This window comes from Paenarthrobacter sp. NPDC090522 (assembly GCF_044769225.1).
GTDB lineage: Bacteria > Actinomycetota > Actinomycetes > Actinomycetales > Micrococcaceae > Arthrobacter.
Genome location: NZ_JBIVXL010000009.1, coordinates 1 through 227087, shown reverse-complemented (window position 1 = coordinate 227087; position 227087 = coordinate 1). Strand labels below are relative to the sequence as shown.

At 62.9% G+C, this 227087-nt stretch carries 222 protein-coding genes, 1 tRNA gene and 3 pseudogenes (1 of these 226 running past the window's edge); 119 read left to right on the top strand and 107 right to left on the bottom strand.

Annotated features, from left to right (window positions below; translation table 11 throughout):
• The 3 genes from ACIQT2_RS14075 to ACIQT2_RS14065 all read left to right on the top strand — a co-directional run.
• Positions 1-920, top strand: partial view of an adenosine deaminase gene (locus ACIQT2_RS14075; RefSeq protein WP_402947402.1) — the 3' portion only. 112 nt of this gene lie to the left of the window's left edge; the window shows 920 of its 1032 coding nt (coding positions 113-1032); its start codon lies off the left edge, out of view; the stop codon is at positions 918-920.
• A 148-nt stretch (positions 921-1068) separates the two neighbouring features.
• On the top strand, positions 1069-1884 hold the full coding sequence (locus tag ACIQT2_RS14070) for a glycosidase (protein ID WP_402947400.1): 816 nt from the start codon (positions 1069-1071) through the stop codon (positions 1882-1884).
• Between the two features lie 94 nt (positions 1885-1978).
• Positions 1979-2263, top strand: a complete 285-nt coding sequence (locus ACIQT2_RS14065; protein WP_402947398.1) for an acylphosphatase — start codon at positions 1979-1981, stop codon at positions 2261-2263.
• On the opposite strand, the gene ACIQT2_RS14060 is transcribed toward ACIQT2_RS14065, so the two are convergent.
• Positions 2260-2652: a type II toxin-antitoxin system VapC family toxin gene (locus ACIQT2_RS14060; protein ID WP_400336604.1), complete on the bottom strand. Its 393-nt coding sequence runs from the start codon at positions 2650-2652 to the stop codon at positions 2260-2262. The genes ACIQT2_RS14065 and ACIQT2_RS14060 overlap by 4 nt on opposite strands.
• Complete coding sequence (locus ACIQT2_RS14055) at positions 2649-2915, bottom strand: type II toxin-antitoxin system Phd/YefM family antitoxin (protein WP_400336605.1); 267 nt, start codon at positions 2913-2915, stop codon at positions 2649-2651. The genes ACIQT2_RS14060 and ACIQT2_RS14055 overlap by 4 nt, the downstream gene beginning before the upstream one ends.
• Positions 2916-2987: 72 nt before the next feature.
• On the opposite strand from ACIQT2_RS14055, the gene ACIQT2_RS14050 reads away from it, so the two are divergent.
• Positions 2988-3590, top strand: coding sequence for a TetR/AcrR family transcriptional regulator (locus tag ACIQT2_RS14050; protein ID WP_402947393.1), 603 nt, complete (start codon positions 2988-2990; stop codon positions 3588-3590).
• Positions 3587-4642: an SDR family oxidoreductase gene (locus ACIQT2_RS14045; RefSeq protein ID WP_402947390.1), complete on the top strand. Its 1056-nt coding sequence runs from the start codon at positions 3587-3589 to the stop codon at positions 4640-4642. Before ACIQT2_RS14050 ends, ACIQT2_RS14045 begins: the two co-directional genes overlap by 4 nt.
• On the opposite strand, the gene ACIQT2_RS14040 is transcribed toward ACIQT2_RS14045, so the two are convergent.
• The gene (locus ACIQT2_RS14040) at positions 4597-5466 is read right to left on the bottom strand and encodes a PfkB family carbohydrate kinase (protein WP_402947387.1); all 870 of its coding nucleotides are present in this window, start codon (positions 5464-5466) and stop codon (positions 4597-4599) included. The genes ACIQT2_RS14045 and ACIQT2_RS14040 overlap by 46 nt on opposite strands.
• Positions 5467-5492: 26 nt before the next feature.
• Positions 5493-6266: a GntR family transcriptional regulator gene (locus ACIQT2_RS14035; protein ID WP_400336609.1), complete on the bottom strand. Its 774-nt coding sequence runs from the start codon at positions 6264-6266 to the stop codon at positions 5493-5495.
• 136 nt (positions 6267-6402) lie between these two features.
• Here ACIQT2_RS14035 and ACIQT2_RS14030 point away from each other — a divergent pair, with 136 nt between their 5' ends.
• A complete protein-coding gene (locus ACIQT2_RS14030) occupies positions 6403-7833 on the top strand; it encodes an MFS transporter (protein WP_402947384.1) in 1431 nt (476 codons plus the stop codon).
• A 70-nt stretch (positions 7834-7903) separates the two neighbouring features.
• Positions 7904-8896, top strand: coding sequence for a nucleoside hydrolase (locus tag ACIQT2_RS14025; protein WP_402947382.1), 993 nt, complete (start codon positions 7904-7906; stop codon positions 8894-8896).
• A gap of 108 nt (positions 8897-9004) precedes the next feature.
• On the opposite strand, the gene ACIQT2_RS14020 is transcribed toward ACIQT2_RS14025, so the two are convergent.
• Complete coding sequence (locus tag ACIQT2_RS14020) at positions 9005-9757, bottom strand: ArsR/SmtB family transcription factor (protein ID WP_400336612.1); 753 nt, start codon at positions 9755-9757, stop codon at positions 9005-9007.
• 419 nt (positions 9758-10176) lie between these two features.
• Here ACIQT2_RS14020 and ACIQT2_RS14015 point away from each other — a divergent pair, with 419 nt between their 5' ends.
• Genes ACIQT2_RS14015 through ACIQT2_RS13995 form a run of 5 tightly spaced genes read left to right on the top strand, consistent with a single transcriptional unit; the run spans position 10177 to position 16437 of the window.
• Complete coding sequence (locus ACIQT2_RS14015; RefSeq protein ID WP_402947379.1) at positions 10177-12249, top strand: beta-galactosidase; 2073 nt, start codon at positions 10177-10179, stop codon at positions 12247-12249.
• Positions 12240-13214 (top strand): ABC transporter permease, encoded by a 975-nt coding sequence (locus ACIQT2_RS14010; protein WP_402947377.1) that lies wholly within the window; start codon positions 12240-12242, stop codon positions 13212-13214. The genes ACIQT2_RS14015 and ACIQT2_RS14010 overlap by 10 nt, the downstream gene beginning before the upstream one ends.
• Positions 13215-13255: 41 nt before the next feature.
• Positions 13256-14125 (top strand): carbohydrate ABC transporter permease, encoded by an 870-nt coding sequence (locus tag ACIQT2_RS14005; RefSeq protein ID WP_402947482.1) that lies wholly within the window; start codon positions 13256-13258, stop codon positions 14123-14125.
• Positions 14126-14130: 5 nt separating this feature from the next.
• Positions 14131-15765 carry an extracellular solute-binding protein gene (locus ACIQT2_RS14000; RefSeq protein ID WP_402947374.1) on the top strand — a complete coding sequence of 545 codons (1635 nt, stop codon included), beginning with the start codon at positions 14131-14133 and terminating at the stop codon, positions 15763-15765.
• A 6-nt stretch (positions 15766-15771) separates the two neighbouring features.
• A complete protein-coding gene (locus ACIQT2_RS13995; protein WP_402947371.1) occupies positions 15772-16437 on the top strand; it encodes a DUF624 domain-containing protein in 666 nt (221 codons plus the stop codon).
• 69 nt (positions 16438-16506) lie between these two features.
• On the opposite strand, the gene ACIQT2_RS13990 is transcribed toward ACIQT2_RS13995, so the two are convergent.
• The 4 genes from ACIQT2_RS13990 to ACIQT2_RS13975 form a co-directional block, all read right to left on the bottom strand.
• Positions 16507-17844 (bottom strand): amidohydrolase family protein, encoded by a 1338-nt coding sequence (locus tag ACIQT2_RS13990; protein WP_402947369.1) that lies wholly within the window; start codon positions 17842-17844, stop codon positions 16507-16509.
• Positions 17845-17997: 153 nt separating this feature from the next.
• Positions 17998-18507, bottom strand: coding sequence for a DinB family protein (locus ACIQT2_RS13985; protein WP_402947367.1), 510 nt, complete (start codon positions 18505-18507; stop codon positions 17998-18000).
• The gene (locus ACIQT2_RS13980) at positions 18504-18935 is read right to left on the bottom strand and encodes a VOC family protein (RefSeq protein ID WP_402947364.1); all 432 of its coding nucleotides are present in this window, start codon (positions 18933-18935) and stop codon (positions 18504-18506) included. The genes ACIQT2_RS13985 and ACIQT2_RS13980 overlap by 4 nt, the downstream gene beginning before the upstream one ends.
• A gap of 33 nt (positions 18936-18968) precedes the next feature.
• Positions 18969-19724, bottom strand: coding sequence for an SDR family oxidoreductase (locus ACIQT2_RS13975; RefSeq protein WP_402947362.1), 756 nt, complete (start codon positions 19722-19724; stop codon positions 18969-18971).
• 224 nt (positions 19725-19948) lie between these two features.
• Between ACIQT2_RS13975 and ACIQT2_RS13970 the strand changes: the two genes are divergently transcribed.
• Together ACIQT2_RS13970 and ACIQT2_RS13965 are read left to right on the top strand one after the other, a co-directional pair.
• A complete protein-coding gene (locus tag ACIQT2_RS13970; protein ID WP_402947359.1) occupies positions 19949-20431 on the top strand; it encodes a hypothetical protein in 483 nt (160 codons plus the stop codon).
• 51 nt (positions 20432-20482) lie between these two features.
• Positions 20483-21172, top strand: a complete 690-nt coding sequence (locus ACIQT2_RS13965) for a hypothetical protein (protein ID WP_402947357.1) — start codon at positions 20483-20485, stop codon at positions 21170-21172.
• 282 nt (positions 21173-21454) lie between these two features.
• Here ACIQT2_RS13965 and ACIQT2_RS13960 read toward each other — a convergent pair whose 3' ends face one another.
• Entirely contained in the window at positions 21455-23797 is a 2343-nt protein-coding gene (locus tag ACIQT2_RS13960) for a glycoside hydrolase family 3 N-terminal domain-containing protein (RefSeq protein WP_402947354.1), read from the bottom strand.
• Positions 23798-24009: 212 nt separating this feature from the next.
• On the opposite strand from ACIQT2_RS13960, the gene ACIQT2_RS13955 reads away from it, so the two are divergent.
• The 5 genes from ACIQT2_RS13955 (at position 24010) to ACIQT2_RS13935 (ending at position 28231) form a co-directional block, all read left to right on the top strand.
• The gene (locus tag ACIQT2_RS13955; RefSeq protein WP_402947351.1) at positions 24010-25119 is read left to right on the top strand and encodes a Gfo/Idh/MocA family protein; all 1110 of its coding nucleotides are present in this window, start codon (positions 24010-24012) and stop codon (positions 25117-25119) included.
• 13 nt (positions 25120-25132) lie between these two features.
• Positions 25133-26092, top strand: coding sequence for a PmoA family protein (locus ACIQT2_RS13950; RefSeq protein WP_402947349.1), 960 nt, complete (start codon positions 25133-25135; stop codon positions 26090-26092).
• A 29-nt stretch (positions 26093-26121) separates the two neighbouring features.
• On the top strand, positions 26122-26850 hold the full coding sequence (locus tag ACIQT2_RS13945; protein ID WP_402947346.1) for a cupin domain-containing protein: 729 nt from the start codon (positions 26122-26124) through the stop codon (positions 26848-26850).
• A 13-nt stretch (positions 26851-26863) separates the two neighbouring features.
• Complete coding sequence (locus ACIQT2_RS13940) at positions 26864-27889, top strand: LacI family DNA-binding transcriptional regulator (RefSeq protein WP_402947344.1); 1026 nt, start codon at positions 26864-26866, stop codon at positions 27887-27889.
• Positions 27890-27973: 84 nt separating this feature from the next.
• Entirely contained in the window at positions 27974-28231 is a 258-nt protein-coding gene (locus tag ACIQT2_RS13935; RefSeq protein WP_402947341.1) for a helix-turn-helix transcriptional regulator, read from the top strand.
• Between the two features lie 157 nt (positions 28232-28388).
• Here ACIQT2_RS13935 and ACIQT2_RS13930 read toward each other — a convergent pair whose 3' ends face one another.
• Together ACIQT2_RS13930 and ACIQT2_RS13925 are read right to left on the bottom strand one after the other, a co-directional pair.
• The gene (locus ACIQT2_RS13930) at positions 28389-28811 is read right to left on the bottom strand and encodes a hypothetical protein (RefSeq protein WP_402947339.1); all 423 of its coding nucleotides are present in this window, start codon (positions 28809-28811) and stop codon (positions 28389-28391) included.
• Between the two features lie 253 nt (positions 28812-29064).
• Positions 29065-29322, bottom strand: a complete 258-nt coding sequence (locus tag ACIQT2_RS13925) for a hypothetical protein (protein ID WP_402947491.1) — start codon at positions 29320-29322, stop codon at positions 29065-29067.
• On the opposite strand from ACIQT2_RS13925, the gene ACIQT2_RS13920 reads away from it, so the two are divergent.
• Both ACIQT2_RS13920 and ACIQT2_RS13915 read left to right on the top strand, forming a co-directional pair.
• Positions 29245-29820, top strand: a complete 576-nt coding sequence (locus ACIQT2_RS13920; RefSeq protein ID WP_402947480.1) for an ANTAR domain-containing protein — start codon at positions 29245-29247, stop codon at positions 29818-29820. The genes ACIQT2_RS13925 and ACIQT2_RS13920 overlap by 78 nt on opposite strands.
• 161 nt (positions 29821-29981) lie before the next feature.
• Positions 29982-31346 carry an MFS transporter gene (locus ACIQT2_RS13915; RefSeq protein WP_402947336.1) on the top strand — a complete coding sequence of 455 codons (1365 nt, stop codon included), beginning with the start codon at positions 29982-29984 and terminating at the stop codon, positions 31344-31346.
• On the opposite strand, the gene ACIQT2_RS13910 is transcribed toward ACIQT2_RS13915, so the two are convergent.
• A complete protein-coding gene (locus ACIQT2_RS13910; protein WP_400336632.1) occupies positions 31343-31588 on the bottom strand; it encodes a hypothetical protein in 246 nt (81 codons plus the stop codon). The two genes, ACIQT2_RS13915 and ACIQT2_RS13910, sit on opposite strands and share 4 nt — an antisense overlap.
• Positions 31589-31718: 130 nt before the next feature.
• Between ACIQT2_RS13910 and ACIQT2_RS13905 the strand changes: the two genes are divergently transcribed.
• Positions 31719-32171 carry an SRPBCC family protein gene (locus tag ACIQT2_RS13905; protein ID WP_402947333.1) on the top strand — a complete coding sequence of 151 codons (453 nt, stop codon included), beginning with the start codon at positions 31719-31721 and terminating at the stop codon, positions 32169-32171.
• Positions 32172-32207: 36 nt separating this feature from the next.
• Here the strand turns inward: ACIQT2_RS13905 and helR are convergent, their stop codons facing one another.
• Both helR and ACIQT2_RS13895 read right to left on the bottom strand, forming a co-directional pair.
• Positions 32208-34355, bottom strand: a complete 2148-nt coding sequence (helR, locus tag ACIQT2_RS13900; protein ID WP_402947331.1) for an RNA polymerase recycling motor ATPase HelR — start codon at positions 34353-34355, stop codon at positions 32208-32210.
• Positions 34356-34698: 343 nt separating this feature from the next.
• Positions 34699-35448: a DUF1648 domain-containing protein gene (locus ACIQT2_RS13895; RefSeq protein ID WP_402947329.1), complete on the bottom strand. Its 750-nt coding sequence runs from the start codon at positions 35446-35448 to the stop codon at positions 34699-34701.
• 164 nt (positions 35449-35612) lie between these two features.
• Between ACIQT2_RS13895 and ACIQT2_RS13890 the strand changes: the two genes are divergently transcribed.
• From ACIQT2_RS13890 to ACIQT2_RS13880, 3 genes are all read left to right on the top strand, one after another.
• The gene (locus ACIQT2_RS13890) at positions 35613-35861 is read left to right on the top strand and encodes a hypothetical protein (protein ID WP_402947326.1); all 249 of its coding nucleotides are present in this window, start codon (positions 35613-35615) and stop codon (positions 35859-35861) included.
• Positions 35812-36357 carry a GrpB family protein gene (locus ACIQT2_RS13885; protein ID WP_402947324.1) on the top strand — a complete coding sequence of 182 codons (546 nt, stop codon included), beginning with the start codon at positions 35812-35814 and terminating at the stop codon, positions 36355-36357. The genes ACIQT2_RS13890 and ACIQT2_RS13885 overlap by 50 nt, the downstream gene beginning before the upstream one ends.
• An 83-nt stretch (positions 36358-36440) precedes the next feature.
• Positions 36441-37133 (top strand): hypothetical protein, encoded by a 693-nt coding sequence (locus ACIQT2_RS13880; protein WP_402947321.1) that lies wholly within the window; start codon positions 36441-36443, stop codon positions 37131-37133.
• A 55-nt stretch (positions 37134-37188) separates the two neighbouring features.
• Here ACIQT2_RS13880 and ACIQT2_RS13875 read toward each other — a convergent pair whose 3' ends face one another.
• Complete coding sequence (locus ACIQT2_RS13875) at positions 37189-38376, bottom strand: TerC family protein (RefSeq protein WP_400336639.1); 1188 nt, start codon at positions 38374-38376, stop codon at positions 37189-37191.
• A 335-nt stretch (positions 38377-38711) separates the two neighbouring features.
• Here ACIQT2_RS13875 and pnuC point away from each other — a divergent pair, with 335 nt between their 5' ends.
• Genes pnuC through ACIQT2_RS13860 form a run of 3 tightly spaced genes read left to right on the top strand, consistent with a single transcriptional unit; the run spans position 38712 to position 41223 of the window.
• Positions 38712-39377, top strand: coding sequence for a nicotinamide riboside transporter PnuC (pnuC, locus tag ACIQT2_RS13870; RefSeq protein ID WP_402947318.1), 666 nt, complete (start codon positions 38712-38714; stop codon positions 39375-39377).
• Entirely contained in the window at positions 39374-40489 is a 1116-nt protein-coding gene (locus tag ACIQT2_RS13865) for an AAA family ATPase (protein WP_402947316.1), read from the top strand. The genes pnuC and ACIQT2_RS13865 overlap by 4 nt, the downstream gene beginning before the upstream one ends.
• On the top strand, positions 40486-41223 hold the full coding sequence (locus ACIQT2_RS13860) for an NUDIX hydrolase (RefSeq protein WP_402947314.1): 738 nt from the start codon (positions 40486-40488) through the stop codon (positions 41221-41223). Before ACIQT2_RS13865 ends, ACIQT2_RS13860 begins: the two co-directional genes overlap by 4 nt.
• Here ACIQT2_RS13860 and ACIQT2_RS13855 read toward each other — a convergent pair.
• From ACIQT2_RS13855 to ACIQT2_RS13795, 13 genes are all read right to left on the bottom strand, one after another.
• Positions 41220-42299, bottom strand: coding sequence for a hypothetical protein (locus ACIQT2_RS13855; protein ID WP_402947312.1), 1080 nt, complete (start codon positions 42297-42299; stop codon positions 41220-41222). The two genes, ACIQT2_RS13860 and ACIQT2_RS13855, sit on opposite strands and share 4 nt — an antisense overlap.
• Positions 42300-42322: 23 nt before the next feature.
• A complete protein-coding gene (locus ACIQT2_RS13850) occupies positions 42323-42868 on the bottom strand; it encodes a hypothetical protein (protein WP_402947310.1) in 546 nt (181 codons plus the stop codon).
• A gap of 38 nt (positions 42869-42906) precedes the next feature.
• Positions 42907-43314, bottom strand: a complete 408-nt coding sequence (locus tag ACIQT2_RS13845) for an SRPBCC domain-containing protein (RefSeq protein ID WP_402947307.1) — start codon at positions 43312-43314, stop codon at positions 42907-42909.
• Positions 43311-43709, bottom strand: coding sequence for an ArsR/SmtB family transcription factor (locus tag ACIQT2_RS13840; RefSeq protein WP_402947305.1), 399 nt, complete (start codon positions 43707-43709; stop codon positions 43311-43313). Before ACIQT2_RS13840 ends, ACIQT2_RS13845 begins: the two co-directional genes overlap by 4 nt.
• A complete protein-coding gene (locus ACIQT2_RS13835) occupies positions 43619-43930 on the bottom strand; it encodes a hypothetical protein (protein ID WP_402947488.1) in 312 nt (103 codons plus the stop codon). Before ACIQT2_RS13835 ends, ACIQT2_RS13840 begins: the two co-directional genes overlap by 91 nt.
• A gap of 424 nt (positions 43931-44354) precedes the next feature.
• A complete protein-coding gene (locus ACIQT2_RS13830; RefSeq protein ID WP_402947302.1) occupies positions 44355-44870 on the bottom strand; it encodes an Imm61 family immunity protein in 516 nt (171 codons plus the stop codon).
• Positions 44860-45273 (bottom strand): TNT domain-containing protein, encoded by a 414-nt coding sequence (locus ACIQT2_RS13825; RefSeq protein ID WP_402947299.1) that lies wholly within the window; start codon positions 45271-45273, stop codon positions 44860-44862. Before ACIQT2_RS13825 ends, ACIQT2_RS13830 begins: the two co-directional genes overlap by 11 nt.
• A gap of 10 nt (positions 45274-45283) precedes the next feature.
• Entirely contained in the window at positions 45284-46018 is a 735-nt protein-coding gene (locus ACIQT2_RS13820; protein WP_402947296.1) for a hypothetical protein, read from the bottom strand.
• Positions 46019-46024: 6 nt separating this feature from the next.
• Complete coding sequence (locus ACIQT2_RS13815; RefSeq protein WP_402947293.1) at positions 46025-46513, bottom strand: hypothetical protein; 489 nt, start codon at positions 46511-46513, stop codon at positions 46025-46027.
• Between the two features lie 279 nt (positions 46514-46792).
• A complete protein-coding gene (locus ACIQT2_RS13810; protein WP_402947291.1) occupies positions 46793-49084 on the bottom strand; it encodes a hypothetical protein in 2292 nt (763 codons plus the stop codon).
• Positions 49085-49645: a DUF6507 family protein gene (locus ACIQT2_RS13805; protein ID WP_402947288.1), complete on the bottom strand. Its 561-nt coding sequence runs from the start codon at positions 49643-49645 to the stop codon at positions 49085-49087.
• 26 nt (positions 49646-49671) lie between these two features.
• Complete coding sequence (locus tag ACIQT2_RS13800; RefSeq protein WP_402947286.1) at positions 49672-49971, bottom strand: pore-forming ESAT-6 family protein; 300 nt, start codon at positions 49969-49971, stop codon at positions 49672-49674.
• Between the two features lie 6 nt (positions 49972-49977).
• Positions 49978-50316, bottom strand: a complete 339-nt coding sequence (locus tag ACIQT2_RS13795) for a hypothetical protein (RefSeq protein WP_402947283.1) — start codon at positions 50314-50316, stop codon at positions 49978-49980.
• A gap of 310 nt (positions 50317-50626) precedes the next feature.
• On the opposite strand from ACIQT2_RS13795, the gene ACIQT2_RS13790 reads away from it, so the two are divergent.
• Positions 50627-51514: an alpha/beta hydrolase gene (locus ACIQT2_RS13790; protein ID WP_402947280.1), complete on the top strand. Its 888-nt coding sequence runs from the start codon at positions 50627-50629 to the stop codon at positions 51512-51514.
• A 724-nt stretch (positions 51515-52238) separates the two neighbouring features.
• On the opposite strand, the gene ACIQT2_RS13785 is transcribed toward ACIQT2_RS13790, so the two are convergent.
• The 4 genes from ACIQT2_RS13785 to ACIQT2_RS13770 form a co-directional block, all read right to left on the bottom strand.
• Positions 52239-52652, bottom strand: coding sequence for a hypothetical protein (locus ACIQT2_RS13785; RefSeq protein WP_402947278.1), 414 nt, complete (start codon positions 52650-52652; stop codon positions 52239-52241).
• A 69-nt stretch (positions 52653-52721) separates the two neighbouring features.
• A complete protein-coding gene (locus ACIQT2_RS13780) occupies positions 52722-53630 on the bottom strand; it encodes a hypothetical protein (protein WP_402947275.1) in 909 nt (302 codons plus the stop codon).
• 106 nt (positions 53631-53736) lie between these two features.
• Positions 53737-54789, bottom strand: a complete 1053-nt coding sequence (locus tag ACIQT2_RS13775; RefSeq protein WP_402947273.1) for a CU044_5270 family protein — start codon at positions 54787-54789, stop codon at positions 53737-53739.
• A complete protein-coding gene (locus ACIQT2_RS13770; protein WP_402947271.1) occupies positions 54786-55313 on the bottom strand; it encodes an RNA polymerase sigma factor in 528 nt (175 codons plus the stop codon). Before ACIQT2_RS13770 ends, ACIQT2_RS13775 begins: the two co-directional genes overlap by 4 nt.
• Before the next feature lie 148 nt (positions 55314-55461).
• Between ACIQT2_RS13770 and ACIQT2_RS13765 the strand changes: the two genes are divergently transcribed.
• The 6 genes from ACIQT2_RS13765 (at position 55462) to ACIQT2_RS13740 (ending at position 63183) form a co-directional block, all read left to right on the top strand.
• Complete coding sequence (locus tag ACIQT2_RS13765; protein WP_402947269.1) at positions 55462-56034, top strand: hypothetical protein; 573 nt, start codon at positions 55462-55464, stop codon at positions 56032-56034.
• A 551-nt stretch (positions 56035-56585) separates the two neighbouring features.
• Positions 56586-57539 carry a DNA cytosine methyltransferase gene (locus ACIQT2_RS13760; RefSeq protein WP_402947266.1) on the top strand — a complete coding sequence of 318 codons (954 nt, stop codon included), beginning with the start codon at positions 56586-56588 and terminating at the stop codon, positions 57537-57539.
• Positions 57540-57646: 107 nt separating this feature from the next.
• Positions 57647-60163 carry an ATP-binding protein gene (locus ACIQT2_RS13755; protein ID WP_402947264.1) on the top strand — a complete coding sequence of 839 codons (2517 nt, stop codon included), beginning with the start codon at positions 57647-57649 and terminating at the stop codon, positions 60161-60163.
• Complete coding sequence (locus ACIQT2_RS13750) at positions 60160-61929, top strand: DEAD/DEAH box helicase family protein (protein ID WP_402947261.1); 1770 nt, start codon at positions 60160-60162, stop codon at positions 61927-61929. The genes ACIQT2_RS13755 and ACIQT2_RS13750 overlap by 4 nt, the downstream gene beginning before the upstream one ends.
• 2 nt (positions 61930-61931) lie before the next feature.
• On the top strand, positions 61932-62507 hold the full coding sequence (locus tag ACIQT2_RS13745; RefSeq protein WP_402947258.1) for a hypothetical protein: 576 nt from the start codon (positions 61932-61934) through the stop codon (positions 62505-62507).
• A 370-nt stretch (positions 62508-62877) separates the two neighbouring features.
• Positions 62878-63183, top strand: a complete 306-nt coding sequence (locus ACIQT2_RS13740) for a hypothetical protein (RefSeq protein ID WP_402947255.1) — start codon at positions 62878-62880, stop codon at positions 63181-63183.
• 16 nt (positions 63184-63199) lie between these two features.
• Here the strand turns inward: ACIQT2_RS13740 and ACIQT2_RS13735 are convergent, their stop codons facing one another.
• The 6 genes from ACIQT2_RS13735 to ACIQT2_RS13710 all read right to left on the bottom strand — a co-directional run bounded on the left by ACIQT2_RS13735 (position 63200) and on the right by ACIQT2_RS13710 (position 68405).
• Positions 63200-64444: a flavin-containing monooxygenase gene (locus ACIQT2_RS13735; protein WP_402947253.1), complete on the bottom strand. Its 1245-nt coding sequence runs from the start codon at positions 64442-64444 to the stop codon at positions 63200-63202.
• Between the two features lie 55 nt (positions 64445-64499).
• Positions 64500-64655 (bottom strand): hypothetical protein, encoded by a 156-nt coding sequence (locus ACIQT2_RS13730; protein ID WP_402947250.1) that lies wholly within the window; start codon positions 64653-64655, stop codon positions 64500-64502.
• Positions 64656-64782: 127 nt separating this feature from the next.
• Complete coding sequence (locus ACIQT2_RS13725) at positions 64783-65487, bottom strand: YoaK family protein (RefSeq protein ID WP_402947248.1); 705 nt, start codon at positions 65485-65487, stop codon at positions 64783-64785.
• Between the two features lie 4 nt (positions 65488-65491).
• A complete protein-coding gene (locus tag ACIQT2_RS13720; protein ID WP_402947245.1) occupies positions 65492-67099 on the bottom strand; it encodes a gamma-glutamyltransferase family protein in 1608 nt (535 codons plus the stop codon).
• A gap of 3 nt (positions 67100-67102) precedes the next feature.
• Positions 67103-67840, bottom strand: a complete 738-nt coding sequence (locus ACIQT2_RS13715; protein ID WP_402947243.1) for a FadR/GntR family transcriptional regulator — start codon at positions 67838-67840, stop codon at positions 67103-67105.
• Positions 67841-67910: 70 nt separating this feature from the next.
• Positions 67911-68405, bottom strand: a complete 495-nt coding sequence (locus ACIQT2_RS13710; RefSeq protein ID WP_402947240.1) for a RidA family protein — start codon at positions 68403-68405, stop codon at positions 67911-67913.
• Between the two features lie 262 nt (positions 68406-68667).
• On the opposite strand from ACIQT2_RS13710, the gene ACIQT2_RS13705 reads away from it, so the two are divergent.
• Positions 68668-70293: a purine-cytosine permease family protein gene (locus ACIQT2_RS13705; protein ID WP_402947237.1), complete on the top strand. Its 1626-nt coding sequence runs from the start codon at positions 68668-68670 to the stop codon at positions 70291-70293.
• A gap of 109 nt (positions 70294-70402) precedes the next feature.
• Here ACIQT2_RS13705 and ACIQT2_RS13700 read toward each other — a convergent pair whose 3' ends face one another.
• Complete coding sequence (locus ACIQT2_RS13700; RefSeq protein ID WP_402947235.1) at positions 70403-70768, bottom strand: hypothetical protein; 366 nt, start codon at positions 70766-70768, stop codon at positions 70403-70405.
• A 218-nt stretch (positions 70769-70986) separates the two neighbouring features.
• Here ACIQT2_RS13700 and ACIQT2_RS13695 point away from each other — a divergent pair, with 218 nt between their 5' ends.
• On the top strand, positions 70987-71187 hold the full coding sequence (locus tag ACIQT2_RS13695) for a hypothetical protein (protein ID WP_402947232.1): 201 nt from the start codon (positions 70987-70989) through the stop codon (positions 71185-71187).
• Positions 71188-71537: 350 nt separating this feature from the next.
• On the opposite strand, the gene ACIQT2_RS13690 is transcribed toward ACIQT2_RS13695, so the two are convergent.
• Positions 71538-71957 carry a hypothetical protein gene (locus ACIQT2_RS13690; RefSeq protein ID WP_402947229.1) on the bottom strand — a complete coding sequence of 140 codons (420 nt, stop codon included), beginning with the start codon at positions 71955-71957 and terminating at the stop codon, positions 71538-71540.
• Between the two features lie 143 nt (positions 71958-72100).
• Positions 72101-72445, bottom strand: coding sequence for a hypothetical protein (locus ACIQT2_RS13685; RefSeq protein ID WP_402947226.1), 345 nt, complete (start codon positions 72443-72445; stop codon positions 72101-72103).
• 1070 nt (positions 72446-73515) lie between these two features.
• On the opposite strand from ACIQT2_RS13685, the gene ACIQT2_RS13680 reads away from it, so the two are divergent.
• From ACIQT2_RS13680 to ACIQT2_RS13665, 4 genes are all read left to right on the top strand, one after another.
• Complete coding sequence (locus ACIQT2_RS13680; protein ID WP_402947223.1) at positions 73516-74061, top strand: hypothetical protein; 546 nt, start codon at positions 73516-73518, stop codon at positions 74059-74061.
• Between the two features lie 218 nt (positions 74062-74279).
• Entirely contained in the window at positions 74280-74483 is a 204-nt protein-coding gene (locus tag ACIQT2_RS13675) for a cold-shock protein (protein ID WP_021472668.1), read from the top strand.
• Positions 74484-74846: 363 nt separating this feature from the next.
• The gene (locus tag ACIQT2_RS13670; RefSeq protein WP_402947220.1) at positions 74847-77429 is read left to right on the top strand and encodes a LuxR C-terminal-related transcriptional regulator; all 2583 of its coding nucleotides are present in this window, start codon (positions 74847-74849) and stop codon (positions 77427-77429) included.
• 19 nt (positions 77430-77448) lie between these two features.
• The gene (locus tag ACIQT2_RS13665) at positions 77449-78711 is read left to right on the top strand and encodes an APC family permease (RefSeq protein WP_402947218.1); all 1263 of its coding nucleotides are present in this window, start codon (positions 77449-77451) and stop codon (positions 78709-78711) included.
• Between the two features lie 219 nt (positions 78712-78930).
• On the opposite strand, the gene ACIQT2_RS13660 is transcribed toward ACIQT2_RS13665, so the two are convergent.
• A complete protein-coding gene (locus ACIQT2_RS13660) occupies positions 78931-79344 on the bottom strand; it encodes a hypothetical protein (protein ID WP_402947215.1) in 414 nt (137 codons plus the stop codon).
• 159 nt (positions 79345-79503) lie between these two features.
• Here ACIQT2_RS13660 and ACIQT2_RS13655 point away from each other — a divergent pair, with 159 nt between their 5' ends.
• Both ACIQT2_RS13655 and ACIQT2_RS13650 read left to right on the top strand, forming a co-directional pair.
• Entirely contained in the window at positions 79504-80199 is a 696-nt protein-coding gene (locus tag ACIQT2_RS13655) for a plasmid pRiA4b ORF-3 family protein (protein WP_402947212.1), read from the top strand.
• 38 nt (positions 80200-80237) lie between these two features.
• Entirely contained in the window at positions 80238-80756 is a 519-nt protein-coding gene (locus ACIQT2_RS13650; RefSeq protein WP_402947210.1) for a hypothetical protein, read from the top strand.
• Here the strand turns inward: ACIQT2_RS13650 and ACIQT2_RS13645 are convergent.
• The 4 genes from ACIQT2_RS13645 to ACIQT2_RS13630 all read right to left on the bottom strand — a co-directional run bounded on the left by ACIQT2_RS13645 (position 80753) and on the right by ACIQT2_RS13630 (position 84307).
• A complete protein-coding gene (locus ACIQT2_RS13645; protein WP_402947207.1) occupies positions 80753-81178 on the bottom strand; it encodes a MarR family winged helix-turn-helix transcriptional regulator in 426 nt (141 codons plus the stop codon). The genes ACIQT2_RS13650 and ACIQT2_RS13645 overlap by 4 nt on opposite strands.
• Positions 81178-81594, bottom strand: coding sequence for a polyketide cyclase (locus ACIQT2_RS13640; RefSeq protein ID WP_402947205.1), 417 nt, complete (start codon positions 81592-81594; stop codon positions 81178-81180). Before ACIQT2_RS13640 ends, ACIQT2_RS13645 begins: the two co-directional genes overlap by 1 nt.
• A gap of 155 nt (positions 81595-81749) precedes the next feature.
• Positions 81750-83147: a UDP-glucose dehydrogenase family protein gene (locus ACIQT2_RS13635; protein WP_402947202.1), complete on the bottom strand. Its 1398-nt coding sequence runs from the start codon at positions 83145-83147 to the stop codon at positions 81750-81752.
• Positions 83144-84307, bottom strand: coding sequence for a glycosyltransferase family 4 protein (locus ACIQT2_RS13630; protein WP_402947199.1), 1164 nt, complete (start codon positions 84305-84307; stop codon positions 83144-83146). The genes ACIQT2_RS13635 and ACIQT2_RS13630 overlap by 4 nt, the downstream gene beginning before the upstream one ends.
• A 266-nt stretch (positions 84308-84573) precedes the next feature.
• Between ACIQT2_RS13630 and ACIQT2_RS13625 the strand changes: the two genes are divergently transcribed.
• Together ACIQT2_RS13625 and ACIQT2_RS13620 are read left to right on the top strand one after the other, a co-directional pair.
• Positions 84574-86355 carry an FG-GAP-like repeat-containing protein gene (locus tag ACIQT2_RS13625; RefSeq protein WP_402947196.1) on the top strand — a complete coding sequence of 594 codons (1782 nt, stop codon included), beginning with the start codon at positions 84574-84576 and terminating at the stop codon, positions 86353-86355.
• A 153-nt stretch (positions 86356-86508) separates the two neighbouring features.
• Positions 86509-88149, top strand: coding sequence for a recombinase family protein (locus ACIQT2_RS13620; RefSeq protein ID WP_402947194.1), 1641 nt, complete (start codon positions 86509-86511; stop codon positions 88147-88149).
• A 372-nt stretch (positions 88150-88521) separates the two neighbouring features.
• Here the strand turns inward: ACIQT2_RS13620 and ACIQT2_RS13615 are convergent.
• Positions 88522-89203 (bottom strand): annotated as a pseudogene (locus tag ACIQT2_RS13615) (recombinase family protein).
• Between the two features lie 156 nt (positions 89204-89359).
• Here ACIQT2_RS13615 and ACIQT2_RS13610 point away from each other — a divergent pair.
• Entirely contained in the window at positions 89360-89833 is a 474-nt protein-coding gene (locus ACIQT2_RS13610) for a hypothetical protein (protein WP_402947192.1), read from the top strand.
• 8 nt (positions 89834-89841) lie between these two features.
• Positions 89842-90108 (top strand): hypothetical protein, encoded by a 267-nt coding sequence (locus tag ACIQT2_RS13605; protein WP_402947190.1) that lies wholly within the window; start codon positions 89842-89844, stop codon positions 90106-90108.
• A gap of 1132 nt (positions 90109-91240) precedes the next feature.
• On the opposite strand, the gene ACIQT2_RS13600 is transcribed toward ACIQT2_RS13605, so the two are convergent.
• From ACIQT2_RS13600 to ACIQT2_RS13585, 4 genes are all read right to left on the bottom strand, one after another.
• Positions 91241-92536 (bottom strand): hypothetical protein, encoded by a 1296-nt coding sequence (locus ACIQT2_RS13600; protein WP_402947188.1) that lies wholly within the window; start codon positions 92534-92536, stop codon positions 91241-91243.
• A gap of 48 nt (positions 92537-92584) precedes the next feature.
• Complete coding sequence (locus tag ACIQT2_RS13595) at positions 92585-93007, bottom strand: hypothetical protein (protein WP_402947175.1); 423 nt, start codon at positions 93005-93007, stop codon at positions 92585-92587.
• A gap of 346 nt (positions 93008-93353) precedes the next feature.
• Complete coding sequence (locus ACIQT2_RS13590; RefSeq protein WP_402947477.1) at positions 93354-94301, bottom strand: toll/interleukin-1 receptor domain-containing protein; 948 nt, start codon at positions 94299-94301, stop codon at positions 93354-93356.
• A 100-nt stretch (positions 94302-94401) separates the two neighbouring features.
• Positions 94402-94833, bottom strand: a complete 432-nt coding sequence (locus ACIQT2_RS13585; RefSeq protein ID WP_402947173.1) for a MerR family transcriptional regulator — start codon at positions 94831-94833, stop codon at positions 94402-94404.
• Between the two features lie 143 nt (positions 94834-94976).
• On the opposite strand from ACIQT2_RS13585, the gene ACIQT2_RS13580 reads away from it, so the two are divergent.
• The 3 genes from ACIQT2_RS13580 to ACIQT2_RS13570 all read left to right on the top strand — a co-directional run bounded on the left by ACIQT2_RS13580 (position 94977) and on the right by ACIQT2_RS13570 (position 96381).
• Positions 94977-95399, top strand: coding sequence for an Hsp20/alpha crystallin family protein (locus ACIQT2_RS13580; RefSeq protein WP_402947171.1), 423 nt, complete (start codon positions 94977-94979; stop codon positions 95397-95399).
• Positions 95400-95629: 230 nt separating this feature from the next.
• Positions 95630-96007, top strand: a complete 378-nt coding sequence (locus ACIQT2_RS13575; protein WP_402947169.1) for a J domain-containing protein — start codon at positions 95630-95632, stop codon at positions 96005-96007.
• Entirely contained in the window at positions 96004-96381 is a 378-nt protein-coding gene (locus ACIQT2_RS13570; protein WP_397325342.1) for a hypothetical protein, read from the top strand. Before ACIQT2_RS13575 ends, ACIQT2_RS13570 begins: the two co-directional genes overlap by 4 nt.
• A gap of 82 nt (positions 96382-96463) precedes the next feature.
• Here ACIQT2_RS13570 and aqpZ read toward each other — a convergent pair whose 3' ends face one another.
• The 3 genes from aqpZ to ACIQT2_RS13555 all read right to left on the bottom strand — a co-directional run bounded on the left by aqpZ (position 96464) and on the right by ACIQT2_RS13555 (position 98335).
• Positions 96464-97234 carry an aquaporin Z gene (gene aqpZ, locus ACIQT2_RS13565; protein ID WP_402947167.1) on the bottom strand — a complete coding sequence of 257 codons (771 nt, stop codon included), beginning with the start codon at positions 97232-97234 and terminating at the stop codon, positions 96464-96466.
• Between the two features lie 86 nt (positions 97235-97320).
• A complete protein-coding gene (locus ACIQT2_RS13560; protein ID WP_400336692.1) occupies positions 97321-97548 on the bottom strand; it encodes an antitoxin in 228 nt (75 codons plus the stop codon).
• Positions 97535-98335 (bottom strand): RNA polymerase sigma factor, encoded by an 801-nt coding sequence (locus tag ACIQT2_RS13555; protein ID WP_402947475.1) that lies wholly within the window; start codon positions 98333-98335, stop codon positions 97535-97537. The genes ACIQT2_RS13560 and ACIQT2_RS13555 overlap by 14 nt, the downstream gene beginning before the upstream one ends.
• Before the next feature lie 159 nt (positions 98336-98494).
• On the opposite strand from ACIQT2_RS13555, the gene ACIQT2_RS13550 reads away from it, so the two are divergent.
• Complete coding sequence (locus tag ACIQT2_RS13550; RefSeq protein WP_402947165.1) at positions 98495-99478, top strand: Lrp/AsnC family transcriptional regulator; 984 nt, start codon at positions 98495-98497, stop codon at positions 99476-99478.
• Between the two features lie 656 nt (positions 99479-100134).
• On the opposite strand, the gene ACIQT2_RS13545 is transcribed toward ACIQT2_RS13550, so the two are convergent.
• On the bottom strand, positions 100135-100389 hold the full coding sequence (locus ACIQT2_RS13545) for a hypothetical protein (RefSeq protein WP_402947162.1): 255 nt from the start codon (positions 100387-100389) through the stop codon (positions 100135-100137).
• Complete coding sequence (locus tag ACIQT2_RS13540) at positions 100382-101866, bottom strand: flotillin family protein (RefSeq protein ID WP_402947160.1); 1485 nt, start codon at positions 101864-101866, stop codon at positions 100382-100384. The genes ACIQT2_RS13545 and ACIQT2_RS13540 overlap by 8 nt, the downstream gene beginning before the upstream one ends.
• Before the next feature lie 388 nt (positions 101867-102254).
• Between ACIQT2_RS13540 and ACIQT2_RS13535 the strand changes: the two genes are divergently transcribed.
• On the top strand, positions 102255-103586 hold the full coding sequence (locus ACIQT2_RS13535) for a DUF6350 family protein (protein WP_402947157.1): 1332 nt from the start codon (positions 102255-102257) through the stop codon (positions 103584-103586).
• A 30-nt stretch (positions 103587-103616) separates the two neighbouring features.
• Here the strand turns inward: ACIQT2_RS13535 and ACIQT2_RS13530 are convergent, their stop codons facing one another.
• Entirely contained in the window at positions 103617-104066 is a 450-nt protein-coding gene (locus tag ACIQT2_RS13530; RefSeq protein WP_402947155.1) for a hypothetical protein, read from the bottom strand.
• Positions 104067-104077: 11 nt separating this feature from the next.
• Here ACIQT2_RS13530 and purN point away from each other — a divergent pair, with 11 nt between their 5' ends.
• Together purN and ACIQT2_RS13520 are read left to right on the top strand one after the other, a co-directional pair.
• The gene (purN, locus tag ACIQT2_RS13525) at positions 104078-104647 is read left to right on the top strand and encodes a phosphoribosylglycinamide formyltransferase (RefSeq protein ID WP_402947153.1); all 570 of its coding nucleotides are present in this window, start codon (positions 104078-104080) and stop codon (positions 104645-104647) included.
• A 120-nt stretch (positions 104648-104767) separates the two neighbouring features.
• Complete coding sequence (locus tag ACIQT2_RS13520) at positions 104768-105703, top strand: hypothetical protein (RefSeq protein ID WP_402947150.1); 936 nt, start codon at positions 104768-104770, stop codon at positions 105701-105703.
• Between the two features lie 72 nt (positions 105704-105775).
• Here ACIQT2_RS13520 and ACIQT2_RS13515 read toward each other — a convergent pair whose 3' ends face one another.
• From ACIQT2_RS13515 to ACIQT2_RS13505, 3 genes are read right to left on the bottom strand one after another with little or no spacing between them, the layout of a single operon-like run.
• Positions 105776-107128, bottom strand: coding sequence for an MFS transporter (locus tag ACIQT2_RS13515; protein ID WP_400337497.1), 1353 nt, complete (start codon positions 107126-107128; stop codon positions 105776-105778).
• A gap of 43 nt (positions 107129-107171) precedes the next feature.
• Positions 107172-108122: an N-acetylmuramic acid 6-phosphate etherase gene (gene murQ, locus ACIQT2_RS13510; RefSeq protein WP_402947146.1), complete on the bottom strand. Its 951-nt coding sequence runs from the start codon at positions 108120-108122 to the stop codon at positions 107172-107174.
• Positions 108097-109044, bottom strand: coding sequence for an N-acetylglucosamine kinase (locus tag ACIQT2_RS13505; RefSeq protein WP_402947143.1), 948 nt, complete (start codon positions 109042-109044; stop codon positions 108097-108099). The genes murQ and ACIQT2_RS13505 overlap by 26 nt, the downstream gene beginning before the upstream one ends.
• A gap of 110 nt (positions 109045-109154) precedes the next feature.
• Here ACIQT2_RS13505 and purH point away from each other — a divergent pair, with 110 nt between their 5' ends.
• On the top strand, positions 109155-110825 hold the full coding sequence (gene purH / locus ACIQT2_RS13500; protein WP_402947140.1) for a bifunctional phosphoribosylaminoimidazolecarboxamide formyltransferase/IMP cyclohydrolase: 1671 nt from the start codon (positions 109155-109157) through the stop codon (positions 110823-110825).
• Between the two features lie 89 nt (positions 110826-110914).
• On the opposite strand, the gene ACIQT2_RS13495 is transcribed toward purH, so the two are convergent.
• Positions 110915-111916 carry a trypsin-like serine peptidase gene (locus tag ACIQT2_RS13495; protein WP_402947137.1) on the bottom strand — a complete coding sequence of 334 codons (1002 nt, stop codon included), beginning with the start codon at positions 111914-111916 and terminating at the stop codon, positions 110915-110917.
• A 345-nt stretch (positions 111917-112261) separates the two neighbouring features.
• On the opposite strand from ACIQT2_RS13495, the gene ACIQT2_RS13490 reads away from it, so the two are divergent.
• Positions 112262-114481 carry an NADP-dependent isocitrate dehydrogenase gene (locus ACIQT2_RS13490; protein WP_402947135.1) on the top strand — a complete coding sequence of 740 codons (2220 nt, stop codon included), beginning with the start codon at positions 112262-112264 and terminating at the stop codon, positions 114479-114481.
• Positions 114482-114549: 68 nt separating this feature from the next.
• Here ACIQT2_RS13490 and ACIQT2_RS13485 read toward each other — a convergent pair whose 3' ends face one another.
• From ACIQT2_RS13485 to ACIQT2_RS13465, 5 genes are all read right to left on the bottom strand, one after another.
• Positions 114550-115659 carry an FAD-dependent oxidoreductase gene (locus ACIQT2_RS13485; protein ID WP_402947133.1) on the bottom strand — a complete coding sequence of 370 codons (1110 nt, stop codon included), beginning with the start codon at positions 115657-115659 and terminating at the stop codon, positions 114550-114552.
• A gap of 152 nt (positions 115660-115811) precedes the next feature.
• Positions 115812-116666, bottom strand: coding sequence for a phosphonate ABC transporter, permease protein PhnE (gene phnE / locus ACIQT2_RS13480; protein ID WP_402947131.1), 855 nt, complete (start codon positions 116664-116666; stop codon positions 115812-115814).
• On the bottom strand, positions 116663-117439 hold the full coding sequence (locus tag ACIQT2_RS13475; protein ID WP_402947128.1) for a phosphonate ABC transporter ATP-binding protein: 777 nt from the start codon (positions 117437-117439) through the stop codon (positions 116663-116665). Before ACIQT2_RS13475 ends, phnE begins: the two co-directional genes overlap by 4 nt.
• Positions 117439-118356 carry a phosphate/phosphite/phosphonate ABC transporter substrate-binding protein gene (locus tag ACIQT2_RS13470; protein ID WP_402947126.1) on the bottom strand — a complete coding sequence of 306 codons (918 nt, stop codon included), beginning with the start codon at positions 118354-118356 and terminating at the stop codon, positions 117439-117441. Before ACIQT2_RS13470 ends, ACIQT2_RS13475 begins: the two co-directional genes overlap by 1 nt.
• A gap of 29 nt (positions 118357-118385) precedes the next feature.
• Complete coding sequence (locus ACIQT2_RS13465) at positions 118386-119624, bottom strand: TIGR03364 family FAD-dependent oxidoreductase (protein ID WP_402947124.1); 1239 nt, start codon at positions 119622-119624, stop codon at positions 118386-118388.
• Between the two features lie 164 nt (positions 119625-119788).
• Here ACIQT2_RS13465 and ACIQT2_RS13460 point away from each other — a divergent pair, with 164 nt between their 5' ends.
• The 3 genes from ACIQT2_RS13460 to ACIQT2_RS13450 all read left to right on the top strand — a co-directional run bounded on the left by ACIQT2_RS13460 (position 119789) and on the right by ACIQT2_RS13450 (position 121811).
• Complete coding sequence (locus ACIQT2_RS13460; RefSeq protein ID WP_402947121.1) at positions 119789-120556, top strand: GntR family transcriptional regulator; 768 nt, start codon at positions 119789-119791, stop codon at positions 120554-120556.
• Between the two features lie 11 nt (positions 120557-120567).
• Entirely contained in the window at positions 120568-121272 is a 705-nt protein-coding gene (locus ACIQT2_RS13455) for a phosphonatase-like hydrolase (RefSeq protein ID WP_402947119.1), read from the top strand.
• 104 nt (positions 121273-121376) lie between these two features.
• Entirely contained in the window at positions 121377-121811 is a 435-nt protein-coding gene (locus ACIQT2_RS13450; protein WP_400337472.1) for a DoxX family protein, read from the top strand.
• Positions 121812-121864: 53 nt separating this feature from the next.
• Here ACIQT2_RS13450 and ACIQT2_RS13445 read toward each other — a convergent pair whose 3' ends face one another.
• Both ACIQT2_RS13445 and ACIQT2_RS13440 read right to left on the bottom strand, forming a co-directional pair.
• Complete coding sequence (locus tag ACIQT2_RS13445) at positions 121865-122935, bottom strand: Gfo/Idh/MocA family protein (protein ID WP_402947115.1); 1071 nt, start codon at positions 122933-122935, stop codon at positions 121865-121867.
• A gap of 13 nt (positions 122936-122948) precedes the next feature.
• Complete coding sequence (locus ACIQT2_RS13440; RefSeq protein WP_402947112.1) at positions 122949-123635, bottom strand: hypothetical protein; 687 nt, start codon at positions 123633-123635, stop codon at positions 122949-122951.
• A gap of 235 nt (positions 123636-123870) precedes the next feature.
• Between ACIQT2_RS13440 and ACIQT2_RS13435 the strand changes: the two genes are divergently transcribed.
• Genes ACIQT2_RS13435 through ACIQT2_RS13425 form a run of 3 tightly spaced genes read left to right on the top strand, consistent with a single transcriptional unit; the run spans position 123871 to position 126862 of the window.
• Complete coding sequence (locus ACIQT2_RS13435; protein WP_402947109.1) at positions 123871-124953, top strand: biotin/lipoyl-binding protein; 1083 nt, start codon at positions 123871-123873, stop codon at positions 124951-124953.
• 2 nt (positions 124954-124955) lie between these two features.
• The gene (locus tag ACIQT2_RS13430) at positions 124956-125684 is read left to right on the top strand and encodes an ABC transporter ATP-binding protein (protein ID WP_402947107.1); all 729 of its coding nucleotides are present in this window, start codon (positions 124956-124958) and stop codon (positions 125682-125684) included.
• Positions 125681-126862, top strand: coding sequence for an ABC transporter permease (locus tag ACIQT2_RS13425; protein WP_402947104.1), 1182 nt, complete (start codon positions 125681-125683; stop codon positions 126860-126862). Before ACIQT2_RS13430 ends, ACIQT2_RS13425 begins: the two co-directional genes overlap by 4 nt.
• Here the strand turns inward: ACIQT2_RS13425 and ACIQT2_RS13420 are convergent.
• From ACIQT2_RS13420 to ACIQT2_RS13395, 6 genes are all read right to left on the bottom strand, one after another.
• Complete coding sequence (locus tag ACIQT2_RS13420) at positions 126840-127532, bottom strand: ABC transporter ATP-binding protein (protein ID WP_402947101.1); 693 nt, start codon at positions 127530-127532, stop codon at positions 126840-126842. The genes ACIQT2_RS13425 and ACIQT2_RS13420 overlap by 23 nt on opposite strands.
• 2 nt (positions 127533-127534) lie before the next feature.
• Positions 127535-128971, bottom strand: coding sequence for an ABC transporter permease (locus ACIQT2_RS13415; RefSeq protein WP_402947099.1), 1437 nt, complete (start codon positions 128969-128971; stop codon positions 127535-127537).
• A 191-nt stretch (positions 128972-129162) separates the two neighbouring features.
• On the bottom strand, positions 129163-130260 hold the full coding sequence (locus ACIQT2_RS13410) for a substrate-binding domain-containing protein (protein ID WP_397325373.1): 1098 nt from the start codon (positions 130258-130260) through the stop codon (positions 129163-129165).
• A gap of 64 nt (positions 130261-130324) precedes the next feature.
• Positions 130325-131593, bottom strand: coding sequence for a multiple monosaccharide ABC transporter permease (mmsB, locus tag ACIQT2_RS13405; RefSeq protein ID WP_397325374.1), 1269 nt, complete (start codon positions 131591-131593; stop codon positions 130325-130327).
• A 45-nt stretch (positions 131594-131638) separates the two neighbouring features.
• Entirely contained in the window at positions 131639-133195 is a 1557-nt protein-coding gene (gene mmsA / locus ACIQT2_RS13400) for a multiple monosaccharide ABC transporter ATP-binding protein (RefSeq protein ID WP_400337457.1), read from the bottom strand.
• A 129-nt stretch (positions 133196-133324) separates the two neighbouring features.
• Positions 133325-134515 (bottom strand): ROK family transcriptional regulator, encoded by a 1191-nt coding sequence (locus ACIQT2_RS13395; RefSeq protein WP_400337456.1) that lies wholly within the window; start codon positions 134513-134515, stop codon positions 133325-133327.
• Positions 134516-134821: 306 nt separating this feature from the next.
• Between ACIQT2_RS13395 and ACIQT2_RS13390 the strand changes: the two genes are divergently transcribed.
• Positions 134822-135661, top strand: a complete 840-nt coding sequence (locus tag ACIQT2_RS13390) for a carbon-nitrogen hydrolase family protein (protein ID WP_402947094.1) — start codon at positions 134822-134824, stop codon at positions 135659-135661.
• A gap of 3 nt (positions 135662-135664) precedes the next feature.
• Here the strand turns inward: ACIQT2_RS13390 and ACIQT2_RS13385 are convergent, their stop codons facing one another.
• Both ACIQT2_RS13385 and ACIQT2_RS13380 read right to left on the bottom strand, forming a co-directional pair.
• Positions 135665-136528: an alpha/beta fold hydrolase gene (locus tag ACIQT2_RS13385; protein ID WP_402947091.1), complete on the bottom strand. Its 864-nt coding sequence runs from the start codon at positions 136526-136528 to the stop codon at positions 135665-135667.
• On the bottom strand, positions 136525-137994 hold the full coding sequence (locus ACIQT2_RS13380) for a purine-cytosine permease family protein (RefSeq protein WP_402947089.1): 1470 nt from the start codon (positions 137992-137994) through the stop codon (positions 136525-136527). Before ACIQT2_RS13380 ends, ACIQT2_RS13385 begins: the two co-directional genes overlap by 4 nt.
• A 206-nt stretch (positions 137995-138200) precedes the next feature.
• Between ACIQT2_RS13380 and ACIQT2_RS13375 the strand changes: the two genes are divergently transcribed.
• Positions 138201-139055 (top strand): TetR/AcrR family transcriptional regulator, encoded by an 855-nt coding sequence (locus ACIQT2_RS13375; protein WP_402947086.1) that lies wholly within the window; start codon positions 138201-138203, stop codon positions 139053-139055.
• A gap of 23 nt (positions 139056-139078) precedes the next feature.
• On the opposite strand, the gene ACIQT2_RS13370 is transcribed toward ACIQT2_RS13375, so the two are convergent.
• The 3 genes from ACIQT2_RS13370 to alr all read right to left on the bottom strand — a co-directional run bounded on the left by ACIQT2_RS13370 (position 139079) and on the right by alr (position 142324).
• Positions 139079-139345, bottom strand: coding sequence for a hypothetical protein (locus ACIQT2_RS13370; RefSeq protein ID WP_402947083.1), 267 nt, complete (start codon positions 139343-139345; stop codon positions 139079-139081).
• A gap of 170 nt (positions 139346-139515) precedes the next feature.
• Positions 139516-141102 carry a PucR family transcriptional regulator gene (locus tag ACIQT2_RS13365; RefSeq protein WP_402947081.1) on the bottom strand — a complete coding sequence of 529 codons (1587 nt, stop codon included), beginning with the start codon at positions 141100-141102 and terminating at the stop codon, positions 139516-139518.
• Entirely contained in the window at positions 141092-142324 is a 1233-nt protein-coding gene (gene alr / locus ACIQT2_RS13360; protein ID WP_400337451.1) for an alanine racemase, read from the bottom strand. The genes ACIQT2_RS13365 and alr overlap by 11 nt, the downstream gene beginning before the upstream one ends.
• Before the next feature lie 196 nt (positions 142325-142520).
• On the opposite strand from alr, the gene ACIQT2_RS13355 reads away from it, so the two are divergent.
• Together ACIQT2_RS13355 and ACIQT2_RS13350 are read left to right on the top strand one after the other, a co-directional pair.
• The gene (locus tag ACIQT2_RS13355) at positions 142521-143951 is read left to right on the top strand and encodes an amino acid permease (protein WP_400337499.1); all 1431 of its coding nucleotides are present in this window, start codon (positions 142521-142523) and stop codon (positions 143949-143951) included.
• Positions 143948-145645, top strand: a complete 1698-nt coding sequence (locus ACIQT2_RS13350; RefSeq protein ID WP_402947078.1) for a flavin monoamine oxidase family protein — start codon at positions 143948-143950, stop codon at positions 145643-145645. The genes ACIQT2_RS13355 and ACIQT2_RS13350 overlap by 4 nt, the downstream gene beginning before the upstream one ends.
• A gap of 71 nt (positions 145646-145716) precedes the next feature.
• Here the strand turns inward: ACIQT2_RS13350 and ACIQT2_RS13345 are convergent, their stop codons facing one another.
• Both ACIQT2_RS13345 and purU read right to left on the bottom strand, forming a co-directional pair.
• A complete protein-coding gene (locus ACIQT2_RS13345) occupies positions 145717-146238 on the bottom strand; it encodes a gamma carbonic anhydrase family protein (protein ID WP_402947076.1) in 522 nt (173 codons plus the stop codon).
• 88 nt (positions 146239-146326) lie between these two features.
• Entirely contained in the window at positions 146327-147175 is an 849-nt protein-coding gene (purU, locus tag ACIQT2_RS13340) for a formyltetrahydrofolate deformylase (protein ID WP_402947073.1), read from the bottom strand.
• Between the two features lie 236 nt (positions 147176-147411).
• On the opposite strand from purU, the gene glyA reads away from it, so the two are divergent.
• The 14 genes from glyA to ACIQT2_RS13270 all read left to right on the top strand — a co-directional run bounded on the left by glyA (position 147412) and on the right by ACIQT2_RS13270 (position 159398).
• Positions 147412-148704 carry a serine hydroxymethyltransferase gene (gene glyA / locus ACIQT2_RS13335; protein ID WP_402947071.1) on the top strand — a complete coding sequence of 431 codons (1293 nt, stop codon included), beginning with the start codon at positions 147412-147414 and terminating at the stop codon, positions 148702-148704.
• Positions 148705-148851: 147 nt separating this feature from the next.
• Positions 148852-149745: a bifunctional methylenetetrahydrofolate dehydrogenase/methenyltetrahydrofolate cyclohydrolase gene (locus tag ACIQT2_RS13330; protein WP_400337442.1), complete on the top strand. Its 894-nt coding sequence runs from the start codon at positions 148852-148854 to the stop codon at positions 149743-149745.
• A gap of 93 nt (positions 149746-149838) precedes the next feature.
• Positions 149839-151011, top strand: a complete 1173-nt coding sequence (locus ACIQT2_RS13325; RefSeq protein ID WP_402947068.1) for a sensor histidine kinase — start codon at positions 149839-149841, stop codon at positions 151009-151011.
• Complete coding sequence (locus ACIQT2_RS13320) at positions 151008-151673, top strand: response regulator (protein WP_402947065.1); 666 nt, start codon at positions 151008-151010, stop codon at positions 151671-151673. The genes ACIQT2_RS13325 and ACIQT2_RS13320 overlap by 4 nt, the downstream gene beginning before the upstream one ends.
• A 141-nt stretch (positions 151674-151814) precedes the next feature.
• Positions 151815-152132 carry an SHOCT domain-containing protein gene (locus tag ACIQT2_RS13315; RefSeq protein WP_402947063.1) on the top strand — a complete coding sequence of 106 codons (318 nt, stop codon included), beginning with the start codon at positions 151815-151817 and terminating at the stop codon, positions 152130-152132.
• A gap of 202 nt (positions 152133-152334) precedes the next feature.
• Entirely contained in the window at positions 152335-153264 is a 930-nt protein-coding gene (locus tag ACIQT2_RS13310) for an ABC transporter ATP-binding protein (protein WP_402947472.1), read from the top strand.
• Entirely contained in the window at positions 153257-154111 is an 855-nt protein-coding gene (locus ACIQT2_RS13305) for an ABC transporter permease (protein WP_402947060.1), read from the top strand. Before ACIQT2_RS13310 ends, ACIQT2_RS13305 begins: the two co-directional genes overlap by 8 nt.
• Positions 154108-154941 carry an ABC transporter permease gene (locus tag ACIQT2_RS13300; protein ID WP_400330670.1) on the top strand — a complete coding sequence of 278 codons (834 nt, stop codon included), beginning with the start codon at positions 154108-154110 and terminating at the stop codon, positions 154939-154941. Before ACIQT2_RS13305 ends, ACIQT2_RS13300 begins: the two co-directional genes overlap by 4 nt.
• 59 nt (positions 154942-155000) lie before the next feature.
• Positions 155001-155567 carry a hypothetical protein gene (locus ACIQT2_RS13295; RefSeq protein ID WP_402947057.1) on the top strand — a complete coding sequence of 189 codons (567 nt, stop codon included), beginning with the start codon at positions 155001-155003 and terminating at the stop codon, positions 155565-155567.
• Positions 155568-155577: 10 nt separating this feature from the next.
• On the top strand, positions 155578-156411 hold the full coding sequence (locus ACIQT2_RS13290; protein ID WP_402947054.1) for an exodeoxyribonuclease III: 834 nt from the start codon (positions 155578-155580) through the stop codon (positions 156409-156411).
• 23 nt (positions 156412-156434) lie between these two features.
• Positions 156435-157532 carry a tryptophan--tRNA ligase gene (gene trpS / locus ACIQT2_RS13285; RefSeq protein WP_402947052.1) on the top strand — a complete coding sequence of 366 codons (1098 nt, stop codon included), beginning with the start codon at positions 156435-156437 and terminating at the stop codon, positions 157530-157532.
• Between the two features lie 4 nt (positions 157533-157536).
• Positions 157537-158214 (top strand): 2'-5' RNA ligase family protein, encoded by a 678-nt coding sequence (locus tag ACIQT2_RS13280; protein WP_402947049.1) that lies wholly within the window; start codon positions 157537-157539, stop codon positions 158212-158214.
• Positions 158141-159226 (top strand): YihY/virulence factor BrkB family protein, encoded by a 1086-nt coding sequence (locus tag ACIQT2_RS13275; protein WP_402947046.1) that lies wholly within the window; start codon positions 158141-158143, stop codon positions 159224-159226. The genes ACIQT2_RS13280 and ACIQT2_RS13275 overlap by 74 nt, the downstream gene beginning before the upstream one ends.
• Before the next feature lie 19 nt (positions 159227-159245).
• Positions 159246-159398, top strand: coding sequence for a hypothetical protein (locus ACIQT2_RS13270; RefSeq protein WP_402947044.1), 153 nt, complete (start codon positions 159246-159248; stop codon positions 159396-159398).
• Positions 159399-159418: 20 nt separating this feature from the next.
• On the opposite strand, the gene ACIQT2_RS13265 is transcribed toward ACIQT2_RS13270, so the two are convergent.
• Both ACIQT2_RS13265 and ACIQT2_RS13260 read right to left on the bottom strand, forming a co-directional pair.
• A complete protein-coding gene (locus ACIQT2_RS13265; protein WP_402947469.1) occupies positions 159419-161686 on the bottom strand; it encodes a hypothetical protein in 2268 nt (755 codons plus the stop codon).
• Positions 161687-161755: 69 nt separating this feature from the next.
• Positions 161756-162565 (bottom strand): annotated as a pseudogene (locus tag ACIQT2_RS13260) (glycoside hydrolase family 43 protein); the annotation flags it as partial.
• A 113-nt stretch (positions 162566-162678) separates the two neighbouring features.
• Here ACIQT2_RS13260 and ACIQT2_RS13255 point away from each other — a divergent pair.
• Positions 162679-163980 carry an ABC transporter substrate-binding protein gene (locus tag ACIQT2_RS13255; protein ID WP_402947041.1) on the top strand — a complete coding sequence of 434 codons (1302 nt, stop codon included), beginning with the start codon at positions 162679-162681 and terminating at the stop codon, positions 163978-163980.
• A 71-nt stretch (positions 163981-164051) separates the two neighbouring features.
• Here the strand turns inward: ACIQT2_RS13255 and ACIQT2_RS13250 are convergent, their stop codons facing one another.
• From ACIQT2_RS13250 to sdhC, 5 genes are all read right to left on the bottom strand, one after another.
• Positions 164052-164828 carry an alpha/beta hydrolase family protein gene (locus tag ACIQT2_RS13250; protein WP_402947038.1) on the bottom strand — a complete coding sequence of 259 codons (777 nt, stop codon included), beginning with the start codon at positions 164826-164828 and terminating at the stop codon, positions 164052-164054.
• A gap of 125 nt (positions 164829-164953) precedes the next feature.
• Entirely contained in the window at positions 164954-165736 is a 783-nt protein-coding gene (locus tag ACIQT2_RS13245) for a succinate dehydrogenase iron-sulfur subunit (RefSeq protein WP_402947035.1), read from the bottom strand.
• The gene (gene sdhA, locus ACIQT2_RS13240; RefSeq protein WP_400330700.1) at positions 165736-167535 is read right to left on the bottom strand and encodes a succinate dehydrogenase flavoprotein subunit; all 1800 of its coding nucleotides are present in this window, start codon (positions 167533-167535) and stop codon (positions 165736-165738) included. The genes ACIQT2_RS13245 and sdhA overlap by 1 nt, the downstream gene beginning before the upstream one ends.
• A 94-nt stretch (positions 167536-167629) precedes the next feature.
• On the bottom strand, positions 167630-168091 hold the full coding sequence (locus ACIQT2_RS13235) for a succinate dehydrogenase hydrophobic membrane anchor subunit (protein WP_387433251.1): 462 nt from the start codon (positions 168089-168091) through the stop codon (positions 167630-167632).
• A 3-nt stretch (positions 168092-168094) separates the two neighbouring features.
• The gene (gene sdhC / locus ACIQT2_RS13230) at positions 168095-168475 is read right to left on the bottom strand and encodes a succinate dehydrogenase, cytochrome b556 subunit (protein ID WP_011773978.1); all 381 of its coding nucleotides are present in this window, start codon (positions 168473-168475) and stop codon (positions 168095-168097) included.
• Positions 168476-168728: 253 nt separating this feature from the next.
• Between sdhC and ACIQT2_RS13225 the strand changes: the two genes are divergently transcribed.
• The 25 genes from ACIQT2_RS13225 (at position 168729) to ACIQT2_RS13105 (ending at position 194758) form a co-directional block, all read left to right on the top strand.
• Positions 168729-169862, top strand: coding sequence for a mannose-1-phosphate guanylyltransferase (locus ACIQT2_RS13225; RefSeq protein ID WP_402947033.1), 1134 nt, complete (start codon positions 168729-168731; stop codon positions 169860-169862).
• Positions 169863-169971: 109 nt separating this feature from the next.
• Positions 169972-171177 carry an amidohydrolase gene (locus tag ACIQT2_RS13220; protein WP_402947030.1) on the top strand — a complete coding sequence of 402 codons (1206 nt, stop codon included), beginning with the start codon at positions 169972-169974 and terminating at the stop codon, positions 171175-171177.
• 123 nt (positions 171178-171300) lie between these two features.
• Positions 171301-171735: a MarR family winged helix-turn-helix transcriptional regulator gene (locus ACIQT2_RS13215; protein WP_400330710.1), complete on the top strand. Its 435-nt coding sequence runs from the start codon at positions 171301-171303 to the stop codon at positions 171733-171735.
• A 47-nt stretch (positions 171736-171782) separates the two neighbouring features.
• Positions 171783-172214: an organic hydroperoxide resistance protein gene (locus ACIQT2_RS13210; RefSeq protein WP_400330713.1), complete on the top strand. Its 432-nt coding sequence runs from the start codon at positions 171783-171785 to the stop codon at positions 172212-172214.
• Positions 172211-173236, top strand: a complete 1026-nt coding sequence (locus ACIQT2_RS13205) for an NADP-dependent oxidoreductase (protein WP_402947027.1) — start codon at positions 172211-172213, stop codon at positions 173234-173236. Before ACIQT2_RS13210 ends, ACIQT2_RS13205 begins: the two co-directional genes overlap by 4 nt.
• A gap of 266 nt (positions 173237-173502) precedes the next feature.
• Positions 173503-174570 carry a BMP family protein gene (locus ACIQT2_RS13200; RefSeq protein WP_400331623.1) on the top strand — a complete coding sequence of 356 codons (1068 nt, stop codon included), beginning with the start codon at positions 173503-173505 and terminating at the stop codon, positions 174568-174570.
• 126 nt (positions 174571-174696) lie between these two features.
• Positions 174697-176220, top strand: a complete 1524-nt coding sequence (locus ACIQT2_RS13195; RefSeq protein WP_402947024.1) for an ABC transporter ATP-binding protein — start codon at positions 174697-174699, stop codon at positions 176218-176220.
• Entirely contained in the window at positions 176207-177553 is a 1347-nt protein-coding gene (locus ACIQT2_RS13190) for an ABC transporter permease (RefSeq protein WP_402947021.1), read from the top strand. Before ACIQT2_RS13195 ends, ACIQT2_RS13190 begins: the two co-directional genes overlap by 14 nt.
• A complete protein-coding gene (locus ACIQT2_RS13185) occupies positions 177550-178839 on the top strand; it encodes an ABC transporter permease (RefSeq protein WP_402947019.1) in 1290 nt (429 codons plus the stop codon). Before ACIQT2_RS13190 ends, ACIQT2_RS13185 begins: the two co-directional genes overlap by 4 nt.
• 3 nt (positions 178840-178842) lie before the next feature.
• Entirely contained in the window at positions 178843-179241 is a 399-nt protein-coding gene (locus ACIQT2_RS13180; RefSeq protein ID WP_402947016.1) for a cytidine deaminase, read from the top strand.
• Positions 179238-180548, top strand: coding sequence for a thymidine phosphorylase (locus ACIQT2_RS13175; protein WP_402947013.1), 1311 nt, complete (start codon positions 179238-179240; stop codon positions 180546-180548). Before ACIQT2_RS13180 ends, ACIQT2_RS13175 begins: the two co-directional genes overlap by 4 nt.
• Positions 180549-180559: 11 nt before the next feature.
• Positions 180560-181228 (top strand): DedA family protein, encoded by a 669-nt coding sequence (locus ACIQT2_RS13170; RefSeq protein WP_400330734.1) that lies wholly within the window; start codon positions 180560-180562, stop codon positions 181226-181228.
• A 193-nt stretch (positions 181229-181421) separates the two neighbouring features.
• Positions 181422-182105 carry a DedA family protein gene (locus ACIQT2_RS13165; protein WP_402947467.1) on the top strand — a complete coding sequence of 228 codons (684 nt, stop codon included), beginning with the start codon at positions 181422-181424 and terminating at the stop codon, positions 182103-182105.
• Between the two features lie 29 nt (positions 182106-182134).
• Positions 182135-183277, top strand: coding sequence for an adenosine deaminase (locus tag ACIQT2_RS13160; RefSeq protein ID WP_402947010.1), 1143 nt, complete (start codon positions 182135-182137; stop codon positions 183275-183277).
• Positions 183261-183938, top strand: a complete 678-nt coding sequence (locus ACIQT2_RS13155; RefSeq protein ID WP_402947007.1) for a MazG nucleotide pyrophosphohydrolase domain-containing protein — start codon at positions 183261-183263, stop codon at positions 183936-183938. The genes ACIQT2_RS13160 and ACIQT2_RS13155 overlap by 17 nt, the downstream gene beginning before the upstream one ends.
• A 120-nt stretch (positions 183939-184058) precedes the next feature.
• Entirely contained in the window at positions 184059-185339 is a 1281-nt protein-coding gene (gene eno, locus ACIQT2_RS13150; protein ID WP_387433287.1) for a phosphopyruvate hydratase, read from the top strand.
• Positions 185340-185508: 169 nt separating this feature from the next.
• Complete coding sequence (locus ACIQT2_RS13145; protein WP_402947004.1) at positions 185509-186360, top strand: septum formation initiator family protein; 852 nt, start codon at positions 185509-185511, stop codon at positions 186358-186360.
• A gap of 68 nt (positions 186361-186428) precedes the next feature.
• The gene (locus tag ACIQT2_RS13140) at positions 186429-187118 is read left to right on the top strand and encodes a DUF501 domain-containing protein (RefSeq protein ID WP_402947001.1); all 690 of its coding nucleotides are present in this window, start codon (positions 186429-186431) and stop codon (positions 187116-187118) included.
• Positions 187115-188071 (top strand): exopolyphosphatase, encoded by a 957-nt coding sequence (locus tag ACIQT2_RS13135; protein WP_402946998.1) that lies wholly within the window; start codon positions 187115-187117, stop codon positions 188069-188071. The genes ACIQT2_RS13140 and ACIQT2_RS13135 overlap by 4 nt, the downstream gene beginning before the upstream one ends.
• Positions 188068-189447 (top strand): S8 family serine peptidase, encoded by a 1380-nt coding sequence (locus ACIQT2_RS13130; protein WP_402946995.1) that lies wholly within the window; start codon positions 188068-188070, stop codon positions 189445-189447. The genes ACIQT2_RS13135 and ACIQT2_RS13130 overlap by 4 nt, the downstream gene beginning before the upstream one ends.
• Positions 189448-189485: 38 nt before the next feature.
• Positions 189486-190940: an NAD(P)/FAD-dependent oxidoreductase gene (locus tag ACIQT2_RS13125; RefSeq protein ID WP_402946994.1), complete on the top strand. Its 1455-nt coding sequence runs from the start codon at positions 189486-189488 to the stop codon at positions 190938-190940.
• Between the two features lie 82 nt (positions 190941-191022).
• Positions 191023-191943: an N-acetyltransferase gene (locus ACIQT2_RS13120; protein ID WP_402946992.1), complete on the top strand. Its 921-nt coding sequence runs from the start codon at positions 191023-191025 to the stop codon at positions 191941-191943.
• A 21-nt stretch (positions 191944-191964) separates the two neighbouring features.
• Positions 191965-192038: transfer RNA gene (locus tag ACIQT2_RS13115), tRNA-Leu, on the top strand.
• A gap of 224 nt (positions 192039-192262) precedes the next feature.
• The gene (locus tag ACIQT2_RS13110; RefSeq protein WP_400330759.1) at positions 192263-193624 is read left to right on the top strand and encodes an ABC transporter substrate-binding protein; all 1362 of its coding nucleotides are present in this window, start codon (positions 192263-192265) and stop codon (positions 193622-193624) included.
• A 279-nt stretch (positions 193625-193903) separates the two neighbouring features.
• Entirely contained in the window at positions 193904-194758 is an 855-nt protein-coding gene (locus ACIQT2_RS13105) for a phosphotransferase (RefSeq protein ID WP_402946989.1), read from the top strand.
• 554 nt (positions 194759-195312) lie between these two features.
• On the opposite strand, the gene ACIQT2_RS13100 is transcribed toward ACIQT2_RS13105, so the two are convergent.
• From ACIQT2_RS13100 to ACIQT2_RS13085, 4 genes are read right to left on the bottom strand one after another with little or no spacing between them, the layout of a single operon-like run.
• Positions 195313-196083, bottom strand: a complete 771-nt coding sequence (locus ACIQT2_RS13100) for an ABC transporter ATP-binding protein (protein ID WP_402946986.1) — start codon at positions 196081-196083, stop codon at positions 195313-195315.
• On the bottom strand, positions 196080-197087 hold the full coding sequence (locus ACIQT2_RS13095) for an ABC transporter ATP-binding protein (RefSeq protein WP_402946983.1): 1008 nt from the start codon (positions 197085-197087) through the stop codon (positions 196080-196082). The genes ACIQT2_RS13100 and ACIQT2_RS13095 overlap by 4 nt, the downstream gene beginning before the upstream one ends.
• A complete protein-coding gene (locus ACIQT2_RS13090) occupies positions 197084-198052 on the bottom strand; it encodes a branched-chain amino acid ABC transporter permease (protein WP_400330768.1) in 969 nt (322 codons plus the stop codon). The genes ACIQT2_RS13095 and ACIQT2_RS13090 overlap by 4 nt, the downstream gene beginning before the upstream one ends.
• Before the next feature lie 9 nt (positions 198053-198061).
• Positions 198062-199339, bottom strand: a complete 1278-nt coding sequence (locus ACIQT2_RS13085) for a branched-chain amino acid ABC transporter permease (protein ID WP_400270488.1) — start codon at positions 199337-199339, stop codon at positions 198062-198064.
• 401 nt (positions 199340-199740) lie between these two features.
• Here ACIQT2_RS13085 and ACIQT2_RS13080 point away from each other — a divergent pair, with 401 nt between their 5' ends.
• Positions 199741-200664, top strand: coding sequence for a Bax inhibitor-1/YccA family protein (locus ACIQT2_RS13080; RefSeq protein WP_397324718.1), 924 nt, complete (start codon positions 199741-199743; stop codon positions 200662-200664).
• Positions 200665-200732: 68 nt separating this feature from the next.
• On the opposite strand, the pseudogene ACIQT2_RS13075 reads toward ACIQT2_RS13080, so the two are convergent.
• The 3 genes and pseudogenes from ACIQT2_RS13075 to galT all read right to left on the bottom strand — a co-directional run bounded on the left by ACIQT2_RS13075 (position 200733) and on the right by galT (position 204325).
• Positions 200733-201972 (bottom strand): annotated as a pseudogene (locus tag ACIQT2_RS13075) (acetyl-CoA C-acetyltransferase).
• A 53-nt stretch (positions 201973-202025) separates the two neighbouring features.
• On the bottom strand, positions 202026-203186 hold the full coding sequence (gene galK / locus ACIQT2_RS13070; RefSeq protein WP_402946979.1) for a galactokinase: 1161 nt from the start codon (positions 203184-203186) through the stop codon (positions 202026-202028).
• Positions 203183-204325 (bottom strand): galactose-1-phosphate uridylyltransferase, encoded by a 1143-nt coding sequence (gene galT / locus ACIQT2_RS13065; RefSeq protein ID WP_402946976.1) that lies wholly within the window; start codon positions 204323-204325, stop codon positions 203183-203185. Before galT ends, galK begins: the two co-directional genes overlap by 4 nt.
• 99 nt (positions 204326-204424) lie before the next feature.
• On the opposite strand from galT, the gene ACIQT2_RS13060 reads away from it, so the two are divergent.
• From ACIQT2_RS13060 to ACIQT2_RS13045, 4 genes are read left to right on the top strand one after another with little or no spacing between them, the layout of a single operon-like run.
• A complete protein-coding gene (locus tag ACIQT2_RS13060) occupies positions 204425-205375 on the top strand; it encodes an aldose 1-epimerase family protein (protein WP_402946973.1) in 951 nt (316 codons plus the stop codon).
• Positions 205376-205432: 57 nt separating this feature from the next.
• The gene (locus ACIQT2_RS13055; RefSeq protein WP_402946971.1) at positions 205433-206713 is read left to right on the top strand and encodes an AI-2E family transporter; all 1281 of its coding nucleotides are present in this window, start codon (positions 205433-205435) and stop codon (positions 206711-206713) included.
• 3 nt (positions 206714-206716) lie between these two features.
• Positions 206717-207955 (top strand): threonine ammonia-lyase, encoded by a 1239-nt coding sequence (ilvA, locus tag ACIQT2_RS13050; RefSeq protein ID WP_400270495.1) that lies wholly within the window; start codon positions 206717-206719, stop codon positions 207953-207955.
• Positions 207956-207967: 12 nt separating this feature from the next.
• Positions 207968-208585, top strand: coding sequence for a rhomboid family intramembrane serine protease (locus ACIQT2_RS13045; RefSeq protein WP_402946968.1), 618 nt, complete (start codon positions 207968-207970; stop codon positions 208583-208585).
• A gap of 137 nt (positions 208586-208722) precedes the next feature.
• Here the strand turns inward: ACIQT2_RS13045 and greA are convergent, their stop codons facing one another.
• Positions 208723-209217 (bottom strand): transcription elongation factor GreA, encoded by a 495-nt coding sequence (gene greA / locus ACIQT2_RS13040; protein WP_400330791.1) that lies wholly within the window; start codon positions 209215-209217, stop codon positions 208723-208725.
• 153 nt (positions 209218-209370) lie between these two features.
• Positions 209371-209829: a DUF4307 domain-containing protein gene (locus ACIQT2_RS13035; protein ID WP_400330794.1), complete on the bottom strand. Its 459-nt coding sequence runs from the start codon at positions 209827-209829 to the stop codon at positions 209371-209373.
• 66 nt (positions 209830-209895) lie between these two features.
• Between ACIQT2_RS13035 and mca the strand changes: the two genes are divergently transcribed.
• The 3 genes from mca (at position 209896) to ACIQT2_RS13020 (ending at position 213316) form a co-directional block, all read left to right on the top strand.
• Entirely contained in the window at positions 209896-210798 is a 903-nt protein-coding gene (gene mca, locus ACIQT2_RS13030) for a mycothiol conjugate amidase Mca (RefSeq protein WP_402946965.1), read from the top strand.
• A 99-nt stretch (positions 210799-210897) separates the two neighbouring features.
• Positions 210898-211179 (top strand): hypothetical protein, encoded by a 282-nt coding sequence (locus ACIQT2_RS13025; RefSeq protein ID WP_397324735.1) that lies wholly within the window; start codon positions 210898-210900, stop codon positions 211177-211179.
• The gene (locus ACIQT2_RS13020; protein ID WP_402946961.1) at positions 211157-213316 is read left to right on the top strand and encodes a thioredoxin domain-containing protein; all 2160 of its coding nucleotides are present in this window, start codon (positions 211157-211159) and stop codon (positions 213314-213316) included. Before ACIQT2_RS13025 ends, ACIQT2_RS13020 begins: the two co-directional genes overlap by 23 nt.
• A gap of 11 nt (positions 213317-213327) precedes the next feature.
• On the opposite strand, the gene ACIQT2_RS13015 is transcribed toward ACIQT2_RS13020, so the two are convergent.
• On the bottom strand, positions 213328-213969 hold the full coding sequence (locus ACIQT2_RS13015) for a hemolysin III family protein (RefSeq protein WP_400330802.1): 642 nt from the start codon (positions 213967-213969) through the stop codon (positions 213328-213330).
• 158 nt (positions 213970-214127) lie between these two features.
• Here ACIQT2_RS13015 and ACIQT2_RS13010 point away from each other — a divergent pair, with 158 nt between their 5' ends.
• Together ACIQT2_RS13010 and ACIQT2_RS13005 are read left to right on the top strand one after the other, a co-directional pair.
• Positions 214128-214889, top strand: coding sequence for an isoprenyl transferase (locus ACIQT2_RS13010; RefSeq protein ID WP_402946958.1), 762 nt, complete (start codon positions 214128-214130; stop codon positions 214887-214889).
• 274 nt (positions 214890-215163) lie between these two features.
• A complete protein-coding gene (locus ACIQT2_RS13005; protein WP_402946955.1) occupies positions 215164-216558 on the top strand; it encodes a PhoH family protein in 1395 nt (464 codons plus the stop codon).
• A 240-nt stretch (positions 216559-216798) separates the two neighbouring features.
• Here ACIQT2_RS13005 and ACIQT2_RS13000 read toward each other — a convergent pair whose 3' ends face one another.
• A complete protein-coding gene (locus ACIQT2_RS13000; protein WP_402946952.1) occupies positions 216799-217443 on the bottom strand; it encodes a GNAT family N-acetyltransferase in 645 nt (214 codons plus the stop codon).
• 66 nt (positions 217444-217509) lie between these two features.
• A complete protein-coding gene (locus tag ACIQT2_RS12995) occupies positions 217510-218316 on the bottom strand; it encodes a hypothetical protein (protein WP_402946950.1) in 807 nt (268 codons plus the stop codon).
• Positions 218317-218377: 61 nt separating this feature from the next.
• Between ACIQT2_RS12995 and ACIQT2_RS12990 the strand changes: the two genes are divergently transcribed.
• Together ACIQT2_RS12990 and ACIQT2_RS12985 are read left to right on the top strand one after the other, a co-directional pair.
• Entirely contained in the window at positions 218378-218908 is a 531-nt protein-coding gene (locus tag ACIQT2_RS12990; protein ID WP_400330813.1) for a prepilin peptidase, read from the top strand.
• A 17-nt stretch (positions 218909-218925) separates the two neighbouring features.
• On the top strand, positions 218926-219399 hold the full coding sequence (locus tag ACIQT2_RS12985) for an NUDIX hydrolase (protein ID WP_400330816.1): 474 nt from the start codon (positions 218926-218928) through the stop codon (positions 219397-219399).
• A gap of 4 nt (positions 219400-219403) precedes the next feature.
• Here ACIQT2_RS12985 and ACIQT2_RS12980 read toward each other — a convergent pair whose 3' ends face one another.
• The 5 genes from ACIQT2_RS12980 to ACIQT2_RS12960 all read right to left on the bottom strand — a co-directional run bounded on the left by ACIQT2_RS12980 (position 219404) and on the right by ACIQT2_RS12960 (position 224665).
• The gene (locus tag ACIQT2_RS12980; protein ID WP_402946945.1) at positions 219404-220999 is read right to left on the bottom strand and encodes an MDR family MFS transporter; all 1596 of its coding nucleotides are present in this window, start codon (positions 220997-220999) and stop codon (positions 219404-219406) included.
• The gene (locus ACIQT2_RS12975; RefSeq protein WP_402946942.1) at positions 220996-221664 is read right to left on the bottom strand and encodes a TetR/AcrR family transcriptional regulator; all 669 of its coding nucleotides are present in this window, start codon (positions 221662-221664) and stop codon (positions 220996-220998) included. Before ACIQT2_RS12975 ends, ACIQT2_RS12980 begins: the two co-directional genes overlap by 4 nt.
• A gap of 154 nt (positions 221665-221818) precedes the next feature.
• Complete coding sequence (locus tag ACIQT2_RS12970; protein WP_400330822.1) at positions 221819-223246, bottom strand: class II fumarate hydratase; 1428 nt, start codon at positions 223244-223246, stop codon at positions 221819-221821.
• An 87-nt stretch (positions 223247-223333) separates the two neighbouring features.
• A complete protein-coding gene (locus ACIQT2_RS12965) occupies positions 223334-223948 on the bottom strand; it encodes a carbonic anhydrase (protein WP_400270509.1) in 615 nt (204 codons plus the stop codon).
• 9 nt (positions 223949-223957) lie between these two features.
• Positions 223958-224665, bottom strand: a complete 708-nt coding sequence (locus ACIQT2_RS12960) for a DUF4245 domain-containing protein (RefSeq protein WP_402946939.1) — start codon at positions 224663-224665, stop codon at positions 223958-223960.
• A gap of 199 nt (positions 224666-224864) precedes the next feature.
• Here ACIQT2_RS12960 and glpX point away from each other — a divergent pair, with 199 nt between their 5' ends.
• A complete protein-coding gene (glpX, locus tag ACIQT2_RS12955; RefSeq protein WP_387433369.1) occupies positions 224865-225887 on the top strand; it encodes a class II fructose-bisphosphatase in 1023 nt (340 codons plus the stop codon).
• 160 nt (positions 225888-226047) lie between these two features.
• On the opposite strand, the gene ACIQT2_RS12950 is transcribed toward glpX, so the two are convergent.
• Positions 226048-226983, bottom strand: coding sequence for a lipid II:glycine glycyltransferase FemX (locus ACIQT2_RS12950; protein WP_402946936.1), 936 nt, complete (start codon positions 226981-226983; stop codon positions 226048-226050).
• Between the last annotated feature and the right edge of the window lie 104 nt (positions 226984-227087).

Below are 227087 nucleotides of genomic sequence, written 5' to 3'. Positions count from 1 at the left end.
ACGGCATCGAGTTGCCCTATGAGGACATCGAAGAACTGCGCGAGAAGTACGAGTTCTCAGACCTCCAGTCCTTCCTGGACCTTTACTACGCCAACATGGCCGTGCTGCAGACCGAGCAGGACTTCACGGACATGACCCGCGACTACCTGAAGCGTTCCGCCGCCGGGGGAGTCCGCCACGCCGAGATCATGATGGACCCGCAAGCACACGTTTCGCGCGGGGTTTCCTTGGAAACGTGCGTGAACGGAGTGGCCAACGCACTGGCAACGTCGGAGGAGGACTTCGGCGTTTCAACCCTCCTGATCGCAGCATTCCTCAGGGACATGTCCGAGGACTCTGCCCTGGATGTCTTGAACCAACTCCTGGACATGCACGCACCGATTGTTGGCATCGGCCTGGACTCCGCAGAGGTGGGCAATCCGCCGTCGAAGTTTGAGCGCCTGTACCAGCGCGCGCTGGACGCGGGGCTGCGCCGGATCGCGCACGCGGGCGAGGAAGGCCCCGCGGAGTACATCACCGAGGCACTGGATGTGTTGCACGCTGAGCGCATTGATCACGGCATCCGCTGCATGGAGGACACCAACGTGGTCCAGCGTCTGGTTGCCGAGCAGGTGCCGTTGACGGTGTGCCCGCTTTCCAACGTCCGGCTCCGCGCTGTAGACAAGCTCGAGGACCACCCGCTCCCGGAGATGCTGGCCATCGGACTCAACGTGTGCGTGAACTCCGACGATCCCGCGTACTTCGGCGGATACGTGGATGACAACTACCAGCAACTGGTGAAAGTCCACGGCTTCTCTGTGCCTGAGCAGGCCACTCTTGCCGCGAACTCCATCCGGTCTTCCTTCGCCAGCGAGGAGCGGAAAAAGGTGTTGCTGGACGAAGTGACGGAGTGGGTCAAGGAGTCCGTTCCGCAGCAGTAGCAGGGCCTGAGCCGAGATCCCTCGCTCACTTGCGGCGTCACGAATGTCACACTCGGTCACGACACACGGTGTTTACCTTTTGCAGTCGCCGGAATTAACAAATCATTGGCAAACTGCTGGGTGAGTATCCACCCGTTGAAGGAGAAGCATGGGCGCGAGCACCGCCGAGAACACCAACCTTCGTCTGAAGGCCGTACTGGACATCCTCGCCGAAAGCGTATGGTCCGGATATACGCTCAACGCCGGTGAAGTGTTGGCCGAAGCAACTGTCCGCGTTCCCTTCGACGCCCACGAGGCAGAGCTGTTGAGCGGTGGCATTCCGCGCGGCCACAAGAACCTGACCTCGGCCTCAGCCAAGCTGGTCAAGGCCGGTTGGCTGGTCAAGGGCCGCTCGGGCTGGACCATTCCGGATGACGGCTTGCGTGCAACGGTCGCGTTCCCGGATGTTTCGGCTTTCGCCGAAGCGCTCGACGCCGGCACTCCCATTCCGGACGACGTCGCCGTGCCGACGGCCCCGCCGGCCAAGCCCAAGGCCAAGAAGGCTGCCGCGCCCAAGAAGGCGGCTGCTCCCAAGAAAGCCGCTGCTCCGAAGGCCGAGGCCGCCAAGAAGACCACGCGCAAGGCGCCGGCCAAAGCAGCCGTAGCCCCCGCCGTCGAGACTCTGCCGCAGCCTGAGGCCGTTGCCATTGCGGGCGACTTCAACAAGCTCCTGGGTGCGGCCGAGGATTGGGCTCCGCAGTATGACGAGGCACAGATGGAGTTCAACCCGCTGGTCCAGCTGTGGTCCCTGACCGCTGAGCTGCCTGCCGGTTTCTACACCTACAAGATCGCGCTGAACCGCTCGTGGGAGGAGAACTATGGCGCGTTCGGCGCCCGCGATGGTGCCAACCACGAGTTGAACCACGACGGCGGCCCGGTCACCATCACGTACAACCACGCCACCCGGGACATCGTGGTCAGCTAGCCACTTCCAACACAGAATCCCGCCCTTGTTCGCTGAACCCAACCTTTGAAGGTCGGGAGCAGCGAACAGGGGCGGGATTCGTTAAGGTGGGTCCATGGCGACAGACGTGGTGAGACTCACTGCCCGGATTTCCGGCGTGGTTCAGGGCGTTGGTTTCCGCTACTGGACGGCCCGAAAAGCCGACGAACTCATGCTGAAAGGCACAGTCCGGAACCGCTCAGACGGCTCAGTGGAGATTGTGGCCGAGGGGCCGGCCGCCGATGTTGACCGAATGCTGGCCTGGTTAAATTCATCCGATGCCCCGGGCCGTGTGGAGAGCGTCGAATCCGACGTTTCAAAGGCGACGGGTGACTTCAAGGACTTTCGGATCGACGGCTAAGCGCCGGGGGAAGTCGTATCAAGGCCGGACTCTTTGGCGGCCAGCAGGAGCTCTAAATCGTAGGCCACCACGTTGTCCACCTGGAGTCGGATAGCTGTTGCCAAGTGGATTGCGTCTGCGCTCCGGAGTTGTCTGGGCAACGCTGACGCGAACATCAAATCGGATCGGGTTACGTCTACCAGGTTGATCGCCGAAAGAACGTCGTTGACGACATCGAAGGGCAGGTTCCGCCGGCGGGCCGCGCAATGGAGTTCCGTGTAAAGGAGCATCGAAGCGACCAGATGTCCTCCGGAGGCACGAATGTCGGCCAGGTGCCCGGCGAGGAACTGCGACTCACTTTCGTCCGCCACCAACTTCAACACCGCTGAAGTATCCGTATAAACAATCACCGATCACCGCGCAGGTCTGCGAGTATCTCTGCCGTGCCAAGCTCGACCTTTACGCGCGGTATGAGACGGAAATCCACCGGCGAGCTTATGGCCGGCCGAACGCCACCCGCTCGCAGGAGCTTTTCGAAGGGCGAAGAGGACGGTGGAATGAGTGTTGCTGCGACCTCACCGTTGTTGGTGACATCAATGACTTCGCCATTCTTTACACGCTCAAGGATCTTGCTGCTCTGATTGCGTAGTTCGCGGTGTGGGATTGTTGTCATTTTCTACCTCCGTAGTAATCGTAGCAAATACCCAAGGCTAAATAATAGACTGGATGGTCTATTATTTGAACTATGGCAACTTCGCATCCCAAAGGGCTCGCAACGCGACATCGGTTGGCCGAGTCCATGCTTTCCCTGATCCAACGCCAGGGTTACCACGGCACTGGTCTCAACAGCGTCCTCGAAGAATCGGAGGTACCCAAGGGGTCTTTGTACTTTCATTTCCCGGAGGGCAAGGCGGAACTCGGTGTGGCGGCGGTCCAGCTGGCCGCAGGTCAATTCAACGACCTCCTCTCGCAGGCAGTGGCAACAGGGAAAGCGGAAGCTGCGGTGGACGGGCTTGTCTCGGCGTTGCAGGACATCCTTGTCTCCAGTGACTACCAGGCCGGGTGCCCCGTTTCGGTGGTAGCCCTGGACGCTGGTGCTGAGAACCTCGAACTCAGGGACGCTTGCCGGGAGGCCTACAAAGGCTGGGTGACGGGCGTCGCCGCGGTCCTCGAAAACCTCGACGTCGAGGAAAGCCAAGCCGGAGCACTGGCGACGTCAGTCGTTTCCATGATCGAGGGAGCCCTCATTCTCTGCCGCACCTATCAGTCCATCCAGCCCTTGGATGCGGCCGCGGCCACCATCAACCTGTTGTTGAGCGCGTCGCAGGGCGCCAAGGAGAACCGATGACAATCCAACGCCACGCCCTGGTCTTCGGAGGAACTGGCCACATTGGAAGGTGGCTTGTCCTTGAACTGCTGGACCAGGGCGTTCGTGTCCAGGTGGCCGTGCGTAGCCTGTCCTCGTTCGACAGCCTCTTGGTTTGGTTGCAGGAGCATGGGGCTGGCCACCATCCAAGCTGCGTGGTCGCAGACTTCAGCGCCGAGAGCCTGGGCCGTGATCCGGCGTCGAGCGCTTTTCGCGGCGTGACTGAAGTCCACAACGTCGCCGGCGCCTATGCGTTCGGGATGACTCCCGACGACGCCTACCAAGCGAACGTGGTGAGCGCCAGGAAGGTCACTGCGTTTGCCGGGATGCTTCCCTCCTTGGAGCGCTTGGTCCATTTGTCGGGATACCGGGTCGGCGGCCAGGACCCGGTGAATGTTCCTTGGAGTGCAGAGCGCCGTGCAGCTGAGTACAGGCGCCTCGGAGCTTACGAAGGCTCCAAAGTGGAATCCGACGCCGTGGTCCAGGCCGCCGCGATCGCCGCCGGAGTTCCATTGACTATGGTCAATCCGGCATCGGTCATCGGCGACTCGCGTACTGGCGAATGCGGGCAAGTCCTCGGGCTGGGAACTCCCATGCTCGATCTCTACCGCGGTCGGCTGCCTGCGCTTCCCGGGGGCAAGCGCACCTTCGTTCCGGTGGTTACCGCGGACTACCTGGCCTCCTTCATGGCCCTTCTACCCACAGTCCCGGCCGCGGAAGGCAAGTCATACTGGGTCCTCGACGACGCCACGCCGTCTCTGCCCGAGCTGCTCACCATGCTGGGCGAGCACTTCGGCGTCAGGGTTCCGCGGTTAAGGGTCCCTGTTGCGCTGCTGAAGAAGCTCCCCGCGAAGATCACCCGGGCCGATCCCGAGACGTTGTCTTTCCTGTCAGAAGAGCGGTATCCGACGGCGGAAGCGACCGCCTTGGCAGAGGCGCACGGCTTGCATCACCCGCCCGTGGACGTTGCCTTGAAGCGCTGGGCAGATTACCTGGTGGGACGGACAGCCACTGCCCGGGTTGCTTCGATGTAGTGCTCCAGCCGCTGCAAGGCCGGCTGTGAGGAGGGATCCCGAACGGCGTCGGCACCCACAGCGTTGGCCGCAGCAAGGGCATGCCGGTAGTCCAGCCCGGACTGCAGCGACAACACCAGGGCGGCGCAGAACGCATCGCCGGCACCGATGGTGTTGGCAATATCTGTCACCGAAACGGCCGGGGCCTCCGCCACTTTCTCGCCGTGCACCAGGATCGCCGAGCCTTCGCCGCCGTAGGTCACGGCCACGAGGGGAGCGGAACACAGCTCAGGGATCAGCTCGTACTCGGTTTCGTTCACGATCACCAGGTCGCAGCGTTCCAGGAGCTCCGGCAGCAAGGGCGCGGCAGGCGCGGCGTTCAAGGCAAAGAAGCCCTTGGCTTGGCGGGCTGCTGCCAGGACCACGTCCTGGTCAACCTCGAGTTGGCACAGCACGGGACCATCACCAAACGTGACGCCCTCCACGGACACGCGCCCGTTGGCGCCCGGGCATACGACGATCTGGTTCTCGCCGTCGCTGTCCACCAGGACAAGTGCGGTGCCTGTGGGTTCATCCACGTGCGCAATATCGCCGACGTCGACGCCGGCGTCAGCCATCGCGTTCAGAAGCGTGCGTCCGGCTTCGTCCCGGCCCACGGCCCCGACCATGCGGGAGGTTCCCGTGAGCCGGGCTGCGGCGACGGCCTGGTTGGCGCCCTTGCCGCCGGGTTGCTGGCGGAGAACGCCGTCGCCCACCGTTTCACCGGGGGAGGGGAGCCGGTGCGTGGTGGCGGTGATGTCGAGGTTGATGCTGCCCACAACAGTGAGTGCAGGGGAAGTGCTCATGGAGGGCCCTATCTTGGAACGGAACGTCAGGAGGATTGGATGACTGAGAGGTGGCCGGCCCTGGCTGCGACAAGGCATTTGGCCAAGTAGACCGGGGCGCCGTTGCGGCGGACGTACTGGGTCAGCACGAGCACCGGATCGGACGGACGGAGGTTCAGGAGCTTGGCGCGGCTGGGGCCCGCGGTGCTCAGGCTGATCTGGCATTCGCCGGGTCCCAGGGTGCTGCCGGAGAGGCTGGCGAGGATTTCCAGCAGTGTCTGCGCCGGCAGCCCGGGAGCTTCCGCGGCATCCAGCAACGCCGCCGCTTCGGGGAGGTCTTGCGCCACGTTTTCCTGCAGGTGGGCCACAGGTTCACCATCGCGGATGAGGACACTTTCCCAGAACCAGACGTCTTCCTCGGGCTGGACGCCCAGGCCCGGGGCCACGAATTCGGAGGCCGGCTGCTTGATCGCAGCCACGCGTTTGACCTGAATGTCGGAGTCCGGCCCGCCGAGCAGTTGGTCGAAGGGGCGAATGTGTTCGATCCCGATCCGGGGCAAGGTGTCTGCCACGAACCGGCCCACACCGCGTCGTGAACGTGTCAGGCCGTCTTCTTCCAGGAGCATGAGGGCCTCCCGGATCACGGTGCGGCTCACGTCCATCATGGTGCCGAGTTCTGTTTCCGTGGGCAGGAGTGAGCCCGGCGGCAGGAGCTTGGTCCTGATGGCTTCTGCGATGCGGGAGTAGGCCGCCACACGCAGGGGCTGCCCCTGTTGGGCAGCGATGGGCCGGGACAGGAACTGGACAGCGTTGTCGGTCAAGGGAAACCTCGCTTGGAATCGGTTAGGGACACTGTACCGGAGAAATGTGAGAGGTTGCACAAGCGAGTAATACATGCTTGTATAACAACTCACATCTCGCGGCGCTCGCCGGCGCCCTCGGACAAAGGAGTTTGATGTGAACATCCCCAACACCGCGGTGGAACCGCAGGAAACGGCACCCGCCGCCGTCGAAGAGGAAACCCGCTTCCAAGGCCGTGCCGCCGCCTTCCTGATCACCACGCTTGTCCTGGCCGTCCTCGCGTTCCAGCTCAACGCCAGCATGATCACCCCTGCGTTGCCCCACATCGGCTCGTTCTTTGGTGACTCTCCTGAAGCCGTTGCCCAGGTTCAGTCCATGTTCTTCCTGGCCGGCGCCATCTCAGGTCCCGTGATCGGACGCTGGAGCGACTTCATCGGCCGACGCACCGCGCTCCTGTTGGTCCTCGCCATCATGGGCGTGGGAACGGTGCTGTGCATCTTTGCTCCGAACCTTCCGTTGCTGGTGGCAGGCCGGTTCATGCAGGGCACCTCAAGTGCGATCTTCGCCTTGTCCTACATCGTCCTGAACGAATACCTGCCCGCACGGCTCTTCGGCACCTCCATCGGCATCATTGCCGCCATCAACGGCGGCGTGGGTGGCGTAGACGGCTACTTCGGCGGCCTGATGGCTGAGACCATGGGATTCCAGTCGATCTTCGTCGCCGTGCTGGTACTGGCCGCCATCGCCGTCGTGTGCGTCATCAAAGTGGTCCCCAAGGGGCGTTCAGCCGCCGCAAGCGGCCGCATGGACTGGTGGGGTGCGGGCTCGCTCTCGGTGTTCCTGGTGTTCATCACCTACTTCGTTTCCACCGGTTCCTCGGCCGGATGGACTTCGCCGGCAGCCCTGGGTCTCCTTGCCGGCAGCATCGCGTCCTTCACCGCGTTCTGGCTCATCGAGAAGAAGCGCGAAACCCCCTTGGTGGCCGTCCACCACCTGCGCTCCCGCCAGGTGTGGCCCGTTATCGCCACCACGGTCCTGACGCTCGCCGGGATTTTCGCCATCATCAACTTCACCGTGGTGCTCCTGAGCCAGGACAAGACCAACGGCTTCGGGCTGTCAGCATCCGTCGCGGCCCTGCTCTTCCTGACTCCCGCGGCGTTGATCGGGGTCTTCGCAGCTCCGCTCGCCGGTTGGATCGCCGACCGCCGCGGCTGGATCAAGACCGTCCGCGTCGGCTCCGCAGCCAGCCTTGCCTGCGCGATCGTTGCGGCGTTGTTCTCCAACAACCAGATCGCGGTCCTGGTTGCCATCGCAGCACTCGGCATTTTCTACAACGGCTTCTTCCTCACAGCCATCAACGGACTTTCAGTCCTCCTCTCGCCCAAGGAAGCGCCGGCCGCCCTGCCGGGCATCAACGGAGCGAGCTTCGGCATCGGGGCGAGTCTCGGCGTCGTGGTTGTTGCCCCGTTCGCGGGCCTGGGCACCGCCGCCGGGTACTCCACCGCGCTCTGGATTTCCGTGGGAATCACGGTCCTGGCGTTTGTGGTGAGCCTGTTCATCGCCGCCCCCAAGGGCGAAAAGATCTAAAGCACGACGGCGGCCCCCACCACTCGGGGGCACGGCCCACTTTCATCAAGCCAATCCGAAATGAGAAACCATGAACCAGCCCGCACCCTTCTTCCTTGACTGCGATACCGGCATCGACGACGCCTTGGCCCTCGCCTACCTCTTGGCGACTCCGCGGGCGGAGCTTGTGGGCATCGGCACCGTGAGCGGCAACATCAGTGCGGCCGGCGGCGCCCGGAACACACTGGACCTGCTGAAGCTCGCCGGGCATCCGGACATTCCCGTCGCTGTGGGCGCCCACGATCCGCAGGTGGGCACCTTCCACGGTGGCGCTCCGCACGTGCATGGCGACAACGGGATCGGGGGAGTGGACCTCTCGCCGTCCGACCGGTCACCCGTTCAGTCGACTGCCGCCGAGCTCCTGGTGGAGCTGGCGCGCCAATACGCGGGTGAGCTGCGAGTCGTGGCGATCGGGCCGCTGACCAACATCGCCGAGGCCCTCCGACTGGAACCGAAGCTGCCGGAGTTGGTTGCAGAAATCACCATCATGGGTGGCGCCGCGCTGGCCCCTGGGAATATCACGCCCGTTGCCGAAGCGAACATCGCCAACGATCCCGAGGCCGCGGCCGAAGTCCTTGCCGCCGATTGGGACGTGACCTTGGTGCCACTGGATGTCACCATGACCAACGTGCTGGAGGAGTCCCACCGGCAGGAACTCCTGGCCTCGGACCACCCCGTCTCGCAGGCCCTCGGCGAGATGCTGGGCTACTACTTTGGCTTCTACGTGGACATCTTCGGCCGGGCCTGCTCTGCCATGCACGATCCCCTCGCGGCGGCCATTGCCGTCAGGGGAGTGGAGCTTGCAACCGCACCCAAGGTCCGCGTGCAGGTGGACACCACCAGCGGGCCGAGCCGCGGCCAAACTGTCTGTGACCTTCGCGGACAGTACGTCGGCTTCCCCGACCAGCGTGGAGCACGGTGCCGCGTGGTCCTGTCCATCGGCGAGGAATTCGCGCCGCACCTGCTGGGCACCATGCAAGCGGCATGGCTGTCCGAGCGCGAGCCCGTAACACCCGTCGCCTAACGCCCCCGCTAACCCAACTGAGTCGCAGTAGTGCGCGTTATGAGCCGTCATAACGCGCACTACTGCGACTTACTTGGGTGCGACTTACTTGGGTGCGACTTACTTGGGTTAGGCGTACATGAGGGAGCCAGGCGTGGTCAGCGTTTCGCCCGTTTCGAGCCAGGTCTTCAGGCCCGAGAGGATCATGGGCCAGCCGCCGTACAGCTGATCGTTGGCGCCTTCGCGGAGCTGGTCGTGGGTCACGGTGAGGTGGCAGGAGTCGCCCACCGGTTCGATCTCCCACGTGATCCGGGACGTGCCCTCGGCTTTGACGTCCTCGCCCCACAACGCGGTCATGGTCTGGACCAGCCGGCGCGGTGGGTCAACCTCAATGTTCTCGCCCTCGCCCAGCGGAGCATCTGCCTTGACGTTCCGCATCTCGAAGCGGCCACCCGGTGTCCAGTCCGACGTGAACGTGTTTCCGAACTGGTACTTGCTCCGGATCTCGCTGTTGGTGATGGCTTCCCACAGCCGTTCGGGCGTGGTCTTGATGTAAATCTCGAAGATCTTTTCCATGGGACTTTCCAATCTGGATTTGAGGTCGCTGAGGGCAGCGGCCCATGGTTCTGCGTATTTGCTCACCCAGCGGTCATGGATGAGCCTGATGGGGACCGGGTTCAGGAAGTGCAGCTTTTCACGCCCCCGACGGCGGGTGACCACCAGTCCTGCATCCTCCAACAGCTTGAGGTGCTTGGCGATGCCGAAACGTGTCATCTCGAACCGGGCTCCGAGGGCTGACAGGGTTTGCCCGTCCTCGCGGAACAACTCGTCGAGCAATTCCCGGCGGGTTGGGTCTGCAAGTGCCTTGAACACGGGGTCCATGGGAAAAGAATAGGTGACCATTTGGTCACGTGTCAACGGTTTCTGTGGCGCTGCCCGGCCCTGCCGCTGCCCGCACGCGAGTTCGCCGGAAAGCGGCGGAACCCCCCGATCACGAACAGCGAAAGCGACGTCTTCCCGCGTTCCCGGCGAGACCTACCCCGCCTTGGTCTTTCCGATAGTTTCTGGATTCCAGCAGAAACTGGATTGTCCTTATGTGGGCCTCACGGCCAGCTCCAGATCTGCTTATCTGCCCCAGTGCACGAGACCAGCACCCGATACTGGCCTCCATTGCAGCTTATAAGTTACCCGCGAGTTCGGAAACTCATCTGTTGTTATTGCGTAAACTTTACGATAGTTTCTCTTTGTGATGCGCGTCGCACTGAAGCTTCGGGGCGACGAAGGCCGAGTGAAGGACGAAGATGACCATCCACCCTGAGGACTTACTGAGCGCTGAAGAGCGTTTGAAACGCCTGCATGAACGCCTGGGCGGCATTGCTTACGGCGGCGATTACAACCCTGAACAATGGCCCCGCGAGGTGTGGCTCGAAGATGCCAGGCTCATGCAGCAAGCAGGCGTGAACCTGGTGACGCTGGCAGTGTTTTCGTGGAGCCGGTTGGAGATCACGGATGGTGTCTTCGACTTCGGGTGGCTGGATGACGTCATGGATCTCATGCATGCCCACGGGATCGGCGTGGATCTTGCTACCCCGGACGCCGTACCGCCGGCGTGGCTCGTGGAGCAGCATCCGGACATCATGCCTGAGCGCGCGGATGGCAGCATTTTCGGTTTTGGCTCCCGCCAGCATTTTGATGTTTCCCATCCCGTCTACAGGGCAAAGTCCCTGGCCCTCGCGGAGAAGATGGGGGAGCGGTACGCCCAGCACCCGGCGCTGCGGATGTGGCATGTGGGCAACGAATACGGATCCACGTCCTACGGCCCCTGGGCAGAGAAGGCGTTCCGGACATGGCTGCAACGGAAGTACGCCTCCCTGGACGAACTCAACCAGGCCTGGAGCACCACGGTGTGGGGACAGCACTACACCGACTGGAACCAGGTCCGTGTACCGGCGCAGCCACGCACGTGGTCCAACCCCTCCCGGCGCCTGGACTTCCACCGGTTCACCTCGGACAGCATGCTGGAACACTTCGAGGCGGAGCGGGACATCCTCCGGCGGCACACCCCGGACCTGCCGATCGTCACCAACTTCATGCGCTTCTACAAGACCAACGACTACTGGGCCTGGGCGGCGGAAGCGGACGCTGCGGCGCTGGATATCTACCCGGATCCACGGGAAGAGGACGCGCACGTTTCGGCAGCGCTGAACTTCGACCTGATGCGCTCGCTCCGCCACGGCCAACCATGGATGGTGATGGAGCAGGCCACCGGTGCGGTCAGCCAGTGGTCCGTCAACGTGTCCAAGCTGCCGGGGAAGATGCGCCTCGGTTCCTACCAGGCCATTGCCCAGGGTGCGGATTCCATCCTGTTCTTCCAATGGCGCCAGGCCAAGGGCGGAACCGAACGCTACCACTCGGCCATGGTCAACCACGCCGGTCCGAACACACGGATCTTCCGGGAAGTATGCGAGCTTGGTCAAGAGTTGAAGTCCCTCGGTGGACTCACCGGCACGCGGTCCACAGCCAAGGTGGCCATCGTGTTCGACTGGGATTGCTGGTGGGCACTTGAGCTGGGCAACTCACCGCGTTCTGACCTCAACTATGCGCAGGAAGTTCTGCGTTTCTATCGGCCGCTTTTCGAGGCCAACGTGACCGTGGACTTCGTCAACGCCAACAGCGACCTTTCCCCATACAGCCTGGTGATCATGCCGGCGTCGTACCTCCTCACCGACGAGTCCGCGGCGAGGTTCGGGAAGTACGTGTCTGACGGCGGCCGCCTGGTGGTGTCCTACCTCTCGGGGGTCGTGGATGAGGACAACACCATCCGCCTGGGCGGCTACCCGGGTGCGCTACGGAACGTCCTGGGAGCGTGGAGTGAGGAGATGCACCCGCTCGCGGGTGAGGACGAACAGGTCAAGCTTTCAACGCCCGACGGCGGTACGTCGGCGGCGAGCTACTGGACCGAACATCTCCATGCCGGGACGGCAGAGGTCCTGGCCAGCTATGCGTCAGGCCGCCTCGCCGGCGTACCGGCAGTGACGCGGAACGCCTTTGGCCAAGGCACTGCTCTCTACCTCTCCGCGCGCCTCGATGACGACCTGCACCGGCTATTGCTCAGCGAAGAACTCCATGCTGCGGGGGTCGTCCCCGAACTGGACGCGCCCGCAGGAGTCCAGGTCCGCCGTCGTGCCGGCACCAAGGCTGACAGCACTGCCCGCAGCTTCCTGCTGGTGCTCAACCACAACGACGCTCCCGTCCAGGTAGACGTCCACGACGGCGGCACGGACCTTCTCAGCGACCGCCCGGTTCAGGGCACGGTTGAGGTAGAGGCAAATGGCGTTCTGATCCTGGAGGAAAAGGTGGCGTCGTGGCACTGAGACTGGACACCCCTCCGGCGGCTGTCGTCGAGGAGAAGCCGCACAAGAAGCGCCGCCACAAGCCCGGAAGCTGGAAACTGGCGCTCAAACGCGATTGGCGTCTGTACACACTGTTAGCGCTACCACTGGCCTACTTCCTGGTATTCCGCTACTTGCCCATGGCCGGCAACGTGATTGCTTTCCGCCAGTTCCAACCCGGCGGCAACATTTTCGGCGAGAAATGGGTGGGCTTCAAATACATCACCCTTTTCATCAACGATCCCAGTTTCTGGCAGGCCTTCCAGAACACGATTGTCCTGGGTGTCCTGACACTGGTGTTCTGCTTCCCGATGCCCATCATCTTCGCGCTGATGCTGAACGAACTGCGATCGCAGAAGTTCAAGAAGTTCGTCCAGACCGTTGCCTACCTGCCGCATTTCATGTCCGTGGTGATCATCGCCGGCATGATCCTGCAGAACTTTTCCATGACCGGAACGGTGAACCAGATCTCCGAGGCGCTGTTCGGCAATACCGTGAACTTCACGCAGGATCCCAGCTGGTTCCGGCCCATGTACATCAGCTCGGAAGTGTGGCAGACCATGGGGTGGGGCGCCATTCTCTACCTGGCCGCGCTGACGCGGGTGGACGAATCGCTCTATGAGGCGGCCAGGATAGATGGCGCCAATCGCTGGCAACAGACGTGGCACGTGACGCTTCCCGCCATCCGGCCAACCGTCATCACGTTGCTGATCCTGAACATCGGCACCTTCATGGCGGTCGGGTTCGAGAAGATCCTGCTGATCTACAACCCCCTCAACTACGCAGCTTCGGACGTCATCTCCACCTACCTGTACCGGGTGGGCCTGGAATCCAGCAACTTCAGCTATGCGGCCGCAATCGGAATGTTCGAATCCGTCATCGGCCTCACGTTGATCCTCTCAGCGAACGCCATTTCCAAGCGCGTCGCAGGAACGAGCCTGTGGTGAACAAGACTTCCATTGCCGAGCGTGGCGTCCTGGTGCGGAACATGAAGGTGTCCAAGGGGATGCGCGTGTTCCAGGCCTGCAACCTCGTGTTCCTGCTGTTGGTGGTGTTCCTGACGGCCTACCCGTTCCTGAACATCATTGCGCAGTCGTTTTCCAGCGAAGGTTTCATCAACTCCGGGCAGGTCAACCTGTTCCCGATGGGCTTCAACACCGAGACCTACAAACTGATCCTGGCCGACTCGTCGTTCTGGACCAACTATGGAAACACGGTGCTGTACACCGTGGTGGCCACGGCCATTTCCATGGTGCTCACCACGTCCTTTGCCTACGCGATTGCCAAGAAGGACCTGAAGGGCCGCAGCGTCTTCATCGGGCTGGCCGTTTTCACCATGTTCTTCAACGGCGGGCTCATTCCCAACTACGTGCTGATCAGTTCCCTGGGCATGCGGGACACCATTTGGGCGGTGGTGCTGCCGAATGCCATCAGCGTCTTCAACCTGCTCATCATGAAGTCCTTCTTCGAGAACATGCCCCGGGAGTTGGAAGAAGCGGCGTCCATTGACGGGCTGACCCAGTACGGGATCCTGTTCCGCGTGGTGCTGCCGTTGAGCAAGGCGATCGTCGCCACCATGGTGCTGTTCTACGCCGTGGCCAACTGGAACTCCTGGTTCCAGGCCTTCCTCTATCTGGACAACCCGGACCTGTTTCCGGTCACCATCTACCTTCGGAACATGATCGCCGGCGTCACCACCGCCGGATCGGCAGGCGGAACGGCAGAGAACGTCGGCCAGATCGCCGCCAACATTCAGTCGGTGACCATCGTCCTTACCGTCATCCCCATCCTTTGTGTCTATCCCTTCGTCCAGAAGTACTTCTTCTCGGGCGTGATGCTCGGTTCCGTCAAGGAATAAACCTCATGAAAGGAAACCCAATGATCCGCAGACGAGACTTCCTGGGGCTCGCGTCCGTTGTCACCATCGGTTTGGTCATGACAGCGTGCGACGCCGATACCAAAGAGAAGGTTGACACCTCCAAGAACCGCACGGGTGCCATGGACAGCTTCAAGGTGGGAGACACGTTCAAGGCGACGGCGCCCCTGACGTTCTCCTTTCTCTTCTCAGACCAGCCCACCTACCCCTACAAGAAGGACTGGCTGCTCTTTACCAAGATGGCCAGCGACAACAACATCACGCTGGAACCCACCATCGTTCCCAACAGTGACTACGAGCAAAAACGCAGTCTCCTCATCAGCTCAGGGAATGCCCCGGAAATCATTGCCAAAACGTATCCCGGACAGGAATCGGCCTTCGTATCGGCCGGAGCCGTCTTGCCTGTCAGTGACTACGTGGATCTGATGCCGCACTACCAGGACAAGATCAAGAAGTGGAAGCTGGAGCCCGAGATCGAGGCGCTCACGCAGGAAGACGGCAAGTACTACGTCCTTCCTGGCCTCCATGAAGAACTGTGGCCGGACTACTCGCTGTGCTTCCGGAAGGACGTGCTGAAAAAGGAAGGGCTGTCCGAACCCAAGACCTGGGACGAGTTGCGTGAAGTGCTCCGCGCACTCAAGAAGGCCTATCCCGACGTCGTTCCTTTCTCCGACCGCTTCAAGGGCGACAGTGTCCTGAACATCGCAGCTCCGGCGTTCGGCACCGTGGCTGGCTGGGGCCTGGTGGACGGTTTGCTGTTCGACCAGGACAAGAAGGAGTTTGCCTTCGCCTCGGGTTCGGACAAGTTCAAGGACCTGGCCACGTACTTCAACTCGCTGGTTTCCGAGGGACTGATGGATCTGGAGAGCTTCACGCAGACGGACGACGCCGCCATCCAGAAGTTCGTTTCCGGCAAGTCGTTCGTGATCAGTGCCAACTCGCAGAACGTCATCACGTACCGCACCTCCATGGAACAGTCGCTCGGCAAGGGCGCCTTCGAGATCGGCAAGATCACTGTTCCGGGCGGTCCGGCCGGTGACATCATCGGCGGTACCCGCCTGGAAAACGGCATCATGCTGAACTCGTCCGTGAAGGAGAAGGACAGCTTCGTGGCACTCATCCAATACATCGATTGGCTGTTCTACAGCGACGCCGGCCAGGAGTTCAGCAAGTGGGGCGTCGAAGGGACCACCTATACCAAGCAGGGCGGCAAGCGGAAGCTCGCAGCTGATATCAACTATCAGGGACTCAACACCGCCGGGACCAAGGACCTTCGGGTGGACTACGGATTCTCCGGCGGCAACTTCGCCTACGGCGGTACCACGGACCTGCTGCAGTCCACGTTCAACGAGGAAGAACTGGCGTTCCAGGAGGCCATGAAGTCCAAGAAGCCCCGTCCTGTCTCGCCGCCTGTCCCCTTCAGCGACGTGGATCGTGAACAAGCCACCCTGGCGCTCACGCCGCTGAAGGACCACGTCAAGCAGAACACCCTGAAGTTCATCACCGGACAGAGGGCACTCGGCGAGTTCGATGCCTATGTGAAGGAACTCGACAGCAAAGGCATGGGCAAATACGTGGACCTCGCCAACAAGGCATACAAGGCCTACGCGGACAAGAAGTAGGTTCTGGTGGCAGCCACGAAAGCGGAATTCGGCTCAGGAAAGCTCTTCAAGGCGGCCGGCACTGTCTACGGCGTGATGGTGGGGAGCGGTTTGCTCGTGCTGACCAACGTCCTTGTGCTGGCTATGCCGCTGCTGGGGCCGCTGGCCCCGATTCCGCTGGTCCTGGTCGGTCCGGCAGTGGTGGCTGCGTGCTACGCCTTCAATCGGCTCATGGCTGGGGAGGACACGGGCGTGTCCCGTGACTTCAGGACGTCGTACCGTCTCAACTTTTGGCAGGCGTTGGCCGTATGGCTGCCGTACCTCGCTCTGCTTGCCGTCATCGCCGCCAACCTGATGAGCCTGCCGGGCAGCAACCCTGAAACGGTTGCTGCCCGGGTGGGGCTGCTGGGCCTGGCTGTCCTTGTGAGCACCGCAGCCGTTCATGCTCTGTTGCTGCTGTCCCGGTTCGCTTTCAGGACCGTGGACATCTACAGGCTTTCGCTCTACACGCTGGGATCCTGGAAGCGCGTGTCCTTGGGCAACGCAGGGATCGTGTTCATCGCCGGATTCCTGCTGACTACCACGTCGGTCTGGCTGGTGCCGTTCATTTCCGGCGCGGTGGTGTACCTCATCTGCTTGAACTCCCGGCCGCTGCTCAAACGCGTGGAGGAAAAGTTCACGCTGCCCGCCTAGAAGCAACCCGGGGTCACTTGCGGCCCATCCTGGCGGGATTTATGGGCCCTAAGTGACCCCGCGTTGCTCTTAGAGGTTCGTGCGGACCACGGCACCTTGGGCGATGACGGTGTTCACCTTTTCGAGGGCAGAACCGTCCGCCAGGGGGTCGGCATCAACAATAACGACGTCGGCCATCGAGCCGCGTACCAGGCGACCCGCGGCGTCGCCACGGCCGAGCAAACGTGCCGCGTTGGTCGTGGCAGCCTGCAGCGCCTCGAGGGGAGTGAGGCCGGCTTCGGAGAGCAGGCGAACCTCGGTCCCGATCGGCGTCACGTCCGTGCCGAAGGAGTCCGTACCGGCGATGATCGTCACTCCGGCTTCCTTTGCTGCCCGCACGGCTGCCTGCAGGATCGGGGTGTACTCCTTGCCGCGGGCAGCCAGAATCGGGTTGCTCGACCTGGCCATGCTGGTGATTGCATCCATGGTGGGCGTGAAATAGGTTCCTCGACGCGCCATCTCGTGGATGGTCGCCTCTGACATGAACACGCCATGCTCAATGCTGCGGACACCGGCCCGGACCGCGCCGTCGATGCCTTCTGCGCTGTACGCATGGCACAGCACACCGGCACCCTTTGCGGCTTTCACGATCGCACCGATTTGATCCACGTTGTAGACCAATTCGCGGGGATCCTGCTCGGGGATGCCTGCCCGCGGGTTGGCCCGGGTCTTGATGACCTCGGCACCACGCTTGAGGTTGATGCGGGTGAGGTAGGCCAAATCCTGGGCCTCCGTGACGCCGCCCTTGAGGGTGGCCAGCGGTGCCAGGTCCGGATCGGCCAGGAGGGAGTCTCCTTGGTCCGGGGAGATGAACAGTCCGGCCGGGGTCATGCGAGGAGTGACGCCCGGCGCCCAGGAAGGTACCGCGGCCATGGCGATGTCCTGGTAAAAGGTACTCGACCCGCTGCGGACACTCGTAGCTCCACCCTGGAGAAGCAGGCGGGCATCGGCCAGGGCGTTAGCGTGCACGTGGGCATCGACGAGGCCCGGGAGGACCCAGCGGCCGGACGCGTTCAGCACACGCGCACGGTTTGCGACGGCGGCAACCGCCTTGCGCGTCTGGTCCCGGGTTCCGACGGCGGTCACCTTGCCGCCGTCGAGGACGACCACGCCATCCGCTACAGCGTCGCCGGTCTTGGGATCCACCACGGTGCCGCCCTCGATGACCACTGCTTGGGTAGTGAGAGGCTGGCCGGGATAGTTCGGCCCGGACTTCGGGTTGTCTGCCAAGGCCGGGGGAGCGGAGACCATTTGAGCGGCGATGCCTGCGACGGAAATTCCGGCAAGGGCTGCGGCGCCGGCGAGGATGCCACGACGCGGCAATTCACCGGTGGGCTTGGGCGCTGAAGTGTGGTCGTGAAGGCACATCGTTGTACTCCTGGGTGGAACTACCGGGGCCGCTACGATCTAGCGATCCACTTTTGGTATTCCAGAATGCAGGATATGGGCGGATGAGCGCAAGCTTCTATGCCAGATTATGTGCGTGAGATTTCGTTCTGGTATGCCAAATAGCGGGCGGTGTTAGTTGGGATCAGCTTGTCCATCCAGAATCTGTTCCCGCAGGATGTCGGCATGCCCGCAATGCTGTGCCAACTCCCGGAGCATGTGGAGATACACCCAGCGCAATGGCAGCGGGCCGCGGCGGTTCCCCAGAAGCAGGTCATCAAGTCCGAGGTCAGCGGCCGCGCGGCGAGATGCTTCGCACGCCTGGCGGTGGGCCTGCTGGATACCAGCGATCGTGTCCGTCTCCTCGAGGATGAACGACTCGTCCGGTGTCGACGGAATGCCGATCTCAGCACGGGAGCGGCAGGTGATCGCTTCGTCGAACCAGACCTTCTCCACGAACGTCACGTGCTTGACGAGGCCCAGAAGTGTCGTCCGCGAGGGGACCAGCCGGCGTCGTGCTTGTTCTTCGGTGAGTCCGTCCAGGCTGGCGTTCAGTGCGCGGCGGTGTTCGTCGATGAAGGTCTCGAATTGCACGTGGGCGTCCGCGGTGATGACGCCATCAGCCGAGCGTAGTGGGGCGCTCATCCGAAAACCACCGTGCCGTCGTCGTCCACCCTCCAGCCGGGGTTGTAGGCAATTTCCCACACAATACCGTTGGGGTCCTTGACATGGCCGTGATAGATGCCGCCGAACGCGCCTGCCTGGGCCGGCTTGATGACACTGGCGCCCGCTGAGACCAGTTGCTCAATGGTGCGGGTCACTTCCGCCTCGCTGCCAACGTTATGGGACAAAGTGACGCCACTGACGCCCGCGGTTTTGGTGCCGCTGGCCAAGTCCTGGTCGAACTTGTCAGCGTCGAAGAGACCGAGAACCTGTCCGGGGGCAACCTGGAAAAAGATGATTTCGCCGGGAACGTCCATGAGGGGATCCCAACCGAGCCCGTCCTTGTAGAAGGCGCGGGCCCGGTCCAGATCAAGCGTGGCAAACGTGATGAAATGCAGTCGCTGTTCCATACGGCCATGCTAGCGAGGAGGAGCGACGATAACTCAGGCCAGGTGCTGGCGCGTGCCGTTCAGTTCGGAGGCCGGCGCGTCGAACAAGGCGGCCACGTGCTCGCCGAGTTCGTTGACGTGGGTGTAGCCCGGGAATTTGCGGTGGGGTGCGGCCTCCTTCATGGCGTCGTCAAGGAGTGCCTTCACCACGAAAACCACGGCGGCCGAGGTCTGCTCCTTCGGCTCGGTCTTGTGGCCTGACTGGGCCGCGTTGAAGCCGTCCGCCACGCCCAGGACCCAGGCTTCCGATGCAGCCTTGATGGCGGAGTAGCTGGCACCGCCCGCGGTTGGCTTGGCGGCCGCTACAGCCGAAACGATGGCCAGGCGGCCGCGCGGCGAGGCCTCGAGGTCGGCGTAGAAGGCGCGCGAGGTGTTCCGGAGCGTGGTCATGATGCTGGTGTGGAGGATGTCCCAGTCCTCGTCGCGCTGGCCGACAATTCCTTCGCCGCCGCGCCAACCGCCCACCAAATGGATGAGCCCGTCCACGCTGCCGAGGTCGTTGCGGACGTCAGCGGCGAGTTTTTCCACGGCTTCCGGGTTGGAAAGGTTGCATACATAGGTCTTGGTGCCTGGGTACGTTTCGGCCAAGGCCTCCAGCCGGGTGGCGTCGAGGTCGACGGCGGCCACCCGCGCGCCCTTCGCGAGGAGTGCGGCGATGACAGCCTGCCCTGCGGCGCTGGTGGATCCTGCGACCACCACGTTGAGGGGTTGGGCGGCTTCCACGTCATTGTGGTTATTCGTGAGGGGCACGGCGAGTCCTTCCAAAACTGTGTTTGCGTTCTTAAGGAGCGTAACGAGGCTCGGCACGGGCTAACGGATATTCCGGCTGAGCATAAGAGATTCTCATGCTTGGATCGGATTGTGCCGAGGTGAGCGGTATTGAAGTGCCGGCGCGAAGTTCCAGTCGAGGCAACGATCCGGGCACGGATTCAACGGGTGGGGCGCGTCCGCGCTCGGGCGGGCGACAATGAAGCGTGGCATCCACTTATGGCATCAGGACTCGTCGACCTGCCGCCGCCATGGCCGTGGGGTTCGTCGCCGCCATGTCCTTGAGCGGCTGCATCTCTTACTGGGGAGGCGCTCCGCCGTGCATGCCTCCTGATTACACGGTCAGTCCGACAGCCGCCAGGCCTGGTGACTCCGTGACAATTACCGCGGCGGATGCCACGTGCGATCCGCGCTACGGCCACGACGCACGGGTGCTGATCGTCGTTAAGGATTCCACCGGCGTCGAAGTTCTCACCATCACAGCTCCCATGGCCGACGCAGGCGGCTTCTCCTACACGTTCCAAGTGCCCACAACCATGAAATCGGGTATAGCCAGCGTCGGCGCGTCCCCGGACGGTGTCGACTGGTGCGACGACACCGGCAGGAACAACCGGGTAGGCCGCGGGGAACCTGAACTTCAACGAGCGTCCTGCGCTGAACGGGTCAAACCGCTGAACATCAGCCGTTGAGGTGGCGCGGCCGTTGTTGAGGCAGGTCCACGGCGGTGGGAGGATGAGTCTGTGCAACCCTTCTTCGACTTCCTCGGACACTACTGGTGGCTCATCTTCCCGATCGGCGGCATGGCCGGCGGGTGGATCCGGCAATGGTCCCGTGCCAGCGAACGGCGCCACCGGCGCAAGGTTGAGTTGTACAAGCTGAAGAACCAACAGGCCGTGACCGAACAAGCCAGCCAAGCCGAAGTTGCCGCTTTGATGGCGGCCCACGATGCCGTGAACCACAAGTGGCTCGACTACGAGTTGGACGTGGGAAAGCTTATTGATTACCCGTTGATGAGCGACGTCCGCGAGCCGCTCACGGTGGCCTTCCTTCGTGCCAAGAAGGAGGCCGACGGCATGCGGCCCGCTTCGCCTGCGGAAATTACGACGGCGGCCCGCCTCGCCGAATACCGGGCGACGGTGCACAGCTATGAGATTGCCTTCGAGATTGCAGAACGCGAATCAAAGCGGATCAAGGACGGCAACTTCACCGGTCCCGAACGGGAACGCCTGGCCACAGCGCGCAAACTCCTGCGCATTGCGGAGGACGTCGCGGCCACTCCGGCCGAGCGCCAGACGGCCTACAAGCGCGCCCGGAAGGAACTGGACGGCCTGATCGTCTTGCCCGAAACCACGGTTGCCGCTCTGGAAAAGAAGGTCGCCGGGATGCTGGATACCCGCAAAGACCCCGACACAGACGCCCGGATCGCGTGAGCTGAGCCCTTGCCTGGGCGGCACTGTACCTCCACGACCCACTTCGAATCCCGCCAAGCCGAAAGGCAACCGGAAGGGGGTTCCTTCGGATCTGCGGAAGCTCAAAGTAGGTCGGGAGGGTACGTCTTTCCCCTTCCGGTCGATGCGCCCCACCTTGGTGAAAGAGGGTCCGGGGGATGGGGGTGTTTGGTGAGAGAGGGTCCGGGGGATGGGGGTGTTTGGTGAGAGAGGGTCCGGGGGAAAGGGGTGTTTGGTGAGAGAGCGTCCGGGGGTAGGGGAGGCTCAGGCCGGGCGGACCTCAGCTGGCGTCAGCATCTCCCGATCAAAGCCCACTACGCGGCGCTCACCGTGCAGGATCACCTCGTGGGTCGCAGCGTCTGAAGTGCTCGAGGTCGAGACGTGGAGCTTCACCAACCCCGGGGCCACAACACGGGCCAGGTCCAGGCCTGTGAAGGACGTGCGATCGGCATGGACCGTGAACTCCACTTCGGCCGAGGACCCGGCGGCCAGTTCTACCCGGGCATAACCGATGAGTTCGCGGACAGGCCGGACCACTTCGCCCACGGGGTCTTCCAAGTAGAGCTGCACGATCTCAGCCCCGGCACGCGAACCCGTGTTGGTCACCGTGCAGGAGATGGTGACCGAGTCCGACGTCGATACGGTTGGCGCACTGCACTGGTGGTCCGCGAGGGAAAAGTCCGTATAGGACAAGCCGTGCCCGAAGCCAAACAGCGGTGACGGATCCAGCGCGCTCACCTGCGTAGCTCCGGCGAGACGCGAGTGGAGGTACGTGCCGGGCTGGCCGCCGGGGGATCGGGGCACTGAGACGGGCAGCTTTCCGGACGGATTGACGACGCCGGTGAGCACGTCCCAGAGGGCGGCGGCACCTTCTTCGCCCGGGAAGAAACCCTGGACGATCGCGTCGGCGCGGTCCACGAAGTCGCCCAGCGCGTAGGGCCTGCCGCTGAGGACCACTACCACGGCACGTGTTCCGGAATCAGCACACGCCGTCAAAACGCGGTCCAACATCCAGTGCTGATCGCCGGGAAGGCGGAGGTCGGCGGCGTCGTTCCCTTCGCCGGAGGTACCCCGCCCAAACAGTCCGGCGTTGTCCCCAACCACCACCACGCAGGTGTCCACGGACGCCGCAACTGCGCATGCTTCGGCGATCTGGTGTTCGGAAGAGGCCTCGCAGTTGCCGGTCACGGACACCGCCACGGACGGGAACCGCTCCAAGGCCACTGCGGCGACGGAAGGCACGGAGATACCCATCGGAACCTCGGGATGGGACGCGCCCACGTGGGCGTCGAAGGAGTAGCAGCCCAACATGGCGAAGGCATCATCGGCCAGTGGACCAACAACCGCCAGGGAACCACGCTGGGGGAGGGGCAGCGCGGGTCCATCAGCGCGAGCCTGATTGCTCAGCAACACCAAGGACTGTGTTGCCACTTCGCGGGCCAACTCGCGGTCCTCAGCAGGATCAAGCTCAAATGGACCAGACAGCCAAGCCGGAACGGCGGAGAAGTCGGGGGACAGCAGACCCAGCTCCTGTTTCTGCCTCAAGACGCGCCGCAGCGCCGTGTCCACCACCTTTTCGTCCACCTTGCCGGCACGCACCAGAGACAACAGCGGCTCACCAAAGCAGTTCACGGTGGGGAGCTCCACGTCGACGCCGGCCGTCAACGCCAGTGCCGCGGCGTCGCCGGAGTCGGCGGCTACTCCATGGGTTACGTTGAGGAAAGCAACCCCGAAGTAGTCAGCCACCACCGTCCCACCGAAGCCCCATTCCTCACGAAGCAGCCCGGTCAAAAGGGCGCGGTTCCCGGCGGCCGGTACGCCGTCGACGTCGGTATAGGCGTGCATTACGGAACGGGCGCCGGCGTGGCGGATCGCCATTTCAAACGGCGGCAGCATGACATCGGCGAGTTCGCGCGGACCCATGGAGACCGGCGCGTGGTTGCGGCCGGCCCGGGAGGCGGAGTAGCCCACGAAGTGCTTCAGCGTGGCGACGATACCGGTGGATTCCAGGCCTTGGACGTAGGCCGTGGCGAGGGTGCCCACCAGGTAGGGGTCCTCTCCGATGGTCTCTTCCACGCGGCCCCAGCGGAGGTCACGGACTACATCGAGCACGGGTGCCAGGCCCTGGTGGATCCCGAGGCCACGCATGGAGGTGCCGATCCTCTGTGCCATCTGACGCACCAGGCCCGGGTTGAACGTTGCGCCCCAAGCGAGGGGGACCGGGAAGGCTGTGGCCTTCCAAGCGGCCAGTCCAGCCAGGCACTCCTCGTGGACCTGCGCGGGGATCCCGAACCGGGAGGCGGCCATGATTTGTTCCTGGGCAGCGGCGAGCCGACGGGCTCCTTCGGTGGGGTCCACGGGAACGGTGCCGTACATCCGGGTGATCTGGCCAAGTCCATGGGAGATGACATCGTCCCAGGAGCGTGCGTCGCCGGCCATCTGGCTTTGCAGGGGAGCGACAGAGTCGCCATCCGTGGAAGCGTTCACCCACACGCCCACCAGCTGAGCGAGTTTCTCTTCGAGGGTCATTTCACGGATGAGGTGTTCCACGACGTCCTCGGCGGGGACGCGGGCAAGTGATTGCTGTTCGGCGGCGCCGCTGGTCACTGGGTTCTCCTAGGGTTGGGATGGCGATTTTTAGAAACTATCAGAAATTTCTGTTTACTTTCTAGATTCGAAAGTGTTGACTGTTTGCTGGGCAGCTACTTCAGAATCCGCTGTTTCTGCGCATAAGCGCGAACATATATGTGCGCCTGGGTGTGTGAAGCACCGCCTCTGTCAGTCCGAAACTTTCCGAATCAACCCGTAGGAAGAACTCCATGAACACGTACAGAGTGGCCATCGTTGGAACCGGCGGGATCGCCGCAGTTCACGCCGCCAACCTGGCCCGTACCGATAACCGCGCCCAACTGGTTGCGGCCTGCGACGTCGACGAGGCCCGGTTGCGTGTCTTCTGCGACGAGCACGGAATCTCCGGGCGATACGGCACCCTTACGGAACTGCTGGCCGAAGCGAAGCCGGACATCGTGCACCTCTGCACGCCGCCCATGATGCACATCGACCAAGCCATCGAGTGCCTGGAATCCGGCGCCCATGTGCTTTCCGAGAAACCGCCGGCGCTGAGCCTGGCCGACTTCGACCGGCTGGAAACGGCCCAGGCGAAGGGCGGCGCCGAGTTCTCCTGCGTCTTTCAACACCGTTTCGGTGATGCCTCTGCCGCCGCCCGCAAACTGATCGGCGGCGCTGGTTTCGGGCGTCCACTCGTAGCCCGCTGCGACACGCTCTGGTACCGGCCCGACGAGTATTTCGAGCTCCCGTGGCGTGGGACGTGGAAGGCCGAAGGCGGCGGACCGACCATGGGCCACGGCATCCACCAGTTCGACCTCCTCCTGCATCTGCTGGGCCCGTGGGAGGAAGTGGTGGCGATAGCCTCGCGCCAAGCCCGGGCAACCTCCACGGAGGACCTGTCTGCTGCCCTGGTCCGCTTCGAAAACGGTGCCACGGCAACAGTGATCAACTCCTTGCTCTCGCCGAGGGAGACCTCGGACATCCGCATCGACTGCGAGTTTGCCACCATTGAGCTCAGCCACCTCTACGGCTATGGCACCAAGGACTGGACCATCACCGCCGCCCCCGGCCACGAGCAGGATGTTACCGGTGCCTGGGAAGCCGAAACCTTGGAACGCGGCAGCGGCCACTCTGCCCAGTTCCTTGCCATGTATGACGCGCTCGACGCCGGCCTGCCCCTTCCAGCCGGAGCCGACTCAGCGCGGCAAACACTGGAGTTCGCTGCCGCGATTTACGCCTCGGCCTTCACCGGCCGGCCTGTCCGCCGAGGGGACATTGTTCCCGGCCACCCCTTCTACGACGGAATGGACGGCGACGGCCTCGGTACCCGCGTCCTTGCCGCCACCGCCACCCACGCCTGAGCCTGGAGAACCCATGACCACCACTGCCAGCAACCACACAACGAACGCCCTCAGCTACACGGACGATGGCTGCACGCTCACCTTCACTGTCGGCGCCCAGCACATCGCTAGCTACACCTACCGTCCCACGGACCACCAGTACGAAAGCCCGCGGCCCTACTTCCACCCACTCACAACCCTGGGCGGCGACGAGGTCACGATCTCCCGGCCATGGGACCACGTCTGGCACAAGGGCCTGTCCTGGGCCCTGCCGAACGTGGGCGAGCACAACTTCTGGGGCGGCGCCACCTATACCCGCCAAACCGGCTACGCGAACCTGGACAACAACGGAGCCATGAGCCACGAGGGGTTCACGAGCATCGAGGAATCCACGGGCGGGATCGTAGCCTCGGAGTCGCTGGTCTGGACCGCGCAGCCCACTCCGGGAAGCGAAGGGCAGGCGCTCATCAGCGAGCAACGCCGCTTCGCAATACAGCTCCTGCCGATCCCGGGCTCCTGGGCGCTGCTCTTCGAAACCACCATGGACAACACATCCGATGCGGACATCAACATCGGCAGCCCCACCACCGAAGGCCGGGACAACGCCGGCTATGGCGGACTGTTTTGGAGGGGGCCCCGCTCCTTCACCGGCGGGGAGTTCCGCTCCGAAGCCGGGACAGGTGCCGACGAGTTCATGGGCACCCGGTCGCCCTGGATGGCCTTCACCGGGCAGCATGATGTCACGTGCCGCAAGTCCACCATCCTCTTCGTCGAGGACCAAGCCAACCCGGGTGCGTCCAACCAGTGGTTTGCCCGCTCGTCGATGTTCGCATGCCTCGGTTCGGCGCCGTTCTTCAGCGAAGTAGTCCCGCTCAAGGTGGGCGAACCGCTCACGTACCGGTACGCCGTCGTGATTTCCGATGGCGACGTGGAAGCCGGTTCGGCTGCCGCGCTCGCGGACGCAGCGACGGCGGCGTTGGAGGCCTGGGCTTAGTGTGTACGTCGTTCCCGGGCGCCACGGCGGTGTCTGAAGTCAGCATCTATTCGTGGCCCGGGGCCGACGGCGCAGCGGGAGGCTCGCCGCACCTGCACACAGCCTCCACCGAGGCGTACGTGGTCCAGCAGGGGAGCGGGCGTCTGGAAACCCTCGACTCACGCGGGTTCACGTCCACGCCCCTGGAGCCGGGAACGGTGGTGTGGTTCACGCCCGGCACCGTGCACCGCGCCATCAACGACTCCGGCGACCTGCGCGTGCTCGTGGTCATGCAGAATGCAGGGTTGCCTGAGAACGGCGACGCAGTCATGACCTTCCCGCCCGAGTACCTGGTGAGCGTCGACTCCTACGCGCGGGCAGCCCACCTTCCGTCCAAAGACGCCGACGGCGGTGAGGCGTTCGCGGAGGCGGCCGCGCGCCGTCGTCGTGATCTGGCGTTGGCGGGGTATCTGGAGCTGAAAGCCGCCGTCCAGGAGCTTGGGGTGTCGGCGCTCGCGGACTTCCATGCCGCCGCCGCGACGCTGGTGCGGGAACGCACTGAGCTGTGGCGTGGTTATCTGGCTGACGGAGCTGCCCGGCAGGCGGAACTGACGGCGGGCCACCTGGCTTCGCTGGAGTCCATGGAAACTTTCTACCTGCAGGAAGCAAGGACTACGATGGGCGAACGGAAATCCCGCAGGATCTACGGCATGTGTGGCCGGATCCAGGCGTGGGAACTTTCCGAAACTGTTGGTGCCGGGACGGTGGCTTTCGGCTGAAAGGGGTAGCTTCATGGTGACCAAGCAGGACTCGGGACGGGCGACCATCAGCGAGATCGCCCGTGAAGCCGGGGTGTCCGTACCCACGGTTTCCAAGGTCCTCAACGGCCACGCCCATGTAGCGGCCGCCACGCGCGCCAAGGTCGAAGAAATCATCGCCAAACGCGATTACGCCCGCAGGCCCGCCAAGAGAAGCAAGAAGGCCGGACTCGTTGACCTGGTGTTCCCGGGCATGGGTTCGGAATGGGCCTGCGAGATCATCGAGGGCGTCGAAAGCGTGGCCCAGGAAGCGGGCTACGGCACCGTGGTCAGCAGCTTGTCCCTGGACGGTTCGCGCATCCGCCCCTGGTTGGCGAACCTCGCCGAGCGGAAGTCCGACGGCGTCCTGCTGGCGGTTTATGAACTGGACCCGAAGCAGATCCAGCGCATCAAGTCGCTGGGCATTCCCGTGATCCTGATCGATCCCGTTGGCCAACCCGGCCCCGAACTCATGACCGTGGGCGCGGCTAACTGGGACGGTGCGTTCTCAGCGACGGAGCATTTGTTGAAGCTGGGCCACCGGCGGATCGGCATGATCGGAGGCCGCGAGGATTTGCAGTGCAGCGGCGCCCGCGAGGACGGGTACTTGGCGGCACTCAGGCGTGGGGGTGTTGAGGCGGATTCGTCCCTGATGGTGCCGGGAGACTTCTCCATTGAGTCTGGGGAGCGGGGCACGGAGGCCTTGCTGTCCTTGAAGGAGCGGCCCACCGCGATCTTCACCGGCAACGATGCCCAGGCTTTGGGCGCATATCGGGCTGCGCGATCTGCGGGGCTGCGGATACCGGAGGACCTGTCCATCATCGGCTTTGATGACATCCCCGCGGCCGAATGGATCGAGCCCGGGCTCACCACCATCCGGCAGCCGGTGGTCCAGATGGCAGAAACGGCCATGCGGGCGCTGCTGCGGCATCTGGAGGGCGACGAAGAACTGCCGCAACGGATTGAACTGGGCACGGAGCTGGTGGTGCGGGGGTCGACAACGGCGCCCTCGTCTCCATGATGTAGCAGATCATGAACTTTTGAGCTTTTTGTTGAAATGTTCATGATCTGCGACATCTGAACATTTCATTGATATGGTGAAGATGTGCAACATTCGGACGAGACCGCCTTCTTTCGGGCCTTCGACGCCAGGTCCTTCGGGGCTGCGTTGAGAAGCGCTCGCCAGGAACGTGGACTGACCCAGCAAGAACTCGGAGCCATGATTCGGGCCAGTCGTCACACCATCGTGCGACTCGAACGGGGAGAAAATGTCGCCTTGGAGACCGCGATGGCCGCTGCCAAGGCTCTCGAGCGGGACGTGGCCCTCATACCGCGTTTTTCCAGGTTGGACGTGAAGCGATAGTTGCCCGCGCGAGTGGCCTCCTCGCCGGAAAGACTGCCCGACGGGGGTAACCCCTCCCGACCTTCTTTGACGGAAGAACGGCCACTTCGCAACTGCAGCAGGTTGCAAAGTGGCCGTTCGTTTGTGGAAGTGGGTCAGGACGGCACGCCCACTAGCCTTAGCCCCGGCCCATCGAACTCGACGGATCCTCGCCGCCCTCTGAGGGGTCTGCCCGGAGAGCGTCCGGATCACCCTCCGGCAGGCCGGCCGGTCCGGGGACGTCTCCCGAAGCCGTGGGGATGTCCTGGTCGCCTTCGCGGTCCTGGTTGATGTTGCTGTCTGTCACGCCCGCGTCGTGGTGGGTGTGCTCTTCATGCGCTTCTCCGTGTCCGTCCACGGCGAACGAGCGGTCATCGTCCTGTTCGCCGGGAACGTCTGAGTCCATGGCGTTGGATCCCTCGCTGAGGGAGGAGTGCACGTGGATGTCGTCGGCCTTTTCGTTGGGATCGGGAACCTGGTCCTTGTCCACGGGATCCGATGTGCCCGCCAGGTCCTCCATTGCGTTCTCTGCTGCCTTGTGGATGCTGTCTTCGATGCCCATGGGATGACTCCTTTGCGATCGATGGTTTGTGTGGCGGGCTGGAACTATAATGGTAAGCATACTTAGTTATTGGTGGATGCGACAGTCGTAAGGAGTTGACAGAATGCTGTTTGATCTCTTCGCAAAACCGCAGGTCAGCGCTTGCCGTGGCGCACTTTGTACCGGTGATCGTTGGAGGATAAGGTATCTTCAGACCGTTTTGCAGAGGGCGGCAATCTCCGCTCCTTTGCTGTAGGCCAGGGACGCTTTTCAGTCAGTAGGAACACGTCACATGGTCAACCCCCGCCCTGAGCAGGAAGCTCTCCAGAATGGTTACTTTCTGGATCTTGTCCTGGGTAGCGAAGATGTCGAGGCGTTTCTGACGGACTTGGCCGCTTTCTCGTCCGAAAGTCTCTCGCTCTCCGATGCTCCCGTTTTTTGCGGGATCACTGTCTTGCGCAAGAAGCGCGCCGCCACTGCCGCCAGCAGTGATGAACGAGCCCGGGTCCTCGATGAACTCCAAAACACTCACGAGGGTCCCTGCCTGACTGCGATGGACAGCATGGGCTCTGTTTTGGTTCCGGATCTGGTCCGCGAAGTTCGCTGGCCGGAGTATGTGGAGGCCGCGGCCGGACAAGGCCTCCGCTCCGTCCTCAGCGTTCCGCTTGTGGTTGAAGGGGACACTCGGGCCGCGCTCAATCTTTACTCCGAACGGGCACATGCTTTCAGCGATGCCGACGTTGAGCGCGCCGAAGTCTTCGCCTCGCACGCCTCCAAATCACTTCGCCTGGCCCTCAAGATCGCGCAGCTCAGCGATGCCCGCAACGATCTCGCCGCGGCCATGCAGTCCCGCACCATCATCGACCTCGCAGTCGGAGCGATCATGGCGCAGAACCACTGCAGCCAAGAGGAGGCGTTCACCATCCTCCGGACGGCCTCGAGCAACCGGAACATCAAGCTGCGGCACTTGGCCCAGTCGATCATTGAAGCAGTCTCGTCAGGCAAGGTCACCACGCACTTCGAGGAGTAAGAGTCGCGTCGCGGCGCACCCTCCTACACGAGCTTCACGGCATTGCGGACACGCTCCCGTGTGGCCTCGACCGAGGAATCCGGATCTGGGGCGTCCCGCCGGCGTCCCACCCAGCGGCCCCGTTTCGTGACCCGAGGCAACGATGTACCAGACTGGGGTAGGTGACCAACAGAAACTCCCGACCAGGCCTGGCGATCGCCGCGCTCAGCATCGGTACCGCGCTGAATCCGCTGAATTCGTCGATGATCGCGGTGGCCCTGGTGGTGTTGCGGGAGGATTTCGCGCTCGACGTCGCCACGGTCACCTGGGTGATCACCGCCTTCTACCTCGCGTCTGCTGCCGGCCAGCCGCTCATGGGCCGTTTCGCTGATCGCTTTGGTCCACGCCGCTTGTTCACTTTCGGCATGGCACTCGTGGCGGTGACGTGCGCCATCGCGCCCTTCCTGCCGAACTTCGCGTTGGTCTGCGTTGCCCGGGCCCTGATGGCTGTGGGCACAGCGACGGCGTATCCGTCCGCCGTCGTGATGGTCACCGACCTCAGCCGCCTTGCCAACGTGCCGACCACCCGACCACTCGGGCGGATCCAGATGGCCAACACGTCCGCTGCCGCCGTGGGGCCCGTGGTGGGTGGCCTGCTGGTGAGCCTGTTCGATTGGCAGGCACTGTTCGTCATCAACGTGCCGCTGGCGCTGATCGCCTTGCTGGTGGTGCAGCGGACCGCGCCTGCCGACGCCGGACGGGAGACCGGCTCGCTCGGCAAACTCATTCGCGATTCGGACATCCCGGGCATCCTCGCGTTCGTGGTCTCCCTGATGCTGGCCATGATGGCGCTGCTGAACGTGTTGCCCGATTTCCGTTGGTACCTACTGGGCGCTGCCGTGGTGATCGGCGCGCTCTTCGCGTGGCGGGAACTCCGCTTCAACCCGCCGTTCCTGGACCTCCGCCTGCTGGGCAGGAACCGTCCGCTCCTGTTCATCTACCTCGTGTTCGTGGTGTTCAGCGGGGTCTACTACTTTGCGTTCTTCGGCCTTCCGCAGTTGCTCCAGGAAGCAGGAAATTACGACGCCGGACTGGTAGGCCTGCTCATGCTTCCCCTTGCGTCGATGTCCGTTTTGGTAACGCCGCTGACCGTCCGGCTGATTGAGCGGTTCGGCGTCCGGGCCGTGCTGATCACCGGGGTGCTGGTGCTCACGGTTGCGGCTGCGGCGCTTGGCCTGCTGACCTTGTCCCTCTGGCCACCGCTGGTGCTGGTGCTGACCGCCGTGATGGGCGTGCCCTACGGTGCCGTGAGCACAGCCTCCAACCAAGGACTGTACGTCTCCGCCCGGCCGGAGGAACGCGGCGTCGCGGCCGGGATCTTCCAGACCTGCCGGTACTTGGGCGCCATCACGGCCACTGTACTGATTGGTGTGTTCTACGGACCGGGTGTGAACCAAGCCAACTGGGGCTTGGTGGTCCTGGTGATGCTCGCGCTGAGCGCCGTGGTGATCGTGCTGTCAGTGATGTGGCGGAAACCGGCGGCCTAATCCGAGATGATCCGGATGCTCACCTCGGGCAGTTTCTCGATAATGCGGCGCGGAATGTTCCCTTGGAAGGCGAGCCACAGGATGTGCCCGCTCGGCGTCACGGACTCCACTTTCCCGCGGTCCACGAACTGTCCGTGATCGTACACTTCCACGTTTCGGCCCCTGAGCCCGGTCCAGTCCGTAGCCACAACCCAGCCGATACCCGGTTCAATGGCAGCCCGGGGTTCCTGCGTTCCAGTCATGCGTCATCCCTCTTTTGTGCGTGAGTCTTTTCAACTCAGTGGCGAGCCCCCGTAGTTCATGACGGCACAGTCTAAAAATGGGTGCCCGCAGGGGAAGCGCTGGGGAATGCCTGAATGTAGCATCTGGAATATGTCCAACGACTCCGGCATCAAGGCCAGCACCACCAGCGAGACGTTCAGCCGCAGCACGCAGGTTTCCGCCACCATCAATGCGACTCCGGCCAAGGTCTGGAGCTTGCTGACCACAGCAGGCGACTACCCGACGTGGAACTCCACGGTGGTCTCGTTGGAGGGTGAGATCACGCCCGGCTCCACCATCCGGCTCGTTTCCACGCTGGATTCGAGCCGGACGTTCAAGCTCAAAGTCAAGGAGTTCGAACCCGCCCGGCGCCTCTCCTGGGGTGACGCCCTGGGCACGCGCGTCTATACCCTCACGGAAACCAACGGAGGCACGCGCTTCGAGATGAACGAACGCATCGGCGGCCCCATCTTTCCTTTGTTTGCCAGCAAGATCCCGTCCTTCGACGCGAGCTTTGAGCAGTTCGCGGCCGACCTTAAGTCGGCAGCGGAGAAAGGCAGCTGAATTTACGACGCCGGCAGCGGGGTTACGCGGGCAGCGTCACCTCAGTATGACCAGCTGCTGGGTTGCCCTCGTCATGGCCACGTAGCGGTCCACGGCACCCTCGACGCCATCACCGAATCCGTCCGGCTCCACGAGGACCACCAGATCGAACTCCAGCCCCTTCACCAGTTCCGGTGACAGCACACGGATGCGTGGCGACGCTGGGAGCGAGCCCAATCCGGCGTCGTGCGTGGCTATGACGCAAGCGACGCCATCGGCGTTGGCCGCGAGCCAATCGGTGAGCAGAGGCTCAAGATCATCCAAGGTGCCGTGCCGCACTGGCGGGCCGCTGCGGATGGACGTAGGCACGTTGGCGTCGGGGAGTGCAGCGCGGATCACGGGCTCGGCGGCCGCCATGACTTCCTCAGGCGTGCGGTAGTTGATGGTCAGGCTGGTCTGGTGGATAGTCCCCAACCCCACGCGTTCCAGCCGCTCCTGCCATGACTCGACGAATCCGTGCCGGGCCTGGGCGCGGTCGCCAACCACCGTGAAGCTCCGCGACGGGCAGCGCTGCAGCAGCATCTGCCACTCCGCGTCCGTGAGTTCCTGCGCCTCATCCACCACGATGTGCGCGAACGGACCGGCCAACACGTCAGGGTCTGCGATGGCTACGTCCTCGACGAGCTTCTCCAGCATGTCCTCGCCGCGGAGCATGGACATGACCATGAGCTCGGAATCGTCGGCGGCGATGAGGTCCTCCACCACGCGGTCCATCAACTCCTTCTCCACCGCTGTCTCTGCACGTTGGCGTCGCCTGTTCCTCGAGGCCTCAGGGTCGCCGAGCCGTTGCCGGGCTGCGTCCAGGAGCGGGAGGTCGGGGAAGGTCCAGGCTGTGGGGTTGGTTCGTTGCAGCGTCGTGACTTGTTGTTCAGTGAGCCATGGAGCGCACAGTTTGGTGAAGGCCGGGATGCGCCACAGATCGGCCACCAACTCCGCGTAGTCCAACAGGGGCCAGGCCTTGGTGAACGCTTGCGTCAGCCCGGCGTTCTGCGCGAAGGCCCTTCGGAGGAGGTCCTCGGGGATCTCGTCGGTATCGAACTTGTCCAGCAGGATAGTCACCAGTTCATCCCAGACCTCCTCGCGGGCCTCGTTGTGCGGAGTGCCGGGGCTTGGCGCGTTGAACGCCTCGGACCAGTCGTCCGCGCTGAGCCACACATCGGCCCACGGCGTCTCCACGTCCATGCCTTCAGCCGGTGGCTGTTCGTACAGCCGGACGGCTATTTCAACGGCCTTGACCATGTCCGCTTGCGCTTTAAGGCTTACGACGGCGGCATCCGGCTCGGGTGCCGCGGCGGCTCCTTCGGGAACCAGATCCCGGATGGTGCACGTCTGCACGCCCTCTTCACCGAGGCTGGGAAGGACATCCGCCACGTAGTTCAGATACGGGCGGTGGGGTCCGATGAACAGGACTCCGCCACGGCGATGCCCCAGCCTGGGATCGGAGTAGAGCAGGTAGGCAGCACGGTGCAAGGCGACCACGGTCTTGCCGGTACCCGGACCGCCGTCGACCACCAAGGCACCACGGGACGAAGCCCGGATGATGGCGTCCTGGTCCGCCTGGATAGTGCCGAGCACATCCTGCATCCTGGCCGAGCGGCTGGAGCCGAGGCTGGCGATGAAGGCGGAGAGGTCCTCAAGCGCTGCCGTTTCCTCCGGGTTTTCCTGGGCGAACGATTCGTCCCAGTAGTCCGTGATCCGGCCGCGGGTCCACCGGTAGCGGCGACGGCCGGCCAGGCCCATCGGGTTGGCGTGGGTGGCGCCGAAGAAAGGCTCGGCGGCGGGGGAGCGCCAGTCGATGAGGAGGCGTTGGCCGTCGCTGTCCGTGAGCCCGAGGCGGCCGATGTAGACGGGTTCTGCGTTCTTTGTTGTGGTGATGCGGCCCAGGCACAGGTCAAGGCCGAAGCGTTGGAGCGCTTTCAAGCGGCCAGTGAGCCGACGGGTTTCGACGTCCTTCTCCACGGCCTCCTGGCCGAAGCGGCTGGGGGCTCTCCGGATGGTTTCCAGTTGCTGTTCGAGGCTCGCAACGGTCTGTTCCATGCTGGCGGCGATGGCTGCGAAGTGCTCCTCGTCTTTGGCCACGAGGGCTGGATTGGCTTTGGGGGATAGGTGCTCGGGCAGGTTGAAGGCACTGGTTGCGAGTGGCATGGGAGCTCCTTGGTCCGGATTCGGCTCTCAATTGTGCAGGAACCCCTGGGCCTTGCGGCAAGGCCCCCTGTGCCGTATAGATTGAAAGTGAGGAGAGGTGTTCTCCTCTTTTTTTGTGTGCTTCTCTAGGGCCCGTTGCTCCGCCATTTCGATGCGTAGCTGCCCACAGTGCCGTGCGAACCATCGAATGGGCAGCAAGCCATCGAAGTGGGCGCTCCTCTCGATCCGTTTAGACGCATGGCTGCGTGTTAGACGGCAGGAATCGTCTCATGCACAGGCAGCCATCGAAATGGATGTCGCGACGCAGACATGCGGGAGGGCCGCTCGGAATTGCGGGGCTTTTTTACAGCGACGCGATGGTTCCGAGTACCAGTGGGCCGATCACCAGGACGATCAGGAGAATGACCATGATGGCACGTCCTTTGCGATTGCCCACATTCACCGTCATGCCTATGCCTGTGCCGGGTCGTTTGGGGACTAGGATGTGCGGGTCGTCAGGATTGTTGTAGAGGATGCCCGCGATCCAGAGCTTGTCTTGTTCCTCTTCGGCCGCCGTGGGACGAATTCCTTCAGCCAGTGCTGTCCTGCGCGCCCAACGGGAAGCCATGGCGTACGAAACCGGGATCACGCCAAGAACCAGTGCAATGAGTAAGAGGGCGGGCCACGAAGAAACATGATCCGGGTCAGACCATCCTGCCAAGGCAAAGGATGCGAACACGACGGCTATCAGGAACGAGGTGCCGCCCAGGGCAGCGATGGTGCCGCGGATCAGGCCTTCCCGGTGATAGAGCTCCCACGGGCTCGGTTCCTTATCCGGAAGTACCATCTTGGGCACCGCTGCTGCGACGATCGCCAGAAGCACGACAACTCCGGCGGCCGTCAGGAGAGGAAAGAAAACCGAGCCGAAGGTCTTCGGGGACCAGGCATCAGGGCGTCCTCCTGGCCCCCAGTGGGTTGCAACCACGTCGGGAAGGGACTCAAAGATGCGGATCCCGTAGGCGAAGCAGGCCAGCACGACAAGGCCTGCTGTGAGATGCAGCAGCCAGAGCGGGCCGCGTCCGCGCTTGATGTCAGTTTCAGTTGCGCCAGTCACGAGGGTCAGCCTAGTCCCAGGCGGGATCAACGAATAACGGGGCTGTTCTTCGTCGGTTCTTTGCCGTGGCTCCTGCACTTGTACTCTGGTGCAGGCTGATGCTTGTCAGCCCACTCAACGCGTCAGCGCATCTGTAGGCCTACGTAGGGGCTCTCATTCCACGGATGGCACTGGAGAAGGATTGCTCTTTGAAAAAGCCGATGTTCGTTTTTCTCGTTACTGCCGCGGCAATTGTTATTGCCGCACCAGCGGCCTGGGTCGCTGCTTGGCTGGTGAGCGGAAAGACCCCCAGCCCGCTGTTACTCGGTGTCGGCGTGGTGGCGGCCCTGATCGCCGGGACCATGGGTGGTTCACGGGTTTGGGATGACCGGCGTGCGATTCGTGAGCGTGCTGCACAGGACGACGAAGGTTGAACTTCCCTTTTCACGTTCAGGGAGATTCCAGCACTTAGACGCGTGGCTGCACGTTAGATGGCAGGCGACGTCTAACGCGCAGCAAGTCGTCGAATCGGGGCTTGCGTGCACGGTAGGAGCCACCCACGTGTCTGGTCTGCCGGCTAAAAGGGGAGTGGCAAGATATTCACGTGATGGAAAACGCCAAGCCCCCGACGGCCTCGACGCACTCGTGGCCGCCGGCTATGAGCTCCGCGTCCGCGAACCGGGGCATCGTATGGTGCGAACACCGTCAAGGGACGTGCATATACATGTTCTTGAGGCGGGTGATCCTGCCGTTGATGACTACCTGCTTTTCCGCAACCGCCTTCGCACCGACCCAGGTGATCGGGCTCTCTATGAAGAGACCAAGCGTGCCCTGCTGAGTCGTTCGTGGGCTGACATGAATGCGTACGCCGAGGCCAAGACCGGAGTGATCTCAGCGATCAAGGCACGCGCACGCTCGAGCCGCACTTAGCCCGTGGATGTAGGCTTCAGTGGGTTTGTCGCAGCCTCGGCACACCAACAACTTTCGAAGTAATGGCAAGGACGGGCACGGTCGTGGCATCAACAGGGGATGAATGGGTCAAAGTTGGTCCGGGTCAGGCAAGGAAAGCCGCGAAGGTCTACGCATCACTCGGTGACCGCACACCCAGGGAGCGGACAAGCACCGTTGGATCCATGGCCTACGTGGTGTGGGTCGCCTCGCTCGCTGGCCTGGTTCTCCGCCGCGGTCCGGTCACGGTCATTGCCGGGACGGCCAGCGACTTCCGAAGGATGTTCAGGGTAAGGTTCACGCTTGTTGTGGCAGCGGGCCTCACACTCGCGATTCTGGTGAACACCGCTGTCCCAGCAGCACAACGGTTTTGGGTGTTCATGGCATTCGAGGCGGTCTTCCTGGCTTTGATCATGGCCATCCTGCCATCGCGCAGGTTCCACCGAGCGCGAGGCGTTCTCCCAAGTCTTCGCGTATGGAAAGAATGGAAGGGGGCCAGGGAGGTTTGGATGCTGTACGCCTTGATCCACGATCCGAAGCTCCCCGCCGACGACCTTGAAAACGCCCTGCGCAGCCTGGTTCCAGACACGGGCGCCGCCTCGGCGGCCTTGGTGTGCACCACGGCTGAATCGCAGGTGGAGGTCTTGCAGCGCCTCGGTTTCGTCCGGGACAGCGAGCGTAGAGGGCTCATGTACCGCACATCAGTCGAGGCAAGCAGCGCAACTGGTGACGGGCTGGCCGCGCAGATCAAGCCATAGCACAACGGGACCCTGGCCGAAGCCAGGGTCCCGTTTTCATCTCCAGCACAAGCGGTTACCGCTTGAGGAACTCCTCATGCTGCCGGTGGGCTTCCTTCACTTGCTCGCGGATGGTCTCCACATCCTTGGCCTTGTTCCGGTACTTCAGCGGCATCTGCACAATCTGTGCTTCCTCCGCGGTCAGCGCCCGGTAGATGCGCTCGCGTTCGGCGGCGTCGGCGGTGTAGTCGAGGTCGAGGTAATCGACGGCGTGGCGGCGCGCGTTGTTGATGGCGGTCTGGGCCTTGCCGGCTGGGCTGAGCAGGGACAGGAGAACGGTGACAACCAGGGTTCCGCAGATCACGCTCAGCGAGAGGCCCGTGGAAATCTCAAGGACGTTGACGTGCTCGCCGCCGTTGATGAACGGCAGGTTGTTCTCGTGCAGCGCGTGCAGGATCAGTTTCACGCCGATGAACGCGAGGATCGCGGCAAGACCGTAGGACAGGTAGATGAGCCGGTCCAGCAGCCCGTCGATCAGGAAGTACAGCTGCCGCAGGCCCATGAGCGAGAACGCCGTGGCCGTGAACACGATGAACACGTTTTGTGTCAGGCCGAAGATCGCCGGAATGGAGTCGAGCGCGAAGAGGATGTCCGTGCCGCCGATCGCCACCATCACCAGGAGCATAGGGGTTAGCGCACGCTTGCCGTTGACCACCGTGAAGAGCTTGTCGCCGTCGTACTTATCGGTGGTGTGGAAGAGCCTCTTGGCGAGCCGGATGATGAAGTTGTTCGCCTGATCGTCACCGTGGTCGCCGGGCTTGAGGAGGTTGCCGGCGGTCAGCAGGAGGATCAGGCCGAACAGGTAGAACACCCACGCGAACGAGTTGATCAGCGCGGCGCCCAGGAAGATGAAGCCGGTCCGGGCGATCAGCGAGAAGACGATGCCGAACAGCAGCACCTTCTGCTGGTCCTCGCGCGGCACCCGGAAGCTGGCCATGATGATCAGGAAGACGAAAAGGTTGTCGACGGACAGGGCTTTTTCCGTGATGTATCCGGCGAAGTATTCGGACCCCATTTGGGCTCCGCCGAAGACCAAAACCAGAATGCCGAAGACAACAGCCAGGCCCACATAAATGGACGACCAAATTGCTGCTTCCTTCAGCGATGGAACGTGGGCTTTGCGAATGTGGAAGAAATAGTCGAAGGCGAGAAGCGCCAAAATAACGACGATCGTGATGCCCCAAATGAGGGGAGAGACGGTCATGTGATCCTGCTTTCGTGAGGGGCGTGTAACTCAGCGAGGGTCAAAAACTCTTGCCATAAACCTACCGGGTTGGGCCGCCTGGCGTTGGTTCATGGCCTTGTGGGGAAGTACGACGGCGAGTGGCTGGGGTGGCTGCCTCCGGGAAGTTGTGCGGGTGAAACGTCAGGGTGTCCTACGTAGCTTCCAACGATCCTGGTTGTGATCCCGGTTCCGAGATTGCCGGGTTTCCTCTGTTGCGCACATCACATGGTCGAGATATCGCGCGGCCTCCCGGCTTCCGGCGGTCATGGTGTACTCTTGTTATTATCAACTTGATAATAATGATTGGAGGGGCCATGGATGCCCTGCTCGACTGGATGAACTCACCGGCTGTTCCGAACCTTCTCGGCAGCCCCGTGAGCTGGATCGAAGTCATTGGATTCGTTACTGGCGCAGCTTGCGTCTACGGGGTTGCCCGGCAGAAACTGTGGAGCTGGCCGGTTGGCATCGTGAACAACATCGCGTTCATGATCTTGTTCCTGGGAGCTGGTCTCTACGGCGATACAGCGCTGCAGGTCATCTTCGGCGTGGTCGGGGCCTACGGCTGGTTCAACTGGATCCGCGGAAACCGGAGCACTGCAGCGAAAGACGACCTTCCCATCCGCGATGCGAGCCGCAGAGAAATCGCGTGGGGAGTAGGAATCACGGCGGTTGCCACGGCGCTGGTGGGATGGATGCTCGCCGTCGAAACCAATTCCACTGTTCCGTGGCCCGACGCGTTCATCCTTGCCGCATCCCTGGTGGCCACCTACGGCCAGGCCAAGAAGATCATGCAGCAGTGGTACGTCTGGATCATCGTGGACATCGTCTCGATACCGCTGTACTTCGTGAAGGGGCTGGCGCTCACCGGCATTCTCTACATTGGCTTCCTGGCGCTCTGCATTTACGGCCTGGTGGACTGGAACCGTGCGCGCCGGCTGCAGAGCACGGAAGCTGCACCGAACGAAGGAGCGCTGGTATGAGCCTCTACGGCACCGGACTTGTCATTGGAAAGTTCTACCCTCCACACGCCGGGCATCGGCACCTCATCGAGGCGGCAGCGGCTGAGTCGGACAACGTTTATGTCATCGTCCTGGGCACTCGTTTCGAATCAATAACCATGGCTGACCGAGCTCAATGGCTTTCCGCCGAATTCGAGACTCACGCGAACGTGCGAATCCTTGCCCAGCTTGATGACTGCCCCGTGGATTACGGCTCGGACGAGATCTGGAAGGCCCACGTCGAAGTAATGCGCTCAGTTTTGCAGAACGCCGGGGTTGCGAAAGTTGACGCCGTTTTCACTTCGGAGATGTACGGGTACCAACTGGCAGATGCCTTCAATGCGCAGCACGTCCTGGTGGACCCTGACCGGAGCGAGTTTCCCGTCAGTGGCACTCTCTGCAGGGATGACCTCAACGCGGCCTGGCCGCACATCATTGAACCTGCCCGGCAGGGTTTGGCTACGCGGATCATCGTAGTCGGGGCAGAGTCCACGGGCACCACTACGTTGACGCGGGCGCTGATGGATCACTACCGAAGCCGGTACCCAACAATCGCGGATGTCCCCGAGTACGGGCGCCTGCGCACCTACGAGAAGCTCGACGAACTCCGGAGCCTCAATCCCGGCGCGGGCGTTGATGACCTGGTGTGGACCACCGAGGATTTCGACCTCATTGCGAAGCGACAGAATGAACTGGAGAACGCCGCGGCAACCCAGTGTCCTCTGGTTATCGCCGATACCGACTCGCTGGCGACCGTACTGTGGGAGCGCCGCTACATGGGCACGGACAGCTTCGGCGCTGCCGAGGCGGCCGCGAACCTCCCTTCGCGTGACATCTACCTGCTGACCGATCACGAGGGTGTCGACTTCGAAGATGACGGAATCCGCGACGGTGAGCACATCCGGGCAGACACGACGGAGTGGTTCAAGGAGGCACTGACCGCAGCGGGGCACTCCTGGGTATTGGTGACGGGCAGTCACGAACGCAGGATGGCTACGGCTACCACCATCATCGACCTCATACTGGAGCAACGGTCCACATTCATTTCACCGCCGTGGGCCAAACGAACCGTCCTGACAGGAGCCCCCGCTTGAACAGCGAAAAGAAATTCTTGGCGTCCTACCGGCCCGAGGACTATCCCGCTACCGCTGTCACTGTGGACCTGGTTGTGTTGGCCGTCGCGCAGGGTGTTCTGAACGTTGCGTTGGTTCGACGCGGTGAACATCCATTCAAGGGCTCCCTCGCGTTGCCGGGCGGCTTCCTTCATCCTGACGAGGACGCCCTGCATGCTGCGTGGCGTGAGCTCGCCGAGGAAACAGGCATGACGTTGCGTTCACCGGAGGCGCACGTGGAGCAGCTCGCTACCTACAGTTCGCCTGACAGGGATCCCCGCATGCGGATCGTGTCGATAGCCCATCTGGTACTGCTCGCCACCGACGGACTAACCCTGCCTCCACTCGCTGCTGGGTCTGATGCGGCGGGTGCTGAGTGGTCGCCGGTTCACGAGACACTCAAGGGTGATCTCGCGTTCGATCACGCAGCCATCATGCGCGAAGGGCTGGACCGCCTCAGCGGCAAGATGGAGTACACGCTGATTGCGGCACGGCTCCTGCCGGAGTCGTTCACGGTGACCCAGCTCCGTACCGTTTACGACGCCGTGTGGAACACTTCCCTGCCAGCCGGCAACTTCACGCGCAAAATGGTCCCGCAACTGCACGACACCGGTCAGAAGGTACGAGCGGCCTCTGGTGGCGCCCCCGCTGCGTTGTTCAACGCGACGGACAAACACCTTCACCCCCCGCTGGCTCGGCCAGCCGACGTCGGCTAGGCACTTCCGAAAAGTGTCCACTCGTCCCAGTTGTTTTCGCGGTGCCAGTGCTGACGAGGCTCTTCGGTTTCCCTGACCCTATCGGTGAGCCACACGGTGGCGTCCGGGTTCCAGCCGCCGATCACGCTGGCTGTTCCCTGGCCAGGGTCAACCTCCAATGCACGGCCCGCCAATCGAAGGTACCCGGCGACTGGCAGGTGCACAGCATCCCAACGGGTTGCCACCTGCTCCCAGTCGGGGATCACCCAACGACCATCACGGCCCGTGGTGCGGTACCAGTCATGCTGGCGGGAGGCTGTGACCTCCAAGGGGAAATCCCGGCAGAGGGTGACCCAATCCTCGGCGACTTCGACCTCGAGAATTCGGCCGGTTCCGGAGACGGGGATGATGGTGGCCTGCCCCCAGCCCAGGGAGTCCTCAATGAGGTCGAGTCCCTCCGGAACACGACTGAAGGTGTGGACGAGCGTGAGGGGTAGCGACCACCAGTCTCCACTCCAATTGACCCGGGGGTTACGTGGGCGCTCCTTCTGGGCGCGCAGCTCCATGGCCCGTTCGTTTCGCCCCCATGCATTGAGAGTTTGTTGGGGATGGCGGGGGATGGGCGCCGGGTCCTCGGACGTTCGCCAGTCCACGGCAAACTGCCCCACTTGTAGCGGCCGGGACCACCAAATTGTGCTTGAGGCGTCCACGAGAGCTTCCGCTACGTGGGCCAGCGATGCGGTGATTGATGGAATGTCCGCCAAGATGTCTTCGCCGTCCGGCTCTTGCCAGTACCGGGCTGTGTCCACCGCCTGAAGCAAGGCCTTCTGTGCGAGGGCGTCATCGATGCGGCCCAGATCCAGCCGGGATATCAGCGCGCCCAGTTCGGCAACCGTCGGCTTGGGTGGTGGAGGCGGAGACTCGCCGGATGATGCGAACGAGGACATCATGTAACGCGAGCTGCCCGCACGGGGATCAAGGTCGTAGTCCAGGTAGAAGACAGCGACGCGGATTTCTTCGTCAGCCGCCATCGCGAGTTCAAGGCACAGGCGCCGACCGCGTGGTCCGGCCAACAACGACGCAACATCCAGTTCCATGCTTCCCCCAAATCAGTCGTGGTCTACGATTTGTGGCCTGCCACAAATCCGAAGTCGTGCTCACCCGGTTCGGGTTCCGGCTCGCGCTCCAGCTTGAGGGCATACGTTGGTAGCACCAGACTGGTCCCGACCCCGCTCCTGGTTTCGAACGTGAAGGAGCCGAAGATCCTGGGATCCTCCCGGTGGCGGAGCAGCAGCGTGGTGTAGGTGCCACGATCCTCGGCCGCTACGGGATGATACTGATCCATATGCCGGCCCCAAATCGGCAGCGAGAGCGGGAAAGCCAACTGCACGGACTCAGGGAACAAGCGCGGCACGCGGTCCAATGTCAGGACCCTGTCGTGACCATCAGCAGCCCGAATCGTCAGGGTGTTGGGATCGAAACTGTCCGTACCGCCGTCGGGCATTCTGGTGGCCGACCACGTGAAGGCGGCCGGACTTACGGCGATGGAGTACTGCTCAACGCGGCCATTGATCTGGCAGAGCGAAACCGCTTCGTAGGGGACACCCCGGCCACCGCCGATAACCTTGCCGATTGCGATTGCCAGGAGCTCGGAAGAAGTGTCCATCACTTCATCCTTGCACGGCGCTCGCCGGGTAGTCGCGTCTAGTCGACGCTGACCAGCACCTGGTCGATGCGCGCGATCAGGCTTGGCCAGCCGTTGCCCATGCCTTCGATAGCCGTGCGGCCCATCGGGGAGTCAAGGTTGAAGCCCGCGTGTTCGAAATGCAGGATGGTGCCGCTTTCCGTGGCTTCGAGCGACCACGTGATGGTGGTGTCCAGGACGCCTTCTGCGAAGACGAACGTGATTGACGTGCCGGGTTCGACGGCGGTGACCTCGCACTGCTGCGGGCCCCAGCGGTCCATGTCCATGGTGAATCGGTGGCCGACTACGGGTGCGATATCGCCTGGTGCCCACCATTTGGCGAGGAGCTCGGGCGTTGTCAGGGCAGCCCATACGGCTTCGGGGGAGTGGACGAAGGTGCGCTCCAGGCGGATGGCGTTTTCGGTCACGGGTTTTCCTTATCCAGTAGTTCGCCCAGGGCGTCGAGCCGCTGGTTCCAATAGTGCTCGTAGTGCTGCAGCCAGCCGCTGACTTCCTGCAGGCCCGCAGCTTGCAAGTGGTAGATCCTGTGGCGGCCTTGCCGCTCTTCGCGGATCAGTCCGGCGTCCTTGAGGACGGTCAGATGTTCCGACGCCGACGAACGGCTGAGTGCCAAGCGTCCCGTCAGTTCGCCCGCCGACAAGGGGCCGCCGAGGAGGCTGTCGAGGATGGTGCGCCTCGAGGGGTTCGCGAGGGCGCCGACGTCTCCATCAGTTACACGGGCTGTCCGAGTGAGCGGATCTGGCGCCCGAAGTCTGCGGTGAGTATCGTCGTCGGGAGCGGGGCCACAGCGGTACCTACCCACATCACAACGCGGTCCTCGAAACCCGCCGTAATCCCCGAAATCTCAGGTGTCTGTAGGAGCCACGCGTTGGTTTGGGATCGATTGAGGCGAACAGAGATCGGGCTGGCGCATTGATTCTGAAGCCGGCGCAGGAAGTCGGACCCAGTGAGGGCGACCAGATGACGGAAGCCGAAGTTGGCCATCTCTGCAGCCAGGGCGTCTATCAAGTTGGCTGCAGTCATTGGTTCGGATGTACTGGGTTTGAGAGTGATCAGGTCTTCTACTTGCGAGGCCGTGGACGAGTTAGTAGGAGCTGATGCCCAGCTTGTGACGACTTGCCTACCGTGTTTGGTCTTGTTGGGACCTGAGATGGCCGACTGCTGAGTAGTGCTCCTCCCGAGGCTTGCGGCGTATTCTCCAAACTCGTCGGCGGCAGCGCGCCGCTGTTGCTGCCGAACGAGCTGTTCAGGCTTGCCAGATCCTGGTGCAAACATTGATCCACCCATAACCACGATTCTCCACCGGCAATGGCGCGGTGACTGCCATGTTCTTCGGGCGATACATCGGTGTGTCCAGATTGAAGCCTGTGTGTTCCAAGTGCAGGACCGTCACGTTTACCGTGGCTTCGAGCAAACCACGTGATGGTGGGAAATGCGGGATTGGCAATCAGGCAAGGATCTCTTGGAATATCCCGCCCTCTGGCGCGTAGAGCCACTCCCACAGATCGTGGGAGTCCATGTCTGCGTAGTGGGAAAACTCAACCAGGACAGTTAGATTGCCGCGCCATGTGTCAGGCGAACCCGATTTTTCCAATTGCCAAACGCCGTCATCACCAAGTTTGAGGCTGTACCCGAAGGCCACCTTGCTCGCATTGATCGGGGTAGTTGTTGGGCTCAGGTAGTTGCTCTGCAACTGAACACGTCTGTACCGATTCATAAAGCGAAAAAGTAGTACACGTTGAATGTCATCCTGGTGGGCGGCTGCAAACACTGGACGTTCGTGCCAAGCACGCTCCACTTCTGTCAGCGTGATCCACTTACCCTTGCGCTCCAGGTAGAGCCTGATCTCTCCGCCGAGACTGTAAATACACCACACACCATCTTCGTAGCCGGTTATGCCGTATCTCGCCGAGTTGACCACAGGGTGCAGCCGCTCAATCATGGCGTCAAACTCATCGATCATAGGAAAGTACACCCGTCTTCAGTAGCTCTTCTGTGGTGATTAGCCTGCCTTGCCCATCTAAGAACAAAACTTGGATTGACCCACCGGCCCGGCCGAACCAAGGCGCCACCAGTGCAGCCTGAACTGTCGACCCCTCAAGCCCATCGGGCCACTGTTCCGCTACGCGATAACGCGCGTACGGAAGCTTCAGTGCATCGACTGGAAGCGAGCGATCTTCAAAGCTCGTTGGCTCGCCATTTTTCAGCGCGCAGAGGTACGAGCCGTCCTCGTTTCCTACCCGATCGACAGTGTTTCCGTAGTGACCCAGGAAGACAGCAAGGTCTTGTGTGCTCCAATGGCTGCCCTCTACGCCGCCGTCATTCGGAAGATACCGATTCCATCGCCCTGTTTTCTGCTCAGTCATGACTTCTATCTCAGCCCTTCTCGGCTCCTGTATTGACTGCCCTGAATTCGCTTTGATAGTCGAGGACTGCGTCGAGCGTCCAATCCTTAAGGACCGCGAGTGTTCCGTTTTGAAGTGGACGTAGGTCCACGAGGGGGCTTGGCGGAAGAGTGTATCCGGAGCCGTTAGCCATGTACGTCAAAACTCCCACCGGCGGATACCAGAGTGGGTGGAGTTCGCTCAGCTTTGTTACTTCGTATCCAAAAACTCCCCCACGGATGGGACTCCAGATGTCGACAAGGGATGCGACGCATTCGGTTATTGCTTCTCGTCCGGAAACCAGGGCTTCATTCAACTCCAATTCGAACGAGTTCCTCGACCCGGGTTGGTCCTCTCCGTCAGAGACAGAGAAGCTGAATGGGCAGAGGCTTCTGTCCGACCCTGCAAGGAAGCCGAGCACCGAGAGGTAGTAACCCCAGCTCGGGTAGAAGTTGCCCGCATCATCCTTGCGGGCGCCGTCTTGTACTCTCGCGACTACGTCTTCAAAGGACCGAGGGAGTGAATCATCAGCAGCCCGGCTCCGTCCTGGATATAGAACGTCAACCCATTCCAGAGAGCGCGTATCCAACTGTTCCAGGACATCCACGGACGACAGTATCCGCCGCGCAATCTCGACTGGTGTTGCGGATCTCCCCCCGAGATGGAATCGGAGATCAATGTCATCGAGATTCGCATCGAACAGCTCGTCCCATATTGGTTCATCCACGAGGCGTCAGCTCCCTAAGCGTCGGTTGGGTATACCCTCGTTGACTGCGGCGAATGACTTCTTATACTCCAGGCTGGCCTCAAGGGTCCATTCCTTGAGCACTGCGACTGTGCCGTGCTGCAGCACCCGCAGGTCTACGAGCGGGCTTTCAGGGAGGTTATAGCCGCTGCTGTTGGCGAAGTAGGTGAGTACACCGATTGGTGGGTAAAGGATCGGGTCATTGCGGTGCAGCTTTGCCAGCGCGAGCCCAGAGACCGCGCCGCGGACGGGTTCCCAGATGTCAACGAGCGCGCAGAATCCGTCGACGATCGCCGAACACCCGGCCACATCAGCTTCATCGAAGCCCAGTTTGAACGAGTCGCCGGAATGGGGGCCAGGGCATCCGTCGGTGACGGAAATGTGAAAGGGAAATACTTCTCGCTTGGATTCTGCTAAAAATCCGAACAAAGAAACGAAGTAGCCGAAACTTGGGTGGAACCTGCCTGCGTCGTCCACGCGAGCCCCATCCTCTACGCTGAGTGAGAGATCCTGAAGACTTCGAGGCAGCGTGTCGTCGTGTGTTCGCTGACGCGACGCATTGGCGTGCGCCCATTCGATAGGGCGAGAGTCCATAGTCTCCAGGAGTTCCACTGTAGACATGACCCTGACAGCTATTTGCTCGGGGCTAGCGTCTCGACCCCCCAATATCAATCGAAGGCTTATTGCCCGCAGTGCGGGGTCAAACAGTTCCGAGGCAATCATTGAAAGATCCGATCGTAATAGGGGAATTTATCATCACCGCTCCAGGGGAATGAATTTGACGTCGATGGAGACAGTACAGTCGGGGTGCGATTCGAGGTAGGCATCGACTGCGTCCTCCATCATTTCGCTAAGTTCGCGGTTGTGCGTGAAGATCCACTCCAGTCGACTCCCTGGAGCTCGACCTTCCAAGGCTTCGATCTGCTTGATCAATGTCTGATCAGCCCATTTATTGATCGCCTTCTGAATTGCGGCTTTGCCATGAAACCCCTCAAAGAGCCCACGGTATACGAGATCATAGTTGCCTTTGATTTCTTGGAAGATCTGGATGGGTGGGCGTCCTCGCCACAGGTGGCCGTCGAAGGCGATCGATTTCTTTTCGCCGGCGGCGGTGATGTAGTCCGTGACGTATTCCAAAGCGTTGCCTTTGGGGCCGGTGGCTGTGACCCCGGTTGCGAACGTCTGGTCCGGCGCACCGTTAGGGCTTCGTCCAGGTGGTTCTTGCCAGGTGCCGGGGCCGCCGTCGGTGTCGCCGATGGTGGGTTGGAGGTCGGGGTGGCGGCCGGGGAGGGTGTGGTCGCCGAGGCGTTGGTCGTAGGTGCCGGGTGGGCCGGACGGCTTTGCTGGAGAGGCGGTCGGTGGGGCGTGTTCTGCTGCTGGTGCGGGCGATTCAGGGGTTTCCGGGGCATCGGATGTGTCTGGCCCGGTGTGTGAGCCGCCGGGTGGTTCCGGGTGGGTGTGCGGGACGTCGGCCGTGTCGGGCGGCGCAGGGTTGAAGCGTTGGTTCAGGCGGGCTCTGTCGATGGGGTCGGGGTTGGGCCTGGTTTCGGGGGCGGGGGTGTTCCTGGCCTGGTTGTCGATGTCGTCGGTCCAGCGGCCTTGGGACGGTGTCCGGGTCGCGGGGGTTGGGTCGGGTGTGGGGTTGGTGTGGTGTTCGTTGAGCCAGCGGGTGGCCGGACCAGGCCGACCAGTACCGGCAGAGGCAGCCCCTGGTGTGGTCGTTCCTGTGGGGACGCCTGCGGTGGCTGGTGCGGGGTTGTTGTAGTCCTTGATGGTTCTACCTGCGGTGGTCAGGAATTCCTGGACGCGTGCGATACCGGCGTCGAGGTTCTTCGCCCACTCGGCGGCCGTTGCGGACCCGAGCACGGCGCTGGATTTAGTGGCCGTGTTCCCGAGCGTGGCAGCGGCTTCCTCCGGCACGGCCGTTCCCGCCGCACCGGCACCGGCACCGGCACTGGCTTCGGTGATCGTCGTTGTTTTGGTGATTGTGGTGGGTAGGCCACGGAGCCGATTGGTGAGGGCCGTGATGCGGGCTTCGAGGGTGAGGCCGCCACCGGCTCCTCCTGTGGCTGCGGTGGCGAGGTCGAAGGTGGTTTGTCCGCCGGCGCGCCAGTAATCGGTGGCCCATTCGTCGGTGTGCACGGTTTCCCGGATCGCGGCGGCGGCGGTCAGGAGCGCTTCGATGTCGCCGTCGTCCATGTCCGTGAAGCCCCGGTCGATCACGGCTTTGGATCGGAACACCGCAGCACCCAACGCCCCGATACCTTGCCAGGTCTGGGCTTGCTGGGTTTTGTCTTTCGTTCCGAACAGCGTGTACAGGCCCTGGACCGCGCCGACGGCGGCGGTCCCGAAACCCTGCACCGCGGACAGGCGGCCCTCGTGCCTGATCGATACCGCCGGCCCCCACGGCAGGTCAGGGACCGCCGCGTCGGTACCCAGCTGGTGCTGCAGCCAACTGAACCCGTTCGCGACCTGGTCCGTGGAGGCGAACACGCTCCGCCGCGGCACCTCCACCGAGGTGTAGCCGGGCCCGTGCGCCAGGGCGGAGAGTTCGTTGGCGCATTGGGTGTCCGAGTCCAGGATCTGCTGGGCCAACCCGGACGCGGAAGACACGAGCCGCTGATGGGTGTCCACGATCTGCGCCTTCGAATGCCAGTCATCGTTGGCCAGGATCACCGCATCCAACGCCTGCACCTCAGCCCGCAGCCCGGTGATGCGGCGCTTGAAGTCCCTCGCCCGGTCCGCGTACGCGTACAGGGCCCGGGCCGCGGCACCGGTCAGGTCCTTCACCCGCGCTGCTTTGGCCAGGGCCGGGGTAAACGCGCCGAACACTTGTTCGGCTTCCGGGGTCCGGTAGAAGGCCCGGAGACCGGCCCAGTTCCGGGCCGCGTCCTGCACCCCGTGATGGAACCCGACCCCGGCAACGATCATCGACTGGACCTGGGCGTCCAACACCTCAGGATCCGGCAACGGCGGCAACGCCTCCAGGTTGATCCCCGACCCACCACCACCGGACGGGACACACACCTGCGTGAAATCCCCACTCATTCACAAACTCCCGTCAAGCCAAAGGAGGCGTCGCAGCTCATGGCAGCTTCCACCGCGGACCACCGCCGGTGCCGGGTTCGCTGACGCGGCCCGGCCCGGGGAACAGCGACCCGCCCCCGCCGAACCACCCGACGAGTGCTGGGTGTCGGCGTCGCGGAACGGCCACCCGACACCGGCACTAGCAGGGTCGGTGCCTGGTTCGATGCCTTGCGCGGCCGCCAGGCCGGTGCCCAGGGCCGGGCCGGTCCCGGCGGCGATCAGGGCGCTCTTTCCCGCGATGGTGGCCATGGCCTGGTCTCCGGCCACGTAATGCCCCACCGCCTCCGTCGTCCCGGACAAGGCCGCGCCCGCGGAGAGCACAGCCCCGGTGAGGTCAGGGCCCAGCCCGTCCTCGGCGAACCCGCCCAACACCTGCACCACCACCGTCGAGGGAACCGCACCAGCGACCCCCTCCAGCGCGGCACCGAGGCTCTTGACCGGGGTCTGCAACCCCGTCACGGCCTTCGATGCCGCGGCCAGCACCCCGTGGGTGCCGGGCACGTCAATATCCCACACAGCCATCCCAGAAACCGCCAAGGAACGGGGGTTTAGTCGATGCCTTGCACGGCGTTCCGTGCAGCACCCACCGCGGTGGTGGCGGTGTCGTCGGTTTGGGCGAGGGTGGAGCGGACCAGGGCGACGATGGACCGGACTTCGGAGGCGGCGGAGGTCCACCGGTTCTCCACTGCCTGGTATTCGGCGTCGACGCCGTCGGCGCGGAAGTCGGCCATGGCGTGGTTCACGTCTTGCTGCCGGGCGGTGATGAGGTTCTCCAACTGCGCAGCCAGGGCTTGGATGTCGGACTGGACCTGGGCGGAGACGTTCGTGTCGTAGGCAATGCGGCTCATGATGGGTTAGGCCCTTCCCTGGAAGCGTGCGGCGTCGAAGTTCGCGGACCCCTCCGAGCGGCGGGCCGTATCGGAGGCGGCGATGTCGCCTTGGGTGAAGGCGGTGTCCATCCCGGACTGGCCTTGCACGATCGCACCGAGCGCGGTGTTCAACTCCGAGGCGACCAGGTCGGAGCGGTTCTTGAAGGAATCGAACGCGGCCTTGCCCGCGCCGCTGAACTTCCCCTCCAACGGGGTCACGGCCTCCACGAACCGGCGCACCAGGGCACCGAGGTCCTGGTGCGAAGCATCGGACTGCCGAACAAGCGTGGTGAGCGTCTGCGCGCCCAGATCAAAAACAGCCATACAAAAGGCCCCCAATAGCCCTCGAAACCAACCCACAAATCAGTGGGTGCCCGCGACCGGAAATGGCCTCGGGACCGGGGACATTGTGAACACACAAAAACGCCTCTAGGTGGCGAAAAAGGCTCTCCCTAGACCCAAACGAGGGAAATTAGGTGGTAAATACCCAAAATTAGGTGCTGCGAAAAATCATCTAGGTGGTCGTTTGCGACCACCGCGACAGGCCTTGCCCTCGAAACAGCGGCATGCGTCACGGAAAGGCAGGCAAGGCACCTCGGATCGCGGGCTGCCGCTTACGGTTAGGGTCGGTTTCATGACGATGTCGTTCAATGAGAAAAGAGAGTCAGGGATTCTTGAATCGGTGGCCACAGGACCGGACGGACCCGTTCGGCTTCGCTGGTACCGACCAATGTCCAGCCAAGCTCGTGTGCCAGCTCCCACACTTGTCTGGGCGCACGGTGGAGGCTTCTTCGCTGGCGGAATCGACCAGCCTGAAGCGCACGATGTTGCCCGGGCTCTCTCTGATAGAGGGATTACCGTGGTCACGGTCGACTACCGCCTCGCACCTCCCCCTGGACTGAATTGGGCCTTCAGGGGACGAACCCGGTCAAGAGCACGCTTCCCGCTACCCATGGAAGACCTTCTGACCGCGCTTCGACATGTCGGCAGACAGACAGACGGAGGGTTGATCCTCGGTGGAGCAAGCGCCGGAGCCTGCTTGGCTGCCTCTACGGCGTTCCGGGCCGTCGGGATGGACCTGGACCTTAGAGGGGCCATTTTCGCCTACGGATTCTTCCATGCCGTGCACCCTTGGGCGCCTGAGATTCAACGGCGAGTGCGCGGTCATCGCCGGCTAACGCACTCCCGATGGGTTCTGAATGCGCTGAACCGAAACTACGCAGGATCTGAAGTGGCGCTGAGAGACCGTTTGGCTTTCCCAGGAGGGCATGATCTCTCCGGGTTCCCGTCCAGCCTCATGATCAATGCAGACAATGACGTCATGCGCGCTTCAGGCGACCAGTTCGCGGCCGAACTCCGAGGCGCCCGGGTCGACGTCGAACACCACATTCTGCATGGATCCTGTCACGCCTTCCTGAATCAGCCGCGCCTCGACGATTTCAAAAGTGCCATCGAGTTGATGGCTTCGTGGTGTCTGGGGCGACCTACAACACCGCCCACATCCCAATACCTGTCTTCGTGATGCTCCTCCTGGAATGGCCAGCTGTGACGACAGGTCCGGTAAGGCTGGCAGACGGAGAACAGGTGCAGGTAACAGTACGTGTCGGATAAAGATTGCGGCACGGCACAACTCCAAACCTGCCCAACGAAGACGTTTGGCTGGGTGATTGCGAGCGGTGACCGTCGTAGCCGTCGTGGGTTTCACTTAACGCACGACGGCGGCACGCGGCTGGTTCTGGCCGGCTGCGGCGAGTTGGGTCTTGGGTTATGCGGTGGAGCCGCGTTCGATGAGTTTGTGGGGCAAGGTCTTGGGCCGAGGTCGCGAGTGCGGAGGTAACCACGCGGGCGTGGCCGGGCGACGTAGATGGAGCCCGAGTCGCCGGCCAGGAGCCCGATGCGGCGGTGGCCGAGGCCGAGGAGGTGGCGGGTCGCGTCGTTGGGTGCTTGTTCATCGTCTATAGCGACGCTGGGGGCCCGACTTCTCGCTGATCGCCACCGAGCTGGGGCGGGGAGGGCCGCATGTTTCGTCAACGGGGTAGGTTGGGGGCTATCGCATGCCGCGGCCTTGGGATGGGCGGTGAAAGAAAAGGCGTGGGTCCCGCCTAGGGCGGATCCCACACCTTTCTCGGTTCTATTGTTCGGCAGGCAGTGGGTTGTGTCGTGGGCCACAATGCCCTAACCGCAGAACCTGTTACTTGGTTACGTGAACTACGACTGCTTTGCTCGTTGCCTGTTCTACGCCTGGGTTATCGATGCCGGTCACCGTCCAGTTGCTCAGCAGAAGAACGGTTTTTGCCCGTATCGGCGTTGTAGATGATGTTTTTGAAGCCGAGAGCTTCCAAATCATCGTCCAGGGCCTGAGCATTCATCCCGGCAACGTTTGCTGGGATGATCCCGGTCGCGGCAGCCGCTGGAGTTGGTATCGCTGCGGCGGGCGTAACCTCCGGAGCCGGCGCTGGTGCTGCCGTTACCGTTGCAGTCGCCGTGACTGTGGTGGTCACAGTCTCCGTGACGGTCGGGGCGGCTGCAGGTGTTCCCGCACAGCCAGCCAGTGCCAGGCATGACAAAGCCAACGCCAAGACGGATTTCTTCAATCTTCCCCATTTCAATACCGATAGCGCGTGCGCCATCGCCCCCATTTCGCTCACGGTTGCGAGCACCAAGGAAGTGTAAGCTTCAACTAATTAATGGAGTTTTTGTTTCGCAATGCTTCTCTCGGAGAACCAGCGTCAGGTCGATCTGCTCGCGGCCTCTTGGAGCAGATGAAAGACCTCTGTGTACGTTGACGTGAGATGGGCTGAACCGCCGAATGCGCTTGGATGTTTGATGAAGCAAACAAGCCTTGAGTGCCCGCCGATCTCGAGTTCGAAAATGTTTTGCTTGGGATCGGGTGAGTCACTCGACCCTCGTTTTCCGAACATGGGCTTGTCGAGAAATGCTGTTGGATAGGCAGAACGAAGCGCTGCGGCAGCTTTGCCCCCAACAACGACGACGAGCCCGGCGGGTGTAGCCTCCAAAATCCGTTCCATGTGCTTAGAGGAGCAAAGCTGAGCGGCTTCCGGCACACCTTGTTCGTTGGCGGATTTGCAATGGACTACCTCGGTCATGACTGAACGTTCGTACCAAGGAATGTCATTTCCAAGAAGTGCATTCGTCTGCTTTTCGATCCACCGCCAATATGGTTCCTTGGAGCCCCAGAGAGGCCCGCCCATCTCCTGTGATTCGTCGACTTTCCGGTGGCGTCCGTCACTGACCCATACATGTTCCGGACTGAACCGATTGATCATGAAGTCGGCAATCTCGGTGTCAGGCCATTCGGTCGTGGGGTACTTCTCTGCGAACCTCTTTGACAGCCATTTTGCATCGGGGTTTCCGGCACTTATGGCTGGGTTGGAAGACAGGAAGACCACTTGCGCTCTCGCGAGATTGCCTGCCCACGCCTCCGGAACCTGAAAGGGGCCTGCGTGCGAATCCTGTGATCGAACAATTTTGTGACACGGGTGCTCGTGGCCGTGCTGCGGGTCGTTTGCCGCCGACAGTTCCTCGCATCTCGCAACGCTCAAAGCCAGCTCTTCAAGAAAGACGGGCACAATTCCCCCTGATTCGAATTCCGTTCGTTTGTGGATCCGGGCTCCCACGACCTTCATGCTAAACGGACCCCGCGACAATTTAATGATGAAACCACTTAGTCGCAGGATAGTCGGCGTGCGACGAACGAGCGTGTTTTCTTTGGCCGACTCCTAATCAGCGCTCCGGGGTTGGCGCGCTGCTGGCCACCGACGTCGTGATCGCCGACCACGCGATTGCGGTGCCGGGTGGGACGTCTCCGAAGCCGTTCAGGGTGACTACCCGTTCGCCGATGAATTGGCCGGTCACGGGGTCGATGATGATCTCGTGGCGGCTGTTGGTGCGTTCGTCGATACGTCCGATGGCGGTTCCCGTCCTTCCGTTCAGATTGGTTTGGTTATCGACGAGCGTGACGCCTGGAATGAGAGCGGCTGCGCGGTAGAGCGCGGCACGCAGGTCGGCCGGCATAGTTCCACTGCGTAGGTGGTCCGAGATCCAGATGAAGGCTTGGTTATCGGAAGAATCAGCGCGCTCTTCGGATTTGCTACGGATGACATCCAATAGCTCGCCGGGGTCGCGGGGGAGGGCAGCAAGTTCGTCGTCGAACCATGTAGCGCCCACTCTTTGGACTAGGCCGTGCTCCGTGCGCGATTTCGGGGTTCCGGCTTCGAGTTCTCGGATGGCGGCTTCCGTGTCGTTGCCAAAGAAGGTGAGCAATCGGGTGGGCTCGGAGCTCATGATCCACTGATCGTTCCGATCCTCGGGTACGTAGAGCTGGCGGTTCTGAGTCTCAAGCCAGTAGAGCCGACCCGAACCTCCGTCACCTTGATCCAAATAGACGGCTTTCGTGTCGACCTGGAGATACTGACGAGGCAGTGGCTTGGGATCGGAAATAGTGAAAGTTCTCAGGGCGGCAGCGTTGAGTGCTTCGGATGCTTCGGCCGTGGCAGGAGGGCTCCACAGGAAGTTGATGGCGTCAGTGGCTACGAGGGCGCCGGCCAGTACGGCTGCAACGGCAGTGATAAGGACAGTCCGGCGAACGATCGGCTTGGGCCGAGTGCTCCGGTCAAGAATCGATGCGGGCGCGGTAGGAACTGGGCTGCCTTGCTCGGTTGCCGTGGCCAAGGATCGAACCCGACTGCCGTGAAGGTCGTCGTCGGAGATTTGTGCTGCAGGGTCGCCGGCGACTAGAAGTTCTTGGATCAGGTGGTGTGTGTTCTTGGATTTCATGCATTTGCTCCTTCTTCCTTCTGCACCACGGTTAGTGCCACTTCGAATGATTTGCGAGCTCTGTGGAGCCGCATTCTGACTGCTGCTGAACTAATGCTGAGAAACTGGGCGATCTCCTTTGACGCCAAGCCATCCCAATAGGTCAGACGCAAGACTTCCTGATCTTCTGGATTCAGTTCATGCAACGCCTCGAGTACAGGTGAGTCGAGTGGGGAATGGGTGTCGTACCGTTCGTTCGCGAGGATCAAGAGCAGATCGTCTGAGCGATTCGCTGAACGGGCATGATTCCGCAACACGTTCCTAGCGACGCCAAAGAGGAACATGACGTTGAGGTCGTCTTTGTCAACAGACTTTTCCCACGCAATCCTGAAAACTTCGGCGCATAGATCCTCCGACGTCGCTGCGTTGGCCGTTCGTCGGCGGAAGTATCTGTAGATGCGGTCGTGTCCGGCAGTATGAAGGTCGAGGAAGCGCTTGTGCCGCGCCGTCGAACGGTCTTCTATGGCGGACTTTCTTAGGCTCATACCTAGTTAGTGTGCGCAGGGGGTGGGTTTGCAACGGTGGCGCGGGATTTTGCGCCCAAATCTCGCGCTCATCGCCAAATGCGGAGCCACAGGGGATCAAAACTTGTCGCAAACCCGGAAAGTCACATGCCTTTGTTAGAGTCCGTCCATGACGACGGAAATCAGCGAAACCGCTGCAAAACTAACTGACGTATGCCGCTCAATCTCTGACGACGAGTCTCAATGGATTGAGGCAGATGGCTATCCGGACAGTCTCGCGCTGTGCATCATTGATTCGATCTTCTCTACTGGATCGCATTACACGAGTGTTGTGAACGTCGTTACTGCATATAGGGTGATGCGTCGTGCGCAGGGCGGGGATCCGAACAGGGATGGCGTGCAAGAACTATTGGCCTCCTTCGAAGCGGTTGAGGGCAGCGCCGGTTGGGCGGAAGCCGTCAACAACCGTAAACCGTCGCACACTGGCCGCGGCGCACTGCTCAAGGCCGAAGTCGTCCGGCGTGCAGCGCTGGCACTGGCTTCGCTTGAGGGCGGTCCAATAGAGACGACCGCGGACGTAAGAGAAGAACTCCTTCGAGATTCGGAACTGAAGCGGATAAAAAGGCTTGGCTACGACTACCGAGTCAGTCCTCGGGAGTCACACAGCACAATGGAGTTTCAGCTTCAGGTCCGCGAGTTTCAACGCGTTAAAGTTCGGCAAGAATCGCTACATTCGTGGTAATGATGACAGGACGCCACCATTTCGAAGACATGAAACTTTGTCATGAAGTGGGGCTGGATCTAATCCACCGTTTGCCGCCCGCGTTCACGGATGTGGATCTCACTTAGGCGGCTCGTCTGTAGTCAGCTCCGGCGATACCTTTCGTGGCCCCGTGGTTGGTTATGCGAACAACTACGTTCTGCCTGACGGGGGAGATGTCTTTTTGGTATGGGCGATGGAAGTTGTTCGGCAGGGCATCTGCTGCCCCGTTATGGATGTCTTGTGGCATTGAATGTCGATGGTTGACCTCATGGGTTTGGCGACTGGATCGGCAAGCCTCACATGATGGGAACTTCCCCGAGGAGGGACTTGCGTTCTCATGCACAGCCGCTAGCTGAGTCCTCGCTACGGTTGATGCTTCCGCTGATCGCGATCGCGCGATTTGGCCAGTCCAACCATGCCAGGACGCGCGCACTGGGTCGCCTCGGGGTGGGGCGACTCCGTTCAGAATGTCGTTGGCAGAGGTTAGTCTCCCAATCAGCGACAATTGAAGGGAGCGATCAGGAGCGGCAGTGGTAAAACTTACATCGGTAGAAGTCTGCGCAGGAGCAGGGGGACAGGCGCTTGGGTTGGAGCAAGCTGGGTTTGACCACCTTGCCTGTGTGGAACTTGACAAGCATGCCTGCGAAACTTTGAGGTTCAATCGCCCTGAGTGGAACGTTATGGAGATGGACCTTCGGGGTTGGCAGCCAGGCGAGCAGCTGAGAGGTGTCGACTTGCTTGCCGGGGGCGTTCCGTGCCCACCGTTCAGTCTCGCAGGGAAGCAACTCGGAGCAGAGGATGAACGGGACCTCTTCCCAGAGATGGCTCGATTGGCAGAAGAACTAACACCGTCGGCAATCATGATCGAGAATGTGCGTGGCCTAATGTCACGAAAATTTGAATCCTACCGTCGCGAAGTCGTCGAGAAGTTCGAAGCACTTGGCTATGTCAATTCGGGCTGGAGGCTTCTAAATGCAGCAGACTTTGGTGTGCCACAGGCTCGCCAGCGGGCGATCCTCGTCATGGCGCGACCCGAAATAGCAGAAGAATTCCAATGGCCGAGCAAGACGAAAGCACAGCGCACGGTTGGCCAAGCTCTTTTGCCATTTATGGAGTCCGACGGTTGGAAAGGTGCTCGCGCGTGGGCGGAGTCCGCTGACCAAGTTGCGCCGGCCCTGGTTGGTGGCTCTAAGAAACACGGTGGAGCAGACCTGGGACCGACGCGAGCAAAGGATTCCTGGCGGAAGCTCGGCGTGGACGGCAAGGGCGTCGCAGATGCGCCACCAGGCAAGAATTACGAGGGCATGCCCAGGCTCACTGTCCCCATGGCGGCGGCGATCCAGGGCTTCCCGGGCGAATGGAAGATTCAGGGCCGCAAGACGGCAGCCTACAGGCAGGTCGGTAACGCATTCCCTCCGCCGGTAGCCGCGGCCATCGGTGAAATGCTTGCCGTGGCTATAAACCGAGCAAGATTGTCCGGTTAGACTAATCGCCAAATAGAGTCATCACGTATACCTGCAAGTTCAAGGAAGTGCCATGCTCTTGAATTGCGCTGATTCGGCTATCCTAGAACAATTGGGGGACCAACAAATTGAATGAAGTAGCGGATGATGAAGTACTGGATATCACGCCTGATACGAAAGTTCTTCTTGCACTTACTCATACACCACTGAAACCCCTTGATGCTTTATGTGAGCTCATCGACAATGGAATAGATGCTTTTCGTGCCGCCGAAATTGCGGGTCATCGTGTACGCCATCCGTTGTTAGAGATATCGGTACCGGGCACGACCCATGTCAAACGTGGTGAGGGAATTATCCGAGTCATTGATAACGGTGCCGGTCTAGATAGAAGAGGACTTGCGAATACACTCAGAGCTGGATTCAGTGGAAAGAATCGCTTCGACACCTTAGGCCTTTTTGGTATGGGCTTCAATATTGCCACAGGCAAGATGGGCCAAATAACAACTGTTACAACTGCTCGACGTGAAGACAACTTTGCCTTGAAAGTCGTTATTGATCTTCCCACACTAGTTAAGAACCGCAAATTTGAAGTTCCGGTGCAGGAGATTGACAAGCCTCGGGGATTTGATCACGGGACCATTGTTGAAGTTTCGTCGTGGTGGCCGGAAGGCCATCCCAACGCTGGATTCGTAGCCCAACTTGCATCAATTCCCAAGGGCACACTGAGCTCACAGATTGGAAGACGCTACGCAAGCTTGCTGCGTGAAGGCGGCGGAGCACGGGTTACTCTCAACCAGGACCTAGTAGAGGGATTCGAACATTGTGTCTGGTCCCAAGAGCGATCCGTGGAGCGGCAAGGGTGGGGACTTATTCCAGCAAGACTCGACATCGATTCCGTTGTCGCGTCACAGCGAAGGTGCCTAACCGATGGTTCGCTTTTAGAGGGTCAATCGACTGAATGTCTAGAGTGCGGAGGGTCTGAGTTTCGGACGGTAGAGGAACGCATCCGCGGCTGGGTAGGGATCCAGAGGTTTGATGACAATAACAAGTTCGGAATCGACCTCGTGAGAAATGGTCGAGTCATCCGTGTGGGTGAGAAGGATGCTTTCTTTAACCATGTAGATGAGCTCGGTGAGGCAATCAAGGAGTATCCAACAGACCAGCAGACCGGACGAATAGTCGGTGAGATTCACCTTGACCACATCCCAGTTGACTTTCAGAAGCAAGATTTCCAACGGAGCAGTGAAGAGTGGCAACGTGCCGTTCGATTCCTGCGCGGTGGTTCTTTGTTACCGAGCAACTGGCCAGCTGGCATTCGAAATGAATCGCCCGTCTCCAAGTTATTTCAAGGATATCGAAAAGTTCGTAATTACGGACGTGCCGATATGTACATGGGACGTTATGATGAAGCAGCGCGAAAGGCTGTTCGTGTAAGCCGCGAGATTGAAGCAGATTTCTATCGGAAGTTCCTTGCGCGTGAATCAGGGTACGTTGATGATGCCCGCTGGTGGGACCTTGTAGAATCCGCAAGCGTACCGCCCCTGCTCGCGATGGAAGAGTGCGTAGAATGTGGGTTTCAAAATTCACCAGACGATGAAGTTTGCGGGGACTGTGGACGAATTTTGCGGTCAAAACCCTGCATTTCTTGTGATGCGATTCTCCCACGCTCCGCTACCTTATGTCCAGAATGCGGAAATTCTCAGATCCCTGAAGTCAATGAACCTTGGAAATGTGAAGTTTGCTCACAGCAAAACGATGTTTCGAGTGATAAGTGTGGGAAATGTGATTCCCTGCGAGGAACCGAAAACCCCGTTGCTATTGAAGTTTTGAGGCGTAAAGGTGACTTGATTCCTGAACTCTCTTTTGTCGGCCGTTCGTTTGTTTTGGCCGACCTTCGGAGAACTGAGCCTTTGGATGTTTCTGTCTATAGGGCCGGGTCCTTGAAACCAGTTTTCGACGGGCCCGCGATTCCAAGCATAACTGTTAGAAGCATGGGAAAAATCGAAGTCTTTCTCGATAGTTCGCACTTGATCTTCTCTCAACTCGGTGTAAATGTTGAGGAAATAATCGCCGTCGAAGTTGCGCAGTATCTATATAATGTTCGAACAGATTTGTCCGGGAAACCTGCTCATTCTGTTGGCAATATAGCCAGTCAAGTACTTATGGATATCTGGGGCGAGCAACTATCTCACGGGGCGGCAAGGGTTACGGATGAGATTCAGACCCTATTCGAACGTATTACGGATCGCCTTGAATCCAACTCTGATGCGGTTGATTATTATGATGATTTGGATCAATTTGATCAACGCGAGTTAGCGGACCGCTTAATAAGTGCTGGAAAGCTGGATGAATTGACGAACTTGAAGATGTCTGGGCGGTACCTCCGCTTCTGCAGCCCAGGAGTTATCTCTAAGTTTTTCCGCCGCAAACCGGACGCTTGGTTCGGCAGCGTGTGGCTAGACCGCCTTCCCGAAGCGTCCGATGTTGGCGAAACTGCGGCGCAGAATGCCCGGGATCAACTGGTTGGTAACTTTTCTCGCTGTCTCGAGGACTGCGCCGCCTACCTTCGGTTCCGCTACTCTGACCCACTTATCGTTTCACGCGCAGGCATTTCGAGGGAGTTTTTGGAAAATCATCTACTATGAGCCATTTTCTGAGCGATTTTGTCATAGGAACTGCGTCCTGGCAGGCGTTTGAAAGAGTCGTGTCGCGACTCCTGATCGCTGAGGGCTTTGAATATGTGACAGTTGTGGGAACGTCTGGCGATGGGGGCGCCGACGTTCTCGCGAGCAAGGGGGGTACGCGGTGGCTTTTTCAGGTGAAGCGGTGGAATTCTCCAGTTGGGGCGAGTGTGGTCGACCGCACGATTGCAGCGGCGAGAACATACGAGGCTGACGTTCCCGTGATCGTTAGCAAGTCTGGGTTTACAGCAGATCTGCACCTGCAGCGTGTTCGCCTAGCCGCCGAGGGTATCAAGTTGCAGCTGTGGGATCGAGATGCTCTGGCGCGGCGCGCGGCGAGGCTTCCAGTTGAGCCACCATGGCTTTCTAAAAAGTCGGCGCTTAGACTCCGCGACTACCAGGAAGAAGCAGTTGGAAACATCGTAAACGCATGGCGTAATGGCCGATCTGCCTCTTCCCTTGTGGTGCTCGCCACTGGTCTTGGCAAAACGGTGGTAGCCGGCGAAGCCGTCCGAAGGTTGGCGGCGTTACAAGATGGAGCCCGGGTTCTGGTTCTAGCGCATACAAATGATCTGGTGTACCAATTAGAGCGATCCATGTGGCCATTCCTTCGCACCGAACAGGCGACGACCGTGGTAAACGGCGTGGAACGCCCTGATTGGAGCGAACTTGAGAAGTTTTCAGTAATTTTTGCAAGCCGCGACACATTAGTTTCTGCAGCCAGGAGTGGGATCGAACTTCATAGATTCGACGTTGTTGTAGTAGATGAGTGCCATCACCTCGGCGCTGATACTTATGAAGAGCTGTTGGAAAGTCTTAGTGTTGGGAAAGCGGACGGCCCTTTCTTGCTTGGATTGACTGCGACTCCATGGCGTCCAGATGGAAGTGGGCTCGATCATAGATTTGATTCGCCTGTTGTAAGCATAGATCTTATTCGTGGTCTCAAAAGTGGGTTCCTCGTGAATGTTGATTATAGGATTTTTACTGATAATGTCAGATGGGAAGCACTGAGAAAGTTACATGGTGATCGCTTTAGTCCTAAAATGATTAATCGATCCCTCTTCATCAATCAATGGGATGATGCCGTAACAGAACGAACTCAGGAGGCGTGGAATTCCCTGGATGGCACACGTCGAGGGATTGTTTTCTGTGGAACCATCGAACATGCCGAAAAGATGGCGGCTCGTATTAATGCTCTCGGTTTCACAAATGCTCGTCCTATATATTCAAAATCCTCTGATGGTCGTGTCATGGGCCCAATCGAGCGGAATCGTATTCTCTGGGATTTTTCATCGGGAAAGATTGGAATCCTGTGCGCCGTTGACGTCCTCAATGAAGGAGTCGATGTCCCAGACGTAAACCTTGTAGTGTTTCAGCGTGTAACACACAGTCGTCGTATTTTCGTTCAACAGCTTGGAAGAGGGTTACGAATTTCGCCGGGAAAGAAGCGCGTTGTTGTTCTAGATTTTGTCTCTGATATTCGTCGTTTTGCTGCAGGCCTCGAGATGCAGAGGGCTTTGGGAGGCGGGAATGAAGAGCGTGGTACAACCCTTCGTGTTGACTTGCCATCAAAAGTTAGCTTCTTGCGTGCTAATCAGATAGATAGCGACGGTGCAAGTTTCTTGAACGAATGGTTGGGCGACATCACCGAACTTGAAGAGGCTGGCGAGGATGTCAGCATAATGAGGTATCCTCCTCTTGAAAATCTTCCAGAGACGGAACGGTGGTAGGAATGACAACCTGGAGTCGTCAACGAAGCCTGGCTAAAGAATCACTCGGTGTATTACTCGAACTTCTAGAGGATGATGCCGTTTCCGACAGAAGACTTGTTCTCGGATATCTAGAGGCGAAACGTTCCCTAGCTAAGGCCTTCGAAGCTCACGCCGTAGAAAAGTACGCTGACAGCTCGGTCATGGAAGCAGTGATTAGATCCTTGACCCACGTCATGAGGATGAGTTATCCCCAAGTTGAAGACAGGTACCTCAGGGTCGTGGGATTTGGTCGTGTTCATGAGCTGCTCCTTGCGTACATGGTTCCGCGGGCAGGCCTCGATATTCCGTCTGACGAATTGCGAATGTTGACCGGTGATGCAATTCACACGGAGCGGAGGGCGCGTGACCTAAGAGATCTTGGATTCAAACTGGAAGCCTTCGACGGTACGCTTGGCCCAACGTATAAGCTCAACGAAGCCATTCCGGACCTCGATGTGGGAGCTGCTTCACTAATTCGCCGGAACATACGCAATGATAAAGCGATTGATAACAGTACAAAGCAGAGGTTACTGGCAGAGGCGGGTCTGCCTGCTTGACATGCTCTCGATCGGACTCCGGCCTCAGACTATGAGCAGAGACTGTGCTCCAATCAACGTTGCATAAGAACGGCTACGGTGGAGTTTGCTTCCAATACGTTCGTGTTGGAAGACCTTTGGGGCTTAGCTGCTGCGTGGTCTGCGCCAACTTCGCGTTCCAGCTGGCGGAATCGTGACCAGCGGGCCGGACGATGACTGGCTACCTTGCGAGCCCGCCAACCAGAACCCGTTGGCGGGGGCATGCCTGCGTTGTGCGCGATCATCCACTCTATGGTTGCAGCGGCGTGTTCCTTGCCGTCTTCGGGAAGCCGCACACTACGCTCGATTCCGTACTCCCACGCTGCCGATCCTTCCGACTCCAGCCGTCTAGTTGCTGGCATTCGTGCTGGACCTGCTGACTATCTCGTCGCTGAGCAGTTTCGGCGCGCCGGTTGCCTTGTCCGTCGTGAACCTCGCTGTCATCGAGCACTACTACTTCGACCGGAAAGTCCGCGAGGCTCGCAGGCCTATTCACAACTTGGTGGTGCCCGCCATCGGCTTTGCCCTGTTTGTCTGGTTAGGGACGAGCCTGAGTGGGCTGTCCCGGGGCTTCAGTCGGCTCGGGCGGGAGTTGGCCTTGCCTACCTTGCCTATCGGACTCGCGGTTTCCGCAGGCCGGCACGGCAGCCGGATTTGAGGGAAGCGTAGACCCGTCAGGCGTGCCCCACGCTGTCCGCCACCAGCTTCGCGTCCAGCCCCACCCCGCCCAGTATCGACGAGTAGTGCCGTGTCAGCCAAGGAAGTCCCACGGCATACAGCCCGGCTTGCTCGGTAACGCCGCCGGTGTGTCGCGGATACCCCCATTCGTCCATCACGGGTATGTCGACGAACGACATGTCCAGCCCGTACCCGGTCGCCCACAACACGGACGTGATGCCAGCGTCGGCCAAGTTCAAGGAAGCAGGCTCTGACGGGAGCCAGTCGTCGTCGGGCACGGGCGGCTGGTCCGGCGCAACCAGGCCGGCGGCTGCGATGTAGGCGTCGATGGTTTTGCGCATGCGTTGGTTGAAGCCTTGCTCGACTGTAGTGAGGCGTTCGGGGAGGTCATCGCTGAAGGTGATGTCGCCGTCGTCGATTGTTTCCAGGCGGCCGTGCAGGTGCATGCCGCGACGGCCGAGTTCGCGGAGGTGGATGTCGTGGCCGCCGTCGGTGCCGGAGAGCAGTGGGTTGCAGGCGAGGCGGGCGGCGGGGGAGGGGAGCGCCTCGCGGGTGAGGGCGTTGACGCCGTAGTCGGGGCCGTGTTTGCCGGTTTCGAGGAGCCAGTAGAGGATGTCCTGGCCGCGGTATCGGCGGGGCGCTTCGGGGCAGGTGGAGACGGCGAGGTGGACTTCGCGACCGGCGTCGTGCAATTCCTCGGCGATCTGCCCACCCGACTGCCCTGTGCCAACAATCAGCACAGCACCCTCGGGCAGTTGCTGCGGATTGCGGTAGTCGTGGGTGTGGAGTTGGGTGACTTCCTCGGAAAGCTTGCCGGCCACGGCTGGCACCTTGGGCACCTGGTAGGCGCCGGTAGCAAGCACCACCTTCCTGGCTCCCAGCCTGCCCTGCGAAGTTTCGAGGCTGAAAGTGCCGTTCGTTCCGGCCGACAGCCTGGTGACGTCGACGCCGGTATGGATCGGGGCGCTGATCACTTCGGCGTATCGCCTGAGCAAATTTACGACGGCGGTTCGGGGCAGAAAGCCTTCGGGGTCATCGGCGGTGTAGGGCATCCCAGGAAGGTCGAGCGTGTAATTGGGGGTGTTCATGTAGAACCCGTCCCAGCGGTCCTGGAACGCGCCGCCGAGGGAGCCGCGCCGCTCGAGAAGCTGATGCTCGACGCCCGCTTGCGTGAGCCAGTAACTGGTGGCGAGACCGGCTTGGCCGGCGCCGATGATCACGGTATCTGGGGCAGATCCCATGGCGTGGATTTTACGCTTGGGGCTACTGTTTGGGGATGGGTTTTGGTGGGTTCGTTTAGTTGTTTTGTGCCTCGAAGAACGCTGCTATTTCAGCGTCCGTCGGTTCCCTGAGTTCTACGGGGGTTGTGGCCGGCGTCGGGGCTATGAAGTCGTGGATGGAGGTCTGGCCTTCGAGCTCTGGGGTGGGCTCGGACGTAGCGTCGTCGGTCATTCGCGGCTCCTGGGGTCAAAGTGTTAGACCACCATATTCGGCAGGCCGCCTGATCCTTCGGAAGACATGCAGGGACGCCCGGTGGGTTGGAGGATCGCTGACCCTCCAACCCACCCCTACGTGAAGCTTATGCAGAGACGAGCGCTTTGGCGGGGGAGTCTTTGACGCCTACAGGCCTGAGCAGCGTGAGTGTGAGGGCAACACCGGTCAGGATGATCGCCGGGACGGCCATGGCCCACCAGAGGGCATGATGTTCGAGGAGAGCTCCGGCAATTGCACCCAAGAACATCGATAGGACGGCCGCGAGCCGGCGAAGGGTCGCTACCGTCTTTGCGCCACCCCAAAAACGTCCTGCTTCGCTGAAGAGCAGGGACAGCGTAGAGGTGATGACCACCGTGGAAACGTCCGGTACCCCCACCCTGCGCGCTGCGATCGCCTGAAAGCCCATGAAGATGCCGATGGCCACCGTTGCGGCATGCATCAGGGGTTCAGTGAGGGGCAGCATGGCCATGAGGACCGTGACGGCAACCATGCCGGCGGCGATGAACCAGAACACGGGGATGACGGCCGTATCCTTAGCGTTCTTGGGAGGAAACCGTCGCAGGATCAGCCCGAGGATCCACGAACCGAAGGCGAAGCCACCGAGCGCGGTGAGGGGTCCCCAGAGCGTTATGTGTTCGGATCCAGCGAGGGCCAGGCCCACCAGGATGACATTGCCGGTCATGTTCGCGCCGAAAATATGCTCCATGCCCAGATAAGTGGCAGCATCCAGCGCTCCGGTACCGAAACTCACGGCGATCATCAACCAGAACGTGATTCGTTGTGAAACCACCCGGCTACGTCCCGTCCGCCAACAACCCGTCGGAACGCGGATCGGACCCTACCGCGATGGATGCCGCATCCTCAATTAGCCGAACCACCTGCAGATGGCCGGCTGCGTCGTCGAAGGCTTCCAGTTCCTTGGAACGGAATCCTGCGGCGTGCAGGGCTTGGACCGCACGGTTGGAGACTCCTGATTCGATGGCGATAGTCGCGGCATCATCAGCCGCGGCCGCCCCGGCTTCCATCTGCCCGATGATCCATCGGGCACGGGCGGACGCCGCGTCGGGAGCCATGCCCAAGGCCAAGTTCAGTGCGAGGTGGGTATGGACCTGGGGTTGCGCCCTGCCGCCCATGGTGCCGTGCGCCCCGACCAGCTTTCCGTCTTTTCGAACCAGCACGGGCATGAGCGTGTGCGGAGGGCGCGTGCTTGGCCGCAATTCGTTCGCTGCCCCCGGCGTGAGGCTGAAGGAGGCGGCCCTGTTGTGGAGGAGAATTCCAGTGCCTGGATCCAGGACGCAAGATCCAAAAGCGTGGAAGGCGCTCTGTATGAGCGAGACCCAATTTCCTTCTGAGTCAGCGGTGACGACGGCCACCGTATCGCCGGTTCGTCGGGCGTAGGTGCGTCCGGCGTTGCTTCCCGACAGGCTGCGAGTGAGGGCGCGCTGTGCCGTCGCGGCGGCGGTTTCGCGTGACAGCAGGACGTCGACAGGAACCTCGCGATGTGAGGGATCGCCTAAGTACTGATCCCTGTCTCGAGCAGCTGCAGCGAGAATGCCGGCGATGACGCCGGCGTCTTCGCCATCCGGGTCTGGGATGCGCCCCAGCTCGTCAGCCACGACATCCAGCGCGGCCAGGCCTTGGAGGAAAAAGGTTCCTTGGCTGTTGCCTGCGGCGCTGAGGTATTCGGTCCCGGCAAACTCTACGGAAGCAGGGCGTTCAAGGGTGGCTTGGTGATCCTCAAGGTCCTTGCGAGTGAGCTCGCTGCCCAAGCTGCGGAGTGTTTCAAGAACGCTGTCGCCAATGGGTCCCCGGTAGAAGGCATTCACGCCATCCTCAGCTAAGCGGGTCAACGTCTCTGCAAGGCGGACTAGTTTGAGGGTTTCACCTTGCTTGAGGACTACCCCGTCCTGAAAAAATACTTCACGGCATCCCGCATCCTGGGACAGGAGATGCTGTTCGCGTATCAGGTCGCGGGCAACACCAGGTGCTACGGTGACCCCGGCCTTTGCCACGGCTGCAGCCGGGAGTAGGGCAGCCGCCAGAGGCTGACGTCCCCACTTGTCGGCAAGAACCTCCCAAGCGCTGAGAACGCCGGGCACAGTGACGCTCAGAGCTCCGGCCACGGGCACGAAGCCGTCCGGTCCTATGTATTTGTTGCGGTCAGTGATGCGGGCGGAGCGCCCGCTGCCATTGACGACTGTGACGTTTCCGTCGGGGGTACCAACCATCGCTATGGCATCGCCGCCGATGGTGCACTGATTGGGATAGACAACGGTGAGCATGGCTGCCGCAGCCAAGGCGGCGTCCACCGCGTTGCCACCTTCGGCGAATGCCCGATGGGCTGCGGCCGTCGCTCCGGAATGCGGAGTGGCCGCCGCCCCGGTGAGGGAGTTCTGATTCATTGCTTAGGTTGCTTTCTCGTTTGGTGTGTCAGGGTCCCAGGCGCCGACGCCGATGGCCTCGGCGACCTGGTGGATGTGCCCGGACATGGATGCGCGTGCTTCGTCGGCATCGTGGGCGCGGATGGCCTCGTAGATCCTCCGATGCGCGGCCACGGATTGCTCTATTCGAGCCATGGTTTGGTGGGTTCTCTCCCGGGAAGGTGCCATCCATTCGTTGGCGACACCCAGGAGCTGAACCAGCATGGGATTGCGGGTTAGCTTCGCAACTGCAGCGTGGAACTCGACGTCGAGGCGAACGAGCAGTTGGAGGGATGGTTCCCGGCGGCGGAGTTCACTCTCAGCAAGCTCCAGTGGTTGGAGCAGAACTCCCAGTTCACTGGCTCTCGCGCGGAGAGCGGCACGCTCAGCCATCGGAGGTTCTACCACTGCGCGCAGGTCCATTACCTCGGCCAGCATCCTCTGTGAGGAATCCATGGCTCCGAGCATTCCTGCGTGGAGCTCGGGCCTGGTTTGTTCCTCAACAATCGTCCCGCGTCCTGGTTTGCGGCTTATGAGGCCTCGCAGCTCCAGCTCGCGCAGGGCTTCCCGGACAGAAGTGCGGGATATGCCGGCGGTCTGGGCCAATTCCCGTTCGTTGGGAAGTTTGTCGCCTGCCTTGAGTTCACCGTTGGTGATCATCCGGATCAGCTTTTCACTTAACCGTTCGGAAAGGGGGCCGCTGGCCACGGAAAGACTGCTCATGGACGACATAGTTACCTCCGCTGAATTGGTTAGACAAACCTACCAGCCGCAGAACCCACGCCCGGTCTGGCTAGTCGACGATCTCTACGGTTACCCAGTTCTCGAAACAACTGCCGCCGGCAAGGCTCATAACGCCGATTGTTGCCCGCCCACCCAGCCCGACTTCGGGACCAAACACTTCCACGAAGAGGTCTGTGGCTCCCGAGGAGACCTTGTGGACTTCAGTGAATTCCATCGTGGAGGTCACGAAGCACAGCGAACGAACGATACCTTTCACGCGGTCCAAGGAGCCGAGTGCCAAGCGGATTCCGCCCAGGCAGTTCAGAGCCGTCAGACGGGCGGCCTCATAACCCTCCTCGACGCTGAGGTTGGCCCCGAGGCGCCCTGGGTATCGGACTGTGCCATCGCTTTTGTCCGGGGTATGACCGCTGAGGTACAGAACGTTCCCCACAATATGGTGCGGCTTCATGCTCCCGTACGTGTCGGCTCCGTAGTAGCCGTCGACTTTGAAATCCGGTATTTCCAGACCGAGTTCCCGGGCGCGGTCTTCATAACTAGTGGTCAAGGTACTGCTCCTAAATGTCCTGCCTCGCCAGCGGCAGATAGTCCAATGGTCCAACCAAGTACCTATGAGCGTAGTCACACGAGAGGACCAGGTCAATAAGACAACGAAAAAATGAACAAGATTCATAAAAACCGTTGACTTAGGTCCAAAGGTCGGACAAACTCCAGATATGGGAGTCATCGCCGCCTCCCGTACAACCAAGTGATTCCCCCCCAACACCAGCTCTGACTTGAGCTGGTACGTCACTTGCAAAGGAATTCCCATGTCCACTCCGGACCACCCCCTTCAGCCCTTACAGGTCAGTTACGTGGATGACCCTCGCGTCGTGAAAGAAGCCGCGACCGAGGACTACACCACCCACGTAGTCCCTCTCTCGTGGCGCAGTAACAAGAAGTCCCTGTCGATGTCGTGGTACTCGCTGGTCAGCGGAATGTTCTACCTCGTCACCGCGGCAACGCTGGCCGCAGTCGTTGGAACCGTCGACACCCTTATCGGCATAGTCCTGGCCTGCCTGGCTTTCGGAGGCTTGGGCTTTATCTTCTCCAGTTACGCGGCCAAGACAGGCCTGACAGTCGCACTCGTTTCCCAGCGGCTGTTCGGTGCCTCAGGTTCCATCGTGGCCCCGCTCATCCTCGCGGCCACCTCCATCTATTACGCCGTGTTTGAAAGCTCAATGATCGCCCATGCCTTCCATGCATATATCGGCGGCATTGATATCCGGATCTGGTACGCGATCGCAGTGGCCATGAACCTTCCACTGGTCATGGGCGGAATCAGGCGTTGGATGGACAAGTACAACGCTGCCTTGCTTCCGGTCTACTGGGGCGGACTCATCCTGGTGATCGTCTTGGCTGCCACCCACGCAGACACGTCGGCTTGGCTCGCACATACCCCCGAAGAAGCCACAAGCCTTGCTGCGCCTGGCTGGCTATACGCCTTCTTTATCTACCTGGGTGTCCTCGTCCTCATGATGTTCACCATGGACTTCGCCCGCTTCGGCAAACCACGCGACACCAAGGTCAACGGCGTCGTCACCTTCGGACCCGTCTTCTACTTCTTCGTCTACCTTGCCAACGGTCTCATCGGCATTTTCATCGCCTACTCCGCCGGCCTTGCGGGCGGCGTATCCTCCACGGCAATCGTCGAGTTCATCGTCACGCTGATGGGTGGATGGGGCCTCTTCCTGGTCTGGGTCACGCAAGCCCGCATCAACACTGCCAACTTCTATGTAGCCTCAACCAACATGGAAGCCCTCTGGACCAGGCTCTTCCGCGCTCGGCTTCCACGAGCATGGGCAGTGCTGATTTGTGGTGCCATCACCTACCTGATCATGCTCACCGACGTTCTCAACTACGTGCTTGTTGCCCTTGCCTGGCAGGGTGCGTTCATTGCATCGTGGGTTGGCATCATGCTCGTCCACATTCTTTTCAGCTCGCGAGGCGACAAGAATGGACTGCCGGAAGTCCGCCCGGGGCGATTGGCCCGCTTCACTTTGGGAAGCTGGATTTGGATTGGCAGTTCACTACTCGGTGCGTTGCTCTACCAGTTCGGCGGTCCATTCGGAGCAACCTGGTCGACGCCGCTTACGTTGACTCTTGCGTCAGTCCTGTACGCAGCGGCGTTCAAAGCCCAAACCCGTAGCGCCATCCTCCGCCGTCGCAACGATCCCCGAGACGAAGTGGATGACATTTGGGAAGCACGCATCCGCTGCCATGCGTGCGACCACAGCTACATTGCTGCCGAAATGGATCGTGATCCCAGCGTTCCTGGGCAGCCTCCCATCTGCTCAGCCTGCGCGGGGCTCAGCCGAAGGTATCTGAATGCTTGCAAGCATGAGGATGCGACCCTGTCCTTCAGCGCAACTGAGCACGATCACTTGCCCGTGTAAGTAACTGGTGATGGCTGCGCACCCCTTGGGTGCCGCAGCCATCGCCAGTATCCGTCCGGATTTCTGATTGAGTACTCGCAGCGACGGGTGCGGCTCAGGACCGAGTGTCCTATGCCTGTGTGAAGCCGTTCAAGACCGTGTACGTTCCGCCGATTTCTTGCGCCACCTTGTCCAGGTCCTTGCCGCTCCAGTTTTCCTCCAACGCGAGGGACAAGTCTGCGACGATCCAGTTCTCGCCTTCAACGATCGCCAACGGCTGCGAGGTATCCATATAGACCTGCGCGGCGTCGGCCCGAGCATCCGAGCTCTTGAACCACTCGATCTGAACCCTTTTGCCACAAACCGCATATTCGGCCGTGAACCCGGCCAGGTCCGGGTCCACGATCGGTCTCGCGGTTGGCTCGCTCTCGCAGCCGACGACGGCGGCAACGGCCTCTCGAGCTTCGGCCAGTGACGCGAAGGTCGGGCCTGGCACGGGTGGGAGGCCGACGTCGGGCTCTGTCGCCCGCTCAGACGTGCAGCTGGACAACATGCCGACTATAGCGAACCCTGCCGCAATGCACACGAATTGCCGCGAACTAATCACTGGACACCCCCATTTGTCAGTGATGCCATCCTTGCACGACTACGTGCCGTACGGGGATAGGAGACGATAGGCTTCTTGGACGACTTCGTAGGGGGACGATTTCCATAATGAACGCTGCACGTAAGATCCGCGTACTGAGCTTGGCATCCTCGGCCTTAGTTTTGGCCATTCTGATTTTGCAGTTCACCCACGTGATCAACGGGTTCTGGAGTGTGACGCTGCTCGTCATCGTCGGGATTCCCGTGACGGTTGCTTGGGTGATCTTGGAGAGGCGCTTGGGGGCCGAGAAAATGCGGGACGCGGCTTAGGCCGCCGATTCCGGCGCCGATCTTAAAAATGTCAGTGGTGGATGCCATGCTGCCCCGATGGATCAATTTCCGTTTACACAAAGGCTGCCGCTGACCCTCCGAGCACGTCTTTGGTGGTACGACGGCGCCGGCGTTCGGGTGCGTGGGTGGTCAAGCCGACAGTGGCTAACCGTGACGGTCCTTCTTGGGCTCACGGCCAGCCTCCTCTCAGGCCTGACATTCTTCTCATCCGACCTGCTCACCGTCGGGTGCCTGGTTGCTGGTTCGTTCAGCCTTATGGGGCTGAGTTGGTACACCGGCTATTCGTCGCGCGAAGCCAGGGCTGCCACGGAGAGGTGCACTGGTTTGTCTTAGGCCTCGCGCGGGAGGCTGATGTGGATGGCCCCGCCGGAAAAGTGTTCCCAGAAGGTATCAGGATCAACCTGCAGGCTGCGTCCTTCCGTTGGATGCTGGCTGGACGGTCGATGGATGACCACGTGGCCCGCATCGGAGAAGCCGGCCACCACCGCAAGGTGGCCGGAGTCGCTGTCGTCCTCGAAGGATGAGCTGATCGAAACGATCAGAACTCCAGGCGCCCTCACAGCCTGCCAAAAGTCGTCCCGGCGTGAGAGCGTCACCACCTGAGCGACGAGTCCGCACCCCCTTGCGTGACGCGCCAAACCTCGGTGGTTCCAGCCGTGCGTCTCTGTATAGCCACCGAGCCGGAGGAGTTCCTCAGTGATGGTGGCGGGCAGCAGAGTATGAGCGGGAGTCAGGTGTCCATATGCCATACGCAGGCAAGCAATACCGCAGGAGCGGGTGTCCCAGTATGTGGCCGCCGCGTGGCTGGGGTATCCCAAGCGCTCCCAGTCGTGGCTCACCATAGAGCTGAAGAACGGCACAAGCAGTTTTGGCGCAGGGCCAATTGGGTGCCTCACCAGCGCCGCGTTTGCTCAGGATTCCGACCTTTCCATTCATCCGAGGCAAAGAACTCCCGGAGAACCTCCTCACCACCCTCTGAGATGCGGACTTCCGTGTCCGAACCGACAAAGAGGGGAAGGTAGCCCTTTTGCTTCGCTACGTAGTTTGCGACTTCCAAGGGTGGCATGTCCGGGGGACCTGCAACGTCGCCAAGCAGGAGGCGGCCAACGATGCCTTCGCACCCAGCCACCTGCATGATGACCCTCAGCTCGAAATCCCGAAGGACGTGCGGTTCCCAGATGCTTTTCAATGGCAGCGGACCGAACGTTGATTCACCAGCCCGGTATTCCCTGTGCATGTGTTCCCCCTGATTCCTGACGTTCTCCCCAACCCTAGGTGAGCCGCACTGAAGGTTCGTGACGCACCCAACTGTCATGCCGCCGTCGTACGCACCACTCAGATGCCGGCCTTGGCACGCGGATGCTTCATCCGCCAAAGTCGCCGAAAGGCCCGCGCCCGCGTGAAAACTCGCCGGACTCGTTTACGGAAATACCACGTCAGGGCGAGGCCAAGGATCACAACCGGGAGTAACTCGGGGGCCAACGCGAACGCGCCCACGAGGATTTCGAATGCTTCCAATCCGATGAGGGAGATGGCCGCAAACCAGACCCAGCCACCGAACAGTGTGGCTTTGGTGGCAATTCGGAGTGCGAGGCGTCGGGTGAGCCTCCATCGCAGCCGCAAGTGACGGATCGGACGTGAGCGGAATCGGCCGGGCCTGGAACGAAATGAAGACAGAAGGGTGCTGAGGGACATTGCGATGAGCTCCTTGTGATGGCAGTGAGAGAACTGTCATGAGGTCGCTCAAAGAGCAGCAGCGCAAGCAGCGCGCAGGCCTGATCCAGCGGTGACGCGAAGGTGTCCGAGACGGATTTCAGGGGGCTGCTTGGAGGCTCCTGGGGCGACAGCGAGGCTGACCCGGAGCGCGTGGACCTGTCCCACCTTTGGGGACGGACCTGGCCAATGACGAGGAAATCGGTCGGGGGGTGTCATCGACTGCTGGCGTACTGGCGTGGACCGCCAGCCCAATCATGGTGCAAAGCAACGCCCGGAACGTATGAGCCAGGAGGACGGTGACGGCCAACACCAACGCAAGAAGCGCGAAAGCCGTCAGTGGAGGAGCGCCCGCGCTGATGGTCGTGCGGATTGCAACATCAGCCTGGACAAAGCGTTCCAATAGGCTCAATCCGAGCAATGACATGTCCCCCCCAAATGCTCACGTCCTGTCAGCATACGGCGCTCTGCGGCACGACAAGCAAGGCCAGGCGGTGACAGCGCCGATGCGCACCAAACCGTCACGCCGCCGTCGTACCTGACACCCAACTAAAGGGCAGGCACCTGCCCCGTTGAAGCGACGGAAGGGTGATTATGGAATTCCTGGCTGACTTGGGGGAGTTCGTTGGTGCGATCGTGGGGATGGTGACGCTCGTCTATGTCATGAGAGCCACCAGGCTTTCGGGCCAGGCCGTGCGGGATGCGCAGCGCATGCTTGAGCTGGAGGGGGAACGGGACGAACGAACGATCGCCTTGCAGGAGCGGCGGCAAGCCACGCAGGTGGCCTTCTGGCCGGTGAGGGGAGAAGTCGATGGCGGATTCCAATGGGGGATCGAACTGGTGAACTCGAGCGATGCCCCTGTGTTCGGGATGGAGCTCAGCAGGTCGGAAGGCAAAGCCGGGAAGGGAACCGCAATCCCTGAGATCCAAGCATCGGCCAAGATCCTTCCGCCCGGCCGCTACTTTTTCAGTGAGCGGAAGCGGTGGCCCATCCATGTGGAGCCGGGCAAAGTCTTGGAGCCCATCCCCGGTAACACTGTCTACATGGCGTCGGTGACTTTCACGGATTGCGACGGCCGGGGATGGCATCGTGGAGTGGACGGGCATCTGCAGCGCAAAACCGAGGATGACTTGGTATGAACGAGAAAACCACACCTGCTGGATTAATCCGTCCCAGTACTAGCCATACCGCCAGATGTCTGTAAACTTGACGGTGTTGTTGTGTTTGGCATTTGGTAGTTCAGGCAGTCCCCGCAGTCCACTTTGGTCTGCGACCTTCTGAAGTAACGGTGGAGAACACCCCACACCGGAGACCCGAAAGTCGGGAACAATCTCCACCTTCAGTTAGGACTGAAATTATGGCTACAGGTACCGTCAAGTGGTTTAACGCTGAAAAGGGCTTCGGCTTCATCTCCCCGGAAGATGGCAGCCAGGACGTTTTCGCTCACTACTCCGCAATCAACTCCTCGGGCTACCGCTCCCTCGAAGAGAACCAGAAGGTCTCCTTCGACGTCGAGCAGGGCCCCAAGGGTCCCCAGGCAGTAAACATCCAGGCTATCTAGTCTTCGGATAACTCAAGAGCAGGGCCGGTCACTGACCGGCCCTGCTTTTTGTCGTATCCATCGTATATATCTACTAGTGCTGATCATGGCAATCGAACACATATCCACATAGCGAATTACACCCATGTAGTTCCCTTCCCGAAGCCCCTAGCGTGGACATCAAGACACCATCACGCAAGGGGTACCGATGATCTGCCCGAGCTTCCACCAGAGCCAATCCGAGCCCGAAAACCACCACCTAGACGATCCGCGCCACCACCTAATTTTGCGAAATCACCACCTAATTTCGCCCAAAAACGCCTGTGCAAGGCACTTTTGGACCCCTAGTGCCGATTTTCGGCCTTAGTCTCCGGGGTGAACCGCATGACAGTGGTCAACGGAAACAGAAGGTTGGGCAGGGTGTTCGATATTGAGGTGCAGCGCATCCTCGACTACGTGGGACGCGGCATTGGCGTACGCGTCATCGGCGCGCCCGGGAGCGGCAAGACCACAGTGATTTCCAGCGCGGTCTCCAGCGCGGAGAAGACCGGATTCACCATCCACTCGGTGACCGGACTTCGGACGCACCGCAACATCCCCTACGCCGCCGTCAAGGGCCTCGGCATGGAGATGCGCCCGGGCCGGAGTGGTGTCCTGGACCTTGCCGACGTGATGGTCAGCCAGCTCGCCAAGCCGGGCAAGCACCTGATGATGGTGGACGACATCCAGCTCCTGGACAACGAGTCGCTTGCGGTGCTGGAGGCCGTCCGCCAACAGTCGTTCGCGCCGATGATCGCCACAGCGCCGGAGACCCATAACTTCACGCGCGGACAGCTGGCTGTCCTCAACCAGGGGCGTGAGGCTCTGGTGCAACTGGATCCGCTGCACTACGAGCAAGTGCACGCGCTGATCGCCAGGGTGCTCGGCGGCCCCGCGGACGTGGACACCACCGCACGAATCCTCACCAAATCCGCAGGTAATCCGCGCCTGATCGTTCGGATCACGGAGACTGCCTTGCTGAGCAACCTCCTGGTGCGGCGCGATGGCATGTGGCACATGTCCGCCGGCACCCTGTGGAACGACCACCTCAGCGGCAGCGTCGAGGCGCTCCTCGCTGAGCTGCCCGAAGAAGACGTCAACGCACTGCACAGCATGGCTATCCTGGGCACCGCGCGCATCGACGTCCTGCAAAAAATCGTCTCGCCGGACGCCTTGGACAGCCTGGAACGCCGCGGGTTTCTCTCCGTCATGGACGACCACCACAACGGCACCATCGCCGCCATTAGCCCACCCGTGATCGTTGACTACTTCCGTGGCCGCCGGACACTCCGGGACCGGCATCTGCTGCGGAGCAGGATCGCCGGGATCCTCGAATCCACGCCTCAGGTTGCGGGTGACGAAACCTCCACGGCCGACTGCCTCTCGCAGGTCCTCTCGGCCCTGCGCCTGGAACGCGGCAACGATGACGCCGTCACCGCACGGCACTTCCAGGACCACAGCGCTGTCCGCGAACGTGCCCGCTTCGAACGCTGGGAGGCAAACAAGACGGCCACCAACGCTGCCGCTCTGCTGCGCGTTTACTGGGGCGCGCCGGTGGATCCCGTTCGGACCGCGCGCGTCCTGACGGAAACGCCAACGGACGACGCCGACCCCAGCGAGCTGCTGTTCCTCACCATCACGAAGGCCCTCCTTGCGATACCCGCGGGCGGCGCGAGTGCCGCCGTCGAGGTTTTGCAGGCGTTCGGGGACGCCAACCCGGAGCTAAAAGCCGACGCGGAAGCAGCCATGCTCTTCCTGGGTGCTTCGCACGGACGGGTGCCGGAGCAGTCGGCTGGCACGCCAGAAGTGGGCGCACGGACGTTCGAGGTCCTGACGCAGGCGCTGCTTGAGCTGTACCGCTGCCGGCCAGCCTCCGCGCTCAAACTCATCAACGACGTCGAAAACGACGAGCTCTTCCCGCATCTCCGCCCCTTCATCCACGGCTATGCGCTGTTTGCCGCCGGGCGGGTGGATGAGTCATTGGTGTTTGCGCTGGACTGGCGCGCCGAAGCACGAAAGAACCTGGACCAGTTCGGCGTGGTCACCAGCAGTTACGTTGCTGTCCACGGCCTGCTTTACAGCGGCTACTTCGACGAAGCGGAATACCTCATGAGCAGCGTCTTCGCCATGGGCCGCCCGGGGTTTGTGGTGGACATCCTTTACGACGCCATGCTCCGGCTCGCCGGCCTTCGCCAAGCCACCACCTCTACCACGCCGACGCTCTCCATCGCGTCGCAGGCCCGCTCTGAAATGCCCGACGTCGGACCGTTGCCGGGGATTGGCAAAGGTCCTTACGTCCTGGTCACCACCTCGGACATGCAGCCCACGGCTTTCGACAAGGACGCCAGCAAACTCATCAAACGGCAACTCAAGAGCGGCTACGTCCTCGAGGCGAAGATGACGGCCTTGCTGTGCACGTGTTTGGCTCCGGGGCGCAGGGTCCTGGACCTGCTGCAGAAAGTGCTGAGGGATAGCGGCATCCTGGTCCACGACCAGTTCGTGTCCATTGCTTCCGCCGTTGTGGAGACTGACCACCAGCTCCTCGGATTGCTGCTGAAACACTACGAGCCGGACCAGGATGTGTACCAGGTGGGCATGCTGCTGCGGAGCGCCCTCCGTGGCCACGTTCTTGAAGGGGATACGACATCGGCTGAAGCGTTGGCCACGGCATCCTCGGCCTTCGCTGCCAGGTTCCCCTCAGAGAACGAGCAGCTGTCCTTTAACACCTTCGAGGCCAGTGCCCTGACCGAGCGGGAAATCGAGATCGCCGCGCTGGCCGGGTACCTCTCCAACGTCCAAATAGGGGAGCGTCTACGGATCAGCGCCAGAACGGTGGAAAACCACATCTCCAACGCCCTGAGAAAGACCGGCGCGACGTCACGTACAAGTCTCTTCATCTTGGTTGGGAATACATTTCCGCCACAGTGACTCTGGATAGGCTGGCTGGGTGAACACGCCACCCGCATTGGCCCGCCGGCTCGGTACCTTTGATGCGTCCTTGATCGGCCTCGGCTCCATGATCGGGGCCGGCGTGTTTGCGGCCTTCACGCCAGCAGCCGCGGCTGCTGGCTCGGGGCTGCTCGTGGGACTGGTGGTGGCTGCGTTCGTGGCATTCTGCAACGCGACGTCCTCGGCGCAGCTCGCCACGGCCTACCCGACGTCGGGAGGCACCTACATCTACGGACGGGAGCGACTAGGGCCGTGGCCAGGGTTCCTTGCCGGTTGGGGCTTTGTCATCGGCAAGACGGCCAGTGCTGCGGCCATGGCGATGACCTTCGCTGCCTATGCCGCGCCGCCCGGGTGGGAGAAGCCGATGGCGATTGCCGCCGTCGTACTCCTGACGGCCGTCAACTATCACGGTGTGACGCGGACAGCGGGACTGACGCGCGTGCTGGTCATCGCCGTGTTGCTCGCCCTCGGGATCGCAGTTGCGGCTTGTTGGGGCGGTTCGCCCGATCCGGGCAACATCCTTGGCGACGGGCTGCTCTCGCACGGTTGGTACGGGATCCTGCAGTCGGCCGGGCTGCTGTTCTTTGCGTTCGCAGGGTACGCGCGGATCGCCACCATGGGTGAGGAGGTCGTGGAGCCTCGCCGGACCATTCCGCGAGCCATCACCATTGCCTTGGGTATCACCATCCTCGTGTACGCGGTGATCGCCGTGTCCCTGCTTGCCTCGCTGGGCCCCGACGGAGTGGCGGGAAATCCGACCCCGCTGGCTACCGCCGTCGGAGGTAGCTGGGTCTCGGTGGTGGTGCGCGTCGGCGCCGCTGTTGCTTCGCTCGGGGCATTGCTTGCCCTCGTAGCCGGGCTGGGACGGACGAGCCTGGCAATGGCGCGCCAGCACGACCTGCCGTACGCGCTCGCAGCCGTCCATCCCCGGTACAAGGTTCCGCACCGGGCCGAGGTGACCATCGCCGTCGTGATCTGTGTGGTCATTGCGGTGGCCGATCTCCGTGGGGCCATCGGGTTCTCGTCGTTCGGTGTGCTGCTGTACTACCTGGTGGCCAACGTTGCGGCGTTCACCCAGCCCGCTGAGGACCGGCGTTATCCGAAGGTGCTTCAGGTGTTGGGTGCAGTGGCCTGCGTGGCTTTGGTGGCAACGCTGCCGCCGCTGTCCATTGGACTAGGCGTGCTCATGTTTGCCGTGGGCATCGTGTACCGGCTGGTGCGCTTGCGTGTCCGTGGCGGGCACGGCTCCGCTTTGGGGTAACCAACGGAGCCGTGCCCTATGCTTCCTACGCCTGGTGCGGGTGGGGGTTCCCGCCGGACACCGGGTCTCCCGCCCCGGAAGCACACAGTGAGCCTACGGGCGATTTTTGCGTCTAGGTGTCGTTTTGATTTTTCTAGGTGGTGAAAACGGGCTGACTTCAACCATTTTTGGTTGTCTTTACTGGGCGTGGAGCAAAAGATAGGTGCTCGGACGCGGCGTCTAGGTGGTGGACTTGCGCGCTGCTACTTGGTTCTGCACGCGGTCCATGTAAACCACAAGGCTCGCCACCGTCAGAAGAAGGGCTGAGACTTCCGCCGCTGTGGAGGAGATGTCTTGGAACTCCACCAAGATGTCCGGACCGAGGGTCATGGCGTTGGTGAATGCCGCGAGAGCGAAGACGGCCGCTTTGAGCAGCGGATACCTCACCGCCTTCGTGACCACTACTGCCAGGGGGATAAGGACCCCCAAAATTCCCAGCGACACAACGGCAATGGTCTTGAGGGTCTGCGGATCCAGAATCTTGAGACCCTCCGGTGGGGGAGCGAGCCACAACAAGTTTGCGGAGATCGCGGAGGAGACTGCAACGGTGCAGCCTAGAAGACGGAGTGCCCACGGGAAGATGCGTGTCATCATGCACGAATTCTGGACCCGAAAAATCGGTCTAGGTGTTTGGAATGCGCCTCCCTAGATCCACTCGGCCGAAATTAGGTGGTGATTTGCGAAAATTAGGTGGCGCGCGGGATCGCCTAGGGGTGCCTTCCGCCTGTTGGGCCCGCTGGCAGAATGGAGCATATGACTGCAACCGAAGTTCCCGCCGTCGAACTGCGCATCTCAATCAATGAGACCGAGCCATTGATCTGGCGGCAACTGGTTCTCCCGCAGACCGCCACTCTTGCCGACTTGCACGAAGTGATCCAGGCCGCGTTCGGCTGGAAGAACGCGCACTTGTTCGACTTCCACGGAAAGGGCAAAGACGGAAGGAAGCGAGCCATCGGCATACTCGCCGACGACTCTCCCGAAGGTGCTGAGTCCGCAACGGAGGTTGGGGTGCTTGAGTTGTTTGACCCGACTTCTCCTGGCATGTCGCCCTTTGAATATGTGTACGACTTCGGTGACCACTGGACTCATGAAATTGAAGTTGTCGGCGTGGGTGAGCTCCCAGAGACCACTATTGTGTGCAAGTCGGGCGGGATGCGTGGTCCGGTGGAAGACTCGGGCGGTGTTGGTGGATACTCCAATCTTGTCCGCGTCATAGGAGACACAAAACACCCGGAGTATCAGGACGCCGCTGGTTGGTTGGAATGGGTGACCAGCGAGAAGGCGGAGAACTTCGATCCGACCGCATTCGACCTCAACGCCGTTAACGCTGACCTGGACCGGTTATCTCGACGGATCTGGGCAGAAGCACCTTCGCTGGAGGACATGAACGCGTCCTTGCGCCGATACTTTGGCTACTCCGGGAAGCCAATCCAGATGGACTGGATCTGACGGCTGCAGGATGGCTCAAGCCAGGGATCGTTAAGCGCATGATGACTGAGCTGAACTGGGACAAGGACTGGTACGGGACAGGCCGCAACGAGGTCAACATTCCTCACGTGAGCGACCTTCGCGAGCAACTGCAGCGCTGGAAACTGCTGCGGAAGAACAAGAACAAGTTGCTGCTCACTCCCGTGGGTCGACGGGTGCTCCGCGACCCCGCCGACCTTTGGGACTTTCTGGCAGCCCGTGTAGCGTCGCCGGGTACGCCAGCGGATGAAGTCGTCACGAGGCTTGTGGTCCACTGGGAGCTCACCAATAGCGAGCCGAAATGGGAGAACTTGGATGAAGCAATCCGAGCCGAACTTTCCTTCCACGGTTTCGTTCTCAAGGCCGGGAACGCCGCAATTCCGTTGGACTTGGCCCGGGACATCTACTTCCACGCGCGTCGCCCTCTGGATTGTCTGGCATTGTGGGGTCCTCGAATGTGGAAGAGCATGGATCCCCAGCCCACTGATGCCGGCATGAAGTTCCTGCTGGATGTCCAAGGCCGCTGGGGCAATCCCTAATCGGAGCGCGCCAACTTTCTTAGTATGGGGAGGAGCTCCTTTATTGGGGCGGGCTCGAAGAAGCGCGTATCCACAAGTTCCACTGCAGCAACGGCGTGCGGTGCCAACTCTGCTCCGGAGCTGGTGACTCGCAGTCTCTTTGAGCGGGTATCTGTGGGGTCCACTTCGCGCTCGATAAGACCCTTCGTCACCAAGGTGCGCAGAACCTGCGACGCCATTTTTACATCCGTCCCGGCTTGTTGGGCAACAGCCAGTTGGTTGGGATGCTTGCCCTCTTCATTGAGCCACCACGTACATGCCAGTAGGACAAACTGCACGTGAGTCAGGCCCAAGGGGGCCAGTGCAGCAGCGATCTCGCGCTGCCAGCTAAGGGTGGTATGCCACAGGAGAAATCCGGGACTTTCACCCGGGGTCAGAGGCATCAGCGCCGGGCGAGTTCGACGAGGGCCGCCATGGTTTCCGGCCAGTCTGCAGTAATGCTTGGCCCTATCTCAGGACCGACTTGATCTGCACCTTCGCCGGAGATCTCCATCCTGTACACAACCATGAGGTTACCGTCGTCGAGTTTCTCGATGCGGTGGAAGGTCCGGACCACCAGTCCGTCGATCCGGGCCTCGTCAACGAAGAGTTCATCGACCACAACCTCGGCTATCCGCAACGGGATAGGTTCCTCGCCCGGAGGCGTCATGAGAATGGTGGCGCCGGGTGCGAACGCTCCGTCGATCTCGATCCGTTCAACCCCGGCGTTCCAGGAACCCCAATGCTCCACGTCGGCCCATAGCCGCCAGATGTCCTGGGGTGCCACATTGGTTTCAATACTGTGCTCGTAGTCCCACATGACTGACTCCTTTCAAGATAATCTTTGCAAAGACTATCTGTGCGCAGATTATCTTGTCAACGGGCCTGACCATGCTACGAGGGTTATCGACAATACTGATCCACATCGGCCAACGCTGCTATCCCCGCGGGAAGCCAGGAATCGGCCTAGATGACTTACGCCCGCGCGTGCTTCCGTCGCGGTGCGGACTCACCCGATGCCTCCGCACCGGCCCGTTCCTCAGCCGCAACCGCAGCGCCGGTACCCAAGCCTCGGACCGTCCAGCCGGCCGCCCGCCAGGCCTCAGCGTCAAGAACGTTGCGTGCGTCCAGCACCATCCGCCGTCGTACGAGTGCCCCAACCTCAACCGGCGAAAGCTGCATGTATTCGTTCCACTCCGTGAGTAGCAGAACCACCTCGGCGCCTTCCAGGGCGCGCTTGGTGGAGGCCTCGAAGCGGATCTGCGGGTAGCGGATCCAGGCGTTGTTGATGGCCTTCGGGTCCGTGACGGTCACGTGCGCGCCGGCGGAGGCGAGCTGTGCAGCGACGTCCAGGGCGGGGGAATCGCGGATGTCGTCGGTGTCCGGCTTGAAGGCTGCCCCGAGGATGGTGACAGTCCGGCCGGAGAGGAATCCGCGGCACATTTCGCGGGCCACGTCCACGGCCCGGGAGCGCTGGTTCAGGTTCACGGTGTCCACCAGGGCCATCCACTCATCCACGGACGGCACGCCGAGCTCGCGGGACTGCGCTCGGAAGGAGCGGATGTCCTTGGGCAGGCAGCCGCCGCCGAACCCGAGGCCGGCGTGCAGGTAGCGGTTGCCGATGCGCGGGTCCAGGCCCATGGCTTCGCTGAGTTCGCTGACGTCGGCGCCCGACGCGTCGCACAGCTCGGCCATCGCGTTGATGAAGCTGACCTTCGTGGCCAGGAACGCGTTCGACGCCGACTTGATCAGTTCCGCCGTCGCGAAGTTGCAGACCAACCGCGGGATGCCGGCGGTAATCAGTGGCTCGTACACGGCATCCAGCACGGCGGTCACAGGTGCGCCGGCAGCGGCTCCCTTGCCGCCGGGAACGCCGTAAACCAAGCGGTCGGGCACCAGTGAATCCTTCACGGCCGTGCCCTGCCGCAGGAACTCGGGGTTCCAGCCGAGGAGCACGTCGGACCGCCTGGCCAACACGGCGCGGACGGTTTCCACAGTGCCCACCGGCACGGTGGATTTACCGACGACGGCGGCACCCTTGGCCAGGTGCGGCAGGAGGCTCCGGGTGGCGCTCATCAGGTAGGAGAGGTCCGCGGTGTCCGAGGTCTTGGACTGCGGGGTGCCCACGCAGAGGAAATGGACCTGGGCATCGGCCGCGGCAGAGAAGTCCGTGGTGAACACGAGCCGGCCGGTGGTGCGCCCGTCGCCGAGAAGCTCATCCAAACCGGGTTCATGGAAGGGAGCAAGCGCCTTGTTCAGCTGCTCAACCTTGTGCGAGTCCACGTCGATGCCCACCACGTTATGGCCCATCGAAGCGAGGGTGGCGGCGTGTACTGCGCCGAGGTAACCGCAGCCGATTACGGAGATCTTCATGAGAAAGGTCCTTTGCTTGGTGTCAGTTCAGAGTCAGGGCCGGACGGTACACCGGCGATCACTTCGTTGTAGTGCCGCACCAGGTCGGCGCAGAGCACCGGCCACGTCCGGCCCTGGACCGAAGCGGTAGCTGCCGTAGCGAACGCGCGGCGCTTGGCGTCGTCGCCCATCAGGTCCTGCACGTAACCGCGCAGCTGGGTGAGGTTGCCCGGCTCGTAAAGCCAGCCGGTGCGGGAGTTTTCCACGAGGTCCAAGGGCCCGCCGCGGCCGGTCGCGACAACAGGAACGCCCGATGCCATGGCTTCCTGGATGGTCTGGCAGAAGGTCTCGAACTCGCCGGGATGTACGAAAAGATCAAAGGAGGCAACGGCTTCGGCCAGGGATTCGCCACCGAGGAATCCTGTGAACACAGCGTCCGGGAGTTGCGCTTCGAGCGCTGCCCGCTGCGGTCCGTCACCCACGATCACGAGCTTCGTGTTCGGCAGGCCGTTAAGCACGGCGAGGTCCTCAACCTGCTTCTCTACCGCAAGCCGCCCGACGTAGCCGATGATCCGCTGCCCGTCGGGCGCTACTGAGCTGCGCCACGCCGTCGAACGTTTTGCAGGGTTGAAGCGTGCGGTATCCACACCGCGCCGCCACATGTCCACGCGGAGAATGCCGCGACCGCGCAGCTGGTTGAGCGCGAAGGTCGATGGCACGAGGGTGCGGGTGGCCAGGAGGTGGATGTTGTCCACGCGGTTCCAGGCCCAGTTCTCCAGGAATGGCACGCCGTATCGGGCAGCGTAGCTGGGAACCTCGGTCTGATAGATCGCAACCGTCGGGATGCCGAGTTGGTTGGCGGCCTGCACGGCGCGCCAGCCGAGCACGAACGGCGAGGCGAGATGAACCACGTCGGGGGAGAAATCGGCAAGGATTCGCTTGACCCGATTCACACCACCCAACGCAACCCGCACGTTCGTGTAACCGGCCAGCGGCACAGACGGAAGCCGGTGCACATACGCACCCTTCACGACGCTCGAAACATCAGTGTCCGACGTCGACGGCGCAATCACCATCACCTCATCCCCGCGTTCCTGCAGATGATCCAGCACCCGCAGTATCGAGTGCGTTACCCCGTTCATCAGCGGCAGGAATGATTCGGCGACGATTGCGATCCTCACGCATTCCACGGTGGTCGGGGCGGTTGGCGTTGCGGGTTCGATCGGGTGGCCTGTGGAGGAAGAGTTGGTTAACAGGAGGTTTGTGTTCTTTGTCGGAGCCCCCGCGTAGACTGCCAGCATCCGACGTGCTGGGCGTCGAAAGTTCTGGGGGTCTTGCCATGACTGCTGCTGGGGATCATTCGCGCGCGCTTGTTGCAGGTTGGGATCGCGTACGACGGCGGCGCCTTGGGGCAGCGCGTGTCGTTGCGGGCGGCATGGGGCTGGCCATGTTGTTGGGAACCATGGTTTCGCCGGCGGTGGCGGACGACGTAACCAACGTTGTTCCTGTGGGAGCGCAACCCTCTGCCGTTGCGGTGAATTCGGTGACCAACCGGGCGTACATTGCTACCGGTGATGGTGTGTCCGTCTTGGACGGGTCCACCTCCTCAGGTCTGCTGTACACCGGTGACAGGCCTGTGGATGTAGCCGTGAACTCGGTGACGAACAAGGTGTACGTCAGCGAAATTGGCGGCTCCGTGGCCGTGGTCGATGGCGCAACGCGAGCTGTCACGTCCGTGCCGGTTGGCGCTTCACCGGGTGTCGTTGCGGCGAACGAATCGAACAACAAGATCTACGTTGGCGTTCAATCCGGCATTGCCATCATTGACGGGGCCACGAATGCCGTGAAGACCGTTGCCCTGGCCAACGGCGCACAGGACATTGTGGTGAACTCTGCTACGAGCAAGGCTTACGTGCTCTCGGGCGGGACGCTGAGGGTCCTTGATGCGAGCGGCACCGTGAAGACCACCATCAACATCGGCGCTGGCGGCATCCTTGCTGTGGCAGTGAACGAGGCGAGCAACAAGGTCTACTTCACGACGCTCGGCCGCTACGGCGCCAGCGTGCGTGTGGTTGATGGGATCACGGACGAAGTTACCGGCACCATTCCCTTTGACCAATTCGTGGGGAAAGTCGCCGTTGATCCGACTACCAGCAAGATCTACGTTGCCGCGGACAGCACGTCGCTCGAGGGATACGTCAAGGTGTTCGACGGGCAGACGCTGACGGAGATCGCATCCTATGTGACACCCACACGGATTACAGACCTCGCCGTGAACCCCGGCGCTGATAAGGCCTATGCCCTCATGGGTGGCAGGGGAGTGACCGTTGTGGATGGCGCTTCAGGCAAGGTCTCTGGAGTGTTCACCGGGCAGGATCCCGTTGACGCTGCTGTGAACTCCTCCACGGGGATGGTCTATGTGGCAAACAACGGGAGCGCTTCGGTATCCGTCATCGATGGCTCTGCCGCGGCTCCCGTCAAGAACGACTTCAATGGCGACTCCTTCTCAGATGTCCTGGCACGCGATACGTCCGGTGTTCTTTGGCTATACCCGGGCAACGGCTCGGGTGGCTGGCTGCCGAGGGTCCAGGTGGGGGTCGGTTGGAATGTGATGACTGCGCTGGTCTCACCCGGTGACTTCGACGGGGACTCGCATCCGGACGTCCTGGCTCGCGACTCCTCAGGCGCGTTGTGGTTGTACCCCGGAAATGGTTCCGGCGGCTGGCTCCCACGCTCGCAGGTAGGCGTGGGCTGGAACTCCATGACGGCGATCATCGGTAGCGGCCCCTTCTTCGGCGATGGAAATCCCGACGTCATGGCCCGCGACTCCAGCGGCACTTTGTGGCGGTACCGCGGCGACGGCCGGGGCGGCTGGCTCTCGCGAGTATGGGCGGGTTCGGGCTGGAACGGCATGTCCGAAATTACGGGAGTTGCCGACTTCAACGGCGACGGCGTCTCCGACATCGCTGCCCGCGATTCCTCGGGCGCCCTCTGGCTCTACCCGCCGAACGGCATTGGGGGATGGCTGTCCCGTCAGAGCATCGGGCAGGGCTGGAACAGCATGAACTCGCTTGTTGGACCCGGCGACTTCGACGGTGATGGCCGTGCCGACATACTGTCCCGGAACGCGGCGGGGGAGCTGTGGCTGTACTCCGGAGCCGGGGGCTCCGTGTGGCCGTCGGCCTCGCGCGTGGGCACGGGCTGGAATGGGATGACGGCGATTCTTTAGGGATTCCATTTCCCGTCGTTTTGTAGACACATCAAACGACATGCTTAGTACGGGCCCTATTTTCCGAAGACGATCTGCACCTCCTTCTATGAGCAGTGCACAACTTCGGCCTTCCCGAACCTGATGATGCACATTGCAATGTAGGTTTACTGCATGCCCCGTACAGCCTTTATCTACTGCCGTATCAGCGACGACAAGACTGGTGCCAAGCTCGGCGTTCAGCGTCAGGAGGAAGACTGTCGGGCGCTCGCGGCCGACAAGGGATACGAAGTTATACGCGTGTTCCAAGACAATGACATAAGCGCGTACTCCGGCAAGAACCGTCCGGAATACGCAGCGGTGTTGAAGAGGGTCGCTTCGGGTGAAGTTGATGCCGTGCTTTGCTGGCACCCTGACCGACTTCACAGGCGCCCAGTGGAGTTGGAGGCCTACATAGATGCTTGTCAGGCTGGCGGGGCGCTCACGCACTCGGTGAAGGCGGGGGAGATGGACCTCGCAACGGACTCTGGCCAGCTCGTGGCAAGGATGCTGGGAGCGGCAGCCAGATACGAATCAGACACGAAGGCCACGAGGATTCGTAGGGCTTCAGAGCAGGCCACTTGGGCCGGTAAGTGGACTGGCGGCACCCGTCCATTCGGATGGATTGTTAACGATGGTGTTCCCGAGTTGCATCCCCAGGAGTCGGCGGCACTTGCCGACGCATGCGCCAGAGTCTTACGAGGCGACAGCCTTGGCTCGATAATCCGTGACTTGAATGAGCAAGGGATAACGACCACGAGGGGAAACGAGTGGGGCTACGCACAACTAGCCCAAGCATTGGCGCGGCCCCGTAATGCAGGGCTGGCGGACCTGCATGGGGAAATCGTCGGCACCTCCACGTTCCCAGCCATTATTACCGAGAATGTGTGGCGGGGTGTCTGCGCCATCCTTGATGACCCATCCCGGAGGCGCTCGCAGTCCAACAAGGCCGTTCACCTGCTGGCGGGAATAGCCCAATGCCACTGCGGTGAGTATGTCAGGTCAGCTTCCGTGAAGGGGCGGAATGGTGAAACACACCGGATTTACAGGTGCGCTGTCCGGGGACCTGGACATATCAGCAAGCGGACGGAGTTTGTAGACAAGGTAGTTAACACCGTGATTGTCGGTTTGCGTGCCGCGCAGGAAGCGGCCCGGGGTAGAAATGCTGGCCCCAACCCAGAGGCGGAACGCCTACGGCTGGAAGCCATAGCGTTGCGCAAGCGGCAGGACGAGGCCGCCGTTCAGGCGGCCCTCGGCAATATTCCGATGAAGCAACTGGGCATTATCAACAGCCACATTGATAAGGAGCCTGCGTCGGTAACCGCTGAGATGGTTCGCATCGAGCAGGAGGCGGCCCGCCAGCCTCCGACAGAGGAAGTTCCTCTCGTCTCCATGGATTCCCCTCAGGCTCTTGAATGGCTCGGAATGCACATTGACGACAGACGCGATTACCTCCGCAGCATTTGCAACGTAGTCCTGCTGCCACATGGGAAGGGTTCTACCAAGGTGTTCAACCCGGACACAGTTCAACTGGTCGTCAAGGCTCCCGGGGAAGGCCCGGGGCCGCTGGCTAAGCAAGCAATCGACAGGCTGGCCGCGCAGACGGCAGCGCTCAGGGGCGCTGGCAACGGAATATTTGTTTCCTTCTACATGGACGGGAAGAATGTTTCATTCAGGATCCCCGACGCATACCTTAGCGGTGACATGTCGGCGGATGAGTTGGCTTCCAGTTTGGTGCTTGTGCCCGGCTCAGAGCGCCTAGAAGAGCGCGAGTGACCTTCTGGCCACACGGCCGCTGATGGGCGCTCCTGGACGCTCACGGCAGGGCGGCTATGGGGTACGCGTACTGTGTCTGGGGGCGCTCCTGGACGCTCACGGCAGGGCGGCTATGGGGTACGCGTACTGTGTCTGGGGGTGGGCTTGCGCTTGCGTGCGATAGCCCACGCTGCCGAGGTGACGAAGACTGCTGGCATAAGGAAAATGACCGCAGCGGCGCTCTTGATAGCGCCTGCGCTCACGTACGCAACGCCACCCACTGCCCAGAGCAGCGCTGCGGTGAAGGTCGCGATGACTACCACCGTGCCCCTTACCGAAGGACTGCGGAAAGCGAAGTATGAACTACTTTGTGGGGTACTCGCCGGGTGCTCCTTAAGGGTTCGGTTCTCCGACCCATAACAGCACGGATGAAGCGCTTCCACCAGATGCGGGGCGCACTGGCGACCGCGGACTAAAGCCCGGCTGGGCCATACGCCGGTAAAGAGTAGCTCGGGACATGCCAAGGTCCCGGGCCACCTGAGCAGCTGGTTCCCCGCGTTGATGAGGCGGGCAGCATTCTTGATCTGGCTGTCGGTGTACTTTGCAGTGCGTCCACCTAGATCTTTACAAGCAGCGCGCCGCTTGGCCACGCTGTCATTGATTCGCTCACGTTTGATTTCGAGTTCCATCTGACCGAGCGCGGCCATGACGGTGAAGACCATGGCCCCCATTGGGGTGCTGGTGTCCACGTCACCTCCGCCCAAGTTCAGCACGCGTAGGCCTGCATTCCTGGACTTAGTATCCTCAGCCAGCGTCAGCATGTTAGCGGTGGATCGTCCCAGACGGTCCAGCGTGGTTACAACCAAGGTGTCCCCTTCATGCAACGCCGCCAGCGCCTTATCCAATTCCAGCCGGGAAGTTTTGGCGCCGCTACGCCGTGATCTACATAAAGGTCATCTCGCCGCACACCAGCGGCGATCAAGTCGGCCTCCTGCCTGTCGGTATCTTGTGCCTTCGTTGAAACGCGGGCGTATCCGATCAGCTTGCCAAGGTTGTCTCCTTCGATGTGTCTCATAAGAGTGTTTCGCTACAAAGAAATTAAAAGCAACTTGCGAGACATACAAGTGAGACACATTCATTGTCGTTCCTCGTGCCCAATGTGTCTCATAACCGAAGTGTCTCAAAACTCTTGGCTTGTGAGACGGCGGTCAGCGCATGCAACCATTGGCGCATGCCCGAAAAGTATTCACCCCCTGTCTTTAATCAGAAAACCTTTAACTGTCCCCGATGCGGCGCTTTCGCCGCTCAAGATTGGCGCCGACTGTTCTACTGGGATGCCAATGGCAACAACCAGCTTGCTCACGATCACGGCTTTGCTGACCAATTGCAGGGCACCCCCGAAGGCGTGTACTACGAGGGGTGGCCATGGGTGGCAAGCATGTGTGCCGGATGCGACGACATGGCGCTTTGGATAGACGAGCGTCTCGTCTTCCCAACAACCGACGCCCTGGCCGACGAAGTGCCAGAGCCGAACCCCGACATGCCTGTGCGGGTGATTGGGCTGTATCGGGAAGCCGCTGCCGTGCTGCCGCACTCCCGGCGGGCTGCGGCTGCGCTATGCCGAGCGGCGCTAGAGGCGTTGGCAAAGCACCTGACACAAGACCTCGACTCGGCGTCAAACTGGACGGCAGGCTCCATAATCTGAGCCAGCGCGTGGCCAATGAAACGGCGCTCATCCTGCAAGTAATCCGTCACGTAGGTAACACGGCTCTTCACCGTGAGAGGGATGGCGACGAGTCCGTCGTCATCTACCTGGATGATTCGGACAACGACATTGCCAGCATGTTCTTCGTCGCCATTAACGACCTAGCGCATGAGTTGATCACCCGTCCAGCACAGATCAGAGCCGCCTATGCCAAGCTGCCAGCCACGGTTCGGGCAGACTTCGAACGGAAGTCCGGGATACAACCGACACCATAGGGGTGGGGGTGACCCCCGAACGGCCCGAGGCCTTTCCCCGGTGGTCATAGCGCCTTTTCCTGTGTACGGATTGGAAAGTCGGCGGAACTCCCCAGTTCCGCACCACTGCTGGTATGCGGCCCCATGGCACGGGTAAATTCTGGTTACATTTATGGGCTGGCGGTCATGAGCGGAACAGCTTTGATGGGGCGGGGAATGAGGCGGGCCCAAAGTCTTGATCCACGGGCTGGCCGTCCAGCCCATAGGCGAATGGTTCGCCGCCGGGGAGACCGCGTCCCACTGGTAGCCCATGCAAGATCGCCCGTTCCCTGGTCTCCGATCTCATCTGCGGAAGCATGAGGAGGTCGCGCAGGACCGCGTCAGGGTTCTGGATGGCCCGCTTATGCTCAAGCTCGCTATTGCGACGCTGAGTCATCGGCATCAAGTGATCCGGTCGGACGCAAAGGGAGTTCGCGCAGACGTGATCAAGCGTCAGCTTGGACCGGTGGCCACCAATGAAGATGCCGTAGGAATACCTGTGGGCGAGCCAATCATGGTTGTCTATGCTGATCAGACCGTAGCCCGGACGAGGGGCACCACTCGGGTGGGGTTCTTCCTTATTTCGACGACCCGTCCACGGCCAGCATCCAAAGAGGCCGTCCAGCCCTTCGCGGCTGGGCGAGATTCTCCGACGAACCTATCCAGTGTTCGTGCCATGGCTTCAGCGGTGCGTAAGGGTTCGTTCAGCAGGAGGGGTTCATGCATTCGGCAGTGGCCTTGGCGCGAGTGGCCCTTTGCGAGACGTGCTCCACAACCTGCTGCTTGGCATTCAGGCTTCTTCCGCTGTGCCTTGCGGTAGTGCATCTCGCATAGACCGTTGGCATAGTGGGGGCGAGGTGCGACGTGTCGCTTGAGGGTGCTCATGCAAACGACACAGCTCCGCCCGAATTTGGCCTTGGGCCCGCCATGATGCCGCCTAATTTCCGTCCTATATAACTACGACATCCGATCCTACCGTCATGCGTACTGCCCTATGAAACCGGGCATTCCCAGAGGCTATACCCGTTTTTGGCACATGATGAGCTAGGGCGTAAACGGTGGTCGGTTGGGTTGTTGCTGGCGTGGGCCTCGTAGCCCCAGCGGCGAGGCCCTTCTACCAGTGTTCGTGTGTAGCGGCTGGGACCATGAAGTGCCGCCATGCGGGATCAACTCCTGGTCCCCCCGTAGGGACCACTTGACCGTCATACTCCCAGCGGTCGTTTGGTGGCTCCTTGGCACCGACGGCAAACACCCATCCCGATGCTGTTCGCCGCCATGCCCACCACTGCTGTCCATCTGCGGACGTGTGCATGGTAATCACTGCCCCTTGCGGGAGTCCCTTCTGGGTGAACGAGTCCTCACCGAGGACGTCAAGCATGTCGGCTCGATACCTGCCGGAGTTGCGGTAGTGCCCGGCATGGCACATATGCAGGTAGTCGAGTGCGGCTTTGGTCTCCTTGAACTCCCGTTGATCAAGCCTCTTCCCGGCTTCGTCAACGCCGTCGAGACCGGCGTTATCGATGAGTTTCTGTTTCTCGTCAGCGAGCCGCTGCTGGCGAGCAGCTTCGGTGAATCGGCCTTCATCGAAGCTGGCTATGGCTTCCCTTACAGAGGAAGCCCGCGCCATATTGAACCGTGTTGATGGTCTTACCTCTGACAGTCTCCGGACGCTCAGGCCAGCTCTAACGGCTAGCCCGATGATAGGTTTACGCAGCTTCGTTCCAGGGGGAACGGTGACTCGCATATGTGTCACCGCTGACTCATATGCGGCGTACAGAGTGAGGCTATACATAAACGGCAGAAACACTGCCGTCATTCCAATAGGTAGTAGGAACTTTCTCAGCTCGCCCAAGAAATCGATCTTTGACCATTGAGCAGTGATCTCCACGGCGCTGCGAACAACCACCAGCAAGACGAGTAGGCCGATGAGAACGTCTAGTAGCTTACCGACTGGACCGTATTCGGGTTTGGTCCTCGCGACGGCCAAGAGAATCCCGAGGAGAATGAATCCTCCCTGAAGGAATACTTCCCCTAGAAGCGGGAAGGGGTAAAGGTCGACCACAGATTGGACTACGACTGGTGCTGCCAAGGCACCGAGCGCGAGCTTGCGGAAGTAACCGGCTTCCTTCATGGCCTGTGGCAGGCGGAAGAAGTTGACGACGGCAGTGGTCAAGAACCAAACGATGGTTGGGGTGATGAGCTTTGGGTCCCATACCCCAACACCGATAATTGCGGTTATTACACCCCCGGTGTAAAGAACCAGAAGCATGAAGGGCACAAGGATGCGGTGATTGAAGAAAGCTCGGAAAATGTCGGGAACCGACCGTCTGGAGGCCGGGACCAGTAAGACTGCAAGTATGAAGAGGCCGAGCCAGATGGCGAGCGCCCATTCCCTGTTGTTGACTTCCACGACCACAGCCTAGTTGTTCGCGATAGTCATGGGCGCGCGGTACCAGCATCAGAACCAGACGGCCCAGATGCTGGCCAATGTGGCAGAGATGATGCCAAGGAACACGAAGCGGAGATCATTTTTCCACTGTTTGTACCTGGAGAGGCTGACAGCACCGGGGCTGACGTAACCCATTTTTTGGTCGCTTTCACTGTAGGGCTTCCCCCATGGGTCATTCTTGGCCAACTCTGCCAATTGCCACTCGTCCACTTCATGAAGCTCCCACACCCGGCAGTCGTCGTCAGTTCCCGCCAACCGCCGATCGCGGGTGGCTCGAAGTCCCGCTTGATGCTTGGTGCGATGCTCATGCTTAATTGCTGGAAGTCGCGCATCCTTATACTGCTTGAAAAAGCGGTTGAGTCCGATCATGGGGAAAACCCCGCTTGCGATGTACAAAATAGTTTGGCCGATGTTGGGCATGTCCAGTTCCACAAGCCAAACCGTAATCGGCCAAGGCCCAGACGCTGAAATCTGGGGAACGCGGTTCAGCCGCCAGCGAAGGGAAGGCTAATTGGCATATTGGTGGCCACGGCTCTCGTAATCGGGGGTGCTGTGGCATGCCAGGCAATCCGGGCAGCAAGCCCGGAGTACCAGTGCGACCAAGGCAACACGGTTTGGGTCGAGGGCGACGGTGTCGACAAACCCTACTGCTCCATCTTGACTCCTAACAAGCCGCGACGCTGAAGTCGCGTCAGCGTGTGGGAGTGCTGGAAAGAGCGTGAACGATGAAGTTCACAGAGTTGATGTCGCAACCGCGCGGAGGACGCTGGTCCTCCGTTTATGTGGTGGCATCTTCGGGACTGCGGGACTGAATGCCGTCGGCGCTAAACGACACATAAGAACCGTCCGATGCCTCCAGCCGTACTGACCGCTGATGCGCCTTTGCGAGTTTCTCCAAAGCCCTGAGTGTGGAGCCGCTTACTGTGCCGGCATTTGGCTGGAATACGATCTTTACGCCGTCGACAGTGGAAGAGATGTCAGCGCCAACGATTTTCAACTCCGGCGTCAACCTCTCCAAGAGGTCGTTTTCGAGATTGTCGCTGGCAATGACAGCGGCTTCAGGTCGCCTACGTCCTGAAGTTTCAATAAGCTTCTGCATCCGGACTACGTCTCGCTGGAGGGACCGAACGGTCGTTAGGACTTCGTCAAGCAGGTCAGCTTCTTTGCGCGGTGGTTGGGGTGCTGCTTCCGGCTTCAGCAGGGTGACCGCTTGCTCAAATTGCGGCCAGTGCTTCTCGAAGAGTACTTCGACGGTCCCGTCGCTCAGGGAATCGTCCAAAGCGCCATTCAACGTCCGTACTAGGCTCAGCACGGCTTTGCTGTCGGTCGCCTCTGTATTCTGAAACTGCTTGATAGGGCCGCTGACATCACTGTCGGTGAGCCCCACCAACAGGGGGGCGACCTTCGAGTCGCTCACCACCTTGCCCAGAGCTCCCGCCTCGAAGTTGATCCAAGGTGAATTTTGATTTGTCGGTGTGACGACGACGATGCCGTAGCTCGAGTCTTCGAGCTGCTTCGCGATCTTGTTTAGGCCGCGGTCGCCTTTGCCTATGTCTTCGGAAGACACGAATGGTTCGATTTTGTTGTCAAGGACTAAGGGAAGCCAGTTTCGGAGGGCCAGAGCCACTGTATGGGACTGCTTACCGGACCAACTAATGAATACCTGCAACAAACGCTCCCTCGTCAAGTACCGCGCGGTCGGGACGACGTAGTGCGGTAGAAACATTATCGCCGGTAAACCAGCGGCACCGAACACGCTCTGCACCTGACGAGATGAGGTGTGCATGAAAGTATTCGGGACTTCCCGACATGTGAGCGACTCGGAGTCAAACAGTGTGGTAGCCACCCCGCGCCCGCTTCAAATCCTTCCTCAGCCCGCGGTTATCCGCCCGCAACTCCAGGTTGTCCTCGGTGAGTCCACGGTTGTCCTCCACGAGCCCGCGATTCGTAGCTTCCAACTCCAGCACCAGCTTCACTCCGGCCAGGTTGAGTCCCTCGTCCAGGAGTACTCCGATCCGTCGCAAGGTCACCAGGTTCCGTTCGCTGTAGCGCCGCGTGCCGCCGTCGGTCCTTTCGGGAGTGAGCAGCCCTTTGCGCTCATAGAGGCGGATGTTCTGCTGACCCATGCCCACTAGTTCGGCCGCAACGGAGATGGCGTAGACCCCCAGGTCGTCCCTCGAAGCAGCCGCGCCGGAGCCGCCGCCCGGCGCCGAACCAGCCAAGCCGCCGTCGTGCGCTTCTGCCGAGAAACCTGCCACGAAACCACTCCCAGAAATCTTCCAAAAACCCACTTGCAGCCCTCGTAGCTGAGTGCTATAAAAAATCTATACCAGCCACTACAGATCAGGAAGGCTGGCACCACAACAAAATCAGCATCAAGATCCAAAGGAGTGAGAACCACATGCTGATGCGCACTGACCCGTTCCGCGAATTCGACCGGCTCGCCCAACAGGTTTTTGGCACAACAGCACGGCCTGCTGGCATGCCGATGGATGCCTGGCAGGACGGCGAGGAATTCATTGTTGCTCTCGACCTGCCCGGAGTAAGCCCCGAGTCGATTGAGCTGGACGTGGAACGCAACGTCCTCACGGTCAAGGCGGAGCGGAAGTCGCCCGCCGGAGAAAACACGGAAATGATCGCCGCAGAACGGCCCCAAGGTGTCTTCAGCAGGCAGCTAATCCTCGGCGACACCCTGGACACGGACGGCGTCAACGCCAGCTACGACGCAGGCGTCCTGACCCTCCGCATCCCCGTCGCCGAAAAGGCCAAGCCGCGACGCATCGAGATCAGCTCCACCGGACAACGCCGGGAGATCAACGCCTGATAGTTCGCTTCGCGAAGGCCATGCAGCCAACGCGAGCGTGCAAGCGGGAGCGCATCCGACCGGCCGCATCGGAGAAAAGGGCGCAGGCTTCGCGCCACGCCATAGCGCTTGTTGCGCAGAGGAAGCACGGCCACCGACGTTGCCTCCCGAAAGGATGGCCCCCGGCCCTGACACGTTCAGTCCGCCGGGGACCATCTCCCAGCCAACCGCACGTCCCCCGGGAACCGGCCTTGGGAAATGAACCTGATTACTACGCGATCCTCGGTGTTGCGCCAACCGCGTCGGCACGCGAAATCGCCCGCGCCTACCGCGCCTTGCTGCGGCAACACCACCCGGACACACGCCAAAAGACGCACGACGGCGGTGCCTCCGAGGCACTCGACCTCCAGCAGTTGCACGCCGTCATGCAGGCGTACGTCGTTTTGTCGGACCCAGTAAAGCGGGCGGCTTACGACCGGGGTCGCACGCGCGCGGCCGGCACGCCCGTCAGCGTTCGGGTCCATCGAACGACGGCGGTGCCCGCACCTGGGCGGCAGCAGCAACCCCTCAGCTTCGGTCCTACCCGCTGGACACCACTCCGCCGTACACATCCAAGGAGACCCACATGAGCGCCTGGCGTTCCTACGACAGCCACTTGATGCCCGCGTTCTACGAGCGGTTTGAGGAACGCTGGGGCAAAGGGACCGCGCCGTTCCTGGACCCCGAAGTGCACGAACAACCCATGCCCCGCGCCCAGTGGATCAACGTGGACACGGGTGCCGCGGTGGCCGTTGTTCCCATCTGGACGGACGATCCGGAGCATCGTTCCTTCGGGGTCTTCTACCTCCCGCCAGCGGGGGACATCTGGATCCTCCGGCCGGGGCCAACCACGTTCATGGAGCCCGGCAGCGGTTCATCGCGCGACCAGGTCTCCCTGCGCAACGATGCGTTCAAGAAGGCCGTTAACCATGCCAAGGAGTTCATCTACGGGCCGCAGCCGTGAGGGGCGCCGCCGCCGAGCGACCGCCTCTGGGCCGATGGACGGCGAATCCGGGCGGATCGAAAGGCAGTCAAGGCGCAGTGGGCTACGGCCGGCGTACCAGGCGATAGAGGGCTGCTGCGGCGACGCCGCCGGCAATGGGGGCAACGACGAAAACCCAAAGCTGACCGACTGCCCAGCCGTCCGCCCAGAGGGCCGTTGCAATGGAACGTGCCGGGTTTACCGACGTATTCGTTACAGGGATGCTGATGAGGTGAATAAGAGTCAGGGTTAAGCCGATGGCCAAGGCCGCGAATCCTGGCGTTGCCCGCTTCTCCGTGACACCAAGAATGATCAGAACGAAAACCGCGGTCAAAACGAATTCGATGACCAGTGCCGAACCAACCCCGAATCCAGCAGGGGAGTGATCACCGAAACCGTTCGATGCGAATCCGCTGGCACGTGCGGCCGCAAAGAAGCCCTCGGGGCCACCGGTTGCAATCGCGGCCAGCACGCTTGATGCCGCAGCGGCGCCGGCTATCTGGGCAACCACGTAGGCCGGGATGTTCTTTGCGGGGAAACGCCCTGCAACAGCCATGCCGATGGTAACTGCCGGATTGAAGTGCCCACCTGAAATATGTCCGAAGGCGTACGCCCCCGCCACGACGGTAAGTCCGAAGGCCAGCGATACTCCGAGGAATCCGACGCCCAGGGTGTTTGACTTGTCCGGGAAATTCGCCGCGAACAAAGCCGTGCCCACGCCACCAAACACCAGGATGAATGTTCCGATGGCCTCGGCGCCCAGTTTGGCAGCCAAGGTTGGCGCGGGTTCCAGGTCGTGCCGATGTGGAAGTGTTGTGGTTTTTTGGCTGACCATATTGGTCCTTTCAAACTGAAGGGCTATGTATCGCTTCGAGAGCAACCACGAAGGTGGTGGCGGAGTTGCCGGAGGTAGTGGCTGCGCTACTGCTGGGGGGTGTCTTCCGCAGGACCGGCTTCTTCCTCTTCGTCGTCGATACGTGACACGAAGTCCGAGGCCGCACCCTGAACCAGGTCAACCTGGCTGGCGAACTTGCCGTCTGTCTTTTCGTCCACGAAATCGCCGACTTTTTCGATGCCGTCCTGGATGGCTTCTTCGTTGCCCGCGATAAGGTCCTGGGCCTTGCCCTGCAAATCTTCAAAAAGTCCCATGGGGTGTCTCTTTTCTCTGCCATTGCTCGTAAAGGGGCGGAGTTGCCCCAGCAGATAAGTCCGGTGGGGACGGGATTCGTGACGCGCTCCGACAACGATTTCGGGCTTTCATCAAGCTGTGAATGTCCCGCAGGTCGGAGAGCACTGTCCTGCAACTCGGACACACAGCCAGATGGCTCTCAGCGCGGTTCCGTTCGGAGGACCCGATGGTCTCCCTGGCGAGCCTTGCGAGTAGCCGACGGGCCTTGGCACATTTGTCTGATTCGGCAGCCCGCACATGCTGCTGCAGATAGGCGACCCGTAGTCCCTCCCGTGCCCGGATGAGCAACGAGGCAACCGCGTTTGGACTCACTCCTAGCCTTACAGCAACCTCAGCGTGACGCATGTCCTGCAGATCGATGCATTTCAGGACTGTTTGCCAACGCGCCGGAAGAGACCGCAGCGCTTGCATCAGCATGATGGAGTCTTCTTTCACCGTGGATTGTTCCGCATGCGGATGAATGGGTTCCAGCGCCCGGTCGTGCTCCAGAGCCTTGGCGCGACGGGCCAGTTGGTTTCGGCGATGGGCCATGCGGCGGGTAACGGTCAGGACGTAGGACTTGAAATGCTCCCGTGGTCCCGTCCCGGCCGCGAGGGCCCGGAAGATCTCCAGGAAGGCCTCGGCGACGACGTCTTCGGCATCACTTCTATTGTCGGTTTCCTTGAGGGCCACGAATGCGACCGCTTTTCGATGTCGACCGTACAGTCCATCGAAAGCCGCTGGGTCTCCGTTACGAACAAGCTCCATGAGTTCCTTGTCATCGAGCGCCGCGTAGCGGGAGAGTGCAGGCGGGACCTGTGCGAGCATGGCATTTCTTTCAGGATGGGGAAGGCAGTGGCCCCAAAACTAGGGCTGGCGTGATTGAATGCACGGCAAACGCAGGAAAAACCGGAAAGTGCTCCATCGATGCAGGATTTCGATCTGGACGAGCGCGATTTGCGCTTGTTGCATGCCCTCCAAGTGAGACCAAGGGCTTCGTGGACGTCGCTGGCGCCTATCGTGGGCGCGGACGCAGTGACCCTGGCCCGGCGGTGGACCGCTTTGCAGGAGGACGGCCTGGCGTGGATGACTTCCTATATTGGGGCCGGTACGAGGTTCGTTGGCGCCATCGTGGAAGTGGACTGCAAACCAGCTGCTCTCCCGGCCATCGTCGAGGACCTTGCCAGGGTCCATGAAGTGATCAGCATCGACCAGACAGCCGGTGGCCGCGACCTTGTTATCACCGTGCTCTGCCGCAGTGATCCTGAACTTTCAGCGTTCCTTGTTGACCGGATCCCTGCGGTGCCAGGCATCCGGGGCACGCGCACGCATCGAGTCATCACGTTGGTTACAGACGCACAACGCTGGCGACTGCGTGCGTTGGGCGAGGAGGAGGTGAAAACCTTGGAACGGGCCGCTCCACTGGTGAGTCCTGCGCCGTCTGCCTTACCCACAGATGTGGAAGAGAAGCTGATCCGCATGCTCTTGGTCGATGGCCGGGCTTCGGTTGCAGACATCGCTCAGTGGTTGAACATTTCACCTGCCCGGGCGAAGAATGCCTTGTCGAACGTGTTGGGCCACCAGAGGGTTGTTGTACGGTTGGAGGTTGCAAGGACCTTCACACCTTGGCCCATTAGCGTTTGGTATTTCATGCGCGTCCCAACCACCAAGGTTGAGTCTGTCGCGGTCAGCCTTGCTGGCCTGGACGAAGTCCGCTTGGTTGTTACGACCGGTGGCCTCTACTCGTTGGTGATGTCGGTGTGGTTGAGGCGGGTGGAAGACATGACACGGTTGGAAAAGCAGCTGGGTCAACGGTTTCCCGACGTCGAGATTGTCGACCGATCCATTGTTCTTCGCACTCCCAAGCATGTGGGCAAGAGGCTCGCCCCTGACGGTAGACGGATCGTCTAGGGGCGAAGCTTTGGTTTTTCCGGAGATGCCTCAAGAGGCGCAGACCATTGCTTACTGTCCTGCCCAACGACGCACCGTGCTATTGCCGAGGCCAACCAGGACGGCAGTCCACCAGCAGCTCTGGGACACAGCTGCAGCTATCATGATCCGGACCCGCAGCCGCCGGCCCAGTCCTCCAAATCGTGTCTGGGCAGGAAGGGACAACAACCTTTGCATGGCCGGACTGACGCCCAGGCCGTTCAGCATGAGCACCAGAACGCTCACAAGTTTGACGCACGTCGCCGGACTGCCAAGGTCTGGTACCGAAGCCGACCACGCTGCAAAGCAGATCAACCCCAGCGGCAGCCTGCGTGTCCGCGGCAAGGCGTGCCGGCCGCTTGCCGTAGTCAACAGCCTTCGTCCCATGGAAAGTCCGTGAAATCGGCACGCTGGATGGTGTTGGCTGCTTCCACCACACGGGTGTTGAAGGAGTGGTTCGAGTCGAGCATGTGGGGAGCTTTCGGTTCGCCTGCGGATGGCGAACGCCTGCGCCCACCTCCGCACAAGTGGTCAAACAGCAATATCGTGACGTCGGAACTAAGTCGGAGCTAATCCGTCGCTGCTGCCGGATGCCGGCTAAGCGCATTGGGTGCGTAGCGAACGTTTCGGACGGGGCATCAGTCTGCGCCCGGCCAGGCATCCCTCAACTCCTCCGGCAGTTCCTCCACATACACCGTCTGCGGTGGCTCGAAGTAGATCACCAGCACCTTCTCACCCACTGGGTACACGCTGGTCTTGTCGAAGGGGCGGGCAAAGAAGGCGGAGGTACCTCCCAAGTAGGGAAGCATGACCTCGCCCAAGGTGTCCGGCCCGATGGCTCCCGTGACCCGGCCGATCTTGCCTGTGAGGCTGCGGTTCACCTCTTTATGCACCGGGCTCGTTGGCGGGAGCCGCGGCCGGTGCCGCAGCCGGGCGGGCAGGGGACTTCCCAGGCGCTGGCCGCGAGGGTGCTTCCTTGCCGCGCAACGCCGCAGCCAACGACGGCAGGAAGCTGCCCACCTGGGACAAGATCCCGCCCACCATGCTGTTCAGGCCGTCGCCGCCGTTGAGCACCGTGAGCTGCCCAATGCGTGAGAAGGGCTCGGCCGCCGCGGACACAATGGCTGGCATGTTCTCGGCGATCTGCTGCGAAATGACCGCATCCTGGTTCGATTCCAAGGCCTCGCCGCGGGCCTTGATACCCTCGGCTTCCGCCAAAGCCTTGGCTTTCACAGCCGAGGCCGCAGCGTTGCCGCGTGCCGTCGTCGCGGCGGCTTCAGCTTCACCGGTCACGCGTGTGGCACCGGCCATGGCGGCGGCGGCACCGGCGTTGGCTTGGGCTTCGAGTTCCACGCGTCGGGCGTTGGCCTGTGCTTCCAGTTCGGTTCGCTTGGCCAAGGCTTCTGCGGCGCTGATGTCCGCGGCTTTCTTGGCTTCGGCCTCCGTCCGCTGGGCGTAGGCCTTGGCATCGGCGGGCTTTCGGACGGTGGTTTGGAGTTTCTGTTCCTCACGGTCGGCCTCAAGCTTGGCAACCTGGGTTTCCTGCACCACCACCTCCTGGCGGGCTGTCGCGTCAGCCAGCGGCCCTGCCTGCGCTGCATTTGCACGGGCCTGCTCGGCGTTGGCCTGGGCCGCAGACTGCTGGATGGAGGAGCGGCTCTGCGCATCGGCGATGAGTGCGGCTGCTTCCGCTTCCTTTTCCGCGGCCTCCCGGTTCCTTGTGGCTTCGGCGATCCGGGCTTCCATCTTCACCTGCGCAATGTGCGGCTTGGCCAGGTTCTGAATGTAGCCGGTGGGGTCCTGAAGGTCCTTGATCTGCAACGAATCAACCACAAGGCCGAGCTTCTCCATCTCCACGCCGCTGGCACTGCGGACCTGAGAGGCGAGCTTGTCGCGTTCCCGGATAATCTCCTCCACGGTCATGCTGCCAATGATCGAGCGCAGGTGCCCTTCAAATACGTTGTACACCTGGCTCTCCATCTTGGGTTGCTGCCCCAGGAATCGGCGCGCAGCGTTGGCGATGAACGGGGGAGCGTCGCCGATCTTGTAGATCACCACTCCGTCCACGATCACCTGGATGCCTTGCGACGTGACACAGGAGACCTTGAGTTCGGTTTCGTTGAGCGTCAGGGCCAGGGGACGCACGGTCTGGAGTCCAGGAATCACCAGCGCTCCCTTGCCGGTGACGATCTTGAAGTCCATGCCGTCAGTGTTCTCCAGTGTTCCTCGCGTGAGGCCGGAGATGATCAGCGCCTCGTTCGGTTCCGCCACTTTCCACATGGCCTTCGTGGCGAGCCACACGAATCCGATGGCTACAACCACGCCAACGATCAAGGCAATGAGCGGGAAAAATGCTGAGAGGTCGTTCATGGACCCTGTCCCTTTCCAAAGAAACACTTAGCCGGAAGCCACAAGTGGTTGCTCGTGTACACAGTCTGGTTCCGGGGGAACAGGTAGTCCAGCAATTTTGTGCATCGGTTGTAGCGCTCGGAACAGGCGAGAGGGCATAAGAAGGCTGGTGCAACCTGGAGAGTATCCGTAGGTGGTTGCACCAGCTGCTAGTACGACTTTCAGTAGTTAGTTGTGACACCTATCCATTGGCCGCTCCTAGTTCCCGGCTTCGATGATTTTCCGGGCTTGCGAAGTCTGTGAAAACACCTCCAATTTTACGGCCGGACCACGGAAAAAGCTCCGGAGTTGGCGGCATTACCGGGAGTCTGCCGGGGGACTGGAGCCCTCCGTGGCACGATAGATCACGATGAAACTGCGCGCTGATCAGACCGGAAACCGTGGCCTCCCCATGCCTCTTTGGCTGCAGGGTGGTCTGGAAGCGGCTCAGGCGGCGTTCATTTCAGCCATCGTTGTGGTGTTGCCCCTGGTGGGGGTCTGGGCCACGGACGGATTCCAGAACCGCAACGTGGATGCGTTGGCCCGTCTGGCCGGCCAGGCATGGCTGCTGATCCACGGGGTTCCGCTGCATCTTGCGCAGGTCAATCTGGGCACCGCGGGGCAGCCGGGTTCGGGGTCCTTGTCCTTGATTCCCCTCGGCCTGACCCTCATTCCGTTCCTGCTGGCGTGGCGTGCCGGACGTCGCCTGGCCCGGGCCTCTTATACGGACCAGTTGTGGCAGGCGTTCCTCGGCGCATGGCTGGTTTACGCAGCCTTCGGCGCTGCAACCGGGTTCGTATGCCGGACCTCGGACGTGGTCATCAACCTGTGGTTCGCCATGTCCATCCCGCTGATCTCCTTCGGCCTGGGCCTGGTGGTGGGCGCGCGACGCGAGGCCGGTTCCTGGAGCCGCCTGATCGGCGTGGATGCCGTCAAATGGCTTGCCAAGACCAGCCAACATTCGCGCTGGGCCGGCTCCTACGTGGGCTCCGCGTTGAAGGCAGGCTTCGTGGCCACCATGGCCGCAGTCGCGCTCGCCGCTGTGCTCCTGGCCGTGGATATCGTGTGGCATTGGACGGACATCATCGCCGTCTATGAAGGCCTGAAGGCGGGTGCCCTGGGCGGCGCAGTCCTTACGATCGCGCAGCTCGGTTTCCTGCCGAACCTGGTCATTTTCACACTCGCGTGGTCCTCCGGCGCGGGCTTCTCACTCGGCGTCGGCTCCACCGCGGGACCGCTGGGAACCGCCGTCGGGCCTTTGCCTGCTGTCCCCATCTTCGGTGGGCTGCCCGCCGGACAACTCGACCTTGGCGGCATGGCCCTCGCGCTGCCGGTCGTGGCGGGGATCGTGGCTGGTTGGTGGTTCCTGCGGGAAGGCGAGAACCATTTTGACGAGTGGCTCTCCATCAAGATCAAGGCCCGCTGGTTTACGGCGGCGGTGTCCACGCTGTTCCTCGGAGCCTTCATCGGCGCCGTCGCGGGCCTGCTGAGCGCGGGTCTTGCGTGGATCGCCCGCGGTTCGGCCGGTATCGGCCGCCTGACGGACATTGGCCCCCACCCGCTATGGACGGCAGTGTGGGTGGCTGCCGAGGTGGGTATCGGCGTCGTTATCGGTTACGCAGTGGGGCCGTGGCTGGAACGCAGCCAGAAGCTCCGCGAGGCGAACCTGGACGAAAAAGCGTACGACGACGAACACGCCTAAGCCTGTCGGCGGCCGCTTGGGTGGGGGTGCCTAGCGCAACGGCCCGGGCATCGAGTTTTCCAGGTCCGCGAGGCACTGCGACTTTGCCGTCTCAGTCAAAGCCGACCGCGCACAATCCTGGTACGTACTCACCTGCCTGAAGAAGAGCGACGTTGTGAGGATCAGCAGGCACATGATCGCCGAGACCACCAAGCCGGAGATGGTTCCGAACAGCACGATCTTGGAGTGCTTGTACTTCACGGCCCGGACAAGGACCACAATTCCCAACGCCACGCTGGCCACGGTGAGGATGGCGCTGAGCCACACGTAGTTCACGTTCAGGGAGAAGACGAAGAACGATCCCAAGGCCGACAAAAGGAACGCACGGAACAGCACCTGCGTCCGCCCAAATGCGGACTTTTCCGCCTCGGCGCGGGACTTGGGACTCTGCCGGGGATCGACGTCGGGATTCATGTTTTCCAGCCTACGCGAGCCGCCCATAAGCTAGTGCAATGCGCATTGTTGTCCTCGTGTCCGGTACTGGTTCAAATCTGCAGGCTGTCATTGACGCCGTGAAGTCGGGTGAACTGGATGTGGAGATCGCCGCGGTGGGCGCGGACCGGCCGGACACCTACGGGGTTGAGCGCTCGGACGAGGCAGGCATCGAGACCTTCGTGGTCAACTTCAATTCGTTCGAAACCCGTGCCGAATGGGATGCGGCGTTGCGGGACAAAGTGCTCTCCTACAGCCCGGACGTGGTGGTTTCCTCGGGGTTCATGCGCATTGTCAGCGCGGACTTCATCGATGCTTTTGGCGGCAAGTACGTCAACACCCACCCCGCGCTGTTGCCTTCCTTCCCCGGTGCCCATGGTGTCCGCGACGCCATGGCGTACGGCGTGAAGGTCACCGGCTGCACCGTCCATTGGGCCGACGCCGGAGTGGACACGGGGCCGATCATCGCCCAGGAAGCCGTAGACATTGAGCCGGCTGACACCGAGGAAACCCTGCACGAGCGCATCAAGGTAGTTGAGCGCCGGCTCCTGGTCCAAACCCTGGCCAACCTCGCCGCCGCGCCCAACTAGGGGACAGTAAACGTCGCACTGAGGGCTCAGAGGAACGTTTGCTGTCCCCTAGTTGGGCGATCGGGCCAGGAGCCTGTGGATAACGTCACGCGCCGGTAGTCATTTTGCCAGCATGGGCTCATGAAGATCCCACGGCCGCTACCGGCAAACCTGGCTTCCAACCCCTTCACCAGGCAGGAAGCGCTCGACGCCGGTGTCACAGTGGGGCGTTTACGTTACCGGGATCTGGACTCGCCAAGCCGTCAAATCTTCATTCCCCGATCCGCTGACGAGCGTCCACTGGCGGAGCGTACCCGGCCGTTGACCCTTGTCACACCATTTTCGGCAGCCTCGCACGCAACAGCGTTCCTGCTCTGGGAGTTTCCGGGATTCCTGCCCGGAAGCCATATGCCCGGGATCCACATTTCGCGGCCTGACACGATGGGAAGGGTACGGAGGCGGGGCGTCATCGCCCACAGGGGACAGTTTTTCGAGGACGAGATCACCACTCTGAATGGCTTGTACATCACTACGCGTGCCCGTACGTGGCTCGACTGCGCCCGGAAGATGGATATCGACGAGATCACCGTCGTGGCGGATCATCTGATCCGCATTCCGCGGCCGGAGTTCGAGGGACGCACTGCACCGTATTGCACTCTCGCCGATCTTGAGGACATGCTGGACCGGCACTGGGGGACACCCGGAATCCGCAAAGCCCGCCTTGCTTTGGAGCAGGCCCGCGTCGGCGCCGACTCCGCGCCGGAAACGCGATTGAGGCTGGCACTGGGTCGGGCCGGGCTGCCCACAGCGGGTGTCAACGTGCGCACGGAACTGGGTCCCGGCGTCGTACGTCAACCAGACCTGAGTTACCGCGACTGGCAGGTCGCAGTCGACTACGAGGGTGAGGGGCACTCGGACCGCGAACAGATCGCCCGGGACATCGCGAAGGAAGAGGACTTCAGCCGTGCTGGATGGACCTTGGTGAGGATTTCCAAGCGCCACATGTCCACCGACGCAACAACCGCTGTGCGAAAAGTGCGGCGCGCGCTTGAAGAACACGGCTGGACACCCAAGTAGGTCGCATTTGTGCGCGTTTTGAGGGCTCAAAACGCGCACAAATGCGACCCAATTGGGTACCGGGGTGGGTGCTTACGAGAGGACGCGCTGCTTTGTTTCCGGGGCGAAGAACGCCATCCACAGCACGGAGAGCAGCACCAGCCCACCCGCCAGGGCGAAGGACGTAGCCAACCCGAATTCCGGCCAGAAGAACGAGGCAAACACCAGCGGCCCGAAGCCAGCGCCGATGCGGGAGAACGTCGACGCCCAGCCAAATCCGGACCCACGGAGCTCGGTGGGGTAGAGCTCGGACACGTAGGCGTAGAGGACCGGGATGGCCACCTGGACCACAAAGCCGAACACGAGCAGCCAGATCACTGCGGCCGAGGGAATGTCCACCACGAACGCCACGATCACCAGCGTCACCGCAGACAACGGGCCAGTGATGGCCAGGATCCATTTGCGGCCCACGCGCTCCACCAACAGGGCGGCGACAATCACCCCCAAAAGCCCGACGGCGGCCATGCCGGCTGTGGTGACAAAGGCCTTGTACTCCTCGAACCCGGCACCGATGAGAATGCGTGGCATCCACGTGAGGGACAGGTAGTAGACCAAGAGGACGGAGAAGAACAAGGCCCAAGCTGCCGTGGTGATCTTCCAGTTGAACGTCCAGATCCGGCGGAGCTGACCCCACGCGCTGCCAGCCGAGAGCCGCGGAGCGTCCTGCGGTTCGGGCAAGCTGTAAGCGCGGGCAGGAGCTCCGGTTGCTTCAACCAACCCGTCAATCACAGCGGCCGCCTCCACGCGCCGACCCTTGCGAATCAGGAACAACGGCGACTCCGGGACCGAACGGCGGACCCAGAACACCAGGAACGCGGGAATCACCATGACAAGCATCGTCAGGCGCCAATCCCCGTACAAAGCAACCAGCCCGGCCGACACAAAGCCGCACAGGGCCGCGCCCACGGGCCACCAACCGTCCATGGCTGTGAGCACCTTGCCGCGTTGCTTGCGGGGCGTAAATTCACCCACCAAGGCGTAGTCCACGGGGATGCAGCCGCCCAGGCCGAACCCTGCCATGAACCGGAAGATGCAGAACCACACGATGTCCGGAGCCAGCGCACCCAGCACGGTGAAGATGCTGAAGATCAGGAGTGTCGCGGTGAAGGCCTTCTTGCGGCCGATCGTGTCGGCGATGGTGCCCCACGCGAAGGCACCCACGGCCATGCCGATCAGGTTGGCGGTGCCGATCCAAGCGGCGTCGGCGGGCTGAAGGGACCAGTGCTTGGACAGCAGCGGAATGAGGATGCCGTTGAGCGTCACATCCCACGCGTCGAACATGAAGCCGAGGCCACCGATCAGGAAGATCTTGCCTTGGACCTTCCACCGCCACGGCAGTTCCTGCACCACTTGTTCGCCGCTGGGCACGGTTGTGTAAGTATTCATCAAGGCCTCCTACCTGCAACTCTAGGCGCTCGGCCAGACACTATTACTGCTGGCTTTCGATGGCCCTCCTCAGGAATCCGCCCGCCTCCTCCAGCGCACCCTTCGCTGCCGCCGGATCGAGCCCGGTCAGCACCACCAGGATGGCCGCCTTCACCGAACCACCAACCGAGTCCAGCGCCGCAGCCGCCTCGTGAGCCGAAACACCTGTTGCGTGTTGCACAGTGCGCTGCGACCGCGCCTGAAGCTTCTCATTCGTGGCGCGCAGGTCCACCATCAGGTTCCCGTAGGTCTTGCCGAGCTTCACCATCACCAGCGTGCTGATCATGTTGAGGACAAGTTTCTGCGCGGTCCCCGAATTGAGCCGCGTGGAACCGGCGATGAACTCCGGACCCACCACCACCTCGATCGCCACGTTCGCCAGATGACTCACGGCCGAGCCCTTGTTGCACGCCAGCGACGCCGTAAACGCACCCTTCTTCCGGGCCTCCTCCAGCGCACCGATCACGTACGGCGTCCTCCCGGACGCGGTGATACCCACGACGGCGTCCGCTTCCGTCACGTTGATATCGTGCAGGTCCCGCGCGCCCGCGGTCGCGTTGTCCTCGGCGTACTCCACCGGTTTCTGGATGGCTTGCGTGCCGCCCGCGATCAGCCCGACGACGAGTCCCGGCGGAGTCCCGAACGTCGGCGGGCACTCGCTCGCGTCAAGCACACCCAGCCGCCCGGCCGTCCCGGCTCCCACATACAAAAGCCGACCGCCGCGCTGCAGTCGCTCCGCAACGGCGTCGACCGTTCGGACAATCGCCGCACTGGCGTCTGCGACGGCGGCATGCACGCCCGCGCTGTGGGAGAGCATGGCTTCCACGAGTTCGTCGGTACCCAGGATGTCCAGGTCATTCAGGTTCTCTGCGGCGGCTTCCGTCTGCAGGCCGGCGAGTTCCGTGCGGAGATCGGCGAGTTTGTCAGCGTCAGTCGGGCCAGTTTGTTCCGTCACGGTGGATGTACCTTTCCTGGAGGAGCCCGCGGCGCGTCGCAGCGAGGGCGGCGCCGTCCAGGCCGTCGCCGAGCGGGGCCACCATCTCAATCCCAGCCGAAGCGAGGGACTTCTGCAAGAGTCCCGAGAAGAACCCAGAAGCGGCCACTCCGCCCAGGACGGCCACCCGCGGTTTGCCGCTTGCGTCGCCGGACGCGGCCAGTTTGACGGTGCTGGTCAGGATCGCGCAGGCGTCGTCAACGATGTGACGTGCGACGGCGTCACCCGCCTCCGCGGCGTGCAGAACCAGCGGCGCGAACCGGGCCATCGCCCGGTAGGGGTTCTCTTGTTCCGCGAGCCATCCAGGGAGGTGCTCAGGCGACTCGACCAGAGCGCCCGCCGCAGCGGAGAGCGAGGTGGCGGGGCCGCCGTCGTGCGCTTGCAGAACTGCTTGAAGACCCTGCTGGCCCATCCAGCGGCCGCTGCCGTGATCGCCAAGATAGGGACCCCAGCCGTCGGCACGGTGCAGGACGCCGGCTTCGTCGAAACGGAAGGCGACCGCACCCGTCCCCACAATCAGGCTGATGCCCGGTGCTCCCTGGAGTGCGCCGAGGTGGGCGGCGGTTGCATCCGAGAGGACGGCCGCGGGGACACCGAAGTGCTGGGCCAACATGGTCGCGAGCTCCCGCGACTTCTCCGCCGATGCCTCGACTCCGGCAACTGCTGCCCCGACGCCCGTCAACGTGCTCACAGGCAGGCCGGGCGGGAGCGTCGCGATGGTCTCGAGCAGAAGGTCGAAAGCCAAGGTGGGCCCTTTGTCGATGTGGACGCCCGGGAAGCCGTGCTGGTCCGCAGCGCCGAGCAACTCATCGCCGGCCCGCAGTTCCACCCGGCAACGGCTCTTCCCAACATCGGCAACAAGAACGACGTCCGTGGCATCCATGGCTCAACCCTATGTTGGAGGACGCAAAACCAGCCATGCAGCGAAACACGATAAACTGCCCATATCCCCACCGACCCGCGATATCTACGCGAACTAAGACGGAGACTTTTGTGAGCTTGACGCAGCTTGACCGTGTTCCCATCCGCCGTGCACTGATCTCGGTTTACGACAAGACGGGACTGGAGGAGCTCGCGAAGGGCCTGCACGCAGCCGGCGTCGCCATTGTTTCCACCGGCTCCACCGCCAAGAAGATCGCCGCCGCAGGCATCCCGGTCAAGGAAGTCGAAGAAGTCACCGGCTCCCCGGAAATGCTCGACGGCCGCGTCAAGACCCTGCACCCGCGCGTGCACGGCGGAATCCTCGCCGACCGCCGCGTGGAAGCACACATGGAGACCCTGGCCGGCATGGAGATCGAAACGTTCGACCTCGTGGTGGTGAACCTGTACCCGTTCGTCGAGACCGTGAAGTCCGGCGCCGCGCAGGACGACGTTGTTGAGCAGATCGACATCGGAGGCCCCGCCATGGTGCGTTCGGCCGCGAAGAACCACGCCGCCGTCGCCATCGTTACGGACCCCAACTTCTACGGCGCCGTTGTGGACGCCGCAGCTCACGGCGGTTTCGACCTGAACACCCGCCGCCGCCTGGCCGCCAAGGCTTTCGCGCACACGGCCAGCTACGACAACGCTGTTGCCTCCTGGACTGCCAGCCAGTTCCTGGACGAAGACGGCGACGGCATCATCGACTGGCCTGCCTACGCCGGCCTGGCCCTGGAGCGTTCCGAGGTTCTCCGCTACGGCGAAAACCCGCACCAGCAGGCCGCCCTCTACGTGGACAAGGCTGCTCCGGCAGGCATCGCCCAGGCTGACCAGCTGCACGGCAAGGCCATGAGCTACAACAACTTCGTCGACGCCGACGCTGCCCTCCGCGCAGCCTTCGACTTCGCCGAGCCCGCTGTCGCGATCATCAAGCACGCCAACCCGTGCGGCGTTGCCGTCGGTTCCGCTGATGCTGCCGACCCGATCGCCGACGCCCACGCCAAGGCCCACGCCTGCGATCCCGTCTCCGCGTTCGGTGGCGTCATCGCTGCCAACCGCACCGTCACCGCTGGCATGGCCCGCACGGTTGCCGACATCTTCACCGAGGTTGTCATCGCTCCGGACTTCGAACGGGAAGCCGTGGAGATCCTCTCCAAGAAGAAGAACATCCGCCTCCTCGCCCTGCCGGACGGATACGGCCGGTACGCATCCGAGATGCGCCAGGTGTCCGGTGGTGTCCTGGTCCAGATGAGCGACAAGGTGGACGCCGACGGCGACAACCCCGCCAACTGGACCCTCGCAGCCGGCGAAGCCGCCGACGAGAAGACCCTCGCCGACCTCGCCTTCGCCTGGACCGCCTGCCGCGCAGCCAAGTCCAACGCCATCCTCCTTGCCGATAACGGTGCCGCAGTCGGCATCGGCATGGGCCAGGTCAACCGCCTCGATTCCTGCAAGCTGGCCGTCGAGCGCGCCAACACGCTGGGCGTCCAGGTGGAGTCCGACGTCGATGGCGCCGGCGGTGCCTCCAACGCCAGCGGTGCCAACGCGCCTGAGCGCGCACGCGGTGCCGTGGCAGCATCGGACGCGTTCTTCCCGTTCGCCGACGGCCTGCAGATCCTGATCGAGGCCGGTGTCCGCGCCGTGGTCCAGCCCGGTGGCTCGGTCCGCGATGAGGAAGTCATTGCCGCTGCCAACGCCGCAGGCATCACGATGTACTTCACGGGCGCACGCCACTTCTTCCACTAGAAACGCGTAGCACCCCAACGCAACGGCGGCCGTCCCTCGAAAGGGACGGCCGCCGTCGTACTTAACAGGGACTTCCTACAAAGAAGCCGTTACGAAGCCGCAGCGGTGGTGTAGGTGGACTGGATCACGGAGCCCCAGTACGGGCCGTACATGGTGGTGGAGTTGCTGCCGTAGCCGTAGGAGTTGACCGAATTCTGGTATCCGCTGGAGCTGTTGCCGATGAACCACGGACCGCCCGAGGAACCGCCGGTCATGTTGCAGGGGATGCCCTGGGTGTTGAACTGCGGGTTGTAGGGATCGTTGGTGGCCGTGCCGGAGCAGCTCTTGAGCGATTCGCCGTTGAACGGAGGAGCTGCCGGGTAGCCGAAAGACTTGTAGCTCAGGCCGCGGGCGGCGTTGAACTGGACGCCTGAGGAGCCAACAACGTCAGCAAGCTTTTGGCCGTTGAGGGTGTTGACCACGGCAAACGCTGTGTCGTACTGCATGTTGCCGCTGGAGGCCCACTGGGTGGGGGAGTACAGCGCCTTTGCCGTCCACTTCCCGTAAGGTGCGGAGCCGTTGAGGTAGGCCGGGACAAACACGAAGTTGGTGGCGTACGCGCCCGGGCCTTCGTTGACGCAGTGCCCTGCGGTGGACACCGTGCTCTTGTTCGCTGCGGTGACGGAGTTGCCGGAGCAGACGTAGTTGGAGCCGCCGAGCGTGAAGAAGATCTTGCCGATGTGCTTGACCGGCGATTCGCTCTGGTTGACCTTCAGGTTGATGGCCTTGGAGTCGGTGGAGGCCTGCTGGCCTTCGATGCTGGTGACGGCGCCCGGGGCTTCGGTGACCGGGGCTTTGCCGAGGTTGAGCAAACCGGTGCGCTGCAGTGCCTTGGTGGCGAGGACATCGCCGTTCTTGGCGCTCTTCATGCGTTCCGGGGTCCAGTAGTCTGCGGCGCCGGCGTCCTGCGTCACATGGCTGCTGACCGCAGCACCGCTGGAGTCGGTGTCCTTGACGGGGGCCGCGTTTGCACTGGTGGTGCCAACCAGCGCAAGGATCGCGGCAGCAGACAGACTCAGCAGGCTTGTGGCCAGGGTCTTGGTTTTTGTCACGTTGTTCCTACCTAATCGAGGGAGTGAGGCGGCCAGTGATGGCGACCGCCGACTGACGGAATCGAAGCTACCCGGCGTGTGACAAGTTTGTAAAGAGATGTTTCAGAGTTTGTGATATTTTGCTGTCAGTTTCTTGATCGGGCTTGGGAGAGGAGTACGACGGCGGTGCGGCACCCCCGGCGGCCAGGCCGCCGTCGGGCTTTTGGGCGCCCGGGAAGCGTGTGCGAAGCGGCCGTGAAAGCGGTAACGCAAGGCGTGATCCCGGACACGAAGAGCCCCCAAATCGGCGTGCTCGGGTAAGTTAGAGATGTTGAAATCTGCAGACTTTCAGGGAGAACCCCGCCAATGGCCAAGATTATCTATACCCACACAGACGAAGCGCCGATGCTGGCAACCTACTCGTTCCTGCCGGTTGTGGAAGCGTACGCCTCGACCGCAGGTGTGGAGGTCGAAACCCGCGACATTTCGCTGGCCGGCCGCATCATCGCCGTGTTCGGCGATTTCCTGACTGAAGACCAGCGCACGGGCAACGCCCTGGCTGAACTCGGCGAACTGGCAAAGCAGCCGGAAGCCAACATCATCAAGCTGCCCAACATCAGCGCCTCCGTGCCGCAGCTCAAGGCGGCCATCGCCGAGCTCCAGGCCCAGGGCTATGCCCTCCCGGACTACCCGGACAACCCCTCCTCGGACACCGAGACGGACATCCGCTCGCGCTATGACAAGATCAAGGGCTCCGCTGTGAACCCGGTGCTGCGTGAAGGCAACTCTGACCGCCGCGCACCCCTGTCGGTGAAGAACTACGCACGCCAGAACCCGCACTCCATGGGTGCCTGGTCCGCTGACTCCAAGACCAACGTTGCCACCATGGGCCAGAACGACTTCCGCTCCAACGAGAAGTCCGTGGTCATCGAGGCCGATGACGCCCTGACCATCCAGCTGGTCCGCGAAGACGGCACGGTCAAGGTCCTCAAGAAGGACTTCCCCGTCCTGGCCGGCGAAGTTGTGGACGGCACCGTCCTGCGCGCCGCTGCCCTGGACGAGTTCCTCGCAGCACAGGTTGCCCGCGCCAAGGAAGAGGGCATCCTCTTCTCCGCACACCTGAAGGCCACCATGATGAAGGTCTCCGACCCCATCATCTTCGGCCACGTGGTGAAGGCCTACTTCTCCGAACTGTTCGACACCTACGGCAAGCAGCTCGCCGCAGCCGGCATCAGCCCGAACAACGGCCTCGCCGCCATCCTCAACGGCTTGGAAGACCTGCCGGAAGACGTCCGCGAAGGCGTCAAGGCAGCCATCACCAAGGGCCTCGAAGACGGTCCCGCGCTGGCCATGGTTGACTCGGACAAGGGCATCACCAGCCTGCACGTTCCCTCGGACATCATCGTGGACGCCTCCATGCCCGCCATGATCCGTACCTCCGGCCACATGTGGGGCCCGGACGGCAAGGAAGCCGACACCCTGGCAGTCCTCCCGGACAGCTCCTACGCCGGCGTGTACCAGGTTGTCATCGACGATTGCCGTGCCAACGGTGCGTTCGATCCCACCACCATGGGCACCGTCCCGAACGTTGGCCTCATGGCCCAGGCAGCTGAAGAATACGGCAGCCACGACAAGACGTTCGAGATCGAAGCTGCCGGTACGATCCAGCTCGTGAACCGCGCAGGTACCGTCCTGATCGAACACCAGGTTTCCCCGGGCGACATTTGGCGCGCGTGCCAGACCAAGGATGTCCCCATCCGCGACTGGGTCAAGCTGGCCGTCACCCGTGCCCGGGCTTCCCAGACGCCGGCTGTGTTCTGGCTGGACAAGGGCCGCGCCCATGACGCCAACCTGATCGCCAAGGTCAACGAATACCTGAAGGACCACGACACCGAGGGCCTGCAGATCGAGATCCTCTCCCCGGTTGAGGCCACGGCCTTCACCCTGGAGCGCATCCGCAAGGGCCAGGACACCATCTCCGTTACCGGCAACGTGCTCCGCGACTACCTGACGGACCTGTTCCCGATCCTCGAGCTCGGCACCAGCGCCAAGATGCTCTCGATCGTTCCGCTCATCAACGGTGGCGGCCTGTTCGAGACCGGCGCCGGTGGATCTGCCCCGAAGCACGTCCAGCAGCTGGTCAAGGAAAACCACCTGCGCTGGGACAGCCTGGGTGAGTTCCTCGCCCTGGCCGTCAGCTTCGAGCACCTTGCGACCACCACCGGCAACGCCCGCGCCCAGGTCCTCGCCGATACGCTGGACCGCGCCACGGGTACGTTCCTCCTGGAGAACAAGTCCCCGCGCCGCAGCGTTGGCGAGCTGGACAACCGCGGAAGCCACTTCTACCTGGCCATGTACTGGGCCCAGGAACTGGCCAAGCAGACGTCCGACGCTGAGCTGGCTTCCGCCTTCGCTTCGATTACCGACGCGCTGACCTCCAACGAAGAGGCAATCGTTGGTGAGCTTGCCGCAGTGCAGGGTCCCGCCGTCGAGCTGGGCGGTTACTACCGTCCGGACGCCGCCAAGGCCGCTGAGATCATGCGCCCGTCGGCCACGTTCAACAAGGTCCTCGCGACGCTGAAGTAAAGTCCCAACTGACTCGCAGTTGTTGTTGTTTTGAGCTCAGAACACCAACAACTGCGAGTCAGTTGCGTTTAACGGTCCGCCGCGAACCGCGCAGGCGCCGTGCCGCCGTCGACGATGTCCTTCAGCACCCGGCCAATTGCCGGAGTGAACTTGAAACCGTGGCCCGAGAAACCGGCGCCCACCACCAGCGGGCCGATACTGTCCAGGACGAAGTCCTCATTGGGCGTGGTGGTGTAGGTGCAGCTGATGGGAACCGCGGTGGAAGGGTCGACGCCGGGAAGCCACTCCTCGGCGTACCGCACCAGGGCTTCGAGCTGCTGGGGGATGGGCTGGAAGGTGCGCTCGTCCGGGTCCATGACGGGTCCGACGCCGTGCCAGCCCGCCTTAACGCCTTCGCCCGGGGTGAGCATGCCGTAGACGGGGCTGAACCAGTACTCGTAGAGCTCGTTGTTGGGGTCGGGGTCCGGGTTGTGGTTGAAGCTGGGCCACACCAGCGCGTTGTCTGTGGGGGTGAAGTGGGCTGGCTGCTCCTGCGTGACCACCAATGCCGGGAGCTTGGCGAGCCCGTCCAGGACCTTCGTGGTCCACGCACCTGCAGTGACCACCACGCGCTTGGCCGTGTATTCAGTCTCTTCGGTCACCACCACCACCGACTCGGCGCCGTCGACGCGGATGTCCCGGACCGGCGTCGAGTATTTGAAGATAGCGCCGCGGGACTCCGCGGAGGTCCGGAGCGCAACCAGCGCATCTGCGGCCCGGATCCGACCGGATCCCGGGACGAAGAGAACGTCGGTGGCGAAATTCATGCCCTGCCAGCGGTCGGCGGCCTCGGAAGCTGACATGAAGTAGCTCTCCACACCGCGTTCCTCATGGGCGGCGCGGATCCCCTCCAGCTTGGGGGTGTTGCCGTGGTTGGCCAGGCCCACGAGGTCCAGCAGGGGAGCGCCGTGTTCCGCGGCGAGCTCGTCCCACAGGATTTTGGATTCATCCAGCAGGTCCAGGTAGTCGGCCTCGGCGTAGGCGGTGTTGAAGTTGCGGGTCGCACCGTGGGAAGCGCCGATGTGGTGTCCAGCCTCGAACCGTTCCAGGAGCACCACGGATTTTCCGCTGCGGGACAACTGCCACGCGGCCGCCGATCCCATCGCTCCGCCGCCAACAACCACCACGTCAACCTGCATCCCCGCTCCATCCACAAAGTCCGCGGCTCCAACCAGAGCCACCTCCCATTCTGCCCCCACCCACCCAACTGGGTCGCAGTTGTGCGCGTTTTGAGCCGTCAAAACGCGCACTAATGCGACCCAGTTGGGGGCCGGGCGGGCGGGGAGGTGGGTCAGGCAGCCAGGCGGCGGCGGACCCACGCGGAGAACTGGTCCACCACGATGATGAGCACCAGCACGATCAGGATGTGCGTGAGCATCGAGTCGAACTGGAAGGACTTGATGGACTGGTTGATCAACAGCCCGATGCCACCCGCGCCCACCAGGCCAAGGACCAGCGAAGACCGCACGTTCACGTCGAAGCGATAAAGCAGCAGCCCCACGAATTGAGGGACCACCATGGGCAGCGTCGCATTGGCCACCTGCTGGATGCGGTTGGCCCCGGCGGTGCGCAGGGTTTCCTGCGGCCCGGCGTCGATCTCCTCCATCGACTCCGCCCACAACTTGCCCATGACGCCCGTGTTGTGGCAGATCAACGCGAGCACGCCGGCGAATGGCCCAAGTCCAACGGCCGTCACGAAGATCAGCGCGAACACAATGTCCGGCACGGCGCGGAAGAACGAAAGGATGGAGCGCGCGGCCTGGTACACCAGCCGGTGCGGACTCGTGTTCTCCGCGGCCAGGGCAGCGAGCAGCAGGGCGAACGGCACGGACAACGTGGTTCCCAGCAAGCCGATCCACAGGGTCACGAGCGTGGCTTCCAGACCCGGCCGGATTGTGCGATCCCAGCTGAGGTCCGGCGGGAACGCGTCGGCAACGAACGCGGCCATTCCCTTCCAGCCGTCCACCAGGAGTTGGGGTTTGAAGTCCGTCCCTTCAAGGGCCACAGCGTGAAGTCCGACGACGGCGACAACCACTGCCGCCGTCGTGATCCACCGCAGCGGCTTCTTCGGGCGGACCAGAGCCACGCGGCTTTTGCTCGAAGCGGCCCGCCGCTTGACGGCGGGGTTCAGTGTCTGCGGAGTCATGCGGCGACAGTCCTGTCTGCGGTGTTCCGGTCCGGGGCGTAGAGCGTATCGAGGTGTTGGGCGTCCACCTCGGAAGAGGGAAGATTGAACGTCATGGAACCTTGCAGCAGCCCTATGGAGCGGTCCGCGTAGCGCAATGCCAGGTCCGGCTGGTGGAGAACCGCCGCTACAGCGAGGCCCTCCGAGTGCGCGAGTTCGCGAAGCAACGTCATGACATGCTCGGCGGCATGCGGATCCAGTGCGGAGACGGGCTCGTCAGCAAGCACGACGTCGGCACGCTGGCACAGTGCCCGGGCTACGGCCACGCGCTGCTGCTGTCCGCCGGAAAGACGGCCGACGCGATCGAACGCGCGGTCAGCGAGTCCTACGCGGTCCAGGCAGTCGAGGGCTTCCTGCTGGACCTCGGCAGGGAACAGGGCAGGGGTGAGCGAGCGGATGGTCGGGATGCGGGAGAGCGCTCCCGCGCAGACGTTATCCAGCGCCGTGCGGCGGGGGACCAAGTGGATTTTCTGGAAGATCATGGCCATCCGCTGGCGAGCCTGCTGGAGTTCACGTCCTTGCAGGCCATTCACCGCCGAACCGGCAATGCTGATGGTTCCCGCCTCCGGCTCGGTGATGCCCATGACGCAGCGCAGCGTGGTGGACTTGCCGGAACCGTTGGCGCCCAGGAAAGCGACGAGCTCTCCAGCAGAGACAGAGAAGTCCACTCCGTCCAGCACCGTGCGGCCGTTGAAGGACTTGCGCAAGCCTTGAACGGATAGGAGCGGTGCCACTAGAGATCCTTTTCGGTGAGGTTCATCGTCTTGGCCAGCTCGAACAGCGGGGTGTAGTTGGCCTTGCTGACCTCAAGCAGCGGGCCCGGAGGGGTGACGTCCAGGAACTCGCCCACCTTGGCAACATCCTCCGGCGAGAGTGAAAGGAAGGCTTCCTTGACGGCCTTCTTGAACGCCGGATCTGCGTCTCCGCGGACGGTGATGGGATCGTTGGGGATGGGCTCAGAGGTCCACACCTGGCGGAACTCGTCCTGCTTGAAGGTACCCGCGGCGATGGCCGTGGCAAGGGTCTGGGAGTTGATCTCGGCTGCGTCCACCTTGCCGTTGGTCAGGGCCAGGAGTGCCTCCGGATGTCCTCCCGTGTAGTCCATTTTCAGGTCTGCGTCCGCGATGCCTGCTTCGCGCAGACCATAGCGGGGGAGTACGTCACCTGACGTGGAACCCACGCTGCCCAGTGCCAGGGTCTTGCCCTTCAGGTCGTCGATCGCCTGGATGGGGCTGTCCTTCGGAACCCAGATTCCCGCGGTGTAGGTGCTCAGTTCCTTCTCCGTGGTGCCGAAGGATACAACGGGTTCCGCGCCCGCCTTGGAATCGGCGAAGACGTAACCGAGCGGACCGAACTGTCCAAGGTCCAGCTTGCCGTTGCGCATGGCCAAGACCTCGGCGGCGTAGTCCTCAACCACCTGCACGGAGACAGGACACTCGAGCTTCTTGGACAAGGCGTTGGCCAGCACGTCGTAGGCGGGCTTGAGCTTGGCCGGATCCTCGTACGGCTCGATGCCGAACGTGATCCCGCCGTTGGGGCATGTGGCGGACGTTGACTGGGATGAAGCTGACTGGGCCGAGCCGCCACACGCGGTCAGTGCGAGGGCGGCGGCAAGGGCCAGGGCGGAGCCGGTGAAGAGCGTGGTTTTCATGGGAATCCTTGGATGCGAAGGGAAGGGATTTAGGTCAAGCGGGAAACGTTGCGGTGGGCGAGCCCGAAGGACAGGGTCATGCCCACGCCCGAGGTCACCGATACAACCGTGACGCCGGGTTGGATGTCCCTGACCAACAGGGGAGCAACCTCCGAGGAGGCATAGACGCCCTGCCAGCGCTGGATGATCTCCAGCGACTGGCCGATCCTGGCCTCGACGTCGGTGTTGAGCGCATTGGTCACCGATTCGTCCAGGAAAGGATCTGCGGTGAGGTGGTAGTGGTGCGAGTCGCCCAGGATCACGGTGCCGTCCGGGCGTTGGGTGAACATGACGTTGGCCCCGATGTCCAGCAGTTCGGGCTGGGCCGCCTGCACCTCGTCGCGGAGCGCCGAGGCTGCGGGCATGTCCGCGAACGCGGGGTAGCGGAGCATGGAGGTTGCCGTCAGTACGGCCGGGCTGAGTTCGAGCCCGGCCGGCTTGGCGGCCAGGGACATCTGCAGGGCACACCGCTGGATCCGGTGCTCGGCGGCAAGGTCCGGGAACAGGTAGTCGACGTCGTGGCCCACACAGACGAACACCTGCTTGGCCCTGAACCCACCGCGTGAGGTGTGAACCGTGGTTACCTCGGCTTCCTGGCTGAAGCCAAGCGCGGAAGCGTTCCAGTGAAGTTCGACGCCGGGTTGCCGGCTCAGCCAGTCGGCCAACCGTGCGACGGTGGTGCGGGGGTCGACGCGGAGGTCGTCCCGAAGGAAGGCGCCACCGACGAGACCCGGCCAGGCTCCGCCGTCGGACGTGGTGCCGCCGGTGACGGGAGCGCCTTGGCGGATGCCGCCGTCGTGCGCTTCTTCCGCGGCGGGACCTCCGGCACCCAAGCGGGCCCGGGTTTCCTCGGGAGAGAGCAGTTCCACCTGTCCCGGTTCCCGGGCGGATGAGAGTTCGCGGAGCACCGCCAACTCGGTTTCGGTCCGGGCCAGCACCACCGCGCCAGACTCGACAGCCCAGAAACCGGCACGCTCAGCGAATTCGAGCCAGTACTTCCGCGAGGTCTGCGCGAGTTCGTACAGTTCGCCGGATTGCGCGGTGATGCAGCAATGCCCGAAGTTCCGGACGGACGCGCCCGCCGCGTGGTGGTCCCGTTCAAGGATGGTCACCGTGAGGCCGTTGGCAACGGCGTGCGCCGCGTGGGCCAGACCGACGATTCCGGCGCCGACAACAAGGACATCTGCGGGTTGGACAGTGTGTGCGGAAGAAGAGCTTGGGTTGTTCACACCAACGACTCTGGCCGCCCGCCGAAGGGTAAATCAAGCCAGATCGCCACTTGTATATACAAGTTAATCTGAATTTAATATCCGTTCACCCGAGTTCACCCCAAATTCATCTCAAGAACCGCAAAACCGGTGTTCCAGCAAGAGCCAACTTGTATGATCAACTCGTGACCGCACAACAGAACGCACCCCTCCACGTCCGCCTCAGCGAAGAATTCATGCGTCGGATCACGGAGGGGGATTGGCCCCCGGGTTTCCAGCTGCCCAGCGAGGCGGAGCTGTGCCGCGAGTTCGGAACATCCCGCGGACCGATCCGCCAAGCGCTCGCCTTCCTGCGTGCCGAAGGTGCTGTGACGGGTGGGCGTGGACGGCCACCGATGGTCCGCTCGTCGGTGCCGTCACAGTCGTTCTCCACGTTCAACTCGTTCACCGAATGGGCTTCCGGTATCGGGAAGACGCCGGGCCAACGGACACTCGAAGTTGCCCGCCGCGAGGCCAGCCCTGAAGCCGCCGAGGCCCTGAACCTGGTGCCGGGAACCACCGTGGTGGAGGTCCTGCGCGTCCGCTATCTCGATCAGGTCCCGGCCATGATCGAACGGACCACGTTCATCCTTGAAGTGGGCAGGAAGCTGTTCGACTTCGATACCGATTCCGGCTCCATCTTCGCGTTCCTCAAGGAACAGGGCGTGGACCTGCACAGTGCGCGGCACACGATCGACGCCGTGGCGGCCAATGATGAGGACGCCGAACTGCTGGAACAGTCCGAAGGCATTCCGTTGTTGCGCGAACGCCGCATCACCCGTTCCGCCGACGGCCAGCCCCTGGAGTACTCCGAGGACCGCTACCTCCCGGCGCTCACCAACTTCACCATCGACAACACCGTGGAACGCAGGGCTGCCTTGGTCCGCATCCACACAGACTCTCAAGCCACCTGAAGGAGCTACCCATGATCGAGCTCGTTGCCTGCGATATGGCCGGTACCACCATCGACGAACACGGCGACGTCTACGTTGCCCTGGCCCGGTGCGTCGAGGAAACCGGCGTCGAAACCACGCCCGAGGCCGTCCAGGAATGGATGGGAGCGGACAAAGTGGAGGCCATCACCGCGTTGATCCAGGCCGGAGGAGGTGCCGCGACTCCCGAAACAGTGGCGGCTGCTTTCACGCGCTTCAAGGAACTCCTGGTGGAGTTCTACGCCGCCAACCCGCCGGTCGCCTTGGACGGAGTGGAAGAGGCGTTTCGCACGCTTCGCGGCCAGGGCGTCAAAGTAGCGCTGACCACGGGCTTCTCCCGCGATGTTGCCGAGCCCCTGCTGGCCAGCCTCGGCTGGAGCGTTGCTGCTCCAAGCGTCGAGGCGGGCGACCCCGGCAAGGTGCTGGACGCCGTCGTATGTTCAGACGAAGTACCCGCCGGACGGCCGGCACCGCACATGATCCACCGCGCCATGGAGCGGACCGGCGTGCAGGACGTCCGGGCCGTGATCGCGGCGGGCGACACCGTGAACGACCTCGCCGCCGCCAACAATGCCGGCGTCGTGGCGGTGGGTGTCCTCACGGGCAAGCTGGATCGCGAAGCCCTCGCCGCGCACCCACACCACCACATCCTGGTCGGCGTGAAGGACATCCCGGCGCTGCTGTCCTTTCCCAACTAGGTCGCAATAGTGCGCGTTTTCAGCGGTCAAAACGCGCACAACTGCGACCTACTTGGGGTGGTCGGGGTTTGGTGAGCGGCCGTGGGCATGGAAGATTGGGATGCGTGAAATTCCTTCACCCGTCTCCCAAGTCCTCCTCCCGCGGCGTCACCATCCTTCGCGTGGTGTTCGGTGTGCTGCTCATGGTGCATGGCTTCCAAAAGTTCATGGCCGGGCATGCAGCTTTTGCTGCTTCTGTCGCAGCCATGGGCGTCCAGAAGCCGGACGTCATCGCCTGGCTGGTCATCGCCGGCGAACTTGGACTGGGGGCCTTGTTGGTCCTTGGCGCCCTCACCCGCGTGGCTGGTTTCCTGGCGGCGATCCTTTTCGCGTCCATCTGGTTCGTGACGGAAGCAGGGAAGCCGTTGCTCACGGATGCATCCGGAGTTACGGCCGAGCTCCTGATCGTGTACTTCGCGATCTCGGTGTCGTTCATCTTCCTGGGACCTGGAGCCCTGTCTCTGGACCGCAAGCTGGCGCGGCAACCGCTCAAGCGTTAGCGCGCCTGGGTTAAATCACGACGTCGGCACTCGCCTTCCGGTGCCAGGGCCCGTCAGCGGGCGTCGTTCGGGTATCGAATACCCAACTGGGAACGCACGCCGTCGAACAGGCGCATCACGTTGATGGAGTCCTCCAGGGGCATGGTGGGGCTCTCGGTCAGTCCTTGCTGGATGCACCGCGTGACTTCGCGGAGTTCATATGTATAGCCGATGCCCACTACGTCAAACTGTTCGTGTCTCGGCTCATCCCAGCCCACCCGGATGACGAGCTCGCGGGGGTTGTTCACCGAGCCCACGGTCTGGATGTAGCCCAGGCCTCCGGCGACCGTTGCCGTCCGGGGTCCGTGGGCCAGCAAGGACGACGTGAGCTGGACCTGGGCGCCGGTGTCGTAGCCGAGGGTCAGCGCGTTCTGGGTGTCTACGCCGTCCTCGTTGAGTGAGCCGATGGCTGTCACCGACTGCGGGAAGCCCAGTGTTCCCAGTGCCCAGAGCAGCGGGTACACCGTGATGTCCAGGAGTGCTCCGCCGCCATCGTTCAACGCCCAAATCCGGGCCGAGGGATCGTAGGGTGCCGGGAATCCCAGGTCCGCGCTGACCCATTGGATCTGTCCGATCTCACCGGAAGCCGCGATCTCGAAAGCACGCTGCATGCTGGGCAGGAAACGGCTCCACACCGCCTCCATGAAGAACACGTTGTTCTCCCGGGCCAAGCGAACCAACTCAGTTGCCTCGCGGGCGTTGATGGTGAGGGCCTTTTCGCACAGGACGTGCTTGCCTGCACGCAGCGCGGCCGAGGCGATCATGAAGTGCTGGGCATGGGGAGTGGCAACGTAGACGACGTCGACGTCGGGATCCTCGACCAAGCGCTGGTAGCCGGGCACGCCGCTGTCGTCCCCGTAACCCTTGGCGAACCCCAGGTTCTGCGCAAAAGCGTCCGCAGCCGCCTGCGTGCGTGAGCTCACCGCGTACAACTCCGCGTCCTCGAGCAAGGACAGGTCCTGCGACACACTGTTGGCGATGTTCCCCGTGGACACCACGCCCCACCGCAAACGCCGGCCCGTTGAAGCCCGAGGATCCTGGTTGGTCTGGGAGAAGAGCCACGGCTTCGCGATAGGAAGAGTCATGCCAGCCATCCTCTCAGAAGCTGTTGCGCCCGTGCATGATTGCATCTTGTTTACGGTCAAGAACCCTCGCGACCCGACTGCAGCCGCCCATGATCGCTGCGGCGTCGACGTGTATATAGCCAGCGATACGTGAGATGTCTCCGCAAATTGTTTCCAGCGGCATTTTGAAGATCGGCTCATGGTGGGCGATGCGATTGCGCATCTCCCGGATTTGGGTGAGGTCGGCAAAAAGCACCTTGCGTTTGAGCGCAACGCCTTCCGGAAACGCGTTCATTAGCCTCGGTTGCCAGAACGCCGTTTCGTAGCTGAGCAGCGGATGCCGGGGGATCCCTTTGTCGAGGAAACGGGTCCAGAAGCCGAACGGCAGGGCTGCAACTATTTGGCCTGGACTTGGCGTCACAATCTTGCGCTGGAGTTTCGCGATGGTCTCGTCCAGAATTGCCCGGTGGTTGTCCATGAGATGGGTGCTCGGGAGGTCCCACCACGTGTCCGGGCGACCCTTCGATAACGCGTTGTGCATGGCATTTCTGAGAGCAACTTCCAAGATGCTCAGGGGACCCCAAAAGGCAGACGACACTTCAATGTTCCAGGCGTACAACCGGGCGGCCAGATGGTGGTTGCCGCGATAGTGTCCCAGGTATGTCTGGAACCGTGGGACACTGATCAGCTGTTCAAGCGTTCCAATTGCGCCTACGTCCACGGCCCCTCTTAGTTGCTTAAAAGAAAATTGCCCCAGGAGTCCGGCGCTTCTGCCGAATGGTCACTGGGGCGTGTACGTGCTCAGTCTTGCACGGGCCCCGCGACAGATCAAACCAGCGACACGGTAAGCAGCCTGTTCATCCTTTCGAATGACCGGGGGTGTCAGTGGCTTCGCCTAGGCTGGAGCAATCATCCCTCGCAGAGGTTCTGTGGGGAGTTACCGAAATGGAGCAGGGATGGGTGTTTTTCGGCGTGTCATTTTGCCGGTTGCCTGGTTGTTGGTTTTCGCGATTATTGCCGTGGCCTTGGTCAAAATCGCCTTCATAGATGGACTCAAGTCCACAGCTTCGCAGCCGGCCCCGCTGGCCGAAGTGGATATTCCGATGGTCCCGGCCACGCGGGCCACCGTCACCAACACGGTCCAGATCAAGGGCACAGTCCAGAGTGATGCTGCCGAATCCGTGCGCAGCACAGCCGCCGGCAAGGTCATCAAGGTTTTCGTCGAGCAGGGCGCCACGGTGGCCAAGGGCGACGCGCTCTTCCAGGTCAAGGCGGAGCGAGCAGTGACAAATCCGCAGGTCTCCAAAGACGGAACACCCCCGAAGCCTGTCTATGACTATCTCAACGTCCTGGCCCCGAGCGGCGGAACTCTGCAGCAGCTGACAACCCTGATCGACCAGCAGGTCAGTGTCGGCGAAACCGTCGGCAAGGTCGACCCCGGCACGTACACCGTCGCGGGTTCCGTGAACGCTTCCCAGCAGTACCGTCTCCTGGGCAAGCCCGGCCCTGCGGAGATCGCTTTGGTGGGTGGCCCCGCGCCGTTCCAGTGCACCGAGGTGACGCTCACGAACAACGCGTCGAACGACGGCGGCACAGGCTCAGGCGGTTTGTCCGGCTCGGGAGGAGGTGCCGGCATGGGGGTCGGCGCGGCAATCGCCGGTCCAGGTGCCAGCGGCCAGTCGCAGGAGGACAGCACGCCCACGGGCACCCTGAGTTGCGCTGTTCCCTCCGATCAGGAAGTCTTCGCCGGCCTCGGTGCCACCATGACCGTCAGTGCAGGCGTGGCGACCGACGTCGTCACCGTGCCCTTGACGTCGGTGAAGGGCAGTGTGAAAGACGGCATCGTCTGGACATCCAGTGCCGCCGGAGGAGCTCCTGAGCAGCGGAAGGTAGAGCTCGGCTTGAACGACGGATCCGTGGTTGAGGTGGTGTCCGGACTGGCTGAAGGCGAACAGGTGCTCGAGTTCGTTCCAGGTGCTCCCGCGGTCGGGGATCCCATGATGGGTCCTGGCCAGGGAGCCTACGCACCGGCGGGCTAGTCATGGAGTCCACGACTGAAAAGGAAACACTGGTCAGCCTCCGCTCCGTCACCCGCTCGGTAACCTTGCCCGATGCGCAGCAGTTGCACATCCTTAGGGGTATTGACCTGGAGGTGCTCAGCGGCGACCACACGGCGATTGTTGGCAGGTCCGGGTGTGGCAAATCAACGCTGCTCAACCTTTTGGGCCTTCTGGACGTCCCGACCTCCGGTGAGCTCGAGTTCCTTGGGCAGCCCGCGGAACGGCTGGGCGGCAACGCCCGTGCCCGCTTGCGCGGTTCCACCGTGGGCTTCGTGTTCCAGCAGTTCAACCTGCTGCCCGGCAGGAGCGCTTTGGATAACGTGATCACGCCGCTCCTCTATGCCAAGGGCAAGGACTTCTGGCGTCGCCGCGAACTCGCCACGGACATGTTGGACCGCGTTGGCCTCGCCGCACGGGCCAACACCATGCCCAACATGCTTTCCGGAGGTGAGCAGCAGCGCGTAGCCATCGCCCGGGCTTTGGTCAGGCGACCGCGGCTGATCCTCGCCGACGAACCCACCGGTGCCTTGGACGTGGAGACAGGCCAATCAGTCATGGCCCTGCTGGACACCGTTGCCACGGAATCCGCAGCTGCACTCGTCACCATCACCCACGATGTCAACGTGGCCGCCCTGGCCCGTGCTTGCTACCGCCTGGACACCGGCGTCCTCAGTCCCATGGCGCTCGCAGAAGCAGGAGTACCCGCATGACCGGCTTTGTCTCCACGCTGGTGGAAGCGTGGCAGGAACTTCGCATCAACAAAGTGCGCATCCTGTTGGCCCTCCTTGGTGTTGCCCTTTCCGTAGCTGCGCTGACGTCCGTAGTGGGCCTGGGTAACCTCGCCAGAGAGGGTATCAAAGCCCAGTCCGAGCGTGATCAAGGCAGGGTAGCCACCGTCTCGCTGAGTGTGAACGGTCCGTCGACGCCAAGCGCTGAGCAGCTCGACAAAGCCTACGAAGGCATCAAACAACGTTTCGGCATCACCACCTCCACACACGTGGGACGGGCCCAGGCCGGCTTCCAATTTCCCCGTGGCGTCACCAGCGTGGAAGTGACCATGGTGGATATCGGATACGGCATCATCCACCGCGTACCCCTCCTGCAAGGAAGCTGGTTCGCCGCCGATGACGGACAAAGGCTCGCACCCGCCGTCGTGGTCTCCGAAGCCTTCTATGACCGGGCCGGAAGGCCCAACCTGACAACCCAGCCAACGGTTTCCATCCCGGGCGACCAACCGGCGACTGCGGTGATCATCGGAGTGGTTCCGAACGTCCACGAGATGGCCCCGCCTTCGGCTTTCATCCTCACGGACGGGGCCAAACTGATCGGCATGCGGCCGCAGATGTCCGAGTTCAAGATGTGGGTGGGTGAGGCCCAGGCAGGACCCCTGACGGCTGCCATCAGCGCGGACCTGCAGTCGCAGTTTCCGGGGATGTACGCCCAGGCGCAGCGTGTTGACTACGCTGCCTGGGGCGATCCGCTGGGGCCCACCCAGTGGATCGTCGGTGGTATCGCAGGACTCGTCCTGCTGCTTGGGGCTGTGGGGATGCTGAACATATCCATGGTCACCGTGCGCTACCGCGTCCGGGAGATCGGAATCCGGCGCAGCTTCGGTGCCACCTCGGGACGCATCTTCTTCGGGGTCATGATGGAGTCCGTGGTGGCCACCGCAGTTGCCGGCCTGGCCGGAGTGATGCTGGCAATCGCGGTGGTGAAGAACCCTTGGATCGAATCGAAGGTGGCGCCGGGCCTGTCCGAGCACCCGGCGTTCCCCATCGAGGCGGCCCTTCTCGGTTTCGGGGCGGCCGTCCTTGTCGGCGCACTCGCGGGAGCGATTCCCGCGCTCGTCGCGGTGCGGGTGAAGGTTATTGACGCGATCCGGTTTTGAGTTCCTCCGTCAGGCGCCCTTGCTGAAGCCGGAAGCGTCGATCCGTCTTCTGGGCAAGTGAGCGGTCGTGGGTCACCACCAGGATGGTGGTGTTGTGATCACGGCTCAATGAGCTCAGCAAATGGATGATGTGCTCACCAGTCTGCTCGTCGAGGTTACCGGTGGGTTCATCGGCCAGGATCAGCTTGGGCTCGTTGGCTAAAGCCCTTGCGACGGCCACACGCTGCTGCTCACCGCCGGAGAGCCGGTTGGTGCGGCGGGAGTGCTTCTCCGGATCCAATTGGACCTGCTCCAGGAGTTCCTTGGCGCGCTGCAACCGGGCCGACTTCCGCACACCCGCGAACTCCATGGGCAGCATCACGTTGTCCACCGCGCTGAGGTTGGGAATCAGGTTGAACTGCTGGAATACGAAGCCGATGTCCTGGCGGCGGTACTCGGTGAGCTTGCCGTCCGGGAGTCCGGCGAGGCTCACGCCATCCACCACCACGTCGCCGGACGTGGGTTTGTCCAGCGCGCCCAGGAGGGACAACAGGGTGCTCTTGCCGCTGCCGCTCTTGCCCACGATCGAGGCCAGAGAGCCCTTCTCCAGCTCGAAGCTGACGCCGTTGACCGGCTTGATGGTCCGGTCTCCGGACTTGAACTGACGGACCAGGTTCTTCACTACGATCACGGCTATTCTCCTCGGAGTACTTCGATGGGACGGATACGGGCGGTCAGCAGCGCGGGAACCAACGCTCCGATGATGGCGACGGCGAACACTGCTGCGATGCCGGCAGCGAGGACGCCGGGGGAGACGCTTGCCGTGACGGAGGTCAGCAACTGGTTGGCTCCGCCAAACGGACCGCCTTGGCCGCCGAAGCCGCCACCACCGGGAACGCCGCCGTTGGCTGCTGCTCCGGCCAAGCCGCCGCCGCGCTGGTTGGTGGTTGCCGCCGTCGTACCTGAATTGGAACTGATCAGCGCGGAGGCGATGCCGCCGCTCGCGAAGGACGCGATCGCCGCACCCACCACGCTGCCCAAAGCCACCAGGACCAGGGACTCGAGCACGAACTGGAGGCCGATGGTCCGGTTTCGGGCGCCGATGGCCTTCAGGACGCCGATTTCACGGCGGCGCTCGCGGACCAGCATCACCACGATGAGCAGGATGATGAGCCCGGCTGTTGCGAGGGCGGCGATGAATGCGACCAAGGAGATGTTCTTGACGCTGTCCAGTGAGCTGACGGCAGTCTGGAGGTTGCGCTGGCCCTGCGTGACGTCGGCCTTGTCCGCGCCGAGTGCGCTCTGGAGTGCGGTCTTGGTGCTGTCCACGTTCTCCATGCTGTTGACCGTGACGATCATGGTGGAGAGTTCACCGGGCGTTTCGGCCAGCGTCTGGGCCTCCGGGAGCGTCACGTAGACGGCGTTGTTGCCGAACGTGGTTCCGGCGTCGAACAAGCCTGCCACGGTGAAGGTTTTGTCCTGGATGGTGAACGTGGAGCCAACCGTCAGGTTGTTCTTTTCGGCTAGCGTGGTTCCGACGATCGCCTTGGCTTCGGCCGCGGTGTAGTCGCCCAGGCCGCTGCCGCTGGTAATGTCCAGTGCCTTGCCGGTGCTGTCGACTTCGGCCCCGATTCCGGTGGCCGTGATGGGAAGGGTGCGGGCCGGTTGCGTGGTAGTGCTGCCGGTTGTTCCGCTCGCGTTGTTGCGGTTTCCAAGCGTTCCGGCATCGACGGCGGCGGTCAGGTTGGTGGTGACGGTGGTGCCTTGCTGCCCGCCGGGGCCGCCGAAGCCGCCTTGTTGCGTCGTCGCAGTGGTGCCGGTGGTTGCCGTCTGGAGTCGCAGCGCCTTGGTCCCGACGACGGACGTGACGTTCGCGACGCCCGCTGCGGTTTGCGCCTGGGCTGAGGTGAGCGGTTCGCCGCCGCCCTCGAAGCCCTGCCCGCCGGCCGGGTTCACCGTGAGGGTGGTGCCCACGGAAGCGTTGAGCTCCTGGACCTTGGCGCCCACGGCCTGGTTGGCCACGAGCATGGCCAAGGCCAAACCGATGGCGACGGCCAGGACGGCAACCACGGCCGCCGTTCTGATTTTGTTGCGGAAGGCATTGCCTACGCTTCGGGCAAGGACGCTCACGTTTCTCCTTTGGAGCTGCTCGGGCCGGGGGAGGCCCCGGCCCGCTGGACGCCGGCCGCAGATCCAACCTTCTTCAAGGCGGCTGTGCAGGAAGCCAGCCGAAGCTATGCGTGGGCTGTGAAGAATCCCGGCGCAGCAAAAAGCCCCGGCCCGCCTTGTGGGCGGACCGGGGCTCCGGGTGGTACGGGGTGCTACTTGGTGATCGGGCCGAGGACCGGATCGTCCACGTAAGCGGTCTTGACGTTCGCGGCGGTCACGATCTGCGGAGGCAGGAGGTACGCCGGAACGGTCTTGACGCCGTTCTTGTACGAATCCTTGTCGTTGATCTCGAGTTCCTTGCCTGCCTGCAGGTCCTTCACCATGGTGATGGCGTGCTCAACCAGCTTGCGGGTGTCCTTGTTGATGGTGGAGTACTGCTCGCCGGCCATGATGGACTTGACGGACTCAACCTCGGAGTCCTGGCCTGTCACGACGGGGAGCGGCTTGCCGGCGGCCTTGACGGAGGTCAGGACTGCACGGGCCAGGGTGTCATTCGGAGAGAGGACGCCGTCCAGGGATGCGCTGCCGTAGCTGCCGGTGAGCAGCGTGTCAGCACGGCGCTGGGCGTTTTCAGCCTTCCAGCCCTGGGTAACAGCCTGTTCGAATGCGGTCTGGCCGGACAGGACCTTGAGGGTACCGTCGTCGATCTTCGGCTTCAGGACGCTCATGGCGCCGTCGAAGAAGACCTTGGCGTTGGCATCATCCGGGGAACCAGCAAACAGTTCGATGTTGTACGGGCCGCTCGGCTTCTTGGCCTTCAGTCCGTCCAGAAGGGCCTGGCCCTGGAGCTCACCGACCTTGAAGTTGTCGTAGGCCACGTAGTAGTCCACGTTCTCGGTGTTCAGGAGCAGGCGGTCGTAGGCGATGACCGTTGCGCCGGAGTCCTTGGCCTGCTTGAGCTGCGTACCCAGCTGCGCGCCGTCGATCGCACCGACGATGATCACCTTGGCACCTTTGGTGACCATGGCGCTGATCTGGTTCTGCTGCTCGGAGACACCGCCGTTGGCGAACTGGACGTCGGCCTTGAAACCGGCGCCGGTGAGGCCGTCGTTGAACAGCTTCTCCGCGAGGACCCAGTTCTCACTGGTCTTCTGCGGAAGTGCGACGCCGATCAGCGAGTCCTTGGGGAACGCTTCCCCGCCAGCTGTGCTGCTGCTTGAGCCGCTGTCAGTGCGGCCGCAGGCCGTCAGCGCCAGTGCCGCGATGGCAGCTACTGCTGCTGCCTTTCCTGCTTTACCAAACATTCGCATATCTTGGTTCACTTTCTGTGTGGGTGGGGTGGAGCGAGTTCTCTGGGTTTGTGACCGGGTAGGGTCAGGCTTCCTTGGAGATGACCTCTTTGGTGGAAGTGGTCTCGTCCGGTTTGATCTCGTTGTTGCGCTGGAAGTTCTTCATCAGCAGGCCCGTGATGGACCGCTTGCCCTGGGTCTTGTTGTAGACATCGAAGGCGACGGCGGCCAGGAGCACCAAGCCCTTGATGATCTGGGTAAGGTCGGCGCCGACACCCAGCAGTTGGAGGCCGTTGTTCAGGACAGCCATGACCAGGCCACCGACGATCGAGCCGATCACGGTACCAACGCCACCGGTGACGGCTGCGCCACCGATGAACACGGCCGCGATGGCGTCCAGTTCCCAACCAACGCCGTCGAACGGACCCGATGCCGTGGAGCGGCCGACGAAGATCATGCCGGCCAGGCCTGCCAGGACGGACATGTTCATCATCACCAGGAAGTTGACCTTCTTGGACTGCACACCGGAGAGTTCGGCTGCATGGCGGTTGCCACCCACGGCGTAGACGTGGCGGCCGATGACGGTCTTGTCAGCGATGAAACCGTAGATCAGCACCAGGACCGCGAGGATCAGGCCGGGGATGGGGAACGAGGTTCCGGGGCGGCCGGTGGCGAACAGGTACGTGGCGTAGAGGATGGCACCGCAAATGAGGACCAGTTTGGTGACTTCAACCCAGAGTTCGGGAACGTCCGCACCCAAGGCCTTGTTGGCGGCGCGGGCACGCAAGGACATGACCACCACGAAGGCGGCTGCCAGGATGCCGATCAGGAGCGTCAGGTTGTTGAAGCCCGTGTTGGGACCGATTTCCGGGAGGTAGCCGGAGCCGAGGTACTGGAAGTCGTTGGGAACCGGGATGGTGTTGGACTTGCCGACGAACTGGTTGAAACCACGGAACAGGAGCATGCCGGCCAGCGTGACAATGAAGGCCGGGATGCCCACATACGCCGTCCAGAAGCCTTGCCAGGCACCGATCACGCCTCCGAGCACCAGGCCAAAGAGCACGCCCATGTACCAGGGAATGCCCCAGTCGCGGATGGCCAGGGCCACGGAAACACCGACGAAGGCGGCCACGGAACCCACGGACAGGTCGATGTGTCCGGCGATGATCACCAGGACCATGCCGATGGCCAGGATCAGGATGTAGGAGTTGCCGTTGAACAGGTTGATCACGTTGCCAGGGGTGAGCGTGCGGCCCTGCGTGAAGATCTGGAAGAAGACGATAAGTGCCACCAGGGCGAAAATCATGCCGAACTGGCGGGTATTGCCACCAAAGAGCTTCTTGAGCGCGTTCATTGTTTTGGTCCTTGGGTCAGGAAAGGGCGTTTCTGGGCCACTGGGTCAGGCTGTCTTGCGGTTGGAGGTCATGAGCTTCATCAGGCTTTCCTGGCTGGCTTCGTCTTTGTTCAGCACGCCGGTGATGGAGCCTTCGAAGATGGTGTAGATGCGGTCAGAGAGGCCCAGAAGCTCGGGGAGCTCCGAGGAGATCACAATGACTCCCTTGCCCTGGTTGGCCAGCCGCTGGATGATGCCGTAGATCTCATACTTGGCACCGACGTCGATCCCTCGGGTCGGTTCGTCCAGGATCAGGAGGTCCGGGTCGGTGAACATCCATTTGGCCAGCACCACTTTTTGCTGGTTGCCGCCTGAAAGCTTGGCAACGCCTTCTTCGACGGACGGGGTCTTGGTCCGCAGCGACTTACGGTAGTCCTCGGCGACCTGGAATTCCTTCCGGGTATCCACCACCGTGTAGTTGCTGATCTTGTCCAACGCCGCAGCTACGGTGGTGGTCTTGATGTCATCCAGCAGGTTCAGGCCCAGGGACTTGCGGTCCTCCGTGACGTAACCGAGTCCGGCGTCGATCGCCTGGCGGACGGTCTTCAAGTGCACGGGTTTGCCGTCCTTGTAGACCTCGCCCGAAATGAATCGTCCATACGAGTGGCCGAACAAGGACCGTGCCAACTCCGTACGTCCGGCACCCATGAGCCCGGCGAAGCCCACGATCTCGCCGCGGCGGACGAAGAAGTTGGAACCCTTGCAGATCAAGCGGTCCTGGATGGCCGGGTGGCCCACGGTCCAGTTCTTGACCTCGAAGAAGACCTCGCCGATCTTCGGTTCATGGTCCGGGAAACGGGACTCGAGCGTCCGGCCCACCATGCCCTTGATGATCCGGTCCTCGTCCACGCCGTCACGTTTGACGTTGAGCGTCTCAATGGACTTGCCATCACGGATGATGGTGATCTCGTCCGCGATCTGCTCGATCTCGTTGAGCTTGTGGGAAATGATGATGGACGTGATGCCCTTGCCCTTGAGGCCAAGGATCAGGTCCAGCAGGTGCTGGGAATCGGATTCGTTCAGCGCCGCGGTGGGCTCGTCCAGGATCAGGAGCCGCACGGACTTGTTCAGCGCCTTGGCGATCTCCACCAACTGCTGCTTGCCTACGCCGATTTCCTTGATGGGGGTGTCCGGGTCCTCGCGCAGGCCCACGCGGGCCAGCAGCTCGATGGAACGGCGGCGTGCTTCGGCCCAGTCAATGACGCCCCACTTGGTGGGTTCGTTGCCCAGGAAGATGTTTTCCATGATGGACAGTTCCGGGATCAGCGCCAGTTCCTGGTGGATGATCACGATGCCGGCGGCTTCGCTGGCGCGGATGTCCTTGAACTGCTGCGTTTCGGCTTGGTACACGATGTCGCCGGTGTAGCTTCCGTAGCCGTAGACGCCGGACAGGACTTTCATGAGGGTGGATTTGCCGGCCCCGTTTTCGCCACAGATGGCGTGGATTTCGCCTGCCTTTACCCGCAGGCTCACATTCGACAAGGCCTTCACGCCGGGGAATTCCTTCGTGATCGAGCGCATCTCCAAAAGGATGGGATCACCTTGCGTGTCGAGGGTTGTCATCAGCCCTTACGCCTCCAATGCATGACTTCGTTGTCGGCCCCGCGGCAGCGGAGCTTTCTGATGAAAAAGTAAACTGGATCACCCGTCTTGTCGTCAAGACTTGAACACAAGAACCAGCTAACGATTTCGTTACTTCGCGGTAATACCCGCGTGTTGGAACACCAGGGCGGCTGCTCCAAGGGCTTCGGCGCGCGCGCCAAGGGAGGACATGGCAAGGTGTGTCGTCTCGCCAACGACGGGCACCGCATGCCTGACCAGCCCTCGCCGGATGGGATCAAGCAGGAGGTCTCCCAAGCCTGCCAAGGGCCCGCCAACCACGATCACTTCAGGGTTGATCAGGTTTGCGACGTTCCCCAGGGCCCGGCCCACGGCAAGGCCGGCATCGTCCACCACGCGCTGGGTGGCAGAGTCTCCGGCGAGGCAATTCCGCACAATGTCCTGGGGCGTCAGCAGGGTGTCCTGCCCGCGGCCCAGGAGTTCGATCATGGTGGTGGTGGAGGCGATGGTCTCCAGGCATCCGCGATTCCCGCACCTGCATACCAAGCCGTGTTCGTGGATGGTGGCATGGCCGATTTCCCCTGTGATTCCCACGTTGCCGTAGTACGGAATCCCGTTCAGGATCAGCCCGGCGCCAATACCCGATCCAACCTTGAGGAACATCAGGTTGGCGACGCCGCTGTGCGGCCCCCATGTCACTTCGGACAGGGCTCCAAGGTTGGCGTCATTGTCAACAAAGACGGGGCAATTGAGGGCCTCCTCCAGTCTGTGAAGGATATCGATACCCACCCATTCGGGGAGGATCGCACCTTGCGCGACGGTGCCGGACCTGCGGTCGATCGGACCCGGAATGCCTGCTCCGGCGCCCACGACGGCGCTGGGATCGATGCTGTTTTCTTCGAGCAGCCTGGTCAGCAGCCGCACGGCGGCGGCGATGCCTTCCTCGGCCTGGTGGCCCAGTGGAAGCTCGATGAATTCCTCGGCAATCACGTGGTAGCCCAGTGATGCCAAGACCACCCGCAGGTGGCGACGGCCAAAGTCGATTCCGACGGCGACCGCACCGTTGCTGTTGAGCCTCACGTTGGTGGCCCGGCGGCCGGAGCTGGTGGTCGGTTCCGTAGAGACGAGGCCGGCGTCCTGCATGATTTTCACGATGTTGGAGACCGTTGCCGTGGAGAGGCCGGTCTGCCGCGAAAGTTCCGCCTGCGTTGACGGCCCACTTAACAGGCACTCGATGATCCGCTGCTGGTTCAAATGGCGCAGGGCGGACTGTGAGCCTGGTTTTCTCGGATGGCTCTTCGTTGAGCGCTGTGTAGCGGGCATGACAAGAAGAGTGCCCCATGTGACGGCTTGTAGTCAAGAAGTGAACACAAGCGGTGGGGGTTGACTGACATACTCCAACACAAGTTGACGCTGTACGTACCCGTTGTTGGGGCCCGCTAATCGCCCTCAGCAGGGTCTTTGGGGCGTAAAGCAGGCCCAACAACGTGAAGTCGGCGTGCGATGCGTCCTGTATTCCACAGGCCCGGGTCCAAATGTCCCAGCCGCCCAGGGTCAGTCGTGCCTAGGCTGGAAGAACAAAGTCTTCCCGGACCGCAAGTACCGGGATCCCGGAAAACCAAGGTGGTAATGATGCTGCTCTCAGTCCTGCAGGCCAACGCCTCCGTCCTGGACGTGGACGCCAACCTTCGGACCATCGACGAGGCCGCCCAGCGGGCCGCCCGGGCCGGTGCATCGTTGTTGCTGACGCCCGAACTTTTCCCCGTGGGCTACGCGCCGCTCCGGATCCACGCCGAACTGGCCCCCCAAACCCTCCCCGCTATCCGGCAGCGCTTGGCGGATATTGCGCGGACACACGGGATTGGCCTGGTCTACAGCCTCCCGGCACCTGCCCGGGAAATGCACGACGACGGCGCGCAGCCCACTGGCGTTGAAGAGCGCTGGCATATCTCGGCTACTTTGCTGGACGCCACGGGCGCAGAACTTCTCACGTACAACAAGGTGCATTTGTTCGGCCCGGAAGAACACAAGGCGTTCGTCGGCGCTCAAGCACCTCCCGCCGTCGTGGTTTTCAACGGAATCCGCACGTCGATGCTGATCTGCTACGACGTTGAGTTCCCTGAGGCAGTTCGCGCGGCGGCAAGCCGAGGCGCTGAGTTGCTGCTCGTGCCCACGGCGCTGTCCTCGGGGTTCGACAATGTGCCGCAAGTCTTGATCCGGGCGCGCGCCCTCGAGAGCCAGCTTAACGTCGCCTATGCCAACCATTGCGGGCACGAGGACATCTATAACTTCCTGGGCGGCAGCGTCGTTGCGGGGCCGGACGGTTCGCTGCTCGCCGCGGCGGGGGAATCGGCGTCGTTGTTGTTCGCCGAGGTGGGCACCGACACCGTCAAAGCAGCCCGGGCTGAAGTCCCGTACTTGAAGGAGCGCCGCCCGGACCTTTATGCGAAGTGGGAATATGCGGACTGACCGTCAGGCGATGACCCTGCTGTTCCGGTTCGGATCGAGGACATGCCATGCGAGGTAGTTGCTGACTGTCTCCGGATTGTGCTCGAACATCGAACAATGCCCCAGCCCAGGCAGTACGTGGAACTTCGCTCCGGGTGCCAGGTTCGCCAGCAATTCGCCCTCGGCCGGGGGTGCGCACTGATCTTGTTCGAAAGACACGACATCCAGCGGCACTGCCAAGGCCGGGACCCTGTCTTGGACATTGAAGTCGACGCATGCCCGCCACTGGGTGGGGATCGATGCCTCCATGTCTTCGATGGCTTGGGACTCGGATAGGGCCGTTTGTATACGGTTCCAGGTCTGAGGGTCACCCAACGCCTCCGCTGTGTAGTACATCGGGGCGTAATGGATGGCGTGGAAATCGGCCGGCATCCGCACGCCTTGCGCGCGAAGGGCAATCTCCGCCCGCATATAGTCGCCCACCCAACCGGAATCGCCGCGTGCACCGCCCGCAAGACTGACTACGGAGGCCACCAGATCCGGCCTGTCGAGGGCCAGCTGAAGAGCGACGAAGGCTCCCATTGAGTGGCCGACCACAGTTGCCGGCGAGTCGCAGGTTTGTTCCAGGAGATCCGCCGCATCAGAGGCCATGTCCGCTATGGACCACGGAAGCAGGTCCGCGCACTCGGTTCCGGGTGTACCGCGGTTGTCGAAAGTGATGTTGCGGAAGGCCTTCTCGAAGTTCGGAACAAAATGGTCGTGCCACGCTGATCCCCGATAGCCGCCTCCGGAGATCCAGAGAAGATTGGGGCCCTCGCCGGATACAACGTGGTTGGTTGTGAGTCGGCTGAGTTCGATGGCTTGGGGTGTGTAACGGTACGTCGTCATGGCTGGTCGACCTCGTCGTCACCCTCCAAGCCCGCGTCGGCAACGCTTATCCACTCCCGTTCTCCCACGAGATCCATGCTTCGGCAGAGGCCGTAGTAGACCAGTGCCGCAACGGCCATGCCGACATAGGGTGCAACGTCGTACCCCAGGATTTCGGCCACAGGCCCGTTCCACGCGCCAGTCATGACAAAGGGGAGCATTGCCAGCAATGACGCAACGTAGGCGGCGAAGCCGCGCCAATTCCAGCCCCCGTAAATTCCTCGGGGATTGAAGATCTCCCTGATCGAATAGCTGCCCTTGCGGACAAGGAAGAAGTCGACGAGGTTCGTGGCAGTCCAGGGTGCCAAGGCGTACAAGAGGATCGTCAGGAAGGTTCCGTAGCCGGCAAGAAGTGTGTCTGTTGCGGCCAAGGCGATGCCCAGGGAGACAATTCCAAAGGCTGCGGTCAGGGCAATTCGCATGGTGGCGGTCGGTCGCACGGAGCGGATGCTGTCCAGGATGCTGATCACCGTGAGCGAGCCGCCGTAGAAGTTCATGGATCCCAAATATATGGTTCCGATCAAACCGAGGACCAGGACGATCGAACCGAAACCGCCGAACACGGCATTTCCACCGAAAAAGAAGGCTTCGATGATTCCTGTTCCCGGAAAGGCAGCGGTTACCACGGCGGCAACGCCCATGACCCAGATGGAAGAGACAGCAAGGCCGAGGTAGGTGCTGAAGAAGGAAGCTTTGACGCTCATGTGCGGTAAATACCGCGTGTAGTCGGAGACGTAAGGCGCCCACGCCAAGCACGCAGCGGCCGCGGCGGCTCCTTGGGCCAGGAAAAACGTCATGGAGAAGCCGTCAGTGGAAAACGCGCCCTCCGGGAAAGTCAGGACCGGCGGCATCGCAAACGTGATGACGAGGTAGCACAGGAGAAAGGCGAGGGCTATCCATCGGGCCAATTTGTGAACAATGTTGTAGCCGACCGCCGCGACGATGACAGAGAGAGCTGTCGTCGCAACCATGCCGACGTTCTGCGGAATGGAGAACAGCAGCTCCAGTGTCTGGCCCATCAGGACCACCCCGAAGACGCTGAATCCGATGTATGCGGCGGCGGCGATGACGTAGATCAGGGCAGCGCCACGATACCCGTACTGCGGCCGGGACTGGATCATCTGGGGCATGCCGAGTTGCGGTCCCTGTGATGAGTGGAAGGCCGCAAAGAACGTGCCGAATGCCGAGCCTACAACGATGGCAAGAAGCGAATAGAAGAGATTCAGCCCGCTCAGGACGCCGATGGTTCCGATCGCCAGGGACGCAAGGTTGGCTGAAGAGGTGAACCAAACAGGCGTTACATGCCATGGCTTTCCATGCCGTTCCCGGCGCGGGATGTACTCGATCGAACGCCGTTCGAAAATCGGCGCATTGGACCTTGCTGCGTTTGCGTGGGAAGACTGGCTGTCCCGCGTTGCTGATTTCATGGGTTTCCTAAGGAGGTTCTACGCTCGCGGCAGCGGCCGAGGCCATGGATGTTTCTACATTGAGCGGTCCATGGGCTGGGTGCAACACTATTGAATAGTTGTTCAAGCTGCTGCGAGTCGAGCATGTGTGATGCAGGAAACACTAGAATTATCAAGCAAGTGGACAATGCGCGGTTGCGCTAATCGCAACTCGAGTGGAGTTGGTTATGGACGAAACATCAGGGCTCCGGGAGAGGGTCCGCGATTTGGTCCTGCGGACGCCGGGGACGCAGGGGAACTTCGCTGCCGCGGCGGCCATGGACAAAACGAAATTCTCGAAGTCGCTGAACGGCGTTCGGAAGTTCACGGCTTCAGAGCTCGGAAGAATCGCTTCACACGGTGGGGTGTCGACCGACTGGCTGTTGTATGGCCGCGGTGAGGCAGCCAGCAAGCGGGGACCAGCATCGGACGCGACGGCACCTGGAAGGGCCGCCGTCACCATGAAGAACGACGCACCCCACGAGAAAATCCTTGTGGAGACTTGGAAGCTCATCGCAAAGCATGGCTACAGGGGCGTGAGGGTTTCGGACGTGGCCCACGCAGTTGGTTCCAGTCCGAGCCTGGTCATCTACTACTTTTCTTCTCGCGATGAACTGTTGAACGCGGCCATGAGGCGCCACATGGAGCACTCCTTTGTTCGCCAGGTCGACGAGCTGAGGGGAATCAGTTCACCCAAGGACAGGATTCTGCGCCTCATTGAATTGCAGCTGCCGCTGGATGACAGCTCCAAGGAGGAATGGACATCCTGGATCCAGGTTTGGAGCGAATGTGTGCTGGAACCTCGCTTCAGGCGGATGTACTGGGACGCCTATCGCAAGTGGGACGGTTTCATTGCGCAGACCATCCGACTCGGCCAACATCAGGGCATCTTCAATGGCGGAGACCCGGAAGGGATGACGGCGCAGCTCACGTCGATGATCGACGGACTGGGCATCCAAGCGCTGCTCGGTGTTCCTGGCCGGGACGTCAATGATATGCGTCGGCAGTTGCATGATTTTGCCAGGAGGACCCTGTTCGCCTGAGAATTGCCATCAAAGTCGCCTAATTAAACCCTGGCCCGACGCGCTTTCACCAGCGAGCCCAGGGCAGCAAGAAGTCCTGCGAAAAGCAGCGTTCCGAGAATGACCGAGTACGAGGCGCCGAACTCGAGCCGGAAGCTGCCATGCGGGTCTTGCTGATGGTCGAGGTACGCAGATCCAGACATGCCCGCGTCCGAAAGTACGCCCACTGCGACCAGCACCAAAATAGCCGCAGCCAGCACAGCGACGATTGCCCCGCAAATTCCGATGGCTGGGTTGCACTGCTTGGACATAGGGGAGCTCCTTAATGACAACGCTTGTGTTGTGTGCCTCGAACCTAATCGATAAGCCGCGCTTCTTGGACACCCTTTTCAAAATTAGGTGGTGAAACCGGCAAAAATAGGTGGTGAAAACGGTCAATTGGGGGTTTTGACATGGTCCTCTAGGTGGTGTCCATCGAGCCTCAGTCAACCAGCGAATCCACATACTGCAACGCGATCCACAGCTCCGCGCGAATCTGTGCCGCGTTAAGGTCCAGGTCCAGCAGTTCCCCGATCACGCCGATCTGCCGCCGCACGCTGTTCCGGTGCAGGCCGAGCAGTTTGGCTGAAGCGTCCCAGCTGCCGTTCTCGGTGAGCCAACCGCGCAGCACCGACAGCAGGGGATCACGACGTTCCGGTTCCAAGGCAAGCAAGGGAGCCAGGACGCGTGACGCCAGCATGGTCCCGGCGTCCCTGCCAAGCAGCCCTGTCACAGACCACGTCACCTCATCCACGCGTGCGCTGACGCCCGTTGAAAGCACGCGTGCGCGGAGAGTGCTGACTCGTTGGTAGGCTGCGGCCAGCCCGTTGAGCTCGGTAGGTTCGCCGATCACCAGGCGCCAGCCGAGTTTCTCCACATCGGCGAGCAGCGAGTCGTCCACGCGCAGGCGGGTGATGGCGGCGAACCCGTAGTCCGTGATTTCCACGAGCTTGGTGTCGAACAGCCGACGCCACTGCAGCACTTCCCGCACGGGCCCATCGTCCACGGAGCCATCGACTCTGATGCCTTGGACCACCCGCATCTGGCCGGATCGCGTGGAGGAGAGGCTTTGGGCCAGCAGATCCTTCAAACCGTTCACGTGCTTGGTCCCGCCCGAAGCCAAGGACTCGGGATGGAGCAGCATGGCGGTTGCCAGCTGGCTCGGTGCCAAGGATCCGCTGGTCCGCTGCCGCACCAACAGCTCCAACAATCCCACCGCCGACTGCACCACGTTGTTCTGAGCAGGCGTCAGCGGCACATCCGAACCCAGGATCAGCGCGCCGAGGTTCGCATCCTTCGTACTCCGCAGCGGATGGCCGAACACCAACGCGGACCCCGCTTCCTCAAACCCATCCATTTCCACCCGCGGCCCGCTGCCGGACAGCAACCGTTCCAGCATGGGTGCCAGCAAGGAATGCTCGACGCCTGTGCTGCCGCCGGCGCTGTTGCCGCGGGCGCGGACCCGCCCGTCCGCACCCACAAGGACCGCCCACACGGGAACCCGACGGACCAACGCCGCGAGCAGTTCGTGCTCCGGCCTGGGGGAGAGCACGGCCCGCATGAGTTGCCGGTTGGTGTCGGCAAGTTGCCGGAAGACCCGGGCGTTGTCCGTTTCAAGGAGCTGCGAAAAGGACAGCCCGATCGCGGCGAACGGCAGGGACTCCGGGACTTCGAACAACGTGAGGTTGTGCGTCCGGCAAGCGTCAAGCAGGACATCGGGAACGGCGTCGAAATAGGGCTTGATACCAAAGCCCAGCGCAGCAACCTTGGCTCCCACCAGCCGCCGAACGTAGGCGTCCACCTTCGCCGCCGAGCCACCCTTCCCCAGGAAGGGCAACCCGGCGGTAAGCAGGAATTCGCCCTCCGGCAGATAGGGAGTTGGATCCTCAAGCTCACTCGGCTCCACCCATCGCAGCAGGGTGGCGCCGCTGCCGCCGTCATGAAGTGTCTTCAACTCCGGCGGCAGCTGCTCCAGGAACTGCTCAAGCGTGACGAAACTCAGGCGGGCGCTCGCGGGCTCAGGCAACATGGCCCTGCCCGGCGTCGGCCGGCTCCTGGTAGTCGGGGCATTCGAAGGCACTCGTTTGATAAGCGCGGGGGAGGCGTGGCGCGATCCGGTTGATGATCTCGTCGCCGTGGCTGCCTATCGCGGCGCCCCAGTCGTCGGCGCTCGCAGCCCCGCTGGCCGGATCACCGAACAGCACAGCGGTGTCTCCGACGTCGATGCCCGTGGCGTCAGGGCCGAGGTCCACCATGAACTGGTCCATGCAGACCTTGCCGATCACGGGAACACGACGCCCTGCGATGTTCACCACGGAACGCCCGGTGATGCCTTTCGGGATGCCATCCGCGTAGCCGAGCGGGATGAGACCAAGGTAACGGGGCTCGTAGGTGATGGCCTGGTGTTCGTAGCTGACGCCCGTACCAGCCGGAACTTTCTTGACCATGACCAATGGCGCGGTGGCACTCAGGGCGGGTCGCAGCCCGAAATCCGCTGGATCCAGGTGGTCGGCGGGGGCCAAGCCGTAGATCGCCAAGCCTGCACGGACCATATCGAAGTGGAATTCGGGCCGGTCCAGGATGTTTGCCGAGCTTGATACGTGCCTCAGTTCGGGGGAGAGCCCTGCGTCCCGTGCCTGCTGGGCGGCGTCCTCGAACTCCGCGACGGCGGCCGCGTTGGCCGGATGCGCGGGGACATCCGCCCAGGCCAGATGGGTCCAGATGCCACGGACCCGCAGTGTGCCATCGAGCTCTGCCTGACGTGCCCGGGCCACCAGTTCGGGCCAATCCTCCTTGCGCGCGCCGCCGCGGCTGAGGCCGCTGTCGAGTTCCAGATGTACGACGGCGGGACGGCCCAAGCGGCCGGCGATGCCTTCCAGCACCTCCAGCTGATGGACGCTTCCCAGGGACACATCGATGTCGTTTTCGAGTGCTTCGAGGATGGTGGCGCTGGTCTGGGATGCCAGATAGAGCCAGGAAAGAATCGGGACTGTGATTCCTGCTTGGCGCAGTGAAATGGCTTCGGACAGCTGGGCCGTGCCGAGCCAGTTGGCTCCTGCTTTGACCGCCGTGCGGGCCACCTCCACGAGGCCGTGGCCGTAGGCATTGCCCTTGACTACGGCCATGAACGACGGCGCTTCAGTGCGCTTTTTCAGGACTTTGATGTTGTCTGAAATCGCAGACAGATCGACGGTGACCTGGCCGGAAAGGACCGCCGGAGTGGGCGATGATTGATGTGCATTACGTCTCATGGATGAACACTATAGGTCATTTTGCACCAGCTTGAGAGGTGGCTCACATGACAGTCTTGAAGCGGGGAAACCGACCAACTACTCAGAAGGGACGTCAACGGTGACTGTGCCTGTGAATACCCAAGACCCGACTCCGGCGAGCCTGGCCCGGCCTGGCCTCGGAGCCCAGTTGCTGCGCCGCAAGCCCATTACCCAGATGGTCAGCGAAGCCGGAAGCAGCGAAGGTGGCACGCCCCTGGTCCGCAGCTTTGGTGTCCTGCAACTGACCATGATCAGCGTCGGTGCCACGCTCGGCACGGGCATCCTGGTGATCCTGGGCGAATCCGTGCCGCTGGCAGGCCCCGCCATCTGGATCTCCTTCGTCATTGCTGGCCTGGCGGCGTTGTTCTCCGCAGTCTCCTACGCCGAGATGGCGGGGTTGGTTCCCGTTGCGGGCTCCAGTTACTCCTATTCCTACGCCACGATGGGCGAGGGGATGGCATGGATCTGCGGCTGGTGCCTGGTGCTCGAGTACGCCGTGTCCGTGGCCGCAGTGGCCGTGGGCGCAGGCCAGTACGTCAATGAGACGCTCGCTGCATTCGGGCAGGTACTGCCGGATGCCATGAGCCAGCCGCCGGGTGACGGGGGAGTGGTGAACGTTCCAGCGATGGTGATCGTGGTGCTGGCCATGGTCCTCCTGGTTCGCGGAGCCCGCGAAAGCGCTTGGATCAACACGGCCGTGGTCATCATCAAGGTGGGCATCCTGTTGTTCTTCTGCGCCGTGGCCTTCACGGCGTTCAATGCCGGAAACTTCGAGCCCCTCCTCCCTATGGGCGCAGCCGGTGTCTCCGCAGCCGCGTCCAGCGTCTTCTTCTCCTATATCGGCTTCGACGCTGCCTCAACGGCCGGCGAAGAGGCACGCAACCCGAAGCGGGACCTTCCCCGGGCCATCATGCTGTCCATGGTGATCGTCACCAGCATCTACGTGCTGGTTGCTGTCGCCGCCATCGGGGCACGCCCCTGGGGTTGGTTCGACGGCACCGAGGCTGCCTTGGTGCAGATCCTGCACGAAATTACCGGGCAGCCTTGGATTGCACTGGTCTTTTCCGTTGGTGCAGTGCTTGCCATCGCCAGCATCGTGTTGACTGTCCTCTACGGCCAGACGCGCATCCTGCTCTCCATGTCACGCGACGGCATGGTGCCCAAAGTGTTCGGCCGCGTCTCCCGCCGCACCGGCACTCCGGTGGCCGGGACGCTGATCGTGGGTACCGCCGTCGCGCTGACCGCCGGCCTGGTTCCACTGGGTGCGCTGGCGGACGCTACCAGCATCGGCACGCTGTTTGCCTTCGCGCTGGTGAACGTCGCCGTGATCTATCTGCGCCGCAACCGTCCGGATTTGAAGCGAAGCTTCCGGGTTCCGCTGTACCCGATCACGCCAGTGCTGGGCACCCTCATGTGCGCCTACCTCATGGCCAACCTCGGTGCCGATACCTGGATGGTCTTCGGCATGTGGATGCTCGTGGGCATCGCCATCTACTTCGGCTATGGACGCCGGAACTCCAAGGTAGCCGCGCTCAGCGAGCAGGACTACCGTGAACTGACCACCAGGGCCGTGAGCCCGGAACCTGTGAAAGCAGACAACGCATGACCATCGCCACAGAACTACCCACCGACCCGTCCGCCGTCATCCCGGCGGAGGCTCCCATCACCATGCTGAACCCGGACTTCCCGTTCAGCTACGACCATTACCTGGCACATCCCGAAGGTCTGGGCTCGGTCCCCGAAGAACGCCTCGGAACCGAGGTGGCCGTGATCGGCGCAGGCCTCTCCGGACTGGTCACCGCCTACGAACTCATGAAGCTCGGCCTGAAGCCGGTCATCTACGAGGCCGACCAGATCGGTGGCCGCCTCCGGACCGCGAGCTTCCCCTCAGCCCCCGGCGTGGTGGCAGACCTCGGCGGCATGCGGTTCCCTGTTTCCGGCAAGGCCTTCTACCACTACGTGGACCTCCTGGGACTGGAAACCCAGGACTTCCCCAACCCGTTGGCTCCCGTCACCTCCAGCACGGTGATCGAGTTGGCCGGGAAGAAGCACTACGCCACGACGCCCGAGGACCTTCCGGCTTTCTTCCACGAAGTTGCAGATGCCTGGAAGGACGCCATTAAGGACGGCGCCGCCTTCACCGAGATGCAGGACGCCATCAAGGCCCGCGATACCAAGCGCATCAAGGAACTCTGGAACGAGCTCCTGCCCCAGTTGGACGAGCAGACCTTCTACGGCTTCATCGCGGCGAGCAAGTCCTTCAAGGACGCAGGCTTCGCGCATCGTGAGGCGTTTGGGCAGGTCGGTTTCGGCACGGGCGGCTGGGACACCGACTTCCCCAACTCCATCCTCGAAATCCTTCGCGTCGTCTATACGGACGCAGATGACCAGCACCGCCTCATTGCGGGAGGAGCCCAACGGCTCCCCGAGGCACTGTGGAACCACGCGCCGTCGGGCATTAAGCACTGGCCGGAAGGCACCTCCCTGGCGTCGCTGCACTCGGGTTCGCCGCGTGGTGCCGTGGACAACATCCGCCGGGCGGATAACGGTGACCTGGTGGTCCGGGAGAGCTGGGGCCGCGAAGCAACCTATCCGGCCGTAGTGACCACGTGCCAGTCGTGGCTGCTGTCCACCCGGATCCACACCGAAGAGGCACTGTTCCCGTCGGAGCTGTGGACGGCAATCGAACGCTCACATTACATGCAGTCGTCCAAGACGTTCGTGATGGTGGACCGTCCGTTCTGGAAGGACATCGATCCGGAAACCGGCCGCGAAGTGTTGTCCATGACGCTCACCGACCGCCTCAACCGCGCCACGTACCTGCTCGACGACGGCCCGGACAAGCCCGCGGTCATCCTCCTGTCCTACACATGGAACGATGATGCCCTGAAATGGCTCGCCCTCAGCGCCGAAGAACGGGTGAAGCTCATGCTGCACTCCCTGGAACAGATCTACCCGGGAGTGGACATCGCCAGCCACATCGTGGGCCAGCCGATCACGGTCTCCTGGGAAGCGGACCCCAACTTCATGGGTGCCTTCAAAGCCAACCTGCCCGGACACTACCGGTACCAGCAGCGGCTGTTCACGCACTTCAGACAGGACAAGCTTCCCGAGAGCCAGCGCGGCATCTTCCTGGCAGGGGACGACGTGTCCTTCACCGCCGGCTGGGCCGAGGGTGCTGTGACCACCGGACTGAACGCTGTGTGGGGCGTGGTGAACCACCTCGGCGGTTCCTCCGCGGCCGGTAACCCGGGTCCGGGTGAGATGCTCGACGAGCTCGGCCCGGTATCCCTCGATTAAGGACGTTGCGGGGCCCGCTCTCCGCGCTAAATCGCTCGTTTAGCGCGTCGAGCGGGCCCCGCATCTTTGCTCTAAGCGCCGTGCATTTCCCGGTGCGCGGCAGCGAGTTCCTTGTAATGGGCTGCGTTGTGCTTCACGCCCTCAAACTCCTCATCCGTAAGCTCCCGCCGCACCTTGGCCGGCACACCCGCAACCAGGGAGCGCGGCGGAATCACCGTGCCCTCAAGGACCACGGCTCCGGCGGCGATGAGGGAACCCGAGCCGATCACGGCTCCGTTGAGGATGGTGGCGCTCATGCCGATGAGGCAGTCGTCCTCCACAGTGCAACCGTGCACTACGGCGCTGTGGCCCACGGAGACGCGCTCGCCCACAGTGCAGGGGAACCCGGGGTCCGCGTGCAGGACCACGTTGTCCTGGAGGTTGGAACCTGCGCCCACCTTGATGGCCGCTGTGTCCGCCCGGACGGAGACGCCGTAGAAGGCGCTGGAATCCTCGGCCAGCGTGGCCTTGCCAATGATCGAAGCCGTGGGCGCCACGAAGGCCGTGTCATGGATGGCCGGAGTGTCCCCGGCGAAAGTGTAAGAGGGAGCCATGACCCCAGCTTAGTTCCCAACTGGGTCGCATTTGTGCGCGTTTTCAGCGCTCAGAACGCGCACTAATGCGACCTAGTTGGGTAGGAACCTAGTTGAACACCACGGTCCGCGTGCCATCCAAGAGCACCCGGTGCTCGGCATGCCACTGGACGGCCTGGGTCAGGGTGCGCCCCTCCACGTCGCGTCCCATCTGCACGAACTGGGCGGCCGTCCGGGCGTGGTCCACCCGGATGACTTCCTGCTCGATGATGGGTCCCTCGTCCAGGTCCGCAGTGACGTAGTGGGCCGTGGCGCCGATCAGCTTCACGCCGCGTGCGTGTGCCTGGTGGTACGGCTTGGCTCCCTTGAAGGACGGAAGGAACGAGTGGTGGATGTTGATGGCCCGGCCGTTCAGTTCCCTGCAGAGATCGTTGGAGAGCACCTGCATGTAGCGGGCCAGCACTGTCAGCTCAATATCGTGCCCGGCGATCAGCTTCAGGAGTTCCGCCTCGGCCTGCGGCTTGGTTTCAGCGGTGACCGGGATGTGATGGAAGGGGATGCCGTAGAACTCCGCCAACGACTCCAGGTCCCGGTGGTTGGACACGATGGCCGGAACCTCGATGGGGAGGGTGCCGGCACGCTGCTGGAACAGGAGGTCGTTGAGGCAGTGCGCGTCCTTGGAGCACATGATGATGGTCCGGACCTTTTCGCCTACGGGGTTGATCTGCCAGGTCATGCCGAAGGATTCTGCGACTGGCCGCAGCGCGGCGGCCAGTTCCGCCTGGGGGCTCGACGTCGTTGCCTCCACCCGCATGAAGAAGTTGCCTGTGCTGGGGCTTCCGTACTGCTGCGAATCGGCGATGTTGCAACCTGCGTCAAGAAGGGCTCCGGCGACGGCATGGACAATGCCGGGGCGGTCAGGGCAGGAAAGGGTCACAACAAATGCGGAGTCAGTCACATGATCAAGCCTACCTGCGCGGCGTTGTTGTACTGTTAACGGGTCGCGACTGGCGTTGGGTGGACTACCACCAGGGAGCGGCAATCACGAAGACCACGGATCGTACGCCTGGGCCGAGGGTCATGTCTTACCGCTGCAGCACGTGACCTATGCCTCCCGTAACGGAGGGGACGAGGTAATGCCGCTGCCGGTAGCCTGACCTGTAGCACCACCCATTCCCTAGCCAGGAGATCTCCGTGACTACCACCACTTCAGCGTCTGTCAGCAACCAGTCGCTCGCCGAACTCGATCCCGAGATCGCAGCAGTCCTCGACCAGGAGCTTGGCCGCCAGCGCGGCACCCTGGAAATGATCGCCTCCGAGAACTTCGCCCCCCGCGCAGTCATGGAAGCCCAGGGCTCCGTCCTGACCAACAAGTACGCCGAAGGCTACCCGGGCAAGCGCTACTACGGTGGCTGCGAATACGTGGACGTCGCTGAGCAGCTCGCCATCGACCGGGTCAAGGCACTTTTCGGCGCCGAGTACGCCAACGTCCAGCCGCACTCCGGTGCACAGGCCAACGCCGCAGCGTTGTCCGCCATGATCACCCCGGGCGACAAGATCCTGGGCCTCTCCCTGGCGCACGGTGGGCACCTGACCCACGGCATGAAGCTCAACTTCTCCGGCAAGCTGTACCAGGTTGCGGCCTACCAGGTTGAAGAAGACTCCTTCCGCGTGGACATGGACAAGCTCCGCGAGCAGGCCATCGCCGAGAAGCCGCAGGTCATCATCGCCGGGTGGTCCGCCTACCCGCGCCACCTGGACTTTGCAGCCTTCCGCTCCATCGCTGACGAGGTTGGTGCGCTGCTCTGGACGGATATGGCCCACTTCGCCGGCCTCGTCGCAGCGGGCCTGCACCCGAGCCCGGTGCCGCACTCCGACGTCGTGACCTCTACGGTGCACAAGACCCTGGCAGGCCCGCGTTCCGGCGTGATCCTGGCCAAGGAACAGTACGGCAAGAAGATCAACTCCAACGTCTTCCCGGGCCAGCAGGGCGGCCCGCTCATGCACGTCATTGCTGCCAAGGCCGTTGCCTTCAGGATCGCCGGCAGCGACGAATTCAAGGAGCGCCAGGAGCGCGTCCTCGAGGGTGCCAAGATCATCGCTGACCGCCTCAACCAGTCCGACGTTGCCGAGGCCGGCGTGTCCGTCCTCACCGGCGGCACCGACGTCCACCTGGTCCTCGTGGACCTGCGCAACTCGCAGCTGGACGGCCAGCAGGCCGAAGACCTCCTGCACTCCGTGGGCATCACCGTGAACCGCAACGCCGTTCCGTTCGACCCCCGCCCGCCGATGGTCACCTCCGGCCTCCGCATCGGTACGCCTGCCCTGGCTACCCGCGGATTTGGTGCCGCTGAGTTCACCGAGGTTGCGGACATCATCGCAACGGCGCTGAAGTCCGGCTCCGCCACCAACGTGGAAGCCCTCCAGGCCCGCGTCGACAAGCTCGCTGCCGACTTCCCGCTGTACCCGCAGCACGAGCAGTGGTAAACAGCGGTTCCCGCGACAACAGGCGCTGAAAACGCATTACCCGGGCACTGAACCGGAGCCAACGGGATCCGCCGCCACACCCAGAGGCGGCGGGTCCCGTTGGCATGAGCCTCCACCACAGGTCACCCACCAGAGAGAGCAGATGGAATGACACAGTCCACCGCACAGATCCTTGACGGCAAGGCCACCGCCGCTGCCATCAAGGCAGAACTGACCGAACGCGTTTCCGTCCTCGCAGGCAAGGGCATCGTCCCGGGCCTGGGCACCATCCTGGTGGGCTCCGATCCTGGAAGCACCTGGTACGTCGGCGGCAAGCACAAGGACTGCGCCGAGGTAGGCATCCAGTCCATCCGCCGTGACCTCCCGGAGGACATCAGCCAGGAGGACCTCCTGAAGGTTGTCCGGGAGCTCAACGAAAACCCCGAGTGCACGGGCTACATCGTCCAGCTGCCGTTGCCCAAGCACATTGACCAGGACGTCATCCTGGAGGCCATGGACCCTGAAAAGGATGCCGACGGCCTGCACCCCATGAACCTTGGCCGCCTGGTGGCCAACGTGAACGGCGAAATGAAGTCGCCGCTTCCCTGCACGCCCAAGGGCTGTGTGGAGCTGCTCCGCCGCCACGGCATCGAGCTCAAGGGCAAGCGCGTCCTGGTGGTTGGCCGCGGCGTCACCATCGGCCGGCCCATCGGCCTCCTGCTCACCCGCAAGGAAGTCAACGCCACGGTAATCCTGGCGCACACGGGAACGGTTGACCTGCCCGCCGAACTCCGGCAGGCCGACGTCGTGATCGCCGCTGCCGGCGTACCGCACATGATCAAGGCCGAAGACCTCAAGCCGGGCGCAATCGTGCTCGACGTCGGCGTCAGCCGCGTGGACGACGGCAACGGCAAGGCTGTGGTCACCGGAGACGTGGACCCGGCAGCGGCCGACGTCGCCGCCTGGCTGTCCCCGAACCCGGGCGGCGTGGGTCCGATGACCCGCGCGATGCTCCTGGCCAACGTGGTGGAGAGCGCCGAGCGCCAGGCCGGTATCGCCTGAGAAAACGCTAACAAGACGCCTACTCCTCCGGGAGTAGGCGTCTTGCTCCGTTACGAGGACGCCCTTTGTCCTACCTCCGTCTACTCTCGTTGTATGCGCCCCTATCAAGGCCCCTTACTTTTCGAGGGACCTCCCCGCCGCTTCAACGGCCCACCCACTGCTTTCATCGTCATCACGGTCGCCGTCATCCAGGTGGTCGGCACGCTGTTTTCCGCGAGCCACCAGGAGGCCGGCAGGCCGCTGGATGTGTTCGGCATCCTGCTCCTGCTGGTGGGCCCGGCGGGTCTGGCTTTCCGGAAGCGTTCCCCGGAGCTGATGCTGCCCCTGGCGCTCGTGGCCACAGGCATGTACCTCGCCTGGGGGTACGCATGGGGTCCGATCGTGGTGTCGCTGGCTCTTGCCATCGTGCTGACCGCCGCTGCGGGCCTGCGCTGGCAGGCATGGTTGGGAGCCGGGCTTGCTGCCGCCGCCGTGGTGGCCGGAGCCGTGATGGCGGGCGACGACGGCTGGCCTTTCCGCGCCTCGGCGGGCGTGGCGTGGGCCGCGATCCTGGTGATCCTGGGGCAGGGCATCCGTCGGCGCAGCGAACGCTTCGCCGAGTACCGGCGCCGGCGGGAGGCCGCAGCGAAGGCCGAACGCGACGGATACCGCCTCACCCTCGCCCGCGATATCCACGATGTCGTGGCGCACTCCCTCTCCATGATCAACGTCCAGGCCTCGGTGGCCCTGCACTTGGGCACGGAGGATCCCTCGAAGCTCAGGCCAGCCTTGGAAGCCATCAAGACCGCCAGCAAGGAGTCCCTGACAGAGGTCCGGCAACTGCTGGGCGTGCTGCGGGAGGACGTGCCGTTCGAACCCGCGGCGGCGCCCACGCTGGACCGCGTTGCCGAGGTGGTCAAGCAGGCCGAGTTGGGCGGTCTGCAGGTGCGGCTGGACGATGAGACAGACCATTCGGCCATCGCTCCCGCCCAGCAGGAAGCGGCCTACCGGATCATCCAGGAGGCCCTGACCAACGTCGGCAGGCACTCAGGTGCACAGGCTGCCGTCGTGCGTTTGCTGGTGCGCAACGGAACCGAAGGCGGGCTGCTCACCGTGCAGATTGACGACGACGGCGCCGGCATGGGCCTCTCGGTCCCCGGCAACGGCCTCACGGGGATGCGAGAGAGGGCTGCGGCCCTGGGCGGGACGGTCACCCTTGACGAACTGGCGCCCGGGTTGCGTGTGCACGCACTCTTGCCCCTGCCCGCAGAACGGGACCACGCGTGATCCGCATCCTCCTGGCCGATGACCAGACCCTTATCAGGGCAGGATTCCGTGCGCTCCTGGACGCCGAACCGGACATGGAAGTGGTGGCCGAGGCCGGCACAGGAAGGGACGCCGCACGGCTGGCGGCAAGGGACAATCCGGACGTGGTCCTCATGGACATCCGGATGCCGGACGACGACGGCCTCACCGCCACCCGCCGCATCCTCGCCAACCCGGCACTCTCCGGCACGCGGATCATCATCCTCACCACCTTTGAACTGGATGAATACATCGCCGAGGCTGTCCGCGCCGGTGCGGCCGGCTTCCTGGTCAAGGACACGGAGCCCGCTGAACTGATCCGCGCCGTCCGCGTGGTGCACGACGGCGATGCCCTCCTCTCGCCCTCGGTGACGCGGCGGATCATGGCCCAGTTGGCATCGCACAGCCGGGCTGCGGGGGAGTTGCTCAAGCTGGACCAGGTCACAGAGCGGGAACGCGAGGTCCTGGCGCTGGTGGGGGAGGGGCTGAACAACGCGGAGATCGCCGAGCGGCTGTTCATCACCCCATTGACTGCCAAGACGCACGTTTCCCGGATCATGACCAAGCTCATGGTCAGGGACCGTTCCCAATTGGTGGTCCTCGCGTATGAGTCCGGGCTTGTAAAGCCCGGATGGAGCACCTGAGCCGACTCCCTGCTGAGTACGGCCGGCCACCAAGGTGACTCCCGACGGCGGACGCCCCACCGGCCGCTGAACGGAAGACTCGAACCAGAGCCGAAAGACGGTTCGCGCCGGGCACCGGCGCAGAGAGTTTGGATCACTGACATGTTCACCGCATTGACTTCACTCGTCGGGGAGACCACGCTCGGGGGAGCCTTGGCACACGTGCCGGCCACCGTCGTCGCGCATGGTCCATGGGGTGACGGCGCCTACTGGCCGTTCTTCCTGATCTTCCCGCTGTTCTGGATCCTCGTGATTTTCCTGTTCATCTTCGTGGGCCGCCGGGCATGGCGCCGCAACCACAACTGGGTCGCGACCCAGGGCGCGGAGGGTGTGCTGCGTGAGCGGTATGCCCGCGGGGAAATCGACGAAACCGAATTCCGGCAGCGCCTGGAGGTGTTGCGCTCGCAGCGGCCCGCGTGACCCCCAGCCTGCGTCACCCTCCCCAACTGACTGGCACTTGTGGTTGTTTTGAGGGCTCAGAACAACCACAACTGCCAGCCAGTTGGGCGAATATCTGCAAGAGCTCTTTCACATATCGGTGGGCGCTACTAGTCTGCTGAGGGTGCACAATGAAGCAATCCGCCCTGCAGCCCTCCCGGAATCGCAGCGCGGAACGTCCGCCATGAACCCACCCACCGTCATTCGCGCCCACAACCTCACCAAGACCTATGGTGAGCTCACCGCCGTGGACAACATCTCCTTCGAGGTCCCGGCGGGGGAGTCCTTCGGCCTGCTCGGTCCCAACGGCGCCGGCAAGTCCACCACCATGAAAATGATCGGGGGTGTCTCCCAGCGCACCTCCGGGACCCTCGACATCATGGGCCTGGATCCCGAATCCCACGGTCCCGAAGTGCGGGCGCACCTGGGCGTGGTTCCGCAGCAGGACAACCTCGACGAAGAGCTGAAGGTCCGCGAAAACCTGATCGTCTACGGTCGCTATTTCGGGCTGCCGCTCAGCTACCTCCGGCCCAAGGCCGATGAGCTCCTGGACTTCGCGCAGCTCACAGACAAGGCAAACTCCAAGGTGGATGCCCTGTCCGGCGGCATGAAGCGCCGCCTCACCATTGCCCGCTCGCTCATCAACGAGCCCCGCATCCTCCTCCTCGACGAGCCGACCACCGGCCTGGATCCCCAAGCCCGCCACATCCTCTGGGACCGCTTGTTCCGGCTCAAGGAAAACGGCGTCACCCTCATCCTCACCACGCATTACATGGACGAGGCGGAGCAACTGTGCGACCGGCTGATCGTGGTGGACAAGGGCCGGATCATGGCCGAGGGCTCGCCTGCCACCCTGATCCGCGAGCATTCGTCGCGCGAAGTACTTGAGCTCAGGTTCGGTTCCGAGCGCAACGCGACCATCGGCGTCGAGCTTGAAGGCATCGGCGAGCGGCTCGAAACGTTGCCCGACCGCGTACTCATCTACGCCGACGACGGCGAAGCCGCGCTGGAGCAGGTCTCCGCCCGTGGCTTGCGTCCGCTGACCTCCTTGGTGCGCCGGTCCTCCCTGGAGGACGTGTTCCTGCGGCTTACGGGCAGGAGCCTCGTTGACTGAGGATGAGCTCACGACGGCGGCGCGACCGTTGCGCGCCCACTCACCTGCCGTCTCGGCCGCGAGGGCAAGGAGATGGGGTTCGTTCTTCTACGCCGAGCAGGTGCTCCGCGTCATGCGGAACTACGGCTGGTCCGTGGTGCTGTACAGCGTGGGGCAACCGGTGGCCTACCTGTTCGCGATGGGCGTTGGCCTGGCCAGCCTGGTGGATGCCAACAGCGAATCCGTCTTCGGAGGGGTCAGCTACCTGGAATTCGTTGCTCCCGCTTTGTTGGTGTCAGCTGCGGTGATGACGGCCTCGGGGGAGTTCTCCTACCCGATCACGGACGGCTTCAAATGGCGGCGGGTGTTCTACGGGCCGCATGCGTCACCGCTGGTCCCGCAGCAGATCGCCGCCGGACACATCATGGCCAGCAGCCTGCGGTTCCTGCTTCAGTCTGTGGTGTACTTCGCGGTGGTGGCCATGTTCGGTGCCTCGCCGGGTCCATGGGGCTGGGTCTCGGCGATCGTGGCTACCGTGGCCGCCCTGTCCTTTGGCTTGCCGCTTATGGCGTATGCCGCCAGCATCACCCAGGACAAGGGGCAGTTCGCCCTGGTGCAGCGCTTCATCGTGATGCCCCTGTTCCTGTTCTCCGGCACGTTCTTTCCCCTGGACACGCTGCCGCTGGCCGTCCGGTGGATCGGCTGGATCTCCCCGGTCTGGCACGGGACGGAGCTGGGCCGGGTGTTCACCTACGGCATGGACGAGAACCCGCTGCGGACGCTCACGCACGTGCTGTACCTCCTGGCCACCGCGGCCGTAGGATTTGTGCTGGTCCGCCGGCAGTTCGTGAAAAGGATGGGCTCATGAGTGTCCTGACCGGCGGGCACAGCGCCACCGACGTAGCCCGCGAACGGAAGTTCGGCCCCCTGTACTCCCGCAACGCCAAGGCCGTAGTAGCCCGGGGACTGATGGCGGCGAAGTCCAGCACATGGCTGGTGCTGTTGTCCGGCTTCTTCGAGCCGGTGTTGTTCCTGCTGGCCATGGGCGTGGGAATGGGCTCCATCGTGGGCACGGTCCAAGGCCCCGGCGGCGAGGAGATCAGCTATGCGGCGTATATCGCGCCGGCACTCCTTGCGGTCTCGGCCATGAACGGCGCCATCTACGACTCCACGTGGAACGTCTTCTTCAAGATGAACTTCGCCAAGCTCTATCAAGGCATGCTGTACACGTCCCTGGGGCCACTGGACGTTGCCATCGGTGAGATCTTCCTGGCCTTGCTCAGGGGCCTGCTGTATGCCACCGGATTCACGGCAGTCATGGGTGTCATGGGTTTGCTGACCACATGGTGGGCCATCTTGGTGATTCCGGCCTCGGTACTCATCGCCTTCGGTTTTGCGAGCTTCGGCATGGGCATCACCAGCTTCATGAAGACGTTCCAGCAAATGGACTGGATCAACTTCTTCCTGTTGCCCATGTTCCTGTTCAGTGCCACGTTCTACCCGCTCAGTGTTTACCCGCAGCCCATCCAGTGGTTCATCCAGGCAATGCCGTTGTGGCATGGCGTGGAGTTGCTGCGGCAAATCAGTGTTGGCGTCTTTACCCCTGCCACGGCCATCCACGTGGGCTACTACCTGGTGATGATCGTGCTGGGCATCATGTTGACCACGGGAAGGCTGCGCCGGCTGTTCCTGAAATGACTGTTCGCCGTGCGTGGAAGCCGGTCCGGGCACCTGCGGGCGTTTGAGACAATGGATCCATGCAATCTCTCGGTGACCCGCACCCTTCCACGTCCACGTCCGCCCGCGGCCCCCTCAAGGGCTTCCGCATCGGCGGCCTGGGGATGACTGTCGTCATCATCGCCTTCCTGGTCGCCGTGATCTTCGCGGCCAACCAGAACGACGTCGTGGGCTGGGTCGTTGCTGTTGTCTCCTTCGGCTGGCTCGCACTCGCAGCTTTCGTCGTGTTCAGCATCCAGCGGGCCGCAAAGCGGGCCGGGGCCAAGCTGACCGAAGCGCAAAATGCCTTTGCCGCGGCAACCGGCCGCGCGCCGTCGTCGTCCTCCGCGGACCATGGGGGCACCCGGGTGGTGGCCGAACGCAGCCAGGCGGACGAGGTTCGGGACCTCAAACTGGACCATTCCTTCAAGATCGTCCAGGTCCAGGTCCGGGTGGTGGAAGACGAGCGCGCCAAGGGTGCCGATGCCAACCAGGACACCATCAACCGTGCCCTCGAAACCATCGCCATCACGTCCACCAACGCACGGGACATGATCAAGTCCTCGGGTGACTCCGACGAGCCCGTGGCCGGAACCATCATCGACTAGAGTAGAGCGGGTGAGTACGGCATTGAAGAAGGATTTCCTTCGCATCGCATCGGTCAACGTCAACGGCCTGAGGGCTGCCTACAAGAAGGGCATGGCGGAATGGCTGGAGCCGCGCGAAGTCGACATCCTCTGCCTTCAGGAAGTCCGTGCACCTGACGAGATCGTCAACTCGCTGATCGGTGAGGGTTGGTACATCCTCCACTCCGAGGCCGAAGCCAAGGGCCGGGCAGGCGTGGCCATCGCTTCACGCCAGGAGCCCACGGCCACGCGGGTCGGCAACGGAGACGATTACTTCGATACTTCCGGACGCTGGGTCGAAGCCGACTTCGCCCTGCGGAACTCCGCAGGTGAGGCAACCACACTGACCGCCGTCAGCGCCTATGTGCACTCCGGCGAGGCTGGAACGCCCAAGCAGGATGACAAGTACCGTTTCCTGGACGCCATGACCACCCGCTTGCCTGAACTGGCCAAGCACAGCGATCACGCATTGGTGGTGGGCGACCTCAACGTGGGTCACACCGAACTTGATATCAAGAACTGGAAGGGCAACGTCAAGCGTGCCGGCTTCCTCCCGGAGGAGCGTGCGTACTTTGACCGCTTCTTCGGCGAAGAGATCGGATGGAGGGATGTCCACAGGGGCCTGGCGGGAAATGTCGCCGGCCCCTACACCTGGTGGTCCCAGCGCGGCAAAGCCTTTGACACTGACACTGGCTGGCGCATCGACTACCACCTGGCTACTCCCGCACTCGCTGCCGCGGCTTTCTCGGCAGTAGTGGACCGGGCGCCTTCGTGGGACACCCGCTTCTCCGACCATGCGCCGGTGGTTGTTGACTACCGGCTCTAAAGCTTGACGAAAGTATCTACCCCATGACTACAGCTGAAACTGACGCAGCCGTTCTTCCCGCCGCCAACCCCGTGACCTCCACCAAGCTTGCTGCCGGGGCCAAGCACCGCGTGCTCTCCGGCATGCAGCCTTCGGCCGACTCCCTGCATCTGGGCAACTACCTTGGTGCCCTGATCAACTGGGTCCGTATGCAGGACGAGTACGACGCCGTCTTCTTCATCCCGGACCTGCACGCCATCACGGTCCCGCAGGACCCGGCGGAACTCGCACGCCGCACCCGTGTCACCGCAGCGCAATACATTGCCGGTGGGGTTGACGTGGAGAAGTGCACACTGTTCGTCCAGTCCCAGGTTCCCGAACACGCGCAGCTCGCTTGGGTCCTGAACTGCATCACCGGCATGGGCGAAGCCGGCCGCATGACCCAGTTCAAGGACAAGGCCCAGAAGCAGGGCTCGGACCACGCCAGCGTGGGCTTGTTCACCTACCCCATCCTGCAGGCTGCGGACATCCTGCTCTACCAGCCGCACGGCGTACCGGTAGGCGAAGACCAGCGCCAGCACGTGGAGCTTAGCCGGGACCTCGCCAACCGCTTCAACAGCCGGTTCGGTGAGACGTTCCAGGTGCCCGAGGCCTTCATCCAGAAGGAATCGGCCAAGATCTACGATCTCCAGAACCCCACGGCCAAGATGTCCAAGTCAGCGGAATCGCCGGCGGGCCTCATCAACCTGCTCGACGAGCCCAAGACCGTGGCCAAGCGCATCAAGTCGGCCGTGACGGACACCGAGACCGAAATCCGCTATGACCGCGAGAACAAGCCTGGGGTTTCCAACCTGCTGACCATCTACTCGGCCATCAGCGGTACCCCGGTGGAGAAGATCGTGGCCGACTACCAGGGCAAGATGTACGGCCACCTCAAGGTGGACCTTGCCGAACTCGTCTCAGGTCACTTGGCCCCCATCCGGGAGCGCGCCAACGAACTCCTGGCCGACCCCGCCGAGTTGGACCGCCTCTTGGCCGTTGGCGCGGACAAGGCCCGCGAGATTGCCGCCGCCACCCTCGCCGACGTCTACTCCAAGGTTGGGTTCCTGCCCTACCGCGGTGCAGAGCAGGGAGTCCGCTAAATCCATGTGCGCCGCTGGTCAGCTCAACGTCCAGGCCGACTCCCACCCGGGTGCCGGTCCGGACGGTTCGCCCCAGCCCACTGTCACCGGCACCGGCTGCGGTGCCGGTGACGCCATGTGCGTTGGCGTGATCCTCGGATTCCCGCCGGACATCGCACAGGAACTGCAGGATTGGCGGGCGTCGTTCGGCGACCCCATGGCCGAGGTCATCCCGGCGCATATCACCCTGATCACCACGACGCCCACGCAGGACTGGGAAGCCACCCGGGACCACGTTCGGGCGGTAGCGCAGACCCAGCCGCCGTTCACCATCACCATTTCCGGTACCGGTTCCTTCCGTCCGGTCTCGCCCGTGGTGTTCGTGAACGTGGAGCAAGGCTTCGAGGAATGCGTGCAGCTCCACGAGAAACTGCAGTCCGGTCCCTTGGAGCGATTGCTCCCGTTCCCGTACCATCCGCACGTCACGGTGGCCCACGATGTCGCCCAGGAAAATCTTGACGAGGCAGAAACGGTGCTCAGTGATTACCGGGCTACCTTCCCAGTGGTTAGCATGGGACTTTACGAGCACGACACCAATGGAATTTGGCAGCTACGGGAAGAGCTCGACTTTGGCGGCGACAGTGACGAAGACCAGCAGGCGGAATCCACGTCAACAGGCGGACAGTCCTCCACTGCCAACTGAACTGGCGAAGCTTAAACTCGAACTCCTCCACAAGCGGCAGGACTGGGGCCACAGCAAGCGTGCCGGTGACGGCTTGGCCAAGAGGGCGGGCGCCTTTTTTGCGTTGGCCCTCGCCAAGCTGAATACCAACCGGGCCATGCGTTCGTTCCAGCATTACTCCCGCCAACATGGGCCGCTGTTGAGTGCCGGCATCGGATTCAACATGTTCTTCTCAGTGACCGGCCTTCTTACCACCGGCTTCGCCATTGCGGGCATTGTCCTGGGCGGCAACCCGGTCCTGGAAGACGCCGTGATCCGGAGCGTGGCTTCTGCGGCACCCGGCCTCCTGCAGGTCAACGGCGGGGAAGGCCTGGTGGATCCACAGACGCTCTTGAATCCGTCCGGCCTCGGCTGGACAGCCGCCATCGCCGCCGTCGTAACCATTTTCACCTCGTTGGGCTGGATCGCGAGCGTCCGGGAAGGCGTGCGCGGAGTCATGCAGGCGGATCCCCTCCAGCGCAGCGCCGTGTTGCAGAAGCTCGTGGACGCCGGGACCTTGCTGCTCCTTGGGGTCATCCTGGTGGTCAGCGCCGGTGCCTCGTTGGTGTTCGGTACGGCCGCGGACTGGATCTTTGATGCACTCCGCCTGGATGAGGCAATCGCCGGGCCCATCGCCGGCGTCGTCAAGATCGTGGTTCCGCTCCTCTTGAACTGCGCGACGGCGGCAGTGTTGTTCCGCTTGGCCGGTGGACTGAAGCTGGGGCGCCAGAGCTTCCTGGAAGGGGTTGTCCTGGCAGGCGTGGGGACCACGGTCCTGCAGTTCTTCAGCACTGAACTCCTTGCGCGCGCGGGGAACAACCCGGTCCTGGCTTCCTTCGCGATCATCATCGGGTTGCTGATCTGGTTCAACCTGGTCAGCCAGGTGTATCTCGTCTCAGCAGCGTGGTCGGCCATTCGGGAGGCTGACGTGCAGGCAGGGGAGACGCCGCGCAAGAGGTTCCTCGGCGCCCGCCGGGCCACCCCGCAAACCTGACCGGCCCCGTGGAGGCACCGTGAACAACCAGTTGTGGATAGCCTGCCTCATCGGTGCCGCCATGGGTCTGGTGGTAGGCCAGCTCGTGTTCAACTCACCCTTCTTAGGCATCCTGATCGGCGTCGGCCTGGGCGCGCTGGTGGGCGCATCCCTCGGCCCCAAACGCCCCTAGTGACCCCGCGTTGCGTTCGGCTACGGCGCCTTCACCAAGCCCTCCCAAGCCACGGTCCAACCCGGCGGGAACCCGGGGGCGTGGCGTTCGGGTCCGTCGTCCCACCCGGCGGCCATCAACGCCACTGCCGCCAGCAAGCCACCATTACCGGGGAGATACAACGGCAGGGAATCGGTTTGCCGGTTGTGGCCGTTCGGCAGCACGGTGTTCTTTCCCACGTCCAGCAGCAGCGCGTCCACCGCGGCTTCCGGGTCCTCCAGGCGCGCTGCCGTCATGGCCATCACCGGGTAGTCCCAGCCCCAGGTGCTGGCCCAATCCCAGTCCGCCAGCACGTCGTGCAGGGTGGCCCGCATGGTGTCCGGATCGATCAACCCGGTCGTGGGCACGAAACCCAGGGCGCACAGCATGGACGGGTGGTCGGTGCGGATGGTGAAGGGTTCCACGTCGATCGCGGTATACACCCCATCCACCACGTGCGGTTTGACCATACCTCCTGCTACGTCCTTCCAAGCGGCAACGGGCTCCAAGCCCAGCCGGTCACGCCAAGCACATGCGATGCCCAGCGCCCACTGCCAATAGGCCAGCTCGAACGTGGGGTTGCTGACCCTGCCGCGGATGGACCCGTAACTTTCCTGTGCTGGGACCAACGGCGGCCCGAGCTCGAATCCCCGCTGCGTCGGATGCGCAAAGCCGGCCATGAACGCCGCCGACTCGAACACCATCTCCGCGAATTCTTCCAGCACTTCGCGGCAGGGGTTGGCGCGGTAGGCCAGTTCCGCGAGGTAGATGGGGTGCGGCTGCTGCCAGATCAGGAAGGTGCCGATGGTGCTGGGACTCTCACGTCCATCCGGCCCAACCTGCTTGGGCCAACGCACTCCCTCGAAGCCCTGCTGCTTGGCCGTTTGCCGGGACCTCTCCAGCACCGTGGAGTACCAGCGCAACGAGGGCAGCAGCAGTTCCGGGCGGTTCCATTGGGCAAAGTGGGCAGCGTGCCACCAGTGCATTTCCAAGTGGAAGCGGCCGCGCCACGAGTTGCACACCAGCCCCGTTTCCTGCGGCGGCAACGAGCCGGAGCAGTTGATCGCCGTCAGGTACTGGGAGAGGACAATCCGACGTTCCAATTCCTTGGCCCGCGGGTCATCGGTGGCGTGGAGTTCGATCGCGCCACCGGAGTTCCACAATTTCGGCCAGTACGCGGCAGACGCTGCCGCGACATCGCTGCCTGCCGCCGGTTCCAAGGAACGCACGACGCCGGATGCTGGCCCCGTGCCGGGGCTCGCCTCGGTTGCCGCCCGAGTCGGCTCGGGTGCCGGTGCCGCCTGCCCGATTCCGGCGGTGCCGCGCGGGATGCAGTCGCCATCGCCCGCGGAGAGGAAGGCAATGGACAGGTCCAGAATGGAACCCCGGGCGCCGGATTCTACGTGGTCGTCGGAGCCAACACGGAGCGAATGCTGGCCTGTCTGTTCGATCCGGAGGCTCTTTCCGGTAATGACCACCTCGTAACGCGAGTCATCCAGTTCCCGGTGCACCACCCAGCCCGTCTTCCCGGCGAGTGTCGGGGTGGGCTGCTCCAGGGTGGTGGTGTGCGCGTCCGGCCTGCTCCAATCAGCGGCGTCGTGCCAGGCCTCGGATCCGTACGGGAAGTCCAATCCGACAACCAGGCGGGGCCCCGTTCCCGGCGAGCCCAACGCAGCCGACTCCACGCGCAAGCCGAGCTGGTCGCGGTCGGGGTGGCACGCCGTCGTGACCGTCACGGGGTGGCCCGCCACGGTGAAGCGGCTGGTCACGATTCCGGACCAGAGGTCCAGTGTTTGTTCGGTTCCGGTGATGTCGGCCGGTTCGAGGGCGCGTTCCTTCCCGCCTTCCACCCACCGGAAGCCGATCCTGCCCAGGTCCAGGCGGTGCGCGTTCGCGCGGAGCCACGTTTCTGCCCGGGAAGTTCCGGTTTCCCGGTCATCCACGATGTCTCCCACCATGTCCACGTAGGGCACGGGCCCGCGGGGTGAATCGTAGAGGACAGTGGACCCCGACAAGTCGTAGGAAGCTTCCGGCGGGACGGAGTGCCAGCCCCATTGTGCCTGGGTGCCCAGCAAGGTTCCGGGCGGGAGCTCGTCCCGGGCCCCCACGGGGTAGGAGCCGGGAAATGTCTGCAGGCCAGTGAGGTCCATGGTGAAGGCGAATTCGCCATTGCCCACTGAGACTGGGCTCCGTGGGTCCAGTTCCTTCTGCGTCACGTTGTGGCGCCTGACCAGCGACTCGCGGTCGATGCCGGCACTGGCAGGCTCCAGCACAACGGTGTCCTCAAGCTCACGCAGGGTGAAGAAGGCCGCACGTTCGTTGGGACTCTGGTTGGGCTGGTGCAGCGTCAGGAACAGGCTTCCGTCGAGGGCCCGGGCGATCATGCCGTGGCCGCCGTCCTTGTTCCACAGGGCTTCAGGCTCCTGGATCCAAGGACCCAGCACGGTGCCGGATTGGCTGCGGGCGATGCCCATGGAATAGCCGTGGTCCCCGAAGCTGGACCACAGCATGATGAGTTTGCCACTGGCGAGCCTGTGGAGGAACGGACCGTCGGTGACATGGACTGGAGCGCCCGTGTGGGACGGTTTGTCCAAGGGGCGTGACCACGGAGCCTCGGAAGCCGTGAACAGGAACGTCGGTTCACCCACCGCGCTGCGCAGGTCCGGGCTGAGGCGCTGGGCGACGATGGCGCCGTCGTCGATCTGCTTCCACTCGTGGCAGAAGACCATCCACGGCTGCCTGTCGGCGTCCAGATGGAGTGTTCCGTCAAGGCATTCCCAATCGGGTGGGGTCACCGGCCCGTTGCTCCACGGTGTGTACGGCCCTTCGGCCTCGTCGCTGGAAAGTATCTGGGTTCCGCGGAAATGACCCGGTGCGGTAAAGGTGGCAAACAGGTAGAAACGCCCCTGGTATTCGTGTACTTCGGGTGCCCAGTACTGTTCGTGGCTCCAGAAACCGGGGTCTGGCCGAAAGGCTGGGATCGGCCCCTCCCACTCATTGAGGTCGCTGCTCCGGTAGCAGTCGAATCCTGTGGCGGGACCCGACCAGATGTTCTTGTCGGTGCTGCCGAAGAGCAGGTATTCACCTGTTGCGGGAAGGGTGAGGACGTAGGGATCGCGGATCTGGATGTCGGTAAGTTTCAGGGTCAAGACGGGGCCTCCGGGAAGCTTCCTAAATAGTTAACGATCAGAACTATTGACGCACATGAGAGCGCTTGATACGTTTCAGGAACCGTTTTCTGAGTCTGAAAGAAGCTTACCCAATGGCGCGTAAATCTCTAGGTAGTATCCGAAAATCGTTGGCATTCATTGCCGCACTGGGCCTGGCCGGCTTGGCCACAGGGTGCTCAGCAGGCAGCAACACCCAGGCCGAAAGCGGTCCGGTGGAGATCAGGTTCTCCTGGTGGGGGAACGCCGGCCGCGCAGAGTTGACCAACAAGGCCATCGCCGAATTCGAGGCAGCCAACCCCAACATCAAGGTCAAGCCGGAATACGGCGACATCGGCGGCTACTTCGACAAGCTGGCCACCCAGGTTGCGGCCAACGATGCCCCGGATGTCATCACCATGGGCGGCGCGTATCCCGCAGAATATGCCAACCGTGGCGCCCTCCTGGACTTGTCCAAGGTCAATGGTTCGCTGGATCTGTCCAAGCTGGACCAGGGAGCCCTGGAGAACGGCCAGGTGAAGGGCACGCAGTACGGCGTGTCAACGGGAGCCAATGCTTTGGCGATCGTCGTGAACCCGGCAGTGTTTCAGGCAGCCGGGGTTTCCCTCCCGGACGACAGCAAGTGGAGCTGGGACGACTTTGCACGCATCGCCGGTGACATCACGTCCAAGAGTCCCAAGGGAACCTACGGCACCGCAACCGTCCTGACCCACGACTCACTCGATGCCTTCGCCCGCCAGCGAGGACAGTCCCTCTACACCCAGGACGGCCAGCTGGGGCTGGACAAGGGTACGGTCCAGGCCTACTTCGACTATTCGCTCAAGCTGAGTGAATCCGGGGCCGCTCCGAGTGCGTCCGAGACCGTCGAGAAGCTCAACGTCAGCACGGAGCAGACGCTCATGGGCCTGGGCAAGGCCGGCATGATGCTCACGTGGAGCAACTCGCTCTCGGCGCTCAGCAAGGCATCCGGTGCCGAGCTCAAGCTCCTCAAGCTGCCGGGGGAGACGCCCACGCCGGGTATCTGGCTCCAGTCCTCGCAGTTCTACACCATCTCAGCCCGCAGCAAGCACGCGGATGCTGCTGCCAAGCTGGTGAGCTTTCTGGTGAACAATGAGCAGGCAGCCAAGATCATCCAGAGCGACCGGGGCGTGCCCAGCAACTCCGGGATGCGCACCGCCATCCAGGACCTGCTGACACCGCAGGGCAAGGTTGAGGCGGCCTACATCGACCAGATCGGCAAGATGGACTTCGCGCCCACCTACATCGGCCCCACGGGTTCCACGGCGGTCTCCGAAATCACGGCGCGCATCAACACCGAGGTGCTGTTCAAGCGGCTGAGCCCGGACAAGGCGGCCGAGCAATGGATCAGCGAGAGCAAAGCCGCGATCGGCAAGTAGCCACCCAACTAAGTCGCAGTTAAGCGCGTTCTGGGCGCCCAAAACGCGCTTAACTGCGACCCAGTTGGGAGTCAGGCGGCGTCGCGGACCTCCAGGTACGGGTCAGCCCACGCACCAATGATCCGTGCCACGCGCGCCGCCTGCCCCTTACCTGTGAGCAGGTGTTCGCTGCCTTCGAGCGAAATGAAGCTGCGGGGATGCCGCGCGGTGCGGAAGATTTCGCTGGCATTGTCGATTCCCACCGTATTGTCCGTGGGGGAGTGCATCACCATCAGCGGCTTGTGGAGGGTCCGGATGCAGTCGCGCAGGTCGGCCCGCTCCACGTCTTCCACGAAATGCCGGCGGATCTCCATGGGCCGGCCGCCCAGGTCCACCACGGCGCTCCCATCCCGCAGGATCGCATCGATTTCGGCGTCGAACATGTGCTCCACGTGCTTGGGTTCGAACGGCGCGCCAACGGTCACCACGGCATTGAGTCCGGGAATGTCCCGGGTGGCCGCCAGGACGGCGGCGCCACCGAAGGAGTGGCCCACCAGCAGCGAAATCGCGCGGCCCTGCTCTTTCATGAACGCTGCGGCAAGGATCGTGTCGGCGACCTTGACGCTGAAGGACCCCGCAGACCACTCGCCCTCTGATCCGCCCAGCCCCAGGTTGTCGAAGCGCAGCATGCCGACGCCCTGCTCGGCCAGTCCCTTGCAGATGCGCGAAGCCGCCGGGCTGTCCTTGCCCAGGGTCAGGCCATGCGAGTACACGCCCCAGCCACGGACGGGACCTTCGGGCACATCGACGATTCCCGCCAAGGCATCGCCGGTGCTTCCCGTGAAGCTGATCTTCTCAGAGCGTGACACGCTGGTCTCCTTGTTGTTCGGACGCCCGGTTCGGAGCGTCTCCGCTGATGATTAAAGCCCGACGGCGCCGCCCACCAAAAGTGGTGGGCGGCGCCGTCGTCGTGCTGTCCTTGGGGAACGGCTGACTAGATCTTGCGCGACAGGATAGCCTGCTTGACCTCGGCGATGGCCTTGGTGACCTGGATGCCACGCGGGCAGGCCTCGGAGCAGTTGAAGGTGGTGCGGCAACGCCACACGCCTTCCTTGTCGTTGAGGATTTCCAGGCGCATGTCGCCGGCGTCATCACGGGAGTCGAAGATGAAGCGGTGGGCGTTGACGATGGCTGCCGGACCGAAGTACTGGCCGTCGGTCCAGAAGACCGGGCAGGACGAGGTGCAGGCAGCGCAGAGGATGCACTTGGTGGTGTCGTCAAAGCGCTCACGGTCCTCGACGGACTGCAGGCGTTCCTTGGTGGGCTCGTGGCCCTTGTTGATCAGGAACGGCATCACTTCGCGGAAGGACTGGAAGAAGGGTTCCATGTCCACGATCAAGTCCTTCTCCACCGGGAGGCCCTTGATGGGCTCAACGGTGATGGGCTTGGTGGTGTCCAGGTCCTTGAGCAGCGTCTTGCAGGCGAGGCGGTTGCGGCCATTGATGCGCATGGCATCGGAGCCGCACACGCCGTGGGCGCAGGAGCGGCGGAACGAAACCGTGCCGTCGATCTCCCACTTGACCTTGTGCAATGCATCCAACACACGGTCCGTGCCGTACATGGTCAGCTTGTAGTCGTCCCAGCGGGCTTCGTCGGAGATCTCGGGATCGTACCGGCGCACGCGCAGGGTGATGTGGAACGTGGGGATTTCCCCGCCGCCGCCAACGCCCGCAGGAAGCTCGATCTTGGAAGCGGGTTCTGCCATTTCGGTCGTCATTAGTACTTACGCTCCATCGGCTCGTAACGGGTGAAGATCACGGGCTTCGTCTCCAGACGGATGCCCGCAACGGATTCCGCCGACGAGGCGGCTGTGACGGAATTGTCCAGGTAAGCCATGGAGTGCTTCATGAACTTTTCGTCGTCGCGGTCCGGGAAGTCCTCGCGGTAGTGGCCACCACGTGACTCTTCACGGTGCAGTGCACCGACGGTCATGACCTTGGCCATGTCCAGCAGGAAGCCCAGCTCCACTGCTTCCAGGAGGTCCAGGTTGAAGCGCTTGCCCTTGTCCTGGACAGTGACGTTCTTGTAGCGCTCCTCGAAGGAAGCGATGTCGCTGAGGACCTGCTGCAGCGACTCCTTGGTGCGGAACACCTGCATGTTGGCATCCATGGTGTCCTGCAGTTCCTTGCGGATCTGGGCCACGCGTTCGGTGCCGGTGCCGTTGAGCAGGCCGGACAGGATGCCACGGGTCATGGCCTCCGGATCCTCGGGAAGCTCGACGTAGTCGGCAGTCTTGGAGTACTCGGCTGCGGCAACGCCGGCGCGCTTGCCGAAGACGTTGATGTCCAGCAGTGAGTTGGTGCCAAGGCGGTTGGAGCCGTGGACGGAAACGCAGGCAACTTCACCGGCGGCGAAGAGGCCCGGCACAACGGTGTCGTTGTCCTGGAGGACCTCGGTTGCGATGTTGGTGGGGATGCCACCCATGGCGTAGTGGGCCGTGGGGAACACGGGAACCGGATCCGTGAATGGTTCCACACCCAGGTAGGTGCGGGCGAACTCGGTAATGTCCGGAAGCTTGGCTTCGATGTGCTCCGGCTCCAGGTGGGTCAGGTCAAGGAGCACGTAGTCCTTGTTCGGCCCACAGCCGCGGCCTTCGCGGACCTCGTTGGCCATGGCGCGGGCCACGATGTCACGGGGTGCGAGGTCCTTGATGGTGGGGGCGTAGCGCTCCATGAAGCGCTCACCCTCGGAGTTACGCAGGATGGCACCTTCACCACGTGCACCCTCGGTGAGGAGGATGCCCAGGCCGGCGAGGCCGGTCGGGTGGAACTGGAAGAACTCCATGTCCTCCAGCGGAATGCCGCGGCGGAAGGCGATGCCCATGCCGTCACCGGTGAGGGTGTGGGCATTGGAGGTGGTCTTGAAGACCTTGCCGGCGCCGCCGGAGGCGAACACCACGGACTTGGCCTGGAAGACGTGCAGCTCACCGGATGCGAGGTCGTAGGAGACCACGCCGGCAACGCGCTTCTGCTTGTACGGAGTACCGTCTTCGCGTACTGCGTCTTCTTCGACGATCAGCAGGTCAAGGACGTAGTACTCGTTGTAGAACTCAACGTTGTGCTTGACGCAGTTTTGGTACAGCGTCTGCAGGATCATGTGGCCGGTACGGTCGGCGGCGTAGCACGCACGGCGGACGGGGGCCTTGCCGTGGTCGCGGGTGTGGCCACCGAAACGGCGCTGGTCGATCCGGCCTTCGGGCGTGCGGTTGAACGGCAGACCCATCTTCTCCAGGTCCAGCACGGCGTCGATGGCTTCCTTCGCCATGACCTCGGCTGCGTCCTGGTCAACCAGGTAGTCGCCACCCTTGATGGTGTCAAAGGTGTGCCATTCCCAGTTGTCTTCTTCGACGTTGGCCAGTGCTGCACACATGCCACCCTGGGCCGCACCGGTGTGCGAACGGGTGGGGTAGAGCTTGGTCAGTACCGCTGTGCGTGCGCGCTGACCGGACTCGATCGCGGCGCGCATGCCGGCGCCACCTGCACCGACAATGACGACGTCGTACTTATGGACCTGCATACCAGATGCTCTCTCTTTCAAAATTCAGATGGTCGGCGGAGCCTGCTCCGCTAAGTCAGGTGCGGCCCTTGGAGCAGGCCCACCGGAGGAGCCGCTACGGCGCCGGGCAGAAACCGCCAGGCAGCTGAACGCCGTCGACGACGGGGCACGGGTTGAAGGTGAAGATCACCAGGGTGCCAAGAATGACGATCACCGCAGTAGCTGCGTACAGGACCACCTTGAGCCAGAAGCGGGTGGAATCCTTTTCCGCGTAGTCGTTGATGATGGTGCGGACGCCGTTGGTGCCGTGGAGCATGGCCAGCCAGAGCATGGCGAGGTCCCAGAACTGCCAGAAGGGATCTGCCCACTTGCCTGCCACAAAGCCGAAGTCGATCGCGTGGATGCCTTCGCCCACCAGCAGGTTCACGAACAGGTGGCCGAAGATAAGCACCACCAGGACGATGCCGGAGAGGCGCATGAAGAGCCAGGCGATCATTTCGAAGTTGCCGCGGCTGCTGCCGGTCCGGTTGTACTTCGGGGCGATCTTGCCCGAACGGGGGGACTGGATGGTGGTCATGGCTTAGTGGCCTCCCAGCGCGAGGGAAAGGTGGCGGATGGCGAACCCTGCGAACGTAACCAGCCACAGCGCAAGTACGACCCACAGCAGTTGGCGCTGGTACTTCGCGCCCTTCTTCCAGAAGTCGATGGCGATCACGCGCAGGCCGTTGAAGGCGTGGAAGATGATCGCAGCGACCAGGCCCGTTTCACCCAGGGCCATCAGGGGGTTCTTGTAGGCGCCGATAACGGCGGTGTAGGCCTCAGGGGACACGCGCACCAATGAGGTGTCCAGCACATGGACCAACAAGAAGAAAAAGATCACTACACCGGTAATGCGGTGTCCAACCCAGGACCACATGCCTTCACGGCCGCGGTACAAGGTGCCAGCTGGTTTTGTCGGCACTGAATAAACCTTCCTGCAACACAGCGGCGCTGGCATGGGATCCACGCGGGGGGAACGCCTGCTGCGAGAGCACTCGTAGCTCACGCCTAAATCTAGGCTTCGCTAACAGCTTATTCAATTTAGGACCGGCTTCTCTGCTTGTTAATTCTGTGTTTCCCGCCCGGGATTCCGGGAATTTTTCCGCTGCATGAGACTAATGCCACATGTGTGGCGCGCGGCGGGGCCTGGCAGCTGTGTCCGATAAAGTGTTGAGGTGAGTACAGAAGACGCGACATTCCCGGAATCACCCTTGGACCGCTTCCATGCAGTCATTCCGGCCGGCGGTGTGGGAACCAGGCTGTGGCCACTCTCGCGTGCCGCGGCACCGAAGTTCCTCCATGACCTGACCGGTTCCGGCAGCACTCTCTTGAGGGCTACCTACGATCGCCTCGAGCCCTTGGCCGGCGAGCGGGTCCTGGTGGTAACGGGCCAGGCGCACAGGGCCGCCGTGTGCCGCCAGCTTCCCGAAGTAGGGGACGACGAGCTGGTCCTCGAAAGCGAACCCAAGGATTCCGGCGCAGCCATTGGCCTGGCCGCGGCCATCCTCTACCAGCGGAACCCGCAGACCATCATGGGCTCCTTCGCTGCCGACCAGGTGATCAGCCCGGACGAGCTCTTCCAGGACACCGTCCGCGAGGCGATCTTCACCGCGGCCACGGGCAAGATTGTCACCATCGGGATCAAGCCCACGCACCCGTCCACCGGCTTCGGCTACATCCGGTCCGGCAGGGAACTTAAGGTAGACGGCGCACCCAATGCCCTGGCCGTCGCGGAATTCGTGGAGAAGCCGAGCGAGGACGTTGCCCGTAAATACGTCGAGGCCGGCGACTACGTCTGGAACGCGGGCATGTTCGTTGCCCCGGTAGCCCTCATGCTCCAGCACCTGGAAGCCAACCAGCCTGAGCTCTTCGCGGGCATCCAGGAGATTGCCCACGCCTGGGACACTCCGGAGCGTGCCGAGGTGACCGCACGCGTGTGGCCCACCCTGCCCAAGATTGCCATTGACTACGCCGTAGCCGAGCCCGCAGCGGCAGCCGGCGATGTCGCCGTCGTACCTGGTACATTCCGCTGGGACGACGTCGGTGACTTCGCCGCCATCGGACGCCTTAACAATGCCGGCGACGTTGACGAGGTGACCGTCCTTGGCGAAGGTGCGCGTGTCTTTGCCGAAAACGCCAGCGGTGTGGTTGTTTCGGACACCAAGCGCGTGATCGCACTGATCGGCATCAAGGACGTTGTCATCGTGGACACCCCCGACGCGCTCCTGGTGACCACCAAGGAACACGCACAGCGGGTCAAGGGCGCCGTGGATGCCCTGAAGGCCAGCGGCGACACGGACGTGCTCTAGCCCAGTCCGTATAACTTAAGCCACCTCTTTGGTTGTCCTGCGCCTGAACGCAGCGTAACCAAGAGGTGGCTTTCGTTCTTCCGGGGCCGTGCATGGCTAGAGTTGTGACGTGCGCAATTACACGACTGAAACCGAGCCCACTCCTGTTGTAGGTCCTTGGGTTGACGAGCTCTTGCCCGGACTCATCGAATTCAGGCGGGACCTGCACGCGCACCCTGAACTTTCCTTCAAGGAGTTCCGCACCACGGATAAGCTCGTGGAGCGGCTCGAGGCCGCCGGATTGAAGCCGCGCCGCCTCGAGAACACTGGCCTGACGGTGGATGTGGGGGAAGGCCCCATTGCCACGGCCCTCCGCGGCGACATCGATGCGCTGCCGATCATCGAGGAAACCGGACTGCCGTTCGCCTCCAAGAACCACGGGGTGACGCATGCGTGTGGCCACGACATCCACACCACCACCATGCTCGGCATTGCCCTGACCCTGCAGCGCATGCACAAGAACAACCCGCTGGGCGGCACGGTCCGCATCATTTTCCAGCCGGCCGAGGAAACCATGCCCGGCGGTGCGTTGTCCTGCATTGAGCAAGGAGTGCTGCAGGGTGTTCCCCGTATCCTCGCGCTGCATTGTGATCCCCGGATCAATGTTGGCCAGATCGGCACGCGCATTGGCGCCATCACCTCGGCGTCGGACACCATCAAGATCGAACTGACGGGCCGCGGCGGGCACACCTCCCGGCCCCACCTGACCGAAGACCTGGTCTTCGCGCTGGCGCAGATCGCCATCAACGTCCCGGCCGTCCTGTCGCGCCGAGTTGACGTTCGCAGCGGGGTCTCCGTGGTGTGGGGGCAGATCTCTGCGGGCTCAGCCCCCAATGCCATCCCGGGCAGCGGCTACATGGCCGGGACCATGCGCTGCCTGGACCGCGATGCGTGGCACAGCGCCGGAGAGTTGCTGGACGACGTCGTGAAGCAGGTTGCTGCCCCGTATGGCGTGGATGTTCACCTGGAACACACCCGTGGCGTTCCTCCCGTGGTCAACTCCGAGCACGAGACGGCGCTGATCGAGGCGGCTGCCCGGGCGGAACTTGGCGAGAACGCGGTGGTCCTGACCCCGCAGTCCATGGGTGGCGAAGACTTCGCATGGTTCCTCGCGGACCTCCCCGGCGCCATGATGCGCTTGGGCACCCACACGCCCGGCGGCGAGGAGTACGACCTCCACCGCGGCGATTTCATCGTGGACGAGCGGGCCTTGGGCTACGCGGTCCGCGTCCTGTCGGCTGCGGCTCTCCGGACCATCCGGGACCTCCAGAACTAAACCCAACTGGGGGACAGGTGGCGGCCCACTGAGCGTTCAGTGGAGCGTGATCTGTCCCTCAGTTGGGTGCACGCGGCGGTAATTAGGTTGTGCACAATTCAATTGTGCGCTACCGTTTTACCCATGAGTGATGCTCCCCGCCTCCGCCACCAGGTCTGCTTTGCGCTGTACTCGGCATCCAAGGCCGCGACGGCGGTCTACCGCCCCGTGCTGGACGATCTGGGCCTGACGTATCCGCAGTACCTGGTGATGCTGGTCCTGTGGGAGCAGGAGCCGCGGAGCGTACGAGAGTTGGGGGCCGAGCTCGGCCTGGATTCCGGGACGCTGTCACCGCTCCTGAAGCGCCTTGAGGCACTCGGCCTCGTGGAGCGCCACCGGTCCGCCGAGGACGAACGCCGTGTTGACGTGGTCCTCACCGAGGCGGGGAGCCGGCTGAGCGAACGTGCAGAAGCCGTTCCGCAGCGCCTCGCGGACGCCGCAGGACTGTCTGCCGCGGAGATCCAGCAACTGCACGCCACCCTCGGCAAACTCACTGCGGCCCTGCAGAAGTCACTCTGAAGACTTCGAACGAGAAGAAGATTTCACACCAGAAAGGGACACTACCCATGAAGACCCTCTACACAGCTGAGGCCCTTGCCTCCGGCGAAGGCCGCGACGGCAACGCCCGCACCAACGACGGCAAGCTTGACGTGGCTTTGGCAAGCCCGGTGGAACTGGGCGGCAACGGCCAGGGAACCAACCCGGAGCAGTTGTTCGCGGCCGGATACGCGGCTTGCTTCCACTCCGCGCTGCGCCTGGTGGGCCGGAAGGAACGCGTTGACCTGACGGACTCCGCGGTCGCCGCCAAGATCCACTTCGGAGCCTTGACCGACAGCGAAGGCTACGGCCTGGCCGCCGAACTCGAAATCGCGTTGCCCGCCCTGGGCAAGGAAAAGGCCGAGGAACTCATGGCCAAGGCGCACACGATCTGCCCCTATTCCAATGCCACCCGTGGCAACATCGCCGTGGACCTCAAGCTCGTGGAGTTCGCAGCATGAGCGCCCTGACGCAGGAGCTTCCTGCCGCAACCCGCGAAATCCAGCTCGCCTCCCGGCCTTCCGGCAGGCCTGTTCCGGACAACTTCCGCCTGGCCGAGGCTGGGCTTCCCCAGTTGGAAGACGGCCAGGTCCTGGTGAAGAACCAGTTCATGTCCGTGGATCCCTACATGCGGGGCCGCATGAATGACGCCAAGTCGTACTCGGCGCCCTTCCGCATCGATGCAGCGCTCGACGGCGGTGCGGTGGGTGAGGTGATCGCGTCCCGTTCGGACGCGCACAAGGTGGGTGACGTCGTCGTGCATCAACTGGGGTGGCGTGAACACGCGGTGGTTGACGCCGCAACGGCCACCACGGTGCCGGCGGGGCTTGCGCCCGCATCGGCGTTCCTCGGGGCGTTGGGCATGACCGGCCTGACTGCCTACGCCGGACTGCTCAAGGTGGCCGAATTCAAGGAAGGCGACGTCGTCTTCGTTTCCGGTGCTGCCGGTGCCGTGGGTTCCATGGTGGGACAGATCGCCAAGGCCATGGGCGCCGGCAAGGTGATTGGCAGTGCGGGCTCGGCAGCCAAGGTTGCCAGGCTGTTGGAGCTCGGCTTCGACGCCGCCTTCAACTACAACGATGCCCCCGTGCTGGAGCAGTTGCGGGAGGCGGCGGGGGAGCGCGGGATCGACGTCTACTTCGACAACGTGGGCGGCGAGCACCTTGAGGCGGCCTTGGCTACGCTCAACGTTGGCGGTCGGGTCGCCATGTGCGGGGCCATTGCCCAGTACAACTCCACCGAGCCACCGGCAGCGCCGCGGAACCTCGCCGTGGCCATTGGCAAGCAGCTGACGCTTCGCGGCTTCCTGGTGGGCGGCCAGCGGCAGCATGCTGCGGAGTTCCGGCAGAAGATGGCCGGCTGGTTGGCTGATGGGACCGTGAGCTATGACGAGACGATCGTGGATGGACTGGAAAACGCGCCCCGTGCCTTCATCGATCTGCTGGACGGAATGAACACCGGAAAGATGCTGGTCCGCCTGTGACGCACGCCCCTGCCTACTGATTGGTAACAAAAAGTCAACGATCTGGGGCAGGGGCCGGCTTTGTGCTATCTCCGTGTGGTGTACGCCACTAGGGTGGTGGTTATCAATGCGCTACGGCGCAATGCTGCGAAGCATCAGTGAAAACAGAATTTCTGCCCCGGGGTTTTGGAAACGGACACTCATTGACCACCAGTCGTAGCGATCATCACTTTCTTCCTGGAGGAACATTGAAGAAACCACTGCGTGCCACCCTGAAGCGCGGTTCGATGGCCGGTGTGGCCACCTTGGGCGCCAGCGCGCTCCTGCTCAGCGGCTGCGGACAGGCTCCCGACGCCGGCTCCGCCAGCAATACCGCCAGCAACTACACCGGTTGCATCGTCTCCGACTCCGGTGGGTTTGACGACCAGTCCTTCAACCAGTCCTCCTTCGAGGGCCTCAAGAAGGCCGAAAAGGACCTGGGCATCAACACCAAGTCCGCGGAGTCCAAGGCCAACAGTGACTTCGAGACCAACCTGAACGGCATGGTCTCGGCCAACTGCAACATGACCATCACTGTCGGCTTCCTCCTCGGTGACGCAACCAAGGCCGCTGCCGAGAAGAACACCGACAAGCACTTTGCCATCATCGACTACTCGTACCAGACCCCCATCGCCAACGTGAAACCGGTTGTCTACGACACCGCCCAGGCCGCCTACCTGGCGGGCTACGCCGCTGCCTCGGCCACCAAGACCGGCAAGGTGGGAACCTTCGGCGGCATCAAGCTGCCCACGGTCACCATCTTCATGGATGGCTTCTACGACGGCGTCCAGGCCTACAACAAGGCCAAGGGCAAGACCGTCCAGGTCGTGGGTTGGGACAAGGCCACACAGGACGGCTCGTTCACCGGTGACTTCGAAAAGCAGGACACCGGAAAGCAGATCACCAAGAACCTGCTGGACCAGGGCGCGGATATCGTGATGCCCGTGGCCGGACCTGTTGGCAAGGGTGCAGGCGCTGCGCTCAAGGAAGCCAAGGCCGCCGGCAAGGACGTCAAGCTCATCTGGGTTGACTCCGATGGCTTCCTCACCGCTCCCGAGTACAAGGACCTGATGCTGACCTCCGTGGTCAAGCAGATGGGCGAAGCGGTGGAAACCGTGGTGAAGGACGACAAGGACGGCAAGTTCAGCAACGAAGCCTACGTTGGCACGCTGGCCAACGACGGCGTGGCGATCGCCCCGTTCCACGACCTTGACTCGGCCATCTCCGCCGACACCAAGAGCGAACTCGACGCCCTGAAGGCGGACATCATCTCCGGGAAGCTGAAAGTCGAATCGGCGGCCAGCCCCAAGAAGTAGCAACTCCTGGACGCGCCGCCAGTACCGTTCCGCGGTACTGGCGGCTCGTTTTTGCCCTGACGTAGGCTGCTGCCATAGGTAGTGAGCAGTGCAGCCGTCCCTCGGACTCAAAGAACGGTGGGAGTTGTGAAACTCGAATTAAAGGGGATCTCGAAAGCGTTCGGGAGCTTCTACGCCAACCAAGACATCGACCTCGTGGTCGAATCCGGCCAGATCCATTGCCTCCTCGGCGAGAATGGTGCCGGAAAATCAACCCTCATGAATGTGCTGTACGGGCTCTATGAACCTACAGCCGGACAAATCCTGGTGGATGACCAGCCCGTGAACTTCCGCGGCCCTGGCGACGCCATGGCGGCGGGAATCGGCATGGTGCACCAGCACTTCATGCTGGTCCCGGTGTTTACCGTGGCCGAGAACGTGGCGCTCGGTGCGGAGCCGACGTCCTTCGGCGGCGTCCTCAGCATGGATGAAACCCGCCGCAGGATCCGCGAGATCTCGGCGAAGTACGGCTTCGACGTGGATCCCGACGCCCTGGTGGAAGACCTGCCGGTAGGTGTCCAGCAGCGCGTGGAGATCATCAAGGCGCTGGTGCGCGAAGCCAAGGTACTCATCCTGGATGAGCCCACGGCGGTCCTGACGCCGCAGGAAACCGATGAACTCCTGGACATCATGCGCCAGCTCAAAGCCAGCGGGACCTCGATCGTGTTCATTTCCCACAAGCTGCGGGAAGTGAAGGCCGTTTCGGACGTCATCACCGTGGTCCGCCGCGGCAAGGTGGTGGGCGATGCTCCGCCGACCGCCTCGGCCACCGAACTTGCCTCCATGATGGTGGGCCGTCCGGTCAGCCTCAGCCTGGACAAGGCGGCCGCCCAGCCCAAGGAAACCACGTTCGTCGTCGAGAATCTCACGGTCCGTGCCCCCAACGGCACCAACGTGGTGGATGGAATCAGCTTCAATATCGCCCAAGGCGAGATCCTCGCCGTCGCCGGTGTCCAAGGCAACGGACAAACGGAACTTACCGAGGCGATCCTCGGAGTGCAGGAACACGTCACCGGTTCCGTCACCCTTGACGGCAAGCAGCTCCTGGGGTTGCCGGTGAAGGATGTCCTGCGTTCAGGTGTTGGCTTTGTTCCTGAAGACCGGACGGTTGACGGCCTCGTGGGTCCCTTCTCCGTCGCCGAAAACCTCGTCCTGGACCTGTATGACCAGGCTCCTTTCGCCAGCGGCGTGAGCATGAAGCCCGCCAAGGTGGCAGACAATGCCAAGGCCAAGATCGAGGAGTTCGATATCCGGACTCCGTCGGCAGGTGCCGCGGCCGGAACCCTCTCCGGCGGCAACCAGCAAAAAGTGGTCATGGCCCGTGAACTGTCCCGCCCGTTGCGGCTGTTCATCGCCAGCCAGCCCACCCGTGGCGTGGACGTTGGCTCCATTGAATTCCTGCACAAGCGCATCGTCGCCGAGCGCGATGTTGGAACACCCGTGATGATCGTCTCCACGGAGCTCGATGAAGTCATGGAACTCGCAGACCGCATCGCCGTGCTTTACAAGGGCAAGCTTGTGGGCATCGTTCCCGCCGGGACTCCCCGCGACACCCTCGGCCTCATGATGGCCGGCGTCAGCCCGGAAGGGGGCTCCGATGACAACCAGTGACCAGACCAGCAGCGACCAGTCCAAGAAGGACGCAGCACCCCAGGAATCCACCGCTGATGCCCAGGCGGCGGACGTCGCCCTGGACACAGCAGGCGGCACCCTGGAGCCATCAATCGTTCCGGTCTCCTCGCAGAGCGGGGATATCGGGCACCAGCAGGGGAGCCTGTTCCGCAGGATCGTCATGGGCAACGGGTTCGTTTCCGTCCTCGCCGTGATCGTGGCACTGATCCTCGGTGGCCTCCTGATCGCCAGTACGGATGCCCGCGTGGCAAGGACCGCCGGCTACTTCTTCGCCCGGCCCACCGACTTCCTGCTGGCCCTGTGGGACGCCATGACCAAGAGCTACGTGGCGCTCTTCCAAGGCGCGGTGTTCAACACCCGCCAGGGCTTCATGCCTTTGCTGGAAACCATGACCGTGGCTACGCCGCTCATCTGCGCCGGCCTGGGCGTTGCCCTGGCCTTCCGTGCCGGTTTGTTCAACATCGGCGCCCAGGGGCAGATCATCATCAGCGCCACCCTCGCCGCCTACGTGGGCTTCACCTGGCACCTGCCCTTCGGCCTGCACCTCCTGGTGGTCATCATCATGGGCGTCCTCGGTGGCGCCGTGTGGGGTGGAATCGTTGGTGTCCTCAAAGCCCGGACGGGCGCGCACGAGGTCATTGTGACCATCATGCTGAACTATGTTGCCCTGTTCCTGCTGGACTTCCTCCTCAACACGGCAGCGTTCCGCCGGCCGGGGGACAACAGCCCCATCTCGCCAAGGCTGGACGAATCGGCGACCTACCCGGTACTGATCCCGGGTTCGCGGCTCCACCTCGGCTTCCTCGTGGCCGTATTGCTGACCTACGGGGTGTGGTGGATGCTGAACCGGTCCACCATTGGCTTTGAATTCCGCGCTGTCGGCGCCAACCCCGCCGCGGCGCGGACTGCCGGCGTCAAGGTTCCCCGCGCCACCATCCTGGTGATGGCCTTTGCGGGAGCCCTGGCAGCGTTCGGTGGTGTGGCCCAGGTTGCCGGAACGGAGAAGGTCCTCACTGGTGGCGTTGCCGCCCAGATCGGCTTCGACTCCATCACGGTTGCCCTGCTGGGCCGCAGTACTCCGTGGGGTACCTTCTTCGCGGGCCTGTTGTTCGGCGCGTTCCGGGCCGGTGCAGTCCAGATGCAGATCCAGACCGGCACACCGATCGACATTGTCCTGGTGGTCCAGTCGCTTATCGTCCTGTTCATCGCCGCTCCGCCCCTGATCCGGTCCCTCTTCCGGCTGGACAGTAAGAAGAAGAAAAACAAGAAAGCGGCACTGCATGCCGCCGTTGCCACCGGAGGTGCCAAGTGAGCGCAACAACCACCGCTCCCCGGGCTGGAGCAACCCCACTGCCGGGCACGCGCCCCTCGTTGAAGGTTCCTGTTTCCCTGGGTGTCCTGGCCCTGCTGGCCCTGGTGTTCTTCGGACTGCTCGGCCCCGGACAGACTGCCGAAATGAAGATCAGCGATCCCGGCGACAGTGTCCAGGTTCCGGCCCTCATGATTCTCGGCCAGGTAGGCGGGGTGGTACTGGCCATCCTGCTGCTGGCCATGGCGGCCTTCTCGATCTACCTCTGGACGCGCGGGGAACGCTCGCCCAAGTGGTTGCCGATCGCGTTCGCCGTGGTGTTCGTCTTCGCCCTGCTCGTGTGGATCGTGGCCGGCGCACGCCAGCCGTCCATCTCCCTTGCCGGCTTGGTGGCGGGTTCCGTGACGCTGGCCGTTCCCTTGGTGTTCGGTTCGTTGTCCGGCGTCCTGTGCGAACGGGTTGGCGTGGTTAACATCGCCATTGAGGGCCAGTTGCTGGGCGGAGCCTTCACGGCCGCGCTCGTGGCCACGGTGACGGGCAGCCCCTACATCGGCCTGCTTGCTGCTGCGGCGGCAGGTGCCGCGGTGTCCATGGTGCTGGCTGTGTTCAGCATCAAGTACCTCGTCAACCAGATCATTGTCGGCGTTGTCCTGAACGTCCTGGTCTCCGGCCTCACCGGCTTCCTGTTCGGCACAGTCATGGCTCCGAACAAGGACCAGTTCAATACCCCCGGGCGCCTGGATATCCTTCCGATTCCGTTGCTCTCGGACATCCCGATCATTGGCCCCATCCTCTTTGAACAGTCGATCGCCGGCTACCTCATGTACATCGCGGTGGCCGTGGTGTGGTTCGGTTTGTTCAAGACCCGTTGGGGCCTGCGTGTCCGTGCAGTGGGTGAGCACCCGCAGGCAGCAGACACCCTGGGCATCAACGTCAACGCCACCCGTTTCTGGAACGTGACCTTGGGTGGTGCCATTGCCGGCATCGGTGGCGCCGTCTTCACCTTGGTGACCATCGACTCGTTCACCAAGGAGATCTCCGGCGGTCGAGGCTTCATCGCCCTTGCGGCGTTGATCTTCGGCCGGTGGAACCCCATCGGCGCCTTCCTGGCCTCGCTGCTGTTCGGCTTCGCGTACAACCTGCAGTCCATCCTGGGCATCATCGGAACTCCGGTGCCCAGCCAGTTCATGGCCATGCTGCCGTACCTGGTGACCATCTTCGCCGTCGCCGGCTTGGTGGGCAGGTCGAGGCCACCGGCCGCGAGCGGCATACCGTACGTGAAGGGCTGACCGATGCGCGATGTCAATTGGCAGGTCCTGGAGGACGCCGCCAAGGAGGCCATGGCCAAGGCCTACGCACCGTATTCGAAATTCCCGGTGGGGGCTGCGGCCCTCACCGAGGACGGCCGGATCATCAGCGGCTGCAACGTGGAGAACGCCAGCTACGGCCTGACCTTGTGCGCGGAATGCGCGCTGGTGGGGCAACTGCACATGAGCGGCGGCGGCAGGATCGCGGCCTTCTACTGCGTGGATGGCCAAGGGAACATCTTGATGCCCTGTGGCCGCTGCCGCCAGTTGCTGTACGAATTCCGCGCACCCGGCATGCAGCTCATGACCACCCAAGGCATCAAAACCATGGACCAGGTGCTGCCTGACGCCTTCGGTCCGGAACACCTGGAGGAAAACACGTGACCAGTACCGAAGCGTTTGACGCCGTCCAGATCATCACCATCAAACGGGACAAGGGCACTTTGACGCCCGAACAGATCGACTGGACCATCGATGCCTACACCCGGGGCGTCATTGCCGAGGAGCAGATGGCGGCGCTCAATATGGCCATCCTCCTGAACGGCATGGACCGGGAAGAGATCTCGCGCTGGACGTCCGCCATGATCGCCTCGGGGGAGCGGATGGACTTTTCGTCGCTGACAACGCCCGACGGCGGCAGGAAGGCTACCAGCGACAAGCACTCCACCGGTGGGGTCGGGGATAAGATCACGCTCCCGTTGGCGCCGTTGGTGGCTGTTTTCGGGGTGGCCGTTCCGCAGCTTTCGGGCCGCGGACTGGGCCACACCGGCGGCACGTTGGACAAGCTCGAAGCCATCCCCGGATGGCGGGCCAACCTCAGTAATGCGGAGATCATGGCCCAGCTCCAGGACGTCGGCGCAGTGATCTGCGCGGCGGGATCGGGGCTGGCTCCGGCGGACAAAAAGCTCTATGCCCTCCGCGACGTGACAGGGACTGTTGAAGCGATCCCGCTCATTGCCTCCTCGATCATGAGCAAGAAGATTGCCGAGGGCACTGGCTCCCTGGTCCTCGACGTCAAGGTGGGCTCCGGCGCCTTCATGAAGGACGAGGCCAAGGCGCGGGAGCTTGCGGAGACCATGGTGGACCTGGGCAAGGACGCCGGCGTGCACACCGTTGCGCTGATGACTGACATGTCCACCCCGCTCGGCCTGACCGCGGGAAACGCGATTGAGGTGGAAGAGTCAGTAGAGGTCCTTGCCGGCGGTGGTCCGGAAGACGTCGTCGAACTGACCGTCCGGCTCGCCGAAGAGATGTTGGCGGGTGCGGGAATCCATGACGCCGATCCCGCCGCCGCGCTCAAGGACGGCCGGGCCATGGACGTGTGGAACCGCATGATCGAAGCCCAGGGTGGCGATCCCCGGGCAGCCTTGCCGGTAGCCCGGGAATCCGAGGTGGTCTACGCGCCGGCAGATGGCGTGCTGGTGGAACTGGACGCACTCGCTGTGGGCGTGGCTGCGTGGCGGCTCGGCGCCGGGCGGGCCCGCAAGGAAGACCAGGTCCAAGCGGCGGCTGGCGTACGGCTCCATGCCAAGCCCGGTGCCCTGGTCCGGGCCGGTGAGCCGCTCATGACGCTCCTGACGGATACTCCGGAGAAATTCGGCCGTGCCAAGGAGGCGTTGCAGGATGCCGTGGTGATTGCGCCGGAGGGTTCCCGCCCGGCCCGGCGACTGATTATCGACAGGATCGCCTAGGCTTAATTCCTGTGCAGGCCATCAACGATTTCATCCTCGCCGCAGCCGGGCAGCCCTGGGTGCTGTTCCTGGTGTTGGCCTGTTGCGTCATCGACGGTTTCTTTCCGCCGATCCCCAGCGAATCGGTGGTGGTAGGGCTCAGCGCTGTCTCCGGAAGCAGCGGTTCACCGAACGTGTGGCTGCTGGCCCTGGTGGCAGCGCTGGGTGCTTTCTCCGGGGACAACATCGCGTACCTGATCGGTCGCCGCATCGGCATCCAGCGGTGGCGCTGGATGCGGACCCAGCGCATGCAAGGTGCCTTCCGGTGGGCGGGCAAGGAACTGCGACGCCGGGCCGCCTCGCTGATCATGGTGGCGCGGTTCATCCCGATCGGCCGCGTCGCGGTGAACCTCACGGCTGGAGCCACCCACTTCAACCACCGGCGCTTCGTGGCCCTGACGGCCTTGTCAGCCGTCCTGTGGGCCGGCTACTCGGTGGTCCTTGGCTACTTCTTCGGTGTGTGGTTTGAGCACAACCATTTGCTCGGCGCCGTCATCGCGATCGTGGTTGCCGTGATCCTGGGCATCGTCATCGACCGCATCATCAGCAAGGTCCGGGGCTCCGTGCCTTTGGACGGCAAGGACATCCCCGAGACGGAGATCCAGCCGGGGGAGAGCGCCCCGCCTCCACCCAAGGTATGAGACCCGAAACAGGGCAAGATCACCCCGCCGGTTGACGCCGGAACAACACCCGCGCCTATAGCGTTAATTGTGTGATCCCGAGGCTGGGGCGTAGCGAACGACGTCCCGGCCATGGGACACTAAGAGCGACTTCCGTCACAGTGTCAAGTCATATTCATCTAGGAGCTACCGCCGCGTGGAGTTTTTGAACCAAATGCTCGAGCATGCAGCCGGGCAGCCTTGGATTTACCCGGTGCTCCTGGTGTTCTTCTTCATCGACGGATTCGCCACCATCCTTCCCAGCGAAACAGCAATTGTTGGCCTCTCGGCGCTGTCCCTTCACAGCGGGGAACCCAACCTTTGGATCCTGGGGACCACTGCGCTTATTGGAGCCATGGCCGGTGACAACATGGCCTACATGCTGGGCCGCAAGATCGGCCTGACGCGTTGGAAGTGGATGCGCCGCCCCAAGGTACAGAAGATGTTCGCATGGGCCCAGTACGAGCTGGACAAGCGCGGAGCCGTCCTGATCTTCACGGCACGCTATATTCCGTGGGGACGTGTGGCTGTCAACTACGTGGCAGGGCAGACCGGATTCCGGCACCGGACCTTCTTCTTCCTTGATGCCTTTGCCTGCATCACCTGGGTTGGCTACTCGATCGGCATCGGACTCCTCGCCGGTCAATGGGTTCACCACAACCCGTTGCTTGGCGTCGGTATTGCCGTGGCCTTCGCCGTGGTCCTTGGCATCGTCGTGGACCACGTGCTGCGCTGGTGGCACAAGTACCTCGAAAAGAAGGACCATGCCAAGGAAGCTGCCGCCCACGGGACCACTCCCGCGCCAGACGCAAGCGCCAAGGCGATTGCCGGCGTCGACCGTTCCAAGCCTGCTGGCTAAGCACCTGCCGTCCCCCTACAGTTGGGTACGTGACTGAGCCAATTCTTGACGCTGCCCCTGCCCTCGACTTCGATCTGAAGAGCCTGCCGAAGGTTTCCCTCCACGACCATCTGGACGGAGGACTGCGGCCCGCCACCATCATCGAACTGGCGGAGGCCGTCGGACACACCCTGCCATCAACGGATCCTGTTGCTTTGGGTGAGTGGTTCCGCGAATCCGCAGACTCCGGTTCCCTGGTCCGCTACCTCGAGACCTTCGACCACACCATTGCCGTGATGCAGACCAAGGAAGGCCTCTTCCGGGTGGCCCAGGAGTTCGTCGAGGACCTGGCCGAAGACGGAGTGGTCTATGGCGAAGTCCGCTGGGCCCCGGAGCAGCACCTGCAGAAGGGCCTCAGCCTTGATGAGGTTGTGGAAGCCGTCCAGGCCGGGCTTGAAGCCGGCGTGGCAGCCGCTGACGAGCGCGGACAGCAGATCCAGGTGGGTCAGCTCATCACCGCCATGCGCCATGCAGACCGAGGCCAGGAAATCGCCGAGCTGGCCGTCCGCCACCGCACCAAGGGTGCCGTTGGCTTCGACATTGCCGGTGCCGAGGATGGTTTCCTGCCTTCCCGCTTCAAGGAAGCCTTCACCTATCTGGCCGCCAACAACTTCCCGGCAACAGTCCACGCGGGCGAGGCCGCCGGCCTGGACAGCATCCAGTCCGCGCTGGTTGACGGCCGCGCCCTGCGCTTGGGACACGGCGTCCGGATCGCCGAGGACATCACGGTCGAGTTCGAGGAAGACACGGACGACGGCGGCGAAGGCACCGTTGGGTTGGTGACCCTCGGCAACGTGGCCGGCTGGGTTCGCGACCGCGGCATCGCCTTGGAAATCTGCCCGTCCTCCAACCTGCAGACCGGTGCCATCGCCAACTTCGGCGAGGGCATCGAGAGCCACCCGCTGGACATGCTGTTCCAGCTGGGCTTCAACGTCACCATCAACACGGACAACCGCCTCATGGGCGGCGTCACCCTCACGGACGAGTTCGAGCTCCTGGTGGAGACCTTCGACTACGACCTCGATGATCTGCTCGAGCTGACGCTCAACGCCGCCGAGGCAGCGTTCCTGCCGCTGGACGAGCGCGAAGCCTTGGTGGAGTACATCAACGACGCCTATGCCAACCTCGGCTGACAAATCCAGCCTCGACACGCTGATCGGAACAATCGCCGCTCTTCGGGAACACTGCCCGTGGATGGGCGCGCTCACCCACGAATCGCTGGTGGAGTACTTGATCGAGGAAGCCTACGAAGTGGTGGACTCCATCGAGGCGGGAGCTGTTGATGACGAGCTTCGCGGCGAGCTGGGCGATGTGCTGCTTCAAGTGGTGCTGCACGCCCGGCTCGCCGAGGAGCGCGGCAGCTTTGACTTCGCGGCGGTTGCGCGGGACATCAACGCAAAAATGATCCGGCGGAACCGGCACGTCTTCAAGGCCGACGGCACGCTCCAGGACACCTTCCCCGCAACGGTGGAGGAAATCATCCTGAAGTGGGATGCAGCAAAACGGGCGGAGAAGCCGGAGCGCACCGATCCTTTCGAGGGCATCCCGCCGCACCTTCCAGCTTTGGCAGCGGCACAGAAGTCCTTGGACAGGGCCGCCCGCGCGGGTTTTGCCGTCAAAGCGCAAGGTGCCCAGGCCGGCGTCGTGGTTCCTGCCATCCCGGCCTCGGAAGAGGCACTCGGTGAGCTGCTGCTGGCGATCGTCGCCGGTGCCCGGGACCAAGGACTCGACGCCGAGCGGGCCCTTCGCGGGGCAGTGCGAACGTTCCAGGACGGCCAAGGCCGGCCTTCATGACGTGAGCGGTTGGAAGCCGTTCCGTAACCTAAGCCACTCTCGACTACGCTAGTAGCGACGAGGACGTCGAGAATTCCCCTCTAGATTCCTGTAAATCGCTTCACCATAAGGAGCACATCCATGGCGCTTATCGATGCCATCCACGCACGCGAGATCCTTGATTCCCGCGGTAACCCGACTGTAGAAGTTGAGGTCCTGCTCTCCGACGGCCAGATCGGCCGTGCAGCAGTTCCTTCCGGTGCCTCCACCGGTGAGCACGAGGCCGTTGAGCTCCGCGACGGCGACAAGGGCCGTTACCTCGGCAAGGGTGTCCAGAAGGCCGTAGACGCCGTCATCGACGAAATCTCCCCGGCCCTGATCGGCTTCGACGCCACGGACCAGCGCAGCATCGACCAGGCGATGATCGACCTCGACGGTACCCCGAACAAGGGCAAGCTGGGCGCCAACGCCATCCTCGGTGTCTCCCTCGCCGTTGCCAACGCTGCTGCCGCTTCGGCCGACCTGCCGCTCTACAAGTACCTCGGCGGCCCGAACGCCCACGTCCTTCCGGTTCCGTTGATGAACATCCTCAACGGTGGTTCGCACGCAGACTCCGACGTCGACATCCAGGAATTCATGATCGCCCCGATCGGTGCAGAGACCTTCTCCGAGGGCCTGCGCTGGGGTGTCGAGGTTTACCACAACCTCAAGGCTGTCCTCCAGGAGAAGGGCCTCTCCACCGGTCTGGGCGACGAAGGTGGCTTCGCTCCCAACCTGCCGTCCAACCGCGCTGCACTGGACCTGATCCAGGAAGCCATCAAGAACGCCGGCTACACCCCGGGCACGGACATCGCCCTGGCCTTGGACGTTGCTTCCTCCGAGTTCTACAAGGACGGCGCCTACCAGTTCGAAGGCAAGGCCCTCAGCGCTTCCGAGATGAGCGCCTACTACGCCGGACTCGTTGCCGACTACCCGCTGGTTTCCATCGAGGACCCGCTGGACGAGAACGACTGGGAAGGCTGGAAGACCCTCACCGACACGATCGGCGACAAGGTCCAGTTGGTTGGCGACGACCTCTTCGTCACCAACCCGGTCCGCCTGCAGCAGGGCATCGACGCTGCCACGGCCAACTCGCTCCTGGTCAAGGTGAACCAGATCGGTTCCCTGACCGAGACCCTGGACGCTGTTTCCCTGGCCCAGCGCTCGGGTTACACCACCATCACCTCGCACCGCTCCGGCGAGACCGAGGACACCACCATCGCCGACATCGCCGTTGCCACCAACGCCGGCCAGATCAAGACCGGTGCCCCGGCCCGCTCCGAGCGCGTTGCCAAGTACAACCAGCTCCTGCGCATCGAAGAGGAACTCGACGACGCCGCACGCTACGCCGGCCGCAGCGCTTTCCCGCGTTTCAAGGGCTAGCCTTCAGCGAAAACAGCTGACCGGTGGCTATGGTGGAAAGACCATAGCCACCGGTTCTGTTTAACGCTTGCCTGCTGAACCGCGGGCGCACCAGGACTTCGGTCACGTACCCAGGCGCAGGGCAAGCGCAGCAACCCGCCAGGCAAGCACCGGGCATTACAGGAGTGTCATGGCCACCCGTCGTCCCAAGGTACCCAAGGCTGATGCCCTCGGCAGGCCGTCAGGTCAGGCCACTTCAGGCAAAGGGCCGGGGAAGACCCCGGCTGCCCCGGAGCCCACGCGCCAGGGTTCTGCGGGCCAGGGGACTGCGCGCCAGGGTCCTGCGGGCCAGGGTGCTACGGCCCAGGGTCCTGCGGGCCAGGCAGGCGGCGACCTCATCGAGGCCGAGTTCGGCGCCACCCGCGCAAGCGCCGCAGGTGGTTCGAACGCCAAGCCCGCTCCCCGCGTTGAGGCCCACGGCCAGGCTGCCGGCCCCCGCAGGCCCGGTGCGCCCAGGACGCCCGTCCGTCCACGGGTTTCGACTGCCGGAAAACCGACGTCCACCGGCGCGGCAGCGGCCGCGACAAAAGCCCCGGCCACCGGATCCGGCGCCAAGGACAAGGCATCTCAAGGGACGCCGGCGAGCGATCCCGTACCGGCCAAGGCGTTCTCCGGCCGTGTTTTGGCGCTGGCCGTCGTGATGATTGCGATCACCATCATGCTGGCCCCGACGGTGAAGATTTTCCTGGAGAAGCGCTCCGAAATCTCGGCGCTGGAAGCCGAAATCGCCAGCAAGGAAGCCGAGCAGGCGGACCTCAACAAGCAGCTCTCCCGGTGGCAGGACCCCAACTATGTGAAGCAGCAGGCCCGCGACCGCATTAACATGGTTATGCCGGGTGAAACGGGTTACTGGGTATTTGGCGGGGATGAAGCCGCTGGAACCACTGGGGGCCGCACCGGCTCCGGATCATCTGCGAACCCGGCAAACCTGCCTTGGGTGGATGCACTTTGGGAGTCCATCAGACGATCGGCAACAGACTAGACGCGGTGCCCGCCGCCGTCGTGCCCTGACGGGAGGCGACCAAAAGGGCAGGAAGGTTGGCAGCGCAAGTGGAAGAGAACACGGCAGCAATGCCGCAGGAATCCCGCCAGCCATCAGCACATGACCTCGATGTCCTGAGCCGTCAGCTTGGCCGGCCCGTCCGTGACGTGGTGGAGATCCCCGCGCGTTGCGTGTGCGGCAACCCGCTGGTTGCGGCAACGGCACCGAGGCTCAGCAACGGAACACCGTTTCCCACCACGTTCTACCTCACGCATCCCGTGATCACCTCGGCTGTTTCCCGGCTGGAGGCAGGTGGCCTGATGAACCGGATGAACGATCGCCTGGTCGAGGACCAGGAATTGGCCGCCGCGTACCACGGTGCCCACGACGCCTACCTGCAGGCGCGCAACGGGATTGCCGAACGTTCCGGAACCGGAGCCGTTCCGGAAATCGCCGGCGTCTCTGCCGGCGGCATGCCCACCCGGGTCAAGTGCCTGCACGTGCTCGTGGGGCACTCGTTGGCCGCCGGTCCCGGGGTGAACCCCCTGGGCGACGAGGCGCTGGAGGCCATCTCCGAGTGGTGGACCAAGGACCGCTGCTATTGCGACGGCGCCTGGGACACCGCGGGGGAGACCCCATCGAGGGACCTCAGCCGCCACGGCCCGCAGGGCCTGCCGGACATCGTGGGCAGGCCTGCCCCGGTCCGGAAATCGAAGACCTCCCTTTCCACCCCGGAATCGACGGAAGAGCGTACATGAGCCGCGTTGCCGCCATTGACTGCGGAACCAATTCCATCCGCCTGCTGATCGCCGATGTGTCGGCTGACAGTGCGGCAGGTCCATTGACCGACGTCGTCCGGGAAATGCGCGTGGTGCGCCTGGGGCAGGGTGTGGACGCTACCGGCGAACTCGCACCGGAGGCCCTGGACCGCACGTTCGCCGCGGCCAAGGACTACGCTGCCCTCATCGGTGACCACGGAGCCGGATCTGTCCGGTTCGTTGCCACGTCCGCTACCCGCGATGCCCGCAACCGCCAGGTGTTCGTGGATGGCATCCGGGACCTGCTGGGGGTTGCCCCCGAAGTCATCTCGGGTAACGAGGAAGCTTCACTGTCATTTGCCGGAGCCAGCAGTGTCCTGCCCATCAAGGGCGACGACGCTGTCCTGGTGGCTGACCTGGGCGGCGGCAGTACAGAATTCGTCCTGGGCGACGCGAACGGAGTGATAGCCGCCCGTTCGGTGGATATCGGGTGCGTCCGGCTGACCGAGCGGCACCTCACGAGCGACCCGCCGACGGCGGCCCAGATCGCCGCTGCGGAGGCCGACGTCGACGCTGCCCTGGATCTCGCGGCACAAACGGTACCGCTTGGCCGCGCCACAGCCGTGGTTGGCGTGGCGGGTTCCATCACCACCATCACCGCGCACGCCCTTGGGCTGGCCGAATACCAGCCCAACAAGATCCACGGCGCATACCTGGACATTGAGACCATCAGCGATGCCGCCACCTGCCTGCTGGAAATGAGCAGGTCCGAGCGGGCTGCCCTGCCCTACATGCACCCCGGCCGGGTGGACGTCATCGGTGCAGGTGCGTTGGTGTGGCGCAGGATTCTGTGGCGCCTGGGCCAGGCCAGTGACGGCCGTATCCAGGGGGCTACCTCCAGCGAGCACGACATCCTTGATGGCATCGCGCTCAGTATCCGGGGAGTTGCATGACCATGCGGCACAGGCGGCTCCTTTCGGCCTCGTTGGCTGCCTTCCTGGCCGGAGGATCCCTGGTGGGGGGATTGGCCTCCGCTCCTTCAGCCATGGCAGATTCCTGGCGTGACAAGGAGCAGTGGCTCAAGGACTCAGGCATCACGAATGCCTGGCAGGTCTCCAAGGGCGCCGGTGTCAAAGTTGCCGTCATCGACAGCGGGGTCGACGGCAACCACCCGGACCTCAAGGGCGTGGTGACGGGCGGGGCCGATGCTTCCGGAGCCGGAGCCGCCAACGGCCAGAAGAGCATCGGGGCAAAGCCGGAGCACGGAACCCTGGTGGCCACCATGCTGGCCGGACGCGGCCACACGACGCCGACTGCCTCGCCCACCGCTTCTCCGCCTGCGACCCCTACGGTTCCGCCTGCAGGGGGACCGGATGGCATGGTGGGCGTAGCCCCCGAGGCTGACATCCTGTCCGTTTCCACGTGGCTTGGCTCGCCCAACCCGGGCGGCAAGACGGACCAGGAACAAATTCCCGTGGCCGTTCGCTGGGCAGTGGACAACGGCGCCAAGGTCATCAACATTTCCTTGGGCAGCACGTCTCCTGATTGGCCGCAAAGCTGGGATGCCGCGTTCCTGTACGCCGAGCAGAAGGACGTGGTGATCGTCGCAGCCGCGGGCAACCGCGTGGGCGGCAACGTCCAGGTGGGTGCACCGGCCACCATTCCCGGTGTCCTCACCGTGGCCGGCCTCGACAGTGACGGAAAGGCCAGTGTCGACTCCTCGTCGCAGGGCATCAGCATTGGCGTAGCGGCTCCCGCTGAAGACCTCGTAGGTGGCGTTCCGGGTGGTGGGTACGCCGAATGGGCCGGCACCTCGGGCGCTGCCCCGATCGTGTCCGGCGTGGCCGCATTGATCCGCTCCAAGTGGCCGGACATGAGCGCCAAGCAGGTAGTCAACAGGATCGTCAGCACGGCCAAGGATGCCGGCGCCCCAGGCAAGGACCCCATTTACGGTTACGGAATCCTGGACGCCGAGGCTGCGTTGAAGGGCGACGTGCCCACCACCTCCGTGAACCCCCTGGGCTCCATCGCGGACTGGATCCGCGTGCACCGCCGTGGCGACTTCAGCACACCTTCGCAAGCCCCGGTGGCCAGCCCGACGAGTGCGCCTCCAACGCTGGCCGACCCCACCGTTCCTTCGGCGAAGACGCCGGCGGGCGTCGACGACGCCCTGCCTGCCGCCGTCGTGCTTGGTTTCGGTGGCCTTTTCGCCGCCATTATTACGGGCGCAGCGCTGCAGTTGCGGCGTGCTTACAAAAACCCGCCGACGGTGCCGGAAGAGGCCGAAACGGGGGCCGTGGAAGTGGTGGATCCACCCGCGAAGAAGTAGCTAGTGAAGATTTTCACAAAGTGCTGTACTCTGGATTCATGGCAACCACCCCAGAGCTCATTGACCGTCCGCGCGTTCTTGTCGTCGGCGGCGGCTACGTCGGCCTGTACGTAGCCCTCAAACTGCAGAAGAAGATCGCGAACGCAGGTGGCATCGTCACCGTCGTGGATCCACTGCCCTACATGACTTACCAGCCGTTCCTCCCCGAGGTGGCCGGTGGCAACATCGAGGCCCGCCACGCTGTGGTCTCCCACCGCCAGCACCTGAAGCAGACCGAGCTCATCCAGGGCCGCGTCACCGGCATTGACCACGCCAACCGCACTGCGGTGGTGGCCCCCTCCGACGGCGGCGAGCCGTTCGAGATCCCGTACTTCGACGTCGTGATCGCCGCGGGCGCCATTACCCGTACGTTCCCCATCAAGGGCCTCGCGGACAAGGGCATCGGCCTGAAGACCATCGAGGAAGCTGTTGCACTGCGCAACAGGGTCCTGGAGCGCATCGAAGCAGCGTCCACCATGACCGATCCCGCAGAGCGTGCCAAGGCCCTCACCTTCGTGGTTGTCGGTGGCGGTTTTGCCGGCATCGAGTGCCTCACCGAAATGGAAGACCTCGCCCGCGCTGCCGTCAGCAACAACCCGCGCGTCCGCCAGGAAGAAGTCCGTTTCATCCTGGTCGAGGCCATGGGCCGCATCATGCCCGAGGTCACCGCACCCCAGGCCGAGTGGGTTGTGGAGCACCTCCGCAGCCGCGGCATCGAGGTCCTGCTCAACACCTCCCTGGACAGCGCCGAGGGCAACCTCAAGCTCATCAACCTGCCGGACAAGACCTCCGCAGGCGAAGTTGAAGCTGACACCCTGGTCTGGGCTGCCGGCGTGCAGGCCAACCCGATGATCCGCTCCACCGACTTCCCGCTGGAACCGCGTGGCCGCGTCCGCGTTCTGCCGGACCTGCGCATCGCGGGCGACGAAGGCATCATCGAAAACGCCTGGGCTGCCGGCGACATCGCAGCTGTCCCGGACCTCACGGGCAAGGGCCTGCCGGACGGCACCTGCGTGCCGAACGCACAGCACGCGCTTCGCCAGGCCAAGAAGCTCGCCAAGAACCTCTGGGCTTCCCGCTGGGACAAGCCGCTCCACGACTACAAGCACAAGAACCTTGGTGCTGTAGCCGGCTTCGGCGAGTGGAAGGGCGTTGCCAACATCAACCTCCTGGGCCGCATCGGCCTCAAGGGCGGTCTCGCCTGGCTGGCACACCGTGGCTACCACGGCATGGCCATGCCCACGGTTGAGCGCAAGTTCCGCGTGATCTTCGGTTGGATCCTGTCCTTCTTCGCAGGCCGCGACACCACGCAGCTGATCGACCTGGACAACCCGCGCGGTGCTTTCGTGGCCGCAGCGACCCCGGCTCCCAAGCCTGCCGCTGCTCCCACACCGGCCCCGGCTGCTGAAAAGCCCGCCGAGGAAAAGACTCCGGTCACGGCTGACGCCAAGTAGTACCACGCCCGACGGCGGCTGCTCCCCAGGGGAGTGGCCGCCGTCGCGCATTTAACCGGGACGCCGCCCCTAGACTGTTCCCATGGCTGGCGAAACCGACCTCCAAACACTTCTTGGTTCCATGCACCCCGTGATGCGGGACGGAGACTATGTCTACGCTCTTTGGCCGCACGGAAGACCCCTGGAGGGTGACGTGGAGGCCGCCGTCCGCGAGGCCGAGGGCCTGACGGTGGTCCTTCGCCGCGCTGAGGCTGAGAGGTTGGGGCTCAGCTACGATTTCGTGGCGGCCTGGATTACCCTCCAGATCCATTCGGCGCTTGAAGCCGTGGGCTTGACGGCCGCGGTCAGCGCCGCCCTGACGCATGCGGGGATCAGCTGCAATGTCCTGGCCGGTTTCCACCATGACCACTTGCTGGTGCCTGCCACCGATGCGGGCAGGGCCATGGAGGTCCTTCACTTGCTTGGCCGCGGCATTGTGCTGCGGAGTGAGCAGCCCGAGGACCGGCCGGCCATCCTGGCGCTGACCGCGCAGGCGTTCTCGGTCTCGCCGGTGACGGGCGAGCCGGTTGAAGGGGTGCCGGTGGAGGTCGGCCTGCTCCGTGAATTGTTCGACTGCGAAGAGTACGTTCCTGATCTCAGCATCGTGGCGGAGATCGGCGGTGACATTGTGGGGCATGTGATCAGTACCCGAGGCTCGGTGGGCGGCCTGGTGCTGGTAGGCCTCGGCCCGATCGGGGTAGCTCCAACCCTGCAGCGCCGGGGGATAGGCTCGGCCCTCATGCGCGAAACCGCGGTTCGCGCGGCTGCCGCCGGGATCCCGGGGATCGCGCTCCTGGGCAGTCCGGCCTACTATCCGCGGTTCGGCTATGTACCGGCGGCCTCGTTGGGCGTCGAACCGCCGGTTGCCGCCTGGGGAGACCATTTCCAGCTTCTTCGGCTGCCGGGATGGCCCGACGGCGTCACGGGCACCTTCCGCTATGCGGCGCCGTTCGATCGTCTCTAGCTGGGATACCATGGTCCGGGCGCCCCAGTAGCCCAATTGGCAGAGGCATCAGACTTAAAATCTGCGTGTTGTGGGTTCGAGTCCCACCTGGGGCACTGCAAGGAAGGGGGGGGAATATCCTCCCCTTCCTTTTTTTCGTGTGCCTCTCAGAGAATTTTCCCAGTCGGCTCGTAGATTCCCCACAGGCAACGAGTGTTATAGGGATGTGACCTGAATCACTTATCTTCACGGATCAATTGCACTAGTTTGAGCAGTAATCAGGAATACCTGAGCAATCGCATCAAAGGCAGTTCGCACCTTTCGATCGAGGAGATTACGCATGTTTGATCTTTCCCAAGCGGCGCCCAGGGCCGCCAAGCTAACCGCGCTTGGCATTGGGGTCGCTCTTCTCGCCACGGCCTGTGGCGGGTCTTCCACGCCGAGCCAGACCGGCTCCGGTTCCAGTTCCGCAGCCTCGGCAGGGATATCCTGCCCGGCTCCCAGTGCAGGTGCAGGGGCCGGCAACAGCCAGGCCGCTACCAACACGGGACCCGTGCCTCCTTCGACCACCACCACGTCCACGCCACTGAAGCTTGGTTCGCTCCTGCCGACAACGGGGTCGCTGGCGTTCCTCGGCCCACCTGAAATTGCCGGCGTCAACCTTGGCATCAAGGAAGTCAACGACGCCGGTGGTGTCCTGGGTGCTCCCGTTTCCGTGATCCACCGCGACTCCGGTGACACCAAGACGGACATCGCAACGCAGTCCACCACGGCCTTGCTCGGCCAGGGTGTCAGCGCCATCATCGGTGCGGCTTCGTCAGGCGTTTCCAAGACGGTCATCAACCAGATCACGGGTGCCGGGGTTATCCAGTTCTCGCCTGCGAACACGTCGCCTGACTTCACCACCTGGGACGACAAGGGCCTGTATTGGCGTACTGCACCCTCGGACGTCCTCCAGGGCAAGGTGCTCGGTAACTACATGGCCACGTGTGGCGCCCAGACCGTTGGCATGATCGTGCTTAACGACGCTTACGGCACCGGCCTGCAGAAGAACGTGAAGGAAGCCTTCGAGGCAGCAGGCGGCAAGGTTGTTGCCGAGGAACTCTTCAACGAAGGTGACTCGCAGTTCAGCAGCCAGGTGGACAAAGTTCTTGCCGCCAAGCCGGACGCCATCGCACTGATCACGTTCGACCAGGCCAAGAGCATCGTCCCGCTGATCACCGGCAAGGGCATCAAGCCGACGCAGCTTTTCATGGTTGACGGCAACACTTCCGATTACAGCAAGGACTTCCAGCCCGGCACCCTGAAGGGCGCACAGGGAACCATTCCCGGTACGTTCGCCAAGGATGCCTTCAAGCAGAAGCTCCTGGCCATCGATCCCGCCCTGAAGGATTACAGCTACGCAGGTGAGTCCTACGACGCCGTGAACCTGATCGCTCTGGCAGCTGAGGCCGCCAAGAGCACCAAGGGCACGGACATCGCGGCCAAGCTGAAGGAAGTCTCCGAAGGCGGCGAGAAGTGCACCAGCTTCGCGGCCTGTGTGACGCTCCTCCGCGAAGGCAAGGACATCGACTACGACGGCCAGTCCGGCCCCGTAACGTTCTCCGACGCCGGTGACCCCACCGAGGCGTACATCGGTATCTACGAGTACCAGGATGACAACACCTACAAGCCGGTTCGCGAAGAGTTCGGCAAGCTGTAAGCCACACTCCTTCCACCGACCCGAACAGGTCCCCTTCCAGCAGGAAGGGGACCTGTTCTGCGTCCGGATCTCCCGAAGCCCGTGTTGCGGGGCCTGCACTGCGGGCTGTGGGCGGAGTTTGGGGCGCACTGCGGGCCTTGCAGTGCGGCTCGTGTGCGGCCACGACCCACTTTGAAGGTGCAGCCCGCCATTGGGCATCCCTATCCCGGCGTGTCGAGCCTCAGCGGCCGCAAAGCAGGTCGTGACGGTACATGGGCCGCCGGGTGGCATGCTGGTGGGGTGACTGATGGGATCAGCGAAAGACAACACGGCCTGCTTGTCTCGTGGTTGGGTAGCTTCACTGTGGTCACAGACCATTCGTGGCCCTTGCAGGACACCACGGTGCTCCGTGTGGAAACCCCGGATGGCTGCCAATATATCGTCAAGGCCAGTCAGACAAGCCACCATATCCGCCGTGAAATCGCCGCCTATTCGCGGGGAATGCCGGCCCTCGAAGGACTTGTTCCCACGTTGGCCCACGCGGTTCCCGAGGCTGGCCTTCTGGTTACGAGATACCTGCCTGGTGCACTGGTTGCCGGCAGCATTGCGGAAGTCACCCCGGATACATATCGCCAGGCGGGAGAACTCTTGGCGCGACTCCATCGCCCCGCCGGGACGTCGGCAAGCTACATGCGGTCGCTGCGTGCCAGGACCAAGTCTGTGCTGGAAAAGGCCGGGGGACTGCTTCCCGAAGACACGGTGCGCCGCCTGTCCGAGGTGGTGGCCGCCGTCGAACTTTCGCCTGTGGAGCTGGTAACAACCCACGGTGACTACCAGCCGTGGAACTGGTTGCATGACTGCGGGCGGGTGAAAGTCATCGACTTTGGCCGCGCGGACCTTCGCCCATGGGTCCATGACCTGGTTCGGCTGAGTCATCAACAGTTCCTGACGCACCCCGAACTCGCGCCGGCCTTCCACGAAGGGTACGGAAGGGTTGTTGCAACGGATCTCGATCGACGGTTGTGGACACTCGAAAACGTGGACCAAGCCGTTGGAACAGTCGTTTGGGCCCACCGCGTGGGAGACGGATCGTTTGAGCAGCAGGGGATCGCCATGGTCGAAAGGTTGCTGGTCCGAAACCATGCCCTGGATTAACGAGGGCACGGCCCCTTCCACGCGGAAAGGGCCTCTTTCTTTGGTGTTGTGAGGCCTGCTCTGCGGGCTGTGGGCGGAGTTTGGGGCGCAGGGCGGGCTCCGCAGCGCGGCTCGTGTGCGGTCACGACCCACTTTGCCGGCACCGCCAGCCCTTGGGCATCCCTATCTCGGCGTGTCGCGTCTCAACGTCCCCAAAGCAGGTCGTGACGGCACGCGAGCCGCCGGGTGTGCCCCGCCACCAAGAGCGAAAGGTTCGACGACGGCGCGCGCGTGAGTGCCGACGTCGTGCGTCTGCGTTTATGGGAGATGGGCGGGCGGCCACGACCCACTTTGGGCATCGCCCAGGCGGACACGCCGGTGTTCCGGAGCCCTAAGGGACTGTGCGTCCGCAAAGTAGGTCGTGACGGTCCGCACCCCCGAGGCAGATGCCCGTTGTGGGGCCCGCCCTGCGTTCTATTCGAGGAGTATGGGCGCAGAGCGGGCCTCGCCAGCGGGCAAAGAGCAGGCCCCGGGTCAGATGCCTGAACCGGGGCCCACGTGGTGTTGGCGAGCTCCTAGACCTCGTCGGCCAGGGTGCCCAGGTAGAGCTGGATGACCTTGGGATCCTTCATGAGTTCGCGGCCCGTGCCGGTGTAGGCGTCGCGGCCTTGGTCCAACACGTATCCGCGGTCGCAGATTTGCAGGCAGCGCCGGGCGTTCTGTTCAACCATGATCACCGAAACACCGGCGCGGTTGATCTCGTGGACACGGAGGAACGTCTCGTCCTGCTTGACGGGGGAGAGGCCTGCAGACGGTTCATCGAGAAGCAGCACCGCGGGATCCATCATGAGCGCCCGTCCCATGGCAACCATTTGGCGTTCGCCGCCGGACAGAGAGCCCGCCCGCTGTGCACGCCGCTTGCCGAGCTCAGGGAAGAGTCCTGTGACAAAGTCGAAGCGCTCGGCGAAGACCTTGGGCCGCTGGAACAGGCCCATCTGGAGGTTTTCCTCGATGGTCAGCGTGGCAAAGACGTTGTTGGTCTGGGGGACGAAGCCAACACCCTGGGTGACAAGCTTATTGGCCTTCAGCCCCGTGAGGTCCTGGCCACGCACCACCACGGTGCCGGAGTGGACCTTCACCAAACCGAACATGGCCTTCAGGAGCGTGGACTTGCCGGCGCCGTTGGGGCCAATGATGCCGATCAGCTCACCCTTGCGGGCCTCGATGCTGCAGCCGTTGAGGATGTTGACGCCCGGCAGGTACCCGGCCACGAGGTCGGTGACTTTGACGACGGCGTCTTCCGTGGGATTGCCTGCGGGGGCGGGGATTGCGCTGGTGGCGCTCATTTCTCGTCCTCCTTGGTTTCGGTCACGCCGGTTGCGGTTGTTTCGGTGGACAGCATGCCGGCGTCTTCGGTGCCGACCACCGACTCCTCATCGGCGACGAGTTCGGCTTCCAGCTCCCGGATGCCCTGGGCGTCGCCCAGGTCCACGTCGTGGTGGGCGCCCAGATAGGCGTCGATCACGGCAGGGTTCTTCATGACTTCGCCCGGAGGACCCTCGGCTACAACCTTTCCTTCGGCCATGACCACCACCCAATCGGCAATGTGCCGGACCATGTTCATGTCGTGCTCGACGAAGAGGACGGTCATCCCTTCGGCCTTGAGGTTCTTGATGTGGTCCAGCAGGGACTGGGTCAGGGCTGGGTTGACGCCGGCCATGGGCTCGTCGAGCATCACCAGTTTGGGACGGACCATGAGGGAGCGTGCCATTTCCAGCAGCTTCCGCTGGCCACCGGACAGGGAAGCCGCGTAGTCGTCCTTCTTGGCATCGAGCTTGAACTTCTCCAGCAGGACGTTGGCCTGGGCGGTGATCTCCTTTTCCCTGCCACCCCAGATCCCCTTGAAGAGGGCCTTGGACAGGCGCTCGCCGGGCTGGTCGGAGGCACCGAGGCGCATGTTCTCCATGACGGTCAGCTTGCCCATCACCTTGGTGAGCTGGAAGGTGCGGACCATGCCCATGCGGGCCACTTTGTAGGAGGAGACCCCGGCGAGGCTGTTGCCTTCGAACTGCCACTTGCCGGAGTTCGGAGTGTCGAATCCCGTGAGCAGGTTGAAGAGTGTGGTTTTGCCGGCGCCGTTGGGCCCGATCAAAGCGGTGATCTTGTGGCGGGGGATTTCGAGGTACTCGACGTCCACGGCGTTGATGCCGCCAAACGAGCGCGTCACGTTCTCTGCCACCACGATGGGATCGCGCTTCTTGCAGCCGGGGGTATTCTCCCCGACAGCGATGGGCCGCGAGTCTGTCATGTAATCGATGTTTTCGGTCGGCTGACCGTTGCTTTCACTCATGCGAATGCAAGCTCCTTCTTATTGCCGAAGACGCCTTGCGGGCGGAAGATCATCAGGAGCATCAGGGCCACGCCCACCAGGATGTAGCGCAGCTGGCCGGCTTGGACCGTGGTAAGCCAGGTGACTGCTCCGGATTCGATGAGCCCGTACAGCAGGCTCTGGGTCAGGGACAGCACCACCCAGAAGATCATGGCACCGATGACGGGTCCCAAAACGGTGGCCATACCGCCCAGGAGGAGGCAGGTCCAGAGGAAGAACGTCAGCTCGGTGCCATAGTTGGACGGTTGGACTGCGCCGCGGGGGAGCGTGAAGATCATGCCGGCGAGGGCGCCGAGTACACCGCCGATCACCAGGGCCTGCATCTTGTAGGAATAGACGTTCTTGCCGAGGGAACGCACCGCGTTCTCGTCTTCGCGGATACCCTTCAGGACGCGTCCCCACGGGCTGCGCATGAGCAGCCACACCAGGAGGCAGCAGACGATGACCAGTCCCCACCCAACCACGCGGATGAAGAAATCCCTGTTGTTCATGCCCATGTAGGACCCCTCGGGGAAGGGGTTCATGGAGTAGAAGCCACCTTCGAAGGCCGCGAGTCCGTTGGCCGAACCCGTAACGCTCGTCAGTTGGTTGGTGGTCACGACATACCGCACGATTTCAGCCGCGGCGATGGTGACGATGGCCAGGTAGTCCGCTCGAAGCCGAAGGGTGGGAATGCCGAGGATGAAGGCGAAGATTACCGAACACAAGACGGCGATGAGCAGGCCGATGAAGAACGGCGTTTTGAAGGTCAGCGTCGAGATCGCGAAGCCGTAGGCTCCCACAGCCATGAAGCCGGCCTGGCCGAAGTTCAGCAGGCCGGAGTAGCCGAAGTGGACGGCGAGGCCCAAAGCGGCAAGGGCGTAGGCCGCCGTAGTTGGACTGAACAACTCACCGGCGGCGCTGGAGAAGATAAATCCGAAATCCATGGCCCGCTCCTAACCCACACGCTCACGCCGGCCGAGGATGCCCTGCGGTCGGAACAGAAGGACAACAATCATGATGAACAAAGCGCCGACGTACTTCAGGTCGGCCGGCAGCCCGAACACGGTGGTCAGTTCCACAAAGATGCCAACGACGATCGAACCGATCAGCGCACCGAAGACGGTCCCCAGGCCACCCAGCGTCACGCCGGCGAAGATGAGGAGCAGGATCTGCGAACCCATATCGAACGTGACTCCGGGACGGTAGTAGGCCCACAGGATGCCACCGAGGGAGGCAAGCACGCCGCCGACGATCCAGACGATCCGGATCACCGAGTCCACGTCGATGCCCGAGGCTGCCGCGAGGGCTGGGTTGTCCGCCACTGCACGGGTGGCTTTGCCCAGGCGCGTTTTGAGCAAAACGATGCCGATCAGGGCGATGACGACGGCACTGATCACCAGGGACCACAGGTTGTTGGGCGAGATGGAAATGGGGCCGAGTTGGATTTCTGCGCTCTGCGCGCCTGGCAGTTGCTGGGTGGCTCCACCGAAGTAGAACTGGATCACATAGCGGATGGCCAGTGCCAAGCCGATGCTGACGATCATCATGGGAACCAGGCCGGTGCCGCGGCGGCGCAGCGGACGCCAAAGGCCGGCATCCTGGGCGTAGCCGAAGAGGCCGCCGCCCACCAGGGCCAGCAGTATCGCGAGCCAGAACGGGAACCCGAATCCATTGAAGAGGAACACCAGGACGGCGCCGAGCGTGACCATCTCGCCGTGGGCAAAGTTGGTCAGGCCCGTGGTTCCGAAAATGAGCGACAAACCAACGGACGCCAGGGCCAACAGGAGGCCGAAGCTGAGGCCTGCAACCAGGCGGTTGAGGAGATTCTGACCGAAATCCTGTTGCTGGACCACGATGCCCTTGCCGAAGGCGAAGATCACGGACAGGTTGGATGTTTGGCTGAACGTGACATTGCGGGGATTTTCCTGGCCGTCGGCCAGTTTGATGCCGTCCGGCAGGGTGGAGGTATCGAGTTCGATCTTGTAAGTGCCTTGGACCGGGACTCCGATGTTCCATGCACCGTTGGTGCCGGAGGTCGCCTCGCCTTCGAATCCGTTTCCTGAGGCTTTGATCTTGACGCCGGCTATGGGCGCCCGAGCGTCGTCGCGGAGGAATCCGCTGATGCTGTTCTGGAAATTGGTGGCTGATGGCGAAGGCGAGGGGGTGGTTGCCTCCGCCGCGGGAGCGGCGATCAACAGAGTGGCGATGAGGGCCGCGAAGAACGCCCCCATTGCTCTCCGTAGTCCCTTGGACCGTCTGATGGACGGGTCGCGCAGTGTGCTTCTCAAAATGGAAACCTCCACAGTGGGGGTGGTCCCGGCTGCGCCATTGCAACCGGTGCGAACGGACACGGGGCTTGGCACATTTCCTGCCTGCGTCTCAAAATGTGACCCAAGTCACCCATGCTGTGGCTATGTTACCGCTCAGTGCGGCCAAAAAATGCAGGGCCAAGGGGTCCAAAGGTCGCGATCAGGTAACAAAAGTGACGCAGGAGGCAACTGCCCTCCACTCTTCCAGCGCCGTGTCACGGTTGGGTTTCTTCTGGATGAACAAGGGAACTTTCCCTGCCGCGCGTGCGTGGTAATTGGTACCGTGAATTATCACTCAGCCCTTTTTCAGGAGGACACCCGCAATGGCACTTGGCGGAAACCCGATCTTCAACGGAAAGAATTTCCGTGGAGCCAAACAGGCACCGTCTGTACCGCAAAATCCGTATGGCAACCCCTACGGCCAGCAGTTTAACCAGGTACCCGGACGTGCCCCCAGCCAGGTCATGGATGGCCAGGCAGCATGGTCTGCCCAGCAGCAGAGCATGACCAACGAACAACTGCAGCAGATGTACAACCAGCCTGCCGCAGGTCCGGCCGATACCGGCCGCATGACGTACGACGACGTCATCATGAAGACCGTCATGTGCCTCGTCGTCCTGGTCCTGGGCGCTGGCGTCACCTTGTTTGTCGCCCCGACGTTGGCTACAACGCTCATGATCGTGGGCGCGTTGGGTGGCTTCGTGCTCGCCCTCGTGAACACCTTCAAGAAGCAGCCCTCACCTGCGCTGATCCTTGCGTACGCAGGACTTGAAGGCCTGTTCCTTGGTGGCCTTACCCGCATCCTTGACGGAATGTTCCCCGGCGTCGGCCTCCAGGCAGTCATCGGTACCCTGGCAGTCTTCGGCGTCACGCTCCTGCTCTTCAAGAGCGGCAAGGTCCGTGCCACGCCCAAGATGATCCGCTTCTTCATGATCGCCACCATCGGTTACGCAGTGTTCGCGCTGATCAACCTGGTGATGATGTGGACCGGTGCCGTGCAGGAGCCCTTCGGCCTGCGCACCAGCATCACCATTGCCGGCATCCCGCTGGGCGTTTTCATCGGCATCCTCGCGATCGGCCTCGCTGCCTTCTCCTTGATCATGGACTTCACCAGCATCGAGGAAGGCGTCCGCGCCGGCGCTCCGGAACGCTATTCCTGGGTTGCCGCCTTCGGCCTGACAGTCACTCTGGTTTGGCTCTACGTTGAAATCATCCGCCTCCTCGCCATATTGCGCGGCGACGACTAAAAGACGACCAAGCGAGCCATGCGGAAAATGCCCCCGAAGATATCGGGGGCATTTTCCCTTTAAAGCAGTCAGCCCAGGCGTTCGAAAACCACGGCCATTCCTTGGCCGCCGCCCACGCACAGGGTAGCCAGCCCCAGGGTCCCGTCGCGTTCCTTGAGCCCGTTAAGCAGGGTGGTGGTCATTCGTGCTCCCGTCATGCCGAAGGGGTGGCCCAGGGCGATGGCACCGCCGTGGACGTTCAGCTTTTTCCGGGTTGATGCCCAGTTCCCTGGCGCTCGCGATCACCTGGACGGCAAAGGCCTCGTTGAGTTCCACCAGGTCCATGTCATCGATGGTGAGCCCGGCCTGGGACAGTGCGCGCCGAGTGGACTCGACCGGCCCCATTCCCATGAGCTCGGGTGAGAGGGCGCTGACGCCGGTGGAGACCACCCGGGCCACTGGCTCAAGGCCCAGTTGGCGCGCACGCACGTCGCTCATGACCACCAGTGCCGCAGCACCGTCGTTGAGCGGACAGGCATTGCCTGCGGTGACGGTTCCCTCGGCCCGGAAGACAGGCTGTAGCGCAGAAACCCCGTCCAACGTGACGCCGGCACGTGGGGAGTCATCGGCACTGACCACTGAGCCGTCCTTGCGTGTGTACGGGGTGATTTCCCGCGCGTAGAAGCCCGAGGAAATGGCCTCTTCTGTCCGGTTTTGGCTCAGCACGCCCCATTCGTCCTGCTCGGCCCGGGTGATCCCGTAGGTGGTGGCCACGTTTTCCGCGGTCTGTCCCATGGCGATGTAGATATCCGGAAGCCTGCCGCCCAGCCGTGGGTCGGTCCAGGGAATGTTGGACGCCGCACGCGCTGCCGTCCGTTGGGCAGCGGCTTCAAAGCGGGGGTTGTGGTTGGCGGCGTCCGTTTCACCGGCACCCTGCCAGTTCTGGTATCGGGAAACACTTTCGACGCCGGCGGCCACCACTGCGTGCGCCTCGCCGGCCTTGATGGCGTGGAAGGCCATGCGCAAGGTTTGCAGGCTAGAGGCGCAGAACCGGTTGACGGTGGCTGCGGGCACGCTGTCCAGGCCGGCCACGACGGCTACCACCCTGGCCATGTTGGAGCCGGCCTCACCGCTGGGTTCGGCACAGCCAAGCAGGATGTCGTCCAAGCCGCCCCCATGGAGGGCAGCGGCGTCAAAACCGGGGATTTTGGCCAAAGCGGCCTGCACCATGGCTGCGGCAAGATCGTCGGGTCGTTCGTCCTTGAGGGAGCCCTTGAAGGCCCGGCCGATTGGACTTCTGGCAGTGGAAACAATGACGGCCTCAGTCATGGCCCCAGCTTACGCCCGGGATCCGTGCGCAAGCCGGGGACCAGCACAGCCGTTCACGCCAAGCGAAGCGCTCCCGCCGCCGGAGTCACGGTAAAGATGTCCGGTTCGGTGAAGCCGGCCTGGGCAAAAGCACGTACGACGGCGTCCCGCACCTGCTGCTCCTGGCGCACCGGAGTAAGGGCGATCGCCGAGCCGCCGAAGCCGCCGCCGGTCATCCGGGCTCCGATGGCGCCGTGAGTCCTGGCGGCCTCGACGGCCAGGTCCAGTTCCGGGCAGGAAATCTCGAAATCATCCCGCATCGAAGCATGGCTGGCATCGAGCAGGAGGCCGATGCTGGCAGGGCCGTGGCTGCCCAGAAGCTCTACGGTTTGCAGCACACGGTCGTTTTCCGTCACCACGTGGCGGACGCGGCGCAGCGTGGTTTCGTCCAGGACGCCGGAGGCTTCTTCGAGGTCTTCCACGCCAACATCGCGCAGGGCGGTGACGCCCAGGACCTCTGAGCCCAACTCGCAGGACGCCCGGCGCGAGGCATACCCGCCGTCGGCGTGGGAGTGCGAGACTTTGGTGTCGATGACCAGCAGCACCAGCCCTGCGGATTCTGCATCGAAGGGGACCAGGTCCAGGTGCTGGTCACGGCAGTCAAGGAACACAGCGTGGCCCTTGGCGCCGCGGAGGGAAGCCGATTGGTCCATGATCCCCGTAGGGGCGCCAACAAAGATGTTCTCGGCCCTCTGCGTTTCCAGGACCAGTTCTTCAGCACTGAGACCAGCGTCCGTGAGTTCGTTCAGGGCCGTGATCACTGCGCACTCAATGGCGTGCGAGGAGGACAGTCCGGCGCCCAGGGGCACGTCGGAATCCAGCAGGAGGTCGAAGCCAGGCACTGTGATTCCGCGTTCTTGCAGAGCCCAGGCCACGCCCAAGGGGTAGCGGGACCACCCTTGGCCTGAGCCGGGTTCCAGGCCTTCCAGCGACGTTTCCACCAGTCCGTGGCCGCCGAAGGTGGAGAGCAGGCGAACGGTGGCGTCGTTGCGGAGCCTGAGGGCAACTTTGGCGGTCTTGTCGATCGCGAACGGCAGGACGAAGCCTTCGTTATAATCGGTGTGCTCTCCGATGAGGTTCACCCGTCCCGGTGCCTGCCACACGCCGTCGGGGGCTGTTCCGAACGTCTCCTGGAAGCGTTCGGCCAGGGCGCTGGTGTCTGTGGTGGTGGTCATGCGGGGGAGCCTTCCAGGGTCTTGACGGAGGGGGCGCCGGCGACGCTGCGCAGGCGTTCTGCCACGGCCTCCGGAGTGGTGTCGTTGATGAACGCACCCATCGCCGCCTCCGAGCCGGCCAGGTACTTCAGCTTATCCGCGGCGCGCCGGGGTGAGGTGAGCTGCAGGTGCAACTGGCCGGCGGGACGCAGCGAAGAATCCAGGGGAGCTTGATGCCAGGCCGAGATGTAGGGCATGGGCGTTGGATACAGGGCGTCCAGGCGCTTGAGCAGGTCCAGGTACACGTGTGCCAGTTCGTCCCGTTCCTCCCCGGTCAGGGCCGCAAGATCGGGAACGTGCCGGTGTGGAACCAGGTGGATCTCCAGGGGCCACCGGGCAGCGAAGGGAACGTAGGCGCTGAAGTGGCGTGCTTCCAGCACCATGCGGCTTCCGTCTTCCCGTTCGGCCCTGAGCAACGACGCCGCGAGCGTTTCCTTCGCGTCGACGTCGTCGTAGTACTTCCGGGCAACAGCGCCCAGGCTGGCGGCGCGCGGAGTGACGTAGGGGTAGGCGTAAATCTGGCCGTGTGGGTGGTGCAGCGTCACTCCAATGTCTGCGCCGCGGTTCTCGAAGGGAAACACCTGCTTGATGCCGGGCAGGGCGCTCAAGGCTTCGGTGCGCTGGGCCCATGCTTCGATGACCGTGCGTGCCCTGGTCTCGCCAAGTCCGGCGAACGAGCCCGTGTGCTGCGGGGTGAAGGCCACTACCTCGCAACGGCCGAACGCGGCTCTCTTGATGCCGTGGCCTCCGCTGGCGGGGGCTTGTGGAATATCGCCCAGCGCAGGACCCAACGAGGGGAAGCGGTTCTCGAAGACCACCACGTCGTAGTCAGGAGCAGGTATCTCCGACGGGTTGGCGGCTGTGGTGGGGCAAATGGGGCACTGCTCAGCCGGCGGGAGGTGGGTGCGGCTCTGGCGGTGGGCAGCTACCGCAACCCACTCTCCGGACAAAGCGTCGTACCGCACCTCGCCGGGTTCCCCGCGGGCCGGAAGGTCCCGGTGGTCCACCAAGGACCTGGGTGTCCGTTCGGGAGTCCCGGGGTCGTCGAAGTAGATCAGCTCGCGGCTGTCGGCGAGGCGGGTACTGATGATGCGACTCATGAACCCATCATTCCATAAGCAATCAAAAACGCATAGTTTCTAACAAAAGTTAACATTGCTCGAATCCAATCAAGTATCGGGGTGCAGTACGGTATTCCCATGCCTGACTCTTCCCCCACTCCAGATGCAGAACCCCGGTCCGAGGCGCGCCGCTTTGCCACAGGCCGCCAATTCGAGTTGCGCCGCGGCGATGCGATCGCAATTGTCACGGAACTGGCTGCCGGCCTCCGCTTGTACTCGCGCAGCGGAGTCCAACTGACCGAAAGCTACGGGGACGCCGATATTCCTCCCGGTGCCACGGGAATCACCCTGGCGCCGTGGGCCAACCGCGTGGAAGACGGCGTGTGGCACCTCGAGGGCAAGAAGCAGCAACTCGACGTCACAGAGGTGTCCCGCAACAATGCCAGCCACGGCCTGCTGAGGAACGCCGGGTACGCGCTGGTGGATGAATCCGAGTTTTCCGTGACCTTGGAGGCCACGGTCTTTCCGCAGCACGGCTACCCGTTTCTGGTCCGCCACCGTGTCCGCTACGAACTCGATGCCAACCAGGACCTGCACGTCGAGCAAACCCTGGTGAACGATTCGGATGCCCAGGCACCCTTCGTTCTCGGGGCCCATCCTTACCTGCGCCTCGGTGACGTTGCTCCGGAAGACCTGACGTTGAGTGTCAAGGCGGGAACCCGGCTGGTTGCCGACGAGCGGTTGATTCCACGGAGCACCGCCCCCGTGGAAGGCGATTTCGACCTGTCCGGGGGCCGCTCCGTGGGCAGCTTGGACATAGACGTCGCCTTCACCGATTTGGCGTACGACGGCGGCACTGCCCGCCACACGCTGAGCGCACCGGATGGGCGCAGCGTGAGCCTGGTGCAGGACCAGAACTGCCAGTATGTCCACGTGTTCGTGACCGACACGTTCCCGGGCCGGAGCAAAGCCGTGGCGCTGGAACCCATGACGGGTCCGGCCAACGCTTTTAACAGCGGAGACGGCCTGCGTTGGCTGGCGCCCGGTGGATCCTTCGCCATGACCTGGGGTATCAGCGCTTCGCTTTAGCCGGTCTGCGGGTAGTGCCGGTTTCCCATACGGCCCGGGCTGCGGAAGTATGGGTTCATGACGCCAACACCGGACGCCAAAACCCGTTCAGACCGCCAAATTGCCGAGGATATACCGTACGGTGTGCGCATAGCGGCCGCATGGTCCTGGCGTGCCGGCCTCATTCTGGTGATGATCGGCATCCTCGTCTGGCTGCTGGGCAAGGTCAGCTTCCTCATCATCCCGGTCATGGTTGCTGCCCTGCTGGCAGGCCTGCTCTACCCCGTGGTGGTTTGGCTGCGCAACCTGAAGGTGCCCAACGGGCTTGCTGTGGCCATCACGGTGCTGGCCTTTATTGGCGTGATCGCAGGGGCCTTGGCCCTGGTGGGACGCCAGTTGGCGGCCGGCTTCGGGGAGCTGTGGCAGGAGGCGCTTACCGGCATTCAGCAGGTCCAGACCTGGCTTGCCGACGGTCCACTGCACCTGACCGCGGACCAGATCGACAAGTACATCGCCGACGCAGCAAACGCCCTGCAAAACAACAGCAGCAGCATCCTGAGCGGAGCGCTCTCCTTCGGCAGCACGGCAGGCCATTTCGCGGCCGGACTGGTGCTGGCACTCTTCATCCTGATCTTCTTCCTGCTGGAGGGGAGCCGGATCTGGGCCTTCCTGGTCCGGCTGCTCCCCAAGAAAGCCCGGCGGGCCACGGATGGGGCCGGCCGCCGCGGGTGGACCTCCATGGTCAATTACGTGCGGATCCAGATGTTCGTCGCTTTCGTGGATGCCGTGGGCATCGGCGTCGGAGCTGCAATCATCCAGGTTCCCCTGGCATTGCCCTTGGCTGTACTGGTGTTCATCGGCTCGTTCATCCCCGTGGTGGGTGCGCTGGTGACCGGTGCCATCGCCGTCCTGCTGGCCCTGGTAGCCAACGGACCGGTCAACGCCTTGATCATGCTGGCGATCGTGCTGTTGGTCCAGCAACTCGAGAGCCACATCCTGCAGCCACTGGTCATGGGCAAGGCCGTAGCGCTGCATCCGGTCGCCGTCATCCTCACTGTGGCGGCCGGTTCCTACCTCGCAGGCATCCCGGGAGCACTCTTTGCCGTTCCAATCCTCGCCGTAGTAAATACGGCCGTTCGCTACATTGCCGGGCGGACGTGGGAACATGATGGGGGACTGGGAGCGGCTGAGGCCGCCACCGCCGAAGGTTCACCGGGGCCTGACGGCGACTCCAATTTCAAGGACGTCGCCCTTCCCGCCGGTCATACCCGAGGCGGCGCCAGTTCCGACAGCAAGGCCAAGGTTTCAGGAAGCGTCCCCACGGAGCCTTCTGACGCCGACACCAACAAAGGAGAATAGCCAGTGAATACCCTCGAAACCCTGCCCGTCACGCTGGACGATGTCCTCAAGGCGCAGGAGCTGCTCGAGGGCATTATTACGAAGACTCCGGTGGAGTCCTCACGGGCACTTGGCACCCTCGTTGGCGGCAACGTCTTCTTCAAATGCGAGAACCTGCAGCGCGCCGGTTCGTTCAAGGTCCGCGGTGCCTACGTCCGCATGGCCCGCCTCTCCGAGGACGAAAAGAAGCGTGGCGTCGTAGCGGCCTCCGCCGGTAACCACGCCCAAGGCGTAGCAGTCGCCGCGAAGAGCCTGGGCATCAACGCCCGCATCTACATGCCGCTCGGCGTGGCCCTTCCCAAGCTCGCCGCCACCCGGAGCCACGGCGCGGAGGTGGTGCTTCACGGCCACAACGTGGATGAAGCCCTGGCCGAGGCGCAGCGCTACGCCAACGAGACCGGTGCAGTCTTCGTTCACCCCTTCGACAACGTGGATGTAGTGGCAGGACAGGGAACCATCGGGCTGGAAATCCTGGACCAGATCCCGCACGTGGACACCATTCTCATGGGCGTCGGCGGTGGCGGACTGCTGGCCGGGGTGGCGGTCGCCATCAAGGCCAAAGCCAAGGAGCTGGGCCGCGACATCCGTGTCATCGGCGTCCAGGCCGAAAACGCTGCCGCCTACCCGCCGTCGTTGGCTGCCGACGCCCTGGTACCCCTCAAGAAGGTTTCCACCATGGCAGACGGTATCGCCGTAGGCCGGCCGGGACAGCTCCCGTTCAGCATCATCCGCGAACTGGTGGACGACGTCGTAACTGTCAGCGAAGACTCGCTGGCACGGGCGCTGATCTTCCTGCTGGAGCGGGCCAAGATGGTGGTGGAACCGGCCGGCGCGGTGGGAGTAGCCGCACTGATGGACGGCAAGATCGAAAACCCGGGGAACACCGCCGTCGTGCTCTCCGGCGGCAACATCGATCCGATGCTCATGCTGAAGGTCATCCAGCGCGGTCTCTCCGCAGCCGGGCGGTTCATGACCGTCCGGATGATGCTGGACGACCGGCCCGGTTCCCTGGCAACGATCGCCCGCATCATCGCGGAAAACGACGCCAACGTCACCGGGCTGGACCACACGCGCCTGGGCGGCTCCATCAGCATGGGCGACGTTTCGATCACCATCAACCTGGAAACCAAGGGCCACGAACACGGGGAACAAGTGCTGGGCGCGCTCCGCGCCGAGGGCTTCCAGCCGATCGTGGTGCACTGACAGGAGGCCGGCATGGTGCTCGAAACGCCCGATGGTTCAAAGGCCGAGGCCCGCGATTCGCTGGCGGGAAGGGCCAAGGGAGGGTTGCTCTTCATGGGCGGCTTCGTGGTGCTGCTCTACGTCATTGAGTTCCTGAATACGCTCATGTCGCATGGGCTCAACCGCACGTTCGGCCTGCGTTCGCGCTCCTTCGACGGCGTCCTGGACATCCTGACCTTCCCCCTGCTCCATGCCAACCTCAACCACTTGCTTTCCAACACGCTGCCGCTGCTGATCTTCGGCTTCCTGGTGTTCCTGGCCGGGCTGAGGGTGTTCATCACGGCACTTGCGTTCAGTTGGCTGGGGTCCGGCCTGACCGTCTGGCTCATCGGCGGGGGAGGAGTCACCGTTGGCGCCTCCGGACTGGTGTTCGGATTTTTTGCCTTCCTGCTGGTCAGGGGTTTCTTCAACCGCAGTTGGTGGCAGATCCTGTTGTCAGTGGTGCTCTTCATGGCCTATGGCAGCATCTTGTTCGGCGTGCTGCCCACCGTGATGGGGTACGTTTCGTGGCAGGCGCACCTGGGCGGCGCGATCGGCGGCATCGTCGCGGCGATCCTCCTGCGCCCCAAATCCACAGCCACCACCCCGTAAATCCAACTAGGTCGCAGTTGTGCGCGTTTTGAGGGTTCAAAACGCGCACTAATGCGACGCAGTTGGGTGAGCCGGGGACAAAAAAACGCCGGCCCTTCCGCGAAACGGAGGGGCCGGCGTTCGTCTTCCAATAAGCCTTAGCCTGCGTACGGCTTGGCGGAAACGATCTCCACGGAGATTTCCTTGCCGTTGGGGGCGGTGTAGCTGAGCTTGTCGCCCTCCTTGTGGCCGATGATCGCAGCACCGAGCGGGGACTTTTCGGAGAAGACGTCGATGTCCGAGTCGCCGGCGATCTCACGGGAGCCGAGAAGGAACTTCTCCTCGTCTCCGGCGATCCTGGCAACCACCAGCATGCCGGGCTCAACAATTCCGTCGTCGGCGGGGGCTTCGCCAACCTGAGCATCGCGCAGGAGCACGGTGAGCTGGCGGATGCGGGCCTCGATCTTGCCCTGCTCCTCCTTGGCTGCGTGGTAGCCGCCGTTTTCCTTGAGGTCGCCTTCCTGGCGCGCGGCTTCGATCTTCTGGACGATATCCGCCCGGCCGGCGCCGGAAAGGTGGTCCAGCTCAGCCTTCAAGCGGTCGAAAGCTTCCTGGGTAAGCCAAGCTGCTGTGGCGCTGTTGGTGGTAGACACGGATTTCTCCTCTTGATCTGACAAAACAAAAGACCCCGCCGAGGTGGCCACTCGTGAAACTCAGTAACCAACTAAACGGGGGTGAAGGTTCTATCCATTGTAGTAAATCCTTTGGATGAACCCAAACCGGTTGAGTGCTGCGTCACATGATTGTTATTTGCCGCTGTCGGTGATCCAGCAATTGTCAACCACGCCGGACACAGCCGCGGATTCGGTGATGAGGACCGTCCGCTGGGCGGTTGTCCGCCCGCCGTCGGCGTCCTGTTGGGGATCATTCGGTCCGATCTCCACCACTTTCCACCCCACGACGGCGAACTTGGAGTCCATGGCCTTGATGGCGCATTTCGCTGTGGCTGTGGGGGACTTGGTGACCTGGTAATCCACCTCGGCCTGGGTGTCATCCACGGTGCTGTAGCCGATGTCCTTGAAGGTGACGGGAGCCGTGGCGGAGCCGGTGGCGACGTAGGCGGCAAAACCGATGCCCACCACGAGGGCTCCGATGATGATGTTCCTCTTGGACTTCCGGGTCAATCCGCGCTTTTGGCCACCGTAGCGATTGGCTAGGCTGTTGTCTGCCGGAAGTTTGGTGGCCGATGCGTCCTCTGAAGTCACCCATCCAGTTTAGTGCGGATCCCGGCAGTCCCTAATTTGCACCATCCATGAAAGAGGAGCCGTCCCGTGACTGCGTCCACCGAGACAGAGCAGCTTCGCCTGCTTGCCGTCCATGCCCATCCGGATGATGAGTCCAGCAAGGGTGCGGCAACCATGGCGATGTATGCCGCGGCCGGAGTTGAGGTCATGGTGGCCACGTGCACCGATGGATCGCGAGGAGACATCCAGAACCCTGCCATGGAGGATGCTCCGCACCCCAAGCGGGACATGGCGGGTGCACGCAGGTTGGAGATGGCGAACGCCGCGGCAGTCCTCGGCATCCAGCAGAGGTGGTTGGGATTCGTGGATTCGGGTCTTCCTGAGGGTGATCCGCTGCCTGCGCTGCCCGCGGGTTGCTTCGCCCTGCAGCCCTTGGAACGAGCCGCTGCGCCACTGGTACGTTTGGTGCGCGACTTCAAGCCGCACGTGATCATCAGCTACGACGAAAATGGCGGCTATCCGCACCCGGACCACATCATGGCGCACAAAGTGGCCGTGGAAGCGTTCGAGGCAGCCGGAGACCCCGGGCGGTATCCGGGCATCGGCGAACCGTGGGCGCCCAGCAAGCTGTACTACGACCGCGCCTTCAGTCCCGAACGTTTCCGTGCACTGCATTTCGCGCTGGAAGAAGCCGGATTGCAGTCACCGTACGCCGAGCGGCTTGCAGCCTGGCTCGAAGCGGACGCCGAGGGCCACACGCTGCCTGTGCCGGCACACCAGACCACCACGCAGATTGATTGCGGCGACTTCTTCGAGGCGAGGGACGATGCCCTCAGGGCGCACCGGACCCAGATCGACCCGGTGGGTTTCTTCTTCGCCGTTTCTCCGGACCTGCAGCGCACCGCATGGCCGTGGGAGGACTACACGCTGGTCCAGTCCAAGGTCACGTCCGAGCTGCCGGAAAAGGACCTCTTCGCAGGGATAAGATAGGGAAGGCCCGGGTTTCTATCGCTCGTAGAAGTCTCCCGGGGCCAACCAGATCCCAGCCCGCTGGACCGGCATGCATCAGCTCCCATAGAAGGTTTGAACGTGCACCACTTGATCCTCGCCCTGACCGTCAGCCCGTCGCCCGACCCCACCGGCACGCTGCGTCCGGGCCTGTCCGAGGACCAGGTGACGCCGGGTACGTGGGGCTTTGTCCTGACCGCCTTCATCGTGATCCTTACCACTTTCCTTATTGTGGACATGGTCCGGCGCATCCGCCGCGTCCGGTACCGCGCACAGGTGGAGGAAGCGCGACTGGCCGCCGAGTCAGGATCGGCTGACGCTCCGACGGATGAGAACGGCGATGCCGCTCCCGGGCCCCGCTGACCCGCAGGAAAACACGTGGCCCGGGGCGTCCAATGCCTTGGGCTTGGAGCCGAGCGCCTACTTGCGCCAGCATGCCGGCAATCCGGTGTTCTGGCGGCCTTTCGGCGATGAAGCCTTTGCCTTTGCGGCGGAACGCGACGTTCCGGTCTTCCTCTCGATCGGCTACGCGGCATGCCACTGGTGCCACGTCATGGCCCATGAGTCCTTCGAGGACCAGGCCACGGCCGACTACTTGAACGCACACTTCGTTCCCGTCAAGGTGGACCGCGAGGAGCGGCCGGACGTCGATTCGGTGTACATGGCAGCCACCCAGGCCATCAGCGGCGAGGGCGGCTGGCCCATGTCCGTCTTCCTCACTCCGGATGGGCTCGCCTTCCATGCCGGCACTTATTTCCCGCCCACACCCTTGCCCGGCAGGCCCTCCTTCCTCAACGTCCTTGAAGCAGTCCACGAAGCCTGGGCGGAGCGGCGCGAAGCCGTTGAGCAGAACGCCCGCGGTTTGGCGTCGAACATGGCCAACGCCCAGATGTCCGCCGCGGTACGGCTTGATGGGCCGCCCGAAGTTCTTGATGCCGGGTTGCTGTCCGATGCCGTCGGCCTGTTGGCACGGTCCGAGGACATGGCCGCCGGTGGCTTTGGCACCGCCCCCAAGTTCCCGCCGTCGGCCGTCGTGGAATTCTTGATCCGGCACGCGGCGGCACCCTCCGAAACGGCCGAAGCAGCGCGGGACATGGCCGGTCGGACCCTGGCAGGCATGGCACGCTCCGCCTTGCGGGACCAGCTCGACGGCGGATTCGCCAGGTACTCGGTGACGGCGGACTGGTCCGTTCCCCACTTCGAAAAAATGCTCTACGACAACGCCCAACTCCTGCGTGCCTATACGCACTGGATCAGGCTGGGCGGAAATGCCGTGTTCCCTGTTGAGGAAGCCGCTGCCGTTGCGTCGGACTGCGCCGACTGGATGGTGTCTGCCCTTGCGGTGGAAGGGGGCGGCCTGGCATCTTCCCTCGACGCGGATACAGTGGTGGACGGCGTCCATCACGAGGGGGCGGCCTATCTCTGGACGCCTGGCTCGCTGCAGGAGGTGCTGGGCACCGGCGATGCCGAGGCCGTTGCGCGGATCATGAACGTACGTAGTGCGGGCACCGTTTCCGCCCTCGGCTCGCCGCTGCATCCCGGGAAGCTGCTGACCGGCCCCGAATCCAGGACGTGGGAACGCGTGCGCCCGGCGCTTCTGGCCGCGAGGAACAAGCGCAACCAGCCCGCACGGGACAACAAGGTGGTGGCCGGATGGAACGGCTTGGCGGTAGCAGCCCTGGCAGAAGCCGGAGCCGTCCTGGAACGGCCGGGACTGGTCACGGCTGCTGAGGGCATCGCCGGCTACCTTGAACGTGTCCACTGGAATTCCGGCGAAAGCCTGTTGACACGCGTCTCGCACGATGCCGCGCCGAGGGGGATCGGTGGACTCCTGGAGGACTACGCCTTCTGCGCGGACGGCTTCTTTGCGCTCTACGCCGTGACAGGCACAAAACGCTGGTACGGCCTGGGCGAAAGCCTGGTCCTGGCCGCCAGCGAACGGTTTGTGGCAAACGGCCGGCTCGCAGACTCGGCCGGTGAATCTGCCCAGGTCTTCAATGCCCAGGGGCAGCATGCCGCGCTGGATCCGTTCGACAATGCCACGCCCAGTGGTGCCGCCGCGTTCGCCGGTGCGTTGCTGACCTACTCGGCCTACTCGGGATCCCACGATCACCGCCTCATGGCCGGCAATATCCTGGGCTTGCTTCCGCCGATCGCCAGCCGCGCGCCCCGGGTGGCTGGCTGGCTCCTGGCCACGGCGCAGGCCGCCCTTGCCGGGCCGGTGGAGGCCGCCGTCGCCGGTCCGGACACGCCGTCGCGGCGCGAACTCCACCTAGCGTTGCTGGCTTCGGCCAGCCCGGGTCTGGTGGTCGCCGTGCAAACCGCGGACGACGGCGGGTCCCCGGCAGCCGCCGTCGACGTTCCGTTGCTGCGGCACCGCTCAGGCGGCGCTGACGGCTCGGCGCAGGTGTACTTGTGCCGCGGGATGGTGTGTGAAAGGCCCGTGGGGACAGTGGCCGAGGTGGAGGCCAGGCTGGCCGCGATGGTTTCCGGCGACTGAGCCGCGGGGCCCTAGCTTAGGACGGCGATCATGATCGCCACGAAGTGAGCCGCAAAAGCGAACACCGTGAAGGCGTGGAACAGTTCATGGAAACCGAAGTGCTTCGCGCTGAAATTTGGTTTCTTGATTCCGTAGAACACGGCTCCGGCGATGTAGAGGGCGCCGCCAACGCAGATGAGCACGGCGGAGGCCGCGTTGGCGGCGAAGAACTGCGGCAGGTAGAACAGTGCACCGCAGCCGAGGGCAACATAGATGGGCACGTACAGCCACCGCGGTGCGTGGGTCCAGAGCACCCTGAAGAGCACGCCGGCTATGGCTGCGGACCAAATGGTCCACAGCAGCGTGACCGCCGCGGGCCTGTCCAGCAGTGACCAGGCGAGGGGCGTGTAGCTGCCCGCGATGACCAGCATGATGTTGGTGTGGTCCAGCCGCTTGAGCACAATCCGGACCCTGTCATTCCAGTTACCACGGTGGTAAACAGCGCTGACCCCGAACAACATGACTCCCGTCAGGGCATAAATGGCCGAGGTGACCTTGCGGTCCGCGGTGGGCGCAAGAGCTACCAGGACAATCCCGGCCGCAAGCGCAAACGGCGTTGCCACCGCGTGGATCCAGCCGCGCCACAAGGGCTTGATGTTGAGCGTGTCAGCCATTGTTAAAGGGTAACCTACGGTCCGGTAAGTTACTTGTGGGTAATATTGCTTCGCCTTGTTCCTGGGCATCTGCTGCACCAGCCTGCCAGCTCGGGCAGGTAGCCTTGGATGTGCGCGTCGTTCGATTGATCAGAGCAAGGAAGTCAGGTGAGAGTCCGGTGGAGCTGCCCGGTTTCCTCTACGGCTTCTATGAACGCAGGCTCCTCAGATCGCTCGACCACCAGAAGATTCCGCGCCACGTCGGCGTCATGGTGGACGGCAACCGCCGGTGGGCGCGCCAGTTCAACGCACCCACCAGCGAAGGGCACCAAGCGGGAGCGGACAAGATCCACGAGTTCCTGGGATGGTGCCAGGAACTGGGCGTCAAAGTAGTGACGCTGTACATGCTCTCCACGGACAACATGAGCCGCTCCGGCGAGGAGCTGGACCTGCTGATGGGCATCATTGCCAACACCATGGACCGCCTGGATGAGAACGAGGATATTTCAGTCCATGCCATGGGAGCGCCGGAACTCCTTCCCGACTACCTTGCCGAGCGGCTCAACAAGCTCACTGCCCGGACGCCGGTCCACGAGAAGATCCACGTCAACGTGGCCGTGGGCTACGGTGGGCGACGGGAAATCGTTGATGCCGTCCGGGAACTCCTCCAGGAAGCCGCTGCCAAGGGCCGTAACATGTCCGAGGTTGCAGATGAACTCTCGGTGGACGACATTTCACGTTTCCTCTACACCAGGGGCCAGCCTGATCCCGACCTCGTCATCCGCACCTCCGGTGAACAGCGGCTCTCCGGCTTCCTGATGTGGCAGAGCGCCTACAGCGAGTTCTACTTCTGCGAGGCCCTGTGGCCGGCTTTCCGCAAGGTCGACTTCCTGAGGGCACTCCGCGATTATGCGGGACGCCAACGCCGCTTCGGTTCCTGAGGCGCCTGATTCCTCATGCTCTTTGCAACCGCCGCTGGGTGAACTTCCGTTAATCCCGAATTCACTCGTGGAGAAACGACTTGCCGACGCCACAAAGAGGAATTTCCTGTGGCGGGGATTACGTTAAACCCATCAGCAGGCAAAACCGCCCGCTGATCGGGGAGGCCAGTAGATGGAGCGGATCATCGCACCAGTTACAGGGGAGGCCACGCCCGGCCTTCCGGCCGAGCCGCTTCACCATAAGGCCGGGCGAACGCCCGGGGCTGGAGTCGATGTGGCTATTTCAGAGCAACTGCCCGCAATGGTTTCCGACGGGGAAAGTGCAGCTACCTCTCGCGCCAAGCGCGCCACCAAAGGGACAAAGAAAACCGCGGCTCCCACAGGCCGCAGCTACGTCATAGATACCTCCGTCCTGCTCTCCGATCCGCACGCACTGCTGCGCTTCGCCGAGCACGAGGTCATTGTCCCGATCGTGGTCATCAGCGAACTTGAGGGCAAACGCCACGATCCGGAACTGGGCTATTTTGCCCGTAAAGCCTTGCGGCTCCTGGACGACCTGCGGATTGAGCATGGCGGCCTGGACCACCCCATTCCCTTGGGAAACGATGGTGGCCTGCTCAGGGTGGAAATGAACCACATTTCGCCGGACGTCCTCCCGGCCGGCTTCCGCGGCGGCGACAACGACAGCCGGATCCTGGCCGTCGCGAAGAACCTTGCCAACGAGGGCCACAACGTCACCGTGGTCTCCAAGGACCTTCCCATGCGCGTCAAGGCTTCGGCCATGGGCTTGCATGCCGATGAGTACCGGAACGAACTCGTCAAGGACTCAGGGTGGACCGGCCTGGCCGAAATCGAAGCCAGCGAACAGGAAGTCAGCACCCTTTACGGCCACGAACCGGTCTTCATCCCGGCCGCGGCCGAACTTCCCGTGAATACCGGCCTGGTGGTCCTCTCCAACCGCGGCTCGGCGCTGGGCCGGGTGGGTTCGGACAAGCAGGTCCGGTTGGTCAAGGGGGACCGGGATGTCTTCGGCCTCCACGGCCGCTCGGCAGAACAGCGGCTCGCCATCGACCTTCTCATGGACCCGTCCGTGGGCATCGTTTCCATTGGCGGGCGTGCGGGCACCGGTAAGTCCGCCCTAGCCCTCTGCGCGGGCCTCGAAGCCGTCCTCGAACGCCGCGAGCACCGCAAGGTAGTGGTCTTCCGTCCCCTGTACGCAGTAGGTGGACAGGAGCTCGGCTACCTGCCCGGCTCCGAATCCGAGAAAATGAACCCGTGGGCGCAAGCGGTGTTCGATACCCTCGGCGCGTTGGTCAGCCAGGAAGTAGTGGAAGAAGTCATGGACCGCGGAATGCTGGAGGTCCTGCCGCTCACGCACATCCGCGGCCGTTCTTTGCACGACGCCTTCGTGATCGTGGACGAGGCCCAGTCCCTGGAGAAGAACGTCCTCCTGACCGTCATGAGCCGGATTGGACAGAACTCCAAGATTGTCCTCACCCACGACGTTGCCCAGCGTGACAACCTCCGGGTGGGCCGGCACGACGGCGTCGCCGCCGTCGTCGAAACCCTCAAAGGACACCCGCTGTTCGGCCACATCACGCTGACCCGGTCCGAACGCTCGCCTATTGCGGCCCTCGTGACGGAGCTGCTTGAAGGGGCAGAAATCTAGAGTGCCGCCGGCCGCGCGGTGGTTACCACCGCGCGGCAGCGGCCTCCTGTGTGGCCGGGTTCCGGCCGGCCCCGCACTTTCGCCGTCCATCGGTTGGGTCCGCGCGTCAGCGGCCTCCCGCCGTCGCTTAGACACAACGCATAAGGCCCCCTTCGGTCGCTGGGCGACCTTAGGGGGCCGATGCGTCGCGATGCGCTCCTTTCCGGGAGCCCGCTGTCGCGCTAGTGCCGTCGGCGCCGGTCAGAGACCGAGGTAGGTGGAAAGTCCTTCGTGGCCTTGGACGTGGAGGGTCCAGTCGGGGCGTTTGAAGGACTCTGGGGTGAGGCGGACTTTTTGGACGTCACCCACTTCGGCGCCCCAGGTGGTGCGCGTGAGGCCGTTGGGTTCGTAGCCCAAGCTTGTGGAGACGCCCAGGGATTGTTGGTTCCAGGTTGCGGCTTCGGATTCGGCCACCTCCGCCTTCAGGTAATCGAAGGCGTAGCTGACGACGGCGGCCCGCATCTCCTTGCCGACGCCGCGGCCTTGCGCCGCTTGCTTGAGCCATGAGCCTGTGTGCACCGTCCGGAGTACCGCGAACTTCGTGGCCGCCAGGTCTTGGACTCCGAGGAAATCGTCGCATTGCCAAACGCCCAGGAGCAGGGTCCACTCATCCGGGGTGAATCCGGCCCGGCAGCGCCAGTACCACTGGGCCATGTTGGGAGCCAGTTCGTTGTCCGGGAGTTCGGCCCACGGCGTGCTGAAAGGGCTCTTGCCGGGCTCGTGGATTCCGGACCGGGCAGCAGCCACGGCGGCGGGGATGTCGGCGTCGAAAATGGGACGCAGGACGAGGCGCGGCGTGGTGAGGGTCAGTCCGAAAGGGGGCCAGATGTCTGCCAGCGAGGTCATCGCCGCAGTCTAGCGTGGCTGGAGCGGGGCTTGCTGTCACACGGCATCCTGCAGGGCCGCGCAGCGTCAGGCCGCCGGGCCGATGTCCCAGGAGATGTGGCGCCGGACATCGGTCAAGTTCATGGACTCGGCAAGGAAGAGGTCATCCAACATGTACTCGTCCACGGCCAGGATCTTGAGCCAATGGCCCTTGCCGGAGGATTCGCCATCCAGCGATTGGCTGGCGACGCAGACTCCTGTGGCAGCGTCTACACGGACCAGCGTCCGTCCCGGGTGCGCCAACGGTTCGGCGGGATCCGAAGGCTTGTAGGTCCGGCCCCGGGTGATCACTGCCTCCAGTGCCAGGCGCCCCTCGTGGTCCACCTCGCGGGGTTCATCGAAGGACACCGGGTTGGTGTCCGGGAATTCCAGGGGTACGGGCGCGTTGCCGGCAAGTTCCACGGGGTCCAGGGCGGCGGCGAGCCGGCCGTTTCCGAAGGAAGGCTCACCGTAAGCGGCTTCCGGACGGCGCCGAACCAGGCCGCCGTCGTCGTAAACAGGTGTCACCAGATGCGGCGGAAGCAGCCACGAGCGGCGCGTGGCGCTGACATAGAACTCGTCCCTGGAGTCGTTGATCCCCGTGGTGCTGTAGAGGAGTTGGCCATCCGGAGACTCCAGGCGGAGCGCTCCCGGACGCCTGAGCCAGGCCCGCACGATGTTGGCGCCCGTCCCCGGCCGCTCAAGGTATTCGAACCGAAGGCTGGTCCACTTCCAGGGCGATGAACGGCACAGGTTCCGGAACGTGGAGGACAAGTCGGAATGATCCCCTGAATGCCCGTTTGAGGGTCCAAATCCCGGCGGCAGGCCGGGTCCATCTGTACTGTAGCGCCCCATATCCACAGTGTACCCAGAGGTTCACGCCGGGCCCGGAGGTAATCCGGGGTAGCATCCGAGGGTGATCCGACGACTCGCCGACCTCTGGGACGCCGCCCCTTTTGCCTTCTGGCTGGTGCTGTTGGCGTCCCTCTATTTCGTGGTCATGGCGGTGCGGCTCACGGTGATCGACGTTCGAAGCCATTTGCTGCCCAACCGCATCGTCTTCCCGTCGTACGGGGTGGCCGGGATCCTGCTCCTGGCTGCGGCCCTGCTCTCCGGGTCACGCATGGACGGCGCGCTGGCCGGAATTCCGGGGCTCGGGGTGCTTGCCGGTGCCGCTGCTCTGTGGGTCCTCTATTTCCTGCTCCGGCTCGTCTATCCGCCGGGCATGGGATTCGGGGACGTGAAGCTGGCCGGGGTGTTGGGTTTGTACTTGGGCTACCTTGGCTGGGGCCACGTATTCGCGGGAACGTTCCTGGCGTTCCTCCTGGGCGGGCTGTGGGGGCTGGTCATCATCGTGACCAGGAGGGGCAGCCTCGCCTCGGCGATTCCCTTTGGACCGTTCATGCTGGCAGGGGCTGCCGCAGCCATGGTTGTCCTGCCTGCATGACGCCGTAAGCTGGCTGCATGGGTGCACCTGAGTTTGTGCTGAAGCTGCGGGAAAAAATCGGGAATGACCCGTTGTGGCTGCCTGCAGTCCGGGGCATCGTGTTGGATGACGAAGGCAGGGTGCTCCTGTGCCAACGATCGGATAACGGACACTGGACGCCGATTACGGGGATCCTGGACCCGGGGGAGCACCCGGCCCCGGGTCTGGTCCGGGAAATCTTCGAGGAAACAGCCGTGGTAGCCGAGACCGAACGGATCATCGGGGTCGGAGTGGTAGGTCCGGTGACCTTTCCGAACGGCGACGAATGCGATTTCCTCGATATCACGTTCCGCTGCAAGTATGTCTCCGGTGAGGCCCGGGTCAACGACGACGAGTCGCTGGATGTCCAGTGGTTCCACCTGGACGATCTCCCCGAAATGAGCCACGGACACCTGCAGGCCATACGGCTCGCCACGGAGCCCGAAGGCCCCGTGGCGTACCAGACGGAGTAGCAGATCAGCGGCGGGCGGCTTCGAGTTCCTCGGCCTCGGCGCCGCCGATCGCCTCACCGCGGGCAACCATGCCGGCCGTGTCCGAGAGCGGGATCTGCTTCAGGGTGATGGCCAGGATCAGGGCGATGGCGATGAACGGCACGAGGTACCAGAACACAGGTGCCAGGGAGTCGGCGTAGGCGTTGACGATCGCGTCCCGAAGCTGTTCCGGCAGCTGCGCCAGGGCCTGCGGATCCAGGGTGCTGGTGGACTGCGAGGCCTGCTCGGATGAAGCTCCGGCGCCGGTGAAGGCCTTGGTCAAGGACTCAGCGAGGCGGTTGGTGAAGATCGAGCCAAAGACCGCTACGCCCAAGGACGCACCTACTTCGCGGAAGTAATTGTTGGTGCTGGTTGCGGTACCGATCTGGTCCGCAGGGACCGAGTTCTGGACCACCAGGACAATGACCTGCATGATCAAGCCCAGCCCGGCGCCGAAAATGAACAGTTGTACGCAAATCATCCAGATGGGCGTCTCGGCGGTCAGGGTGGTCAACCAGAGCATGGCAAGGATGGTCAAGGCCGCGCCCAGGATGGGGTAGATCTTGTACTTGCCCGTCTTGGAAATCCTGATGCCGGAGAAGATGGACGTGCCCATGAGGCCCACCATCATGGGGAGCATGAGCAGGCCGGACTCGGCCGCTGAGGTTCCGGAGGACATCTGCAGGAACGTCGGCACGAAGGCGATTGCAGCAAACATGCCCAGGCCCAGCGTGAAGCCGATGGCCGTGGCGTTGATGAAGATCGGGTTGCGGAACAGGCTCAGCGGAATGATGGGATCCTCGGCGCGGCGTTCAGCCATGACGAAGGCGAATGCGGCCACGACCATGCCGGCGCCAAAAGCCCACGTCAACGGTGAATCCCAGCCTTCGTCCTTCTTGCCGCCAAAGTCGGTGAAGAAGATGAGGCAGGTGGTGGCAGCGGATAGGAAGACGACTCCGAGGATGTCGATCTTCTTTTCGGCCTTCTTGTTCGGCAGGGTCAGGGTGAACCAGGCCGTGATAAAGGCGGCGATGCCGATGGGGATGTTGATGTAGAAAGCCCACTCCCACGTCAGGTGGTCCACGAAGAATCCACCCAGCAGCGGACCGGCGACGGCGGACAAGCCGAAGATGGCGCCCAGCGGACCCATGTACTTTCCGCGTTCCTTGGCCGGCACAATGTCCGCGATGATGGCTTGGGACAGGATCATGAGGCCACCGCCGCCGAGGCCCTGGATGGCCCGGAACACCACGAAGCCCCAGAACTCCGTAGCGAAGGCACAACCGACCGAAGCCAGGGTGAACAGGGCGATGGCGACGAGGAACAGGTTCCGCCGGCCAAGGATGTCACCGAACTTGCCGTAGATCGGCATGACGATCGTGGTGGCCAGGAGGTAGGCCGTGGTGATCCAGGCCTGGTGTTCCACGCCGCCGAGCTTGCCCACGATGGTGGGCATGGCCGTGGAGACGATCGTTTGGTCCAGGCTGGACAACAGCATGCCCGCGATCAGGGCAGAGAAGATGATCCAGATCCTCTTCTGGGTCAAGAGCAGCGGCTCGGCTGCCTTCGAGAGTGTACTCATGCGGGGTCCTTCGGTGTCTGTGCGGGGGTGGTGTCCAGCGGTTGCGAAAAGAGTTTCCGGGCCGCGGCGAGGTTCTGGTCAAGAAGCTCGCGGTAGGGCCGGGTGTTGTCCTCCGAGAAGAACTGGTGGGAGGTCTTCTTGGAAACGGCTCCGAATACGGCCGAGGCCATGACGATTTCCGGGTGCCCGGGAGAGAGGCCTTCGCGGTGGGCGATCAGTTCCATGAACTGCAGTTCCCGGGCCTCGCCCTCCAAGGTCATGCGGCCAAGGAGTTGGGGCTCGGCCTTGATGGCGGCGATCAGTTGGTGGACCTCGGTGCGGCTGATGGTTGATCGCTCCACGATGTCCACGGTGAGGTGGTAGAGGGCTGCCAGCAGGGTGTCCGAGATGCCGTCGGGGCGACGTTCGGGATCGCGGTTGAAGTCATCCAGCGCATCCTGGGGAAGGTCGTCGGAGAAGGCCCCGATCACGGCGTCTTCCTTGGAATGGAAGTAGTTGAAGAAGGTGCGCCGCGAAATACCCGCCTCTTCGCACACTTCTTCAACGGTGTAGCCGTTCAGTCCCCGTGCGGCGGTCAGGGTACGGGCGACGGCGGTGATCGCCAGCCGCGTGGCAGCCCGCTTACGCTCGCGAAGGCCGCCGTCGATATTTGCACTATTGCTCACAGAGTAAAGTTTTGCACTTAGAAACCAATAGTGCAAAAAGAAAGTGAAGTGTCGTTCCCCACATGCTTCGGTACAGAAGGGGGCGGGGACGACGACGGCCGGCACCTTCCGTGCGGAAGGTACCGGCCGTCGTCGTACTTGCGGGTTGGTGCGCCTAAGCCTTGTGGGCCGGGGACGTCATGGTGGTGACGTCGAGGGCCTTATCGAGGTCGGCCTCGGAAACCTTGCCTTCTCCCTCGCCGACGAAGCCGAGCTTCTCGGTGGCCTGGCGGATGGTCAGGCCTTCCTTGACGGCGATCTTGGCGATCTTGGCGGCGTTCTCGTAACCGATGTACTTGTTCAGCGGCGTCACGATGGAGGGGGAAGCCTCGGCCAGGAAGCGGGCGCGCTCGACGTTGGCGGTGATGCCGTCGATCATCTTGTCGGCCATGACGCGGCTGGTGTTGGCCAGCAGGCGGATGGACTCCAGCAGGTTGGCGGCCATGACCGGGATGCCGACGTTGAGCTCGAAAGCACCGTTGGTACCGGACCAGGCGATGGCGGTGTCGTTGCCGATGACCTGGGCGCACACCATGATGGAGGCTTCGCAAATCACGGGGTTGACCTTGCCCGGCATGATGGAGGAGCCGGGCTGCAGGTCAGGGATGGCAATTTCGCCGAGGCCCGTGTTGGGGCCGGAACCCATCCAACGGAGGTCGTTGTTGATCTTCATGAAGGAGATCGCGATGTTGCGGAGCTGGCTGGAGCCTTCGATCAGGCCGTCGCGGTTGGCCTGCGCCTCGAAGTGGTCCCGGGCTTCGGTCAGCGGCAGGCCGGTGTCGGCTGCGAGGAGCTCGATGACGCGCTCCGGGAAGCCTGCCGGTGTGTTGATACCGGTGCCCACCGCGGTGCCGCCGAGGGGAACTTCGGCGACGCGGGGGAGTGCGGCGTTGATGCGCTCAATGCCGTAGCGGACCTGCGCGGCGTAGCCGCCGAACTCCTGGCCCAGCGTGACGGGGGTGGCGTCCATGAGGTGGGTGCGGCCGGACTTGACGACGTCCTTGAACTCCGCGGCCTTGCGGTCCAGGGACGCGGCCAGGTACTCCAGGGCCGGGATCAGGTCGTTGATCAGGGCAGAGGTGGCTGCAACGTGGACGGACGTCGGGAAGACGTCGTTGGAGGACTGGGAAGCGTTCACGTGGTCGTTGGGGTGGACCACCTTGTCGCTGCCTGCTGCGGAGAGGGCACGCGAAGCCAGCTCTGCGATGACCTCGTTGGTGTTCATGTTCGAGGACGTGCCGGAGCCGGTCTGGAAAACGTCGATCGGGAAGTCGCCGTCGTACTTGCCGGCCGCAACCTCGTCCGCTGCGGAAGCGATTGCCTTGGCGAGCTCTTCATCGAGCACTCCCAGTTCGGCGTTCGCGAGTGCAGCGGCCTTCTTGACGCGTGCAAGTGCTTCGATGTGCGTGCGCTCCAGCGTCTTGCCGGAGATGGGGAAGTTCTCCACAGCACGCTGCGTCTGGGCGCGGTACAGGGCGTTCACGGGGACGCGAACTTCGCCCATCGTGTCATGTTCAATACGGAACTCAGTGGTGGAAGTCATGGGGCTAGCTTAGGGCGATTGCGGGCTCCACCGAAAACCCGGAAGGCAGTGCTACGTGCCCCGGCCGAGGGGCCGGGGCACGTTGTCCTAGACCTGTCCGATCGCGGAAACAAGGGCCGCTTGGCCCTCACCGAGCTTGTAGGAGAGACCGATCACGGCCACGCGGCCGTCCTCAATGGCGTCGGAAATCACACGTGAGCTGTCCGCGAGGCGATCCGCGGTCTGCTTGACGTGTTCCACCACCATGTCGTTGACGTCTTCCTGGCCGTTGCGCTTGGCGGTCAGCACAGAGGGGGTGATGCGTTCCACGAGGTCGCGGATGAACCCCGGTGGCATCTCACCCGTTTCCACGGCTCCCTTGGTGGCTGTCACGGCGCCGCAGCTGTCGTGGCCCAGGATGGCGATCAGGGGAACCTTGAGTTCGCTGATGCTGTACTCCAGGGAACCGAGGACCGCGTCATCGATCACCTGGCCGGCCGTGCGGACCACGAAGGCATCGCCCAGGCCAAGGTCGAAGATGATCTCGGCCGCGAGGCGCGAGTCGGCGCAGCCAAAAATGACGGCGAAGGGATTCTGTCCCTCGAGGAGGGAGGAGCGGCGGGAAGCATCCTGGTTGGGGTGCTGGGATTCGCCGGAGACAAAACGTTCGTTACCCTCGCGGAGGCGTTGCCAGGCCAGGGCCGGAGTCAGATTAGTAGGCACCTGATTACTTTACGGCGCGGGCGTGGAAGGCTGCGAAAGTGTTGCGCCGGGTTGTGGGGAAGTGGAGCCTGCTGCGGGGGCCTGGTCCGCGGACTTTACGACGGCGGCCGCCAGGGTGGCGAACTCGTCGAGGTTTGCGGTGCCGCTCAGGATGATGGTGGTTCCTTTGTATTGCAGCGTCATGCTGCGCTTGTCCTTGCCGGAGTCGCGCAGTTCCCAGTCCTGGCCGCCGGCGTTCCGGGTTCCCGTGACCGGGAGGTTGCCCGTCTGTTGCAACACCCAGGTGGGGTTGGCCTGCCGCGTCTGGATCAAGCCGATGAACGCCTCCTTGGGCGTCAGGTAGCCCACCTCCCACGTGGGGACGCCAGTGGCGGTGCCGGTTTCCCACCGGGCATAGTTTGGCGTGAATGTGTCGCCGGTATCCGGGGTGACAGGTGTGAATCCCGCCACATCGGTGGCGTTCCGGGCGATGCCTGCGACGTCCACTGCGGGTCGGAAGTTCTCACCTTTGGGTGCTGGGTTCATGAGAACGACGGGAAGGAAGGCCAGGACACACAGCACCAGCGCGATGATCATGCCAATGACCGAGGCGTTGGCCCGTTTGGCGGCTTTCGCCGGAATGACGGGCTTGTACGGGGCGTCCGGGTTACTGGTGGGGCTGGCCTCATTGGCGTTGGGGCCATTGCCGGCCGCGGGCTTGTCCTGCGTTTCACTCACTCTTCCATAGTCCCTTATCGCTGCTGTGAACACACAACCGGGAACCTCACCGGGCCCAACGGATGCGGTGGTCATCAACCGCCCGGTAGGAGCTCCGGCGACTATGATCAATGGAGAGGGACCACAGGTGGCCTCGTGCAACCGTGTCCGGTCCCGTGAATCGTCACTCGAAGAAGAGGTTCAAGTGTCTCCTGCACCAATGACCCAGCAGTTTTCCACGATTTCGCCGTCGCTCGCCGTCGGAATCGACGAGCCTGACCGTAACCTCGCGCTGGAACTCGTCCGTGTCACCGAAGCCGCAGCCATTGCCGGCGGCCACTGGGTTGGCTTCGGCGACAAGAACAAGGCAGACGGTGCCGCCGTCGACGCCATGCGCTCATTCCTCCACACCGTCCACTTCAACGGCGTTGTAGTCATCGGCGAAGGCGAAAAGGACGAGGCCCCCATGCTGTTCAACGGCGAACAGGTTGGCGATGGCACCGGACCGGAGTGCGATGTTGCCGTAGACCCCATTGATGGAACGCGTCTGACTGCCCTGGGCATCAACAATGCCCTTGCCGTCCTGGCCGTGGCCGAACGCGGTTCCATGTTCGATCCCTCCGCCGTGTTCTACATGGAGAAGCTCGTCACCGGTCCCGAGGCTGCCGACATGGTGGACCTCCGCCTTCCGGTCAAGCAGAACCTGCACCTGATCGCCAAGGCCAAGGGCGTCAAGGTCAGCCAGCTCAACGTCATGATCCTGGACCGCGACCGCCACCGCCCCCTCGTGGAGGAAATCCGTGAAGCCGGCGCGCGCACCAAGTTCATCATGGACGGCGACGTCGCGGGTGCCATCGCCGCGGCCCGCAGCGGTACCGGCGTGGATGCCCTCATGGGCATCGGCGGCACGCCGGAAGGCATTGTTGCTGCTTGTGCCATCAAGTCCCTCGGCGGCGTGATCCAGGGACGCCTGTGGCCCACTTCCGACGACGAGAAGCAGAAGGCCATCGACGCCGGCCACGACCTTGACCGCGTCCTGTCCACCAATGACCTTGTCACCTCGGACAACTGCTACTTCGCAGCCACCGGCATCACCGACGGCGACCTCCTCCGCGGCGTGCGCTACCAGAAGGACCGCGTGCTGACGCAGTCAATCGTGATGCGTTCCAAGTCCGGCACGGTGCGCTTCGTCGACGCCGAGCACCACGCATCCAAGTGGGAGACGTACGCGCGCAAGGCGTAGTACCCCGGACTTGTCGCGCCCTGGGCGCGAAAGGCGCCCCATCGCTCTGCGGCTATCTCCTCGTACCTCGTCGATTTGATGCCGCTGACGCGATGGGGCGCCTTCCGCTATGCGGGGGGCGTTGGTGCCGCGGCCCTGGCCTTCGCGCTGGAAGAGAGAATCAGCGGAGCCGGTCGCGGACTTTGCGTGCCAGTTGGTACGCGCCGTAGCGGAGTTTGTTGACCGGAAGGTCCCACGTACCGGGGTAGGAGACTTCACGGCCGCCAAAGGACTTCTTGAAGGCCGTGAAGCCTGCCCATTTGTGGTCCGGCTTGTCTTCGGGGGCCACGCCCCACAGGTCCACGTGCTTGAGGCCTTTGTCCTTGGCATCGGCCATGAGGGTGACCAGCAGCGGGATGCCTGCACTGAGCTTGCGGTGGGTGTCATCCAAGGCGGCGTGGGCGTAGACGCGCGTATCCGAGGAGTCATACGCAAAGGCCGCCGCAATCGGTTCGCCTTGCAGCTCTGCGATGAAGAGGGTTCCGGCGCCCGCGGGGAGCAGAGACTGGGCCACGCTGGTGAGGTACTCGTCGCTTTGCGGCTTGAAGCCGTTACGCGCTGCCGTGAGGTGCAGGAAGTGCAGCAGCACGGAAATGTCCGCGGGGTCCTGTGACGCCCGGAAAGTGACACCCTTTTTGTGGATGTTCCGGTACAGGTTCCGGTTGGTGGGCTTCATGCCCGCCAGGACATCCTTAAAGTCACCTTCAAGGTCCACGATCCAACTCAGTTCCGGTTGCTGGTTGGCCGGCGCGGGCTGCAAGCCGCGTGCCCGAAGGAGGGGGCCGGCGTCGGACGCGGAGAACCCGGCGGAGACGGGTTCCATGCGGACGAACACGGCGCGTTCTTTCTTCGCCAAAGTCACCAAGGCGGCAGTAGCGGCGTCGAAGGCTTCCACGGAGTCCGCCACGGGCCCGTAGGGTGCATAGATCACTTTTCCGGCGGGGTTCTTTTCCTCGATGGCCAGGAAGCTCCAGCCGGGACCGGACTGCTCGTGGACGCGGCGGCCCAGGGAGCGTTGCACATCGGCCCAGGCGGACGTTTGGAGGAAGTGGTCCATGCTTAGTTCCCTTTCGCCCAGGATGACAGTCCCGTGGTGACGGCGAAGGCCACGCTGGTTTCGGTGGCTCCCTGGACAGGATGGACGTTCACGGGATTCTCCAC

Coding starts and splice junctions, on each gene's coding strand:
- ACIQT2_RS13720 (WP_402947245.1), bottom strand. CDS start 67,099: ATGAATCAGAACTCCCTCACCGGGGCGGCGGCCACTCCGCATTCCGGA.
- ACIQT2_RS14055 (WP_400336605.1), bottom strand. CDS start 2,915: ATGACAACAATCCCACACCGCGAACTACGCAATCAGAGCAGCAAGATC.
- ACIQT2_RS13865 (WP_402947316.1), top strand. CDS start 39,374: ATGAGCCTCTACGGCACCGGACTTGTCATTGGAAAGTTCTACCCTCCA.
- ACIQT2_RS13425 (WP_402947104.1), top strand. CDS start 125,681: ATGACCGGCTTTGTCTCCACGCTGGTGGAAGCGTGGCAGGAACTTCGC.
- ACIQT2_RS13875 (WP_400336639.1), bottom strand. CDS start 38,376: ATGACCGTCTCTCCCCTCATTTGGGGCATCACGATCGTCGTTATTTTG.
- ACIQT2_RS13110 (WP_400330759.1), top strand. CDS start 192,263: ATGTTTGATCTTTCCCAAGCGGCGCCCAGGGCCGCCAAGCTAACCGCG.
- ACIQT2_RS13520 (WP_402947150.1), top strand. CDS start 104,768: ATGAAGATCCCACGGCCGCTACCGGCAAACCTGGCTTCCAACCCCTTC.
- ACIQT2_RS13370 (WP_402947083.1), bottom strand. CDS start 139,345: ATGTCCAAGCAGTGCAACCCAGCCATCGGAATTTGCGGGGCAATCGTC.
- ACIQT2_RS13980 (WP_402947364.1), bottom strand. CDS start 18,935: ATGGAACAGCGACTGCATTTCATCACGTTTGCCACGCTTGATCTGGAC.
- ACIQT2_RS13210 (WP_400330713.1), top strand. CDS start 171,783: ATGAAGACCCTCTACACAGCTGAGGCCCTTGCCTCCGGCGAAGGCCGC.
- ACIQT2_RS14065 (WP_402947398.1), top strand. CDS start 1,979: ATGGCGACAGACGTGGTGAGACTCACTGCCCGGATTTCCGGCGTGGTT.
- ACIQT2_RS13015 (WP_400330802.1), bottom strand. CDS start 213,969: ATGGCTGACACGCTCAACATCAAGCCCTTGTGGCGCGGCTGGATCCAC.
- ACIQT2_RS13325 (WP_402947068.1), top strand. CDS start 149,839: ATGCGCCCCTATCAAGGCCCCTTACTTTTCGAGGGACCTCCCCGCCGC.
- ACIQT2_RS13060 (WP_402946973.1), top strand. CDS start 204,425: ATGCCTGACTCTTCCCCCACTCCAGATGCAGAACCCCGGTCCGAGGCG.
- ACIQT2_RS13930 (WP_402947339.1), bottom strand. CDS start 28,811: ATGGGCATCGAAGACAGCATCCACAAGGCAGCAGAGAACGCAATGGAG.
- ACIQT2_RS13300 (WP_400330670.1), top strand. CDS start 154,108: ATGAGTGTCCTGACCGGCGGGCACAGCGCCACCGACGTAGCCCGCGAA.
- ACIQT2_RS14005 (WP_402947482.1), top strand. CDS start 13,256: ATGAAGGTGTCCAAGGGGATGCGCGTGTTCCAGGCCTGCAACCTCGTG.
- ACIQT2_RS13560 (WP_400336692.1), bottom strand. CDS start 97,548: ATGGGACTTTTTGAAGATTTGCAGGGCAAGGCCCAGGACCTTATCGCG.
- ACIQT2_RS13055 (WP_402946971.1), top strand. CDS start 205,433: ATGACGCCAACACCGGACGCCAAAACCCGTTCAGACCGCCAAATTGCC.
- ACIQT2_RS13535 (WP_402947157.1), top strand. CDS start 102,255: ATGAAACTGCGCGCTGATCAGACCGGAAACCGTGGCCTCCCCATGCCT.
- ACIQT2_RS13380 (WP_402947089.1), bottom strand. CDS start 137,994: ATGAAATCAGCAACGCGGGACAGCCAGTCTTCCCACGCAAACGCAGCA.
- ACIQT2_RS14040 (WP_402947387.1), bottom strand. CDS start 5,466: ATGAGCACTTCCCCTGCACTCACTGTTGTGGGCAGCATCAACCTCGAC.
- ACIQT2_RS13345 (WP_402947076.1), bottom strand. CDS start 146,238: ATGGCTCCCTCTTACACTTTCGCCGGGGACACTCCGGCCATCCATGAC.
- ACIQT2_RS13235 (WP_387433251.1), bottom strand. CDS start 168,091: ATGACCACCATCCAGTCCCCCCGTTCGGGCAAGATCGCCCCGAAGTAC.
- ACIQT2_RS13455 (WP_402947119.1), top strand. CDS start 120,568: ATGATCGAGCTCGTTGCCTGCGATATGGCCGGTACCACCATCGACGAA.
- ACIQT2_RS13675 (WP_021472668.1), top strand. CDS start 74,280: ATGGCTACAGGTACCGTCAAGTGGTTTAACGCTGAAAAGGGCTTCGGC.
- ACIQT2_RS13100 (WP_402946986.1), bottom strand. CDS start 196,083: ATGAGCGCCACCAGCGCAATCCCCGCCCCCGCAGGCAATCCCACGGAA.
- ACIQT2_RS13660 (WP_402947215.1), bottom strand. CDS start 79,344: ATGATGACACGCATCTTCCCGTGGGCACTCCGTCTTCTAGGCTGCACC.
- ACIQT2_RS13135 (WP_402946998.1), top strand. CDS start 187,115: ATGAGCCGCGTTGCCGCCATTGACTGCGGAACCAATTCCATCCGCCTG.
- ACIQT2_RS13120 (WP_402946992.1), top strand. CDS start 191,023: ATGGCTGGCGAAACCGACCTCCAAACACTTCTTGGTTCCATGCACCCC.
- ACIQT2_RS13435 (WP_402947109.1), top strand. CDS start 123,871: ATGGGTGTTTTTCGGCGTGTCATTTTGCCGGTTGCCTGGTTGTTGGTT.
- ACIQT2_RS13950 (WP_402947349.1), top strand. CDS start 25,133: ATGACCACCACTGCCAGCAACCACACAACGAACGCCCTCAGCTACACG.
- ACIQT2_RS13515 (WP_400337497.1), bottom strand. CDS start 107,128: ATGAATACTTACACAACCGTGCCCAGCGGCGAACAAGTGGTGCAGGAA.
- ACIQT2_RS13090 (WP_400330768.1), bottom strand. CDS start 198,052: ATGGATTTCGGATTTATCTTCTCCAGCGCCGCCGGTGAGTTGTTCAGT.
- ACIQT2_RS13375 (WP_402947086.1), top strand. CDS start 138,201: ATGGACGAAACATCAGGGCTCCGGGAGAGGGTCCGCGATTTGGTCCTG.
- ACIQT2_RS13795 (WP_402947283.1), bottom strand. CDS start 50,316: ATGGCTGTTTTTGATCTGGGCGCGCAGACGCTCACCACGCTTGTTCGG.
- ACIQT2_RS13955 (WP_402947351.1), top strand. CDS start 24,010: ATGAACACGTACAGAGTGGCCATCGTTGGAACCGGCGGGATCGCCGCA.
- ACIQT2_RS13590 (WP_402947477.1), bottom strand. CDS start 94,301: ATGTTTCTACCGCACTACGTCGTCCCGACCGCGCGGTACTTGACGAGG.
- ACIQT2_RS13095 (WP_402946983.1), bottom strand. CDS start 197,087: ATGAGTGAAAGCAACGGTCAGCCGACCGAAAACATCGATTACATGACA.
- ACIQT2_RS13745 (WP_402947258.1), top strand. CDS start 61,932: ATGACAACCTGGAGTCGTCAACGAAGCCTGGCTAAAGAATCACTCGGT.
- ACIQT2_RS13215 (WP_400330710.1), top strand. CDS start 171,301: ATGAGTGATGCTCCCCGCCTCCGCCACCAGGTCTGCTTTGCGCTGTAC.
- alr (WP_400337451.1), bottom strand. CDS start 142,324: ATGAGACGTAATGCACATCAATCATCGCCCACTCCGGCGGTCCTTTCC.
- ACIQT2_RS13770 (WP_402947271.1), bottom strand. CDS start 55,313: ATGAGCCTAAGAAAGTCCGCCATAGAAGACCGTTCGACGGCGCGGCAC.
- ACIQT2_RS13680 (WP_402947223.1), top strand. CDS start 73,516: ATGGAATTCCTGGCTGACTTGGGGGAGTTCGTTGGTGCGATCGTGGGG.
- ACIQT2_RS12970 (WP_400330822.1), bottom strand. CDS start 223,246: ATGACTTCCACCACTGAGTTCCGTATTGAACATGACACGATGGGCGAA.
- ACIQT2_RS13180 (WP_402947016.1), top strand. CDS start 178,843: ATGCGCGATGTCAATTGGCAGGTCCTGGAGGACGCCGCCAAGGAGGCC.
- ACIQT2_RS13620 (WP_402947194.1), top strand. CDS start 86,509: ATGCCCCGTACAGCCTTTATCTACTGCCGTATCAGCGACGACAAGACT.
- ACIQT2_RS14000 (WP_402947374.1), top strand. CDS start 14,131: ATGAAAGGAAACCCAATGATCCGCAGACGAGACTTCCTGGGGCTCGCG.
- ACIQT2_RS13330 (WP_400337442.1), top strand. CDS start 148,852: ATGACACAGTCCACCGCACAGATCCTTGACGGCAAGGCCACCGCCGCT.
- trpS (WP_402947052.1), top strand. CDS start 156,435: ATGACTACAGCTGAAACTGACGCAGCCGTTCTTCCCGCCGCCAACCCC.
- ACIQT2_RS13635 (WP_402947202.1), bottom strand. CDS start 83,147: ATGAAGATCTCCGTAATCGGCTGCGGTTACCTCGGCGCAGTACACGCC.
- pnuC (WP_402947318.1), top strand. CDS start 38,712: ATGGATGCCCTGCTCGACTGGATGAACTCACCGGCTGTTCCGAACCTT.
- ACIQT2_RS12995 (WP_402946950.1), bottom strand. CDS start 218,316: ATGGGGCGCTACAGTACAGATGGACCCGGCCTGCCGCCGGGATTTGGA.
- ACIQT2_RS14070 (WP_402947400.1), top strand. CDS start 1,069: ATGGGCGCGAGCACCGCCGAGAACACCAACCTTCGTCTGAAGGCCGTA.
- ACIQT2_RS13715 (WP_402947243.1), bottom strand. CDS start 67,840: ATGAGCAGTCTTTCCGTGGCCAGCGGCCCCCTTTCCGAACGGTTAAGT.
- ACIQT2_RS13080 (WP_397324718.1), top strand. CDS start 199,741: ATGGCACTTGGCGGAAACCCGATCTTCAACGGAAAGAATTTCCGTGGA.
- glpX (WP_387433369.1), top strand. CDS start 224,865: ATGACCCAGCAGTTTTCCACGATTTCGCCGTCGCTCGCCGTCGGAATC.
- ACIQT2_RS13540 (WP_402947160.1), bottom strand. CDS start 101,866: ATGAACGACCTCTCAGCATTTTTCCCGCTCATTGCCTTGATCGTTGGC.
- ACIQT2_RS13165 (WP_402947467.1), top strand. CDS start 181,422: ATGCTCGAGCATGCAGCCGGGCAGCCTTGGATTTACCCGGTGCTCCTG.
- ACIQT2_RS13505 (WP_402947143.1), bottom strand. CDS start 109,044: ATGGATGCCACGGACGTCGTTCTTGTTGCCGATGTTGGGAAGAGCCGT.
- ACIQT2_RS13655 (WP_402947212.1), top strand. CDS start 79,504: ATGACTGCAACCGAAGTTCCCGCCGTCGAACTGCGCATCTCAATCAAT.
- ACIQT2_RS13650 (WP_402947210.1), top strand. CDS start 80,238: ATGATGACTGAGCTGAACTGGGACAAGGACTGGTACGGGACAGGCCGC.
- ACIQT2_RS13690 (WP_402947229.1), bottom strand. CDS start 71,957: ATGGCATATGGACACCTGACTCCCGCTCATACTCTGCTGCCCGCCACC.
- ACIQT2_RS13885 (WP_402947324.1), top strand. CDS start 35,812: ATGACCGGCGTGCGATTCGTGAGCGTGCTGCACAGGACGACGAAGGTT.
- galK (WP_402946979.1), bottom strand. CDS start 203,186: ATGACCACCACCACAGACACCAGCGCCCTGGCCGAACGCTTCCAGGAG.
- ACIQT2_RS13365 (WP_402947081.1), bottom strand. CDS start 141,102: ATGTTGCCTGAGCCCGCGAGCGCCCGCCTGAGTTTCGTCACGCTTGAG.
- ACIQT2_RS13570 (WP_397325342.1), top strand. CDS start 96,004: ATGAGCGCCTGGCGTTCCTACGACAGCCACTTGATGCCCGCGTTCTAC.
- ACIQT2_RS13190 (WP_402947021.1), top strand. CDS start 176,207: ATGACAACCAGTGACCAGACCAGCAGCGACCAGTCCAAGAAGGACGCA.
- ACIQT2_RS13145 (WP_402947004.1), top strand. CDS start 185,509: ATGGCCACCCGTCGTCCCAAGGTACCCAAGGCTGATGCCCTCGGCAGG.
- ACIQT2_RS13020 (WP_402946961.1), top strand. CDS start 211,157: ATGCCGCTCCCGGGCCCCGCTGACCCGCAGGAAAACACGTGGCCCGGG.
- ACIQT2_RS13890 (WP_402947326.1), top strand. CDS start 35,613: ATGGCACTGGAGAAGGATTGCTCTTTGAAAAAGCCGATGTTCGTTTTT.
- sdhA (WP_400330700.1), bottom strand. CDS start 167,535: ATGCAGGTCCATAAGTACGACGTCGTCATTGTCGGTGCAGGTGGCGCC.
- ACIQT2_RS14050 (WP_402947393.1), top strand. CDS start 2,988: ATGGCAACTTCGCATCCCAAAGGGCTCGCAACGCGACATCGGTTGGCC.
- ACIQT2_RS13905 (WP_402947333.1), top strand. CDS start 31,719: ATGTCCAACGACTCCGGCATCAAGGCCAGCACCACCAGCGAGACGTTC.
- ACIQT2_RS13985 (WP_402947367.1), bottom strand. CDS start 18,507: ATGAGCGCCCCACTACGCTCGGCTGATGGCGTCATCACCGCGGACGCC.
- ACIQT2_RS13485 (WP_402947133.1), bottom strand. CDS start 115,659: ATGCAGGTTGACGTGGTGGTTGTTGGCGGCGGAGCGATGGGATCGGCG.
- ACIQT2_RS13280 (WP_402947049.1), top strand. CDS start 157,537: ATGTGCGCCGCTGGTCAGCTCAACGTCCAGGCCGACTCCCACCCGGGT.
- ACIQT2_RS12985 (WP_400330816.1), top strand. CDS start 218,926: ATGGGTGCACCTGAGTTTGTGCTGAAGCTGCGGGAAAAAATCGGGAAT.
- ACIQT2_RS13310 (WP_402947472.1), top strand. CDS start 152,335: ATGAACCCACCCACCGTCATTCGCGCCCACAACCTCACCAAGACCTAT.
- ACIQT2_RS13245 (WP_402947035.1), bottom strand. CDS start 165,736: ATGACGACCGAAATGGCAGAACCCGCTTCCAAGATCGAGCTTCCTGCG.
- ACIQT2_RS13430 (WP_402947107.1), top strand. CDS start 124,956: ATGGAGTCCACGACTGAAAAGGAAACACTGGTCAGCCTCCGCTCCGTC.
- ACIQT2_RS13355 (WP_400337499.1), top strand. CDS start 142,521: ATGGTCAGCGAAGCCGGAAGCAGCGAAGGTGGCACGCCCCTGGTCCGC.
- purN (WP_402947153.1), top strand. CDS start 104,078: ATGCGCATTGTTGTCCTCGTGTCCGGTACTGGTTCAAATCTGCAGGCT.
- ACIQT2_RS14020 (WP_400336612.1), bottom strand. CDS start 9,757: ATGGACCCCGTGTTCAAGGCACTTGCAGACCCAACCCGCCGGGAATTG.
- ACIQT2_RS13750 (WP_402947261.1), top strand. CDS start 60,160: ATGAGCCATTTTCTGAGCGATTTTGTCATAGGAACTGCGTCCTGGCAG.
- ACIQT2_RS13000 (WP_402946952.1), bottom strand. CDS start 217,443: ATGACCTCGCTGGCAGACATCTGGCCCCCTTTCGGACTGACCCTCACC.
- ACIQT2_RS13555 (WP_402947475.1), bottom strand. CDS start 98,335: ATGGAGCTTGTTCGTAACGGAGACCCAGCGGCTTTCGATGGACTGTAC.
- ACIQT2_RS12980 (WP_402946945.1), bottom strand. CDS start 220,999: ATGAGTACACTCTCGAAGGCAGCCGAGCCGCTGCTCTTGACCCAGAAG.
- ACIQT2_RS13205 (WP_402947027.1), top strand. CDS start 172,211: ATGAGCGCCCTGACGCAGGAGCTTCCTGCCGCAACCCGCGAAATCCAG.
- galT (WP_402946976.1), bottom strand. CDS start 204,325: ATGAGTCGCATCATCAGTACCCGCCTCGCCGACAGCCGCGAGCTGATC.
- mmsA (WP_400337457.1), bottom strand. CDS start 133,195: ATGACAACCCTCGACACGCAAGGTGATCCCATCCTTTTGGAGATGCGC.
- phnE (WP_402947131.1), bottom strand. CDS start 116,666: ATGACTCCGCAGACACTGAACCCCGCCGTCAAGCGGCGGGCCGCTTCG.
- ACIQT2_RS13685 (WP_402947226.1), bottom strand. CDS start 72,445: ATGCACAGGGAATACCGGGCTGGTGAATCAACGTTCGGTCCGCTGCCA.
- ACIQT2_RS13695 (WP_402947232.1), top strand. CDS start 70,987: ATGAACGCTGCACGTAAGATCCGCGTACTGAGCTTGGCATCCTCGGCC.
- eno (WP_387433287.1), top strand. CDS start 184,059: ATGGCGCTTATCGATGCCATCCACGCACGCGAGATCCTTGATTCCCGC.
- ACIQT2_RS13825 (WP_402947299.1), bottom strand. CDS start 45,273: ATGACTGAGCAGAAAACAGGGCGATGGAATCGGTATCTTCCGAATGAC.
- ACIQT2_RS13085 (WP_400270488.1), bottom strand. CDS start 199,339: ATGGGGGCGTTCTTCGCGGCCCTCATCGCCACTCTGTTGATCGCCGCT.
- ACIQT2_RS13625 (WP_402947196.1), top strand. CDS start 84,574: ATGTTGTTGGGAACCATGGTTTCGCCGGCGGTGGCGGACGACGTAACC.
- mmsB (WP_397325374.1), bottom strand. CDS start 131,593: ATGAACGCGCTCAAGAAGCTCTTTGGTGGCAATACCCGCCAGTTCGGC.
- ACIQT2_RS13705 (WP_402947237.1), top strand. CDS start 68,668: ATGTCCACTCCGGACCACCCCCTTCAGCCCTTACAGGTCAGTTACGTG.
- ACIQT2_RS13990 (WP_402947369.1), bottom strand. CDS start 17,844: ATGTGCCTTCACGACCACACTTCAGCGCCCAAGCCCACCGGTGAATTG.
- ACIQT2_RS13810 (WP_402947291.1), bottom strand. CDS start 49,084: ATGAGTGGGGATTTCACGCAGGTGTGTGTCCCGTCCGGTGGTGGTGGG.
- ACIQT2_RS13470 (WP_402947126.1), bottom strand. CDS start 118,356: ATGAAAACCACGCTCTTCACCGGCTCCGCCCTGGCCCTTGCCGCCGCC.
- ACIQT2_RS13045 (WP_402946968.1), top strand. CDS start 207,968: ATGGTGCTCGAAACGCCCGATGGTTCAAAGGCCGAGGCCCGCGATTCG.
- ACIQT2_RS13855 (WP_402947312.1), bottom strand. CDS start 42,299: ATGGAACTGGATGTTGCGTCGTTGTTGGCCGGACCACGCGGTCGGCGC.
- helR (WP_402947331.1), bottom strand. CDS start 34,355: ATGCCACTCGCAACCAGTGCCTTCAACCTGCCCGAGCACCTATCCCCC.
- ACIQT2_RS13315 (WP_402947063.1), top strand. CDS start 151,815: ATGTTCACCGCATTGACTTCACTCGTCGGGGAGACCACGCTCGGGGGA.
- ACIQT2_RS13850 (WP_402947310.1), bottom strand. CDS start 42,868: ATGGACACTTCTTCCGAGCTCCTGGCAATCGCAATCGGCAAGGTTATC.
- ACIQT2_RS13835 (WP_402947488.1), bottom strand. CDS start 43,930: ATGACTGCAGCCAACTTGATAGACGCCCTGGCTGCAGAGATGGCCAAC.
- ACIQT2_RS13580 (WP_402947171.1), top strand. CDS start 94,977: ATGCTGATGCGCACTGACCCGTTCCGCGAATTCGACCGGCTCGCCCAA.
- ACIQT2_RS13640 (WP_402947205.1), bottom strand. CDS start 81,594: ATGTGGGACTACGAGCACAGTATTGAAACCAATGTGGCACCCCAGGAC.
- ACIQT2_RS13550 (WP_402947165.1), top strand. CDS start 98,495: ATGCAGGATTTCGATCTGGACGAGCGCGATTTGCGCTTGTTGCATGCC.
- ACIQT2_RS13910 (WP_400336632.1), bottom strand. CDS start 31,588: ATGACTGGAACGCAGGAACCCCGGGCTGCCATTGAACCGGGTATCGGC.
- ACIQT2_RS13395 (WP_400337456.1), bottom strand. CDS start 134,515: ATGCCCGCTACACAGCGCTCAACGAAGAGCCATCCGAGAAAACCAGGC.
- ACIQT2_RS13805 (WP_402947288.1), bottom strand. CDS start 49,645: ATGGCTGTGTGGGATATTGACGTGCCCGGCACCCACGGGGTGCTGGCC.
- ACIQT2_RS13765 (WP_402947269.1), top strand. CDS start 55,462: ATGACGACGGAAATCAGCGAAACCGCTGCAAAACTAACTGACGTATGC.
- ACIQT2_RS13940 (WP_402947344.1), top strand. CDS start 26,864: ATGGTGACCAAGCAGGACTCGGGACGGGCGACCATCAGCGAGATCGCC.
- ACIQT2_RS13125 (WP_402946994.1), top strand. CDS start 189,486: ATGGCAACCACCCCAGAGCTCATTGACCGTCCGCGCGTTCTTGTCGTC.
- ACIQT2_RS13445 (WP_402947115.1), bottom strand. CDS start 122,935: ATGACTCTTCCTATCGCGAAGCCGTGGCTCTTCTCCCAGACCAACCAG.
- ACIQT2_RS13200 (WP_400331623.1), top strand. CDS start 173,503: ATGGCCGGTGTGGCCACCTTGGGCGCCAGCGCGCTCCTGCTCAGCGGC.
- ACIQT2_RS13130 (WP_402946995.1), top strand. CDS start 188,068: ATGACCATGCGGCACAGGCGGCTCCTTTCGGCCTCGTTGGCTGCCTTC.
- ACIQT2_RS13490 (WP_402947135.1), top strand. CDS start 112,262: ATGGCCAAGATTATCTATACCCACACAGACGAAGCGCCGATGCTGGCA.
- ACIQT2_RS13775 (WP_402947273.1), bottom strand. CDS start 54,789: ATGAAATCCAAGAACACACACCACCTGATCCAAGAACTTCTAGTCGCC.
- ACIQT2_RS13295 (WP_402947057.1), top strand. CDS start 155,001: ATGCAATCTCTCGGTGACCCGCACCCTTCCACGTCCACGTCCGCCCGC.
- ACIQT2_RS14015 (WP_402947379.1), top strand. CDS start 10,177: ATGACCATCCACCCTGAGGACTTACTGAGCGCTGAAGAGCGTTTGAAA.
- ACIQT2_RS13645 (WP_402947207.1), bottom strand. CDS start 81,178: ATGCCTCTGACCCCGGGTGAAAGTCCCGGATTTCTCCTGTGGCATACC.
- ACIQT2_RS13730 (WP_402947250.1), bottom strand. CDS start 64,655: ATGACCGACGACGCTACGTCCGAGCCCACCCCAGAGCTCGAAGGCCAG.
- ACIQT2_RS13255 (WP_402947041.1), top strand. CDS start 162,679: ATGGCGCGTAAATCTCTAGGTAGTATCCGAAAATCGTTGGCATTCATT.
- ACIQT2_RS13530 (WP_402947155.1), bottom strand. CDS start 104,066: ATGGGCGGCTCGCGTAGGCTGGAAAACATGAATCCCGACGTCGATCCC.
- ACIQT2_RS13800 (WP_402947286.1), bottom strand. CDS start 49,971: ATGAGCCGCATTGCCTACGACACGAACGTCTCCGCCCAGGTCCAGTCC.
- ACIQT2_RS13410 (WP_397325373.1), bottom strand. CDS start 130,260: ATGCGAATGTTTGGTAAAGCAGGAAAGGCAGCAGCAGTAGCTGCCATC.
- ACIQT2_RS13670 (WP_402947220.1), top strand. CDS start 74,847: ATGACAGTGGTCAACGGAAACAGAAGGTTGGGCAGGGTGTTCGATATT.
- ACIQT2_RS13385 (WP_402947091.1), bottom strand. CDS start 136,528: ATGACGACGTACCGTTACACACCCCAAGCCATCGAACTCAGCCGACTC.
- ACIQT2_RS14045 (WP_402947390.1), top strand. CDS start 3,587: ATGACAATCCAACGCCACGCCCTGGTCTTCGGAGGAACTGGCCACATT.
- ACIQT2_RS13735 (WP_402947253.1), bottom strand. CDS start 64,444: ATGGGATCTGCCCCAGATACCGTGATCATCGGCGCCGGCCAAGCCGGT.
- ACIQT2_RS13610 (WP_402947192.1), top strand. CDS start 89,360: ATGCCCGAAAAGTATTCACCCCCTGTCTTTAATCAGAAAACCTTTAAC.
- ACIQT2_RS14025 (WP_402947382.1), top strand. CDS start 7,904: ATGAACCAGCCCGCACCCTTCTTCCTTGACTGCGATACCGGCATCGAC.
- ACIQT2_RS13790 (WP_402947280.1), top strand. CDS start 50,627: ATGACGATGTCGTTCAATGAGAAAAGAGAGTCAGGGATTCTTGAATCG.
- ACIQT2_RS13390 (WP_402947094.1), top strand. CDS start 134,822: ATGATGCTGCTCTCAGTCCTGCAGGCCAACGCCTCCGTCCTGGACGTG.
- ACIQT2_RS12950 (WP_402946936.1), bottom strand. CDS start 226,983: ATGGACCACTTCCTCCAAACGTCCGCCTGGGCCGATGTGCAACGCTCC.
- ACIQT2_RS13350 (WP_402947078.1), top strand. CDS start 143,948: ATGACCATCGCCACAGAACTACCCACCGACCCGTCCGCCGTCATCCCG.
- aqpZ (WP_402947167.1), bottom strand. CDS start 97,234: ATGGTCAGCCAAAAAACCACAACACTTCCACATCGGCACGACCTGGAA.
- ACIQT2_RS13155 (WP_402947007.1), top strand. CDS start 183,261: ATGCCAACCTCGGCTGACAAATCCAGCCTCGACACGCTGATCGGAACA.
- ACIQT2_RS13830 (WP_402947302.1), bottom strand. CDS start 44,870: ATGATCGATGAGTTTGACGCCATGATTGAGCGGCTGCACCCTGTGGTC.